Raw genomic sequence first — 226,938 nt, 5'->3', positions numbered from 1 at the left:
GAAAGGCCGACAGCGCCGCGATCCAGCCCGAAGCAAGGCTGGCCAGCACCACGATGACACCGGCGATGATGGCGCCGACCGTCGGGATGAAGGCGAGCAGTCCGGCCTGGATTCCCAGGATGAACGCGCTGGGGATACCGATGATGGCAAGGCCGATCCAGGTCACCGCGCCGACCGCGAGCATGACGGTAATCTGCGCGATCAGCCAGCGCTCCAGCGTCACAGCCGTGCGGTCGATGATGAGGGCGATGCGGGTGCGATGCTTGGCCGGTGCGAGGTACAACAGGCCGTCGTGATAGACGGAGGGCTGGGCGGCAAAGGCGAGCCCCAGGAACAGCACGATGAAGATGTTTCCGACGCCGTGGATGGTGCCAAGCAGCAGCTTGAAGGTCTGGCCTACGATCGCGCCGCCGCTGGAAGCGAGTGCGCCAGCGCTCGGCAACGGGCCGCGCGGGGGCGTGCCCGGGGTGGGCGTCGCGGTCGCCGGCGCATCGGCCGACGACTCGGCTGCGGCACTGCCGAGATCGAAGAAGCTGGTGTCGATGCCGTGGCTGTCGAGGAGGCTCCGGACGTTGGTGATCTGCGACCTGATGGTCTTGCTCAGAACCGAGGCCTGCTGGGCGATGGTGGCGCCGCCGAGATAGGCGACACCCCCCAGCATCAGGCCGAGCGCGGTGCAGACGATCGCGAGGCGGACCGAATGGGGCAGGGGCAAGCGGCGGCCGAGCGCGCCCGTCAGCGCGTTGAGGCCGAGGCCGAGCAGCATGCCGGTGAAGATCAGCAGCAGGGTGGCCGCAAAATACCAGGTGAAGACCAGGAGAGTGGTGAACAGCACGACGCCGATGCCGCCGACTGTAATTGCCCAGGCCAAATCGGTACGGGTGCGGGGGCGCTGCTCTGCTGGGATGGTCACATCAAGTCCTTTTGGGATGCTGCTGCGGACGTGCACTCTTTCGACAAACGCGCTTTCGATCAAGAGCCGCGTCAACGCGCTGGTTTGACGCTGCCGCACGACCGTGCAAAGCGATGAGCAAGAACAGGTGAGGGCGCTTGAGTTTTATCAGCAAGTGGGTCGGTGTGCTCGGGCTTCTGGCCGTGCTCGTCATCGGCGACCAGATCCGGATCAACCGGCCGGGCCACAAATATCGTCTCACCGTCGAGGTGATCACGCCCGACGGCATCAGGACCGGCTCGGGCATTCTCGCCGTCGTGCCCGATCGCAACTACAACCGCAGCGGCCGCACCATGACGCGCGGGGAGGCGGTATTCGTCGACCTCGGCCAGGGCAAGAATCTGGTGGCGCTGCTGGCGCATCGGCAGGGCGCCAAGCTCGACCTCGACGACATCAACTATGTCGCCCTCCGCGCCCACGGTGCCGCGCGCGGCAACCGCGTCTCGTTCAACGACATCAGCCGGCAGACCGGCACCGTCCCGGTGCAGGGCGAGTTGATCCCCGTGCTGGTGAGCTTCGGTGATCTTGCGGATCCCGCGAGCGCGCGCCTGGTCGCGAGCGACCATGCAGAAGCAGTCCTTGGCGACGGCTACGCCATCATCGGTCTCACCGCCGAGGTGGTGCCCAACGGCTTTTGGCCGATCGACTTCGGTGGCGCGCTTGGGGAGCCCGTAACGCGTGGAATCCAGGCGAAACTGCCCTGGCTCGCTGCGCCAGGCGACCCCGCGGCAACCGCGCTGAAGGCCGCCGGCCTGCCCACCCTGGGCGCAAACGAAGCCCAGGAGGCATTTGCGCGAAAATAGCATTGCCGTCCCGCGATCCCTTCTGTTGAATTTGTTCCCCCCCAGGGGCATGTTTGCAGAATCTTCTTGCGGGAGGTCGGAACAGGAGATGAGAAAGCCGGTCGTCGGCGTGATCGGGAATGCCCATCGCGTCGAAAATCGATTTCAGGTCCAGATGGTCGGCGAGCGAAATCTGCGCGCCGTGGCCGAGGTCTCCGGCGGCTTGCCGGTGATGTTCGCAGGCTCCCCTGATATCACCGATATTGCAGCCCTGCTCGATACCGTGGACGGCATCATCCTCACTGGCGCCCGGGCCAACGTCCACCCGACCCGTTTCAACGTCGACCCCTGTGAGAAGCACGAGCCCTACGACATTCACCGCGACGAGGTGGCGCTGGCGCTCTCGGTCGCTTGTGTCGCCCGCGGCATCCCGCTGTTTGGCATCTGCCGCGGCCTCCAGGAGATGAACGTCGCCTTCGGCGGCTCGCTGCATCCCGAAATCCGGGAGATCCCCGGCCGCATGAACCACCGCATGCCCCGGCTCGAGAACGGCGAGATCCATCCCGATCCGACCGTGGTGTTCGCCGACCGTCATGATGTCGATCTGACGCCGGGCGGGGCGTTCGCGAAGATTCTCGGCTGCGAGAAGATCCGGGTCAATTCGTTGCACGGGCAGGGCATCCTGGAGCCCGGCAAGCGCGTGCTGATCGAAGGTATTGCCGAGGACGGCACCATCGAGGCCATCCGCATCGCGGAAGCGCCGACCTTCGCGCTCGGCGTGCAATGGCACGCCGAATATGACCCGCAGCACAATCCGATCAACCGCAAGCTGTTCGAGGCTTTTGGCGAGGCGCTGGTGGCGCGGCAAAAGGCGCCGGCGTAGGCCGCCGGCGCGGTGGGATCTGCAGCGATCTCACATTGCGTCTTCTCCGGTCGATCTCGGTGGCGAAGCGCTTTCCAAATTTCGGACGGCATAAACCAATCAGTAGGAATTGGTTCGTGTCGTTTTTTCGTCTCTGATTTGTTCTTTGAGAACGAAGTGGAGTCGGATGCAGAACGAAAGCTGGCGGCTCTGAAGCGTAAGCCGCATCTTCAATCTGAAACGATAAAGGCGCTTCCTTTCGGAAGCGCCTTTTGCTTGTCGCAGAAAGTTCGGGCCGATCAGCCCGAATAGTACATCTCGAACTCGACCGGGTGCGGGGTCATTTCGAAGCGGGCGACCTCGGTCATCTTCAGCTCGATATAGGCGTCGATGAAGTCGTCGTCGAACACGCCGCCGGCCTTGAGGAAGGCGCGGTCCTTGTCGAGGTTTTCCAGCGCCTCGCGCAAGCTGCCGCACACCGTCGGGATCTGCTTCAGCTCCTCCTTCGGCAGGTCGTAGAGGTCCTTGTCCATCGCCGGACCCGGATCGATCTTGTTCTTGATGCCGTCAAGGCCGGCCATCAGCATCGCAGCGAAGCCGAGATAGGGATTGGCCATCGGATCGGGGAAGCGCACCTCGACACGCTTGGCCTTGGGCGAAGCGGTGTAGGGGATGCGGCAGGAGGCCGAGCGGTTGCGCGCGGAGTAGGCGAGCAGCACGGGCGCCTCATAGCCCGGGACCAGACGCTTGTAGGAGTTGGTCGACGGGTTGGTGAAGGCGTTGATCGCCTTGGCGTGCTTGATGATGCCGCCGATGTAGTGCAGACAGGTCTCCGACAGGTCGGCGTATTTGTTACCGGCGAACACCGGCTTGCCGTCCTTCCAGATCGACTGGTGCACGTGCATGCCCGAGCCGTTGTCGCCGAAGATCGGCTTCGGCATGAAGGTGGCGGTCTTGCCGTAGATGTGCGCGACCTGGTGGATGCAGTACTTGTAGATCTGCATGTGGTCGGCCATCAGCGTCAGCGTGTCGAACTTCATGCCGAGCTCGTGCTGGGCGGACGCCACCTCGTGGTGATGCTTCTCGACCTTGACGCCCATCTTGGCCATGGCGCCGAGCATCTCAGAGCGCATGTCCTGCACCGAGTCCTGCGGCGGGACGGGGAAGTAGCCGCCCTTGGTGCGGATGCGGTGGCCGAGATTTCCGCCTTCATATTCGGTATCGGAGTTGGTCGGCAGCTCCGAGGAATCGAGCCGGAAACCGGTCTTGTAGGGATCGGCCGAATAGCGCACGTCGTCGAACACGAAGAACTCGGCCTCGGGACCGACGAACACGCTGTCGCCAACGCCCATCGACTTCACCATGGCTTCCGCCTTCTTGGCGATGCCGCGGGGGTCGCGGTTGTAGGGCTCGCCGGTGGTCGGCTCGAGCACGTCGCAGGTGATGACCATCGTGGTCTCGGCGAAGAACGGATCGATCGTCGCGGTCACCGGATCGGGCATCAGGCACATGTCGGACTCGTTGATCGCCTTCCAGCCGGCAATCGAGGAGCCGTCGAACATCGTCCCTTCGGCGAAGATGTCTTCATCGATCATGCTGACGTCGAACGTCACGTGCTGCCACTTGCCGCGCGGATCGGTGAAGCGCAGGTCGACGTATTTGACGTCGTTGTCCTTGATCGATTTCAGGACGTCTTTGGCGGTCTTCATGCATACCCCTTTTGGCTCTGCGGGTCGGTTTCCAGATGAGCAAAATTATTCTCGCTTTGGGCGAGTTTTGCGCGACCGCACAAACGAAATCAGGCCGCCGAAGCAGCCTTATTTCTTGTCGGAGTGTCGCAAAATGCGGGATAGCACCCGGCTCAGATAGCGTCCAGCCCGGATTCGCCGGTTCGGATGCGGATCGCCTCTTCGATGTTGGAGACGAAAATCTTACCGTCGCCGATGCGTCCGGTCTGCGCGGCGCGGCGGATCGCGTCGATGGCGCGCTCGACCAGATCGTCGCCGATCACGATCTCGATTTTCACCTTGGGCAGGAAGTCGACGATGTATTCTGCGCCGCGGTAAAGTTCGGCGTGCCCCTTCTGCCGGCCGAAGCCCTTGGCTTCGGTGACGGTGATGCCCTGAAGGCCGACTTCCTGAAGCGCTTCCTTCACCTCGTCGAGCTTGAACGGCTTGATGATGGCCTCGATTTTCTTCACTGCGCGCCTCCCGGCCTTTCGATCTGATAGCAACGTCTTCGTCAGGATGCGCTTTTCTTAACGCACGATCTTGTCTTCGCTGTGCCGGGATCCCTGACAAGCCCGGCAACTACGGCCGGCAGCACCCTGATAGTTGCCAGTGAGCGCGACGAACCGAAGCGGCTTCCTCGAAAGCAGGGTCTATGCCAAGTTGCAAATGCCCTGGTTATTGGAGCGTTATCAGCCTTTTAAAGAGCATCTCTGAGGGTGGTGCCGACCTGCACAAGATACCGAAGACTACGAAATAGGCAAACGGTTCAATATATATGCAGATCGTGGGTTTGCGGAGTGGATCGGCAGGGAACGTGCCTGTTGAACGAGCGTTTGGACCAGGGAAGTGGCATGGAAGTTCTGACCACCGCTGAAATGCAGCGCGCCGATCAGCTCAGCATCGCGGCAGGCACGCCTGGCTTCGAGCTGATGCTCAGCGCCGGCCAGGCGGTCGCCGAGACGGCGAAAGCGCTGGTGGAGGAGGGGCCGATCCTGATCGTGGCTGGCCCCGGCAACAATGGCGGCGACGGTTTTGTCGCAGCCGCCGAGCTCGCCGCGCAGGGCCGCGAGGTGTCGGTGATACTGATGTGCGAGCGGGACCAGCTCCAGGGCGATGCGGCCTCCGCGGCGCGCGGCTGGAAGCACCCGGTGCTTCCGTTCAATCCGCAGGCGATCGGAAAACCTTCCTTGATCATCGACGCCCTGTTCGGTGCCGGTCTCAGCCGTCCCGTGGACGGCGAGGCGCGCGCAATGATCGAGGCGATCAACGCCAACGGTGCTCCGGTGCTTGCCGTCGACCTGCCGAGCGGCATCAACGGGACCAGCGCGGTGGTGATGGGCGTTGCCGTGAAAGCCACCGAGACCGTGACTTTCTTCCGCAAGAAGCCGGCGCATCTGCTTCTGCCCGGCCGCATGCATTGCGGCCGCGTGCGGGTCGCCGACATCGGCATCGATGCGCAGGTGCTGGACGAAATCGCGCCGCGGACCTTCGAGAATGATCCGGACTTCTGGGGCGCCGCCTTCCCGGTGCCGCGCATCGACGGCCACAAATACGCGCGGGGGCACGTGCTGGCGGTTTCCGGCGACGCGGCCGCGACCGGTGCGGCCCGCCTCGCGGCGCGCGGGGCGCTGCGCGCCGGTGCCGGCCTCGTGACGCTGGCGAGTCCGCGCGATGCGCTCGCGATCAATGCGGCCGCGCTGACCGCGGTGATGGTCCGCTCCGTCGACAGCGCGGTCGAGTTCGGCGAACTGCTCGCCGACAAGCGTTACAACACCTGCATCATCGGCCCCGGCGCGGGCATCGGCGAGCGCACCTGCGATCTCGTCCACACCGCGCTGACCGCGCAGCGGCATCTGGTGCTCGATGCGGATGCGTTGACGAGCTTTGCCGCTACGCCCGAGACCCTGTTCGAATCGATCAAATCCTCGCAGGACAGCGCCGTGGTGCTGACCCCGCACGAAGGCGAGTTTCCGCGCCTGTTCTCCGACCTCAGCAACAAGCATCCCGGCCGCTCCAAGCTCGAGCGCGTCCGCGCCGCCGCCGAGCGCTCCGGCGCCGTCGTGCTCCTGAAGGGGCCGGACACAACGATCGCGGCTCCCGACGGCCGCGCCACCATCGCCGCCAACGGGCCGGCCTGGCTCGCCACGGCGGGTGCCGGCGACGTGCTCTCCGGCATCATTGCCGGGCTGCTGGCACAGGGCGTGCCGGCCTTCGAAGCCGCCAGCATCGGCGTCTGGATGCATGGGGAGGCGGGCAGTGAGGCCGGGCCGGGATTGATCGCGGAAGATCTCACCGAGACGCTGCCGGCCGTGCACCGGCGGATCTATGACGCGCTGGGCGTGGAGTACTGAACGCTCACTCCACCGCGTACCACCGCACCAGGCGCGGCGCGAACCAGTCGGTCACGACCGATTCGATCAGCCAGCGGCCGGGCGAGGTTGCGACGAACGCAATGCGCTGGGTTTGGCCGGGCTCGATCGCGAGCGTGTCGAGCCAATAGGGCTTCCAGCCGTCGTCGAGCTTGTCGAGCAGGCGGAAGTGGTGGCCGTGCAAGTGGAACACCGTCGTGACGGCGCCCGGGTTCCTCAGGGCCAGCACGACGGTGCGGCCGGTCCTGGCGCGGAACGCCGGGGCAGAGGCGGTAGAGAAACTTGCCGGTCGAATCCAGCCGGGGTCGGGCGAGCCGAGCGCGACATCGAACCGCAGGGCGCCTCTCAGATCGAGCTTCTCGGGCAGGTCGTTCGAGGGAAGCGGTGGAGGAGGCGCCAGCGGTGCGCGCCGCTCCAGCTTGCCGGAAATCGTTAGACCTCCGGCTCGGCGCGCCTCCTTGCCGTCATGCAGCAGGAATGGGGCCGATGTGGCTGCATCGACGATGGTATCGGCCCTTCCGCCGGGCGCCAGCACCAGAGCGCCGTTGCGCGCCGAAAACGGCTCGGCCGGCTGTCCGTCCAGCGCCATCACACGGACCTCATGGCTTTCCAATTTGATCGCCAGAACAGTGCGTTGCGATCCGTTGATAAAGCGCAGCCGCAGCCGTTCATTGCTTGCGGCTGAGAGTTCGAATGAAGTTTTTCCATTGATCGTGTAGAGCGGTGTCATGTCCTGGGGATCGCGGCCCGCGGGAAGCGCAGTCCCGTCCGGCCGCAAGCGCCATTCCTCGATCAACAGGACCTCGTCGCGATCGACGGCGAGGCGGTTTGTCTCCTCGACGATGATCGGAAGCGGCCGCGCGGACTGCTTCAGGCCGTCCTCGAAAAGCCGGAAGTCGGCTAGCAGGGTTCCTGCATTTGGCATTGAAATAATTGATGTTTCAGTCGTGTCGGGCGGTGTCGGCGCGCGCCCCCGCAGTGGATCCGAAGCGGCCGGGCCGTTCAGTCCGTACCAGGCTGGGGCAATCGGCACAGGCAGCTCGTTCCGGAACACCACCTCGCAGCGGTCCCCCCGCCTGAGACGAACAATTCCCAAACGGCTTAGGGCGGCCAGCTCCCAGATTGGTGTAGCCGGCTGACCCGGCCTGAGAGCCAGCGTGGCCGGCCTGGCCTGGAGGGAGAGCTGAGCGGTTACGAGCGGGCCGGCGCCGCCAGCGATCAGGCCCGTCGCGCAGGCGCCAAAGCCTGCCAGAACCTCGCGTCGGCTCGGGTCGAATATCCGCGCTGTCATGGCTCGATCCGGACCACGGCGCGCTGGATAAGTCCAGCCATCGTACCCACTTGAAGCATGCCTCCAACCGGCCATTTTTTTGCTGCGAACAGTCAGGCGCATGCTATAAGCCCGGCCGCCCGCGGCATCGCGGCCGGTCTTGATGCAAATTCACGCGGGCGTGGCGGAACTGGTAGACGCGCTGGATTTAGGTTCCAGTGACGAAAGTTGTGGGGGTTCGAGTCCCTCCGCCCGCACCAAGCGCTTATCGCGTTTGCACGGATTACGAGACCTGCTTCCGCGCGGATGATCGTCCGTCGGAAGCCGGTCCGATGAAGCACCGGCGTCGAGGCGATTGCTTCGCGCCGAATCGATTAATGACAGCGTCCCGACGCGCGACGTGCCGGGACCGAACGAAAAGAAGATTGGACGCCATGCAGGTCACAGAAACCCTCTCGGAAGGCTTGAAGCACGAGTTCAAGATCAGCGTTCCCGCGTCTGATCTCGATGCCAAGGCCGGCGCCAAGCTCGTCGACCTCAAGGACAAGGTCCGCATCAACGGCTTCCGTCCCGGCAAGGTGCCGGTGGCGCACCTGAAGAAGGTCTATGGCCGTTCGGTGATGGCCGAGACCATCGATCAGACCATCCGCGACACCAACACGCAGCTATTCTCCGAGCGCGGCTTCCGCCTTGCGACCGAGCCGAAGATCACGATGCCGAGCGAGCAGGCCGAGGTCGAGGAACTGCTCTCGGGCAAGACCGATCTGACCTACACGGTCGCGATCGAAGTGGTGCCTTCGATTGCATTGGCCGACTTCAAGACCTTCCAGGTCGAGAAGCCGGTTGCCGACGTCGCCGATTCCGACGTCGACGAAGCGATCAAGCGGATCGCCGATACCAATCGCGGCTATGCCGCGAAGGCCGAGGGCGAGAAGGCCGCCTCCGGCGACCGCGTCACCATCAACTTCAAGGGCAGCATCAACGGCGAAGTGTTCGAGGGTGGCACCGGCGAGGGCATCCAGGTCGTCATCGGCTCCAACACGTTCATTCCCGGCTTCGAGGAGCAGCTCATCGGCATCGGCGCGGGCGAGACCCGCACGCTGAAGGTGTCATTCCCCAAGAACTACATGAACGACAAGCTGGCCGGCCAGCCGGCTGAGTTCGAGACCACCGCGACCCTGATCGAGGCGCCGCAGGACGTTGCGATCGACGACGAGTTCGCCAAGTCGCTGGGCCTGGAGTCGCTCGACAAGCTGAAGGAGGCCGCACGCGAGCGGCTCAGCGCCGAGTTCGCGACCGCGACGCGCCAGCGCGTCAAGCGCGCGCTGCTCGATCGCCTCGACGAGGCCCATCGCTTCGAGGCGCCGCCCTCGCTGGTCGACGAGGAGTTCAATCTGATGTGGAACTCGGTCAAGGCCGAGATGGATTCCGCCGGCAAGACCTTTGCCGACGAGAACACCACCGAAGACGCCGCCAAGGAAGAGTACCGCAAGATCGCCGATCGCCGCGTGCGGCTCGGTCTGGTGCTCTCCGAGATCGGCGAGAAGAACAAGATCACCGTTACCGATGACGAGGTCGGCCGCGCCGTGATCGAGCGCGCGCGCTCGATGCCCGGCCGCGAGAAGGAGGTCTGGGACTATTACCGCAACAACGCCCAAGCCTTGGCCCAGCTTCGCGCACCGATCTATGAGGACAAGGTGGTCGACTTCATCCTCGAGCTCGCCAATGTGAGCGAGAAGAAGGTCTCGCGCGAGGAGCTCTACAAGGACGACGAAGCGGAAAAGACCGCAGCCTGAGGGACTGAGACAGTCTTCCATTAAGGATGATCGGCGAACAGGCCCAGCTAGCCAGATGGCCGGCTGGGCCTGTTTGTGCGAATCAGCTTCAACTGCCCGACGGATTAAGCCTTAATGCGCTCCGCACTTGTCAGGAGCGAATTGGGCTATATCTGTCGTTAAGCCTTCTAGCTCTACCAACTTCCTGCATCACGGGACGTCCATCGCCTTCCGGTACATCTGGCCCAACTGGCAGCCAAGTCCGGCGATGTCCGCCTCTCAAAACCCTAGGTGACTCATGCGCGATCCGGTTGAAACTTACATGAACCTCGTGCCCATGGTGGTCGAGCAGACCAACCGTGGCGAGCGCGCCTACGACATTTTCTCGCGCCTCCTGAAGGAGCGAATCATCTTCTTGACCGGCCCGGTCGAGGACGGCATGTCGACACTGGTCGTCGCGCAGCTCCTGTTCCTCGAGGCGGAAAATCCGAAGAAAGAAATCTCGATGTACATCAATTCGCCGGGCGGCGTGGTGACGTCGGGTCTTGCGATCTACGACACCATGCAGTTCATCCGCCCGCCGGTATCGACGCTGTGCACCGGGCAGGCGGCTTCGATGGGCTCGCTGCTGCTCGCTGCCGGCGAGAAGGACATGCGCTTCTCGCTGCCGAATGCGCGCATCATGGTCCACCAGCCCTCCGGCGGCTTCCAGGGCCAAGCCACCGACATCATGCTGCACGCTCAGGAAATCCTGAACCTGAAGAAGCGGCTCAACGAGATCTACGTGAAGCACACCGGCCAGACCTACAAGTCGATCGAGGATGCGCTGGAACGCGACAAGTTCCTGACCGCGAACGACGCCAAGGAGTTCGGCCTGGTCGACAAGGTCATCGACAAGCGCGCCGAGGAGCCGGCGGCGGCCAAAGCCCCGTAGCATTACTGGGGCGTAACGGCGAACCCCGTGTTCGCCGTGGACCCGGCAGGGCAACGTTCACGTTAGGTGCGCACCGCGCGTCGCAAAAAGCGCGGCTTTGCGCCTTCCGCCAGGCAGAAAGTTCCGCTTTCGTGCTTGTTTTTCGTGGCAGTCCAGCAATGCCGGGGTGATTTCAGTCACTTCTCTCGTGCCAAGACCGGAAATCACGGTATTGTCACGGGTAGCCGGCGGCGCCCGATTAGCGAATTCTTGATAGTCGGGTGACAGCATGGTTGGCTACGATTGATCGGCTATGATCGCGGAGAATCGAGTGACCGTGATTCGCACGGGATGTAATGCGTAGGGTCTTTTTTGGTACGGAATTTGCTCTACTTAAGCTACATGCCGGCCATCGTGTCGGAATGGAGCGATCGAGCGGAACGGGATCGAACCGCGGACGGAGACATGAATGAGTAAAGTCGGCACGAGCGACTCCAAGAACACGCTATATTGCTCGTTCTGCGGCAAGAGCCAGCACGAAGTCCGCAAACTGATCGCGGGTCCCACGGTCTTCATCTGCGACGAGTGCGTCGAGCTCTGCATGGACATCATCCGCGAGGAGAACAAATCCTCGCTGGTCAAGTCGCGCGACGGCATTCCGACGCCGAAGGAAATCTGCAAGGTGCTGGACGATTACGTGATCGGACAGAGCCATGCGAAGAAGGTCCTGTCGGTCGCGGTGCACAATCACTACAAGCGCCTCAACCATCAGACCAAGCACAACGACGTCGAGCTCGCGAAGTCGAACATCCTGCTGATCGGTCCGACCGGTTCGGGCAAGACGCTGCTCGCGCAGACGCTCGCCCGCATCCTGGACGTGCCGTTCACGATGGCGGATGCGACGACGCTGACCGAAGCCGGCTATGTCGGCGAGGACGTCGAGAACATCATCCTGAAGCTGCTCCAGGCCGCCGACTACAATGTCGAGCGCGCCCAGCGCGGCATCGTCTACATCGACGAAATCGACAAGATCAGCCGCAAGTCCGACAACCCCTCGATCACGCGTGACGTGTCGGGCGAGGGCGTCCAGCAGGCGCTGCTCAAGATCATGGAGGGCACGGTGGCTTCGGTCCCGCCGCAAGGCGGCCGCAAGCATCCGCAGCAGGAGTTCCTGCAAGTGGATACCACCAACATCCTGTTCATCTGCGGCGGCGCGTTCGCTGGTCTCGACAAGATCATCTCGGCACGCGGACGGTCGACGTCGATCGGCTTCGGCGCCCAGGTGCTGGCGCCGGAGGACCGCCGTACCGGCGAGATATTCCGTCATGTCGAGCCCGAAGACCTGCTGAAGTACGGTCTCATCCCCGAATTCGTCGGGCGTCTGCCGGTCGTGGCGACGCTCGAGGACCTCGATGAGATCTCGCTGAAGAAGATACTCACGGAGCCGAAGAACGCGCTGGTGAAGCAGTACCAGCGGCTGTTCGAGATGGAGAACATCGAGCTGACCTTCGCCGACGAGGCGCTTGGCGCGGTCGCCCGCAAGGCGATCGAGCGCAAGACCGGCGCGCGCGGGTTGCGTTCGATCCTCGAAGCGATCCTGCTCGAGACCATGTTCGACCTGCCGGGCCTGGAAGGTGTGGAAGAGGTCGTGATTTCGCGAGAAGTCGTCGAAGGCACGGCGCGTCCGCTCTACATCTACGCCGATCGGTCCGATCGCGCGGTCGAGAACGCCAGCGCCTGATCTGACGGCGCTGGAACGCTCCAATCGTCCCCACTAGGTGGGCTGCGGAACTGTATCTCCGCAGCCGGTGTTGCGTCGCTTTGCTGCGTGCGTAAGCGCCTGATGGCGCGCATTTTTCAATGACTTGACACCCCCCGGGTCGATAGCCACCTAATGACGGCGGCGAGCAAAATTTCTCTTCAAGATTCGCCTCAGTTCCGATCCGGCGAGCCGGTCCAACCCGCAAAAGGACCGACCGTCTTGCGGATCACCTCGGCACCTCGTGGCGGTTGCGCATGATCGGCGGGCTGCGTGCGAGGGGGCAAAGCAAAAGGAAAAGGCCATGACAAATCCCAAACCCCGGCCGACCATCGTCCATGGCGAAACGCACGCTTATCCCGTGCTGCCGTTGCGCGACATCGTCGTCTTCCCGCATATGATCGTGCCGCTCTTCGTCGGCCGCGAGAAGTCGATCCGCGCGCTCGAAGAGGTGATGAAGAACGACGCCCTGATCATGCTGGCGACGCAGAAGAACGCGTCCGACGATGATCCGGCGCCCGATGCCATTTACGAGACCGGGACGCTTGCCAGCGTGCTCCAGCTCTTGAAGCTTCCGGACGGCACCGTGAAGGTGCTGGTCGAAGGGCTCGAGCGTGCGCGCGTGGCAAAATACACCGACCGCGCCGACTATTACGAAGCGACCGCGGTTGCGCTCGCCGATACCGATGCGAAGTCGGTCGAGGCGGAGGCGTTGGCGCGCTCGGTCGTGTCCGACTTCGAGAGCTATGTGAAGCTCAACAAGAAGATCTCGGCGGAGGTCGTCGGCGTCGTGCAGGCGATCACCGACTTCGCCAAGCTCGCCGACACGGTTGCTTCGCATCTCGCAGTCAAGATCGCGGATCGCCAGGGCATCCTGGAGACGCTGTCCGTCACCACGCGCCTGGAGAAGGTGCTGGGCCTGATGGAAAGCGAGATCTCGGTGCTGCAGGTCGAGAAGCGCATCCGCTCGCGCGTCAAGCGCCAGATGGAGAAGACCCAGCGCGAGTATTATCTCAACGAGCAGATGAAGGCGATCCAGAAGGAACTCGGCGACGACGACGGTCGCGACGAGCTCGCCGATCTCGAAGAGAAGATCTCCAAGACCAAGCTCTCCAAGGAAGCGCGCGAGAAGGCGCAGCATGAATTGAAGAAGCTGCGTCAGATGTCGCCGATGTCCGCGGAAGCGACCGTCGTGCGCAACTATCTGGACTGGCTGCTCTCGATCCCGTGGAACAAGAAGTCCAAGGTGAAGAAGGATCTGGAGGCCGCGCAGGCCATCCTGGACTCCGATCACTATGGCCTGGAGAAGGTCAAGGAGCGCATCGTCGAGTATCTCGCGGTGCAGTCGCGCGCCAACAAGCTGACTGGCCCGATCCTGTGCCTCGTCGGACCTCCCGGCGTCGGCAAGACATCGCTCGGCAAGTCGATCGCGAAGGCGACGGGGCGCGAATTCGTGCGCGTCTCGCTCGGCGGCGTGCGCGACGAGGCCGAGATCCGCGGTCACCGCCGCACCTATATCGGCTCGATGCCCGGCAAGATCATCCAGTCGATGCGGAAGGCTAAGTCGTCCAATCCGCTGTTCCTGCTGGACGAGATCGACAAGATGGGCGCCGATTTCCGCGGTGATCCGTCCTCGGCGCTGCTCGAGGTCCTCGATCCCGAGCAGAACGGGACCTTCAACGACCACTATCTCGAGGTCGACTACGATCTGTCCAACGTGATGTTCATCACGACCGCGAATACGCTCAATATTCCGGGCCCGCTGATGGACCGCATGGAGATCATCCGGATCGCAGGCTACACCGAGAACGAGAAGGTCGAGATCGCGCGCAAGCACCTGATCCCGAACGCAGTGTCCAAGCACGGTCTGGAATCAAAGGAGTTCTCGATCGACGACGACGCGCTGCTGCTCTTGATCCGCCGCTACACCCGCGAAGCGGGCGTGCGCAACCTGGAGCGTGAGCTCTCGACACTAGCCCGCAAGGCGGTGAAGGAGCTGATGATCTCCAAGAAGAAGTCGGTCAAGGTCACCGAGAAGACTCTGGAAGAGCTGCTCGGCGTGCCGAAGTACCGCTTCGGTGAGATCGAGAGCGAGCCGCAGGTCGGCATCGTCACCGGCCTTGCCTGGACCGATGTCGGCGGCGAGCTGCTGACCATCGAGGGCGTCATGATGCCCGGCAAGGGCAAGATGACGGTCACGGGCAATCTGCGCGACGTGATGAAGGAGTCGATCTCGGCGGCCGCGTCCTACGTCCGCTCGCGCGCGATCAACTATGGCGTCGAGCCGCCGCTGTTCGATCGGCGCGACATCCACGTGCACGTGCCGGAGGGGGCGACGCCAAAGGACGGCCCGTCCGCGGGCGTCGCGATGGCCACCGCGATCATCTCGGTCATGACCGGCATCCCGGTCCGCCACGATGTCGCGATGACCGGCGAGATCACTCTGCGCGGCCGCGTGCTGCCGATCGGCGGCCTCAAGGAGAAGCTGCTGGCTGCGGCCCGCGGCGGCATCAAGACGGTGCTGATCCCCGAAGACAACGCCAAGGATCTCACGGAGATTTCCGATGCGATCAAGGGCGGCATGGAGATCATCCCGGTCTCGCGCCTCGACGACGTCGTCGCCAAGGCGTTGGTGAGGAAGCCGGTGCCGATCGTCTGGGAAGAAGACACCAAGGTGACGGTGAAGCCGGACGGAGATGAAGCCGCCGGCGGCCTGACCGCTCACTAAGATTGCAGCTCGAAAGATGATAAAACGGCGCCTTCGGGCGCCGTTTTTGTTTTGGGGCAAGGTTTGGGGCAAGGGAGGAGGGGATGCGGATCGACGGGCAATGCCATTGCGGCAAGATCACCTATGAGGCCGAGATCGACCCCGAGGCGGTCTCGGTTTGCCACTGCACCGATTGCCAGACGCTGACCGGTTCGCCATTCCGCGTGACGGCAGTCTGTTCCGGAACCGATGTCCGCTTCACCGGCGGCACGCCAAAGATCTACGGCAAGCGGGGCGACAACGGCCGGATGCGCTTCCAGCATTTCTGCGCTGATTGCGGTTCCCCGCTGTTCACCAGCGGCGAGGGCGACCAGGCCGACGATTGGGGCATCCGCTGGGGCAGCATCCGTCAGCGCGACAAATTGCGGCCCGTCAGACAGATCTGGTGCCAGTCGGCGGCGGTCTGGATCGATGCCGTGCCGCTGCTGCCGGGAAGGCCGGGGGATTGACGTTCCGCACTTGCCCACCGAGGGCGGGTAGGGATAAAGAGGCGGCGAGGGGCGGTTAGCTCAGCTGGTTAGAGCATCTCGTTTACACCGAGAGGGTCCGCGGTTCGAATCCGTGACCGCCCACCAGCCCCCGTTGCGGGACTGCGGGTAGGCTTCGCAGAGCGCGGTCCTGGCTCGTTTGCCGTCAATCCCTTTACCGCGAGCGCGAGCAAGCCTGACGAAAGGACCTTTGACACGGCGAAACTTCCCCCGTTATCGTTCACGCTGGGTTGAGACGTGATCGTATTGCACCTGCCAAACGCGGGTGTTGGGGGCTGAGAGTGCAGACAATCGAAGGACTAAGGGGCGCCACGGCGCAAGCATTGGGGCGACTTAATGTTGCCGCTCGGGTCGCGGTCATCATTCTCGCGTGTCTGCTTGTCGGTGGCCTCATCCTTTGGCTGTGCAACGAACTAGTCTACTTCTACTTGGCGCGCAGCTATACCGAAGAACTCGCAGACGCCTATGACCTAAATCCGGGGATCACACGTGCGATCCTGTGGGCCAGTTTCGCTGCGATCGTCATCCTCGCCGGCTATTCATTCTCGCTTTCGAAATACAAGCGTTGGATCGGGTACGGCGGTCTGCTCAGTCTTATCATCGTTCACTCGCTGCTGCTGGGCCGTATCGAGGCGAACTTCCGAAAGAATGGGGTTGCCCAAAAATGCTACGTGATGACGCGCACCGCCATCAAGACCTTGAACCGGGTCGGGACGGATCCCGAGACCGGGCGTGAGTGCCGACCTCTGACGCCTCAGATCGTCGAGAAGATCGAGGAATACAAGCGCGGGCACCGGCCGAAGCAGATCACATCGACCGACCCGACTTTCTTCGATCCCACGACAGGCGAGCCGATAGTCTGGTACTCGAGGAATGATCGAGGTCAGCTCGAACTCTTCGACCTCATGGGTTTCCATCCGCAGAGCGGTGAGGAGCTTCTTCCAATTTCCCGGGACATTGTCGAGACTTGGAAACAGCAGGCGGCAAAGGTCGTTCGCCGGGTTCCGGTCCGGGTCGAAGAACCCGAGAAGTTCGGGTTCTTCGACCCGACCAACGGCTCCGCCAAGGTGTGGTATTCGCGCAATGACCGTGGTGAGTATGAATTCTACGATGGGCCCGGGTTCCACCCGCGCACAGGAGATCAGTTCAAGCTCGTCACCCGCGACATCATCACGGATTGGCGACAGCAGCAGGAGGCACTCGCGTCGAAGAAAAAGGCTGAGCAGGAGCAGAGAGAAAAAGAGGCGCGCGAGCGCGCTGAGCGAGACGCCCAGCAGGCGCGCGAAGTTGCCGAGCGCGAACGCCAGGCGAGAGAGGCTGCAGCCGAGGAGTTTAGGCAACGCCAGCAAAGCGCAAGCGATTGCGACCGGCTTGCCACCAACCCGACCGATGCCAAGAGGACAGCCGAAGGTGTACCGTTCGACACCCTGAAGCGCCAAGCCGACCAAGCCTATGAGGCTTGTACCAGGGCCGTCGGGTTGTTTCCGGCGGAATTGAGGTACCAATACCAGCTTGGACGTGCCGCTCAGTTCAAGGATAAGAAGCAAGCCTTCGAGATTTTCACACGGCTGGTTCAGGCAAATTACGCAGCGGCTTTCGATAATCTCGGCGGAATGTACCTTTACGAGCGGAAGGACGTGACGTCGGCGATTGCCCTGTTCAAGCGAGGCAGCGCGCTCGACGACGCCGACTCCATGGTCAGCCTGGTTGACCTCATCGACAGGGGGGGCTGCTTACCTCCAATCCAGACCAAACCAAACTGGCTTTGTTGCATCGGGCGGCAGAACTCGGACACCCCGGTGCGCAACGCGGCTACGAGCAAGAGGCCCAGAAGGCTCAACAGGCTCGGATCAATCAGATGAACCAGCAGCAGATGATGCAACTGTTCGGCGCATTCATTCAAGGCGTGGCTAGGCGTTAGCGAACGTCCTCAATCAAGCCGGTATTCCTCGACGGCAAGCGTGACCGCCTCCGCCACGCGAGCTAGTATAAGGCAGTGACCAGCTGAGACACCCCAATGCAACAACCAAGCGGACACGAACTCAACGCCGACCAGATCGCCTATTGGAACGGCCCGAGCGGGCAGCGCTGGGCCGATCGCCACGGGGTGCAGGAGAAGCTGCTCGGGCCCATTGCCGATCTCCTGATCAATCGGGCCCAGCCGAAGCCGGGTGAGCGTGTGATCGATATCGGTTGCGGGTCCGGTGCGACGACAGCCGCCTTCGCAAGGGCGGTAGCGCCTGATGGCTTCGCGCTCGGCCTCGACGTCTCCGAACCAATGCTGTCGCAGGCGCGCGCGCTGGCGCCAAAAGGCCTGCCGCTTGATTTCGTGCTGGCGGATGCGACGGTGCATCCGTTCGAACCGGCGAGTTTCGATCTCTTGGCTTCACGGTTCGGCGTGATGTTCTTCGCCGATCCCATTGCGTCCTTCACCAATCTCCGTCGGGCGCTGAAGCAGACCGGGCGACTCGCCTTTGCCTGTTGGCGCGAGCCGAAGGAAAATCCGTGGATGATGGCGCCGCTGATGGCGGTCTACAAACACGTCCCCAAAATGCCGCCGGTCGGTCCGGAGGAGCCGGGGCCGTTCGCCTTTGCCTCCGAAGAGCGCGTGATGCGCATCCTGAAAGGCGCGGGCTTCGTTGACGTGGCGATGGAGCCGCACAATCTCGCGATGGATATCGCGATCGGCGGCGGCCTCGATGCCGCCGTCGATGGTGCCTTGCAGATCGGCCCCGCTAGCCGCGCGCTGCAAGGGCATCCGCCCGAGACGTACGAGGCCGCAAAAGCCTCGATCCGCGACATGCTCGCGCCGTTCCTGAAGGGGCAGGCAGTGACGTTGCAAGGCGCGATCTGGATCGTGACGGCGAAGGCGGCGTAAGGCGCGGCGCTCTCTCCATGCCCGTCATTGCGAGGAGCGAAGCGACGAAGCAATCCAGAGTCTTTCTGCGGAAGGATTCTGGATCGCCTCGCTGCGCTCGCAATGACGACGTGGAGGGATTTTGTGTATCCTACACCACATCATCCGGCGCCAGCGCGCAGCCATTGTCCGGATGCGTCTCGACCTGAAGCGTGGTGTGGCCGATGCGGTAGGTGGCCTTCAGCAGTTGCGCCGTCTCCATCAGGAATGCGTCGCCGCTGCCTGCGGGCATGACGAGGTGGCAGGTCAGCGCCGTCTCGGTGGTCGAGATCGGCCATACATGGAGATCGTGTATCCCTGAGACGCCGGGACGCGCGAGCAAAAACGCCCTGATCGCGGCGAGATCGGTCCCCTTGGGCGCGGCCGCCATCGACATGTCGATCGAGCCCCGCAGCAGGCTGGTGGTGCTCCAGAGGATGGTGGCGCAGATGACGAGGCTGGTGATGGGATCGAGCCAGAGCCAGCCTGTCCATATGATCAGCGCCGCCGAGACCACGACGCCGAGCGAGACCGCGGCGTCGGCCGCCATGTGCAGGTAGGCGCCTTCGATGTTGATGTCGTCCTTGCGTCCGCTCGCAAACAGCATGGCGGTAAACCCGTTGATGAGGATGCCGATGCCGGCGACCAACATCACCGTAACGCCTGCGACCGGCTCCGGCTGCTGCAGTCGCAGGATCGCCTCCCAGCCGATCGCGCCGGTTGCGACCAGCAGGAACACCGCGTTCGCAAGTGCCGCAAGAATCGTCGAGGCGCGCAGGCCGTAGGTGAAGCGGCCGCTCGGGGCGCGGCGCGCTGCGATCGAGGCGCCCCAGGCGACCATCAGGCCGAGCACGTCGGAGAGATTGTGACCGGCGTCCGCGAGCAGGGCGGTCGAGTTGCCGATGTAGCCGTAGATCGCCTCGGCCACGACCAGCGCGGTGTTGAGCGAAATCCCGATCGCGAACGCCTTGCCGAAACTGGCGGGCGCATGGACATGGGCATGGGCATGAGCGTGGCCGTGGTCATGAGCATGGTCGCCATGCTCATGGTGGTGATGACCGTGATCGTGACTGCCCAAGTCTAGCGCTCCGCGGAACCTGCCAAGTCAGCCGCCATTGTAGGCGTTCCGGCGCCTGCGTCACGGCGGAACAGCACGTAGAGCGCCGGCAGCACCAAGAGCGTCAGCATGGTCGAGGAGATGATGCCTCCGATCACCACGGTCGCCAGCGGCCGCTGCACCTCGGCGCCGGCGCCGGTCGCGAGCGCCATCGGCACGAAGCCGAGGGACGCCACCAGCGCAGTCATCAGCACCGGGCGTAGCCGCGTCAGCGCGCCTTCGCGGACCGCGTCCACGACGGAGTGTCCTTCGCTGCGCAGACGCTCGATGAAGGCGATGATGACGAGCCCGTTGAGCACGGCCACGCCCGACAGCGCGATGAAGCCGACGCCGGCGCTGATGGACAAGGGAATGTCGCGCAGCAGCAGTGCCGCGACGCCGCCGGTCAGCGCCAGCGGCACCCCGGAGAACACCAGTGCCGCATCCGCCGCCGATCCCATCCCCATGAACAGGAGGAGGAACACGAGGAGCAGCGCGACCGGCACGACGACGGTGAGCCGCTTGGTCGCGGAGACCAGCTGCTCGAACTGTCCGCCCCAGCCGATGAAGTAGCCGGGCGGCAGCTTGACCTTCTCGGCGACGGCCGCTTCCGCCTCGCTCACGAAGGAGCCGAGGTCGCGCGCGCGGACATTGGCGGTGACGACGATGCGCCGCTTGCCGTTCTCGCGGCTGATCTGGTTGGGGCCCGGAGTCGCATCGACGGTGGCGACCGACGATAGCGGCACATAGCGGATCTGGGTGAGGGGATAGGCGGATAGTGCCGGCCGAATGGCAGAGCCGGAACCGGCCTCCTCGCCGGGTGGCAGCGGAATCGGGATGGCGCGGATCGCTTCGAGATTGCCGCGCAACTGCTCAGGCAGGCGCACGACGATGTCGAAGCGGCGGTCGCCCTCGAACAGCTTGCCGGCCGACTTGCCGCCGACCGCGATCTCGACGATGCCCTGCACCTCGGCGACGCTCAGCCCATAACGCGCGAGCGCCTGGCGGTCCAGGCGCACCGTGAGGATCGGCAGGCCCGCGACCTGCTCGATCTTGACATCGCTGGCACCGCGGATGCCGCGGATCGCGGCCTCGACCTGCTTCGCGGCGCCTTGCAGGATGTCGAGGTCGTCCCCGAAGATCTTGACGCCGATGTCGGTGCGCACCCCGGAGATCAACTCGTTGACGCGGAACTGGATCGGCTGGGAGATTTCGTAGGCGCTGCCGGGAATGTCGTCGGCGGCATGCTCGATCGCCTCGATCACCTCCGATTTCGTCTTGTCCGGATCGGGCCATTCGGCGCGCGGCTTGAGCATGATGTAGCCGTCGGTTTGCGCCGGTGACATCGGGTCGGTGGCGATCTCCGCGGTGCCGATGCGGGTGAAGAATTCCTTCACCTCGGGAATCTGCCCGACGCGCTTTTCCAGCGCCTTCTGCAGGTCCAGCGATTGGGTGAGGCTGGTGCCGGGAATCCGGATCGAAGCCAGCGCAACGTCGCCTTCGTCGAGGCTCGGAATGAACTCGCCGCCCATGCGCGCGGCAGCGAGGCTGCTTGCAACCACGATGACGACGGCCATGACGGCGACCGCAGCCCGATTGTCGATGGCAAAACGGAGCAGGGGCAGATAGGCGCGCTTCGCCGCCCGCATGAACAGGTTTTCGTGTTCGGACACCTTGCCGGTGACGAAAATGGCGACCGCCGCCGGCACGAAGGTGATGGAGAACAGCACGGCCGCGCCGAGCGCCATCAGCACCGTCAGTGCCATCGGCGTGAACATCTTGCCCTCGACCCCCGTCAGCGTCAGCACCGGCAGGTAGACCACCGCGATGATCAGCGTTCCGAACAGGCTCGGCTTGATCACCTCGCTCGACCCGCGCAGGATCGCGCGCAGCCGTTCGGAGGTGGCCAGCAGCCCGCCTTTCTCGCGCTGGGCGGCGGCCAGCACGCGCAGGCAGTTCTCGACGATGATCACGGCACCGTCGACGATGATGCCGAAATCGATGGCGCCCAGGCTCATCAGGTTGGCGCTGACCCTGGTTTCGACCATCCCGGTGATCGTCATGGCCATGGACAGCGGGATGACGCCGGCCACCACCAGTGCAGCGCGAATGTTTCCGAGGATCAGGAACAGCACGGCGACGACCAGCGCCGCGCCTTCCAGGAGGTTGTTCTGCACCGTGCGGATGGTGGCTTCGACCAGGTGGGTGCGGTCGTAGACGGTTCGCGTCACGACGCCTTCGGGCAGCGATTTGGCGATGTCCTCCAGGCGGGCCGCGACGCGGCGCGCCACGGTCCGGCTGTTCTCGCCGATCAGCAGCATGGCGGTGCCGAGCACCGTCTCCTCGCCATCGCGCGTCGCAGCGCCCGTGCGCAGATCGCGGCCTTCGATGACGGTCGCGACGTCCCTGATCCTGACCGGATTGCCGCCGCGCGTGCCGATGACGATGTCCCGGATTTCGCCGATGTTGCCGACCTGCCCCGGAGAGCGCACCAGATATTGCTCGCCATTGCGCTCGATATAGCCGGCACCGACATTGGCGTTGTTGGCGGCGAGTGCCGTCATGACGTCGCGAAAGCCGAGCCGGTAGGCCATCAGCTTGCCGGGGTCCGGCAGCACATGGAATTGCCGTTCGAACCCGCCGATGGTGTTGACCTCGATCACTCCCGGCACGTTGCGAAGCTGTGGGCGGATGATCCAGTCCTGCACGGTGCGCAAGTCGGTCAGCGAATAATCGTGGCCGGCTTGCGTCTTGGCGCCCGCTTTGGCCTCGACGGTGTACATGAAGATTTCGCCTAGCCCGGTCGAGACCGGACCCATCGCGACCTCGACGCCGGCCGGGAGCTGATCCTTCACCTGCTGGATGCGTTCGCCCACGAGCTGGCGGGCGAAATAGATGTCGGTGCCGTCCTTGAAGACGATGGTCACCTGGCTGAGGCCGTAGCGCGACAGGGAGCGGGTATAGTCGAGCTGCGGCAGCCCGCTCATGGCGGTCTCGACCGGGAAGGTGATGCGCTGCTCGGTCTCGAGCGGCGAATAGCCGGGCGCGCGGGTGTTGATCTGGACCTGGACGTTGGTGATGTCGGGCACGGCGTCGATCGGCAGGCGCTGGAAATTCCAGGCGCCAAAGGCGACGGCGCCGAGCGCAAGCAGGAGGACCAGCCAGCGCTGATGCAGCGAGGCGGCGATGAGGCGCTCAATCATGCTCGGCCTCGCCCTTGCCCATCTCCGCCTTCACGACGAAGCTGTTCTCTGCGACGTAGTGCTCGCCGGCCGCCAGCCCAGCCTTGATTTCGACGAACCTCGGATCGGAATCCCCGAGCTCGACCGGGCGCGCCTCGATCTTGTCGCCGTCCTCGCGGACGAACACGATGGTCCTGTTCTCCAGCGTCTGGATCGCGCTTCGGCGCACCGCAACGGCGACGTTGCGCGCCGCGAGGATCAGCCGCGCCGTGACGAAGAGACCGGGACGAAGGCGTCCATCCGAATTTGCCAGCACCACGCGTGCCAGCGCGGTCTGGGTCTCGCTCGAGCCGATCGGGGCCATGTAGGAGATGGTGCCCTTGATCTCGCCGCGGCCGTCGTCGGGATCGATCAGCACCTCGTCGTTGATGCGGACGCGCCTCAAGTCCTGCCGGTAGATCGACAGATCGACCCAGATGGTGGAGAGGTCGGCGACGACGAAGGCCGGCTTCTGCTCGGAGGCATATTCGCCGAGCGAGATCTGCCGCTCGATGATGGTGCCGGCGATCGGCGCCCTGAGCTCGTAGACGGTGAGGCTCTGGTTGCTCTCGATCGCGGCGAGCAGATCGTCCTTGGCGACCTTGTCGCCGATGCGCTTCAGGATGGATTTGACCACGCCCGGAAAGCGCGGGGTCACCTGCACCACGGCCTCCTGGTTGGCGCGCAGGATGCCATTGAAAGCGAGGGTGTCGGTCAGCGTGGCGGCCGCGGCTTCGGCCAGCGTGACGCCTGCGGCTGCAAGCTTGACGTCGGAGATGCGGATGCGGTCGGCGCCGTGCTCGTCCTGCTCGACACGGTCGTTCGGTTTCTTGTGTTCGGAATGCTCGGCATGCTCGGTGTGCGCGAGCTTACCCGGCGCGAGCAGGGAATAGCCGTAAGCGCCGAGTGCGGCGGCAACGATGGCAACGACGATGGTCGAGAACGTCCTCATCGTGCGCTCTCCCGCGCCAGCGTGAAGGGATTGCCGACGAGACCTTCGATGATCGCAACGCCGGCATGGAAATTCTGCAGCGCCTCCTGCTCCCGCAGCCGCGCCTGGGTGACGCTGGCCTGGGCGTCGAGCACCTCGAGCAGGGTGAAGCGGCCCTGGCCGTAGCCTTGCGAGATCGCTTCGGAGGCTTCAACGGCCTTCGGTATCGCGATCTCGCGCAGCACGTCGAGCTCACGCAGCGAGCCCTGGAGCGAGTCATAGGCCCGGCCTGCGATCACGATCAGCGTGTTGCGGTTGGCCTCGCGCTCGGCCTTGGTCTTGGCGAGGCTTTCCTGTGCGGAGAGGATGTTGCCCTGGTTCCGGTCGAACACGGGAATGGGTACCGAGAGGGTGAAGCGCACGGCATCGTCGTTGGTTTCGTTGAAGTGACGCCAGCCGGCCGCGATCCGCACGTCCGGATAAGGCTTGAGCCGCGCCAGCAGCAGCTCGGCATTGCGCTGCGCGTAAACGGCGGTCCAGCGCACCAGTTGCGGATTGGCGTCGATGGCTGCGACGACGGCCTGGAACGAGGGCGGCCGCCCGGTGGTGTCGAGCCGTCCGGAAACCTCGCCGAATTTCATGGCGGGGTCGCCCATGAGCACCGCCAGCTCGCGCCGGGCGCTGGCCAGCGTCGCCTTGAAGCGCTCACGGTCGGCCTTCACCAGGGCGGAGGCGACTTCGGCGCGCCCGGTCTCCGCCGGCGAGGAGGCGCCAGCCTCGACCCGGCGGCGCAGGAGCGGCGTCAGTCGGTCGATCGCGGCAATCTGCTCGTCGAGGATCTGAATGCGCCGTTGCGCGCCGAGCACGCCGAGGAACGCGATCGCGGTCTCCGACAGCACCTCCAGCCTGACGGCCTTGCGTTGGATCGCGGCGACCTCGACGCCGGCCTGTCCCGCGGCGATCCTGGCATCGCGCTTGCCGAACAGCTCGAAGGCCTGGCTGATCTGGAGCGTCGTCTCGGCCGATCGCGTTCCGCGATACTTGCCGGAGCCGAAGGAATCGTCCTGCTCGTAGGACAGTTCCGGATTGAAGAGCGCGCCTGCCTGGATGCGCTGGCCGGTGGCGATGCCGATGTCGCGCTCCGCCGCCGTCAGCCGCGGGCTTGCGGCCAGCGCGCGCGACAATGCGCTCCGCATCGTCAAGGTCTGGGCCTGCGACGGTGCCAGCACCGCGCCGGCAATCAGACACGCCGCCGCGCACGCAAGGCGCGCGGCCACTCTCCTGCAAAACATGAAACCGACCTGTGAAGGATGAACCCAAATGGGCGCGGGACGCCCGACCAATCCGTTCAGGCAATCTGCTTTGGAGGCGGGGAGTCGGTATCGAGCACAATACCGGCGAGCCGGAGTGCGTGTTGCGGGCTCGCCGCGGAGACAAGCGCCACCAATACGGTCAACGGCGCGGGCTGCGTCACCGTCAACGAGAAGCAACCATGGCAGTGATGGCTGCCGACGATCTTGTGGTCGCCGTGCCCCGCGGGGGCATCAAGGACCGAAGCGATCTCCGAGCCGCCGCCCGGCGTGGTGACGTCGATGTCGTGCGCGCCGTGCAGCGTGCTCGCGAGCAGATAGACAGCCGCGATCAGCACGGACAGCAGCCCGCGCCAGTCGCGCGAGCGGCAGATTCCGGAGGGCTGGCGGTTTGCAAGCACGACGTCCACTCTGGTTGCGGTCTGTGCCCCGGCCTAGCATGGGCGCGGGAACAGTGTCGACCCGCAACATTGTTACGTCACCGGAACAATTGCCGCAGCAGCGTCGCCGGCCTCTTACTGGCGGGTCACGACGCGCCGATCTGAGGTCACGGCTTTGACGCGGGCCGGCTCCGGAGCGTCGCGGCCTTCCATGGTAATGACGGCGTGACAGCTCGCTTCCATCGCCTGTTCCAGCCACTTGATGGCTTCGTCAATCCATTGGTCGTGGTGCTCGGGATCGGCGAGCGCCTTCTCCCGGAATGCATTCGCCTGATGCAGGCACGCCGTTCTACGATCCACGCGCCTCTCCTGATCTGGAGGTTCCGCCCCATCGCATCATTGGTGATCCCGGCTCCGCCGTCCTTAACATAGGACAAAGGAGGGCAAGCCGATCGCAACGCGAAAGGCCCCAGCCGGGACCGGCTGAGGCCTTGTGCTCACAATCTCTATCCTCGGGACTCGAGCAGGTAACCCGCATCTCCCCCGTTCGTTCCCGACGAACGCGCAAAATAGGAACGTTCCTCATCCCTCGCGATTAGCGACAAGACAGAACCGAGGAGGATGGACAATGGACGGACTGATTTATCTGATCGGCTTGATCGTCGTCATCATGGCGATCCTGTCGTTCTTCGGTCTGCGCTGAGATCTCACGATGACGATCGAGACTCTGATGCGCGAAGAGATCATGGAAGGCGGCCTGGAGGGTGAAGCTCCCCGAAGCATCCAGTGGAGTTCGGTGTTCGCAGGCGCGCTTGCGGCGGGCGCGATGTCGTTCATTCTGCTCGGCTTCGGTGTTGCCATCGGCCTTGGTGTCAGCTCGGCCTCGCCGACCTGGCGCGATGCCTCGGCTGCACTGGCACTGCTTTCCGGACTGTATCTGATCATCCAGGCGATCGTCAGCTTCGGCTTCGGTGGTTACATCGCGGGCCGCACGACCCGGCCGGCGCCTGCGCTCGCGACGATCGAGGACGACGGCGAGCGGCGTGATGGGCTTCACGGCCTGACCGCCTGGGCGCTGGCGGTGCTGACCGGCGCAGCTCTGCTCGCGCTTCTCGGCGCTGCTGCGATCGACCGCTCCCCGATGCGCAGCTCGGCAAGCAACACGTCCGCGGCCGAGCCCCTGTTGAGCTACGAACTCGACAAGCTCTTCCGCGCGCCGCGCCGCTCGCCGAATGCCGACCTGAGGGAAGCCCGCGCCGAAGCGGGACGTATCCTGATGACGTCGTCCAGCCACAGCGGCGTCAGCACCGATGACCGGAACTACCTGGTGCAACAGGTCGCCGCCGTGACGGGACTGGCGGGCCCGGATTCCGAACGGCGGGTCGATGCACTGGTCGCAGACTCGAGGACGGCCATCAACCGTGCGCGGCGTAACTCGATCATCGTGGCGTTCTCGGTTGCGGCCGCCACCCTGATCGGCGCCGCGGTGGCCTGGGCCGCGGCCGCCGCCGGCGGGCGGCACCGCGATGGAGAACCGCTGCCGAACTGGATGGCGAGTTCCAATCGCTTCCACCGCACTCCACGCGCGATGCCGGTGCCGTAATCTCAAAGCAAACGGCCGGGCGGGAGCCCGGCCGTTTCGATGTTGCGATGGTCTGGGCCGCTAGGCCCGTTCTTCCCAGATCATGGCGAGGTGGACGATGGTCTGTACCGCCTTCTCCATGTCCTGCCGGCTGACCCATTCGAGCCGCGAATGAAACGCGTGCTCGCCGGCAAAGATGTTGGGGCAGGGCAGGCCCATGAAGGACAGGCGCGAGCCATCGGTACCGCCGCGGATCGCGGTGCGCATCGGGCGCAGCCCCGCGCGGCGGATCGCCTCGATGGCGTATTCGAGGACGTGCGGGTGACGATCGATCACCTGCTTCATGTTGCGGTACTGCTCCTTGACGTCGAGCTTGTAGGTCGAGCGCGGATAGTCCTTCATCACGTCCTTGACGATGTCCTCGAGCAGGGTCTCCTTCTCCTTCAGCCCCTCCTCGGTGAAGTCGCGCACGATGAAGGAGAGCGTCGCCTGCTCCAGTGCGCCGTCGATGCCGATCGGATGCAGAAAGCCCTGCTTGCCTGAGGTCGTCTCGGGCGAGCAGCCTTCCTTCGGCAGGCGCTCGACGATGGCGGCGGCGATCTTGATCGCGTGCTCCATCTTGCCCTTGGCATAGCCGGGGTGCGCGCTGACGCCGTGGATGGTGATGGTGGCTCCGTCCGCCGAGAAGGTCTCGTCCTCGACGCAGCCCGCGCTCTCGCCGTCCATGGTGTAAGCGAAATCGGCGCCCAGCTTCTTCAGGTCGACATTGTCGACGCCGCGGCCGATCTCCTCGTCGGGCGTGAACAGGATCTTGAGGGTGCCGTGCTTCACGTCGGGATTGTTGAGGAAGAAATGCGCGGCATCCATGATCTCGGCCACACCGGCCTTGTTGTCGGCCCCCAGCAGCGTGGTGCCGTCGGTGGTGATGATGTCGTTGCCGATCTGGTTCTTCAGCGCGGGGTGTTCGGCAAAACGGATCACCTGGCTGGTATCGCCGGGCAGGACGATGTCGCCGCCTCGATAGTTCTTCACCACTTGCGGCTTGACGTTCTCGCCGGTGACATCGGGCGAGGTGTCCATGTGCGCGCAGAAGCAGATCACCGGCACCTTCTTGTCGGTGTTGGCCGGGATGGTGCCATAGACATAGCCGTAATCGTCGAGATGGGCGTCGGTGACGCCCATGGCCTTCAATTCAGCGGCGAGCACGCGGCCGAGATTCTTCTGCTTTTCGGTCGAGGGCGAGCTGGGGGATTCCGGATCGGACTGGGTGTCGATCGTGACGTAGCGCAGGAAGCGCTCGGTCACGGTATGCGAGAAGGTGAGGGAGGACATTTCTGGTCAAACCGCCGAGCCTGAGGGAAGCAGGCGGTATATCAGAAAAGCGGGCGATGATGCGGCCGGAACGAGCTCGATCAGGCCTAACGAATCGTAAGTGCTAGATCGCCTCCTTCAGTTCCTTCACCGCGCGGAACGCGACCTTCCTGCTGGCCTTGATGTGGATCGCTTCGCCAGTGCCGGGATTGCGGCCGGTGCGGGCGGCGCGCTTGCGGACCTGGAGGATGCCGAGGCCCACGATGCGGACACGGTCGCCCTTCTTGAGGTGCTTGGTGATCAGGTCGACCATGTCGGTCAAGACGGCTTCGGCGTGCTTTTTCGACAGGTCCTGGCGCTCCGCGATGTCCGCGGCGAGGTGCTTGAGCGTGATGGTGGCGGGAGCGGCTGCTTTCTTCGCCGAATCCTTCTTCGCCATGACAGGCCTCCTCGGTTGGTCCCATGACAGGGAGTCCCTGGAAAAGCCGAGAATGCGGGGGGATCCCTCTAAGTCCCTTTTAGGACTAGACGATTCGGGCGCGGGCTGACTACGGCAGCGGCCCCCCGGACGCAGGCAACGGCCCGCAAAGTCGCGAAAGGCGGCGAGAAGTTCGGGCTAAGACTATGAAGGGATTGCCAAAATGGCGCGAGAGACGGGGCTCGAACCCGCGACCTCCGGCGTGACAGGCCGGCGCTCTAACCAACTGAGCTACTCCCGCGTGCTTCGCTGAACGCGCGCGGAACGAGGGGGGACTTAAAGGGGGGACATGGTGAAGTCAAGGACGTTGCGCTTTCCCGGGGCGCCTAGGCTTAAGCATTGCTCTGGAAAACAAAAAGGCCGCCCGGAAGGCGGCCATGGGTCGATCCGGAGGGGACGTGTCAGCGGATCGCCGACGTGCCCGCACTGGTCACCGCCACCGGCTTGCCGGCCTTGATCACCGGGGTGGACTGAGCCGTCTGGCTGTAATCGGCATTGGTGCGTGCTGCGATCCCGAAGCCGGCCACCGCGATGCCGGCCACCAGCGCCACCACCACGATCTTGAGGTGGGTCGCTCGATCAGCAGAGTGAATTGAGTGGTTCATCTGAGCCTCCCGACGGGCTTGGCCGCCGTCTATGGGTGCTGTCTTAAGGGCGATCTGTTTCCGGATGGTTTCGCGGGTTCCGCAAAATGGTTTCATCTCCGCGCTTGGCGGGTTTCGTCCGGGGCCTGAAGCGGGCTGCCTCAGGTTCCCCGACGTCAGCCGGATCGGGCGGCCGAGCCGGCGAACGGCACGCCGCGGCTCCGTCGCGGTCACGACGGGACGGATCAGCCGCGCGCGCGCCGATCCGCTGTCCCGTGAGCAGATTCAAAAATCCAGAAGTCCGAACGCCGCTGCGGGACAGCTGATCTCACTGCGTCGCGCGGGAACATTGAAATATTTCTAAGAGTCCTTCTAAGAAGCTTTCAATTAGGGAAATCGCGCACCCTCACATAAGCGTCATCGAAAGCGCATGCCGTTTGGGGACAGGCGGCATGGTGCATCAAACATGCAGCTTCGGGGTGGCGCGTTGAACAGTCTTGGAATGCTGCGGTCGGCCGTGTTGGCGACTGCATCCGCTTGGGTCTTGATGCCGCAGGCATCGCTCGCACAATCATCCGCGCAGGGTGGCGCTCAGAACATTCCGTCGGTGACGGTCACGGCACCGGAAGTGCGCCGCCGCGCGGCGGCGGCTCCTCAGCGCCGCGCGCCCAGGTCCTCCGAGCAGGCCGCCAGCAGGAACAGGCCGCAGCCGCGGCGCAATGTCGGCTTCGTCGAGACGCCGCGCGGCCCGGTGAACGGCTACGTCGCCGGCCGCAGCTCGTCGGGCACCAAGACCAACACGCCCATCATGGAAACGCCGCAGTCGGTGTCGGTGATCGGCGCCGAGCAGATCCGCGACCAGAAGCCCAACAAGCTGGACGAGGTCCTGCGCTACACCGCCGGCGTGCGGGCCGGAACGTTTGGCACGGACACCCGCAACGACTGGTGGCTGATCCGCGGCTTCAAGTCCGACGACATCGGACTGTTCCTCGACGGCATGCAGCTGTTCTACACCTCCTATGCGAGCTGGAAGCTGCAGACGCCCAACATGGAGCGCGTCGAGGTGCTGCGCGGTCCGTCGGCCGTGCTGTATGGCGGATCGAGCCCGAGCGGCATCGTCAACGTCATCAGCAAGATGCCGCCTGCCGAGCCGATCCGCTACGTCGAGACCGGCGTCAACAATTTCGGCAACGCCTATGTCGGCTTCGATTTCGGCGGACCGGTCGCGACGAGCCCCGAGAACGGCAAGCTGTTCGCCCGCGTCGTCGGCCAGGTGCAGAACGGCGGCACGCAGGTCAACTTCACGCCCGACAACAACTACTTCATCGCGCCGTCGGTCACCTGGAAGCCGGATGCCGACACGACCTTGACAGTGCTGGCTTCGGCCTCGAAGCAGGACACCCGCGGCATCAACTTCCTGCCTTACCAGGGCACGGTGACCAACGCGCCGTTCGGCAAGATCCCGACCAGCTTCTTCGTCGGCGATCCCAGCGTCGACAAGTTCACGCGCGAGCAGGAGATGCTCGGCTACCAGTTCGAGCGTCATCTCACCGACGACCTGACGTTCCGTCAGAATGCCCGCTTTGCGCATGTCGACATCACCTACCGCGGCTATATCGGCAACGGATGGGCGGACATCAACACGGCCACGATGGGCCGCTACAATTGGTATGCGAAGAATACCGCGAACCAAGCCAATCTCGACAACCAGCTCGAGTATCGGTTCGACACAGGCCCGGTCAGGCACACGATGCTGTTCGGGGTTGATCTGAGGGGGTATCAGATCGACGACTATCAGGCGTTCAACTTCGGCACCGTTCCGTCGATCAACGTCTTCAATCCCGTGTACGGTGTCAACATCCCGCTCGCAGGCGCGCCGTTCCGCAACTTCCTGATCACGCAAAAGCAGGCCGGCACTTATCTTCAGGACCAGATGAAGCTCGGCAACTTCACGCTGGTGCTGAGCGGGCGCAATGACTGGGTGGAGACGACGCAGGCCGCCCGTGACACCGGTGCAACGCTCGCCAGCAATGATGACAGCCGCTTCAGCGGCCGCGCCGGCTTGATCTACAATTTCGACAACGGCATCGCGCCCTATATCTCCTATGCAACCAGCTACAATCCGGTCATCGGCCTCAACGCCCAAAACCAGTTGTTCGGGCCGGAGACCGGCCAACAGACCGAAATTGGCGTGAAGGTCGCTCCCGTTGGATTTGACGGCTACTTCACTGCTTCGGTGTTCGATCTGAAGCGCCAGAATGTGCCGACCACCGATCCGGTGATCACCACGCTGCAGAACCAGACCGGCGAGGTGACCTCGCGCGGCATCGAGCTCGAGGCGGTGGCCAATGCCACCAAGGAGCTGAAGTTCATCGGCGCCTTCACGGCGTATGATCTCTTCACCAGCAAGGATCTCGATCCGGCGCTGGTGGGCAAGACGCCGACCAACACGCCTGAACTCCTGGTATCGGGCTGGGCCGACTACACCTTCAGGGACGGGCCGCTCGCAGGGTTCGGCTTCGGCGGTGGCGTGCGCTATATCGGCTCGTCCTGGGCGGACACAGCCAATACGCTCGAGGTTCCCGCGGTCGTGCTCGGCGATCTCGCGCTCCATTATGAATGGCAGAATTGGCGGACGGCGCTGAACGTGATCAACGTGGCCGACAAGATGTACGTCGCAAGCTGCGCATCGGCCTCCTCCTGCTTCTACGGCGACCGCCGGCGTGTGACCGCCAGCGTCTCCTACAAATGGTGAGGACAGGCGAGGGCAGGACCTCGTGACGGCAGGCTCCGGGAATTGGACCGGCTGATCGCCATCGTCCTTCTGCTCCGCCCAACCGGCCGATCGCCGATCTTCCGTCAGGAGATCGATGAGCCCGCGGGCTATGCCCCCCAGCCCGAAGCTCATCCGAGCGCGGCGTGAGCGACCGACGAGGTCGCCGCCGCGCTCGCGGCCGGACCGGAATGGCGCGGTGGCCGACGCATTCGCAAGGCGAGACCCGGCCTCGTCGTGACGCATGGCACTTCCGATCGCTCGCAGCTGTGGATAGGTCCCCTTCGCTGCGCGAATTCTGATCGCGGCGGCACCATCATTGCCCCCTGCATGCGCTGCTCCGGGGGGCCCATCGGCAAATATGCCGCCGGGATGACGGGAGAGGGCCCTGGCGGTCATTGCCGGGACAGCGTGCCCTGCCGAACCAAGAAACCGAACATTTTGGTCGGTCAGCGCTCGACAAACTGCTGCCGCCGCGCCTGTGCCGCAATCCCAGAACTGTTGACCTGCAAAACCGTGACCACCCTTGCTGGGGCAGGCAATCTGCTCCATACCGGCCGCGGGATGATTCCGGGATTTTCACCGTTCTGGGAGCGGCAAAGGGCCTGAAAAGAGCGTGTCTTGCGCCCATTGGTGCACTGCGCTAAGGCTCAGAATAATTCCAAATCGGACGAATCCGTGGCTGTCCCGAGGCTGCGGGAAAAAGGGCTCGTCAATGAGCGGCATTCTTCAGAACTATCTTCCACTCGTCGTCTTCATAGGGGTAGCGGGCCTCATTGGCCTGGTGCTGCTGATCGCGCCCTTCATCGTGGCGTTCCAGCAGCCGGACCCGGAAAAGCTGTCGGCGTACGAGTGCGGTTTCAACGCCTTCGACGATGCCCGCATGAAATTCGACGTCCGCTTCTATCTGGTCGCCATCCTCTTCATCATCTTCGACCTCGAGGTGGCGTTCCTGTTTCCCTGGGCGGTGGCGTTCGGCAAGCTTGGCGCGACGGGCTTCTGGTCCATGCTGGTGTTCCTCGCCGTGCTGACGGTCGGGTTCGCCTATGAGTGGAAGAAGGGAGCACTGGAATGGGATTGACCCCTGCTGCATCGTCCGCGGGTCCGGTCGTAGCGCCGGCCCCGAAGGGCATTCTGGACCCCGCGACGGGCAAGCCCGTCGGGGCCAATGATCCGTTCTTCCTCGAGGTCAATTCCGAGCTGTCCGACAAGGGCTTCTTCGTGGCCGCGACCGACGACCTCATCACCTGGGCGCGCACCGGCTCCCTGATGTGGATGACCTTCGGTCTCGCCTGCTGCGCGGTCGAGATGATGCAGGTGTCGATGCCGCGCTACGACGTCGAGCGCTTCGGCTTCGCACCACGTGCCTCGCCGCGCCAGTCCGACGTGATGATCGTCGCCGGTACGCTGACCAACAAGATGGCGCCGGCGCTGCGCAAGGTCTACGACCAGATGCCGGAGCCGCGCTACGTCATCTCGATGGGCTCCTGCGCCAATGGCGGCGGCTATTATCACTATTCCTACTCGGTCGTGCGCGGCTGCGACCGCATCGTGCCGATCGACATCTACGTGCCGGGTTGCCCGCCCACCGCGGAAGCGCTGCTCTACGGCGTGTTGCTGCTGCAGAAGAAGATCCGCCGCACCGGCACCATCGAACGCTAAGGTTTTACGTCATGGACGACGCCAAGCTCGACGCCCTGGGGCAGACGATCGTTAGCGCGCTTCCGGGCGCCGCGACCGGTCACGCCGTCGCCTTCAACCAGCTCACCGTGGATGTCGAGGCAGCCAGGATCGTCGAGGTGGTCAAGTACCTCCGCGATGACCCAAACTGCCGTTTCGTCAATATCACTGACATCACGGCGGTGGATTATCCCGATCGCGACAAGCGCTTCGACGTGATCTATCATTTCCTGTCGCCGACCCTGAACGCGCGGATCCGCCTGAGGGCCCAGGCTGACGAGACCACGCAGGTGCCCTCGCTCATCGACGTGTTTCCCGGTGCCGACTGGTTCGAGCGCGAGGCCTACGACCTCTACGGCGTGTTCTTCGTCGGCCATCCCGACATGCGCCGCATCCTCACCGACTATGGGTTCGAGGGGCATCCGCTGCGCAAGGACTTTCCGCTCACCGGCTTCGTCGAGGTCCGCTACGACGACCAGGAGAAGCGGGTGGTGTACGAGCCCGTGCGGCTCAACCAGGAATTCCGCAAGTTTGATTTCTTGTCGCCGTGGGAGGGTGCGGATTACCCCCTTCCTGGAGATGAGAAAGCAGGACCGAAGGCCTGACCATGAACGAGCAAGCTGAAAACCTTCGTAACTTTACCATCAACTTCGGCCCGCAGCATCCGGCCGCGCACGGCGTGCTGCGTCTCGTACTGGAGCTTGATGGCGAGATCGTCGCCCGCGTCGATCCGCATATCGGCTTGCTTCACCGCGGCACCGAGAAGCTGATCGAGCAGAAGACCTATCTCCAGGCGATCCCTTATTTCGACCGGCTCGACTACGTCGCGCCGATGAACCAGGAGCATGCCTTCTGCCTCGCGGCCGAGAAGCTGCTCGGCATCGAGGTGCCGCGCCGCGGCCAGCTGATCCGCGTGCTCTATTGCGAGATCGGCCGTATCCTGTCGCATCTGCTCAACGTCACCACGCAGGCAATGGACGTCGGTGCGCTGACCCCGCCGCTGTGGGGCTTCGAGGAGCGCGAGAAGCTGATGGTGTTTTACGAGCGCGCCTCGGGCAGCCGCATGCACGCTGCTTTCTTCCGCATCGGCGGTGTGCACCAGGACCTGCCGCAGAAGCTCGTCGACGACATCGAGGCCTGGTGCGATCCGTTCCTCAAAGTGGTCGACGACCTCGACCGGCTGCTCACCGCGAACCGCATCTTCAAGCAGCGCAACGTCGACATCGGCGTGGTGTCGCTGAAGGAAGCCTGGGAGTGGGGCTTCTCCGGCGTGATGGTGCGCGGCTCGGGCGCGGCCTGGGACCTGCGGAAGTCACAGCCCTACGAGTGCTACGCCGAGATGGATTTCGACATTCCGATCGGCAAGAACGGCGACTGCTACGACCGCTACCTGATCCGCATGGAAGAGATGCGCCAGTCCGTGCGCATCATGAAGCAGTGCATCCAGAAGCTGAACGCAGCCGAGGGCAAGGGCCCCGTCGTCGTCGAGGACAACAAGGTCGCGCCGCCGCGGCGTGGCGAGATGAAGCGCTCGATGGAAGCGCTGATCCACCACTTCAAGCTCTACACCGAAGGTGTCCACGTGCCGGCCGGCGAGATCTATGTCGCGGTCGAGGCGCCCAAGGGCGAGTTCGGCGTCTATCTCGTCGCCGACGGCACCAACAAGCCCTACAAGTGCAAGATCCGCGCGCCGGGCTTCGCCCATCTGCAGGCGATGGACCACATCTGCCGCGGCCATCTGCTCGCCGACGTCTCGGCGATCCTCGGCTCGCTCGACATCGTGTTCGGAGAGGTCGATCGGTGATGGCGCAGGCGCCAATCCAGTTTGACCGTGCCTCGGGGGCCCTTGAAGGGGCCAACCTGTGGGAGCGGACGGCTGCCTTGGCGCTGGTGACGGGGTCGAAGATCTCGTCGCACTTCTCGCATATGGGGTACATCGCCTGCGCCAACCTGCTGCGCAAGACGCTGCCCGAGCGCAACATCGCGATCAGGCTCAATCCCGACGCCGTGTTCGAATTCCCTTACGGCGACGGCTATTGGAGCAAGCTGCTCAACCGCTCCTACAATTATGAGGACGAGCTCGAGCTGTTGTTCGCCGACTCCATCGATGTCGACTACACGCTGCTCGATTGCGGCGCCAACTACGGTTACTGGTCGGTGCTGGTGTCGAGCAAGCCGTTCGGCGCGCACAAGGCGATCGCGATCGAGCCATCTGGGCAGAACTATCCGAAGCTCGCCAACAATGCGCGCGTCAACGGCAATCGCTTCGAGACCATGAAATGCGCCATCGGCGCGGCCCGCGGCACCGCGCGGCTGTCGGGCACCAAGCACGAGGCCTTCAGCATCGCCGGCGATCCGTCGGCGGAAGGCGAAGAAGTGCCCGTGATCGCGCTCGACAACCTCATTGATGACGGCAAGATCGCCGGCACCGGCAAATATCTGATCAAGCTCGACGTCGAGGGCGTCGAGATCGAGGCGATCAAGGGCGGCGCGCGGCTGCTCCAGGCCGACAGCGTCATCATGTGCGAGGAGCACGGCAGCGACCGCTCCCATGCCGTCTCGCGCTACATCCTCGAACAGACCCCGCTGAAGCTGATCGTGTTCGATCCGCGCAGCAATCGGATGGAGACCGTGACCGAGCTGTCGATTCTCGACCGCATCAAGGTCTCGACTCACGTCGGATACAACGTTTTCGGCACCGCGAGCGCATTCTGGCAGGACAGGATCGAAGCCATGAATGCCAAGAACTTGAGTGCGAAGCCCGTGCGCCGCATGCAGTGAGAGATTGAAGAGATGTCCGTTCGCCGATTAGCACCGAAGGAAGTCCAGCCCGCGAGCTTTGCGTTCACGGAGGAGAACCTCGCATTCGCGCGCCAGCAGATCGCGAAATATCCAGCCGGCCGCCAGGCGTCCGCCGTCATCGCCATTCTCTGGCGGGCGCAGGAGCAGAACGAGGGCTGGGTCTCGGAAGCCGCGATCCGCGTCATCGCCGACATGCTCGACATGCCCTATATCCGCGTGCTGGAAGTCGCGACCTTCTACACGATGTTCCAGCTCGCCCCTGTCGGCAAGAAGGCCCACGTCCAGGTCTGCGGCACCACGCCGTGCCGGCTGCGTGGCGCCGAGGATCTGATCCACGTCTGCGAGCACCGCATCCATCACGAGCCCTTCCATCTCTCCAAGGACGGCAATTTCAGCTGGGAAGAGGTGGAGTGCCTGGGCGCCTGCGTGAACGCGCCGATGGTGCTGATCGGCAAGGACACTTATGAGGACCTGACCAAGGAGAGCTTCGGCAAGGTGCTCGACGGCTTTGCTTCGGGCAATCCGCCCAAGCCGGGTCCGCAGAACGGCCGCCAGTTCTCGGCGCCGATCACTGGACCGACCACGCTGAAAGAGGTCACCTGATGCGTGATCTCATCGCAAACGGAGGGACCGAGGCCGTGAAGAAATGGGGCTTCGTCGCCATGCACGCCGCGGTCGCGGCTACCTTCATGTTCCTGCTGCAGCGCTTCTTCATGAACGCGTCGCAGGAGACCAGTCTGCTCTGGGCGCTGATCTTCGCTGCCTGCGCCGCCGGACTTGCCTACAAGCAGTCCATTCGTTGATCGGAAAGCACTGACATGCTCGAGGACAAGGACCGCATCTTCAAGAACCTCTACGGCCTTCACGATTGGGGGCTCGAGGGCGCGCGGCGCCGCGGCGCTTGGGACGGCACCAAGGACATCATCGACAAGGGCCGCGACTGGATCATCAGTGAGATGAAGGCCTCGGGCCTGCGCGGCCGCGGCGGCGCAGGCTTCCCGACCGGCCTGAAATGGTCGTTCATGCCGAAGGAATCGACCGACGGCCGGCCGAGCTATCTCGTCGTCAACGCCGACGAGTCCGAGCCCGGCACGTGCAAGGACCGCGAGATCATGCGGCATGATCCGCATCTGTTGGTTGAGGGCTGCCTGATCGCGAGCTTCGCGATGAACGCGCATGCCTGCTACATCTACGTCCGCGGCGAGTTCATCCGCGAGCGCGAGCACCTCCAGGCCGCGATCGACCAGGCTTACGAAGCCAAGCTGGTCGGCAAGGACAACGTCAACGGCTGGCCGTTCGATATCTACGTCGCGCACGGCGCCGGCGCGTATATCTGCGGCGAGGAGACCGCGCTGCTCGAGAGCCTGGAAGGCAAGAAGGGCCAGCCGCGTCTGAAGCCGCCGTTCCCGGCGAACGTTGGCCTGTTCGGCTGTCCGACCACCGTCAACAATGTCGAGTCCATCGCGGTTGCGCCGGACATCCTGCGTCGCGGCGCAGCCTGGTTCGCCGGCATCGGCCGTCCGAACAATGTCGGCACCAAACTGTACTGCATCTCCGGCCATGTCGAGCGGCCCTGCAACGTCGAAGAGGCCATGGGCATCCCGTTCCGGGAGCTTATCGAGAAGCACTGCGGCGGCATCCGCGGCGGCTGGGATAATCTCAAGGCCGTGATCCCCGGCGGCTCCTCGGTGCGCATGGTGCCGGCCGAGCAGATCATCGACACGCCCATGGATTTCGACAGCCTGAGCAAGCTGCGCTCGGGCCTCGGCACCGCGGCGGTGATCGTGATGGACAAGTCGACCGATCTGATCCGCGCCATTGCCCGCATCTCCTATTTCTACAAGCACGAGAGCTGCGGCCAGTGCACGCCGTGCCGCGAGGGTACGGGCTGGATGTGGCGCGTGCTCACCCGCATGGCGGAAGGCCGCGCCCACAAGCGCGAGATCGACATGCTGCTCGAGGTGACCAAGCAGGTCGAAGGCCACACCATCTGCGCGCTCGGCGATGCCGCCGCATGGCCTATCCAGGGCCTGATCGCGCATTTCCGTCACGAGATCGAAGCGCGCATCGACGAGTATTCGCACAAGTCCGACATCGACGATATCGGCGTCCGCGATCCCGTGAACATGGTCGCGGCGGAGTAAGACAAATGACCAAGCTCATCATCGACGGCAAAGAGATCGATGTCCCCGCTGAATACACGCTGCTTCAGGCGTGCGAGGCCGCGGGCGCCGAGATTCCGCGCTTCTGCTATCATGAGCGGCTGTCGATCGCCGGCAATTGCCGGATGTGCCTCGTCGAGGTGAAGGGCGGCCCGAAGCCGGTCGCGAGCTGCGCCTGGGGCGTGCGCGATTGCCGTCCGGGCCCCAAGGGCGAGCCGCCGGAAATCTCCACCCGTTCGCCGATGGTGAAGAAGGCACGCGAAGGCGTGATGGAATTCCTTCTCATCAATCATCCGCTGGATTGCCCGATCTGCGACCAGGGCGGCGAGTGCGACCTGCAGGACCAGGCGATGGGCTATGGTGTCGACACCAGCCGCTTCGCCGAGAACAAGCGAGCGGTCGAGGACAAATATCTCGGCGCGCTGGTCAAGACCTCGATGAACCGCTGCATCCAGTGCACGCGCTGCGTCCGCTTCTCGGCGGAAGTTGCCGGTGCCCCCGAGATGGGCGCGACCGGCCGCGGCGAGGACATGGAGATCACGACCTATCTCGAGCACGCGCTGACGTCGGAATTGCAGGGCAACCTCGTCGACATCTGCCCGGTCGGCGCGCTGACCTCGAAGCCTTATGCCTTTGCTGCGCGCCCCTGGGAGCTCGGCAAGACCCAGTCGATCGACGTCATGGACGGCGTCGGCTCTGCGATCCGCGTCGACACCCGCGGCCGCGAGGTGATGCGCATCCTGCCGCGCATCAATGAGGCCGTGAACGAGGAGTGGATTTCCGACAAGACCCGCCACATCGTCGACGGCCTGCGCACCCAGCGCCTCGATCGTCCCTATATCCGCGAAGCCGGCAAGCTGCGCGCGGCGAGCTGGTCCGAAGCCTTTGCCGCGATCGCGGCGAAGGCGGCGCGCACCGACGGCAAGCGCATCGGCGCGATCGCGGGCGATCTCGCCGGCGTCGAGGAGATGTTCGCGCTGAAGGATCTGCTGGCCAAGTACGGCTCTGCCAATCTGGCGGTGCAGGGCGGCGATGCCTTCGATCCGGCGCTTGGCCGCGCCTCCTACATCTTCAATCCGACGCTCGCCGGCGTCGAGCAGGCCGATGCGCTGCTCATCATCGGTGCCAATCCACGCAAGGAAGCGGCCGTGTTCAACGCCCGCATCCGCAAGCGCTGGCGCGCCGGCGGCTTCAAGGTTGGCGTGATCGGCGCCAAGGCCGATCTCACCTACGATTACGACCATCTGGGTGCGGGCACCGACACGCTCGGCGAGCTCGCGGCCGGCAAGCACTCCTTCATCGACGTGCTGAAGAACGCCAAGCATCCGATCATTCTGGTCGGCGGGGGAGCCGCCTCGCGTCACGACGGCGCGGCCGTTCTGGCGGTCGCAGCCAAGCTCGCGCTCGACGTCGGCGCGGTGAAGGACGGCTGGAACGGCTTTGGCGTGCTGCACGAGACGGCCTCGCGCGTCGGTGCGCTCGACATCGGCTTCTCCGCCACGGCGGGCGGGCTCAACGCCGCGCAGATGACGACGTTCGGCACGCTGGACCTGCTGTTCCTGCTTGGTGCCGACGAGATCAAGGCGCCGGACGGCACCTTCGTGGTCTATGTCGGGACCCATGGCGACCGCGGCGCGCATCGCGCCGACGTCATCCTGCCGGCGGCCGCCTATACCGAGAAGTCCGTGATCTACGTCAACACCGAGGGTCGCGTGCAGATGACCGGCCGCGCCGCGTTCCCGCCGGGTGAAGCCCGCGAGGACTGGGCGATCATCAGGGCGCTGTCGGAAGCACTGGGCAAGAAGCTCGGCTACGACTCGCTTGCGGCTCTGCGCCAGGCGATCTTCAAGGCCGTGCCGCATCTGATGCGTCTCGACCAGATCGAGGCCGGCACCGCCGACCAGATCAGGAAGCTCGCAGGGAAGGGCGGCACGCCGGAGAAGGCTCCCTTCAAGCCTCTGGTCGAGGACTTCTACCTGACCAACCCAATCGCGCGTGCGTCTGCCGTGATGGCGGAATGCTCGCGCCTCGCCTCCGGGCACATGCTGACCGCAGCGGAGTGAGCGTGATCTGATGGAATTCTTCGAAAGCGCATTCTGGACCGGGTTCCTCTGGCCGCTGATCATCATGGTCGCGCAGAGCGTCCTGGTGCTCGTCGTCCTGCTGGTCGCGATCGCCTATATCCTGCTCGCCGACCGCAAGATCTGGGCGGCGGTGCAGATCCGTCGCGGTCCGAACGTGGTCGGACCGTGGGGCCTGCTGCAATCCTTCGCGGACCTCCTGAAGTTCGTGCTGAAGGAGCCGATCATTCCGGCAGGCGCCAACAAGGGCGTGTTCCTGCTGGCGCCGCTAGTGTCGTGCGTGCTCGCGCTCGCCGCCTGGGCGGTGATCCCGACCAATCTCGGCTGGGTGATCTCCGACATCAATGTCGGCATCCTCTTCATCTTCGCGATCTCGTCGCTGTCGATCTACGGCATCATCATGGCCGGCTGGTCGTCGAACTCGAAATATCCGTTCCTGGCCGCACTGCGCTCCGCGGCGCAGATGGTGTCCTACGAGGTCTCGATCGGCTTCGTCATCATCACGGTGCTGCTCTGCGCGGGCACGCTGAACCTCACCGCCGTAGTCGAGGCCCAGCACACGCGCGGCCTCGCCAGCCTGATCGGGCTGCCGCAGCTCACGATCCTGAACTGGTACGTCTGGCCGCTGTTCCCGATGTTTGTGGTGTTCTACGTCTCGGCGCTGGCGGAGACCAACCGTCCGCCCTTCGACCTGGTCGAAGCCGAATCCGAGCTCGTCGCCGGCTTCATGGTGGAATACGGCTCGACACCCTACCTCCTGTTCATGCTCGGCGAGTACGTCGCGATCGTCACGATGTGCGCGATGGCGACGATCCTGTTCCTCGGGGGCTGGCTGCCGCCGGTGGACCTGCCGCCCTTCAACTGGGTGCCGGGAATCATCTGGTTCTCGCTGAAGCTGTTCTTCATGTTCTTCCTGTTCGCGATGGCCAAGGCGATCGTGCCGCGCTACCGCTACGATCAACTGATGCGCCTGGGCTGGAAGGTATTCCTGCCGCTGTCGCTGGCGATGGTGATCGTTGTGGCCGGCGTGCTGCATTTCGCCGGCATCGCGCCGAAGTGAGGGCCGTCATGGGTATCAACATCAACGCCACCGCACGCTCGCTTCTGCTGTCGGAATTCGTCTCGGCGTTCTTCCTCGCCATGCGCTATTTCTTCCAGCCGAAGCCGACGCTGAACTATCCGTTCGAGAAGGGGCCGATCTCGCCGCGCTTCCGCGGTGAGCACGCGCTGCGCCGCTATCCGAACGGCGAGGAGCGCTGCATCGCCTGCAAGCTGTGCGAAGCCGTCTGCCCGGCGCAGGCCATCACCATCGAGGCCGGCCCGCGCCGCAACGACGGCACCCGCCGCACGGTGCGCTACGACATCGACATGGTGAAGTGCATCTATTGCGGCCTCTGCCAGGAGGCCTGCCCGGTCGATGCCATCGTCGAGGGCCCGAACTTCGAGTTCGCGACCGAGACCCGCGAGGAACTCTTCTATGACAAGGCCAAGCTGCTCGCCAACGGCGATCGCTGGGAACGCGAGATCGCGAAAGCGATCGAGCTCGACGCGCCGTACCGGTGAGGTGGGGGCATGATCCTTCCCACCATCCTCTCGTCATTCCGGGGCGCGCAAGGCGCGAACCCGGAATCTCGCGACACAACCTCCAGATTCCGGGTTCGCAGGCTTTGCCCGCGCCCCGGAATGACGGGGAATGCCCGATGATCCTTCCCGCGCTGTTCTTCTATCTGTTCGCCGGCGTCTGCGTCGCCTCGGCGGTGATGGTGATTGTCTCGCGCAATCCCGTGCACTCCGTGCTGTACCTGATCCTGGCCTTCGTCAACGCCTCCGGCCTGTTCGTGCTGATGGGCGCCGAATTCCTCGGCATGATGCTGATCGTCGTCTATGTCGGCGCGGTCGCGGTGCTGTTCCTGTTCGTGATCATGATGCTCGATGTCGACTTCCTCGAGCTGCGCGAGGGCTTCATCGAGTACCTGCCGGTCGGCCTCGTCATCGGCGGCATCTTCCTGTTCGAGCTGCTGCTCACCGTCGGCTTTTGGGTCATCAACCCCGGCGTCTCAAAGACGATCACGGCGGCGATCCCGGCCAATGTCAGCAACACCGAGGCGCTCGGGCTCGTGCTCTACACGAAGTACATCCACTACTTCCAGCTCTCGGGCATGGTGCTCCTGGTCGCCATGATCGGCGCCATCGTGCTGACGCTGCGCCACAAGGCGAGCGTGAAGCGGCAGGACATCAACGTTCAGAACGCGCGCACGCCCGAGATGGCGATGGCGATGCGCAAGGTGGCGCCCGGGCAGGGGCTCTCGGATGCGGACGCTGCGGAGTGGGTGAAATGACGATCGGGCTCGGACATTATCTGGCGGTCGGCGCGATCCTGTTCACGCTCGGGATTCTCGGCATCTTCCTGAACCGCAAGAACATCATCGTCATCCTGATGTCGATCGAGCTGATCCTGCTCTCGGTCAACATCAACCTCGTCGCGTTCTCGACCTTCCTCGGCGACATCGTCGGCCAGGTCTTTGCGCTGCTGGTGCTGACGGTTGCGGCCGCTGAAGCCGCGATCGGTCTCGCCATCCTGGTGGTCTATTTCCGCAACCGCGGCTCGATCGCGGTTGAGGACGTCAATCTGATGAAGGGCTGAGCTCTCAAATGGTTCAGGCAATCGTTTTCCTGCCTCTGCTCGGCGCCATTCTGGCCGGCCTGATTGCGCTGTTCGGCGCGCATGCCCGCAACCCCTCGGGCGACGAGATCGAGCATCACGGCGATCACGGCCACGGCGCCCATGCCTCGACGGTCCATGACGCCCATGGCCACGATGAACACGGTCACGACGACCACGGCCATGGTCCGACCGAGCCGCCCGCGGCGGGCTCGCGCGCGGCCGAGCTGATCACGACGGCGCTGCTGTTCGTCTCGGCGGCACTGTCCTGGATGACGCTGGTCGACGTCGGCTTCATGCACCATGACTACAGGATCCAGCTCCTGCCATGGATATTCTCCGGCGACCTCCAGGTCTGGTGGACGCTGCGCGTCGACACGCTCACCGCCGTGATGCTGGTGGTGGTGACGACCGTGTCCTCGCTCGTGCACCTCTATTCCATGGGCTACATGGACGAGGATCCGAACCGACCGCGCTTCTTCGGTTATCTCAGCCTGTTCACCTTCGCGATGCTGATGCTGGTGACGGCGGACAACCTCGTGCAGCTGTTCTTCGGCTGGGAAGGCGTGGGTCTGGCGAGCTACCTGCTGATCGGCTTCTGGTACCAGAAGCCGTCGGCGAACGCGGCGGCGATCAAGGCCTTCGTGGTCAACCGCGTCGGCGATTTCGGCTTCGCGCTCGGCATTTTCGCGATCTTCATGCTGGCCGGCTCGACCGATTTCGAAACCATCTTCCATGCCGCGCCCAGCCTCACCGGCAAGACCATCAATTTCCTCGGCTGGCACGCCGACGCGCTGACCCTGACCTGTCTCCTCCTGTTCATGGGCGCGATGGGCAAGTCGGCGCAGTTCCTGCTGCACACCTGGTTGCCTGACGCGATGGAAGGCCCGACCCCGGTCTCCGCGCTGATCCACGCGGCGACCATGGTCACCGCAGGCGTTTTCATGGTGGCGCGCCTGTCGCCGCTGTTCGAGCTCGCTCCGAATGCGCAGGCCGTCGTGATGTTCTTCGGCGCCACCACGGCGGTTTTCGCCGCGACCATCGGCCTCGTCCAGAACGACATCAAGCGCATCGTCGCCTATTCGACCTGTTCGCAGCTCGGCTACATGTTCGTGGCGATGGGGGCAGGGGCCTATTCGGTCGGCATGTTCCACCTGTTCACGCACGCCTTCTTCAAGGCGCTGCTGTTCTTGGGGAGCGGCTCGGTGATCTACGCGATGCACCACGAGCAGGACATCCGCAACATGGGCGGCCTCTGGAAGAAGATCCCCTACACCTATGCGGTGATGGTGGTCGGCACGCTGGCCCTGACCGGTTTCCCGCTCACCGCCGGCTACTTCTCCAAGGACGCGATCATCGAAGCGGCCTACGCCTCGCACAATCCGTTCGGGGTCTACGGCTTCCTGATGACGGTCGTCGCGGCGGGCCTGACCTCGTTCTACTCCTGGCGCCTGATCTTCAAGACCTTCCACGGCGAGCCGCATGACGAGCATCACTATGAGGCCGCGCACGAGGCCCCGATCTGGATGCTGATCCCGATCGGCGTGCTCGCCATCGGCTCGTTCGTGGCGGGTCTGCCGTTCAAGGAGCTGTTTGCCGGTCACGGGATCGAAGAGTTCTTCCGCGAGTCGCTGAAGATGAACCCGCACATCATCGAGGAGATGCACCACATTCCCCAGGCCATCGCCTTCCTGCCGACGGTGATGATGGTGCTCGGCTTCCTGGTGTCGTACCTGTTCTACATCCGCCGGCCTTACCTGCCCGTCGAGCTCGCGAACACGCAGCCGATGCTGTACAAGTTCCTGCTCAACAAATGGTACTTCGACGAGCTCTACGACATCATCTTCGTCCGTCCGGCGAAGTGGCTCGGCTACCAGCTCTGGAAGAAGGGCGACGGCTTCATCATCGACGGCTTGGGCCCCGATGGCGTCTCCGCCCGCGTGCTGGACGTCACCCGCAACGTCGTGAAGATCCAGACCGGCTATCTCTATCACTACGCATTCGCCATGCTGATCGGCGCCGCCGGCCTGATCACCTGGTTCATGTTCGGCTTTGGAGGCCAGTAAATGACAACCTGGCCCATTCTTTCGGTCACGACGTTCCTGCCGCTGGTCGGCGCGCTGATCGTCTATCTCAGCCGCGGCGATGACGAGGCGGCGAGGCGCAATTCGCGCTGGATCGCGCTGTGGACCACGCTGATCACCTTCGCGGTGTCGGTGATCCTGGTCATGCGCTTCGACGCATCGAACCCCGACTTCCAGTTCGTCGAGAAGGCGAACTGGCTCGCCACCGGCATCACCTACCACATGGGCGTGGACGGCATCTCGCTGCCGCTCGTGATCCTCACCACCGCCGTGATGCCGTTCTGCATCATCGCGAGCTGGAAGGCGATCACCAGACGCGTCCGCGAATACATGATGGCGTTCCTGATCCTGGAAACGCTGATGATCGGCACCTTCTCGGCGCTCGATCTCGTGCTGTTCTATTTATTCTTCGAGGGCGGCCTGATCCCGATGTTCCTGATCATCGGCGTCTGGGGTGGTCCGCGCCGGGTCTACGCGTCGTTCAAGTTCTTCCTCTACACGCTGCTCGGCTCGGTCCTGATGCTGCTCGCCATCATGGCGCTGTACTGGAACGGCGGCACCACTGATATCCCGACCCTGATGCACACCGCCGTGCCCCGGTCGTTGCAGACTTGGGCGTGGCTGGCCTTCTTCGCCTCCTTCGCGGTGAAGATGCCGATGTGGCCGGTGCACACCTGGCTCCCCGACGCCCACGTCGAGGCGCCGACGGCGGGCTCGGTGGTCCTTGCCGCGATCATGCTGAAGATGGGCGGCTACGGCTTCCTGCGCTTCTCGCTGCCGATGTTCCCGCTGGCCTCGCACGACTTCGCGCCGCTGATGTTCACGCTCTCGGCCATCGCCATCATCTACACCTCACTGGTGGCGCTGATGCAGGAGGACATGAAGAAGCTGATCGCGTACTCGTCGGTAGCGCATATGGGCTTCGTCACGATGGGCATCTTCGCCGGCACCATGCAGGGCGTCGCCGGCGGCGTGTTCCAGATGATCTCGCACGGCATCGTCTCCGGCGCGCTGTTCCTCTGCGTCGGCGTGGTCTACGACCGCCTGCATACCCGCGAGATCGCGGCCTATGGCGGCCTCGTCAATCGGATGCCGCTCTACGCGATGACCTTCATGGTCTTCACCATGGCCAATGTGGGCCTGCCCGGCACCAGCGGCTTCGTCGGCGAGTTCATGACGCTGCTCGGCACCTTCAAGGTCTCGATCCCGACCGCGTTCTTCGCCAGCTTCGGCGTGATCCTGTCGGCGGCCTACGCGCTGTGGCTCTACCGCAAGGTCGTGTTCGGAGCGCTGGTCAAGCCGTCGCTGACGAGCATGAAGGATCTCACCTTCCGGGAGTGCCTGACGCTGTTCCCGATGATCGCGCTGACGATCCTGTTCGGCATCTATCCGAAGCCGGTGCTCGACATGTCGGCCGCCTCGGTCCAGCAACTCGTCAACAATTACAATACCGCCGTGACGGCCGTGAAGGCCGCCGCACTGCTCCCGTGATCGGGCAGATCAGGACATCGCCATGAGCTTTGAGACTGCAGGATATCAACTGGCGCCGGTGCTGCCCGAGCTCGTGCTCGCGGTCGGCGCGATGGCGCTCCTGATGCTGGGGGCCTTTCGCGGGCAGGGGACGACCAAGACCGTCACCTCGCTGGCGGTGGTGCTGCTGATCGTGGTCGGCGCGCTCGTCTACATGCAGCCCGCGGGCAAGCAGGTGACTTTCGGCGGCAGCTTCATCGTCGACGACTTCGCCCGCTTCATGAAGATCCTGGCCCTGATCGGCTCCGCCGTGACGCTGGTGCTGTCGACCGAGTTCCTGTCCGATCCGTCGCGGCGGATCTTCGAATACGCCATCCTGGTGCTGCTCTCGACCCTCGGCATGATGGTGCTGATCTCGGCCGGCGACCTGATCTCGCTCTATCTCGGCCTCGAACTGATGTCGCTGGCGCTCTACGTCGTGGCGGCCTCGAACCGCGACGACGCCAAGTCGACCGAAGCCGGCCTGAAGTATTTTGTCCTGGGCGCGCTGTCCTCGGGCATGCTGCTCTACGGCGCCTCGCTGGTCTATGGTTTCACCGGCACGGTCAGCTTCACCGGCATCGCTGCGGCGGCGACGGTTTCGAATGTCGGTCTGCTGTTCGGCCTCGTCTTCCTGCTCGTCGGCCTCTGCTTCAAGGTTTCGGCCGTGCCGTTCCACATGTGGACGCCTGACGTCTACGAGGGCGCGCCGACCCCGGTCACCGCCTTCTTCGCCTCGGCGCCGAAGGTGGCCGCGCTCGCCGTCTTCACCCGCGTCACGCTCACCGCATTCCCCGGCATCGTCTCGCAGTGGCAGCAGATCCTGGTGTTCGTGTCGATCGCCTCGATGGCGCTCGGCTCCTTCGCCGCGATCGGCCAGACCAACATCAAGCGCCTGATGGCCTATTCCTCGATCGGCCACATGGGCTTCGCGCTGGTCGGCCTTGCCTCCGGCACCGTCGAAGGCGCGCAGGGCGTCCTGATGTACATCGTGATCTATGTCGCGATGACGCTCGGCTCGTTCTCGATCATCCTCGCCATGAAGCGCAACGGCCAGGCTGTGGAGCAGATCAGCGATTTCGCGGGTCTGTCGCGCACCAATCCGCTGCTCGCCTTCATGTTCGCGATGCTGCTGTTCTCGCTCGCCGGCATCCCGCCGCTCGCCGGCTTCTTCGCCAAATGGTACGTGTTCGTCGCTGCGATCAAGGCCAATTTGTTCACGCTCGCCGTCATCGGCGTGCTGACCAGCGTGGTAGGTGCCTACTATTATCTGGCCATCGTCAAGACGATGTATTTCGACGAGCCGGCCGGCCAGGTCGATCCGGTGCGCATCGAGGTGCGGACGGTGCTGGCGGTGGCGGGCCTGTTCAACATTCTGTTCGCGCTGTTCGCAGGTCCCGTGGTGAGCGTCGCCTCCGCCGCGGCAAAGTCGCTGTTCTAGGATGGCATTCGCGCTCGGTCCTCGCGCACGTCAGGCGGGCTGCAAGCTCGCGGCTTTCGAGCGGACGGGCTCGACCAATACCGACGCGATCGAGCATGCCCGCGCCGGCGAGCGCGGGCCGATGTGGTTCGTCACATCCGAGCAGACCGCCGGCCGCGGTCGCCGCCAGCGCGCCTGGATTGCGCCCAGGGGCAATCTCGCCGCCAGCATCCTCGAGGTCATGGACGTGACGCCAGCCGTCGCCGCGACGCTCGGCTTTGCCGCCGGGCTGGCGCAGGAGGCTGCCCTGGAGAAGGTCAGCCTGGAGGCGGCGCTCCGGCTCGGCGAGGGCCGCCCCCGCTACGCATTGAAATGGCCGAACGACGTGCTCGCCGGCGGCCAGAAGCTGGTCGGCATTGGCCTCGAGGCCGAGGCCGTCGGCAACGGCCTCGCCGTCGTGGCCGGCATGGGCACCAACGTCGTGGCCGCACCGGAGGGCACACCGACGCCCGCGGTGTCGCTGGCCGCCCTCGGCGTCCAGATCAGCGCGGAGGAGCTGTTCTCGGCCCTCTCGGATGCCTGGGTCGAGTTCCGCGGGATCTGGGACAACGGCCGCGGCTTTGCCGAGATCCGGAAGCTCTGGCTCGCACGGGCTGCCGGCCTCGGGGAGAAGGTCGCGATCCACACGGGAGCGATGACGCTGGAAGGCATTTTTGACACCATCGATGACAGCGGCTGCCTGATCGTCCGCACCGCCGAGGGCCGCCGCGTGCCGGTGGCTGCGGGCGAAGTGTTCTTCGGCTCCGCCGCCTCCGTGGGAGCTGCCTGATGGCGAGGCCCGACGAACTGGTGTTTGCGCCGCTCGGCGGCGTCGGCGAGATCGGCATGAACCTGTCGATCTACGGTCTCGGCAACCGCCACCAGCGCGCCTGGCTGGCGGTGGATCTCGGCGTCTCCTTCGGCGACGAGGAGCATCTGCCGGGCATCGACCTGATCATGCCCGACATCAGCTTCCTGGAGAAGGAACGCAAGAACCTGATGGGCCTCGTGCTCACCCACGCCCATGAGGACCATTTCGGCGCCATCATCGACCTCTGGCCGAAGCTGAAATGCCCGATCTACGCCACCAAGTTCAGCGCGGCGCTGTTCGAAGCCAAATGCGCCGCCGAGCGCAACGCGCCCGAAATCCCCGTGATCGTCGTCCCGTCCGGCGGTCGCATCGATGTCGGCCCGTTCAACGTCGAGTTCATCCCTGTCGCGCATTCGATTCCGGAAGCGCATGCACTGGCGATCCACACCGAGGTCGGCACGGTGCTGCACACCGGCGACTGGAAGATCGACCCGACCCCGACGCTCGGCAGCCCGACCGACGAGAAGCGGCTGCGCGAGCTCGGCGAGCAGGGTGTGCTCGCTTTGGTCGGCGATTCCACCAACGCCGTGCGCGACGGCCGCTCGCCCTCGGAAGCCGAGGTCGCCAGGACCATCATCGACCTCGTCAAGTCGGCCAAGGGCCGCGTCGCCGTCACCACCTTCGCCTCCAATGTTGCGCGACTGAAGGCCGTGGCGGACGCGGCGAAAGCCGCCGATCGCGAGGTCGTGGTGGTCGGCCGCGCCATGGAGCGGGTGGTGCAGGTCGCGCGCGAGACCGGCTATCTCGATGGCGTGCAGAACTTCCGCTCGCCAGACATCTACGGCCATCTTCCGCAGGACAAGGTGCTGGCGCTGTGCACCGGCAGCCAGGGCGAGCCGCGCGCCGCGCTGGCGCGCATCGCCAATGACGACCATCCCGAGATCACTCTGAACCGCGGCGACAGCGTCATCTTCTCCTCCCGCACCATTCCCGGCAACGAGAAGGCGGTCGGCTCGATCATCAACAATCTGGTACTCCAGGGCGTCGAAGTGATCACCGATCGCGACGCCCTGGTCCACGTCTCCGGCCATCCCCGCCGCGACGAGCTGCGCGACCTGATCTCCTGGGTGAAGCCGCAACTCCTGATCCCCGTTCACGGCGAGGCCCTGCATCTGCACGAGCACGCCAAGCTCGCGCGCGCCGCCGGCGTGCCGCGCGTGCTGGTTTGCCGCAACGGCGACCTCGTCAAGCTCGGCCCGGGCGATCCCGGCATCATCGGCGAAGTGCCGTCCGGCCGGCTCTACAAGGACGGCACGATCCTGGAGGATTCCAAGTCGCGCGCCGTCGTCGAGCGGCGGCGCATGGCCTTTTCCGGCTGCGCCTTCGTCGCCATCGCCATGACCGCGCAGGGCGAGCTCGCTGACGATCCCGAGGTCGATCTCGTCGGCATCCCCGACAAGAACAGGGCAGGCGAGGCCTTTGACGACCTGGTTTTCGATGCCGTGATGTCCACGATCGAGGGGCTGCCGAAGGCGCGCCGCCGCGATCCGGACGCGTTGGCCGAGTCGGTGCGGCGCGCGGTCCGGGCCGTCATCAACGAACATTGGGGCAAAAAGCCCCCCTGTCTGGTACATGTGCTGACAGTCTGAGGGAGAGAACAATGCTGGGCCGGCTCAACCATGTCGCCATCGCGACCAAGGACGCGGTCAAGGCCGCCAGGATCTACGGTGCGGCGTTCGGCGCGCAGATTTCTGAAGCCGTGCCGCTGCCCGAGCATGGCGTCACCACCGTCTTCGCGACGCTGCCCAACACCAAGATCGAGTTCATCGAGCCGCTCGGCGAGGCCTCGCCGATCGCAAAGTTCCTCGAGCGCAATGCCGACGGCGGCATCCATCACGTCTGCTACGAGGTGGTCGACATCATCGCTTCGCGCGACACGCTGGTGAAGGAGGGTGCGCGGGTGCTGGGCGATGGCGTGCCGAAGATCGGCGCCCACGGCAAGCCGGTGCTGTTCCTGCACCCGAAGGATTTTTCCGGCGCACTCGTCGAGATCGAGCAGGCGTAAGCCGCGTCATGGTCATTCAGATATCAACCTGGCTCGCGATCTACTTCGTGCTGTGGTGGGTCATGCTGTTCGTGACGCTGCCGTTCGGCGTGCGCAGCCAACACGAGGACGGCGTGGGCGCGCCCGGCACAGACCCCGGCGCGCCGATCCTGACCCGCATGGGGCGCAAGCTGATCTGGACCACGATCATCTCGGGGGTCGTCTTCGGCATCGGCCTTGCCGCCTATCATGCCGGCTACCTCTCGATCGAACGCCTGTCGAAATTGATGGGAATGCCGTTCTAGGGCATGGTTGGCGGCGCGTGGTTCACCCCTCCCAATCGGGGAGAGGTGAATCGGAGCCCGGAGCTCACATCAATTCAATCTAGATGCGTCCGATCAGGATCTCTTCGCGCGTTTCTCTTTGGGGGAATTAATGACTTTTCAGCGTATCGTCGTCGCGCTTTTGGTGCTGATCGTCGCCGGCCTCGGTGCCATCGGCTATATCGAATGGAAAATGGCCGTACAGGTGCGCACGCTGAAGGCGTTCGTCGAGGGCTATGTCTTCAATGAAGCCGTGCTGGCCTGCGAGCAGTCCAAGAGCTCAACGCCGTTCAAGTGGAACGGCGGCAAGAGCACCTCGGTGATCGGCCTGAACTCGGTGAAGCTCGACAAATACAACGTCAGCGCCAGCTACACGCTGGTGGCAGACAGTGTCTATTGCGATTACGACCCGATCAAGCGAAAGGCGGAGATCGGGTCGAGCTTCCTGGAGCGGGAGTAATTGCTTGGCCACGCCGGGCGCGAACTCGGCGCAGGCCTGCACATCTCTTGACGCGGGTTCGTAACCCCGACGAGCTTAGCGCACCACGATCAGATCGCTCGGCGTTGTCGGCCCGCGATCATCCCGTAGACGAGCAGCACGATGATCGCTCCGACGACCGCACCGATCAATCCGGCACCTTCCCCGGGACGATACCAGCCGAGGGCCTGGCCGAGATAGGTCGCAACGAAAGCGCCCACGATCCCGAGGATGGTCGTCAGGATGAAGCCGGACGGCTCGTTGTCGCCGGGCATGATGAACTTGGCTATGACGCCGGCGACGAAGCCGATGATGATCGTCCAGAGAATGCTCATTTCCAAACCCCTTTACGTTAAGCAGCGGAAGTTAAGCCTGCGGAAGGCGTCCGTCCGGCGTGTACTTGTCGACTGCCGAGGGCAATTCCCGGGTCAGCCTTGCGAGGATCTCGTCTTGAGAGAGCCCCGTCTGCTGCTCGAGCTTCTCAAGCACGTCGGCGCCAACGGCGGTTTTCAGCTCAGGCGGCGAAATCTCTTTGTTGGGACCGGGCTTTACCCAGGAATCGGCAATCTCGCCCTTGCCATTCTGGTTAAACCTTTCCAGGAGCTCGCCAATTCCTCCATTGAGCAGACCCCCGATTCCACCTGCGCCGAGCATGCCGCCGAGGTTGCCAAGCATTCCCCCGAGCGGCTCCTGAGCACTCCCGCCGGCTGGCGCTCCGCCAGCAGACCCTGCGCCTGACCCCTTGAGCAGTTCGGCCAGCTTATCGCGGTTTTGATAGCCAGCTATGGCCAGCATCGCCAGAAGGGCAGTCATGGAAGGCGTTCCGCGGGCCATTGGCGTCTCCTTGAGGATCCGAGAAGAGCGAAACTGTCTCAACCCGCTTGAGTTCCCGAAATTGCACATGATCACTCGCGGCGAAGCGTCCCGGTCGCCAGTCGGTCCCCAGGGGGAGCAGCGACGGGGTAAGACGGGCTGGCCGGGGACAGCGCCAGCAGGTAGTAAAATCGCATCTCAGCTCGACTTTCCCGAAGCGAGACGATCTCACCGAACGCCGCGCGAGACCGGAAATGACATCATCGGAAGCCGCCGACCGGATCGTCGATCTCTACCAGCGCAAGGCGTCGGACTGGATCGAGAGGCGCGCCCAAAGCGCGCTCTTTGAACGAGCCTGGCTCGACCGCTTTCGAGCGCTGCTGCCCCCCGCCGGCTCGGTCCTCGATCTGGGCTGTGGCTCGGCCACGCCGATCGCCGGATATCTGATCGGTCGTGGTCACCCCGTCGCCGGTGTGGATTCCGCCCCGGCGATGATCGCAGCGTGCCGACGTCATTTCCCGGAGCAGGAATGGATCGTCGGCGACATGCGCCAGCTTGCGTTGGGGCGACGGTTTTGCGGCATCCTTGCCTGGGACAGCTTCTTTCATCTGTCCTACGAGGACCAGCGCCGCATGTTCCCGATCTTTCGCCAGCACGCCGCGCCAGATGCGGTGCTGATGTTCACGAGCGGTCCCGCGCATGGCGAGGCGATCGGACAATTCGGCGGCGAGCCGCTGTATCATGCGAGCCTGGATCCCAGCGAATATCGGTCGCTCCTGGGCCGGAACGGCTTCCGCGTGGTGTCGCATGTCGCCGACGATCCCGATTGCGGTGGCCACACGATCTGGCTTGCGCAGCGCATCGAGACGCTGGGGTAAGTCGAACGATCGTCGCGATAGGCGCCAGCGCCCTTTGTGGCTATGATGACCCGAAAAGAAGGCCGGCTCAAATCCTGACATGGGAGTGAACAACTGCTCCCGCCGGCATAGGGGGAGACCGGCATGAGTTCAGCGCCTCGAACGTTGGCCGATCCGCGGGGGCAGGATTATCGAATTCTCCATGAAGCCGATTTGCGGGATTATCTCGCAGGCATTCCGTACCTCAAGGTACTGCTCGGCGGCGAGCCGATGTCATGGACGATCACCGAGGTCGGTGACGGCAATCTCAACCTCGTCTTCATCGTGAAGGGTACGCAGGGCGGCTTCGCCGTAAAGCAAGCGCTGCCTTACGTCCGCCTCGTCGGCGAGAGCTGGCCGTTGCCGCTATCGCGGGCCCACTACGAATACCTGGCGCTGACGTGGCAGGCCGAACTCGCACCCGGGCTCGTGCCGTCGCTGCTGCATCACAACGAGGCGTTGGCGCTGACGGTGATGGAACTGCTCGAGCCCCACATCATCATGCGAAAGGGACTGGTTGCAGGCACGCGGTATCCGCGCTTCGTCGACGACATCACCACCTTCATGGCGCGGACACTCTTCTTCACGTCCGAGCTCGCGTTGTCCGCTGCCAATAAGAAGGACGGGATCGCCGCCTTTGCCGGCAATCATGCATTGTGCAAGATCACCGAGGATCTGATCTTCACCGATCCTTACCGTGTCGCCGAGCAGAACCGCTGGACCGAGCCCTATCTCGACGGCCTGGCCGCGGGGCTGCGCGACGACATGGACCTGCACGTCGCGGTCTCCCGGCTGAAGCTGAAATTCATGGCGAGCCCGGAGGCGCTGCTGCATGGCGACCTCCACACCGGTTCGATCATGGTGACGGAGAGCCAGACGCGGGTGATCGATCCCGAATTCGCCTTCTATGGACCGATGGGATTTGACGTCGGTGCGGTGCTGGCCAATCTGCTGATGGCTTATTTCGCCTCCGCCGGCCACGAGCGCGCGCCGGGCGAGCGGGCTGCGTTCGAGGTCTGGGTGCTGGAGACGGTCGAGCAGGTCTGGAACGAGTTCGCCCGCAAATTCCTCGACCTCTGGCGAAGTGGAGCCGCTGGCGACGCCTATCCCGTCTCTCTTTTCGCCGGCGAGCAGGGTGCCGCACGTCTCGAGGCCGAGCGCCACGCCTACATGCAGCGCCTCTTCGCCGACACGGTCGGCTTCGCCGCCGCCAAGATCATCCGCCGTATCTTCGGACTCGCCCACAACATCGACTTCGAGCTGATCGAGGATCCGCGAAGACGCGCAACCAGCGAGGCGCGTGCGGTAAGGCTGGCGAGGGCAATGATGGTGGAGACGGGAGCGTTTCGGACGATCGCTGACGTCACCGGCGCCGCGCGCAAGCTGCGGGAGTGGACGCCGGAGCTGGCCGGGGGCGTCGCTTGAACCGCGGCGAGATCGATATTTGGCGCGGTTAGGCTGGAGCTGCTGTCGAGGCGACGATCGCGGCCATGATGATATCGTGCTCCTGTTTTGCCCGACGAGTCAAACCATCGATGCGGTCGCAGTCACGCTGCTGCGAATTGATAACCGACTGAACTTCCTCACAATTTCTACTGTGCATGGGGTTGTTTTCGCGCTTTTGTTTTAAGCGGGGTCTATTCCGCCGCCTTTTCCCTCAACCGCTGCGCGTAGACGTTGATGACCAGCGCTGCCAGGAGGATCAGGCCGCGGATCAGGATCTTCAGGAAGCTGTCGATGTTGACGTGGTCGAGCCCGTTGTTGAGCACGCCGAGCACGAACAGGCCGACGATGGTGTTGCCGATGCCGCCGCGGCCGCCGAACAGGCTGGTACCGCCGACGACGACGGCGGCGATGGAGTCGAGCAGATAGGTGTCGAACTCGTTCTGCTGCGCGCTGCCGAAATGAGCCACGCCGAGCATGCCGCCGATGCCGGAGCAGACCGCGGAGATCACCATCACCGCGCCCAGGATGAGCTTGACGTTGAGGCCGGAATATTCGGCCGCCTCGCGATTGCCCCCGACCATGTAGACGTAGCGGCCGAAGCGCGTGTAGGTCAGTACCAGGTGGCCACCGAGCAGCATGATCGCGGCGACGATGACGATCCAGGGGATGCCCCCGATTGAGCCGGAACCGAGCGTCGTGATCAGGCTCGGCACCTTGTAGGCGATCTGGCCGCGCACCAGGAGCGCCGAGATGCCGGCCGCGATCTGCATCATCGCGAGCGTCATGATGAAGGAGGGGATGCCGATCACGGTCAGGCCCAGCGCATTGACGAGGCCGAGCAGGGCGCAGAGCAGGATCGACAGGATGATCGCGACCGCGCCGGGCAGGGGGATGTTGGCGATGTTGACGTAGGATTCCTGCAGCGTGAAATAGGCCACCGCAATGCCCGTGACGTTGGCGATGCTGGCGATCGACAGGTCGATCTCGGCGCAGAGGATCACGAAGGTGAGGCCGACGGCGATGATCCCCGTGACGGACACCTGAGTCAGGATGTTGCCGAGATTGTCGAGCGTCGCGAAGGAGGGGCTGGCAAAGGCGAAGAAGGCGGTCAGGAAGATCAGCGTCAGGAAGGGTGCGATGTTGCGCATCTGCGAGCGCAGGAAGGGCGCAAGGCCCCGCGCCCGCTGTCTTGTCGCCAAAGCCGTCTCGCTGCTCATGTGCTTCTCCGTCACGCCGCTTCCAGCAGGCGGTCCTTGCTGACCGGCTCGTTCTTGAACTCCCGCACCAAGGTGCCACGCTTGAGCACGAGGATGCGGTCGGCCAGCGACAGCACCGTTTCCGGCTCAGTCGACAGCACGATGATGGCGAGCCCCCTGGTGCGGAGGTCGCGGACGATGTTGATGACGTCGTTCTTGGCCCCGACGTCCATGCCGCGGGTCGGCTCGCACAGGACCAGCAGCTTGGGCGGATAGGTCAGCCATTTCGCCAGCGCGACCTTCTGCTGGTTGCCGCCCGAGAGCATGCCGAGATCGAGGCCGACCACCGGCGGCCGGATCTGCAATTGCTCGACCTGGCGCCTGGCGATGTCGCGCTCCCGCGACGGCTTGAGCAGCAGCGCGGAGATGCGGTCGAGAATGCTGATCGAGATGTTCTTGTAGACGGGCTCCTGGTGAAACAGCATGTCGCGCCGGCTCTCGGGCACCAGCGCCACGCCGGCGCGCCGCGCCGCCGCCGTGCTGGCGAAGCGTTTCGGCGTGCCCTCGACGGCGAGCGTGCCGGCGTCCGGCTTCAGCTTGCCGAACAGGATGCGAGACAGCTCCTGCTGGCCGCAGCCCATGAAGCCGTAGATGCCGAGCACTTCGCCGGCGCGCGCCTCGAAGGAGACGTCCTTCAGGCTGCGCGAGAGCGAGAGCTGGTCAACTTTCAGGATCACTGCGCTGTCGCTCGGCTGCGGCAGCATCAGATCGTCGGTGTAGCTATGCTCGAGCGCCTCGCCGCCGCGGCCGATCATGGCCTCGATCAGCGCGCCTTTGCTGGTCGCGCCGCTTGCCGTCTCCGTAACCTTCCGACCGTTGCGGAACACGGTCACGGTATCGGAGACGCGCAGGATGTCCTCGATGAAATGCGAGATGAAGACGATCGCAGTGCCTTGCTCGCGCAGCCGCCGGAGCGTCGCGAACAGCCGCTCGACCTCGGGCGGGGAGAGGGCGGAGGTCGGCTCGTCCAGGATGACGATGCGCGCGCCGGAAAACAGTACGCGCGCGATCTCGATCAGCTGCTGCAGTCCGATCGGGAGGTCGCCAAGCCGTGCCATCGGATCGACGTCGATGCCGAAGCGCGCGAGCTGCTCGCCCGCCTCGCGCGCCATCCGCCGCCATTGCACGAGGCCGAGGCGATTGGTCGGCTGATTGCCGAGAAAGACGTTCTCCGCGACGGTCAGGTCGGGCGCAACGCTGAGCTCCTGGTGCACCATGGCGATGCCGGCGGCGTGCGCATCGCGCGCCGAGCGGAAATGCACCTCCTGGCCGCCCAGCAGGAAGTGGCCGGAGAACTCGGTGTGCACGCCGGCGATGATCTTCATCAACGTGCTTTTTCCGGCGCCGTTCTCGCCGACGAGACCGTGGATCTCGCCGGGATGAAGCGCGAAGTCGACACCACGAAGCGCTTCGACGCCGCCGAAGCTCTTCGTGATGCCCTGGAGTTCCAGGATAGGCCGTTGTCCCGCAGACATGGAAGTTCAGAACTTGGCGGCTCAGATCAGGAAGTGATCCTGCATCCACTGCATCCCAGCGGCGTTGGCCTTGGTCACGACCGGCCCGTCAGTGATGACGTTCTTGGGAATGCCTTGGCCACTCTTCTCGCCGCCGACCACGGCCGATACGCCTGCGATGATGGCGCCGCCATGGATGCGGCAGGAAGGATTGCGAACGGTCGCGAACATGCGGCCTTCGCTCACGGCCTGGATCGCCGGCGGCATGGCATCGACGCCGCCGATCAGGATGTTGGTACGGCCACGGGCCTTCATGATGTTGGCGGCGGCAAGCGCCATGTCGTCATTGTGGAAGAACGCCGCGTCGATCTGGGGATACTTCGTGAGGTATGTTTCCCAGAGCCGGGCGGTCTTCGACACGTCCCAGTCGGCCGGCTGAGTGTCGAGGACCTCGATGCCGGGGAATTGCTTGACGACCGAGTTGAACCCCTTGGCCCGTCCTTGCGCGCCGGTATGACCGAGCGCGCCTTGCGTCATGATGATCTTGCCTTTGCCGCCCATCGCATTGCACAGCGCCTGCGTCACCGAGGCGCCCATGAACTCGTTGTCGGGGGCGAGGAAGGAGTGGACGTTGATCTGGTCGAGCGGAGCGATCAGCGTGTCCATGTCGATTACGGGCGTGCCGGCGTCGATCATCTTCTGCACGGGCTGGGTGAGGGTGCCGATGCCGAAGGCCTGGATTGCGACGAAGTCCCACTTCTGCGAGGCCATGTTGTCGATTGCCGCGCGTTGCTTCACAGCGTCGAGCTGGCCATCGAACCATGTGACTTCGACATTGAACAGCTTGCCCCAGAATTCCGCGGCCTGCTTTCCTTGTGCGCACCAGGTTGCCTGAAGGCCCGCATTGGAGAATGCCGCCTTCAGCGGCTTCTCGCTTCGCCCGACTGCGGCCGCCAGTGCGGGGCTTATGCCCATCCCGCCGAGGATGGCAGTTGCGGCGCCGGCGGTCGCTGCCGCCTGAAGAAGATCGCGCCTCGTCGTCGAGAAATCTTTCGTCCCGGACATCGCTCGCTCCCATGTATTTTGTCGTCGGCGCGTCATTGCCTGCGCAACCGATGTCCGAAAGTCTCTCACAAGAGTTGTTGCCACTCAATCTGCAATCGATTGCGCGATCGCCGCACCTGTGTTGGTGCAGCGCAAAGCGTTCAGGCCGGAGCGGCGGCGAATGCATCGATATCCGCGAGCAATGTATCCCAGGCCTGTGCGATCTCGACCGACCATTCGTCGCCGAGCAGATCGCGTAGCGTGTCCCTGATGACGGTGAAGAAGGCGGTGAACAGCTCGCGCGGCGTGCCGTAAGCATCGTGCGAGGCGAGCTCGCAGGCGATCAGCCGGAAATGCCCACGGCGCTCGCCGGCGAAATCGAGAATGGCCTCGATCGTCAGCGCGAGCATCGATCCTTTGACGAGGTCGCTGCCGTCCGAGCGGAACATCGCCTGCGTTTCCGGATGCAGTTCGAACAGACGTTGATAGACCAGCGGCGCGAGATCGGCGCAACGCGCGGCCGCGCGCTCAAAGCTGTCTTCGATTGGATGAGAGGGCGCGTTCATCGGCAGTTCAGCCGCGCGGACAAAAAAAGAGCGGGGCCATGGCCCCGCTCGAAAATTGTGTCGACCCTATTATCCCCGATCTTAAGATTTGATCTTGATTGACGGGGCGACGCTGCGTTTTGCGCGCCAGGGGCTCCTCCCGAGACTTGGACCACCAGACTGCGACCTTGCGGTCGGCGCCTGAGCAAGAGGATGCTAGATCAACTTTTCTCACTTGTCATCATTTTCAGCAACGAATGTTCAAAATTCGAGCAGTAGACGAAATCTTCAGGTTGTCTGCGGTATAACCATATGACAAATATAAGAAATCTGTGGATGTGGCAAATTTGCCGGTCTGCCTCAAATGCCGGACGCCGCTTCCCGGTGGGGCGGTAGGACCACAGTTTCCGGGAAATTTGAGCTGAACCACGAAGGCGGCGGAACTGACCTCGACTCAAGTCCCGGCGCGGTGTTTAGTTGGTGCGCGAACGAATGGTTCGGCGAATGCGCGCGCGGCTGCAAAAATTCTTACCCCTGGTCTTGCTCGCCTTGGCGATGCAGGTGCTGGCGCCGATTGCCGCCTGTCTGGCGGCCAGCCAGGCCGCGGCCGACCCATTGTCCGTCGCCGTCATCTGCCACAGCGGGAGCGGGCAGGGCGATCTGGACGACCGAACCGGCACGCCAACCGCGCATGCCGGTGCGTGCGCCCTGTGTTGCCTGGCCCAAGCCAACGCATCGCTTGATTCGCCGACCTATGCGGCGCTCGCAATTCCCGTCCGCCACGCCGAGCGCGTGGTGTGGCGTCCGGCGCTTGCGTCCGCTATCGCCGCTTACAAGGGCTCGAGCGCCCAGGCTCGCGCACCCCCTCGATTTTCCTGACGTAGCGACAAACCGAACCATTGGCGCGCGCCGTTGCCGTGCCGGTGGCGTGTGCAATGGACCGGCCGAGGTGCCGGATGCCAGGAATTCAAGAAATGTTACGCATGCGTGCGATCAGCCGCGCGAGCTTGCCCGTGCTTTGCGGAGTGATGTCCTCGATCGGCTCAAATGCGCTAGCCCAAGGTGCATCGGAAGCGCTTCCCGCGGTGACCGTCGAGGCGCCGCAGCCTTCGCGTCCCAAACCAATCACCCGGCCATCGCGGCCGCGCTCTGCCTCGGCGGGCCGCGTGGCGAGACCCGTTGCGCCGAGCGGCATCGTCAGCGCATCGACCCAAGACAGGGCCGTGACCGCCGGCACGGCGCGAGATGGACTCAATCAGTCGCCGGCCGGCCAGACCGCGACGACCATCGATCGCAGCCGGTTCGAGAACCGCCCCGCCTTTTCGGTCAGCGACGTCCTGCGCGACAGCCCGGGTATTTCGATCAAGCAGGGCAATGGTCCCCGTGATTTCGGCATCTCGATTCGCGGATCCAACGCCCGCAACGGCTTCGCCATCCGCAACCTCGTGATCTTCGATGACGGCTTCCCGGTGACGCAGCCGGACGGCCTGTCGCGGAGCGACCTGATCGATCCCCACGCCTATGGCGCGATCGACGTGATCCGCGGTCCGTCGTCGGCGCTCTACGGCAACTACGCGACCGGCGGCGCGCTCAATTTCCGGACACGGCCGGGCGGCACGATCGACGGCGTCGAGTATGGCGTGGACGGCGGCAGTTATGGTTATCTCAACAATCACCTGGCCGCCGGCAAGAAAGTCGGAAATTTCGAGGGCTCGCTGTTCGCAAGCGACGTGCGCGGCGACGGCTATATCGGTAACAGCTGGTTCAATACGCAGACCATCAACTTTCTCGGCACGCTGAAGGCGACGCCGGACGACCGTTTCACGGTCAAGATCATCAACAACGAGCTCAGCGCGCGGCTGCCGATCCGGCAGTCGCTGAACCAGTACTACCTCAATCCGTTCCAGCAGGGTTGTGCGACCGGTGCAACCGCTGCGCCCGGATGCAGTACGGTCAGGTTGTTCAACAACGGCTTCAACGCAACTGCCGGGACCAACACGGAGACGGCCGTGCAGGCCGGGCTCGGCCGCAACGACCGGCGGACCATCATCGGCGGCCGGTGGGAGCACGACTTCGACAACACCACGACCTGGCGCAACCAGTTCGTCTTCGACGACAGGAACATCAGCCAGCCGACCGGACAGTCCAGCTCGATCGGAGATTTTCCGTCGTACAACTACATGAGCGATCTCACCAAGCGCGGCGAGATCTTCGGCATCGAGACGACAACGTTTTTCGGCGCCTTCTACAACACCCTGACGGCGTCGAGTGACACGCGAAATGTGATGCCGGGGGGCAATGCCACGCTCGGCAGGCTGTCGAGCAATCTCTTCAGCGAAACGACCAATTATGGGGTGCGTGCCAGGGAAGAACTCAGACTGACGACCTCGCTGACGGCGGTCGCCGGCGTTGGTTGGGAGACCACCCTGCTGAAGGGGACGAACACCGCATATGCGTACGCGGGTCCCACCGGCATCACCACAACAACCCTGACGACCGCGGACCGGCAATTTCAAAATGCTGCGCCGGAGTTGGCGCTCCTCTACAATATCAACAACGAATGGCTCTTCCGCGGACGAGTTGCCACGGGATACGGCACTCCGCAGGTTTCGAACCTCTTCGTCCTTCCGACAGGTTTGTCGGGCAACAATACGCAGCTCCAAACTCAGAGGAATCTAGGATGCGACATTGGTTTCGATTGGACGCCGAACAACACGCTCAAGCTGAGTGCCGCGGGGTTCTACGAGTTCTTCCGCAACGAGATCGTCAGTCAGGCGACTCCGATTGCGGGCATATCCTACACGTTCAACGCGCCACGGTCGGAGCATCGCGGTATCGAGCTGGCCGCTGACTGGAAGTTTTATCCGGGCTGGCGGTTCATGGCGGCGTACACCTATCTCGATGAGATCTACACCGAGTATGTCGAGAACATCACCAATGTCGCGGTGTTCAGCTTCAACCGGGCAGGCAACAAGATTCCCGGCATCTCCCCCAACGAGCTGACGGCGCGAATTGGATATGACGAGTTTGCCGGGCCGCTGGCAGGTCTTGGCGGCTTCGTCGAGGTTCAGTGGAAGGACTCCTTCTACATGGACAATGCGAATCTGCTGAAGGCGCCCGGCTATGAGCTGGTCAATCTGAATGTTCACTACAAGACCGATCTGGTGTCGGACGCCTTCAGATCGCTGAATCTGTTTCTCGAGGTCAGAAATGCATTCGACCGTACCTATGTCGCTTCGGCAAACAACATCACCAACACAGTGACCACGGCGGGCCTTCAAAATCCGGCGAGCGTGCTCGCAAACACGACGGGTTCGATCTACGCGGGCTCGCCGCGCACTTTCGTTGCAGGTATGAAGGTGGCGTTCAGATGATCCGGGATATCGAAGGGAGCAGGGCCATGATCCGAACTGGCCTGCTCGGTATCGTCGCTCTCTCATTGCTGCAAGGTGCGGCGCTCGGACAGATGCGCGCTCCGCATGCGTCCGAAGCGGCGTGTGAGGAGCCCACGCTGCGCTGTGCGACCAAGGTGACGCCCGCATTCGCTCCGAACGGAGCGCTGTGGCTGGTCTGGATGGCGGGCGGGCAGGTCTCGGTCGCGAGTTCGCAGGATGCGGGCCGCAATTTCTCGGTCCCCGTCCAGGTCACGACAAAGCGGCTGAACCTCGATTGGGGGCCGGATGCGCGCCCGAAGATCGTGGTCGATCGCAAGGGCGGCATTGCCGTCGCGTTCTCGATCTTCAGGGACGAAGCCTTCAACGGCCAGGTGCTTTACACGCGTTCGGCCGACGGCGGGAAAAGCTTCGCGGAGCTGAAGCCCATCACCGCAAACAATGAGAGCCAGCGTTTTGAAGCCTTGGCCCTCGATCAGGACGGGACTGTCTTCGCGGCCTGGCTCGACAAGCGCAATCGTGTGCCCGCAAGGGAGGCGGGACGGAAGTACGAGGGAGCAGCGCTGTTCTTTGCCGCGTCCGGCGATGGCGGCGCCACCTACACCGAGGCCCGTCTCGCGCAGGAGGGCACCTGCGAGTGCTGCCGATTAGGGCTGGCGTTCGCGGCCCCGGGGCGGCCGGCCGTGATCTTCAGGAACATTTTCGAAGGCGGCGTGCGCGATCATGCCGTCATGACCTTCACTGCAGTCTCGACACCAGGCGAAATCCGTCGGGTCAGCAACGACGATTGGCAGATCAATGCCTGCCCACACCACGGGCCCAGCCTCACCATCGGGCCGAACGGAACCTATCACGTCGCCTGGTACACGAACGGGAAGGCGCGGAAGGGATTGTTCTACGCCCACTCGCGCAACGAGGGCCGCACATTCTCTGCGCCGATGGCGCTGGGACGGCCGGATCGCAATCCGACGCGCCCCTTCGTGCTTTCGGCCCCGGCGGCAACGGTGATGGTGTGGAAGGAGTTCGATGGCGAGAAGACGGCGGTCCAGATGATGATCTCTCATGACGATGGTGAGACCTGGTCGCTGCCGAAGGCGATATCGAGCACGACCGATACTTCCGATCATCCCTCACTCGTCTCCGATGGCAAACAGGTTTACCTGTCATGGATGACGAAGGCGGATGGCTATCGCCTCACAGCGATCGAGGACCAACCATGAGACGTCGATTTGCAGCTATTCTGGGTCTTGCTATCCTGATCGCCTCAGCGTCTGCGCTCGGGGCGCCTCCGGCGCTCAAGCCGTTCGAACGAGGCACCTGGCATAGCTTGCTCAGGGGGCATGCGGACCGCCCGACGCTGGTACACTTCTGGGGCGTGACCTGCGGACCGTGCAAGGTCGAACTACCGCTGCTTGGGAAGTTTGCGAAGGACCATCCGGAGATCGATGTCGTCACGATCAGTGCCGATCTCGTGCCGAACCTGCCGGCCGCGACACAAGCGATGCTCGACAAGGCGGGACTGTCGTCGGCCGAGAATTTCATTTTCAACGACGGCTTTGTCGAGCGATTGCGATTCGAGATCGATCCGGCCTGGCAGGGCGACATCCCCAGGACGATGCTCATTTCTCGGGACGGGGTCGTTACGACAATCGAAGGCTCCGCCGAAATCGCCGATCTGGAAAAATGGTCGGCGCAGCAACTCTCCAAAAACTGAAGTCCAGTCTGCAAAAGGAATATCGATATGAAGACCAAGTTGAACGATGTGCTGCTCGCTGCGTTCGCTCTTGCACTCTGCGCGACGCCGGCGGCCGCCGAGGACGTCAAGGCCGGCGATCTCGTCATCTCGCAGGCGTGGAGCCGTGCGACACCGGGCGGTGCGAAGGTCGCCGGCGGCTATCTGATCATCGAGAACAAGGGAGCGGCGGCAGACAAGCTCGTCAGCGTGTCCGCCGAGATCGCAGGCAAGGCAGAAATCCACGAGATGGCCATTGACAACGGCGTGATGAAGATGCGCCCGCTGGACAAGGGTCTCGTGGTGGATGCCGGCAAGACGGTGAAGCTCGCGCCCGGCGGCTATCATCTGATGCTCCAGGAGCTCAAGGGCCCGTTCAAGCAGGGCGACAAGGTGCCCGTCACGCTGCAATTCGAGAAGGCCGGCAAGGTCGCCGTCTTCCTCGACGTCCAGGGTGTCGGTGCGCAGGCGCCGGGCGATGCTGGGCATTCCGGTCATATGGACATGAAGAAAATGCCGGATCATTCGGGAATGAAAATGAAGTGAGACTGATCTTTCACGTCACATCGCCGTAAGGCACGCCTCGAGCCGAACGTTGAGTCGACGGAAAAATGATGAGGAATTTCGCCGTGTTAGCGGGTTTTCCTCATTCCCGGTCTTGTGTTTTCGCTCTCAATCCGGTTTCACTGCAAGCGATCACTGATTCCCAGAGTATTGCCATGCGGTTGTCGCGGTTCTTTCTGCCCATCCTGAAGGAAAACCCGAAAGAGGCGGAGATCGTCTCGCACCGGCTGATGCTGCGCGCGGGCATGATCCGGCAGGAGGCGGCCGGCATCTATGCCTGGCTGCCGCTCGGCTTCCGCGTGCTCAAGAAGATCGAGCAGATCGTGCGGGAGGAGCAGGACCGGTCCGGCGCGATCGAGGTCTTGATGCCGACCTTGCAGCTCGCCGACCTCTGGCGCGAGAGCGGCCGCTACGACGCCTACGGCCCGGAGATGCTGCGCATCGCCGACCGCCACAAGCGCGAGCTCTTGTACGGGCCGACCAACGAGGAAATGATCACCGAGATCTTCCGCGCCTACGTGAAGTCGTACAAGAACCTGCCGCTCAATCTCTATCACATCCAATGGAAATTCCGCGACGAGCAGCGTCCGCGGTTCGGCGTGATGCGTGGCCGCGAGTTCCTGATGAAGGACGCCTATTCGTTCGACCTCAACGAGGCCGCGGCGCGGGTCGCATACAACAAGATGTTCGTCGCCTATTTGCGCACGTTCGCGCGGATGGGCCTGAAGGCGATCCCGATGCGCGCCGAGACCGGCCCGATCGGCGGCGATCTCAGTCACGAGTTCATCGTGCTGGCCGAGACCGGCGAGTCCGGCGTGTTCATCAATCGCGACGTGCTGGACCTGCCGGTGCCGGGGGAGGACGTCGATTACGAGGGCGACCTGACCCCGATCATCAAGCAGTGGACCTCGCTCTATGCCGCGACCGAGGACGTCCATGACGCCGCCCGGTTCGAGCAGGAGGTGCCCGTGGACAAGCGGGTGAACACCCGTGGCATCGAGGTCGGGCAGATCTTCTATTTCGGCACGAAATATTCCGAACCGATGAAGGCACTGGTGGCCGGGCCTGACGGCATCGACGTGCCGATCCATGGCGGCTCCTACGGCGTCGGCGTCTCGCGCCTGCTCGGCGCCATCATCGAGGCTTGTCACGACGATGCCGGCATCAAATGGCCGGAAGCCGTTGCGCCGTTCCGGGTGTCGATCCTCAACCTCAAGCAGGGCGATGCCGCGGTCGATGCGGCCTGCGAGAAGCTCTATGCGGAGCTCACCGCCAAGGGCGTCGACGTGCTCTACGACGACACCGACCAGCGCGCCGGAGCGAAATTCGCGGCCGCCGACCTGATCGGCATCCCCTGGCAGATCATGATCGGGCCCAAGGGGCTCGCCGACGGCAAGGTCGAGATCAAACGGCGCAGCGACGGCGCCCGCGAGACCATGTCGCCTGCTGACGCGGTCGCCCGGCTGGTCGGCTGAATATTGTTCATCGCGCGATATCGCGGCCGCCAATCCGGCCACAATTGACCCCGAATCATGGGATTATCGAGCGATGGATGAGGCCATGACCGAAACCGTGCAAACCGCGCCTTTTGCGCCCTTCGAGTGGATGCTGTCGGCGCGCTATTTGCGGGCGCGCCGCAAGGAGGGATTCATCTCGGTCATCGCCGGGTTCTCCTTCCTCGGCATCATGCTGGGCGTCGCAACGCTGATCATCGTCATGGCCGTGATGAACGGCTTCCGCAAGGAACTGCTCGACAAGATCCTCGGCCTCAACGGCCATATCCTGGTCCAGCCGCTGGAGTCGCCGCTGACCGACTGGAAGGATGTCGCCGACCGCCTCAGCCAGGTTGAGGGTATCCGCCTCGCAGCCCCGGTGGTGGATGGCCAGGCGCTGGCATCGTCGCCGTGGAACGCCTCGGGCGTCCTGGTGCGCGGCATCCGCTCCGACGACCTCAACAACCTCACCTCGATCGCGAAGAACATCAAGCAGGGTTCACTCGAGGGCTTTGACGAGGGGCAGGGCGTGGCGATCGGACGGCGCCTCGCCGACCAGCTGTCGCTGCATGCCGGCGACAGCGTGACGCTGGTGGCGCCGAAGGGTGCGGTGACGCCGATGGGCACGACGCCGCGGATCAAGCCGTACAAGATCGTCGCGGTGTTCGAGATCGGCATGTCCGAATACGATCTCGGCTTCGTGTTCATGCCGCTGGCCGAGGCGCAGGCCTATTTCAACCGCAGCAACGACGTGACCTCGATCGAGGTGTTCACCACCAATCCCGACAGGATCGACGCCTTCCGCAAGGCGGTGACGGAAGCGGCGGGCCGGCCGGTCTTCCTGGTCGACTGGAGGCAGCGCAACTCGACATTCTTCAACGCGCTCCAGGTCGAGCGCAACGTGATGTTCCTGATCCTGACGATGATCGTGCTGGTCGCGGCGCTCAACATCGTCTCCGGCCTGATCATGCTGGTGAAGGACAAGGGCAGCGACATCGCGATCCTGCGCACGATGGGCGCCTCGCAAGGCTCGATCATGCGGATATTCCTGATCACCGGCGCCTCGATCGGCGTCGTCGGTACGCTGGTCGGCTTCTGCGTCGGCCTCGTGATCTGCCTCAACATCGAATCGATCAGGCAATTCCTGTCCTGGATGACTAGCACCGAGCTGTTTTCGCCGGAGCTCTACTTCCTGTCGAAGCTGCCCGCCGAGATCGACGTCGGCGAGACCACAGCGGTCGTCATCATGGCGCTGACGCTGTCGTTCCTGGCGACGCTCTATCCGTCGTGGCGCGCCGCGCGTCTCGATCCCGTCGAAGCGCTGCGGTACGAGTGAGGGGCTGATGGAGCAGCAGCAGGGGGCGGAAGATGTACCGGTCATTTATCTCCACGAGATAAAGCGGCAGTACCTGCAGGGCGAGGTGCCGCTGACGATCCTCGACGGCGCCAAGCTGGCGCTGTGGGCCGGCCAGTCGGTCGCGCTGGTGGCGCCGTCCGGCTCGGGCAAGTCGACGCTGCTGCACATCGCAGGGCTGCTCGAGGCGCCCGATTCCGGCGAGGTCTATGTCTCGGGCGCGCCGACCTCGCAACTGCCCGATATCGAGCGCACCCAGCTGCGCCGCACCGATATCGGCTTCGTCTACCAGTCGCACCGGCTGCTGCCGGAGTTCTCGGCGCTGGAGAATGTCATGCTGCCGCAGATGATCCGCGGCCTGAAGAAGTCCGAGACCGTCAAGCGCGCCAAGGAGATCCTGGGCTATCTCGGCCTCGGTGACCGCATCACCCATCGTCCCGCCGAATTGTCTGGCGGTGAGCAGCAGCGCGTCGCGATCGCACGCGCGGTTGCGAACGCCCCTCGCGTGCTGTTTGCGGACGAGCCGACCGGCAATCTCGACCCGCATACCGCGGACCATGTGTTCCAGGCCTTGATGCAGCTCGTCAAGGCAACGCGGGTCTCGATGCTGATCGCGACCCACAACATGGAGCTCGCCGGCCGCATGGACCGGCGCGTCTCGCTGTCGAACGGCCAGGTGGTCGAGCTCGACTGAGAGATCCGCAGCACCGCGTCGGGCTTCAAGACCATGAACCATCCGACCAAGCCGGCGTTGCTCATTGCTCCGTTTGCGCTTGCGACGGCGCAGCCGAAGGCGTTGCGCTGAGGGGCGTCGTTGCTGTCCAGGGATTCGTGGGCCATCCAGTGGCCTGCCAAGGAGCCGATTGCTGAACCATCGTCGGCCAGGGGCTGATCGGGCTGAGCGTCGACGAGGCGCAGGATGATTTGAGCTGGGCCCACATTGAGGCCAGGCCCGTCAGATCGATGTCGAAATTCGTGATGTCGGTCTTGTCGTCCGGCAGCGGCGTGGTTTCGCGGACACGCAGGGTCCGGGACGCCAGTATCGCCTTGATCATGCCGGCATCGATGCTGCCGCGCCAGACCTCGTACTTGCCGGACCGCAACGCAGACCCTCCAGCCGCCCGGTCCGTGTCGGCGTCGGCCGTCATCAGGATCGTACTCTTGCCGGCGGTCGTCTCCTCGGTCTCCGCGAAGAAGGTCAACGGCACGCCCTTGGTGCTTTCGCAGGACAGGCGCCACTCCATCGTGCGGAATGAGGAGCCGTTCTCCTTCTTCAGCATCGCGACCTTGCGGATGAACGGCCGGACCTCTTTCCCCAGCTTCCACGTCGTCTCGGCGAGCGGTCGCGCGTCGATGCCGAAACGATAGAGCTCGGATCGCGTGAGCACGTGCAGGTTCTCGAACTTCACGGTCCGGATCAGAGCATCGAGTTCGCGGCTGATGCCCATCGCTGCGATGAACGCGGTGCGATCGCGATCAGCCGACAACATCCGGCGCTGCCTGTATTCCGCGACCGCCTCAGGTGGCGGATTTCCACGAAAGGCGAGGACCAGCCTCGAGTTATGGACTGCCAACACCGCGTCGGGGGCGACTTCGCGCGACGTCGCTCCGAGAAAAAGGTAACCGCAGGCGGAGTTGCACATCGCACGGTAAGTGGTGAGCTCGGCCTCGACCTCGCCGCCTGCGTTCTTGAGCTTCAGGCAGGCGGCGTCCGCCTGCGTCCCCCCGGCGCACGCGCTCGCGATCGTCCGGCCAACCCTTGCGATCGCCTTGCGGCCGCGCAGCAACCGCCCGATCAGGTAGGACTGCTCCACGTTGCCGCCGGGCGAATGGAGATAGATCGGGCGCTGCGTGTCCTTGATGCCGGCTAGGAAGCGTCGAACGCGCGGGGCCGCGTCCCGATCGATCTGGCCCTCGACGGCAATCCAGCGGTCGCAGCCCGGCCCGCAAGCGTCGGGAGCGCCTTTGGCGAGATAGATCGTCAGCGTGGAGGCAAATCCGGCTTTTTCGGCCGGCGTTCCCTGAGCATGCAATGTGCCTGACATCGACAGCGAGGCAACAAGAAACAGAATACGAGCAAGCATGAAGCGAAGAGGCCGCGCACGGTGAGACCAGGTGCCAACGCTACACGACAACGAGCGACGTCACAATCTTCGGTGGCACGTCGGGCGTGGCGTGCGATGCCGTCAGCAAGAGGTCGGCCGAAGCACGGTTAGCCAGCCTCGCGGCCGGGAACCTAAATGCCGCCCTGGGGTTACCGGTTCATCGGTGTGTTTGGTGGAGAGAGGGAATTGTCCGGGGGGAGGCCGATGACGACGGCGAGCGGGGCGCCCTCGGTCGACCGTAACGCCGTCTTAGCCACCCTCGGCGACTACATTCGGGAGATCGGCAATCCGGACGATCTCGCCTACGCGGCGGCAGAGCTGCTTGGCCGCAGCCTGAACGTCAGCCGGGCAGGGTACGGTACGGTCGATCCATCGGCTGAAACCATCACCATCGCCCGCGACTGGAACGCGCCAGGCATATCGAGCCTGGCGGGGGTGCTGCGATTCCGCGACTACGGCAGCTACATCGAAGATCTGAAGCGGGGCGAGACGGTCGTCTGCGCCGATGCGGAAAAGGACCCCCGCGTCGGCGACCGCGCTCGGGCGCTCGAAGCCATTTCTGCGCGTGCGCTGGTCAACATGCCGATCTCCGAGCCGGACGGCGTTGTGGCGTTGCTCTACCTCAACAACGCCAGGCCTCGCGAATGGAGCGCCGAAGAGCTCGAGCTCATTCGGGACGTGGCCGAGCGCACGCGCACGGCCGTGGAACGCCGCCGCGCCGAGAAGGCGGTGCGGGAGAACGAAGCCCGTCTGCTGTTCCTCGACACGCTCAACAGGGAGACCGCCAGGACTCGCGATGCGGACGGCATCATGGCGGTCACAACCAGGATGCTCGGTGAGCATCTGGGCGTTTCCAACTGCGCTTACGCCGACATGGATGCCGACCAGGACGGCTTCACCATACGCGGCGATTGGGCGGCGCCCGGTGCGATGCATATTCTCGGCCACTACAGCCTGGCCGACTTCGGCAAAAAGGCGGTGAGAGAACTGAGCGCCGGCAGACCCCTCATCATCAACGACAATCTGAAAGAGATCGCGCCCGAGGAAGCCGCCGCGTTCCAGAAGATCGGGATAGGCTCGACCATCTGCATGCCCTTGGTCAAAGAGGGGCAACTCACGGCGTTGATGGCGATCCATCACCGGGGCCCGCATAGGTGGACGCCGCGCGAACTCGCTCTGCTCGCAGAGGTCACCGAACGATCATGGGCCCATATTGAGCGCGTTCGATCGGACCAGGCCGCATGGGAGGCTGCCGAACGACTGGTCCTCGCGAACAAGGCGGCCGGCATCGGCACTTGGGACTACGATCCCGTCAACGACGTTCTCCGATGGGACAACCGCTGCAAGGAGGTGTTCGGCTTATCGCCGGACGCCGAGGTCAGCTATGAAGGGGCCTTCCTGAAGGGAATTCATCCCGACGACAGGCAGCGCGCCCACGAGGCGGTATCGGCATCCCTGTCGCCTCATTCTCCGACGACCTACAACATCGAATATCGAACCGTCGGGATAGAGGATGGCGTCGAGCGCTGGATTGCCGCGACCGGTCAGGCCATCTTCTCCAATGGCCAGGCCGTCCGATTCATCGGGACGGTTCTGGATATCTCCGCGCAAAAGAAGACCGAGCGCCATCTCAGAATACTGAACGATACCGGGGCGTCGGTCGCGCGCGAGCGCGACCTCGAGAGGATCGTTCAGATCGTGACGGACGCCGGCGTCGAACTCACGGAGGCCCAGTTCGGCGCTTTCTTCTACAACGTCCTCTCACCGGACGGCGGCAGCTACATGCTCTACTCGCTGTCCGGCGCGCCTCGGTCGGCCTTTGAAAACTTCCCGATGCCGCGCAACACCGCCGTGTTCGAGCCGACGTTCAAGGGCACGGGCGTGGTGAGGTCCGACGATATCCTCGGGGACTCGCGCTATGGCAAGAACGCGCCGCGGAAAGGCATGCCCGAGGGCCACCTACCGGTCCGATCCTATCTGGCGGTTCCCGTGATCTCGCGAACGGGCGAGGTTCTCGGCGGGCTCTTCTTCGGTCATGCCGAGACGGCCAAATTTCAGGCGGAGCACGAGGCCGCGCTGCTCGGCATTGCCGGCCATGCGGCGACGGCGATCGACAACGCGCGGCTTCTCACGCGGCTCGAGGCGCTCAATGCCGAACTGGAGCAACGTGTCGCCGACGAAATTGCCGAGCGCATGAAGACCGAGGAGCAACTCCGGCAATCCCAGAAGATGGAGGCCGTCGGGCAATTGACCGGAGGGATCGCGCACGATTTCAACAATATGCTGGCCGTGATTCTCGGCAGCTTGAATCTCGCCAAACGGCGGATCGGCAAGGGAGAGGTCAACATCGACCGCTTCATCGAGGGCGCCATCGACGGCGCGAACCGCGCAGCCACTTTGACGCAAAGGCTGCTCGCGTTCTCGCGGCAACAGCCCCTCGCGCCCGAAATCGTCGACATCAACAAGATGGTCGGCGGGATGAGCGAGCTGCTCGAGCGATCGCTCGGCGAACTCATCCGCCTCGAGACGGTTCTGGCGGCCGGCCTCTGGCGCGTCAAGGCGGACCCCGCCCAGCTGGAGAGCGCTGTCATCAACCTCGCGGTGAATGCGCGCGATGCCATGCCAAAGGGCGGCAGGCTGACGATAGAAACCAGCAACGCCTCGATAGATCCAAAGTATGCTCGCGAGTATGCACTATCGCCCGGGCAATACGTTCTCATTGCCGTGACGGACAACGGCACGGGAATCCCGGCCGATGTGCTCGGAAAGGTCTTCGACCCGTTTTTCACGACCAAGATGGTGGGCAAGGGCACCGGCCTCGGTCTCAGTCAGGTCTACGGCTTCGTGCGCCAGTCGGGCGGCCATGTCAAAATCTACTCGGAGGTCGACGTCGGCACGACCGTGAAGATCTATCTGCCGCGCTTCGCGGGCGAGGAGACCGTCTCGGCCGTGCCGCAAGGAGCCACGCATCCCGGTGCAATCCATCAGCACGAGACCATTCTCGTCGTGGAAGACGATGAGCGCGTCCGCAGCATCTCATCCGAGAGCCTGCGCGAGCTCGGCTATACGGTCATCGAAGCCGCGAGCGCCAAGGACGCCATCCGGACGATCGACAGCGGGCTCGTTCCCGATCTGCTGTTCACCGACGTCGTCATGCCCGACATGACGGGCGCTGAACTTGCAGCCGAGCTGTCGAAACGACACCCGGAGCTGAAGGTGCTGTTCACCACCGGCTACACGCGAAATGCAATCGTTCACAACGGCATGCTCGATGCCGGCAAGCACCTGCTTTCGAAGCCGTTTGCGATCGAGGACCTGGCCGCCAAGGTCCGCAATCTGCTCGACGAGAGTTGACACTTCGCCAGGCAGTCTGGTTCGCGTTGGATGTCAGCTCGCTGAGCCTATCGGCTGCGCCTCGACCCGCGAGCTGATTTATCCCGAACGAAATACGGGTTCACGACACAACTCGCAGAGCGCCCAACGGCGAGATATCGGCACTGTGGAAGCGAACTGTAGCGGCAGTCGAAATAGCCGACGGGGCCGTAGATCTGCATGCAGACCGGATAGTCCGGATCATAGGTCTGCGCGTCAGCGCATCCGCTGTTCAAAAGTGCGGCGATCGCGATCAGTGCGAGGCGGGCGCGGCGCATTTCAGCGTGGGAGGAAGTAGCCCGGCGCCTGCGCGCGCGGACGATTCTGATACGCGTAGGGGTCGTCGCTCTGCCCGACGAAATACGGATTGGCGATGCAGGTCAGCGCACGTCCGGATGCGCTCGCCTGACACTGCGCGTAGGTGTCGAACCTGCAATTGCTCAGTCCCGGCCATTCATCACCGGTGAGGCAGAACGGATGATGCTTGCCGAATGCGCGCGCCGGCGTGCTTGCAGCCGATGCGAGTGCGAATGTGACGAATGCGAGCGAAAGTGTGGCGACAATGGGCAGGGGAACTCGACGGCGCATTTCGATTCTCCGTTCACGCGAATGTGCACGCGACGTTCGCACGCGCGCACCCGGTTTGTGTGCTGTAGTCGACATTGGAACTCATGAAAACCCTTGTTTCAAAGGGTTTCCAGCGCCCGCTGCTAAACGTTCGTTAATGAAACGAGGCCCTTTGACTATGACTGTTGCGTCGTGGCTACAGCAATTCCATCGATCGCTGTTATGACGACGCAACGGCCCGGGGGCCTTACTGAAGAAACTGGAACGGGAACCAAATGAAGAAGAATGTTTTGCTCGCCGCTGTCAGCCTCGTCGCGCTCAGCGCGGCTGCGCCAGCGCTGGCTGCTGACCTCGCAGCGCGGCCGTACACCAAAGCTCCGCCGGCTGCGATCGCTGCCGTCTACGACTGGAGCGGCTTCTACATCGGCGTCAACGGCGGCGGCGGTTCGGCAGATACGTCGTGGGATCTCGTCGGCTTCGGCCCCGAAGGCTCGCACAACTCGACCGGCGGCACGGTCGGTGGTCAGATCGGTTATCGCTGGCAGACCGGCCAGTTCGTTTTCGGTATTGAAGGCCAGGGCAACTGGGCCGACTTCTCGGGCGACAATATCAGCCTGGTCGCTCCCGGCAATCGTAACCGGACCCGGGTGGACGCCTTTGGGCTCATCACCGGTCAGGTCGGCTATGCTTGGAACAACGTCCTGCTCTACGCGAAGGGCGGTGCGGCTGTTGTCAGCAACAAGTACGACGTCTACAGCATTGCCACGGGCGCGAACCTCGATCGGGCCGACGAGACCCGCTGGGGCGCTACCGTTGGCGCAGGCCTGGAGTTCGGTTTCGCTCCGAACTGGACCGTCGGCGTCGAGTACAACCACATCTTCATGGGCGACCACAACGTCACCTTCGCCAGTGGCGCCGTGGACCGCATCAAGCAGGACGTCGACATCGGTCTCGTCCGCCTGAACTACAAGTTCGGCGGCCCGATGCTGGCCCGCTACTAAGACGAACCGCTTCTCAGGAAGCAATCGTCGAAAAGCCCCGGCGCACAGCCGGGGCTTTTTTATTGCGCTAAATCAACTAGTTAACCATGTCCTTTCGGGCGATTTGAGATGGCTTGACTCCTGAGAACAAAATAAGAACAATGTTCTTCATACGTTCCAACAAGGGGAGCAGGCCATGTTCAGGGTTTTCGTGGAAGAGGCTGCCGCGCTGGCGTCCATCACACTGTTCGTCGGAATGATCGCGATCTGGGCTCAGGTGATTCCGCAGCTCTAGACGGTCAGCTTGCTGCGGCCTTTGGGGAAAAGCGGGATGACGTGTCCGATCGGCCGCTCCGGCGTGGACTCCGGAGCAGTGACGCCCCACCATTGCGAGGCGAGTCGGCCGGGCGATGCAGGATGCTCTCGTGGTCTCCCTGACATCCCCTGGCGCCGGCGACCGCTCCATCTCATCTGCAAGAGGCCGTCACGCGACCATGCCGAGCGCCGGATTTGTCCACCTTCACGTTCACTCGGCCTATTCGCTGCTCAAGGGCTCGATCAAGATCGCCAAGCTCGCCGAGCTTGCGAAGAAGGACCACCAGCCCGCGCTGGCGCTGACCGACACCGACAATCTGTTCGGTGCGCTGGAATTCTCCGACAAGATGGCGGGCTCCGGCATCCAGCCGATCGTCGGCTGTGAGCTGGCGATCGATTTCGGCGATCAGGATCCGAACGCGCGCAACGCGATGGGGCCATCGCGGGTGGTGCTGCTGGCGGCGCAGGAGCGCGGCTATCGCAGCCTTATGCGGCTCAACTCGCGCGCGTTCCTCGAATCGCCAGACAGCCATGCTCCGTTCATCAGGTTCGACTGGCTCGAGGGCGAGACCGAGGGCCTCATCGCGCTGACGGGCGGACCGGACGGGCCGATCTCGCTCGCGCTCGCCGGCGGTCATGCCGAGCTCGCCGCGATGCGCTGCGAGCGTCTGGCCGGCCTGTTCGGTGACCGCCTCTACATCGAATTGCAGCGTCACAACGCCGAAAAGGAGCGGCGCGTCGAAAGCGGCTTGATCGACATCGCCTACGCCAAGGGATTGCCGCTGGTTGCAACCAACGAGCCGTATTTCGCAACGACCGACGATTACGAAGCCCATGATGCGCTGCTGTGCATCGCCGGCGGGCGGCTGATCGCCGAGACCGAGCGCGATCAGCTCACGCCGGATCATCGCTTCAAGACGCGCGCCGAGATGGCGGTGCTGTTCGCCGACATTCCGGAGGCGCTGGCCTCCACCGTGGAGATCGCCGAGCGCTGCTCGTTCCGGCCGATGACGCGCAAGCCTATTCTGCCGTTCTTCACCGTCGGCGCCGCATCGAGCTCGGATGCGGCAGCAGTAGAGGCCGCCGAACTGAAGCGGCAGGCGGAGGAGGGGCTCGCCAACCGCCTGCGCGTCCACGGCCTGTCGCTGGGCACGACGGAGGAGACCTACGCCAAGCGGCTCGCCTTCGAGCTCGACGTCATCACCCGCATGAAATATGCGGGCTACTTCCTGATCGTCTCCGACTTCATCAAATGGGCGAAGTCGCAAGGCATTCCGGTCGGACCTGGCCGCGGCTCCGGCGCCGGCTCACTGGTCGCATGGGCGCTGACGATCACCGATCTCGATCCGATCAAGTTCGGCCTGCTGTTCGAGCGCTTCCTCAATCCCGAACGCGTGTCGATGCCGGACTTCGACATCGACTTCTGCCAGGATCGCCGCGGCGAGGTGATCCAATACGTACAGCAGCGCTATGGCCGCGATCAGGTCGCGCAGATCATCACCTTCGGTACCCTGCAGGCGCGCGGCGTGCTGCGCGACGTCGGTCGCGTCCTCCAGATGCCCTATGGCCAGGTCGACAAGCTCACAAAGCTGGTGCCGCAGAATCCTGCTGCACCGGTGACACTGGCAGCCGCGATCGAGAGCGAGCCGAAGCTCCAGGCGTTTCGCGACGAAGACCCGGTGGTGGCGCGCGCCTTCGACATCGCGCAGCGCCTCGAAGGCCTGACGCGCCACGCCTCGACGCATGCGGCCGGCATCGTGATCGGCGATCGCCCGTTGAGCGAGCTCGTGCCGCTCTACCGCGATCCCAAATCCGACATGCCGGTGACCCAGTTCAACATGAAATGGGTCGAACCGGCCGGCCTCGTGAAGTTCGACTTCCTCGGCTTGAAGACGCTCACTGTCCTCGACGTCGCCGTAAAGCTGCTCAGGCCGCGCGGCATCCATGTCGATCTCGCGACGCTGCCGATCGATGACGCCGAGAGCTATCAGATGCTGGCGCGCGGCGATGTGGTCGGCGTGTTCCAGGTTGAAAGCCAGGGCATGCGGCGGGCGCTGATCGACATGCGCCCCGACCGTTTCGAGGACATCATCGCGCTGGTCGCGCTCTATCGTCCGGGTCCGATGGCGAACATCCCGACCTATTGCGCGCGCAAGCACGGCGACGAGGAGCCGGAATATCTGCATCCGGTGCTGGAGCCCATCCTCAAGGAGACCTTCGGCGTCATCATCTACCAGGAACAGGTGATGCAGATCGCGCAGGTGATGTCGGGCTATTCGCTCGGCGACGCCGACCTGTTGCGCCGCGCCATGGGCAAGAAGATCCGCGCCGAAATGGACAAGCAGCGCGACATCTTCGTCGCGGGCGCTGTGAAGCACGGCGTGCCGAAGGGGCAGGCCGAGACCATTTTCGAACTCTTGGCGAAGTTCGCCGACTACGGCTTCAACAAGAGCCACGCGGCGGCCTATGCGCTGGTATCCTACCACACCGCCTACATGAAGGCGCATTATCCGGTCGAGTTCATCGCCGCGTCGATGACGCTCGATCTCAACAACACCGACAAGCTCTCCGAATTCCGCTCCGAGGCGCAGCGCCTCGGCATCAAGGTCGAGCCGCCCAACATCAACCGCTCGGGCGCGACCTTCGAGGTCGGCGAGAACACGATCTACTACGCGCTCGCCGCGCTCAAGGGCGTCGGCATCCAGGCGATCGAGCAGATCGTCGCGGAGCGGACGAAGAACGGCCTGTTCACCTCGCTCGCCGATTTCGCCGCCCGGGTCTCGCCGCGCGCGATCAACAAGCGCATCATCGAAAGTCTCGCCGCCGCCGGCGCCTTCGATACGCTGGACCCGAACCGGGCGCGCGTCTTTGCCGGTGCCGACTCGATCCTCGCCGCGTGCCAGCGCGCGCACGAGGCCGCGACCATCGGCCAGAACGACATGTTCGGCAGCGCGGCCGATGCGCCGACCATCATGCTGCCGCAAGTCGAGCCGTGGCTGCCGGCCGAAAAACTCCGCCGCGAATACGACGCGGTCGGCTTCTTCCTGTCCGGCCATCCGCTCGATGATTACGCCACCGTACTCAAGCGGCTGCGGGTGCAGAGCTGGGCCGAGTTCTCGCGTGCGGTGAAGACTGGTGCGACGGCCGGAAAGGTCGCCGCGACCGTGGTCTCGCGCATGGAGCGGCGCACCAAGACCGGCAACAAGATGGGGATCATGGGCCTGTCCGATCCGACCGGCCATTTCGAGGCGGTGCTGTTCTCCGAAGGCCTTGCGCAATACCGCGACGTGCTGGAGCCGGGCGCGGCCGTGCTGCTCCAGCTCGGTGCGGAGCTGCAGGGCGAGGACGTCCGCGCCCGCGTGCTGCACGCCGAGCCGCTCGATGACGCCGCTGCCAAGACGCAGAAGGGCCTGCGCATCTTCCTGCGCGACACCAAGCCGCTGGACTCGATCGCCAAGCGTCTCGCAGGCCCCGACATGGCCGTCCCCAACGGCGGCGCGCCGAAGGTCGGCAGTCCCGGCATCGCCCCGCGCTCCAACGGAGACGGCGAGGTCTCGCTGGTGATGATGCTCGACCTCGAGACCGAGGTGGAGATGAAGCTGCCCGGCCGCTTCAAGGTCTCGCCGCAGATCGCCGGCGCGATCAAGGCGGTCGCGGGCGTCGTGGATGTGCAGCAGCTCTGACGTTGCCTGCGGCGCCGCAAACCAAAGCTTAACTATCCGGCCCGCACGTGGTTTCGGACTCGCTCGAGCGCAGCTATCAGTTGTTGCCTCGACAATCTCGTTCCGCGGGAAAACAGGAAGAACAACAACCATGTGCGACAAATGCTCTGAAAAACTGCATCAACGTGTTGCTCCCTCCCGGCGCTCCATGATGCTCTTCGCCGGCTCGGCACTCGCGGCGGCGGCGTTTGGCGGGTCCGCGTGGGCCAAGGAGCCCCCGAAGCCGCAGAACGTGCTGTCGCCCGATGCGTCGCTGAAGCGGCTGATGGAAGGCAATACACGCTACGTGTCGGGAGTGTCGCGCCGCCACGACTTCAAGCACGAGCGCGAGGCATTGGTCGGCGGTCAGAATCCCTACGCGGCCGTCTTGAGCTGCGCCGATTCGCGTATCGCGCCCGAATATGCCTTCGACAGTGGACGCGGCGACCTGTTCGTGTGCCGCGTCGCCGGCAACTTTGCCGGCGACGAGACCGTTGCTAGCATGGAGTACACCGTCGCCGTGCTCGGCACGCCCCTGATCCTGGTGCTCGGCCATGACAATTGCGGCGCCGTCGACGCGACGATCAAGTCGCTGAAGGACGACAAGCCGTTGCCAGGTCACATTCCCTCGCTCGTCGCCGCGATCACGCCGGCGGTGAAAACGGCGGCCCAGCAGAGCGGGAACGCACTCGACAATGCCATTCGCCAGAACGTCATCGACAACGTTGCCAAGCTGAAATCGGCGGCCCCGATCCTCAACGCGGCGGTCGAGCAGGGCAAGCTCAAGGTGGTCGGCGGCATCTATCGGCTAAGCACGGGGACCGTCGAATTGCTTGCCCAGGGCTGAGCCACCTTCTGGAGCATCGCGGCCGGTGGTCGCGCCTCTTTCCAGCAGAGGCCGGCCGCCGGGCATAGGTCCGCGCCATCCGCACAGTCGTCGTCGGATGTAGTTGCAACCTGTCGCTGATTCCAGCTAGCATGCATCCCGGGGAATGGACTGGGGTGTGCGATGCTGCGACGAGCCGCGTTGTTGCTGGCCGTTGGTGCGATGCTGGTGGGCTGTGTCAGCAATCAGGTCGGGACCGACTTTGCGTCTGTATCAAGGAAGGTCGGGCCTCCGCGCGCCGGGCATTCGCGCGTCGTTCTGCTCCAGGACAAGAGGAATGGCCTCAGCATGCAGATCTGCGCGTGCGAGGTGAAGCTCGACGGCGCACCGCTCGGCAAGGTCGTGGCCGGGAAATATGTCTATGCCGATCGACCGGCGGGTCGGCACGAATTGCTGGTGACCGAGCTGATGTTTCCGGGCGACACCAAGCGTGAGATCGTGATGGAAGCCGGTCGCACGCACTTTTATCTCATCAAGAGCAGCCCCAGGCACGATGCCGCGACAGGCGGCGCGATCCTCGGCGGCCTGGCCGGGCTTGCCGTCGTTTCCATCGCAACGGCGGGAGAAGCCAATCCCGGGCCGGCCGAACTGGTTGCGCTGGACGAGGCGACCGCGCGAACAAAGCTCGCCGAGTTGCAGGCCGTGGAGTAAGGGGCGCTGCCCGGCGCTGTTCGATCTGATCGCACAGGGCAGGGACCTGAAGAGGACTTGCGCCGTCTCGACGTTGGCTTGAGGCCTGATGGGAGCCGACGCCGGCAGCGGCGTGGCCACGCCATCGCCTCAATCCGAGCTTTTCGTTGTTCAAGCCTTTCGTTCAACCGCCGTTCAGCCGGCTGCGCGCCTCATGCGTGGTGGCACCTCAACTGCAATAGCGGGCAAGCAAGCCATGCGTGGAACGCTCAAAGCCTTCATCCGCCTTCTGCTGCCGATCGTGGTCCTTGCCGTCGTCGCGCCGGACCAGGCCCGCGCGCAGCAGCCGGAGAAGCGTATCGCACTCGTGGTCGGCAACGGTGCCTATTCCAAATCGCCGCTGGCAACGACGGCCAATGATGCCGGCCTGATCGCGCAGACGCTCCAGGCGGCAGGCTTCGACGTGGTCGGCGCGCGCGATCTCGACGGCGACACGCTGCGCAAGAGCTTGCGCGATTTCATCCAGAAGGCCCAGGCCTCGGGACCGGGCACCGTCGCGATGATCTATCTCGCCGGCTACGGCGTGCAGCTCGCCGGCGAGAATTATTTCGTCCCGGTCGATTCCAGCATCACCCGCGACACCGACATACCGACCGAAGCCCTGCGCATCAGTGATTATGTGCGCCAGCTCGCGTCCATTCCGCTCAAGGCCAACATCGTCGTGCTCGACGCGGCCCGCGCGCAGCCCTTCATCGAGGGCGGTCAGCCGATCGCGAGCGGTCTGGCGCTGGTGGAGCCCGAGGCGAACATGCTGATCGCCTTCAACGCGGCGCCCGGCACGGTGGCGCCGGTGGAGCCGGGTCCTTACGGCATCTATGCACAATCGCTCGCCGAGATGATCCGCACCGGCGGACTGCCGCTTCCCGAGGTGTTCGACCGGGTTCGCCTGCGTGTCAACGAAGCCAGCAAGGGCGCACAGGTGCCCTGGAACGAGCAGAAGATATCGGCGCAATTCTCGTTCTTCGAGCGCGGGCCGGACGCGCCGCCGCCGGAGACTGCGCCCGATCAGGTCGCCGCGATCCGCAACAAGCCCATCCGCGATCTCGGCGTGCAGGATGCCTATGCCGCCGCGCTCGAGCGCGACACGCTGGCAGCCTATGAGGAGTTTCTCGCGGCCTATCCGAGCGATCCGCTGTCGAAGCGCGTCATGGCAATCGTCGCCGCGCGCCGCGAAGCCATCACCTGGCGGCGGACCTACCGGACCGATACGCCGGAGGCTTATTGGTCGTATCTGCGCCGCTATCCGCGCGGTCCGCATGCGGCGGATGCGCGCCGGCGCCTTGCGATCCTCACCGCTCCGGCCGAGCCGCCGCCGACCTTTGCGATGATCGACTACGACGTTCCGCCACCGCCGCCGGAGGAGGTTGTCTATGTCGATCGCCCGGTGCTGTATTTCAGCGATCCCGATTTCGGCTTCGCGCCGCCACCGCCGCCGCCAGTGTATTATCTGCCGCCGCCGCCACCGGATTTCGTCGTGCTGCCGCCGCCGCTGCCGGTCGTAGGCCTGTTCGTGCTGCCGCAGCCGGTGTTCGTGCCGATCCCGGTGTTCGTCAGGCCGCCGATCTACGTCGCGCCGCCGCCGAACAACATCATCTACCGGAACATCCACAATACGACGGTCATCAACACCGTGATCAATCGCCCGCCGGTGCCGCCGCCGTCTGCCGGACCGGCGCCCGGACCCGGCAATCTGGCGCCGGCAGTTGCGGGCCGTGCCACGCCGGCAGGTCCCGCCGTGCCGCAGGCGGTCGCACAGCGCGCCGCCCTGATCCAGCAGGGCAAGGCGCCAATGCCGCCGAGCGCAACGATCCAGCCGGCGGTGAGGCCAGGTATCCCGACTCCGACTCCGGCCAATGTTGCTCCTGCCACGACACCGCAGCCGCCGGCCGCGGCGAAGCTGCCGGAGGGCAATACCTTGCCCGCACCGGGAGCTCCCGGCAGCCCGCCGGCCCCGGCGGCGCCCGGAGCTGTCCCGCTGAACGGCACGCCCAGTCCGACGGTGACGGCTCCCGCCGGCAACGCTCCAGCTGCGACACAACAACCACCGGCGCCGGCCAAGCTGCCGCAGGCCAACACGTTGCCGATGCCCGGAAGCCCGGGCGGACCGCCTTCCGCCGGGGCAGGGGCAGCGCCCGGGGCTGCCCCGTCTCATGGCAAACCGGCTGCAACTGTCACGGCGCCCAAGGGCAACGTCCCGCCGGCGCAGCCGAATGCAGCGACCGCCACGCCTCCACCCGCTTCCGGCGGTTCAAGGCCGCCGTCCGCGGGGCTGCCCAGGCCCGGTGCATCGACACCGTCCGCGACCGACCTGCGCGGCAGGCCGACGGGCGCACAGCCGGGCGTTTTGCCGCCCCCGAGCGCGGCCCCCGGCAAACCGGCGGTCCCGGCCACAGCCAAACCCGCGACGCCTCCGCCGCCGCCAGTGGCGGCCCGGGGGCCCTCCGGAGTTCGGGATCACCGGCCCTCGCCACCGCCGCCGCAGGCCGTCAGGCCCGCCGCGCCGCCACCGCCTCCTCAGGCCCTGGCGAGACCGACTCCGCCGCCTCCGCCCCGGATCGCACCACCTCCGCCGCCGCGAGCTGCGCCTCCGCCCGTGGCCGTGGTTCGCCCCGCACCACCGCCGCCGGTTGCACGGCCGGCGCCACCTCCGCCTCCGATGGCGCGGCCTGCGCCACCGCCACCTCCTGTCGCGCGGCCTGCGCCGCCTCCCATGGCGGCCGCGCCGCCGCGCGCGGCACCGCCTCCGCCAGCGCGGCCGGCGGGCCCGCCGCCAAAGACCTGCCCGCCCGGCCAGCCGAGGTGCTAGAGACTCGAGGGCAGGCCGGTTTGGACGCGATGGGAGCTTGCGAGTCTCCCAAACGCCCCCTTATTTCCTTGCTTCTGGCCAAAATGGCGCTATATAGCGCGCCATCTCACACGGAAACATGGCTCACAAGGCCGTCCGGTGGCAGCCGGGGCGAGAACGCTCCGTTTTGCTCACACGTTTCCGGAGGAACCAACCGGAGAATTAGAACGATGGCGCTACCCGACTTCACCATGCGTCAGCTGCTCGAAGCTGGCGTGCACTTTGGTCACCAGTCTCACCGCTGGAATCCGAAAATGGCTCCGTTCATTTTCGGCACCCGCAACAACATCCACATTGTCGACCTCGCCCAGACCGTGCCGATGCTGCACCAGGCCCTCCAGGCCGTCAGCGACACGGTGGCCAAGGGCGGCCGCATCCTGTTCGTCGGCACCAAGCGCCAGGCGCAGGACGGCGTCGCGGACGCGGCCAAGCGCTGCGCGCAGTATTTCGTCAATTCACGCTGGCTCGGCGGCACGCTGACCAACTGGAAGACGATCTCGGCCTCGATCAAGCGCCTGCGTCACCTCGACGACGTGCTCTCGAGCGGCGATGCCAGTTCCTACACGAAGAAGGAGCGCCTGACGCTGCAGCGTGAGCGCGACAAGCTCGACCGTTCGCTCGGCGGCATCAAGGACATGGGCGGTCTGCCCGACCTGATCTTCGTGATCGACACCAACAAGGAAGACATCGCGATCCAGGAAGCTCAGCGGCTCAACATCCCGGTCGCTGCGATCGTCGACACCAATTCGGACCCGAAGGGCATCACCTATGTGGTGCCGGGCAATGACGATGCCGGCCGCGCCATTTCGCTGTACTGCGATCTCATCGCGCGTGCGGCGATCGACGGCATCTCGCGCGCCCAAGGCGATTCGGGCATCGACGTCGGTGCCTCGGCCCAGCCGGTCGTCGAAGATTTGCCGGCGCCCTCGTCGAGCGGCTTCCAGGGTCTTGCAGGTCCGCGCGGCACCGCCGACGACCTCAAGAAGCTCCCGGGCGTGTCTGGCGCGATCGAGAAGAAGTTCAATGACCTCGGCATCTTCCACTATTGGCAGCTCGCCGAGCTCGACCACGACACCGCGCATACGATCGGCGAAGAAGTCGGTCTGCCGAGCCGCGCGGACGCCTGGGTGGCCAAGGCCAAGGCGCTGACCGCGGAAGCGGAATAGTCAAAAAGAGCGATGGGTTGGCCGGATAGGATCCGGCCACCATTTCAGTTGACGCGAATTCCTGAGATGGACCGCGGCGGGGCGCTTCGATGCCGCGCCGCGGCAAACCGGCAGGCACAAAGGATTTTCAACGATGGCAACGATCACTGCTGCGATGGTCAAGGATCTGCGCGAATCGACCGGCGCAGGCATGATGGACTGCAAGGCCGCGCTGACCGAGAACGACGGCAACATGGAAGCGGCGCAGGATTGGCTGCGCAAGAAGGGCTTGTCCAAGGCCGCCAAGAAGTCGGGCCGCGTCGCGGCCGAGGGGCTGATCGGCGCGCTCACCAAGGGCACCAAGGGCGTCGTGGTCGAGGTCAACTCCGAGACCGACTTCGTCGCGCGCAACGGCCAGTTCCAGGGGCTGGTCAAGATGATCGCCCAGGTCGCGTTCGATGCCGGCGCCGATGTCGAGAAGATCAAGGCTGCCAAGGTCGGCGACGTCACGATCGAAACCGCCGTCAATGATGCGATCGCCACCATCGGCGAGAACATGACGCTGCGCCGCGCCGCCCAGCTCGAAGTGAGCCAGGGCGTGGTCTCGCATTACGTCCACGGGGCCGTCATCGACGGCGCCGGCAAGATGGGCGTGATCGTGGCGCTGGAATCGCCGGGCAAGGCTGACGAGCTCGCCGCACTCGGCCGTCAGATCGCAATGCATGTCGCGGCCGCCAACCCGCTGGCGCTCGATCCGTCCGGCCTCGATCCGGCCGTGGTCAAGCGCGAGAAGGACGTGCTCGCCGACAAATACCGTCAGCAGGGCAAGCCCGAGAACGTGATCGAGAAGATCGTCGAGTCCGGGCTCAAGACCTACTACAAGGAAGTCTGCCTGCTCGAGCAGGCCTTCATCCACGACACCGGCAAGTCGGTGGCGCAGGCGGTGAAGGAGGCCGAGGGCAAGGTCGGCGGCGCCGTGAAGATCGCGGGCTTTGTGCGCTATGCTCTCGGCGAGGGAATCGAGAAGCAGGAAAGCGACTTTGCGGCCGAGGTCGCCGCGGCCAGCGGCAAGAAGTAAGCGCCGGAACGTTCCTTCCGGCGTGCCGCCGGAAGCGGCGCCCGGACAAGGAAGGTGCTCATGACTGATCCGGTCTATCGTCGCGTCGTGATCAAGCTGTCCGGCGAATATCTCGCGGGACAGCAGGGCTTTGGCATCGATCAGCCGACCGTGGACCGGGTTGCGGACGATTTGATCGCCGCCCGCCATCTCGGTACCGAGGTCGCGGTCGTGATCGGCGGCGGCAACATGGTCCGCGGCGTCGAGGTCTCCTCCCGCGGGGTGTCTCGGACGACTGGCGACACCATGGGCATGCTCGCCACCGTGATGAACTGCCTCGCGCTGGAAGCGGCGATCGAGCGCAAGGGCACACCGGCGCGGACGCTGTCGGCCTTCGTCATGCCCGAGATTTCCGAGCTGTTCACCCGCACTGCGGCACACAAATACCTGGCCGAAGGCCGGATCGTGCTGCTCGGCGGCGGAACCGGCAATCCGTTCTTCACCACCGATACGACCGCGGTGCTGCGTGCCGCCGAGATCGGCGCCCAGGCGGTCCTGAAGGCGACCAATGTCGACGGAGTCTACTCGGCAGATCCGAAGAAGGATCCGACCGCCACGCGGTTCGACCGCCTGTCGCATTCGCAGGCGATCGAGGGCGGCTACAAGGTGATGGATGCGACCGCCTTCGCGCTTGCCCGCGAGACATCGCTGCCTATCATCGTATTCTCGATCGCGGAGCCGGGGTCGATCGGCGCGATTCTGCGTGGCGTCGGCCACGGAACCATCGTCGCCGGCTGACGGCCCGTCCGGCTTGCCCGAGGGAAGGGCGCGGAGCGGTCGCCGGGATTTTGAAGGAGGAACGTGATGGCCACGGGTAATTTCGACCTGAACGAACTGAAGCGCCGCATGCAGGGCGCCGTCCAGTCCCTCAAGCACGAGCTCGGCGGCCTGCGCACCGGCCGCGCCTCCGCCTCGATGCTCGATCCGGTGCAGGTCGAGGCCTATGGCAGCCACATGCCCCTCAATCAGCTCGCCACCGTCAGCGTGCCGGAGCCGCGCCTGATCTCGGTGCAGGTCTGGGACAAGTCGATGGTCAAGGCCGTGGAGAAGGCGATCGTCGATTCCAATCTCGGCCTGTCGCCGGCGACCGAGGGCCAGGTGCTGCGCCTGCGCATCCCCGAGCTCAACGAGGAGCGGCGCAAGGAGCTGGTGAAGGTCGCGCACAAATACGCCGAAGCCGCCAAGGTCGCCGCGCGCCACGTCCGCCGCGACGGTCTCGACGTGCTCAAGAAGCTCGAGAAGAATCACGAGATGTCGGAGGACGATCAGAAGCGTCACGCCGACGAGGTGCAGAAGGCGACCGACGGTACCATCGCCGAGATCGACCAGCTGCTGGCCGCCAAGGAAAAAGAAATCCTCACCGTCTAAGGCTGCCTCCATGTCCAACGCCGCCGCGCCAGCAACGGAAGGACCCGACCGGTCCGAGGCGCCTGCGCATGTCGCCATCATCATGGATGGCAACGGGCGTTGGGCAGCCGCGCGCGGCCTGCCGCGTGCGGAAGGACATCGCCGCGGTGTGGACGCGCTGCGCCGCGTGGTGCGCGCCTCGCACGAGCTCGGCATTCGCTATCTCACCATCTTCTCGTTCTCTTCGGAGAACTGGTCGCGCCCGGCGAGCGAGATCGGCGACCTGTTCGGCCTGCTGCGGCGCTTCATCCGCAACGATCTGGCGAGCTTGCATCGTGACGGCGTCAAGGTCCGCATCATCGGCGAGCGCGAGGGGCTCGAGAGCGACATCTGCGCGCTCCTCAACGAGGCCGAGGAGCTGACACGCGACAACACGCGCCTGACGCTCGTCGTCGCCTTCAACTACGGCTCACGGCAGGAGATCGCGAAAGCGGCGCAGAAGCTCGCCCGCGAGGTCGCGGAGGGCAGGCGGGATCCTGCCACGATCGACGCCGAGACGCTCGGCACGTATCTCGACGCGCCCGACATTCCCGACCCCGATCTCATCATCCGCACCAGCGGCGAGCAGCGTCTGTCCAACTTCCTGATGTGGCAGGCCGCCTATAGCGAACTCGTGTTCGTGCCGATCCACTGGCCCGACTTCGACAAGGCTGCGCTGGAAGGCGCAATCGCCGAATTTGCCAGGCGCGAGCGTCGTTTCGGCGGCCTGGTCGCGAAAACCGCCTCGTGAACGAACCCGATGCCGCACCGGCAGGCTCGCAGCCTGCCCCGAGCAATCTCGTGCTGCGAGTCCTCGCAGCGCTGGTGCTGGCGCCGCTTACCATTGCGATCGCCTATGTCGGCGGCTGGCTGTGGGCGCTTCTCGTCACTCTGGTCTCGATCGGCCTGTTTGCGGAATGGCTGATGGTGGTGGGCGCGGCATCGGCCGCGCTGACCGGGGCAGGGACGGTCGTCATCGCCATGATGGGGGCCGCCGTCGCTTTTGGCGCGCTCAAGACGGCCGTCATCACGGGCCTCATCGGCGGCGCGATCGTGACGCTGATCGCGCGGGGCAAGTTCTTGTGGGCAGCGACCGGCTTCGCCTATGCGGCGGCGGCGCTGCTGGCGGCGATCCTGGTGCGGAAGGATCTCGTCAATGGTTTCTCCGCGCTGATGTTCGTGCTGCTGGTGGTGTGGGCGACCGATATCGGCGGCTATTTCGCCGGCCGCAGCATCGGCGGACCGAAACTATGGCCGCGCGTGAGCCCGAAGAAGACCTGGGCGGGTGCACTCGGCGGCTTTATCGCAAGCCTCCTGGTTGCGGTGGGCTTTGCGGCCTGCGGCTTTGGAAAGCTGGCACCATTGCTGCTCGTCAGCGCCATACTATCGGTGGTATCGGCATTGGGCGATCTGTTCGAATCCGCAGTGAAGCGGCGCTTCGGTGTCAAGGATTCCAGTCACTTAATTCCAGGCCATGGCGGGCTTATGGACCGTCTGGACGGTTTTGTCGTCGCCATCCTGGCGGCCTGGATTATCGGCTTTCTCCGCCATGGTGTGCATAGCGCCGGAAGCGGTCTTATGGTTTGGTGAGGATATGAGCGCGGTCCCATTGCGTAACAACAGGCTTGCGGCGTCCGACGTCCGCAGCGTCACGGTTCTCGGCGCCACCGGCTCGATCGGCGACAGCACGATGGACCTGCTGCGTGCCTCGCCCGAGCGCTATCGCGTCGAGGCGCTGACGGCGAACGGCAACGTCGCAGCGCTGGCCAAGCTCGCCAAGGAATTCTCCGCACGCTTTGTGGCGATCGCCGATACCTCCAAGCTCGCCGAGCTCAAGGCCGCACTGGCGGGCACCAGCACCGAATGCGGCGCAGGCGAAAGCGCGGTGATCGAGGCCGGCGCGCGTCCGGCCGACTGGGTGATGGCGGCCGTGAGCGGCGCTGCCGGATTGAAGCCGGCCCTGGCGGCTGTCGATCGCGGGGCCCATGTCGCGCTTGCCAACAAGGAGTGCCTGGTCTGTGCTGGCGATTTCTTCATGCAGCGTGCGGCAAAAGCGGGCGCCTGCATCCTGCCGGCCGATTCCGAGCACAATGCGCTGTTCCAGGCGCTGAGCTCAGGCAATCGCGACGAACTCGTCCGCGTGATCATCACCGCCTCCGGCGGCCCGTTCCGGACCTGGAAGCCTGCCGACATCGAGCAGGCGACGCTCGAACAGGCCCTGAAGCATCCGAACTGGAGCATGGGCCAGAAGATCACGATCGATTCCGCCTCGATGATGAACAAGGGACTCGAGGTGATCGAGGCGTCCTATCTGTTCGCGCTCGCCCCGGACGAGATCGACGTGCTCGTTCATCCGCAGTCGATCATCCACGGCATGGTCGAGTTTTCCGACTGCTCGGTGGTGGCCCAGCTCGGCGCGCCCGACATGCGCACGCCGATCGCGCACTGCCTCGGCTGGCCCGATCGCATCAAGGGGCCAGCGGCGAAGCTGGACCTTGCCAAGATCGGCCAGCTGACTTTCGAAGCGCCGGACTTCCAGCGTTTCCCTGGACTTCGGCTGGCCTACGAATCGCTGCGGACCGGGAAGGGGGCGACAACGGTCTACAACGCCGCCAACGAGGTCGCGGTCGCCGCCTTCATCGCCGGCAAGATACGGTTCGGCGCCATCGCCCGGCTGGTCGAGGCGACCCTCGAAGATTGGATCAAAGGCGGTAACCAGGCGCCCCTGACGTCCGCCGACGATGCAATCTCTGTTGACCATGTTGCTCGAAATAGAGCTGCCGCCCTATTGCCTCAAATTGCCTTAAAGGCATCCTAGTTGGTTCGGGGCCAGGGCCTTGCGGCGCTGGGTGAGGGAAATCGATGATCGACTTTTTTGTCCATAGTTTCAATACGTTGAGCCATGGGCTCCTCGGCTACGCGGTTCCCTTCCTTTTCGTCCTGACCATCGTCGTGTTCTTCCACGAGCTCGGCCATTTCCTGGTCGCGCGCTGGGCGGGCGTTCGGGTGCTGACCTTTTCGCTCGGTTTCGGACCTGAGCTGGTTGGTTTCAACGACCGCCATGGCACCCGCTGGAAGATCTCGGCAATCCCGCTCGGTGGCTATGTCAAGTTCTTCGGCGACGAGAGCGAGGCCTCGACCCCCTCGAGCCAGACGCTCGCGGCCATGACGGCCGAAGAGCGCGCCGGCAGCTTCCACCACAAGAAGGTCGGCCCGCGTGCGGCCATCGTCGCGGCCGGACCGATCGCCAATTTCATCCTGGGGGCGCTGATCTTCGCCGGTATGGCCCTCTACTACGGCAAGCCGAGCACGATCGCGCGTGTCGACGGTGTCGTCGCCGATGGCGCGGCGGCTGCGGCCGGCTTCAAGATCGGGGACATCGTCGTCCAGATCGACGGCAAGCCGATCGAGAGCTTTGCCGACATGCAGCGAATCGTTGCGATGAACGCGGGTTCGACGCTTACCTTCCAGGTGAAGCGCGACGGCGCCATCGTCTCGCTGACCGCAACTCCGGCGCTGCTCGAGCGCAAGGATCCGTTCGGCAACAGCCACCGTCTCGGCGTGCTCGGCATCGAGCACAAGTCGCAGGCCGGGGAGGCCTCGACCGCGCCGGTCGGCGTCGGTGAAGCGCTCAAGATCGGGGTCGAGCAGGTCTGGTTCATCATCACCAGCACGTTCAAGTTCCTTGGCTCGCTGTTCGTCGGACAGGGCAATCCGAACGAGGTCAGCGGCGTCCTGGGAATCGCGAAGATGTCAGGGCAGGCGGCCAGCGCCGGGTTCCAGTTCGTGATCAATCTGTGTGCGGTGCTATCGGTCTCGATCGGCCTGTTGAACCTGTTCCCGATCCCGCTGCTCGATGGCGGCCACCTTATGTTCTATGCGGCCGAGGTGGTCCGTGGCCGGCCCCTGTCCGAGCGAACCCAGGAGATGGGGTTCCGAATCGGGCTCGGCCTGGTGCTGATGTTGATGGTGTTCGCGACCTACAACGACATCCTGCGAATGGCCGCTTCCTGATAGGGGCTTTTTTGTGGCGTTGCTGTTCAGCAACGTCTTGGAATGAAATTGAAATCACGGCGCTTTCGGCCGTTTGCGGCGTCGACGAAATTGGCTACAAGCGGCCTGAACTTGGGGAATCTCCGGACCGGCGTTGGGGTTGGTCTGGCACGGAATGATAAGGGCGCGTTGCGCGATGAAGTTTGGACTGCGACTCCGGGGGGGCTTGCTCGCAACCCTGATCATGTTCGGCGCGCCGATTGTTGCCCCGGTCGGGGCTGTTTTCGTGTCTTCGTCTGCGCTCGCCCAGACCGTTCAGTCGATTGCCGTCGAAGGAAATCGCCGCGTCGAGGTGGAGACGATCCGCTCCTATTTCAAGCCGGGTCCGGGCGGCCGCCTGGATCAGGGCGCCATCGACGACGGCCTCAAGGCGTTGATCGAGACTGGCCTGTTCCAGGACGTCAGGATCAACCGCGGCGCCGGCGGCCAGCTCATCGTCTCCGTGGTGGAAAACCCGGTGATCGGGCGCGTCGCCTTCGAGGGCAACAAGAAGATCAAGGACGAGCAGCTCACCGTTGAAGTTCAGTCCAAGGCGCGCGGTACCTTCTCCCGCGCCATGGTGCAGTCCGACACACTGCGAATCGCCGAAATCTATCGCCGCTCGGGCCGCTATGACGTGCGCGTCACGCCCGAGATCATCGAGCAGCCGAACAATCGCGTCGACCTGATCTTCACCGTCGAGGAGGGCGCCAAGACCGGCGTCAAGTCGATCGAGTTCGTCGGTAACAACGCGTTTTCGTCCTACCGCCTGCGCGACGTCATCAAGACGCGCGAATCGAACCTGTTGAGCTTCCTTGCCAGCGGCGACATCTACGATCCCGACCGCGTCGAAGCCGACCGCGACCTGATTCGCCGTTTCTATCTCAAGAACGGTTTCGCCGACGTCCAGGTGGTGGCTGCACTCACCGAATACGATCCGGAGAAGAAGGGCTTCAACGTCACCTTCAAGATCGAGGAAGGCGCGCAGTATCGCGTCGGCGCGGTCGACTTCCGCTCCAGCATTCCGAACTTCGATCCGTCTTCGATGCGCACCTATTCGCGCGTCCATGCCGGCTCGCTCTACAACGTCGAATCGGTCGAGAAGTCGGTCGAGGAGATGCAGATCGAGGCCTCGCGTCGCGGCTATGCCTTCGCCGTGGTACGGCCCGGCGGCGACCGCAATTTCGAAGCACACACAGTGTCCGTCGTTTTCAACATCGACGAAGGCCCTCGCACCTATATCGAGCGCATCAACCTGCGCGGCAACACCCGTACGCGCGACTACGTGATCCGCCGCGAGTTCGACATCTCGGAAGGAGATGCCTACAACCGCGCGCTGGTCGATCGTGCCGAACGGCGCCTGAAGAACCTCGACTACTTCAAGAGCGTGAAGATCACGACCGAGCCTGGCTCATCGAGCGACCGGGTCATCCTGGTCGTCGACATGGAAGAGAAATCGACCGGCGACTTCTCGATCTCGGGCGGCTACTCCACGACCGACGGCGCGCTGGCCGAAGTCTCGGTCTCCGAGCGCAATCTGCTCGGCCGCGGCCTGTTCGCCAAGGCCTCGGTGACCTACGGCCAGTACGCACGCGGCTACTCGCTGTCGTTCGTCGAGCCGTATCTGCTCGATTACCGCGTCGCGCTCGGCCTCGACCTCTACCAGCGCCAGCAGCTATCCAACAGCTACATTTCCTACGGCACCAAGACGCTCGGCTTCGCGCCGCGCCTCGGCTTCTCGCTCCGCGAAGATCTGGCGCTCCAGCTGCGTTACTCGATCTACCAGCAGGAAATCACGCTGCCGAGCTACCTGGCGAACTGTAATAATGTCGTCGGTTCATCGGCGTTTAATCCCAGCCCGGCCTTCTCGGCTGCCACTGGTATTCCTCTGGATCCGTCCACCAACGGCCTCGGCTGCTACAACGACGGTGAGGCCTCGCTGCCGGTGCGCAAGGAGCTTGCCAATGGCAAGACCCTGACCTCGGCGCTCGGCTATACGCTGACCTACAACACGCTCGACAACAACAAGAACCCCACCGATGGTCTGCTCGTCGACTTCCGGCAGGATTTCGCCGGCGTCGGCGGCGACGTCTCCTACCTGAAGTCCGTCATCGACGCGAAGTACTATGCTCCGCTGGTGTCCGACATCGTCGGCCTCATACGCCTGCAGAGCGGCATGCTGAACAAGGTCGGCAGCGATCTGCGCATGCTCGATCACTTCCAGATGGGCCCGAATCTCGTCCGCGGCTTTGCCCCGAACGGCATCGGCCCGCGCGACCTGAACCCCTTCGGTACGCAGGACGCGCTCGGCGGCACCAAGTACTGGGGTGCTTCGTTCGAATTGCAGATGCCGTTCTGGTTCCTGCCGAAGGAAGTGGGTCTGAAGGGTGCTGTCTATGCCGACGCCGGCGGCCTCTACGACTATCAAGGACCGACCAGCTGGGCGTTTAACGGCGTCTCAGGCACCAACGAGGTCAACGCGCCTGGCTGTATTCCGTCGACGGTCAATCCAGCGAGCACGGGCACCTGCACCGGCCTCGTGTACGACGACAGCAAGGTCGTTCGCTCGTCGGTCGGTGTCGGCCTGATCTGGCAGTCGCCGTTCGGACCGCTGCGCTTCGACTACGCCGTGCCGCTCAGCAAGGGCAAGTACGACCGCACGCAGGAGTTCCGGTTCGGCGGCGGCACCACGTTCTAAGTTGATCAGCACGGTACGATCCGGATCGCTGGAGCCGGTTTCCGAAAGGGATCGTGCCAATCCAAGACATGAGGCATGATGCGGTCTGACCGCTTCATGCCGAAGCCGGACCGCGACGGGGTGGAATGGCGCAGCCGATCTTCTTCACAAAGCCGCCTGCCACAGCGCTGGCCGAAATTGCCACGCTGACCAAGGCGCAACTGGTTGACCCCGCGAGGGGCCGCCACGTCATCACGGGTCTGGCGTCGCTGGACGAAGCGGGCCCGGCGCATCTGGCGTTCTTCGACAACCTCAAATATGTCGATCAGCTCAAGGCGACCAAGGCGGGTGCCTGTCTGGTCAGTCCGCGTTTCGAGGCCCAGGTGCCCGCGCATGTGGCCGTGCTGAGGGTGGCGCAGCCATTTCGCGCCTTCGTCAGGATCGCGCGGGAGTGGCACGGCGACGCGCTCAGGCCGCAATCCTGGGTCGGCAACGACAGAATCGCGCCGTCGGCCATCATCGACCCCACGGCGCGGCTCGAGGACGGCGTGATCGTAGACCCCCTGGCCGTGATCGGCGCGGACGTCGAGATCGGCGCCGGTACCGTGATCGGCGTAGGAGCGGTGATCGGCCCCGGCGTCAAGATCGGCCGGGACTGCAATGTCGGCGCCCGCACGGCGATCCAGTGCGCCCTGATCGGCAACAATGTGCTGATCCACCCCGGTTGCTCGATCGGCCAGGACGGCTACGGCTTCATCTTCTTCGGTCCCGAGGGCCATGTGAAGGTGCCGCAGACCGGTCGGGTGCTGATCCAGAACGACGTCGAGGTCGGCGCCAACACCACCATCGATCGGGGTTCCTTGCGGGACACCGTGATCGGCGAGGGGACCAAAATCGACAATCAGGTCCAGATCGGCCACAATGTGACGATCGGCCGGCACTGCCTGCTGGCGGCCCAGATCGGCCTCGCGGGCAGCCTGACCATCGGCGACAACGTGGCGCTGGGAGCAAAGGTTGGAATCAACAATCACCTCAAGATCGGCGACGGGGCCCAGGTCACCGCGATGAGCGGCGTCAAGGACGACATCCCGCCGAACGGTCGCTGGGGCGGATTTTTTGCCAAACCGACCAAGCAGTGGTTCAAGGAAATCATCGCGGTGGAGCGCCTGGTACGCGACAGCAAGGCCGATGCGAAGGACGAGGGACGGGAATGACGGCGGAATCACCTGTTAAGTTCGAGCTGGTGGATATCAACGCGATCCTCCAGACCCTGCCGCATCGCTTTCCAATGCTGCTGATCGATCGCGTGATCAACATCCGCGCCGATTACAGCGGCATCGGCATCAAGAACGTCACCTTCAACGAACCGGCATTCCAGGGGCATTTCCCCGAGCGTCCGGTCTACCCGGGCGTCATGATGATCGAGGCGATGGCGCAGACCGCGGGCGTGATCGGCATCAAGTCGGTCGAAGGCACCGAGAAGCCGCGGGCGGTCTATTTCCTCACCATCGACAAGTGCAAGTTTCGCAAGCCGGTGCTGCCCGGCGATACCATCGAATATCACATGCGCTCGCTCGGCCGCCGCAAGGCCATGTGGTGGTTTCACGGCGATGCCAAGGTCAACGGGCAGGTCGTCGCGGAAGCCGATGTCGGCGCCATGTTGACGGACTGAGCGGCTTACGCGCCGCAATCGTAACGGCGGCCCGCGGCGGCACCCTCGATGGTCCGGTTGAAGAAGTGGCCCATGGACGGCGCGCCCAGAAGGCGATCGACCGTGTCAGGCGTCACGCCGCAATAGCGGTCATAGGCGCCGTTCGTTGCGATGACGAGGTCCTGCCGCGCACGATCGTAGCAGACCCGCTGAACCACCGTGCTCCGCGTGATGTCCCGGCACTCGAACGTTCCGAGATCGATGAGGTGCCGCGCCCGGGTCTCGACCGTCTCGGAGACGACAGGAGCTGCCGCCAGCTGTGCAAGCAGAAGTGCCAGGGTCCTGACCACGATAACCTCGAGCTTCGCATGAACACGTTGAAGGCCCGGACGGGCGGCCTCATCCGGCACCTGAAACACGCCGAGATGATACGTCACTGGACAGATCGGGCATAGTCGCGCTAACCACCCGAAAACCAAGCGACTTCAATACATAACCAGACATTCTTGACGAGTAAGATTGGCTTGATGAGCAAGATTGATCCCACCGCACGGGTCGCGGACGGCGCCGTGATCGGCGAGGGCACCGAGATCGGACCCTATTGCATCATCGGCCCCAATGTCGTGATCGGCGCGAACTGCAAGCTGATCGGGCAGGCCACAATCATCGGTCATACCTCGATCGGGGACGGCTGCGTGATTTCGCCATTCGCGGTGCTCGGCGGTGCCCCCCAGGATCTCAGCTACAAGGGCGAGCCGACCCGGCTCGAGGTCGGCTCGGGCTGCACCATCCGGGAAGGTGCGACGATGAACGTCGGCACCATCAAGGGCGGCGGACTGACGCGCGTCGGCAGCGGCGGCTACTTCATGAACAACAGCCATGTCGGGCATGACTGCATGGTCGGCGACGACGTGATCTTCGCGACTTCAGCAACACTCGGCGGGCATTGCGAGATCGGTGATGCCGTTTACATCGGCGGCCTGTCTGCGGTGCACCAGTTCACCCGCATCGGCTCCTATGTCATGGTCGGAGGCGTATGCGGTGTGCGCGACGACGTCATCCCGTATGGGCTCGTCAATGGCCAGTACGCGGTGCTGGAAAGCCTCAACCTGATCGGGATGAAGCGGCGCAAGTTCACCAAGCAGCGGCTTGCGACCGTGCGCGCATTCTACCAAAAGCTCTTCCACGGCCCCGGCACCTTCGCAGAGCGCCTGGAGGCGTCCAAGCCGCTCGCCGGCGAAGATCCGGCCATCGCCGAGATCCTCGACTTCATCGGCAAGGGCAAGCGCCCGCTCTGCCTTCCCGCCATCGAGAAATGAGTCGGGGATGGCCGCGGGCATGACATCGGCGGCTTCGGAGATTTCATCGCCGGTTGGCGTGGTCGCCGGCGGCGGCGCGATGCCGTTCGCGGTTGCCGACTCGCTCGCCGCGCGCGGCATCACGCCGGTGCTGTTTCCGCTGCGCGGAGCCTGCGATCCGGCACGGGTGGAGAAATTCCGCCATCGCTGGATCTCGGTCGGCCAGCTCGGCCGCGCGATGCGGCTGTTTCGCGAGGAAGGCTGCCGCGACCTGATCTTCATCGGCACGTTGGTCCGGCCTTCGCTGTCCGAGATCCGTATCGACATCAAGACGCTGCGTCTGCTCGGCAACGTCATCCGCGCCTTCCGCGGCGGCGACGACCATCTGCTGTCAGGTGTCGGCCGCCTCCTCGAGCAGGACGGCTTCCGCATGGTCGGCATCAAGGATGTCGCGCCCGATCTTCTCATGCCCGAGGGCTGCATCAGCCGCGCCTGGCCGAATGACAATGCCAAGACGGACATCGAGCGCGGGCGCGCGGTGCTGACCGCGCTGGGCCCGTTCGACATGGGCCAGGCGGCGGTGGTGATCGATGGCCATGTGGTCGCGGTCGAGGACATCGACGGCACCGACGCGCTGCTCGCGCGCGTCGCGCGGCTGCGCGAGGAGGGCCGCATTCGCACGGCGACGGGACGCGGCGTGCTGGTGAAGGTGCCGAAGAGCGGCCAGGATCTGCGCTTCGACCTGCCGACGATCGGCCCGCGCACCATCGAGGGCGTCGCGGCCGCCGGCCTTGCCGGGATCGCCGTCATCGCCGGCAACACCATCGCCGCCGAGCCGCAGGCGATGATCGCGCTCGCCGACGCGAAATATCTCTTCGTCATCGGCCTGCCGGCGTGATGCCCGATCGCGATCCCGAGAGGAAGATCTTCCTGATCGCCACGGAGGAATCCGGCGACAGGCTCGGCAGCGCCTTGATGAAGGTGCTGCGCCAGCGCCTCGGCGACGGCGTGCAGTTCGTCGGCGTCGGCGGCCGCACCATGGCGCGCGAGGGGCTCGAGAGCCTGTTTCCGATCGAGGAGCTCTCCATCGTCGGCTTCGCCGCGGTGGTGCAGCAACTGCCGAAGATTCTGCGGCTGATCCGCGAGACGGTCGACGCGGTGACCGAGGCCGCGCCCGACGCCCTCGTCATCATCGACAGCCCCGATTTCACCCATCGTGTCGCTCGCCGGGTGCGCTCCCGCAGTCCGGCGATCCCGATCGTCGATTACGTCTCGCCGCAGCTCTGGGCCTGGCGGCCGGGACGTGCGCGGACCATGCTCGGCTATGTCGATCACGTGCTCGGCCTGTTGCCGTTCGAGCCCGAGGAATACCGCAAGCTCGGCGGGCCGCCCTGCAGCTATGTCGGCCATCCCCTGATCGAGCAATTGCCGTCGCTGCGGCCGAACGCGGAGGAGCAGAAACGCCGCGGCGGCGAGCCGCCCGTGCTGCTGGTGCTGCCCGGCAGCCGACGCAGCGAGATCCGGCATCACCTCGACGTGTTCGGTGCGGCTCTCGGCCGGTTGCAGGCGCAGGGGCGCGCGTTCGATCTGATGCTGCCGACCATGCCGCATCTCGAAGCCACCATCCGAGAGGGTATCGCGAACTGGCCGGTCAAGCCGCAAATCGTGATCGGCGAGAACGAGAGGCGCGCTGCCTTCCGCATTGCCCACGCGGCGCTGGCCAAGTCCGGCACGGTGACGCTCGAACTCGCGCTGTCGGGCATTCCGATGGTGACGGCTTATCGCGTCGGCGCGATCGAAGCCTTCATCCTGCGCCGCGCGATCCGCGTCTCCTCGGTAATCCTCGCCAATCTGGTGATCGGTGAGGACGTCATTCCCGAGTATTTGCAGGAGGACTGCAAGCCCGAGAAGCTGGCCCCGGCGCTCGCCGAGCTGCTGACGGATTCGCCGCTGCGCCGGGTGCAGGTGGAGGCGTTCGCCCGGCTCGACCGGATCATGTCTACCGGCAACAAATCGCCGAGCGTGCTTGCCGCCGATATCGTGCTGGCGACGATGCGCAAGGGCCGGCGGTAAGCCGCGGACTGGGTAGGCAAAGCGAGGCGTCCCCCTCTCGCTGGCGAGATGGTCGGCTCGTTTTCGCCTTGTCCAGCTGCAACGTCCTGAAAACGAAAACGGCGCCATCGAGAGATGGCGCCGTGTCGAAAGTCGTTGGCGCGGGACTTACTTGCGATCCTTGATCGGCACGTAATCGCGCTTGGTGACGCCGGTGTAGAGCTGGCGCGGACGGCCGATCTTCTGCTGGGGATCCTCGATCATCTCGCTCCACTGGCTGATCCAGCCGACGGTACGGGCGACCGCGAACAGCACGGTGAACATCGAGACCGGGAAGCCCATCGCCTTCAGCGTGATGCCCGAATAGAAGTCGACGTTCGGATAGAGCTTGCGGTCGATGAAGTACTGATCGCTGAGCGCGATCCTCTCGAGCTCCAGCGCCACCTTCAGCATCGGATCGTCGCCATGGCCGGTCTCCTTGAGCACGGCGTGACACATCTTCTGCATGATCTTGGCGCGCGGATCGTAGTTCTTGTAGACGCGGTGACCGAAGCCCATCAGGCGGACTTCGGAGTTCTTGTCCTTCACCTTGGCGATGAACTCGGGGATCTTGTCGACCGTGCCGATCTCATAGAGCATGTTGAGCGCGGCTTCGTTGGCGCCGCCATGCGCCGGGCCCCAGAGGCAGGCGATGCCCGCCGCGATGCACGCGAACGGGTTGGCGCCGGAGGAGCCGGCGATACGCACCGTCGAGGTCGAGGCGTTCTGCTCGTGGTCGGCGTGAAGGATGAAGATCTTCTCCAGCGCGTCGGCGAGCACCGGGCTGACCTTGTAGTCCTCGCAGGGCACTGCGAAGCACATGTTGAGGAAGTTCTCGGCGAAGCCCAGCGAGTTCTTGGGATAGATGAAGGGCTGGCCGACGGTGTACTTGTAGGCCATCGCCGCCAGGGTCGGGATCTTCGCGATCATGCGCATGGAAGCGATCATGCGCTGCTTCGGATCGTTGATGTCGGTGCTGTCGTGATAGAACGCGGCGAGCGCGCCGACGGCCGCCACCATGATCGCCATCGGATGGGCATCGCGGCGGAAGCCCTGGAAGAAGCGGGCCATCTGCTCGTGCACCATCGTATGATGGGTCACGCGATGATCGAAATCCTTCTTCTGCGCGGCGGTCGGCAGGTTCCCGTAGAGCAGGAGATAGCAGGTCTCCAGGAAGTCGCCATGCTCGGCGAGCTGCTCGATCGGGTAGCCGCGGTATTCCAGAACGCCCGCATCGCCATCGATATAGGTGATCTTGGACTGGCAGCTCGCGGTCGAGGTGAAGCCCGGATCGTAGGTGAACAGGCCGGACTGGCCGTACAGCTTGCCGATATCGATGACATCAGGCCCGACGCTGCCGCTGAGGATCGGAAGATCGTAATTCTTGTTTCCCACCGTCAGCGTGGCGGTCTTGTTGCTTGGTTTTGCGTCCATCGTAGGTCCCCGATGTGTGGTGAAACGGGCGGAGCCGGAGGCCCCTCAGGAGATCATGGGGCGGGCCGGAAGTTCCAGAATGTACGGGGAGATGGGTATATTATTGCTGTGTGCGCTGCAAGATCGCCGCGCGCATGGTCGACTTACGTCGTAGATTGATCCTTGAGCCGGCCCAGGCTTTCCTGGCGTCCCAGGACGTCCAGAACCTCAAATATACCAGGCGACGTCGTCCGCCCGGTGAGTGCCGCCCTGAGCGGCTGGGCGACCGCGCCGAGCTTGAGACCATTTTCCTCGGCAAAGCTGCGCAGCGCGGCTTCGGTGCTGGCGCCGCTCCACGTTTCGACTTTCTCCAGCGCGGAATGAAGCTGGCCGATCAGCTTGCGATTGTCGGCGGTCAGCAGCGCCTGGGCCTTCGCATCGAGCTCCAGCGGCCGGTCGGCGAAGATGAAATAGGCGCCGTCGATCAGCTCGATCAGCGTCTTGGCGCGCTCCTTCAGGGCCGGCATGGCCTTCAGGAGCTGCGCGCGCGTGGCGTCGTTCAGCTTGGCCTTGAGCTGGTCGCGGCTGGGCACGACGTGGTCCAGCACGTCCTCGAACATCATCACGAGTGATTGATCGTCCGCGTGGCGGATGTAGTGACCGTTGAGGTTTTCCAGCTTGGCGAAATCGAAACGGGCAGCGGCGCGGCCGACGCTGGCGAGGTCGAATGCCGCGATCATCTCCTCGGTCGAGAAAATCTCCTGGTCGCCATGGCTCCAGCCGAGGCGCACGAGGTAGTTGCGCAGCGCGGCCGGGAGGTAGCCCATGGCGCGGTAGGCATCGACGCCGAGCGCGCCGTGGCGCTTGGACAGCTTCGAGCCGTCCGGGCCGTGGATCAGCGGGATGTGGGACATGCTCGGCAGCGCCCAGCCCATCGCATCGTAGATCTGCTTCTGGCGCGCGGCGTTGATCAGATGGTCGTCGCCGCGGATCACGTGGGTGACGCCCATGTCGTGGTCGTCGACCACTACGGCGAGCATGTAGGTCGGGTTGCCATCGCCACGCAGCAGGACGAGATCGTCGAGGTTCTCGTTCTGCCAGACCACGCGGCCCTGGACCTGATCCTCGATCACGGTCTCTCCGGTCTGCGGAGCGCGCAGGCGGATGGTGGGCTTCACGTCGCCCGGAGCCGTGGCCGGATCGCGGTCGCGCCACATGCCGTCATAGAGGCGGGTGCGTCCCTCCGCGCGCGCCTTCTCGCGCATGGCGGCGAGCTCTTCGGCGGTGGCGTAGCAGCGGTAGGCCTTGCCGTCGGCGAGCAGCTGCTCGGCAACCTCGCGGTGGCGGGCGGCGCGGGCGAACTGGTAGATGACCTCGCCGTCCCAGCCGAGCTCCAGCCATTTCAGGCCGTCGAGGATGGCAGCGATGGCGGCCTCGGTGGAGCGCTCCCGGTCGGTGTCCTCGATCCGCAGCAGCATCTTGCCGCCGTGCTTCTTGGCATAGAGCCAGTTGAACAGCGCCGTGCGGGCACCCCCGATATGGAGGAAGCCGGTCGGCGAGGGAGCGAAGCGCGTGACGACGGAATCGGACATTCTTGGCAGGGCCTATGCATTGGAGGCGGTGGTATATATCAGGACCGGAGCATAACTAAAGCCCGACGGCGGACATGCTAAGGCTTGGCGCGGCCCAGCGAATTTGGCAGAAGGACCGCTGATTTCCCTACAGGATTTTCGTGATGACAGAACCGGTGGCGACTGAGGTTGGGCGCGATTTCATTCGTGACATCATCCAGGCCGACCTCGATCAGGGCAAGTACAAGGAGATCGTGACCCGGTTCCCGCCGGAGCCGAACGGCTATTTGCATATCGGCCACGCCAAATCGATCGCACTCAATTTCGGCATCGCCCAGGAGTTTCCGGGCCGCTGCCATCTCCGCTTCGACGACACCAATCCGGTCAAGGAAGAGCAGGAATATATCGATTCCATCCAGGCCGACGTGCGCTGGCTCGGCTTCGACTGGGGCAAGAACCTGTTCTTCGCCTCGGACTATTTCGACCGCCTGTATGAATGGGCGGAGCAGCTGATCCGCGACGGGCTTGCCTATGTCGACGACCAGACCCAGGAACAGATCCGCCTCACGCGCGGCACGCTGACCGAGCCCGGCAAGAACTCGTCGTTCCGCGACCGCAGCGTGGAGGAGAATCTCGACCTGTTCCGCCGCATGAAGGCCGGTGAATTCCCGAACGGCGCGCGCGTGCTGCGGGCCAAGATCGACATGGCCGCGGGCAACATCAATCTGCGCGACCCCGTGCTGTACCGCATCCTGCATGCGCATCATCCGCGCACCGGCACCAAGTGGAGCATCTATCCGAGCTACGACTATGCGCATGGGCAGTCGGACGCGATCGAGGGCATCACGCATTCGATCTGCACGCTGGAGTTCGAGGACCACCGGCCGCTCTACGATTGGTTCATCGAGAAGTTGCCGGTGCCGTCCAAGCCGCACCAGTATGAGTTCGCGCGGCTCAACCTGACCTACACGCTGCTGTCCAAGCGCGTGCTGACCCAGCTCGTCCGTGACGGGCATGTCGCGGGCTGGGACGACCCGCGCATGCCGACGATGGCGGGCATGCGCCGCCGCGGTGTGCCGCCGGCCGCGCTGCGCGAGTTCGTCAAGCGCATCGGTGTTGCCAAGGCCAACAGCGTGGTCGATGTCGGCATGCTCGAGTTCTGCATCCGCGAGGAGCTGAACCGCACGGCGCAGCGCCGCATGGCGGTGCTGAAGCCGCTCAAGGTCGTGATCGAGAATTATCCGGAAGGACAGACCGAGGAGCTCGAGGCGATCAACCATCCCGACGATCCCTCTGCCGGCACCCGGAAGATCACGTTCGGTCGCGAGCTCTACATCGAGCAGGACGACTTCATGGAGAACCCGCCGAAGAAGTTCTTCCGCCTGTCGCCGGGCAATGAGGTGCGGCTGCGCTACGCCTATTTCGTCAAGTGCACCGGCGTCATCAAGAATGACAAGGGCGAGGTGGTGGAGCTGCGCTGCACCTACGATCCCGCGACCAAGGGTGGCAACGCGCCCGACGGGCGCAAGGTGAAGGCGACCATGCACTGGCTGCCGGCGGCGGCATCCAGGCCGGCGGAAATCCGCATCTACAACCAGCTGTTCTCGAATCCGAGCCCGGATGCCTCGAACTTCGCGGCCGACCTCAATCCGGACTCGCTGGAGATCCTGTCCGATGCGCGGGTCGAGTCGTCGGTCGCGGAGAACAAATCCATCGAGCCGATGCAGTTCGAGCGCCAGGGCTATTTCGTGCGTGACAAGGACTCGACGCCGGGCAAGCCGGTGTACTCTCGCACCATCGGCCTGCGCGACACGTTCGCCAAGGAAGTCGCGAAAGGTTGATGCGCAATGAGCAGCGAAGCCGACGCCATCGTTTCCGCCGTCATCGCGAAATGGTGCGCCGGCTTTGCGAAGCTCGACGCCGTGGCGCTGTCGTCGCTGTACTCCAAGAATGCGTTCTTCTTCGGCTCCAACCCGAAACTCTATCGAGGCAGGGACGGCGTCGCCGACTATTTCAACGGGCTGCAGCGGTGGCGTAAGCCGAGCGCGGCCTTTTCCGACGTGCAGGCGGCGCAGGCCGGCCCTGACCTGATCAACATGGCCGCGACCATCTCGTTCGATCTCGCCGGCGAGCGCCCCGATCTCGTCGTCAAGATGAGCTGGGTTCTCATCCGCGAGGACGGCGAGTGGAAGATCGTCAATCATCACGCCTCGTCGCAGGCGCCGCTGATCTGACGCACTTAGCTGCGCACGGCATCGTCATCTGGGCGGTGGAAACGAACGTGGGATTGGTGAGTTGGCTCGGATCCAAACAAAGGATCCCGCCATGCAGAACATCGCAGAGCATATGGAAGTCATCGGCGCCGATGGCGTCCATGTCGGCACCGTCGATCGCGTCGAGGGCAACCGCATCAAGCTGACCAAGAAGGACAGCGGCGAGGGCAGCCACAAGGGCCACCATCATTTCATCGACAAGAGCCTCGTTGCCGACGTCGAGGGCAACAAGGTCCGATTGTCGGCCAAGGCCTCGGTCGCGGTGACCATGGAAGAGGAAAAGTAGGGCGCCGCGCCGCCTGTTCCTGATCTGTACCGCTATTCGCGCAGTCGCACGTTCCGGTAGCCTCCGCACCCGTCGCGTATCGTAAGGTGCAGGTGAATGGCGGAGTCGGGGCGGCCAGCACGCTCCCAGGGAGTTGCCGGGACGTGGCCGGTCGGCCGCGCCGCACCCGCTGGCGGCTTCGCCTCGGCGGGCTCCGGCGTTTGGCCGGCAATCGCCGAAACGCTCCGACAATGGACCCGTGCCGAAGCCGGTCCTGGCCGGCTGTTGCCCTGGGTGCCGGTCGCATCCGGCGGTGGCATTGCGCTCTATTTCGCCGCCGATCATGAGCCGGTGCTCTGGGTCGTCGCCGCGACGGCGGCCGTGCTCGCGCTTGGCGCGGCGCTGTTGCGGCGGAGCCGGCTGTTTGCTCCAGCGATCATGATCGCAGCGGTCGCAGCCGGGTTTGCCGTGGCGACCTGGAAGACGGCGCGCATCGCCCATCCGGTGCTGGCCAAGCCGCTCTATGCGGTGTCGCTGTCGGGCTACGTGGAAGCGCGTGACATCCGCGAGCGCACGGATCGTTTTGTGCTGCGCGTCAGTGCCATGGAGGCGCAGCGTAGCGACGTCAGGCTCGAACGCGTACGGCTTTCGGTGCGCAAGGGGACTGCGCCGGAGGTCGGCAGCTTCGTGCAATTGAAGGCACGGCTGCTACCGCCGATCTCGCCTGTGCGCCCCGGCAGCTATGATTTCTCGCGGGACATGTTCTTCCAGGGCATCGGCGCTTCCGGCTTCGTGATGGGGGCCATCACGGCGTCGACGCCGCCGGATGCCGCGGGCCTGCGGCTGCGCTACGCCGCATTCATGCAGGGGCTGCGCGACGCGATCGACGCGCGCGTCCGTTCGACGCTCGAGGGCGACAATCGCGCGATTGCGACGGCGCTGCTCACCGGGCGGCGCGATGCCATCTCCGCGCCCGTCAACGACGCCATGTTCGTCTCAGGGCTCGGCCATGTGCTGTCGATCTCCGGCTATCACATGGCGGTCGTCGCCGGTGTCGTGTTCTTCGCGGTGCGCGCGCTGCTGGCGTTGATCCCCGGACTGGCGGCCGGCTTTGCCATCAAGAAATGGTCGGCGGCTGCTGCGCTGGTGGCGGCCGCATTCTATCTGCTGCTGTCAGGCGCGGAGGTCGCGACGCAGAGATCGTTCTTCATGACCGCGGTGGTGCTGATCGCCGTGATGGTGGACCGCCGTGCCATCACCTTCCGCACGCTGGCGGTGGCCGCGCTGATCGTGCTTGCGGTCGCGCCCGAAGCGCTGGTTCATCCGAGCTTTCAGATGTCGTTTGCGGCAACGCTCGGGCTGGTGGCGCTGGTGCAGATCGGCATGCCGAACCTTCTCGCATCGCCCGATCATTCCGCAACTGCGCGGATCGCGCTGTGGGGCGGCCGGGAGATCGCGATACTGTTCCTGGCCTCGCTGATCGCCGGGCTTGCGACCACGCCATACGCCGCCTTCCACTTCCATCGCGTCACGCCATACGGCGTGCTCGCCAATCTCGGTGCGATGCCGGTAGTCTCGGCGCTGGTGATGCCGGCGGGACTGCTGGGATTGATCGCCGCGCCCTTCGGGCTCGACGGCGTGTTCTGGTGGCTGATGGGTATGGGGATCGAGTGGATGGTTGCGGTCTCGCGCTGGGTGGCGGCTCTGCCGGGTGCAGTCGGCCGCATTCCGGCGTTCGGGATCGCGCCGCTGATCGCGGCCAGCCTCGGCATCATCGCGATGGGTCTGTTGCGCACGCCCTTGCGCTGGTGCGGGGTCCTGGTGCTGCTGGCAGCGATCCTCTGGGGGCTGTCGGTGCGGCAGCCCGACATCCTGATTGCCGGGGATGGCCAGAGCGTTGCGGTGCGGAGTGGGGATGGGCGCCTGCATGTGATGCGTGCGAGCAAGGACGGCTTCCTGCTGAAGGAGTGGTTAGCTGCCGACGCCGATCCGCGCGATGCCGCCAACGCCTCGTTGGCGAGCGGTGTGTCGTGTGACGAGTCCGGTTGCGTCACTCCGCTCGCAGACGGGCGGCTGGTCGCGCTGTCCTTGCGTATCGATGCGCTGGCGGACGATTGCAGCCGCGCCGCGCTGGTGGTGACGGCGTGGCCCGCGCCGCCGGATTGCGCGGCGATGGTGGTCGATCGGCCGCGTCTCGCCAGTCAGGGCGCGCTGGCCCTGACGCAGAGCGGTGGCGGATTCTCGGTTAAGGCGGTGAGGACGCGGGGCGCGAGCCGCCCCTGGCTGCCGGCCGGTGCCGGCGATGGGGATTTCGGCGGCAGCCTTGCGCCGAGGACGGCAGTGTCCCGCAACCGGGACGCAACACCGTCAGAGACGGACTTGCAGGCTGACGATTGAGAACGGATATGGTGGCGGTCCGATGGCACTCCGTCGGACGCAAATCGGACCATCTCGCCGGCCTCGGCCGGCGATGGCATTTCGATCCTGGCCCTCGACCGTTGGCCGGGGCGATGACGTCAGCCGATCGGCTGGCGCGTGATCGTCGGCCGCGTGCCGGCGACGATTTGCGGCTTGTGCTCGCGCTCGCCAACCGTCTGGGTCACCGGCAATTGCAGCACGGTCGCGCGCTGGCCTTCGACGAGCTGTGTCACAAGCACGTACTTGCCGTCGGGGAATTCGATCGCGTCATGGTGGCGATCGGGAATGTGCGGGTCGATCTTGCCGAACTTGCCGACACGGGAGTTGACGGTGCGTGTCCAGATCCAGCGGTTGTCATAACGAACGTTGTCGGCGAAAGCGAGCTCCGTTCCCGGCAGCAGGCAGACCGCGACGGAGAGATCGGCTTCGGAGGCGAAGCCGCGCGTCGAGGTGCCGCGGAAGGTTGTCGTGACGATGGTCTCGCCGACCTCGGCGGGGCGCGTCGCGACGGCATGCAGGCTGTAGTCACACATCGGGTGCTCCTCATGCGAAGATGAGGACCCGCACCTCTTTCTGAGGCGCAGGCCTCTATCAGGTGGAAGCACGCAACGCTCTGCTTGGTTATGGGCAAATCTGCGGCTGCGTCCGCAAGCCGCGATCACATTATCTTTCCCTAATCCAATAGGAACAAAGCTCGCCTCCGTGCATTCAGGAGCCGCGTTCTTGGCGTTCGCGCTCGCAGCGCGAATATTGCCAGCTCGATTGCGAGGGCCGCGGCTGCACTCGGGGCACTGAGAATTTGGCCGCCGGCCGCAGTGGCCTTGCAGACATCTTACAGACATGGCGACGCATTCGTGCAGCAGCGGTGTGCGACGCTGATGCCGCGACCAGCGGCAGCACGACTGCTCATGGCCGGTCCGGCACGCGGTCATTCCTTGAACCGAAAGGCCGCAAAGCAATGCTGCTTCGTGCGGTGAGCCGAGCATGTCGCGCCGGAAGAGGGGCCGGACAATCTGTGCAGAACCAGAAAGACCATCCGGCCGGGGCGGAGACTCATCCGCTCCAAAGCAGTTGAGCGGCTGGATCCGCTCAGTACTTCCGGTAAAGCCCGATCAGCTTGCCCTGAATCTTCACCCGGTTCGGCGGAAGAATCCGGACTTCATAGGCTGAATTGGCGGGCTCGAGCGCAATGGAGGCGCCGCGCCGGCGGAAGCGCTTGAGCGTGGCCTCCTCGTCGTCGATCAGCGCCACCACGATGTCTCCGGTATCGGCACTCTCGTTGCGCTGGATCAGCGCCATGTCACCGTCGAGGATGCCGGCCTCCACCATCGAGTCGCCGCGCACTTCGAGTGCGTAGTGCTCGCCCGAGCCGAGCATGTCGGGCGGTACGCTGATGGTGTGGCTGCGGGTCTGCAACGCCTCGATCGGCGTGCCGGCCGCGATGCGGCCCATCACGGGCACAGCGACCGGACGCTCGCCCTCGTCCGCGGGCGGGCTGGAGCTCGCGCGTATCTTGCCGAGATTGCCCTCGATGACGCTCGGCGTGAAGCCGCGGCGACTGCCGGCGGCGGCCTGGAGCTCGGGCAGCTTGATAACCTCGATGGCGCGAGCGCGGTTGGGCAGGCGGCGGATGAAGCCGCGCTCCTCGAGCGCAGTGATCAGGCGATGGATGCCTGACTTGGAGCGCAGGTCGAGCGCATCCTTCATCTCATCGAAGGACGGCGGCACGCCGCTCTCCTTCAGACGTTCGCTGATGAACCGCAGAAGCTCGTATTGTTTGCGCGTCAACATCTCGACCAAAGTCCCCCGGTTGATGTCGTTCGATTCCGAGACGAGGAGTTCAGCGATAAGCTGCTACACGTTCGAAACAAATCATGAACGGACACTATATGTTCGATATGTGTTCCGCAACTGCTTAATTTATAGTGAACAGAGCGAAGCTCGCGCGACGCGTGTGGCCGTGTCGCTCAGCCGGGCAGGCGCAGCACCTCACAGGCCGTGCCGGCGTCGGCCCTTGGCGCGAACGGTGCGCGTACGAGAAGTACCTGTGCCGCAGCCAGATTCGCAAGCAGGGAGGAGTCCTGATGGCTGACGGGAATCACGACGAGCGTGCCGTCGCCGCGCGGCTCGAGGCGCGCACGCAGATAATCCTCGCGCTGGTCGTTGGCGCCGAGATCGCTGCCGAGCACCGCGCGCTCGCGGTGATGATGAATCACTGAACGGCCCGACAGCGCGCGAATCAGCGGCACCAAGAACAGGAAGGCGCACACGTAGGATGACACGGGATTGCCCGGCAGACCGATCACGCGCATCGCGCCGAGCCGGCCATGCATCATCGGCTTGCCCGGTCGCATCGCGATCTTCCAGAACGCCATCGCGATGCCTTCGTCTCGTAGCGCCTGCTGGACCAGATCATGATCGCCGACCGAGGCGCCGCCAGTCGTGACCAGGATGTCGGCGCCGCTCTCGCGGGCTCGACGGATGCCGGCCTTGGTGGCCTCCAGCGTATCGGCGGCAATGCCGAGGTCGATGGTCTCGGCGCCCTCGCTGCGGGCGAGCGCGTGCAGGGCGTAGCCGTTGGAGTAGACGATCTGGCCGTGGCTTGGCGCGGTGCCCGGCATCACCAGTTCGTCGCCGGTGGCAAGGATCGCGACCTTTGGGCGGCGGCAGACGGCAAGCTCGGGGTGATTCATGGCGGCCGCAAGCGCAAGATCGCGCTCGGTGAGGCGGGTTCCCTTGCGCAGGAGGACGTCGCCCTCGCGGAAGTCAACGCCGGCGGTGCGGATGTGCCGGCCCATGATCGCGGCTTCCTTGATCGTGACGCGGTTGCCCTCGGCGACCGTGTCCTCCTGGATCACGACGGTATCCGCGCCGTCGGGAATGATGCCGCCGGTGAAAATCCGCACAGCCTCGCCGGCACCGACCGATCCCGCAAATGGCCGGCCTGCCGCAATCTCGCCGATGACCGTCAGCCGGGAATCGATCCTCGCCGCATCGGCCGCGCGCACGGCATAGCCGTCCATCGCCGACATCGCCTGCGGCGGCTGGGTGCGCCGCGCTGCGACGTCGCGGGCGAGCACGCGGTGGAAGGCTGCGTCGAGAGCGACCATCTCTTCCGGCAGCGGCTCTGCACCCGCCAGCACCGCGGCAAGCGCGTCGGAAACGGGCATCAGGGCCAAAGATGAAATCTCCTGCTGGGCTGGCTCGGGCAAACTGGCAGCGAGAGTTCTAGCCGAGTGCCCGCCCAGAGGCAAAATGCGCCGACGCAGGACGATTCATCCTGCGTCCTGACACTTGCATCGGCGGATGCAGTTCAAATGCGCCGCGGCATGATCCGGAACGCGATACAGACTGGTACGAGGATGGCCACGGCGAGCACGAGGAGAACGAGCGCCACGACCAGCATCGGTCAACTCCGCGTCTGCTCGCCCGGAGTGATGTCGGGAGCTTTTGGGCTCTGATCCTTGTCCGGCAGAGGATCGGCCTGGGATTTCAGGTCGGCGGCCTTGCTGATCAATTTGGCGGAGAGGCGCGAATCCGACGTCGTTCTGGCGAATTCGAGAAGCAGAGAGGCCTGTTTTGTGAGGTAGGATTTGCCGAGCACGAGAATGAATCCGATGTAGAAGTCCCAACCGACTCTTAGAGTCCGGAAGAGGTATTCCGTTCCCGGAACTTCGTACAAAAATGCACAAACTGAGTTGGTTCCTCATCGGAGCCCGTTAAGTTCCCCGAACCGGACCTCAGGATCCTTGCGGTCAAATTCCCAAGGACAGCAACGCGCTGCCGACGTCACGCGGCGAGGTCACATGCACGGCGGTCAATCCGCGCGCCCGTGCGCCTTCGACGTTCTCGGCCAGATCGTCGAAGAACACAATGCGCTCCGCGGGGACGCCGATCGCCGCCACGACGTGGTCGAAGGCCTCCGCATCAGGTTTGCGCAGACCGATGCTGGACGACAGGTAAACCTCGCGGAAGTGGCTCAGCAGGTCGGCGTACTCCCTGGAGAAATAATCCACGTGCGGCCGATTGGTGTTGGAGAAGGCATAAAGCGGCATCTGCTTTGCCGCGCGCGGCAACAGCTCGGCGATGTCGGGCATCTCGCCTGCGAAGATCGCATTCCAGCCCTCCAGGAACTGCGCATCCGAAATTCCGATGCCGAGTGAGGCGCGCAGCGAGGCGAAGTATTCCTCATCGCTGATCCTGCCGACCTCGTGCAGCCGGTAGGCCTCATCACGCACATAGCGCGCGACGATGGCTTCCGGCTCGCAGCCGGCATGCCCTGCCCAGCAGGCGATCGCCTTGGAGAAATCGATGTCGAGCACCACGCGCCCGAGGTCGAACAGAAGCGCGTCCGCGCTGCCGGGAGAGAGGGAGGTCATCGTGTCCTTTTCACTTCAGTATCGATAAGGATCGTGGTCGAACAGCGGGAAGGCGCTGAACACGCTCGGCGGGTTGGTTGCCGTTGCCGGATGCAAGCAGGATGAATTGACCTCGGCGAACGAGGTGGCCCCCAGGAGGCCGAGGCAGCGCAGCACTTCGTCCTCCAGCAGTTCCAGCATTCGCACCACGCCGGCTTCGCCCGCCGCCGCCAACGCCCAGCACTGCAGCCGGCCGATGCCGACGATGTCGGCGCCCGCGGCGATCGCCTTGACGATGTCGGTGCCGCGGCAGAACCCGCCATCGACCATGATCTTGGCCCGGCCCTTCACCGCTTCGACGATCTCGGGAAGCACATGCATGGCGCCGAGCCCGTGATCGAGCTGACGGCCGCCATGGTTGGAGACGTAGATCCATTCGACGCCGTGATCGACCGCGATCTCGGCGTCTTCTGCGGTGGCGATGCCCTTGAGGATCAGCGGAATCTTGAACTTGTCCTTGATCATCTTCACGGTCCGCCATTCCAGGCCCTTCTGGTAGTCGCCACCGGTGGCGCGCAGCCGGCTTTCGCGAACATAGCGCTTGGCGATGTCACGCTCGCGACGGCTGTAATGGGCGGTGTCGACGGTCAGGCAGAAGGCCGCATAGGCGTTCCTCTCGGCGCGGCTGACGACATCGGCCACGAAGGCATCGTCGCCGCGGACATAGAGCTGATAGAGCCGCAGCGCGTCCCGGGCAGCCTCGGCGGTCTTCTCGAGGCCCGGTTCGGACACCGAGCTCAGCATGTGCGCCGCACCGAAAGTGCCGGCGGCGCGTGCTACGCTTGCCGCGCCATCCGGATCGAAAATCTCGAGGGCACCGACCGGGGCGAGCACCAGCGGCAGGCGCATCCTGCGGCCGAATTGATCGACCCCGCCGTCGACCTGACGGACGTCGCGGAGCACGCGCGGGCGGAAGGCGATCTCGTCCAGCGCCATGCGGTTGCGGCGCATCGTGGTCTCGGTCTCGGCGGCGCCGACGATGTAGTCCCAGGCATTCTGGTTGAGGTTGGCGCGCGCCTTCCGGACGAACTCGTGCAGATTCTGGAACAACTCGGTGCTGGCGCCGAGTTCGACGTTCCGTTCCGGCCGGATGCGGGGCGCTTCGTTCATTGTCGTCCTCCCGAGAATTTGAAGTCTTATCGCCATCGCCTATCGCGTCCGGCCCTCCAAAACCATCCTAAAATCGCATAGCTGCGAGGGGTGGGCGGTCCGACCGCTTTCCGCTTTGCACGAAACAGTCTCGGAACGTTGCCAAATGTTTAGGCCAAGGCGAAGGGATTTCTTCAGCGCACCCGCTGACGTGGCATCCCGGCCTTGAAGAAACCGGAATGGTATTGTGAGAAGCGGGCTGGATCGCCATTTGCGTGGCGTCTGCTGACCCCAAGAGAACTGCCAAGCAAAAAGGCGACCTCATCCATGCGGAAATCCCTGCTGTTTCCCCTGGGCGCGCTCACCGGAGCGTGTCTGACCCTTCTGGTAGCCAGCCCGCACAGCGGAGTATGGGCGGCGCGGGCGGCAGCGAGTGCGGATGATGCCTATTCCCAGCTCAATTTGTTCGGCGCGGTGTTCGAACGGGTCAAGGCCAGCTACGTCGAGAAGCCCGACAATGCCAAGCTGATCGAGGGTGCGATCACCGGCATGGTGACCTCGCTCGATCCGCACTCCCGCTACATGAACGCCAAGGCCTGGACCGAGATGCAGGAGACCACCTCCGGCGAGTTCGGCGGGCTCGGCATCGAGGTCACGATGGAGGACGGCCTCGTCAAGGTCGTTTCGCCGATTGACGACACGCCGGCTTCGAAGGCCGGCATCATGTCGGGCGACCTGATCAGCAAGATCGATGGCGAGGCCGTGCAGGGCATGACGCTCGAGCAGGCGGTCAACAAGATGAAGGGCCCGGTCAACACCAAGACCAAGCTCACCATCGTGCGCAAGGGCGCCGACGCGCCCCTCGACGTCGCGATAACCCGCGAGATCATCCATGTGCGCCCGGTGCGATTCCATGTCGAGAACGACGACATCGGCTATATCCGCATCACTTCCTTCAACGAGCAGACCGCCGACGGCCTGAAGAAGGCGATCGCGTCGATCACCAAGCAAATCCCCGCGGAGAAGCTCGCGGGCTATGTGGTGGACCTGCGCAACAATCCGGGCGGCCTGCTCGACCAGGCCGTGTCGGTGTCGAGCGCCTTCCTCCAGCGTGGCGAGGTGGTGTCGACCCGCGGGCGCACTCCGGAAGAGACCCAGCGCTTCACCGCGCATGGCGGCGATCTCACCAAGGGCAAGCCGCTGGTGGTGCTGATCAACGGCGGCTCGGCTTCGGCGTCTGAAATCGTCGCCGGCGCGCTGCATGACCACAAGCGCGCGACATTGATCGGCACGCGCTCCTTCGGCAAGGGTTCGGTTCAGACGATCATTCCGCTCGGCTCCGGCAACGGCGCGCTGGCGCTGACCACGGCGCGCTACTACACGCCGTCGGGCCGCTCGATCCAGGCTCAGGGCATCGCGCCCGACATCGAGATCCTCCAGGACGTGCCACCCGAGCTGAAGGGCCGGATGGATACCATGGCGGAGTCCCAGATGCGCGGGCATCTGCAGGCCGCCGACGGCTCCGAGCAGACCGGGTCGCAATCCTATGTCCCGCCGGAGACGAAGGACGATAAGGCCCTACATGCGGCTTACGACTTCCTGCATGGCGTCACCGTGAATGCCGCAGCGGCAAAGCCCGCACCGAAGGCTTCTGTGCCGAACTGAACCTTGCGATCTACAGCCGCCGATCGCCCGGGAACGGATGACCGCTCTCGGGCAAATTCGTTTGGGATGGCGTCCCCGGCTCAGAGTCATTCCCTGCCATTTGCAGCGGAGACCTAGCCCGCCTCGCGCCGGCGGCTCTCGCTGCCTTCGCGTTGGGCGAGCCGGCTGCGATGCAGCGCGAACAGCTCCAGAATCTTGTCGGCCGGCTTGGCGGCGCTGAACAGATAGCCCTGCATCTCGGAGCAGCCGAGCGCGCGGAGCAGGCGCTGCTGCTCCTCCGTCTCGACGCCTTCGGCCGTGGTGGTCATGCGGCGCGCGGTCGCCAGATTGACGACGGCCTGAACGATGCTGGCGGAGCCGTCGGGGCGGGCGATGTCGTCGACGAAGCAGCGGTCGATCTTGATCTTGTCGAAGGGGAAGCGGTGCAAATAGCTCAGGGATGAGTAGCCGGTGCCGAAATCGTCGAGCGCAATGCGGACGCCGATGGCACGGAGCTGGTGCAGAATCGCGAGCGCCGCGTCGTCGTCGCGGATCAGGACCGCCTCGGTGATCTCGAGTTCCAGCCGGCTCGCCGGCAGGTTCGAGGCGGCGAGCGCCCTCATGATCTTCAGCGCCAGCGTGCCGCTCTTGAATTGCACTGGTGAGACGTTGACGGCGAGGCGGATGTCGTCGGGCCAGCTTGCCGCGTCCCGGCACGCGGTCGCCAACACCCATTCGCCGATCTCGTTGATCAGGCCGGTGTCTTCGGCGATCGGAATGAACTCGGCCGGCGAGACCATACCGCGCTCGGGATGGCGCCAGCGCACCAGCGCTTCGCATCCGGTGATGCGGTCGTCCTTCAGCTCGAGGCAGGGCTGGTAATGGACCTCGAGCCCGCCAGTGGCGATGGCGTGGCGCAGGTCGCTCTCGAGCCGGCGGCGCTCACGGGCCTTGGCGTCCATCTCCGGTTCGAAGAAGCGGTAGGTGTGGCGTCCGGCGGATTTGGCCGCGTACATCGCCATGTCCGCGTTCTTCAGGATCTGGTCCAGCGCCGTGCCGTGGTCCGGCGCGAGCGCAATGCCGATGCTGGCATCGGTGGTGATATGATGTCCCATGCAGTCGAATGGCGTGCGGACGGCTTCGAAGACCCGTGCGACGAGCGCGTCGACCCGGTCCAGCGACGTCACCGCGCTCTGTACGACGGCGAATTCGTCCCCGCCGAGCCGCGCCACGAAGTCCGCCGGGCCCGCACAGCGGCGAAGGCTCTGCGCAACCGATTTCAACAGCTCGTCGCCGACGAGATGGCCGAGGGCGTCGTTGATCCCCTTGAACTCGTCGATGTCGATGTAATGCACCGCGATCTGTTCGCCGTCGCCGACTGCGGCCAGCTCCCGGCGCAGATGCTCGTGGAACATGGCGCGGTTGGGCAGGTCCGTCAGCGCGTCGTAATGGGCGAGGTGGGTGATGCGTTCCTCGATGCGACGGCGCTCCGTGATGTCCTCGTGGGTCGCGACCCAGCCGCCATCCGCGAGCGGCTCGTTGAGGATGTGGATCGAGCGGCCATCGGAGGTGTCGACCACCATGGAATTGCGTACATTGATGTTCTTCAGCACGAGCGCGACGTAAGCGTCGACGTCGCCTGTGAACGAGCCGGTAGCCTGGCGATGGGCGATGATGTCGTGGAAGCTCGAGCCGGGCCTCACGAACTCGGCCGACAATCCATACATTTCGATGTAGCGCTGGTTGCAGACCACGAGCCGCCGCTCGGCGTCGAACAGCAAAAGGCCTTGCGTCATGTTGTTGACGGCGCGGTCGAGCCGCTGCTTTTCCAGCGTCAACCGTTCGCGCGAAAGGCGGTGCTGCTCCAAAAGCTTGCGTACGACCGCGATCAGCACGCCTGCGATGGCGAGCGCGGAAGAGGCGGCGACCGAGATCAGGATGCCGATCTGCTCGCGCCAATCCGTCAGGGCCGCCGCGCGCGTCAAGGTGGCCATCATCAGGATCGGGAAGTGGGGCAGGGCACGCGCGGAGATCAGCCGGTCCTCGCCGTCGACGGGGCTCGTGAAGCGGCCGGCGAAGTGATCGAGGCCGAAAACCCTCTGCTGCGCGAAAGAACCGGTCTTGAAATTTCGTCCCATCAGCTCGCTGGAATGGGGGTAACGAGCGAGCAGCGTGCCGTCCCGATGCAGCATCGAGATCGTCGCACCTTCGCCGAGCACGACTGAGGCGAAGAATTTCTCGAAATTGGCGGGTTCGATCCCGCGACCGACGACACCGAGGAACTCGCCGCTTGGCCCGACGATCTTCCGGGCGACCAGAATGGTCCAGGTGCCGGAGATGCGGCTATGCAGCGGCTCGATCAGGACATCAGGCGAAAAGGGATCGTATTTGAAGGTGCGGAAGTAGGCGCGATCGGCCACGTTCACTTTGGGAGCCGGCCATGCCGTAGACGAATTGATCAGATTGCCGTCGGCGTCCATGAGGTTGACGCCGCCGATGTAGGGCAGCGCCTCGATCTTCGAGCGCAGCATCCGGTGGATGTCCTCGCCCGAGAGGCGCTTGCGATAGTCTTCTCCGGTCGCGATTCCGGCCCCGCGGACGTGATCGACGAAATCGTTCTGGATGACCGCGAAGTCCTGCAATTGCTGATCGAAATGATGAGCGAGCAGCAGAACGGTGTTTTCCAGCTCGCGGCCGGAGTTGCGCAGCGTCCGCTCCCGGAAATTCTGCGCCATCAGGACCGAACCTATGGCGATGGCTGCGATCAGCAGGGTGCCGCCTACGACCAGCCAGCGGATCGGTCCGCTGCGCACGAAGGCGTGGTCAAAGAGGCGACTGCCGAATCTCGTCATCATGCTGGGTCATTGCCGTGCACACGCCAGGATCAATTCTTGGCGCGAAAACACCCGTTGGTTTACGGGAACGGTGTGGAGGCAAAGTTAGCAAGACGGGTTAACGCAACGTCAATGGCCGCGCACAAAAGCAATCGATGCGCGCGGCGCGAGTGGTTTGTCGCTGAAGAGAGCCCGCTTCAGACGCGATAATGACCGGATTTGCCGCCGAGCTTCTCGACCAGATGAATGCCCTCGATGCGCACGCCGCGCTCCACCGCCTTGATCATGTCGTAGATGGTGAGGCAGGCGACCGAGACGGCCGTGAGGGCCTCCATCTCGACGCCGGTCGGGCCCGTCACCTTCACGCTGGCCCGAACGAGGCAGCCCGGCAATTTCACGTCGGGCTCGATGTCGACCGTCACCTTCGACAGTGCAAGCGGATGGCAGAGCGGGATCAGCTCGGAGGTGCGCTTGGCGGCCATGATGCCGGCGATGCGCGCGGTGCCGAGCACGTCGCCCTTCTTGGCGTTGCCGGACACGATCAGGTCGAGCGTTGCCTTGCTCATAATGACGCGGCCTTCCGCGACCGCGAGCCGCTCCGTCGCGGGCTTGTCCGAGACGTCCACCATCCGCGCCTCGCCGGAGGCGCCGATATGGGTGAGGGCGGGGCCGGCCTTGGATCTGGCCGTCTTCGCGCTGGCTGGTTTGCGCGCCATGTCAGCGCGTGCCCGTCGCGCGCGCTGTCGTGTTGCGCGCGAGCAGAGCGCGCGTTGCCGCGGCCACGTCGGCCTGCCGCATCAGGCTCTCGCCGACCAGGAACGTCGATATGCCGACGCGCTCGAGCCGGGCGATATCTTCGGCCGTAAAGATACCGCTCTCGCCGACCATCAGCCGATCTCCAGGGATCAGCGGCGCCAGCGCCTCGCTGGTCGCGAGCGTGGTCTCGAAGGTGCGCAGATTGCGGTTGTTGACGCCGATCATCGGCGAGCGCAGCTTCAGCGCCCGCTCGAGCTCGGCGCGGTCGTGGACCTCGATCAGCACGTCCATGCCACAGGCAAGGGCGGCATTTTCGAGGTCCCTGGCGGTGGCATCGTCGAGTGCCGCCATGATGATCAGGATGCAGTCGGCGCCGTGCGCGCGCGCCTCGACCACTTGATAGGTGTCGAACATGAAATCCTTGCGCAGCACCGGCAATGACGTTGCCGCGCGCGCCGCCACCATGAAGTCGAGATGGCCCTGGAACGACGGCGTGTCGGTCAATACCGAGAGACAGGCTGCGCCGCCCGACTCATAGGCTTTTGCGAGTGCCGGCGGGTCGAAATCGGCCCGAATGAGACCCTTGGAGGGCGAGGCCTTCTTGATCTCGGCGATCAGCGCGTAGTCGCCATTGGCAAGCTTGCTCCTGATCGCGCGCAGGAATCCACGCGGCGCGGAGGCGGTCTTGGCTTGCGCCTCCATGACGGAGAGCGGATGCGATCGCTTCGCTGCCGCGATCTCCTCACGTTTGTACGTCTCGATCTTGGTCAGGATGTCGGACATGCACAATTCAGCTGTTGGAGACCGTGATCAGGTGCTTCAGCTTTGCGCTGGCCGCGCCGCTGTCGAGCGAGCGGACGCCGATCGCAACGCCCTCCTTGAGGTCCTTCGCGCGGCCGGCCACGACCAGCGCGGCGGCGGCGTTGATGAGCGCCACGTCTCGGTACGGGCTCGGCTTGCCGTCGAGCACGCTTTGCAGCGCGATCGCATTGGCGTCGGCGTCGCCGCCCCTGAGCGCACCGGCCTCGCAACGAGCCAGTCCGGCCTCCTCCGGCGTCACCTCGAAATTCCGGATCTCGCCATTGTGGAGCGCGGAGACGAAGGTCGGGCCGGTGAGGGTGATCTCGTCGAGACCGTCGGAGCCATGCACGACCCAGGCGGACTCCGAGCCGAGGTTCTTCAGCACCTGCGCCAGCGGCTGCACCCATTGCCTGGAGAACACACCGACCATCTGCCGCTTCACGCCGGCCGGATTGGACAAGGGACCGAGCAGGTTGAAGATCGTGCGCGTCGCAAGCTCGACCCGGGTCGGGCCGACGTTCTTCATGGCGGGATGGTGGGCGGGCGCGAACATGAAGCCGATGCCGCATTCGCGCACGCAGCGCCCAACCTGTTCCGGCTTCAGATCGATCTTCACCCCGAGCGATGCCAGCACGTCGGCGGCGCCCGAGCGCGACGACAGCGCGCGGTTGCCGTGCTTGGCCACGGGCACGCCGGCGCCCGAGACGATGAACGAGGCGCAGGTCGAGACGTTGACCGAGCCGGAGCCGTCGCCGCCGGTGCCGACGATGTCGATGGCATCGGGCGGTGCCGTCACGGTCAGCATCTTCGAGCGCATCGCCGCCACCGCGCCGGTGATCTCGTCCACGGTCTCACCGCGTACCCGCAGCGCCATCAGCAGGCCGCCCATCTGCGAGGGGGTGGCTTCGCCCGACATCATGGCGTCGAAAGCGGAAGCGGCTTCGTCACGCGACAGGCTGGCACCGGTCGCCACTTTTCCAATGATCGATTTCAGGTCGTCCATCGCGTGCTTTCAACTCACTGGTTCGCGCCGGTCACCTGCGCGAAGGCGGCCTGATTGATGGTGGTCCCGATGTCGGTCTCGAGCTTGTTGACGTAGGAGGCGACCTGCTCCTCGGTCTGGGCGCGGTCGAGGCTGTCCTTCAGCTTCTTCACCGCATCGGAGGCGACGTCGACCGCGGGATCGACGATGTCTGTGACGCGGAAGACGACCACCTCGCTGCCGCCGCTGATGGCCGTCTGTCCGACGCCGTCCTTGGCGGTGCGGAAGGCGGCCGACACGACGGTGCCGGGCACGCCGGCAGGCGAGTCGTCGCGCTTGAAGCCGGTCGCGGTCTCGACCTTGACGCCGACGGCGGCGGCCTCGTCAGCGAGCTTGGCGCCCGCTTCGAGCTTCTGCACCATCTCGGACGCCTTGGCCTTCAGCCTCGCTGCGATCTGGTCCTGGCGCCAGCGCGCCTCGACCTGGTCGCGGACCTCGTCGAGATTGCGGTCGCGCGAGGGCGTGATGGCGAGCACGTCGTACCAGACGTAGCCGCCCTTGAACGAGATCGCGTCGTTGTCGACGCCGACATCGGTGTTGAAGGCCTGCGACACCACGTCGAGGCCCTGCGGGATGTTGGCGATCGGCTGGCCGTTCGGCGCGCGGCCGGAGCGGTCCACAGCGTCGATGGTCACGGCGGTGAGGCCGAGCTTCTGCGCCGCGTCGATCACGCTGGAGCCGCCGCCGCGCTCGTCTTCCATCTTGTCGCGGAGGTCGTTGACCTTGACGCGCGCGCGCTCGGTCGCGATCTCGCGCTTGATGTCGCCCGCGAGGCTGGCGTAGTCCGCCTCCTTGCCCGGCTCGATCTTTTCGACCCTGACGATGGAGGTACCGAGAGCGCCCTGGATCGGCTGGCTGATCTCACCGACGGGAAGCTTGAAGGCTGCATCGCCCACCGCCGGATCGAGCGAAGACTTGGTCACGAGGCCAAGGTCGACGTCGGAGGCAGTCAGCCCGCGCTCCTTGCCGAGATCCTCGAACGACATTCCGCCGGCGAGCCGATCGCGCGCGGCCTGTGCCTCAGCGGCATTGGGGAATACGATCTGATGGATCTGGCGCTTCTCGGGGGTGTCGAGCCGGTCCTTGCGCTGATCGAAGAGCTTCTTGGCGTCCTCGTCGGAGACCTCGGTCCATTTGCCGATCTCTTCCGGCGAGACCACGACGAAGGAGATCTTGCGGTATTCGGGCGCGCGGAACTGAACCTTGTGATCCTCGAAATAGGTGGCGAGGGCCTCGGGCGAGGGCGCGTCGATGGTGCCTGCCTGCGCGGCGTCGAGCTTGACGAATTCAATCGCGCGCTGCTCGTTCTGGAAGCGCGTCAGCACGTCGATCATAGCCTTCGGCGGCTCCACGCCGGCGCCGATCGTGCCGGTGATCTGGCGGCGCAGCGACACCTTGCGCTGCTCGGCGACATAGCGCTGCTCGGTGTAGCCGAAATTGCGGATCACGGCCTGGAAGCGGTTCGCATCGAAATTGCCGCCGACGCCCTTGAAGTTGGGATCGTTCATGATGACCTGGCGGATCTGCTCGTCGGACTGGCCGAGCCCGAGCCGGCGCGCCTCCTCGTCGAGGGCGGCTTCCGCGATCGTCTGCTGCAGCACCTGGCGATCGAGGCCGAAGGCACGTGCCTGATCGGGCGTCAGCGGACGGCCGAACTGGCGGCTGATCTGTTGCAGGCGGTCGGTGTAGATCTGGCGGAACTCGTTGAGCGAAATCTCCGTGCTGCCGATCTTGGCCACCGTGGACTGCCCGAAGCCCTTGAAGATGTCTGCGATTCCCCAAATGCCGAAACTGACGATCAACACGCCCATCACCACGGCCATAATGATCTTGCCGAGCCAGTTTGATGAGGCCTTGCGCATTCCTCGAAGCATTGGGTCCAACTTGTTTGGTCAGGAGGGGAACGGAGCGCGTCTTAATGCAGATTCCGCAAAAGCGCGTCACCAAATTGATCAATCATCATAAAGTGGTGGCTTTCCCCCCGCAACCTCGCCTCATGCTGTCCCTCAAGACTGCGGTTAAAGGCCCCAGAGCGTTTTCCAGCGAAGTGGACCCTGTTCGCTTCAAGAAAACGCGCCAAAACAAGAATCTGGAACCGCCGCGGCAGCTCTGCTAGCGCATGCACAAACCTCATTTTGCTGGATATTGACATGACCGACGCCATCCGACCGCTGATCGCCGGCAATTGGAAAATGAACGGCCTGAAAGCCCAGGCTGCCGAATTCGACGCCATGCTCAACGGCGCGGCAGATGTGGCTGGCAAGGCCGACCTTCTGGTCTGTCCGCCGGCGACACTGATTGCGGCCTTCGCCGAGAAGGCGCGCGGCAAGAAGGTCGCGGTAGGGGCCCAAGACTGCCACCCCAAGGCCTCCGGCGCTCATACCGGCGATGTCGCCGCCGAAATGCTGGCCGATGCCGGCGCGAGCGCCATCATCGTCGGCCATTCCGAGCGCCGCGCCGACCATGGCGAGGGGGATGCGCTGATCCGGCAGAAGGCCGAGGCTGCCTGGCGTGCCGGCGTTACCGCGATTGTGTGTATCGGCGAAACGCAAGGCCAGCGCGATGCGGGCCAGACTCTGGACGTCCTGCGTGGTCAACTCGACGGCTCGCTGCCGGACGGCTCCACCGCCGCGAATCTGGTGGTGGCCTATGAGCCGGTCTGGGCGATTGGCACCGGCCTGACCCCGACGGCCAAGGATGTTGAGCAGATTCATGGCTTTATCCGGGAGCTCCTGACGTCCCGGTTCAAGGCCGACGGCGCCAGGATGCGCATCCTCTATGGCGGCTCGGTCAAGCCGTCCAACGCGGCCGAACTGATGGCCGTGACGAACGTCAACGGCGCGCTGGTTGGCGGCGCCAGCCTGAAAGCGGCCGATTTCCTTGCGATCGCCAAGGGCTGTCCTAACTAAGGGGTTGCCCCTGGCACATTCAAACCGGAGGCCCGGACCCGATCGGGGGTGGCAATGACCCATCCGATCGTGTAACACCGCGCAACTTCAGGAAAACCCGCGAAGCGCGATCGGCCGCCGTCTCGGCGCTGTCCGCTTGTGACGGAAGGACACTATGCAGACCGTTGTCATCGTCATCCACCTCATGATCGTCGCCGTCATGATCGGCGCCGTCCTGCTCCAGAAATCGGAAGGCGGCGGCCTCGGCATGGGCGGCGGCGCGGGTTTCATGTCGAGCCGCGGCACTGCGAACCTGTTGACGCGAACCACCGCGATCCTGGCCGTGGGCTTCTTTCTCACCAGCCTGTTCCTGTCCTGGTACGCCGGCTACGATCGCAAGCCCTCCTCGATCATCGGCACGCCCGCGTCGCAGACCCAGCCCGCTGGCGGTTCGCCGATCGCGCCGCCGACCTCGGGCGGTATTCTGGATTCGCTGAAGAAGGCCGACGAGCAGCAGCAGAACCAGGCGCCGTCTGGTCCGCAGGTGCCGCGTTCGCAATAAAGCTGGGGGGCCATGCGGGGCGGCGTCTACCGCCCTGCATCAACAATCCCCATCAACCCACTGTCACCACTCTTAGTTTTGGCTCACCCACAGGCCCGCAGAATATTTGGGGCGGAACACGAATCGCTTTGGCGAATCGAGTTTAGGGGATTAGAGGTTAAGTCCCATGGCGCGGTACATATTCATCACCGGCGGCGTGGTTTCTTCGCTCGGCAAGGGTCTGGCTTCGGCGGCACTGGGTGCCCTGTTGCAGGCCCGGGGCTACAAGGTCCGCCTCCGCAAGCTCGACCCCTATCTCAACCTCGATCCCGGAACGATGTCGCCGTATCAGCACGGCGAAGTGTTCGTGACCGATGACGGCGCGGAGACCGATCTCGATCTCGGTCACTATGAGCGCTTCACCGGCAGGCCTGCGACCAAGGCCGACAACATCACCACGGGACGTATCTACCAGGACATCATCTCCAAGGAGCGACGCGGCGATTATCTCGGCGCGACCATCCAGGTGGTTCCGCACGTCACCAACGCGATCAAGGAATTCGTCCTCGACGGCAATGACGATTTCGATTTCGTGCTGGTCGAGATCGGCGGCACCGTCGGCGACATCGAGGGCCTGCCGTTCTTCGAGGCGATCCGCCAGCTCAAGAACGAACTGCCGCGCGATCACGCCGTCTATATCCACCTCACGCTGTTGCCCTACATCCCGAGCGCCGGCGAATTGAAGACGAAGCCGACGCAGCACTCGGTGAAGGAGCTGCGCTCGATCGGCATCCAACCGGACATCCTGCTCTGCCGCACCGACCGCGAGATTCCGAAGGAGGAGCGGCGCAAGCTCGGGCTGTTCTGCAACGTGCGCGAAAGCGCCGTGATCGAGGCGCGCGACGTCGACAACATCTACGCCGTCCCGGAGGCCTATCACAATGCGGGCCTCGACGACGAGGTGCTCGCCGCCTTCGGCATAGGCTCGCGGATTCCGCCGGTACTCCAGAGCTGGCAGCAAATCAACGAGCGCATCCGAAATCCCGAAGGCAACGTCACCATCGCCATCGTCGGCAAGTATACCGGCATGAAGGATGCGTATAAGTCGCTGATCGAGGCGCTCTCGCATGGCGGCATCGCCAACAAGGTGAAGGTCAATCTCGACTGGATCGAGAGCGAGATTTTCGAGAAGGAGGATCCCGCGCCGTTCCTCGAGCACGTCAACGGCATCCTAGTGCCCGGCGGCTTCGGCCAGCGCGGCGCGGAGGGAAAGATCAGGGCGGCGCAGTTCGCGCGGGAGCGCGACGTGCCGTATTTCGGCATCTGCTTCGGCATGCAGATGGCGGTGATCGAGGCTGCGCGAAACCTCGTCGGCATCGAGGACGCCAACTCCACCGAGTTCGGTCCGACCAGGGAGCCGCTGGTCGGTCTGATGACGGAATGGCTACGCGGCAACGAGCTCGAGAAGCGCTCGCAGGCCGGCGACCTCGGCGGCACGATGCGGTTGGGCGCCTATCCCGCAACGCTCAATCGCGGCAGCCGCGTCTCCAAGGTCTATGGCGGCGCGACCGAGATTTCCGAACGTCACCGGCATCGCTACGAGGTCAATACCGCCTACAAGGATCGCCTCGAGCAGCACGGGCTGAAGTTCTCAGGGCTCTCGCCCGACGGTGTGTTGCCTGAAATCGTCGAGTACGAGGATCACCCCTGGTTCATCGGCGTCCAGTTTCACCCCGAGCTGAAGTCGCGGCCGTTTGAGCCGCATCCGCTGTTCGCCTCGTTCATCGAGGCAGCGGCGAAGCAGAGCCGGCTGGTGTAGTGCGCCCTGGGCCTTTGACGATCGCGCCGTTTGTTGCGACAACTCCCTGCCGCAAGAACAACAATGCAGGGAGTGAACTTCGATGATCTACGAAATGCGCGTCTATCGCTGCGTGCCCGGCCGGCTGCCGGCGCTCTTGAAGCGGTTCGAGACCGCCACGCTGAAGATCTGGGAAAAGCACGGCATCAAGCAGGCCGGATTCTTCACGACTGTGATCGGTGAATCCAACCAGGAGCTGACCTATTTCCTGGCCTGGGACTCCCTTGCCGAGCGCGAGAAGAAGTGGGGCGCGTTCATGACCGATCCGGACTGGCTCGAGGCGCGGGCGAAGTCGGAGGCTGACGGCCAGATCGTCGCGAACATCGTCAGCCAGATTCTGGCGCCGACCGCATTCTCCGCCGTCAAGTAGCGATCCGAGGCAGCGGCTGGGAGCCCCTGGCGCAACCCTGATATTCGAGCGGCCTGGGCCGAAGAGGGGTTGATCCGACCCTCATCGAGGCTATGGTCGCGCCGAAACGAGGGATTTGCCTTGAGCTCCACGACGTCAGCGGCGCCGGTCGTCACCATCGGCACGGCCAAATTCGGCAATGATCTGCCGATCTCGATCATTGCCGGGCCCTGCCAGCTCGAGAGCCGCCAGCATGCGCTGGAGGTGGCCTCGGCGCTGAAGGAGATCGCGGCGCGGCTGAAGATCGGGCTGGTTTACAAGACCTCCTTCGACAAGGCTAACCGCACCAGCGCATCCGCTGCGCGCGGCCTTGGGCTTGCGCAGTCGCTGCCGATCTTCGCGGAGATCCGATCCTCACTCGGCCTGCCGGTGCTGACCGACGTGCATGAGGCCACGCAATGTGCCGAGGTGGCGCAGGCCGTGGATGTCTTGCAGATCCCTGCGTTCCTGTGCCGCCAGACCGATCTCCTTCTGGCCGCGGCCGCGACCGGCAAGGTGGTCAACGTCAAGAAGGGCCAGTTCCTGGCGCCCTGGGACATGGCCAATGTCGTGAGCAAGATCACCGGCGCCAACAATCCCAACGTGCTCGTCACCGAACGCGGTGTGTCCTTCGGCTACAACACGCTGGTCTCCGACATGCGCGCGCTGCCGATCCTGGCGCGCACCACCGGCGCGCCCGTGATCTTCGACGCCACCCATTCGGTGCAGCAGCCCGGCGGGAAGGGGACTTCGTCGGGCGGCGAGCGCGAGTTCGTGCCGGTGCTCGCACGCGCGGCCGTTGCGGTCGGTGTTGCCGGCGTCTTCATCGAGACCCATCCGGATCCCGACCACGCGCCCTCGGACGGACCCAACATGGTGCCGCTGCGCGAGTTCGAGGCGCTGATCGCCAAACTGATGGCGTTCGACGCGCTCGCAAAGAATCCGCGCTGATGCAACAAGGCGAGGCGCGGCCGCACGATCACGGCTTGCCGGCAGCGCTCTACGTCATATCAGGCGCAAGCTTCGCCGCTGCACTCTCGGCACGCGCGCTCGATCCGGTGCTGCCGCACGTCGCCGAGGATTTTGGCGTCAGCATCGCCACTGCCGCGGGCTTTGCCGCAGTGTTCGCTTTTACCTTCGCGATCATCCAGCCGATTATCGGCGCCGCCGCCGATCTGTTCGGCAAGACGCGGCTGATGATCGGCTGCCTCGTGTTGCTCGGCCTTGCCAACATCCTGGGCGCGCTGTCATCCTCGTTCTCGGTTTTGTTCGCGACACGCATTCTCGCCGGCATCGGCTCCGGCGGCGTGTTTCCGGTGGCGCTGAGCCTGACCAGCGATCTCGTCGGGCCCGACAAGCGCCAGGTCGCGATCAGCCGCACGCTCGCCGGCGCCATGACCGGCAATCTGCTCGGCGCCTCGGCTTCCGGCCTGATCGGCGATTTCCTCGGTTGGCGTGGTGTGCTGGCCGTGCTCGGCGCGCTCGTGATCGTCGCCTCGATCGCCGTTGCGGCTGGCTTTCACGGCGCCAAGGTCAAGCATCCGCCGAAGACGAGCCTGTCGGCGCTGAAGGCCGGCTATCGCACCATCTTCACCAATCCGAACGCCTATGTCTGCTATTCGGCGGTGTTCATCGAAGGCTGCTGCGTCCTCGGCCTGTTTCCCTACATCGCTTCATTCCTGTTCGAACTCGGCCAGACCTCGCTGTCGATCGCCGGTATCGTCATCGCCGGCTTTGCCGTGGGTGGTCTGTTCTACACCGCGACGGTATCGCGCTTGCTGCCGCGACTTGGCGTCAACGGGATGATGATCGCTGGCATGGCACTGGTGGCCTCGCAACTCGTCGCCGTGGCCTTTGGTCCGCGCTGGGAAGTCCAGGCGCTGAACCTCGTCGTCATGGGCTGGGGGTTCTATATCGCCCATGGCTGTCTCCAGGTGTTCGCCAGCGAACTGTCGATTGGGGCGCGCGCGACGGCGATGTCGCTGCATTCGTTCTTCTTCTTCATGGGCCAGACCGTGGGTCCAATCGCCTACGGCCTCGGTCTCCAGCATGGCGGCAAGGTTCCGACGTTACTCGTGAGTGCTGCGATCATGGCCGTGCTGGGCCTGGTCTGCGCCCGGCTGCTCAGGCAGCGGGCACCGTCCGACGCGCTGGTTTGACGGACGGCGCCGGACTCGGTGGAGGAGGCTAGCTCAAGCAGTTCTTGCGATACTCGGCCGGCGTGACGTTCATGTTTCTGCGGAAAATCCGATTGAGATGGCTTTGATCGGAAAATCCGCTCAGGAGCGCAATTTCTTTCAGGGCGAGCCGATCCTTGCGCAGAAGTTGGCATGCGCGCTCCACCTTGCGGCTCAGGACATAGGCATGCGGGCGCATGCCATAGTGCACCTGGAACTTGCGCGCGAACTGCACCGGCGAGCAGTTGCAGATATTAGCCAGCTCCTCGAGCGTGATGTTCCTGGAGATGTTCTGCTCGACATAGTCCTCGATCAGCCTTGCATGCGCTGGCCTGAAGCGCCCCTGCGAACAGGGCAGCTTGAATTCCACCGAGGCATATTTTCGCAAGATGTGCACGCTGGCCTGAAGTGCCAGCGCATCGTAGCAGAGCCGGCCACCCGGACCGCCTTCCGACACCTCCTGCACCATCCGGTCGCCGATCCACGTCAGCACCGGATCTTCGATCCTGAGCAGATCGTGGAGTTCGACGCCTTCTGAGTCGCGGTCGAATGCCTCGCTCGCGGTCTTCGTCATCAGGCTCGGCGAGATGTAGAAATGGCTGACTTCGAGGTCATTGCTCCAGCGCCAGTTCGACGGCTCTGCGCGTGTCAGCAGGGTTGTGACGCCACGTCCGACGTAATCCTGCTTCCAGGCGCCGGTTACACGGCGGTTCATCGACGTTGTGCCTTCGCGATACACGACGATCAGGAAATTCTCCGACGGCGGCACCCAGATGTCGGATGGCGCATAGCGGAACACGCGCAGCCGAAAGTCAGTCTTGCCGACCGCGGAACTGTCCAGCATCAATTGGCCGGGAGCGTAACGTGGCAGCTCCTCGACCGTGATGAATTGGCCCATCGCGCGAGACTCCTTCCCTGGAATTCTAAGGCGCGGTTGACCGCTTCTGCTTCTCATTGGCCGAACGGCGGAGACGAGCATAGGCCGGTTTTGCCATTTGCCAAGCGAGCTGCGTTGCCGAACTGCAGTGCCGGCAAGGGAAGGTGCGGCTTCGTTCAAAGGATTGTCCGATTTGTTCAAGCTCCAGCCGCCGGAATACTCATAGCTTTCCCCGTCCCGTACCGACGGGATCAACAATGACGCGCTGCACCAACATCCGATCGCATGACGGGTGGGGAAGGTCGTGCGCACTCAAAAAACACCGAGGAGGAAAAAATGGCAGAAGCCGCGACCAAATCCAATGGAAGCAACGGTTCGCATGGAACCGCGAAGTTCGATGCCGTGGTTGTCGGAGCCGGCGTCGCCGGGCTCTATCAACTCTATCGTTTGCGTGAGCAGGGATTGAGCGTCAGGGCGATCGACGCCGCGTCAGGCGTCGGCGGCACCTGGTATTGGAATCGATATCCCGGCGCGCGCTTCGATTCCGAGGCCTACATCTATCAGTATCTTTTCTCCGAAGAACTCTACAAGGGTTGGAGCTGGAGCGAGAAGTTTCCGGGCCAGCCCGAAATCGAACGCTGGATGAACTACGTCGCCGACCGCCTCGACCTGCGCAAGGACATTCAGTTCAGCACGACGGTCAAGAGCGCGCATTTCAACGAAGCCACGCAGCGCTGGCTGGTCACGACCGACCGGGGCGACGTGATCGACACCCAGTTTCTAGTGACCTGCTGCGGCATGCTGTCGGCTCCCTACGTGTCGTTTCCGGGGCAGGAGACTTTCAAGGGGCAGTTGTTCCATACGGCGCGCTGGCCGAAGCAGCCTGTCGACCTCGCAGGCAAGCGCGTCGGGGTCATCGGCAACGGTGCGACCGGCATCCAGGTCATCCAGACGATCGCTGGCGATGTCGGCCATCTCAAGGTGTTCATCCGCACGCCGCAATACATCATCCCGATGAAGAATCCGAAATTTGGAGCCGCGCACGTCGAGGACTACAAGTCGAGATTCAAGTCGCTCGCCGAACGCCTGCCGCGCACCTTCACCGGCTTTGAATACGACTTCGAGCACGCCTGGGCAGACCTCACGCCGGAGCGCCGCCGCGCGGTGATCGAGGCTTGCTGGAATGACGGTTCCCTGAAGCTATGGATATCCTCGTTCGCCGAGTTGTTCTTCGACCCGGAGGTCAATGCCGAGATCTCCGAATTCGTGCGCGGGAAGATGCGCGAGCGGCTCGGGGATCCGAAACTGTGCGATGCGTTGATTCCTGCCGAATACGGGTTCGGAACGCACCGTGTACCGCTCGAGCAGAACTTCCTCGAGGTCTTCCATCGTGCCAACGTCGAGATCGTCAGCGTCAAGAGCAATCCGATCGAAGGTGTAACGCCCACGGGTATTCAGACCGCTGACGGTACAGTCCATGAGCTGGATGTCATTATCCTTGCAACCGGCTTCGACGCCGGCACCGGTGCCTTGACGCGCATCGATATCAGGGGCCGCGACGGCCGATCGCTGAGGGAGGACTGGGGCAGGGACATCCGCACCACGATGGGCCTGCAGGTTCACGGCTATCCCAACCTGTTCACGACCGCCGTTCCGCTCGCTCCGTCGGCCGCGCTGTGCAACATGACCACGTGCCTGCAGCAGCAGGTCGAATGGATTGATGACTGCATCAAGTACATGCGTAGCAAGGACCTGAAGGTGGTCGAACCGACAAAGGACACTCAGGACGGCTGGGTGGCCCATCACGACGAGACCGCGAATGCGACGCTGATCGCGAAAACCAATTCCTGGTACCTGGGCTCGAACGTCGAAGGCAAGCCGCGCCGTGTCCTGTCGTATTGCGGCGGCGTCGGCGCGTATCGGCAGAAGTGCGACGAGGTCGCGGCGAACGGTTATGAGGGCTTCGCGATGCAATGAGCGCTCGCGACGCGAGCGTCGACACATCAATCCAATTCAACACGGAAGGACGATCATGATCATGAATTTTGGCGCGACGGCAGATGCCGTTCTCGACGGTGTCGTCACATCCACACCGCGCGTACCCGGCGTTGTTGCAATGGTGACGGATCGCCAGCGCAACATCTATGAAGGCGCGGCCGGCAAACGCCGTCTCGATCAGCCGGCGGACATGACCACCGACAGCGTCTTCGCCATCTTCTCCACGACCAAGGCGATTACCGGCACGGCCGTTCTGCAACTCGTCGAGGAGGGCAAGATCGATCTCGATGCTCCCGCGAAGCGCTACGCGAACGAGATCGGAAAGCTGCAGGTGATCGAGGGCTTCGATGCTGCGGGCGAGCCGATCCTGCGTGCACCGAAGCGCGATATTACCACGCGCATGCTGATGACCCACACGGCGGGCCTGAGCTACGATTTCATCAACCACACATACAACCGACTGGCCCAGGAGAAGGGGCAGCCCAGCGTGATCACCGCCACCAAGGCCTGCCTGATGACCCCTCTGCTGTTCGATCCCGGCGAGCGCTGGGACTATGGGACAAATCTCGACTGGTGCGGCCAGATCGTCGAGGCGATCACAGGCAAGCGACTCGGTGAAGTCTTCAAGACGCGCATCTTCGAACCGCTCGGGATCAAGGACATGACCTTCGAGCTGACCGACCCGATGCGCCAGAAACTGGCCGGCATCCACGCCCGAAACGCCGACGGGTCGCTGACACCGATGGATTTCGAGCTGCCGGCAAAGCCCGAAGTCCATATGGGGGGCCACGGCCTGTACGGCACGATCGGCGACTACATGCGTTTCATCCGCATGTGGCTGAATGACGGGGCTGGCGAGCACGGTCGCGTGCTGAAGGCCGAAACGGTGCGGATGGCGGAAAAGAACCATCTGGGCGACAGGAAGGTAACGCCGATCACGGGCGTCATCCCGTCGCTGTGCAACGACGCGGAATTCTTTCCGGGCCAATCCAAGTCCTGGGCGCTGAGCTTCATGGTCAACGACGAGGAAGCCCCGACGGGACGTCCCGCCGGCGCGCTGGGCTGGGCCGGGCTTGCCAACCTGTTCTACTGGATCGATCGCCAGAACAATGTCGGCGGGTTCTGGGCCACCCAGATTCTACCCTTCGGCGATCCGACGTCGTTCATCGGCTATATGAACTTCGAGACGGCGTTCTACCAGAGCCTGAGGCAGCGCTTGGCAAGCTAGGACCATGACGCGAGAGCGGCCTCGTCGCTGTCGACCGAGGCCGTTTTCTCCGGATGGTCAAACGTGACCGAACTATGCCCTAGCCTCGCCCTCGATACGGCAAGACGCCTTGCTCTGGCACCCACAGGCCCTTGGGCACCTTGCCGGTCTGCCAGAACACGTCGATCGGAATGCCGCCGCGCGGATACCAATAGCCGCCGATGCGCAGCCATTTCGGCTTGATCTCGCTGGCGATGCGCTTGCCGATCATCACGGTGCAGTCCTCGTGAAAGGCGCCGTGATTGCGAAAGCTCGCGATGTAGAGCTTCAGCGATTTCGACTCCAGCAGCCACGGGCCCGGCGCGTAGTCGATCATCAGATGCGCGAAATCGGGCTGCCCCGTGACCGGGCAGAGGGAGGTGAATTCCGGCACGGTGAAGCGCACCAGATAGTCGGTGGCCTTCTGCGGATTGGGAACGCGGTCGAGTTGCGCCTTCTCCGGCGTATCCGGCCATTCCACGGCACGGCCAAGCTGCAAAGAGGGTGAGTTCGCAGGTGAGTTGTTCGATTTGCTGGGTTTTTTTGACATCAGGCCGCCTCCGGGGCGGACCTCTTAGCCAATCATCGGGCGGCCGTCACCCGGCCTTTTCCACTTCGATGCATTGCGGTAGAAGCACCGCCAACTGCCCCCTTTGTTTCCCGAAAAGAGGCTCTCATGACCGCCATCATCGACATCATCGGCCGCGAAATTCTTGATAGCCGGGGCAATCCCACCGTCGAGGTCGATGTCGTGCTGGAGGACGGCGCGCTCGGCCGCGCCGCGGTGCCGTCCGGCGCCTCCACCGGTGCCCATGAGGCGGTGGAACTGCGCGACGGCGACAAGGTCCGCTATCTCGGCAAGGGTGTCACGAAGGCGGTCGGCGCCGTCAATGGCGAGATCTTCGAAGCCCTGAGCGGCCTCGACGTCGAGCAGCAGGCCCAGATCGACCAGATCATGATCGACCTCGACGGCACGCCGAACAAGAGCCGGCTGGGCGCCAACGCCATCCTCGGCGTCTCGCTCGCCTGCGCCAAGGCTGCCGCGAACTCGCTCGACATGCCGCTCTACCGTTACGTCGGCGGCACCTCGGCCCGCCTCTTGCCGGTGCCGATGATGAACATCATCAATGGCGGCGTCCATGCCGACAACCCGATCGACTTCCAGGAGTTCATGATCCTGCCCGTCGGCGCCTCAAGCTTTGCTGAGGGCCTGCGCTATGGTGCGGAAGTCTTCCACACGCTGAAGTCTGAATTGAAGAAGGCCGGCCACAACACCAATGTCGGCGACGAGGGCGGATTCGCCCCGAACCTGCCGTCGGCGGACGCTGCGCTCGACTTCGTCATGAACGCGATCGGCAAGGCCGGCTTCAAGGCGGGTACCGACATCGTGCTCGGCCTCGACTGCGCCTCGACCGAGTTCTTCAAGGACGGCAAATACGTCTATGAAGGCGAGGGCAAGACCCGCTCGATCTCCGAGCAGGCCAAGTATCTTGCAGACCTGGTCGCGCGCTATCCGATCGTGACCATCGAGGACGGCATGTCGGAAGATGACATGGACGGCTGGAAGGAGCTCACCGATCTCATCGGCAGGAAGTGCCAGCTCGTCGGTGACGATCTCTTCGTCACCAACGTCAAGCGCCTCGCCGAAGGCATCAAGGCGGGCCGGGCCAACTCGATCCTGATCAAGGTCAACCAGATCGGCACGTTGACCGAGACGCTCGCCGCCGTCGAAATGGCGCACAAGGCGGGCTACACCTCGGTGATGTCGCACCGTTCCGGCGAAACCGAGGATTCCACCATCGCCGACCTCGCAGTCGCCACGAACTGCGGCCAGATCAAGACCGGCTCCCTTGCGCGGTCCGATCGAACCGCCAAGTACAACCAGCTCCTGCGCATCGAGCAGCAGCTCGGCAAGCAGGCGCTCTACGGCGGCAAGGCGGCACTGAAGGCGCTGGCATAAGTCGGCGCTGCGCAAAAACGTACAGGGGAGGACCGACATGAGCGACGGCAAGACCGGACTGCAATTGCGCTCGCTGCTGAAGAAGAGCGGCGAGCTGGAATTGTCCCTCGTGAATGTCCCGACGCCCGAGCCCGCCGACGATGAGGTCGTGGTTCGAGTCGAAGCGACCCCGATCAACCCCTCCGATCTCGGGCTTCTGGTGGGGGCCGCCGACATGTCGGCGGCGCTGGCCTCCGGCACCAAGGAGATGCCGGTCATCACCGCAAAAATGCCCGAGGCTGCGATGCGGATGATGGCGGCGAGGTTCGATCAGTCACTGCCGGTCGGCAACGAAGGCGCCGGCACGGTGATCGGGACCGGATCGTCGGACGCGGCGAAGGCGCTGATGGGCAAGACGGTGTCGATGATCGGCGGCGCGATGTACACGCAGTACCGCGTGCTCAAGGTCCGCGACGTCATGGAGCTGCCGGCGGGCACCACGGCCGCCGACGGCGCCTCCTGGTTCGTCAATCCGCTGACTGCGCTCGGCATGACCGAGACGATGCGACGGGAGAATCACAAGGCGCTCGTGCACACGGCCGCCGCCTCCAATCTCGGCCAGATGCTCAACAAGATCTGCATCAAGGACGGCATCGGCCTCGTGAACATCGTCCGCAGCAAGGAGCAGGCCGACATCCTGCACAAGATCGGAGCCAAGCACGTCGTGGATTCGAGCGCGCCTGATTTCATGGACGACCTCACCAATGCGCTCGTCGAGACCGGCGCCACGATCGCCTTCGATGCCATCGGCGGCGGCAGGCTGGCGGGCCAGATCCTCACGGCCATGGAGATCGCGGCCAACAAGAATGCGAAGGAATACAGCCGCTACGGGTCCAACGTGTACAAGCAGGTCTACATCTATGGCAGCCTCGACACGCGCCCGACCGAGCTGAGCCGTTCGTTCGGCCTGAGCTGGGGCGTCGGCGGCTGGCTGCTCACGCCGTTCCTCCAGAAGATCGGCCCGGCCGAAATCGGCCGCCTGCGCCAGCGCGTCGCGTCCGAGCTGAAGACCACCTTCGCCAGTCATTACACCAAGGTGGTGTCGCTTGCCGAGGCACTCGATCCCACCAACATCGCGGTGTACGCCAAACGCGCCACCGGCGAAAAATTCCTCATCAATCCAAATAAATAATCGGGGCGTGCGACGGCACGTCACCGAAAGAAGGACTTGCCTTCTGAGCGACGCGGGAGATTATTCCGCCGCCATTTGAAGCGGAGAAACCGCAAGGCGCTCAGAAGGGACATTTCCATGACCGATCTCAATCGCCGTCACCTGCTCGCAGGCGCCGCCGCCATGGGCGCGGCTGCCGTTGCCGGGCTCGGGCCCATCGCGGCCAGGGCCGCAGCGCCGCAAGCCGGGACGCAGGCGCCGGGCTTCTATCGCTACAAGGTCGGCAGCTTCGAATGCACCTCGATCAACGACGGCGCGCGCACCTTCCCGATGCCGGACAAGTTCGTCGTCAACATTCCGAAGGACGAGGCGCTCGCGGCCGGCGATGCGGCCTACATGCCGAAGGGCATGGTCACGGTGCCGTTCAATCCGCAGCTCATCAACACCGGGTCCAAGCTTGTGCTGATCGACACCGGCAACGGCATTGCGAATTTCGAGGCGAGCAAGGGCGCGGTCGGCCGCACGCTGCAAAACCTTCAGGCCGCCGGCGTCGACCCCAAGAACGTCGACGTCGTGTTGCTGTCGCATCTGCACCCTGACCACACCAACGGCATCCGTCTGGCCGACGGCGCGCTGGCCTTCCCGAATGCGGAGATCATGGTGCCGGGCAAGGACTGGGAGTTCTGGACCAGCGAGGACAACGCCGCCAAGGCCGAGTCCAATCCGATGATGAAGACCTATTTCGCCAACGTGAAGAAGACCTTCGCCGGCCTCGAGTCGAAGGTGACGAAGTACGAATGGGGCAAGGAGGTCGCGCCCGGCATCACCTCCATCGCGACGCCCGGTCACACGCCGGGGCACACCTCCTTCGCGGTCGCCTCAGGCGATGCCAAGGTGCTTATCCAGTCCGACGTCACCAACATTCCGGAATTCTTCCTGCGCAATCCGGACTGGCACGTGATGTTCGACAACGACGCCGCGATGGCGCAGGCGACGCGCCACAAGTTCTACGACATGGCGGCAGCGGAAAAAGCGACCGTGATCGGCTTTCACTTCGCCTTCCCATCGGTCGGCCATGTCGAGAAAGACGGCGCCAAATATCGGCTGATCCCGTCGGCGTGGAACCCGACGATCTGATCCGGCTGCAGATTGCTGAAACATCAGGCGGCCGCCTGGCCGCCTGATTGTTTTGGGACGATCAACAAAGGCCTGCGAACGACAGTCCGCATTCGCGAAACACAGGGTTTCCAAATCGAGCCGGTTCATGCACTTGCATCCATCGATCCGGATCGCTTAAGTGCCGCCAGGCACTCCCGCTCAAGCCCTGAAGGACACGCCAATGGCCTACAACATCGTCACGATCGCCGGCAGCCTGCGCAAGGACAGTTTTTCGCTCAAGATTGCCAATGCTCTGGCGAAGCTCGCGCCGGCCTCGCTCAAGCTCGACGTGATCACGCCGGCGGGCATCTCGTTCTTCAACCAGGATCTCGAGGGTGCGCCGCCCGCGGACTGGCTCGCCTTCCGCGAAAAGCTCCAGAAGTCGAACGGCGTCCTGTTCGTCACGCCGGAATACAACCGTTCGATCCCGGGCGTTCTCAAGAACGCCATCGACGTCGCCTCGCGCCCTTTTGGCAAGAGCTCGTTCCTCGGCAAGCCGGTCGGCATCATCTCCAACTCGCCGGGGCTGCTCGGGGGCGTCAGCGCGGCCAAGCATCTGCAGAACGTCCTGCCGGGCATTTCCGGTCCGGTTCTCCAGCAGCCGGAAATCTACCTCAGTGGCGTCGGTGACGCCTTCGACGCGGACGGCAACCTGACCAAGGACTCCCTCAAGACGGTGTTGCAGCAGTACATCGACGCCTTCGCTGCACATGTGGCGAAACATCAGGGCTGAGGTCTAAAACCGGGGCTGCTCAACTCCCCGTCATGCCCGGGCTTGTCCCGGGCATCCACGTTCTCCGTTATCACAGGCAAAGCACGCGCATGGCCGGACAAGCCCGGCCATGACGGATATGTGCCTCGTTTCGGCAATTAGCACGCCCTTAACCAACCTGTCCCATCTTCGCGGGATGGTCTCCCGCGCCCGCCTGAAATCGATCCTGACCGGTCTTGCCCTCTACGCGATGGCGGCGGCCATCGTCGGCTATTTCGGCGTCAACGCCTACACCGGCAAGTACGGCCTCAACGCCCGCCAGGAACTCGACCAGGAGATCATCGCGCTGACCAGCGAGCTGGCCCAGCTCAAGCGTGAGCGTGCCAGGAGCGAACAGCGGGTATCGCTCCTGCGATCCGAGAAGATCGACCCCGACATGCTGGACGAGCGAGCGCGCTTCCAGCTCGACTACGTCAATCCGCGCGATCTCGTTCGGATGATCCCGGCCCGCTAGCGCATCCGCAGCTTTCGAACAGCGGCACCAAAGCCGCTGCCGGGACCAACATGCGTGTCTCAATTCCTGCGAAAGTCGTAGGCATGGAACCGCACGGTCGGCTTGACGGCCACGCCGTAACGGGCTCATGGCTTCCGTCGCCTTGGTTGACGCAGATCAACCGGGCCAACGCCGGCACTTCCTAAGCTGTCATCCGGAGGAAACAGTGATGAATGGGTCAACGCCCCGGCATCACGCGGCCCGTGTCGAGGCCGCCATCGCCTCAGGCCAGGCGGCTCGGTCCGCGCTCGTGGCCTCGTGGCGTCGTTCCTCCAGATTGCATCATCTCGATCCCGGCGGCCGCACTGCTCCGATGCGGCTGACAGAAGCCGAACTGCACCAGGCGCGCGAACGTGTTGCGGCGCTCCTGGCCGCGGCTGAAGGTGCGATGGACCGGCTGTATCAGGCGGTCGGCGCTGCGGGCTGCTGCGTGCTGCTCGCCGACGGGGATGGCGTGCCGGTCGATCGCCGCGGCACGGTGGCGGACGATGCGACGTTTCAATCCTGGGGATTGTGGACCGGCGCCCTCTGGAGCGAGGCGCACGAGGGCACCAACGGCATCGGCACCTGCCTCGTCGAGCAGCGTCCGCTGACGATCGATCGTGACCAGCATTTCTTTGCCCGCAACACCTTTCTGAGCTGCACCGCCGTTCCGATCTACGACCACGAGGCGGCGCTCGCTGGCGTGCTCGACGTCTCCTCCTGCCGCGCCGACCGCACCGACGCCTTCGCCAGCTTGATCGCGCTCGCGGCGGGCGAGGCGGCCAGGCGTATCGAGGCCGATCTGTTTCGAAAGGCTTTCGCCAATGCGCGCATCGTGCTGACGCAAGCTGCGGACGGAAGTTGCAGCGGCCTCGTTGCGGTCGATGCGGACGATCTCGTGATCGGCGCGACCCGCTCCGCCCGGGTGGCGCTCGGCATCGCGCCCGGCCGGGCCTTGCAGCCGGTGCCTGCCGCCGACCTTCTCGGCGGCGATGCCGCACGCGATCACTTGGCCGGCGGCCAGCGCGCGGTGTTGCAACGCGCGCTGCTCCGCGCCGGCGGCAACGTCTCCGCAGCCGCGAAAGCCCTCGGCGTCAGCCGCGCGACGCTGCACAGGAAGCTGAAGCGGTTCGAGCTGAACCACTGAGCTGGGCCTGCCCCTCGGCCGTCATTGCGAGGAGCGAAGCGACGAAGCAATCCAGAATCGTTTCGAGGAGAGTTTCTGGATTGCTTCGCTGCGCTCGCAATGACTTGAGGAAGCCGCGACCGCCAAATCTCGTACTGTCTCCTGCGCAACTGTCGCAGAACTGCGACAGGTCACCTTAGCCATTGCGTCCGAATGGGCTGACAGAAATCGCCTCCCGCATCATCGTCGGCGCAAGTCGTGAACACACGACGACAAGCGCAAACGCAAACATCGGGAGTGAGCAATGAACAAGGTGGAATTCCTCAGCGTCACCAAGGTTCCCTTCGCCGAACGCTACGACAATTTCATCGGCGGTAAATTCGTCGCGCCGATCTCCGGCAAGTATTTCGACAATGCCTCGCCGGTGACTGGCCAGGTCGTCTGCAAGATCGCGCGGTCCGACGCGCAGGACGTCGAGGCGGCGCTCGACGCGGCGCATGCCGCCAAGGCCGCCTGGGGCCGCACCAGCGTTGCCGAGCGTGCCGCGATCCTGAACCGGATCGCCGACCGGATGGAAGACAATCTCGAGCGCCTCGCCATCGCCGAGACCTGGGACAACGGCAAGCCGATCCGCGAGACGCGTGCTGCCGACCTGCCGCTCGCGATCGATCATTTCCGCTACTTCGCCGGCGTCGTGCGCGCGCAGGAAGGCTCGATCGGCGAGATCGACCAAGACACCATCGCCTATCATTTCCACGAGCCGCTCGGCGTGGTCGGTCAAATCATCCCGTGGAACTTCCCGCTGCTGATGGCCTGCTGGAAGCTTGCGCCCGCGCTCGCCGCCGGCAATTGCGTGGTGCTCAAGCCGGCCGAGCAGACCCCGGCCTCGATCATGGTGTGGGCCGAGATCATTGCCGACATCCTGCCGCCCGGCGTTCTCAACATCGTGAACGGCTTTGGTCTCGAAGCCGGCAAGCCGCTCGCGTCGAGCCCGCGCATCGCCAAGATCGCCTTCACCGGCGAGACGTCGACCGGCCGGCTGATCATGCAGTACGCCAGCCAGAACCTCATTCCGGTCACGCTGGAGCTCGGCGGCAAGTCGCCGAACATCTTCTTCAGCGACGTCATCGCAGAAGACGACGACTTCTTCGACAAGGCAATCGAAGGCTTCGTCATGTTCGCGCTGAACCAGGGCGAGGTCTGCACTTGCCCGAGCCGGGCGCTGGTGCACGCCGACATCTATGACCGCTTCATGGAGCGGGCGCTGAAGCGCGTCGCCGCGATCAAGCAGGGCGATCCGCGCGATCCCGCGACGATGATCGGCGCACAGGCATCCGGCGAGCAGCTGGACAAGATCCTCTCCTATATCGACATCGGCAAGCAGGAGGGGGCCAAGGTGCTCGCCGGCGGCGGACGCGCCGAGCTTGCGGGCGATCTCGCCGGCGGCTTCTACGTGCAGCCGACCGTGTTCGAGGGCCACAACAAGATGCGGATCTTCCAGGAGGAGATCTTCGGCCCCGTCGTCTCGGTCACGACATTCAAGTCCGACGATGAGGCGCTCGCGATCGCCAACGACACGCTCTACGGTCTCGGGGCCGGCGTATGGAGCCGCGATGCCAATCGCTGCTACCGCTTCGGCCGGGCGATCCAGGCGGGCCGGGTCTGGACCAATTGCTACCACGCCTATCCCGCGCATGCGGCCTTCGGCGGCTACAAGCAGTCGGGCGTCGGTCGCGAGACCCACAAGATGATGCTCGATCACTACCAGCAGACCAAGAACCTCCTGGTCAGCTACAGCCCGAAGAAGCTCGGCTTCTTCTGATGAGGGATGTCCCGCTCACGAGGTCGTCATGCCCGGGCTTGTCCCGGGCATGACGTGGTGGAGGCTGCAGCGCTCCATTCGCGGGACGCGCTTCTGACCGACAGGATTATGTTGGCTCGCAGGTTCTTGATCCCGTCACGAATCTGCGCGCGTCCTGGCGATCAAAGATTTGTTGCCCAATCGGCGCCAAAGATTCTCCAATATTGCGATCAGGTTGCAGTGCGGCATAATGAAAGTCGTGCCATGCCGCCGCGGTGCTTTCCAACGGTGTTTGACTTGGGTTAGAGAGGGCGGAAGTTTTCTCTGACCCGGAATTCCCATGGCCGCACCCAAGAAAGCCGCCGCAAGCACTCCACAGGACAAGATCGACGGCGGTTCGCCCCCGGAATTCACCAGGGAGCAGGAGCTCAAGGCACTCCGCGACATGCTCCTGATCCGGCGGTTCGAGGAAAAGGCGGGCCAGCTCTACGGCATGGGTGCGATCGGCGGCTTCTGCCACCTCTATATCGGCCAGGAGGCCGTGGTGGTCGGCATGCAGATGGCGCTGAAAGAGGGCGATCAGGTCATCACCGGCTATCGCGACCACGGCCACATGCTTGCCACCGGCATGGACGCCAACGGCGTCATGGCCGAGCTCACGGGACGCCGCGGCGGCTATTCCAAGGGCAAGGGCGGCTCCATGCACATGTTCAGCAAGGAGAAGCACTTTTACGGCGGCCACGGCATTGTCGGCGCCCAGGTCTCGCTCGGCACGGGCCTCGCCTTCGCCAATCACTATCGCGGCAACGGCAATGTCAGTGTCACCTATTTTGGTGATGGCGCGGCCAACCAGGGCCAGGTCTACGAGAGCTTCAACATGGCCGAGCTCTGGAAGCTGCCGGTGATCTACGTCATCGAGAACAACCGCTACGCCATGGGCACTTCGGTCTCGCGCGCCTCGGCGCAGCAGGATTTCTCCAAGCGCGGCATCTCCTTCAACATCCCGGGCAAGCAGGTCGACGGTATGGACGTGCGCGCCGTGAAGGCTGCGGGCGAAGAGGCGGCGGCCTGGTGCCGGGCCGGCAAGGGTCCCTACATCCTGGAGATGCAGACCTACCGTTACCGCGGCCATTCGATGTCCGACCCTGCAAAATATCGCACGCGCGAGGAGGTCGAGAAGGTCCGCCACGACCAGGACCCGATCGAGCAGGTGCGCAATCGCCTCCTGGCGGCCAAGGTCAGCGAGCAGGAGCTGAAGGCGATCGACGCCGAGGTGCGCGACATCGTCAACGCATCCGCCGATTTCGCCCAGCATGATCCCGAGCCGGATTCCGCCGAGCTCTGGACCGACGTTTACCGCTGAACGCGCGCAAGCTTTCCTTTGGAGTCGATATGCCAATTCAAGTGCTGATGCCCGCGTTGTCGCCCACGATGGAGAAGGGCAACCTCGCCAAATGGCTGAAGAAAGAGGGCGAGACGATCAAGTCTGGCGACGTCATCGCCGAGATCGAGACCGACAAGGCGACGATGGAGGTCGAGGCGACCGATGAGGGGACGCTCGGCAAGATCCTGATCCCCGAGGGCACCGCCGACGTCGCCGTCAACACGCCGATCGCGACCATTCTCGCCGACGGCGAGAGTGCAGCTGATCTCGCCAAGGCGCCTGCGCCCGCGAAGCAGGAAAAGGCAGCCGAGTCTGCCCCGCCAGCCGCCGCAAAGGCCGAAGTGCCGCAACCCAAGGCGGCGCCCTCCGCTCCGCAGGCCGTCGCCGAGCCCGATCCGGAAGTGCCTGAAGGCACCGAGATGGTGACGCAGACCATCCGCGAAGCGCTGCGCGACGCCATGGCCGAGGAGATGCGCCGCGATGCCGACGTCTTCGTGATGGGCGAAGAGGTCGCCGAATATCAGGGCGCCTACAAGGTGACGCAGGGCCTGCTTCAGGAATTCGGCGCCAGGCGCGTCATCGACACCCCGATCACCGAGCACGGCTTTGCCGGCGTCGGCGTCGGCGCCGCGATGACGGGCCTGAAGCCGATCGTCGAGTTCATGACCTTCAACTTCGCCATGCAGGCGATCGACCAGATCATCAACTCTGCGGCCAAGACGCTCTACATGTCGGGCGGCCAGATGGGCTGCTCGATCGTGTTCCGCGGGCCGAATGGTGCGGCCGCGCGCGTCGCCGCCCAGCACAGCCAGGATTACTCGTCCTGGTACTCGCACATTCCGGGCCTCAAGGTGGTCGCGCCGTATTCGGCCGCCGACGCCAAGGGCCTGCTCAAGGCCGCGATCCGCGATCCCAATCCGGTGATCTTCCTCGAGAACGAAGTGCTCTACGGTCATACCGGCGAAGTGCCCAAGCTCGACGATTTCATCATCCCGATCGGAAAAGCACGCATCGTGCGCGCCGGCAGCCACGTCACCATCGTCTCCTGGTCGAACGGCATGACCTATGCGCTCAAGGCCGCCGACAAGCTCGCCGAGGACGGCATCGAGGCCGAGGTGATCGACCTGCGCACGCTGCGCCCGATGGACACCGAGACCATCATCAACTCCGTCAAGAAGACCGGTCGCGTGGTCACGGTGGAAGAGGGCTGGGCACAGAGCGGCGTCGGCGCCGAGATCGCCGCGCGCATCATGGAGGACGCTTTCGACTATCTGGATGCGCCGGTCGCGCGCGTCTCCGGCAAGGACGTGCCGATGCCCTATGCCGCAAACCTGGAGAAGCTCGCGCTGCCCTCGGCGGCGGAAGTCGTCGAGGCCGCCAAAGCCGTCTGCTACAGGTAGACCATGGCCGGCCCGAAGGAGCAGCCACTGCCGCCCGACGTCATGACCCGCGACGACGCGGTCGAGATCCTGCGCGTGTTCGTGCTGGACGGCGGGCTGTCGATGGCGTTCCAGCGCGCCTTCGAGGAGCCCGACATGTGGGGCCTCTTGCTCGTCGATCTCGCTCGCCATGCCGCGCGCGCCTATGCGCGCGAGAGCGACTATACCGAGGAGGACGCGCTGAACCGGATCCTGGAGATGTTCCAGGCCGAGATCGAGCGTCCCACCGACACCGGTACCACGACGCCGCGCGGGAAGGGGCACTGACTGTGGCGATTGAATCCTATCACTTCGATTTCATGCTCGAGGCGATCCGCGAGGCGGAAGCCTCGATCGCGCAAGGCGGCCTGCCGATCGGTGCCGTGCTGACGCGCGACAACAAGATCATCGCCCGCGGTCACAACAATCGCGTGCAAGAGAACAACGTGATCCTGCACGGCGAGATGAGCTGCCTGCGCGAAGCCGGTGCGATCAAATTCCACGACACCGTGATGTACACGACGCTGTCGCCATGCTCGATGTGCGCCGGCGCGCTCGCGCTGTTCAAGGTCAAGCTGGTGGTGATCGGGGAATCCGTCACGTTCCCGGGGTCCAAGGACATCCTCGACAAGTTCGGGATTCCCTGGATCGACCTGGCCGACGACCGCTCCATCACCATGATGAAGAATTGGCGTTCCATCCCGGCCAATGAGCGCCTCTGGCAGGGCGACATCGGCAACTAAAACTGGTCTGTTCGTCTTCGCTGTCGGAGACGACGTTTGCAAAGCTCTTCTTGAGGTCAGCATGCCCATCAACATCCTGATGCCCGCTCTTTCGCCGACGATGGAGAAGGGCAACCTCGCCAAGTGGCTGAAGAAGGAAGGCGACAAGGTCAAGTCCGGCGACGTCATCGCCGAGATCGAGACCGACAAGGCGACCATGGAGGTCGAGGCGATCGACGAGGGCACGATCGCAAAGATCCTCGTGCCCGAGGGCACGCAGGACGTTCCGGTCAACGACGTGATCGCCGTGCTCGCCGGCGAGGGCGAGGACGTGAAGGCGGCGGGTGCTGCGAAGCCCTCAGCCTCGGCTGCGCCGCCGAAAGCCGAGAAGCCCGCCGAGGCTCCCGCGGCCGCGTCCGCACCGGCCCCGCCCAAGGCGGCACCGCCGCCGGCCGCGGCAGGCGCACCGCAAGCTGCAGCGCCGGCCGCGCAGGGTAACGGCCATGGTGGCCGCGTGTTCTCATCGCCACTGGCGCGGCGTCTGGCCAAGGAAGCCGGCATCGATGTCGCGATGGTCAATGGCACCGGCCCGCACGGCCGTGTGGTCGCACGCGACGTCGAGCAGGCCAAGTCCGGGAAGGGCCTCAAGGCGCCGGCCGCTGCGCCGTCAGGCGCGCCCGCGATCGCGCCGACCATGTCGGACAAGCAGATCCTGTCGCTGTTCGAGCCAGGCTCTTACGACATCGTCCCGCATGACGGCATGCGCCGCACCATCGCGCAGCGCCTGACCGCGTCGATCCAGAACGTTCCGCACTTCTACCTCACCATTGACTGCGACATCGGCAAGCTGCTCACTGCCCGCGAGGAGATCAACGCTGCTGCGCCGAAGGACAAGGAGAAGAAGCCGCTCTACAAGATCTCGGTCAACGACTTCGTCATCAAGGCGATGGCGGTCGCGCTGCAGAAGATCCCGAACTGCAATGTGAGCTGGACCGAAAGCGGCATGGTCAAGCACCATCATTCCGACGTCGGCGTTGCCGTCGCGATGCCCGGCGGCCTGATCACCCCGATCATCCGGAAAGCCGAGACCAAGACGCTCTCGACCATCTCCAACGAGATGAAGGACTTTGCCGCGCGCGCTCGCTCGCGCAAGCTCAAGCCGGAGGAATACCAGGGCGGCACCACGGCCGTCTCCAACCTCGGCATGTACGGCATCAGCCACTTCACCGCCGTGATCAACCCGCCGCATGCGACAATCCTCGCGGTCGGCACCAGCGAGGAACGCCCGGTGGTGCGCGGCGGCAAGATCGAGGTTGCGAACATGATGAGCGTGACCTTGTCTTGCGATCACCGCGCCATCGACGGGGCGCTCGGCGCCGAGTTGATCGGCGCCTTCAAGCAGCTGATCGAAAACCCCGTCATGATGATGGTCTAAGGCGGCAGCAGAGGGCGCAACCTTGCATGTCCGGACCCGCTGGCCATGGATATCGCTGCTGCTCGGAGCCGTTGTTGCGCTCAACCCGATCGGGCTCGATTTTCTTCACTCTGCCTTTCTGTCCGGAGAGCAGCTGTCGCGGAACATCGCTCAACCGATCGTATTGAGCGGGCTGGCCATCCTGGTTCTGATCGGGATCATCGAGTGGCTGGTCAGGTTTGTTGTCTTCAGGCGCCGCGCCCGCGGCGCCTCTTGAGTTGAATGGGAGCCTCTATGGCCGACACATCCTTCGACGTCATCATCATAGGCTCCGGTCCCGGCGGGTACGTCACCGCGATCCGCGCCGCCCAGCTCGGTCTCAAGACCGCGATCGTCGAGAAGTCCTATCTCGGCGGCATCTGTCTGAACTGGGGCTGCATCCCGACCAAAGCGTTGCTGCGCTCGGCCGAGATCTATCACTACATGCAGCACGCCAAGGATTACGGGCTGTCGGCGGAGAAGGTCTCGTTCGATCCGAAGGCCGTGGTGCAGCGCTCGCGCGGCGTCTCCAAGCGGCTGAACGACGGCGTCGGCTTCCTGATGAAGAAGAACAAGGTGAGCGTGATCTGGGGTGCCGCCTCGATCGACGCACCCGGCAAGGTCACCGTGAAGAAGTCCGACGCCGAGGCGCCCAAGGGGGCGCTGGGCGAGGGCACCTATCAGGCCAAGCACATCATCGTCGCGACCGGTGCCCGGCCGCGCGTGCTGCCGGGGCTCGAGCCCGACAAGAAGCTGGTGTGGACCTATTTCGAGGCGATGGTGCCGGAGCGGATGCCGAAGTCGTTGCTGGTGGTCGGCTCCGGCGCGATCGGCATCGAGTTTGCGTCGTTCTTCCACACCATGGGATCCGACGTCACCGTGGTCGAGGTGCTGCCGCAGATCCTCCCCGTCGAGGATGCCGAGATTGCCGGCTTGGCACGCAAGCGCCTGGAAAAGCAGGGCATCAAGATCATGACCTCGACCAAGGTGACCAAGCTGGAGAAGAAGGCCGACAGCGTCGTCGCCACCATCGACGATGGCAAGGGCAAACCCGTCACGAGCGAGTTCGAGCGCGTGATCTCGGCGGTCGGCGTCGTCGGCAACATCGAGAATCTTGGCCTCGAAAAGGTCGGCGTGAAGACCGAGCGCGGCATCATCGTCGTCGACGGCTACGGCAAGACCAATGTTCCCGGCATCTACGCCATCGGCGACGTTGCCGGTCCGCCCATGCTGGCTCACAAGGCCGAGCATGAGGGCGTGATCTGCGTCGAGGCGATCAAGGGACTGCATCCGCATCCCATGGACAAGAACCTGATCCCGGGCTGCACCTATTGCCAACCGCAGGTCGCCTCCGTCGGCCTCACCGAAGCCAAGGCGAAAGAGAACGGCCGCGAGATCCGCGTCGGCCGCTTCCCCTTCGTCGGCAACGGCAAGGCCATCGCGCTCGGCGAGGACCAGGGCCTGGTCAAGGTGATCTTCGACAAGAAGACCGGCCAACTCCTCGGCGCCCACATGGTCGGCGCGGAGGTCACCGAGCTGATCCAGGGTTATGTCGTCGCGATGAACCTGGAGACCACTGAAGAAGAGCTGATGCATACGGTCTTCCCGCATCCGACGCTGTCGGAGATGATGAAGGAAGCCGTGCTGGACGCTTATGGAAGGGTGCTGAATATTTGACCACTGCCGTCATTGCGAGCGCAGCGAAGCAATCCAGGCTGTCTCTGCGGGAACACTCTGGATTGCTTCGCTGCGCTCGCAATGACGGGGAGAGAGCGCCGTTTGCAAAATGAGAAGGAAATCACCCCATGCACGACAACGACAACCTCACGATCGAACGCCCGACCTTCGTCACCCATCTCGAATGCGCGATGGAGGGCGATCATTATCCGGCCGACCAGGTCCACAATCTCTCCAAGGCCGGCAAGCCGCTGCTGGTGCGCTACGACCTCGCGGGCGTCAAGAAGGCGCTGACGAAGGATGCGCTCGCCCAGCGCCCCGGCGACATGTGGCGCTACCGCGAGCTGCTGCCGGTGCGCAAATGCAGGGACATCGTCTCGCTCGGCGAAGTCACGACGCCGCTGATCCGGCTGCCCAAGCTGGGTGCAAAGCTGGGCGGCGGCGAGATCATCGTGAAGGACGAGGGGCGGCTGCCGACGGGCTCGTTCAAGGCGCGGGGCCTCGTGATGGCGGTGTCGATGGGCAAGGCGCTCGGCATCAAGCACATGGCGATGCCGACCAACGGCAATGCCGGCGCGGCGCTGGCGGCCTACGCCACGTCGTGCGGAATCAAGACCACGATCTTCTGCCCGGCTGACACGCCCGAGGTGAACGTCAGCGAGATCGAGCTGCAAGGCGCGACCGTCTACCGCGTCAACGGTTATATCGACGATTGCGGCAAGATCGTCGGCGAGGGCAAGGCGAAGGTCGGCTGGTTCGACACTTCGACCCTGAAGGAGCCTTATCGCATCGAAGGCAAGAAGACGATGGGCCTCGAGCTCGCCGAGCAGTTCGGTTGGGACGTACCCGACGTGATCTTCTATCCGACCGGCGGCGGCACCGGCCTGATCGGCATGTGGAAGGCGTTCGATGAGCTGGAAAAGATTGGCTTCATCGGAAGCAAGCGTCCGCGCATGGTCGCGGTGCAGGCATCGGGCTGCGCGCCGATGGTGCGCGCTTACGAGGCCGGGACGGAGCATGCGACGCGCTGGGAGGACGCCCACACCATCGCCTCGGGCATCCGCGTGCCGCAGGCGATCGGCGATTTCCTAATCCTGCGCGCGGTGCGCGAAAGCAAGGGCTTCGCGATCGCCGTCGACGACGACAAGATCTCGTCGGCGCTGAACGAGGTTGCGCGCGAGGAGGGGCTGTTGCTCTGCCCCGAGGGGGCCGCCACTTACGCCGCCTATAAGGAGAGCCTTGCCGACGGCCGAGTCAACAAGACCGACCGCGTGATGCTGTTCAATTGCGCGACCGGCCTGAAATACCCGCTGCCGCCGGTCACCCGCACGCTCGACCGCCACAAGCCGATCGATTACGCGCAGTTCTAGCGCGGCAGTACGCCACGAACGATCCCTCTTCCCGTACGCGGGCAGAGCAAAAACAACATCGACATCGCTGGGGAGAGAACAATGACGAAGGCCGTCTTGGCTGCGCTGATTGGTATTCTCGCGTTCACGGGCGCAGTGCGCGCCCAGGATTTTCCCACGCGGCCCATCACGATCATCGTGCCGTTCGCGGCGGGCGGGCCGTCCGATGCAATGGCGCGGGTCCTTGCCGAGCGGATGCGGGTGCCGCTGGGCCAGCCTGTCGTGATCGAGAACGTCACCGGCGCGGGCGGTTCGATCGGCGTCGCTCGCGCCGTGCAATCGCCGCCGGACGGCTACACCATCTCGTTCGGTCATCTGGGCACCCACGTCGCCAATGGTGCCGTCTACAAGCTCAAATACGATCTCGTCGCCGACCTCGAACCCGTGGTGCTGCTGCCGAGCAACCCGATGATCGTGGTGAGCAAGAACGCGGTGCCCGCGACTTCACTGAAGGAGCTCATCGACTGGCTCAAGTCGCGGCCTTCGGCGCCGACCGCAGGTACTGCCGGCGCGGGTTCCGGCAGCCATATCGCCGGCGTCTATCTCGAGAGCGTCTCCGGCATCAAGCTGCAATACGTGCCGTATCGCGGCACCGCGCCCGCGCTGAACGATCTCATCGCCGGCCAGATCGATCTCATTGTCGACCAGACCTCCAACTCCATCGGCCAGGTCCGGGCCGGCACCATCCGCGCCTACGCCGTCACAGACGACAAGCGCCTGCCATCGGCGCCGGAGATTCCGACGGCGGACGAGGCGGGCCTGAAAGGCTTCAACATGACGCTGTGGTCGGGCATGTGGGTGCCGAAGAACACGCCGAAGGAGATCATCGCCAGGCTCAACGCCGCGGCCGTCGAGGCGCTGAACGATCCCGCAGTGAGGAAGCAGCTCGAAAGCCAGGGCCTGGAGATGACGCCCAAGGATCAGCTCACGCCCGAAGCGCTTGGGAACCGTCAGAAGGCCGAGATCGCCAAATGGTGGCCAATGATCAAGGCGGCAAACATCAAGGTGGATTGAGGGGCAGCGCATGCCTCGCGGTATGTCGTGAGGTTCTGCGGGCGTGCGGGCCATCTCGCGGGAAGCGCTCGCGAGATGCGGGATTGATCCTGGTCGCCTTCACCCTCGCGTCTGCTGGCCGCCGGGCGCTCACTGCGAGGTTTCGCGACCTGCTGCCAGCGCACGGTCCAGGCACTGCATCAGATTCGAGGCGGCGAACGGCTTGCCGAGAAAACAGATTGCCCCGGCTTTGAGCGCACGCACCCGTACGCTCTCATCCGGGAAGGCTGTGATGAAGATGAAAGGCGTCGCCGAACCGTGCGCGCGCATCTGCGTCAATAGATCGATTCCGGTCATCAGCGGCATCTGCACGTCGGCGATCACACACGAGGTGTGATTCGAATCGGACGACCTCAAAAATTCCTCGGCTGAGGCGAATGTGTGGACGACGTACCCGCGCGATTCCAGGAGATTGTTGATAGCGGCCCGCACGTAAGGGTCGTCGTCAAGCACCGAAATGACCGAAGCCGCTGACAAGACGTCCGCTCCTCACCCGGCATCACGCTTGCCGTCGCCACGGCCACACATAGACCGATAAGGTGGACCTGCCAGTCACGATTGGAAACTCATACTTAGGTTTGTGCGTCGGGCTTGTTGGCCCCTATCCCGAGCGCCTCGCTCATTCTCACCAGATCGGCCAGCGACTTCGCGCCCATTTTCCGCATGATCTGGCCGCGATAGATCTTCACGGTGATTTCCGCCAACCCGAGCTGGGCGGCCACTTGCTTGTTCATCAGGCCGGCCGTCACCAGGGACAATACGTCTCGCTCCCGCGAGGACAGTGACTCGAAGCGTGATCTTACGGTCGAGACCGTCCTGTTGAGGTCGCGGCGCTTGCGGTCCCTCTCGATCGCGGCCTGGACTGCATCCAGGATGTCCTGGTCGCGGACCGGCTTGGTCAGGAAGTCGATCGCGCCGCTCTTCATCGCCCTAACCGTCATGGGAATATCACCGTAACCGGTAATGAAGATGATAGGCGTGTGGATATTCGCCTTGGCAAGATCGGATTGAAGGTCAAGGCCGCTGGCTCCGGGAAGGCGGATGTCGAGCACGAGGCAACTGGGGACTTCCGGCGGCTTGGCGTGGAGGAGTTGTGGTGCCGAGCCGAATGCTTCGACCTTGAGGCCGACCGACTCGAATAAATTGGTGAGCGCACGGCGCATGGACGCGTCGTCGTCGACGATGAAGACAATTGGCTGATCGCCGTGCTCCTCCTGCGGCGGCGGAGGTTCCCCGCGCTCGGTCACGAAGTGTCCTCTTGATGGAGGGGCAAGGTGATCTGAAAAGTCGCGCCGTGCTCCTGGTTGGGTGCGGCGAAAAGCCGTCCACCATGCGCCTCGATGATGGATCGACAGATCGACAGCCCCATGCCCATGCCGGTGGACTTCGTGGTAAAGAACGGCGCGAACAGGCGGTCCATCGCCTGTTCACTGATGCCGACGCCGCAGTCGGAAACGCTCACCAGTACCGCGCCATCGCCGCTCGCCGCTGAACGGATCGCCAACTCGCGCGGGCGATCATGGACGTCTTCCATGGCCTCGATCCCGTTCATGATCAGGTTGATCAGGACCTGTTGCAATTGGATTCGATCGCCGAATATTCTCGGCAGTGCCGACGACAGCTCCATGCGCACCGACACGGCGTGGCTGGCCATCTCACGCTGAACGAGCGCCACCGACTCACGCACGACTACATTGGCGTCGAGCGGAGTCATGTCGATGTCGGAGCGCTTGGCGAGCGCTCGAACGCGACGGATCACGTCGCTGGCACGCGTGCCATCCTCGATGATCCACTCGACGGAGCGGCCGGCCGCTTTCAAGTCGGGCGGACTGCGCTGCAGCCAGGCGAGGCAGGCGTCGGCGTTTGCGATCACAGCGGCGAGCGGCTGATTGATTTCGTGGGCAATGGAAGCGGTCAGCTCACCCAGAGTCGTGACACGCGTCACATGGGCGAGCTCGGCCTGGGCCTTGCGCAGTGCGTCTTCGGCCTGATTGGCCCGGATGGCCGCGGTTACGTCAGTGCAGACGCCACGATAGCCCAGAAAGGCGCCGTCGGCGTCGAAGAACGGCTTGCCGCTGGTCCGGACGTAGATTGGCTGCCCGCTGCGATCCTTGCTGCGATACACCAGGTCGCGGAAGGGGACGTGGGCGTCGAGCGCCGCCCGGTGCTGTTGCCATTTCTCGGGTTCGAGATCGGCGTCAGGAGCGATATCCCAACGCGTGAGTCCGATCAGGCCGGCGGGGGCGGTGATGGTATCAGAGTGTTCCGATACTTGGGTCACGCGATGGTCTGGCCCTGTTTCCCAGAACCAGTCAGAGGCGGTTTCAGCATAGTCGCGGAAACGCTGCTCGCTCGCACGCAGTCTGCGCTCTGCCTCTTTGGTCGCCGTGATGTCGGTCACTGATCCCACGAATTCCACGCACCCGTTTGAATCTCGTATCGCGCGGGCCACCGCTCGGACGTACTTGACGGAGCCGTCGGGCATCACGAGCCGGTATTCGTGATCGTAATCCTTTCCCTCTCGCGCGGCCCGAGCCGTTGTCTGTTGCACCGCGATCCGGTCGTCCGGATGGATACGCTGGAGCATGAGCGGGATCTTTGGCTTGGTTCCCTCGTCGCACTGGAAGATCCGATAGGTCTCCTTGGACCAGGTGATCTCGCGGGTTGCGGCCTTCCATCCGAAACTGCCGGTGTGGCTCAGTTCCTGCGCCTGGGCGAGATAAGCCTCGCTCTGTCGCAGCGCATTCTCGGCTTCCTTGCGCTCGGTTATGTTCTCGCAGGCGACCAGGACGATTGGTCCGCCATCGCCCCGCAGCATGGTCTTGGCATTTTCGCGCACCCATAGCACCGAGCCGTCCTTGCGTATCTTCCGGATCTCCCAGGTGTGGGACTGATCGACGGTCTCAAGGCACAGCGTGACACACGCGCGGACGAAGTCGCGATCCTCCTCGAAGAAGACATCCAGCACCGATCGGCCGATCAGTTCCGCGGCGGCATAGCCCAGTTGCGCGGCGCCGAACGTGTTCACGTTGATCACGGTTCCGGCTGGATCGACCATGAAGTACATGACCGGGTTGTGCTCGAAGACTTGCTGCCACTGCTTGACCGCCTCGAGCAAGTCGTCACCATCGGGCTGGTTGCGCGGCTTGGCGGTGACGGTTTGCCTTACGCAGCCGGCGAGGAATTGCGCGGCTGACTTCCCGAATGTCGCTGCTCGGCCAGGCTTCATCGCAGACGCTCCCGGCGCTCTCTGCGTAAATGCGAGTAGAGCACGTTGCAGCGAGACGAGCAATTCCCGCCAAAGTCGGATGGGCAGTTATGACGTTCGCCTGTGACTTGACCGCTGCCGCACTGTCCAGTGCGGCGCATCTCGTACGCCATGCCGGCAAGATTTTCACGGTGACCGTGCGGCCGGAGCATCGTGCGCCGTCTCGTTGCACATGAGCCGGCGGGGGAGCCCCGGGCGAGTACGGACAAACCTAGGTATAGCTCCTCCATTCCTAGTCATATCGGTCATTTACCTCCGTACAATTGAGCGTCTCGTGCCCTGGGGAATAGCCTCATGACCGATCGGGAGTGTCGCAGCCAATCGCACCGAGCGAACGAGAACCGGTCTGAAGCTTGCGGCGGAGGCGTCTTACCGGCAGGCAAAGACCAAGGACGATGCCGCTGCAAATTGCGACAATCCACGACCCGCATGAGGTCGAAGGAAACGAACTGGCAAAGCGCAAACAAGAGGGGACGACAATGTGCGTGACATCGGTGCTTCCTGAGCCTGGCCGATCCGAGTCCGAATGTTGCTCTTCAGTCAATGGCTGTGCGGTGTGTGGCGGCAAGTTTGGTCTGATCCGCTACTATTCCTGGCGCACCGCGCTCTGCTCCAAGAAGTGTGTCGATCGCTTCCGCACACGCCGCGAGCGCGATCACCGGTGGTTGTTCCGGGTTCAGGCCGCGTGAGGCCGAACTAGAGAGCCGACATCGTCCGAGGGTCTGATCCGGGAGCTTACGTTGAACCGTTCATGCAAGCTGTTGTGCTCGATGGTTCTCCTCGGCTCCACTGCGACGGTCCAGTCACAGGAGACGGGACACGATGCCGTACATCGCCGGCACCCACCCCAGGACCAGGCGCTGCACGAGAAATTCTATTCGACCTGGCACATGCCGGATAATCCGGGCGTCAGCTGTTGCAACAGTGCTGACTGCTATCCGACTGACATCAAGTACATCGATGACCAGATCTATGCGCGGCGCAGGGAGGACGGGAGATACATTCTGATTCCACCGCAAAAGGTGGAGCGAAACAGGGATAATCCGGACGGACGAAACCATCTTTGCGCTCCGCCGCCCGCACTGTCACCGTTGGATGGCGTCTACTGCTTCGCTTTGGGAGGTGCCACATGAGATTTGCGTTCGTGCTGGTGAACGGCCGAACCCCGTTCCGGCAGGCCTGGTGCATGCAGTGCTGCGAGTCGATCAGCGGCAGCTATCTCCGCGAGATCGCTACCCGTCTGCCTTACTGCGATCATCAGTGCTACGCGCTGTTCTGCGAGACGCTTGCGAAAGACCGCATGAGGGCGGCCTCATGAAATTCATCGTGGTCAATCACGAGCCCCCGTTGTGCGCGGCCACGTGCAGCACCTGCTCGCGGTCGATCCGGTCCGGCTATGTCCGGCATGTGCGGACACAGCGCCGCTACTGCGACTACGATTGCTACCGGCGCGGTGAACTCGTGACGCTGCTGATGCAATGGTCGGTGCCTGGGCGCAGCGAGCCGGCCTTCGGGAACGTCGAGGTCGCCGCTCGCAACGCGATCGACATGTTTGCGGTCCTGAGTGCCGTCTTCTGCTGGAGCTGCACGATCCACGCCTGGACCTTCGCAAGAGCCTTGACCGGCGCATATTTGGACGGTCGCGATCCGATCACGATGGAAGGAGGCGACACCTAGCTACGCGACGGCGCTCGCGTGGAAGCCGCAGCGACGCAACCTGGCAGGCGCCGTGTCCAGCCCCGGCGACGTCGCCTAGGGAGCGGGCGCTGCGGCCGCCACGGGGGCCGTTGCGCCGGCCTCCTGCGTGACGACGCGCTGGTCGCTCTTGCCGGCGACCATGCCGCCATCCTCGAACCTTGTGCGGTAGACCAGCACGTTCTCGATCACGCGCTGGACGTAGTTGCGCGTTTCCGACAGCGGGATGCGCTCGACCCAGTCGACCGGATCGACATTGGGATCCCTGGGATCGCCGCGCTTCTGCACCCATTCGCGCACCCGGCCGCGCCCGGCATTGTAACCGGCGAAGCTCATGATCTGGTTGCCGCGATATTCCGACAAGAGCGCGCTGAGCTCCGCCGCGCCCATCTGCGTGTTGTAGACGGGGTCGGAGACCATCCTGTCCCAGTCGTAGGTCAGGCCGAAGCGCTTTGCGGTATCGCGGCCCGCTTCCGGCGTCACCTGCATCAGCCCCACCGCGTTGGCGTGAGACTTGTCGCGCTGGTCGAACGAGCTTTCGGTGCGTGCCACCGAATAGATCACGCTGGTCTCGATCGGGGGCGCGACCTGCTTGTGCTCGGGAATCCCGATGGTCGGGAAGGCGTAATGGTCGAGCGAGAGCCCGCGTGCCAGCGCCGACTTGCCGATCGCCAGCATCACGCGCGCATCGTTGCGTCGTCCGGCGAGCTCGGCGAGGCCTTCGAGGGCCGGAACGTCGGTGCTCTCCTTGGCGAAATCCTCGGCATAATAGAACACCATGTCGCGCTCGCCGATGCCGTAGAGCATGTCGGCCGCGCGCACGCGCTCGTCCGTGGGGGGCGTGTCGGCCGAGGCCAGCATCGGCGAGGGCGGACGCAGCTCGATTCCGTCGAGGCCGAGCTTGGCGCGGGCGAGCTGGCCGTAATAGGCGGTCGGATAGCGCGCCGCGGCCTTGTAGCTGATGCGCGCATCGCCCATTGCGCCCATGGCTTCGGCGGCGCGGCCGCGCCAGTAATGGGCGCGCGACAGCGCGATCGGATTGGCCGAGCCTTCGTCGATCGCGGCGAAGTGCATCATCGCCGTCTTGGGATCGTCGAGAAAGCGCAGCGCGATCCAGCCGCACATGAAGTGGTGGTCGACGCGATAGACTTCCTTCTCCGGCACCGCCGCCGTGCGCACCACGTCATAGGCGGTCCTGGACTTGCCCTGATCGAGCAGCTTGCGCGCGAGCATGCGGCGCTCGCGCCACCAGGCATCGGTGTCCTGGGCGGCCATCATGTCGGGCGCGGCGGCCAGGATCACCTCGGCGGCGTCGTCGATGCGGTCGTTCTGAAGATGCCACTGGGCGCGGCACAGCACATAGCCGAGATCGCGGCGCGCCTCGGCCGGCACGTCCTCGAGATAGTCCCTGGCCTTGCTCGCCTTGCCGGTGACCGCGGCACAGGCCTTGACGATCGCGAGCTCATCCTCGCCGAGCCGTTTTGCGGCGCGTCTCGCGCCGGCGTAGTCCTTGGCGCCGAGCCGCTTGTCCATGCGCGCGCGGTGATCGTCGGCGGACAGAAGATCGTGGAACGCCGCGTGGGAGTCTTCCTCGCTTCGCTCGGACAGTTCCTCCGCGCGCCAGGTCTGGCGCACGAGGCGCGCGGCCGTGTCGGCTTCCCCTTCGGTGAGCAGCACGCGGGCCAGCGCGAACTTGCCCTTGGCGCTGATAGGCCGGTCCATGGTGAATTTGTGCACGGTGGCCGCGTCGCTCTTCTCCTGCCAGAGCCGCGCCTCGGCGCGGCGGCGGAGCGGCACGCTGCTCGGCCAATCCGGATTGGCGGCGAGGAAGGCGGCGTAGCGCTTGAAATTCGCCGTGCTCTCGGAATGGCGCAGCATGAACCAGTCGGCGAGCTTCTGTCCGGCGGGGTCAACGATGCGGTCGCGCGCGGCGCTCGCGTCGTCCGTCTTGCCTTTGCGCGCGAGGTCGATCGCATCCTTCAGCGCGGCGAGATCGCCAGTCAGCGGCGGCGGTGCCGGCTTGTCCGAGGGCTCACTGACCGTCTTCTTGGATTTGCGCCTGGCTTCGGCGTGCTTGCCGTGGCGCGCTTTGCCGGTGGCAGCATGGCGGTGCTTGCTGGCTTTCGCCTCATGCGTCTTCTTGGGCGCAGACGATTTGTGGCTGCCCTTCGCCGCAAGCTCGGTGGGAAGGAAGGCGATCGCCGCCATGGCAACGACACATGCGAGCGAGCGTAGGCACTGGTTCATTCGATGGCCCCCCTGCGAAACCACTACAAACCAAGGTCCGCGTACGACATGCGGCTTGCGAATCAAAGACACCGAGTGATGCCGGGCATCGTGTCGTATTCCTCACGCTGTCGCAACAATGCGGCGAAATACGGATGCGGCGAGGGAACTTCCGCAAAGGAGAAAGGGGCAGGTCTTTTGACCTTTGTTCAGGTCCTTTAAGTCTCTGTTAACGATGCGGTCCCCCGCGACGGTTGCGCAGGGTACAGGGCGCCGCGACGGCCAGATTGCGCGTGTTCCGGCACCCAGTCCGGTGTATGGAGTTCCCTCGCTTCGTCCCTTTGTCCTTTGCCTCTGCACCCATGCCAATTTTCAACCAGTCGATCCGGCACAAGATTGTCGGCATCGCCCTCGGATTGATCGTCCTGATGCTGGTCACCTCGGTCCTGTCGATGGTGATGTCCAGCCAGGTCGGAATCCTGCTCGACGAGCTGACTAATCGTTACATCCCGGCCTACAGTCATCTGGCGCGCGCCAACATACGCTCGCTGGAGCGGGAGCTGGCGCTGCGGCGGATGGTCATGAGCAGGATGGAGGCACCGTTTGACGAGCAGGCCTATGCGGCGCGCCTTCGCGACTTCGAGGAATCGGATCGCAAGATCGAGGACGAGGCGGAGGCCGCGCGCAAGCTGATCAACGCGATCATCGACGATCCCAGGACGTTCTCCGACAACGCCGCGCTGGGGCGGATCGATATCCGCATCGAGACCGCCGTCACCGAGCTTCGCCGCGATCTGGCCGAGCACCATGCGAAGCTCCTCAAGCAGGTCGACGCCAGGCAGATCACCGAGGCCCGCGGCACGCTGGAACACATCGACGTGCTGCGCGACCAGTTCAACCAGAAGGTCGATGCGATCCGCGCCGACATGCTGACGCAGGTCTTCTTCTCGACCGCCCAGGTGGTCAGCCGCCAGCATCAGGCGATCATCGTTTCGGGTGTCGTGACATTGCTCGCGGCGGTCGTTGGTTTTGTCTTTGCGCTGTTGGTGTCCAGCGGCATCACGCGGCCGGTACGGCTGCTGTTGGCCGGCACCCGCGAGGTCGAGGCGGGCCGGTTCGACAAGCCCATCGCCGTCTCGACGCAGGACGAGATCGGCGAACTCGCCGCGGCCTTCAACCGCATGATCGAACAGTTGCGGCACAATGAGCGCATCCGGGAGACCTTTGGCCGCTACATCGATCCCAAGGTGGTGCAGGGACTGATCGAGCGGCCGGAGGTCGCAATCGACGGCGAGCGCCGGGTCATGACCATCATGTTCTGCGACATGAGCGGCTTCACCTCGATGAGCGAGGGCATGACGCCGCGAGGCTTGGTCAAGGTGATGAATCACTACTTCACCGTGATGTCCGGTCCCATCAGGAACAATCGCGGCATCATCGACAAATACATCGGCGACGCGATCATGTCCTATTGGGGACCACCCTTCATTGAAGAGGACGAGCAGGCTCTGCTCGCCGGACTTGCCGCCATCGAGATGGCCGACCAGGTGCCCGCGCTGCAGAAGCAGTTGCCGGATCTGCTCGGCATCCGAGCCATGCCGGCGCCGTGCGATCTGCGCATCGGCATCGCCACCGGCGAGGTCCTGACCGGCAGCATCGGCTCCGAACTGATGATGAGCTTCACCGTGATGGGCGACGCCGTGAACCTCGCCTCGCGGCTGGAGGCCGCCAACAAGGTCTACGGAACCCGCATCCTGATCTCGCAGGCGACGGCGGACGCGATTGGCGCACGCCTCGAAGTGCGGGAGATCGATCGCCTCGCGGTCGCGGGCCAGAGCGCGCCCCAGACCGTCTTCGAGGTGATGGGCAGGGCCGGCGCACTCACCGATGCGCAAGTGAGCCTGCGCACCCACTATGCCGAAGCTCTCGCCGCCTATCGTGCCCGGCGCTTCGACGATGCACGCGCCGCCTTCAACATGGCGCTCGAGGCGGTCCCAGGCGATGGTCCCTCGCGCACGCTCCTCGGCCGCATCGCTCAATTCGAGGCCAATCCGCCGGACGCCGGATGGGATGGCGCCTGGCGGCTGGAGCAGAAATAGCCCTATCCGCTCCTCCGGCATGCTCCGCAGGAAAAAACGATACTACTTCATAACAATGTTCGCCGTGACCTATTTCCCGGGCTTAGGTTTGACGTTCTTGAGGCGTCTGATGGGGATACGCCGATGACACATCTCGAGGACAGGCTGGAACGGTTCGAGACGCTCACTGCCGAATGCGAGCTGATTGCCAAGCTCGCCACCGACAGCACCAAGCGCGAGTTCTATCTGAAGCTCGGCGAACAATACCGTCAGCTGGCAGCGGATATCCGGCAGTTGATCGCGACCAGGGCTGCGGCCTGAACCCGGCTGCAATCCGTTCTTAACATTTGGCGCGCATTCTCGAAGCATGCGAGCGTCGCCGATCGACGATGGCTCGTGGTGGGAAGGCTGGGGTTCGCTGCAATGCAGCGTGCCTCGCGGGTGTCATTTGCCATGCTTGACAGGGCAATCCCATGCGCTTCGTTGCAGTGATCATATTCGCGCTCATGACCGCTGCCTGCGATCAGGAGCGGGACATCACCGGCTCGACGACGCCGACCTGTCCGATGCGCAACTACAGCTACAATCCACGCGACATGAGCCAGTGTGTCAACGCCTGCAGGGCGTGCGACCGCGGCACCACGGTCACCTGCACGACATCCTGCACCCTCAAGGGGGCTCGCTGACCGAATTACCTTCTGCCTTGCGAGGCGTCGCAACCGCGCGATCCCCCGGGCTCCCCATCGTCCTCGCCGTCTCGACCTGATAGGGTCGATCGGAGCAGGGGGACATCGGATGAACTTCGCAAGCTTTGAAATCGACAACGCCGGAGGTCTCGTGGGAACGGCGAGCAGCGCGCAGGCTTCCAGCGAACGTGGCGTCGACGGTGCGGAGGCACCGGAACGTTTCACATAGGATAGTCATTGGAAGCAGTGGGCAGGACGCGGAGTCCAATGGAATGGGTATGCTCGATCCCGGCCGGTTCCTGGTATCGTGCTCGCATTGCGATGCCTGGCCGATGGCCGCCAACGTGAAACGTTCAAGCTGGTCGGCATCCCCGCATGAGGTCCGTTTCGTCTGCACGCGCTGCCGGCGCGAAGAGACCGCGATCATCTCGGCTTCCGGCGAACTGACGCCGATCAAGCGCCTCGACGCTCCGCCTCGCGATGTCGCTGTCGCCTGGGCTCAGGCCCAACGCCTGCGGGGGCGAACGTAGGAGGCGCAGGGCATTGCTCGATTCGTTCTGGAGCCGGCCGATCGCGTCTGCGGCCAAGATGCCAGCGGTCGATTGACTCCCGGCTTGGACACCCCCTAGATTGGTCGCTGACGGTTCTCCTCACGGAGATCAAAAGGGAACGTGGTGCGAGATGTCCTGAGGTTGGGATCCTCTCAATGCCATGGCTGCCCCCGCAACTGTAAGCGGCGAATCTCTCGTCCTGTGCCACTGGGAATCTCGGTCCTGGGAAGGCGACGTAGAGGTGACGACCCGCGAGCCAGGAGACCTGCCGTCAGCCGTGGTCACACGCGAAGATGTCGGTCGGGGAGTACAGACATGAGCTTCACCGGGGCGTCGATCGCTCCGCCGTAGAGCCTCGTTCGCTGTGACGTGCCACTGACGTCATGCCGAGGTTATGATTGTGCCCCGTATTCTCACTCCCGCCAGGCGCTGCTGCGCCGGCATCGTTGCGGCCGTTTCCTTCTGTTCGCTGGATCATTCCATCGCCCACGCGCAGCAGGCCGTCGCCGAGCAGCTGCCGCCGGTCGAAGTGACCGGGTCCGACGATCAGAACCGTACCCGAGCGAGGGCGACCGGCGATGGCGAGACAGGGAGGCGCCTGGCGACGCCGAACCGGGTGCCGACAGGGACCGGCTCGTCCGGCTCTGGCAATCAGGTCGCCGCCAGCGATGGCGGCATCGTCGGCGCGGCCACGACCGTCATCACGGCCGCGGACATCGCGCATGCGCCCTCGCAGACGCTGGCCGAGATCATCGCGACGCGGGTACCGGGCGCCCAGATCACGACGTTCTATGGCGGCCAGATCGGTGCCAAGACCAGCGTCGACCTGCGCGGCTTCGGCGCATTCGCGACCGCCAACACGCTGGTGCTGGTCAACGGACGGCGGCTGAACGACATCGATATGGCTCAGGTGGACCTCTCCACCATCCCGCTCAATGCCATCGAGCGCATCGAGATCACGCGCGGCAATTCCGGTGCGGTGCTGTATGGTGACAATGCGGTCGGCGGCGTCATCAACATCGTCACCAAAAGCGGCGTCGGCGGCCCGCCCGTGACAGCGCGCATCGAGGCCGGTTTCGGCTCGTTCAATACCAGGTTCGGCAACGTCTCGGCCGCGCTCAATTCCGGTCAGTGGTCGACCTCGTTCTACGGCAATGCCGTCAGGACCGACGGCTACCGCGACAACAATCGCTATTTCCAGGAGAATGGCGTCGGCAATCTGAACTACACGACGCCGGGCCTGACCGCCTTCGTGACGGTCACCGGTGACAATCAGGAGCTGCGACTGCCGGGCGGCCGCACCGTCGATCCCTCGATCGGTCTCGACGAGCTAGCGACCAACCGGCGAGGGGCCAGCACGCCCTTCAACTACGCCAACCAGCAGGGCTTCAGCGCGACTGCGGGCTTCACGAAAACCCTTGTCAACGGCGTCGACCTCATCGTCGACGGGGGCCTGCGCGACAAGAAGCAGCAGAGCGCGTTCTTCTCCAGCCCGGCGCCGGTCCCGGCCTTCTTCACGTCGACCTATGTCGACGCTGACCTTACGACATGGTCGATCACGCCGCGGCTCAGCGTGAAGAGCCTGCTCTTCGGAATGCCCTCGCAATTGCTGACCGGCGTCGACTATTACGACGCGAGCTTTCAGCAGAACCGCGGCGCCGGCCAGGGTCTCGCTCCCTGGCACAATTACGATCTCAGGCAGCGGACGGTTGCTGGCTATGTCCAGCACACACTCGGCGTCGCGCCAACGACCGATGTCTCCTACGGCGCCCGGGTGCAGAACACCAATCTCTCGGCACGTGACAATTTCGACCCGGCGGCTCCGTTCAACGCCGACATCGGCGCGCTCCCGCTCAAGAGCAACGAGACGCAATATGCGCTGCACCTGGGTGCCGAGCATCGTCTCAATGACACCGTTGCGCTGTTCGGCAGGGCTGCACGCGCCTTCCGCACGCCTGATGTCGACGAACGGGTGTCGTCAGGCCCTTCATTCGACCCGTTCTTCAATCCGGTCCCGCAAACGTTCCAGCTCAAGACCCAGACTTCGCAGGACATCGAGGGCGGGCTGCGCATCAAGGGAGGCGGTCTTCAGCTGCAGAGCAGTCTCTATCTGATGGACCTCGCCGACGAGATCCATTTCAATCCGGTCTTTTTCTACAACACCAATCTCGATCCGACCCGCCGCTATGGCTCGGAGACCAGTGTCTCGTACCGCGTCAACGATGCTCTGCTCTTGCGGTCCGGCATGGCTTATACACGGGCCGTCTTCCGCGAAGGCGTGTGGGCCGGCAATGACGTGCCGCTGGTGTCGCGCTACACCGCGAGTGCGGGCGTCACCTGGAACATTTGGCAGCACTATGTGGTGCTCGACGCAACCGCGCGTTTCTGGAGCGAGCGTCGCATGGACAACGACCAGGCCGGGACCCAGAAACCGATTCCCGCCAACGGCACGATCGACCTCAAGCTCAGCGGCCAGTACGAGCGCTACTTCTGGTCGCTCAGTGTCAACAACGTGCTGAATGCGCTCTACTACGACTACGCGATCGCAAGCACCTTTACGGACGGTCGCTTCAGCGCCTATCCGCTGCCCGGTCGCAGCTATCTGCTCAAGGCCGGCGCCACATTCTGAAGCAACGCTCCGACCTCGACGGGGCTGTCACAGGCCCGCAAATGGACTACAATCAGACAAGAAGGAGATCACCCATGGCTCTCAACATCCTGCCGTCCAACGGCGACGGTTTCCGCCTCCAGCCGGTGGATCCGCGTCTCGCGCCGATGTTCGGCTTCGCGCTGTTGACGGTTTCATGTGCCCTCGCAAGTCTTGCGTTCGCCTGTGCGACGCCGTTCGCGGCCTTCGCCGTCGTCGCGGCTGCCATGCTGCCGCTGCGTCCGGCGCTGCTCGTCGTCACCGGCGCCTGGCTCGTGAACCAGACCATCGGTTTCGGCGCTCTGCACTATCCCACCGATGGCGGCAGCATCGCCTGGGGTTTCGTTATCGGCGCGGCTGCGCTGCTGGCGACCGCAGCGTCGTCGGCTGTGCTCCGCATGCTGCCGCAGGGCCGCACGCCGCTGATGCTGGCGCTCACGCTGGTCGCCGCCTATGCGGCCTATGAGCTCGCACTGTTCGCCGCGACGCCGTTCCTGGGCGGAGAGGCCGCCTTCACCGCAACGATCGTCACGCGCATCGGGCTGACCTGCGCGGTCTGGCTCGCCGGCCTCGTCGCCGTCTGCGAGGTCGTGCGCCTGTTCGATCCGTTCGGGCGCAAGCGAGTGATGTCGGCCTGAGCAGTCCTCTCGTAGCCCGGATGGAGCGCAGCGAAATCCGGGACACCCGTTCCGTAGCGCGACACCTCCCCGGATGACGCTTCCGCGCCGTCCGGTTTGCGTCGCCGCGCCTGTGTCGCTCTCTGTCAATCGGTCGACGCGAAAATATTCCGCTTTACCGAAATGCGGATTTGCCGTATTTGTCGCCCATCCCGGCTCATCCTTGAGGGGCGATCATGTGGTCGACATGATCGCGAGCCGGGCTTGCGGTGGACGCGGCAGCGTCGTGCACGAGAGGTGAAGGGCCGGGCGGATTGCTCTCCGTGAGCCCGAAACTGCGTGCGGACGAGCGGCGCTGTCAGGTTCGTCGTGCCAGCATTTCGGCGGCAAAGTGCACAACGCCGTCGAACCCTGTGGCGCCAACGAACCGCGCGTACGGCAAAACCGTGTGGTCCTGGCCGTCGTTGCTACGGTCAAGCCTTGGCGAATGCGGCAGTCGCGCCAACCGGCGCGGTGCCGGTGACTTTCGCCGGGGTGAGGGAGGCCAGAAGGAATTCGGCTCCCGGGAGAGCACGGCATAAGCCGTCCGACCATCGCGCAGGGAAGGCCGTGTGTTGGGCTTCACCTGTATGCTGCTGTGCGGTTCTTCCTGCGTGTGCATTTCGCGCAGCGGACCGCGGGTGCCGGCCGGCACCCGGCCTTCCCAGCGCCCTCTTGGCTCAAGAGGGTGAGCGACGAAGCAAAGCTCGGGCGAATTCAGCCGCGAGGACGTGAAGCCGTGTCTACGATTTGCGTGCGAGCTTCAAAACGAAGTTGGCTCGTCTTGCTCCGTCATTGCGAGCGTAGCGAAGCAGTCCAGAATCTTTCCACACCGACAGTCTTGATTGCTTCGTCGCAGGAGCTTCTCACAACGACGAGGAAAAGAGAGCGCGGGCCGAACTCCACTCGCGTGCCCCGTACGCAGCGCCACCTTGGCGGTGCGCCGCAGAGCCGGGCCGCGTCGCAGCGTCGCGTCCGCGTGGGCTTGGTCTCGGCTCTGCGCCGAAACACTCGCGCCTTGCAACCCGTCCGGGACGCGGGCGGCAGATTGGCAGCCAATGCCGAAGCCGACTCAGCCGCATGGCGAGTTGTTCTCGCTGCCCAGATGGGCGCACTTCGTCGCTCATAACATCCGGAGTTGTCCCGATGGCCTCCCAATGGAGGTATTGAAGTAGCCTCGTCCGTGTCTTCTGCGCCACGATTGTTGTGTCTCCGCAACAGTCGTGCCGGATTTAACCTTCCTCGCGGGCGGTTCGCATCGCCGCCGCTTTTTGGCCACACCCAAACATGAATAAAATCACTCTAATGTTCTAGAGGGCAGCGGCGGTCTTCGAAGGCGACGAGAAAATCCCAAGGTCGATTCAAATCTTGGCTCTGATTTTTCGGGTCTGAAAGGGTTAGCCGGGGGAAACTGGTTGCGATGGTCGCAAAGATTGACAAGCAGAAGCTGCCGAGCCGTCACGTGACGGAAGGCGCTGCGCGTGCGCCTCATCGTTCCTATTTCTATGCCATGGGTCTGACCACTGCTCAGATCCACCAGCCCTTCGTCGGCGTCGCCTCGTGCTGGAATGAAGCCGCTCCCTGCAACATCGCGCTGATGCGCCAGGCCCAGGCAGTGAAGAAGGGCGTCGCTTCGGCGGGCGGCACCCCTCGTGAATTCTGCACCATCACCGTCACCGACGGCATCGCCATGGGTCATGACGGCATGCGCTCATCGCTGCCGTCGCGGGAATGCATCGCCGACTCGGTCGAGCTGACCGTGCGCGGCCATGCCTATGACGCGCTGGTCGGCCTGGCCGGCTGCGACAAGTCGCTGCCGGGAATGATGATGGCGATGGTCCGCCTCAACGTCCCCTCGATCTTCATCTATGGCGGCTCGATCCTGCCGGGGAATTTCCGCGGGCAGCAGGTCACCGTACAGGACATGTTCGAGGCGGTCGGCAAGCACTCGGTCGGCGCGATGTCGGACGAAGACCTCGACGAGATCGAGCGCGTGGCGTGCCCCTCGGCAGGTGCCTGCGGCGCGCAGTTCACCGCCAACACCATGGCGACCGTCTCCGAGGCCATCGGCCTCGCGCTCCCGTACTCGGCCGGTGCCCCGGCACCCTACGAGATCCGTGATGCCTTCTGCATGACTGCGGGCGAAAAGGTAATGGACCTGATCGCGCAAAACATCCGGCCACGTGACATCGTTACCCGCAAGGCGCTGGAGAACGCGGCTGCCGTGGTCGCGGCGTCCGGCGGCTCGACCAATGCTGCGCTGCACCTACCAGCGATCGCGCATGAGGTCGGCATCAAATTCGACCTGTTCGACGTCGCCGAAATCTTCAAAAAGACACCATATGTCGCGGATTTGAAGCCGGGCGGCCGTTATGTCGCCAAAGACATGTTTGAAGTAGGTGGCATACCGCTTCTGATGAAGACGCTGCTCGACAACGGCTTCCTGCACGGTGATTGCCTTACCGTCACGGGCCGCACGATCGCCGAAAACCTCAAGAGCGTGAAGTGGAATCCGCACCAGGACGTGGTGCACCCGGCAGACAAACCCATCACCGTCACGGGCGGTGTGGTCGGTCTGAAGGGCAATTTGGCGCCAGAAGGTGCGATCGTGAAAGTCGCGGGAATGTCCAACCTCAGGTTCACCGGTCCGGCCAGGTGCTTCGACCGTGAGGAGGATGCTTTCGAGGCGGTCCAGAAGCGCACCTACCGCGAAGGCGAAGTCATCGTGATCCGCTACGAGGGCCCCAAGGGCGGCCCCGGCATGCGGGAAATGCTCCAGACCACAGCGGCGCTGACCGGCCAGGGCATGGGCGGCAAGATCGCGCTCATCACCGACGGACGCTTCTCCGGCGCCACCCGCGGCTTCTGCATCGGCCATGTCGGGCCGGAGGCCGCTATCGGCGGCCCGATCGGGCTGCTCGAGGACGGCGACATCATCGAGATCGACGCGGTCGCCGGTACCCTTAACGTAAAGTTGAGCGACGCCGAGCTCGCCCAGCGCAAAACCAAATGGAGCGCTCGCGCGACTAATCATACGTCGGGTGCGCTCTGGAAATATGCTCAACAGGTTGGACCAGCGGTCGGTGGGGCAGTAACCCATCCGGGCGGCGCGCACGAGAAACAGTGCTATGCGGACATCTAGGCGTGCCATGGTTGCGTTTGTGTTGGGGGCAGCTGCGCTGGCCGCGCCGGCGTTCGCCTTCGACGGCGCGCCGGTCAATCCGAAGGACGCGACCATCCCGGTCGTGACCACCTTGCCGGGCGCAGCTGGTGCGGTGCGCACCAAGGTTCCGCCGGCGGTCGCGACCCAGGAAGCTTCCCTCAGCGCCCTGCAATATGCTGCCGAGGGCGGTCATCCCATCGCACAATGGAAGCTCGGCCGCATGTACGCCAATGGCGACGGCGTGGCCCAGGACGATTTGCGTGCCTTCGAATATTTCAGCCGGATAGCCAACGCGCATGCCGAGGACAGCCCGTCGGCGCCGCAGGCGCAGATCGTGGCCAATGCCTTCGTCGCGCTCGGCCGTTATTATCTGAGCGGCATCCCGAATTCGAAGATCAAGTCGGACCCCGACCGGGCGCGGGAGATGTTCTCCTATGCCGCGTCCTATTTCGGCAACGCCGATGCGCAGTACGATCTCGCCCGGCTGTACCTGAAGACGCCGGACGCATCGCGCGAGGATTTCCGCTATGGCGCGCGCTGGCTCGGCCTCGCCGCGCAAAAGGGCCAGCACCAGGCCCAGGCATTGCTCGGCCAGATGCTGTTCAACGGCGACCGCCTGCCGCGGCAGGCCGCGCGTGGCCTGATGTGGTTGACCCTGGCGCGCGACAGCGCCGGCGCCGACGAGGTCTGGATCAAGGAAAGCTACAACCGTGCCTTCGCCAAGGCCTCGGACGACGACCGCGCCATGTGCCTGCAAATGCTGGAGCAGTGGGTGCAGGGCCGCCGGGAGTAGCCCCCGGAGGCGGCGGCTTCAAGCCGCCTCGAGATCGAGATCCGCCCATACTGGCACGTGGTCCGACGGCTTCTCCCAGCCACGCACGTAGCTGTCGATGCCGACATTGGCGAGCTGGTCGCTGGCCTGTGGCGAAAGCAGCAGATGGTCGATGCGCAGGCCCTGGTTCTTCTGCCAGGCTCCGGCCTGGTAGTCCCAGAACGTGTAGAGCCCGGGCTCGTCGGTGACGGCCCGCAGGGCGTCGGTCAGGCCGAGGCCGAGCAGGGATTGAAAGCTCTCGCGCGTCTCGGTCTTGAACAGTGCGTCCTCCGTCCAGGCGGCAGGATTGTGGACGTCGCGCGCGTGCGGGATGACGTTGAAGTCGCCTGCGAGGATCAGCGGGACCTCCTCCTTGAGACGCTCCTTCGAATAGTCAAGAAGCCGCGACATCCATTTGAGCTTGTAGGGATATTTGTCCGTGCCGACCGGATTGCCGTTGGGCAGGTAGAGACAGGCAATGCGCAGCACCCCGCGCTTGAGCGTCACCACGCCTTCGAGGAAGCGGGCATGCGCATCCTCGTCGTCACCGGCGAGCCCGGACTTGGTCTCGTCGAACCGGAATTTGGAGAGCAGGGCAACGCCGTTGAACGTCTTCTGCCCATGCGTCATCACGTTGTACCCGAGCGCCTCGATCTCCAGCCGCGGAAAGGCCTCATCGACGCATTTGATCTCCTGGAGGCAGACGATGTCGGGCTGGCACTCTCTCAGCCAGGTCAGGAGGAGATCGATCCGCTGCCGGACCGAGTTCACGTTCCAGGTGGCTACTCTGATGGGCATCGGGGAGGGCTCCAGGCGAGGCCACCCTTAGAACAAAATGCAAACGTGCCCGTCAAGGCGACCGCAAAATCTCCCACAAAATTAACCCGGTCTAAGCAGGCGGCGGGCAATTGATCGTCAAAAGGTTCCTCGGATGGGATGGCCGGACAAATCCATGAAGCGAACTGAGTCGCGCGACGGGCTGATCGGCGCGTTCCTGTACTGGCTCGGCGGCTTCGAGATCGAGGACGGCCTGATCGCCGATCTCAGCGATCGCGAGATCCGCCGCATCCGCGCCAAGCAAATCGACGCGGTGACGCGGCTGATCCCGGTGACGATGGCCGTCACCATGCTCAACGTCGCCATCGTCCTGATCCTGTTCTGGGGCAGGGGCTGGAACGACTTCCTCGCGATCTGGGGCCTGACGCTCGCCGGGACCGCTTCCCTCGCGGTGCGTTCGTGGCGGCGGTCGCATCGACATCCGCCGGAGGAAGCCTCGAGCCGCGCCGCGCTGCAGATGCTGCGGCAGGCGTTCTTCCTCGCTGCGACCTGGGGCATGCTGCCGCTCGCGCTGTTCAGCCGGGTCGAGCCGACCAGCCAGCTCATCCTGGCCTGCCTCATGGTCGGCATGATGTCGGGCGGTGCCTTCACGCTATCGACCTTCCCGCGCGCCGGGCTCGTCTATCTCGCCACCATGACGACCGCCTGCGCCAGCGCGCTGCTCTTGTGCGGCGCCGGGCCGTATCTGGTGACCTCGGTGTTCCTGCTGCTGTTCGCATTCTTCATGGCGCGCAACATCGTCTCGCAAGGCAATCTGTTCCTCGGCAATCTCAAGGCCCAGCTCGAGCTGGAGCGCCAGACCGAGATCATCTCGCTGCTGCTGAAGGACTTTCAGGAGAACGCCAGCGATTGGCTGTGGCAGACCGATGCCGAAGGCCATCTGGTCGACGTGCCCGAGCGCTTTGCTGCGGTCGCGCAGCTGCCGCTTCCGCTGCTCAAGGGATCGCATTTTGCCGACGTGCTCGACATGCTCTGTCCCGAGGACAAGAGCGCGGCCTACAACGTCGTCGGCCTGATGGAGCAGGCCGAGCCGCTGCACGAGATGAATCTCAAGGTCGTCGCCGGCGGCGAGGCGCGGCTGTGGTCGCTGACGGCGAAGCCTGCCTACGATCGCGAAGGCCATTTCCTCGGCTATCGCGGCTTCGGGCGCGATGTCACCGAGCGCTGGCGCGCGGAAAAGGCCGAGGCGGAGAGCCGTGCCAAGTCGGACTTCCTGGCGGTGATGAGCCACGAGATCCGGACCCCCATGAACGGCGTGCTCGGGCTCGCCAGCATGCTGCTCGAAACCAAGCTTGATCCGGAGCAACGCGAAGCCGTCACCACGATCCGCGAGTCCGGCGACAATCTCCAGCGAATCCTCAACGACATTCTCGACCTGTCAAAGCTCGAGGCCGGGCGCTTTACCTTCGAGGCGATCGACTTCGCCCCGCAGGCACTGGTCGAGGCTGTCGCGACGGTTGTCCGCGCAGGCGCCAAGAGCAAGGGGCTCACGGTCAAGGTCGATCTCGATCCGACCCTGCCACCGACCTTGCGCGGCGACGTCGCGCGCATCCGCCAGGTGCTGCTCAACCTTGCGTCCAATGCGGTGAAGTTCACCGACGAAGGCGAGGTGACGATATCAGCCACTTGCCAGGCACGCCGCGACCTGCTCGCGACCGTCGAGTGGAAGGTGACCGACAGCGGCATCGGCATCGCCCCGGAAAAGCTCGGCCAGCTCTTCAGCGACTTCGCCCAGGCCGATGCCTCGATCAGCCGCCGCTTCGGCGGCACTGGCCTCGGCCTTGCGATCTCCCGGCGCATCATCGAGCAGATGGGCGGCACGATCGGCGTCGTCTCGACGCCGGGCGAGGGCTCGACCTTCCGCTTCACGCTGGTGCTGCCCTGGAGCCAGGCGCAGGCGTCCGATCAGGCGGCCGGGCGCGATGAGGCAGAGGAGCTGAAAGCCCGCATCGCCGGGCGCGATCGGCCGCTGAAGGTGCTGGTCGCAGAGGACGATGCCGTCAACCGTATGGTCGTAAGCAAGATGCTGGGGGCTTTCGAAGTCGAGCTGCGCGTCGTCACCGACGGCGTCGAGGCCGTCGCGGCCGCCTTGGAAGGGGATTACGATGTCGTGCTGATGGACGTGCGCATGCCCGACATGGACGGCCTTGCCGCGACCCGCGCGATGCGGGCGCAAGGCGGGCGCTTCGAAGCCTTGCCGATCGTTGCGCTGACCGCCAACGCCTTCCCCGAGGACGTCAGGATCTGCCGCGAAGCGGGCATGTCGGATTTCCTGGCCAAGCCGCTGCGCAAGCCGGCGCTCGTCGCGGCCTTGCTGCGCGCGCTGGACGGCCGCCTGGCGTCGGAGGGCGCGCCGCTTCAGCCGGAGTTGATGCCGGCAGACGTGGAGTGGACGGACGAGGAGAGGCAGATCACCGGGGCCTAGCCGGCGGATCAGATCGAGAAGCTGGTCCCGCAGCCACAGGACGCCGTCGCGTTGGGATTGTTGACGCGGAACGAGGCGCCGATCAGATCGTCGACGAAATCGACCTGGGATCCTTCCAGGAACGGCTGCGAGGCGGAATCGACCAGCACCACCGCATTGTCCTGCTCTATCACGAGATCGTCGTCGGTACGGGCGCGGTCGATGTCGAACTTGTACTGAAAGCCGGAGCAGCCGCCGCCCTCGACGGAGATGCGCAGCATCGCGCCAGAGCCTTCGCCCTTGAGGATCTCCCCAATCCGGCGTGCGGCCCGGTCACTGATGGTCACTGCAGTCGTCATCGCTGGTCTCCGATAGTCCCCGCGGTCATATCAAGTTCATTTGCCCAATTCATTTGGTATCCCGCGCCCGACATAGTTAAGTGCGAGGATCCGTAGAATCAAATGGATAGGGACTAAATTCGCCGTGTCCGTCGGAATGGCAGCTTCCCGCGCGCCCTATGCCTGCGACCCCGGTCGCAGCCGTGGCCGGCTGGTCGCCGAACCCCCGAGCCGGACCCGCAGCCCGTTCCGGCGGGATTGCGACCGGGTGATCCATTCCACCGCGTTCCGCCGCCTGAAGTACAAGACCCAGGTGTTCGTATTCCATGAGGGCGATCATTACCGCACCCGGCTGACCCACTCGCTGGAGGTGGCGCAGATCGCCCGCGCGCTGGCCCGGCAGCTCGGGCTGGACGAGGACCTCACGGAAACCTTGGCGCTTGCGCACGATCTCGGTCATCCGCCGTTCGGGCATGCCGGCGAGCGGGCGCTGGATGCCTGCCTGAAGGAATTCGGTGGTTTCGATCACAACGCCCAGACACTTCGCGTCGTCGCCTCGCTCGAGCATCGCTATCCCGAGTTCGACGGGCTCAACCTGACTTGGGAATCGCTGGAGGGCATAGTCAAGCACAACGGTCCGCTGACCGACCGCAGCGGCGCGCCGGTCGGTCGCTATCGTGAGCAAGGCGTGCCCATCGGCATCGCCGACTACATCAAGACCTACGACCTCGAATTGTGGAGTTTCGCCTCACTGGAGGCGCAGATCGCGGCGATTGCCGACGACATCGCCTATGATGCCCATGACATCGACGACGGCCTGCGCGCCGGCCTGTTCCACCTCGACGATCTCAAGGTGATGCCGCTGACAGCGGAGATCATCGCCGAGACCTCGGCGCATTATCCCGATCTAGAAGATGTCCGGCGCGGCGCCGAGCTGGTGCGCGAGCTGATCTCGCACCTGATCGGCGCGGTGTTCGCCGAGGCGCAGAAGAACCTGGCGGCGCTCAAACCGCAATCGGCCCAGGACGTGCGCCAGCAGAGCCGGGCACTGATCGCGTTCCCGGCCGAAGTCGCGGAAGAAGAGGCGGCCATCAAGACCTTCCTGTACCGGCACATGTACCGTCACGAGCGGGTGATGCGGGTGATGGGAAGGGCGGAGCAGATCCTGTTCGACCTGTTCGCAAAATACCTGAAATCCCCCGGTGAACTGCCGCCGGAATGGCTGCTGGGGGCGGAGGCGGACGATGCGGGCGACCGGGCTCGCCGGATCGGCAATTTCATTGCCGGAATGACGGATCGGTTCGCCCTGACCGAGCACCAGCGGCTCTTTGACTCGACCCCGGATTTGCGTTAGGCGGCGGCCATGCCCGACGCATCTTCATCCCTGCATCTGTTCGCCGACGTGCTCGCGCGCGTGCACGCTGCCTGCCGCGCGCTCGCGGCGGAAGCCAAGTGGCCGGAGGGCATCGATTTCTCCCGCGTGGTGGTCGAACCGCCGCGCGATGCCTCCCACGGCGATATGGCGACCAACGCTGCCATGGTGCTGGCGAAAGAGGCAAAGGCAAAGCCCCGCGATCTCGCCGAGCAGATTGCCGAACGGCTGCGCATGGATGCGCTGATCGCCAAGGTCGACGTCGCCGGTCCCGGCTTCATCAACCTGACGCTGAAGCCGTCCGCCTGGGCCGAGGCGTTGCGGACCGTGCTGCGCGAGGGCGCCGATTACGGCCGCATCCGAGGCGGCTCCAAGGTCAATGTCGAATACGTCTCGGCCAATCCGACCGGACCGATGCATGTCGGCCATTGCCGCGGTGCCGTGTTCGGCGATGCGCTGGCGAGCCTGCTCCAGTTCGCCGGTCAGGACGTCACGCGCGAATATTACATCAACGATGCCGGCGCCCAGGTCGACGTGCTCGCGCGCTCAGCCTTCCTGAGATATCGCGAGGCGCTCGGCGAGGACATCGGTGCGATCCCGGAAGGGCTCTATCCCGGCGACTACCTCAAGCCGGTCGGGCAGGCACTGGCGAAGGAGCACGGCGACAAGCTCCTCGCGATGAGCGAGGCGGAATGGCTGCCGCCGGTGCGCGCCAAGGCCATCGCGATGATGATGGACGAGATCAAGGACGATCTCGCCGCCCTCAACATCCGCCATGACGTTTTCTTCTCCGAGCGCTCGCTGATCGAGACCGGCAACAACAGGGTTGCCGAAACGATCGATTTCCTGAAGGCCAAGGGCGACATCTACGAAGGCCGCCTGCCGCCGCCGAAGGGCGCGCCGGTCGAGGACTGGGAAGACCGCGAGCAGCTGCTGTTCAAGGCGACTGCCTACGGCGACGACGTCGATCGTCCCCTGATCAAGTCGGACAATTCCTACACCTACTTCGCCTCCGACATCGCCTATCACAAGAACAAGTTCGACCGTGGCTTCGCCGAGATGATCGACGTCTGGGGTGCCGACCACGGCGGCTACATCAAGCGGATGCAGGCGGCGGTGAAGGCGACCACGTCCGGCAAGGGATCGCTGGACGTCAAGATCGTCCAGCTCGTGAAGTTGCTGCGCAACGGCGAGCCGGTAAAAATGTCGAAGCGGAGCGGGGACTTCGTCACGCTGCGTGAGGTGGTGGATGAAGTCGGCCAGGATGCCGTCCGCTTCATGATGCTGTACCGCAAGAACGATGCGGTCCTCGACTTCGATCTCGCCAAGGTCATGGAACAGTCGCGCGACAACCCGGTGTTCTACGTCCAGTACGGCCACGCCCGCGGCCACTCGATCTTCCGCAACGCGCGGGCCGAGGTGTTCCCGGAGCTGCCAGCAAATATCGCCGAGCGCATTGCCTGGCTGAGTGAGTCGCCCGTGGAACGGCTGTCGGACCCGGTCGAGCTTGAACTTCTCAAGCGCCTCGCAATATATCCGCGCATGCTCGAGGCTGCCGCCGTGGCACACGAGCCGCACCGAATCGCCTTTTATCTCTATGAGTTAGCGAGCGAATTTCACGCACTTTGGACGAAGGGGCGCGATTTGCCCTATTTACGCTTCATTATCAATAATGATGCAGATCTTACAAAGGCGCGACTGGCCATGGTCCAGGGCGTCGTCTCGGTTCTGGCATCGGGCCTCGCCATCCTCGGCGTCCATGCCCCGGACGAGATGCGGTAGTTTGGGGCGAACTACCTAAGGAGAATTCGGGGGTAACCGGCAGAAGCCGGATCGCTTAGACTTGGTTCAAAGCCTTGTGGGTCGAAGGCCGTGCCTTGGTCGAGGGGCGCGCGGCTTTCCCGAAGGGACGCATCATCACGATGGCCGAACGATATCAGAACAGACCGTTTCCCCCCGATGACTATGGTCGCGGTGGCGATCACCAGCATGGGAAGGCGGACAACGATCCCTTGGCCGAACTCGCCCGCCTGATCGGACAGACCGATCCGTTTGCAGCGCAGTCGCGGTCGGCTGCGCGCTCGCCGGCAGCACCCGCCCAGAGCTATCATGACGACGATTATCGCCAGGCCGATGATCGACAGGTCGATGATCAACAGGATTATGCCGAGCAGGCTCCGACGCCGCCCGGGCCGCCCTCATGGATGCGGCGCGCCAACGTGCAGCCGGTACCCGCGCCGGAGCCGGACTATCCCGTCTCCGTGAGCCCGGTTCATCCGTTGCATCGCTATTCGGCCAAGCCTGCCGTGCCCGAGCCTGATGTCCATCAGCCGCAGGCTTACCAGGATCACTCTTATCAAGATCAGGCCTATCAAGATCAGGCTCATCAAGGTCAGGGCTACAAGGAGCAGGCCTATCAGGAGCCGTACGCGCAGCCCGATCCGTCGCGCTACGACGATGCGCTCTACGGCCGGCTGGAGACAGGCGAGCAGGACTATCAGCGCGATCCGGCCTACCCGGACGACCCTTACGCGTTCCAAAGCGACTACCCCGAGGCCGAACTCGACGAGCCGAAGAAGCAGCGCGGCGGCATGATGACGGTCGCGGCGATCCTGGCGCTGGCCGTGGTCGGCACCGGCGCGGCCTTCGCCTACAAGACCTATATCAGCTCGCCCCGCAGCGGCGAGCCGCCGATCATCAAGGCCGACAACACGCCGACCAAGATCGTGCCGGCGCCGACGGACTCCTCGGCCAAGGTGCCGGATCGCATGGTCAGCGGTGACGGCACTGAAAAGATCGTGCCGCGCGAGGAGGCGCCAGTCGACGTCAACGCCAAGGCGGGCGGCCCGCGCGTCGTGTTCCCGCCGCTGAACCAGAATGCCAATCCGCCGTCGGTGGCCAGCGTGTCGCCGTCGACGGTGCTGCCGCCGAGCGCGGCTCCGGGCGGGAGCAACGGTACGCTGCCGAACAATTCGCCGCGTCCAATCAGGACGGTGGCTGTGAAGGGCGATCAGGCCGACGGCACCGTGCCGCAATCGGCCGCTGCCAAGCCGATGGCTGAGATGGCGCCGAAGCCTGTTGTCGCACCCGCGGCACCGGCCGTGCCCCGCAATCCGCCGACCTCCGCAAATGCCAGCGTCAACCAGCCGCTTTCGCTCGCGCCGCAATCGGGACCAACCGCCGAGCCTCCGCAGCGGATGGCCGCCACCCACCCGGCGCAGATCGCGCCAAGCAGCGGGGGCGGCTATATCGTGCAGGTCTCCTCGCAGCAGAGTGAGGATAGCGCCGCCGCGTCCTATCGGGTGCTTCAGAGCAAGTACGGTAGCGTGCTCGGCTCCCGTTCGCCGGTGATCAAGCGGGTTGATCTGACCGACAAGGGCAAGGGGATCGTCTATCGCGCCTTCGCGGGTCCTTACGCTTCGGCCGAGGAGGCGACGCAGGCTTGCAACAGCCTGAAGTCGGCAGGCCTGTCCGCCTGCTTCGTCCAGAGGAATTAACGGCCCTTTCCTTGACCCCCTCGCGGGGCAGGGTTAATCGGCCGTCATGAGCACGCGGGCCTTCATTACCGGCGTATCCGGAACGGAACTGACCGCCGCCGAGCGGGAGTTCATCCGTGCCGAGCGCCCATGGGGCTTCATCCTCTTCAAGCGCAATGTCGCGACACCCGCCCAAGTCACTGCATTGGTTTCGGAATTGCGGGCGGCATCGGGTGCTGCCGACGCGCCTGTCCTGATCGATCAGGAGGGCGGACGGGTGCAACGGCTGGGACCGCCGCACTGGCCGGTCTATCCGCCGGGGGCCGTATTCGGGAATTTGTACGACACTGATTCGGCACTTGGGCTCACCGCGGCGCGCCTGAGCGCCCGTCTGATCGCCGCCGATCTTGCCGAACTCGGCATTACCGTGGATTGCCTGCCCCTGGCCGACGTGCCGGTGCCGGGCGCCGATGCCGTGATCGGAAATCGGGCCTACGGCACTGAGCCGCGCAAGGTCGCGGCGATTGCCCGGGCGGTCACCGAAGGGCTGGAGCAGGGCGGCGTGCTGCCGGTTCTCAAGCACATTCCCGGTCATGGCCGCGCCACCGCCGACACCCATTTCAGGCTGCCGACGGTCGATACGTCCAGGGACGAACTCGAACGCACTGATTTCGCTGCGTTCAAGCCGCTCTCGGACCTCCCGATGGCCATGACTGCACATGTTGTGTTTAGCGCGGTCGACCCCGCCCATCCGGCGACGACATCTGCGACAATGATTGCTGACGTGATTCGCGGCGTAATCGGGTTCCAGGGTTTGTTGATGAGTGATGACGTGTCGATGAACGCGCTGTCAGGGAATATCGCGGAGCGGACCCGCGCCATCTTCGCGGCCGGCTGCGACGTGGCTCTGCATTGCAACGGCGACATCGAGGAGATGCGCGAGGTCGCCGGCCAGACACCTGAACTGACCGGCAAGGCGCTGGAGCGGGCGAGAGCTGCGCTCGCCGCACGCAAGCTGCCGCAGCCGTTCGACCGCGTGGTCGCACGCGCCGAACTTGACGCATTGATCGCACGGGCAAACACGGCATCGGCATGACCGCAGAAATCCTATCGTTTGAGACCGGGCGGCCCGCAGAGCTCGCCGAGGGTGAGCCGGCATTGGTCGTCGACGTCGAGGGTTATGAGGGCCCGCTCGACCTGTTGCTCGCGCTGGCGCGGCAACAGAAGGTGGATCTGTCCAAGATTTCGATCCTGGCGCTTGCGGACCAGTACCTCCACTTCATCGAAGCCGCGCGAAAGATTCGGCTGGAGCTTGCCGCCGACTATCTCGTCATGGCGGCCTGGCTCGCCTTCCTGAAGTCGCGCCTGCTGCTGCCGGAGCCGCCGAGTGCGGAAGGCCCGAGCGCGGAGCAGATGGCAACGGCGCTGGCCAACCGCCTGCGCCGGCTGGAAGCCATCCGCGAAGCCGCCAACCGGCTGATGAACAGGCCGCAATTGCAGCGCGACATCTTCCCGCGCGGCGAGCCCGAGCAGATCGCCGAGATCAAGCATCCGAAATACACGGCGACGCTGTACGACCTGCTCACCGCCTATGCCGCCCAGCGCCAGTCGCGCGTGCTGGCGAGCGTGCACCTGGCCAAGCGCACGGTGTGGTCGCTTGCAGAAGCGCGCGCCACGCTGGAGCGGCTGGTCGGCAGCCTGAATGAACAGGACGACTGGGGCGTGCTGGACGACTTCCTGATCCGCCACGTTGCCGATCCGACCCAGCGGGCAACGGTGTTCGCATCGAGCTTTGCCGCAGCGCTCGAATTGGTGCGCGAAGGTCAGCTCGAACTGAATCAGAAAGAGGCGTTTGCGCCGATCTATTTCCGGAAGGGGCGCCCAAAGCCGGTCCCGGACGCAGCTCCTGCGCCTGATGCGCCGGTCGCTTAAGTGCAAGAAGGAGAATCTGCCATGGCAAGCCTGGCTGAAGTGCGGGTAGAAGAGGCCGAGCCGATGGAGAACGAATCCCAGGCGCGTCCCGAGGAATTGCGGCTGCTGGAAGCGCTGCTGTTTGCTTCGAGTGAACCGCTGGACACCGCGACGCTGGCCAAGCGCATGCCCGAGGGCGTCGACGTCAAGGCAGCGCTCGAGCAATTGCAGGCCGACTATTCCGCACGCGGCGTCAACCTCGTCCGCGTCGCCAACAAATGGACGTTCCGCACGGCCGGCGATCTCGCCTGGCTGATGACGCGTGAGAGCACCGAGACCCGCCGCCTGTCGCGCGCCGCGATCGAGGTGCTGGCGATCATCGCCTATCACCAGCCTGTGACGCGTGCCGAGATCGAGGAAATCCGCGGTGTCGTCACCTCAAAGGGTACGCTCGACGTGCTGCTGGAGACCGGCTGGATCAAGCCGCGCGGACGGCGCAAGACGCCCGGCCGTCCCTTGACCTTCGGAACCACGGAGGAATTCCTGTCGCAATTCACGCTGGAGCAGCTCGGCGACCTGCCGGGTCTGGAAGAGCTGAAGGGCACGGGCCTGCTGGATTCGCGTCTGCCGACCGGATTTAGCGTGCCGACGCCGTCCGATGATCCGACACTGCGCGAGGACGAGGATCCGCTGGAACCGGGCGAGGACCTCGATCTTGCGCTGGCGCCTGCGGTCGAGCCCGAGACGCCTGAAGGCGACAATGAGGGCGGCGGCGAAACCGGCAGTGAAGGCGGCTCCGAGGTGTGACGCCCCGCCGGTTCCGCGCCCTGCGACCGGTTAACACTAGCAAGATTGCGTAGCGCCGACAGCGAATTGGCGCCGCCTTGGTCCTTGTTTTTGAGACCTGCCAAGCCTAGGTTTCGGTGAAGATCGGCCGGGTCCCCGGCCATGCGCGTTTGGAGGGTTGCAGGATGGGTTCACTCAGCATTTGGCACTGGATCTTGGTGATCGCAGTGGTCCTGCTGCTGTTCGGCCGCGGCAAGATATCGGATCTGATGGGCGACGTGGCGCAGGGCATCAAGGCATTCAAGAAGGGCATGCAGGACGACGACAAGCCCGCAGAGAAGCCCGAGCCGGCCAAGTCGATCGAGCACAATGCTGCGCCGACCGCAGCACGGTCCGACGTCGGCAGCAAGGCCGTCTGAGCCAGAGAGCACGCGAGACACGGGTAGCGGCCCCGATCCTGCGCGCAAGGATTGGGCCGGCTCCGGCTGGCGTGAACGGAAGACCTCATGTTCGACATCGGGTGGAGTGAACTGGTCCTCGTCGGGGTTGTGGCCCTGATCGCCATCGGCCCGAAAGAGCTGCCGGGCGTGTTGCGTATGGTCGGGCAGTGGATGGCCAAGGCCCGCAAGATGGCCGCCGAATTCCAGGGCCAGTTCCAGGAAGCGATGCGCGAGGCCGAGATGGCCGACCTGAAGAAGAGCTTCGACGAGGTCAAGGAAGCCGCCACGGGGTTCAATCCGCTGACTTCGCTTCAGAAGGACGTCAGCGACGCGCTTCGCGTCGACGCGCTCGACAAGCCGGCCGAGACGTCGGCTGCCACTGCTGTCGAACCGCCTGTTTCCCCGACTACTCCGGAAGCGCCAACGCCGGCGACCTTTGTGGAAGCCGAGGCGCATGCGGCCGCGAGCGAGCCGCTCGCGATCACCCGTGAAGTCGAGCAGGCCGCCGTCGCGCAGGACACCGCGCCATCCGAAGCGATCAAGGACGCCAAAGCGTCATGACCGACGTCGATATCGAGGCCAGCAAAGCCCCGCTGATGGATCATCTGATCGAGCTGCGCTCGCGGCTGATCAAGGCGTTGCTCGGCTTCGGCGTGGCTTTCATCTTCTGCTTCTTCTTTGCGAAGCAAATCTACAACGTGCTGGTCTGGCCGTTCGTGTGGATCGCGGGTCCCGAGAATTCGAAGTTCATCTACACGGCGCTGCTGGAATATTTCATCACCCAGCTCAAGCTCGCGCTGTTCGGCGCCGGCTTCATCTCGTTCCCGATCGTTGCGACGCAGATCTACAAGTTCGTCGCGCCCGGGCTCTACAAGCACGAGAAGCAGGCCTTCCTGCCGTATCTGGTCGCGACCCCGTTCTTCTTCGTGCTCGGCGCCGCGCTGGTCTATTTCGTGGTGCTGCCGATGCTGGTGCGCTTCTCGCTCGGCATGCAGCAGGCCGGCGGCGACGAGACCGCTCAGATTCAGCTCCTGCCCAAGGTCGGCGAATATCTGTCGCTGATGATGTCGCTGATCTTCGCCTTCGGCATCGCCTTCCAGCTTCCGGTGATCCTGACGCTGCTCGGTCGCATCGGCATCGTCAGTTCGAAAATGCTGCGCGAGAAGCGGCGCTACTTCATCGTGATGGCCTTCGTCATCGCGGCTGTGCTGACACCTCCCGACGTGCTCAGCCAGTGCTCCCTCGCGTTTCCCCTGATGGCGCTTTACGAGGGCTCGATCATCGCGGTCGCGGTGGTGGAGAGAAAGGCGGCAGCCTCGCAGGCCGCCACCGGCACCGACGTGTCCACGCCAGCCAATCCAGCAGAGTAGGGCGCTTTCGCTCTATCATGGCGCCGTTCAGCCCATGATTCGTCATGCCCGGGCTTGACCCGGGCATCGACGACTTGATCTAAGGCGGCAGACACGTGGATGACCGGGATAAACCCGGCCATGACCGGAAGACAGCCATGCACGACATCAAATCGATCCGCGACAATCCGCAAGCCTTCGACGCCGGCCTCGCACGGCGCGGTTTGAAGCCGATGTCGGCCTCGCTGCTGGCGATCGACGAGAAACGACGCGCAGCGATCCTCGCCTCCGAGCAGGCGCAGGCGCGGCGCAATGCGGCCTCGAAGGAGATCGGCGATGCCAAGAGGGCCAAGGACGAGGCGCGCGCCGCCAAGCTGATGGCCGAGGTCGCCGAGCTCAAGACCACGATGCCGGACCTCGAAGCCGCCGCGAAAGCTGCCGACGAGGAGCTGACGAGAGAGCTGTCGGCGATCCCGAACATTCCGTTCGACGAAGTGCCCGACGGCGTCGACGAGCACGGCAACGTCCAGCACCACGTGTTCGGCAACAAGCGCAATTACAGCTTTGCGCCGAAGCTGCATGACGATCTCGGCACTGCGCTCGGCTACATGGATTTCGAGGCGGCGGCAAAGCTCTCCGGCGCACGCTTCGTCGTGCTGAAGAAGGGGCTGGCGAGGCTCGAGCGCGCGATCGGCCAGTTCATGCTCGACCTGCACACCACCGGGCACGGCTACACCGAGATCAATCCGCCGCTGCTGGTGCGCAACGAGGTGATGTTCGGCACCGGGCAGTTACCGAAATTCGAGGACGACCAGTTCTGGGCGATCAAGGGCGAGCTGCTGGCGGCGCCCGACCATGAGCGGCTCAAGACCGAGCGCCTCGGCCTGATCCCCACCGCCGAGGTGTCGCTCACCAATCTTGCGCGCGAGTCCATCCTGGACGAGAAGCAATTGCCGATGCGCCTCACCGCGCTGACGCCGTGCTTCCGTGCCGAGGCGGGCGCCGCTGGGCGCGACACCCGCGGCATGATCCGCCAGCATCAATTCACCAAGGTCGAGCTGGTCTCGATCACGACGCCTGAGACGAGCAAGGATGAGCTGGAGCGGATGCTGTCCTGCGCCGAGCAGGTGCTGCAGAAGCTCGACCTCCACTACCGCGTGATGACGCTGTGCGCAGGGGACATGGGCTTCTCGTCGCAGAAGACATATGACATCGAGGTTTGGATGCCAGGGCAGGGCGATGGCGGCATGTTCCGCGAGATTTCGAGCTGCTCGGTTTGCGGCGACTTCCAGGCGCGGCGCATGGATGCGCGCTCGCGCGGCCCGGACGGCAAGCCCCGTTTCGTGCACACGCTGAACGGCTCCGGCACCGCGGTCGGCCGCGCACTGATCGCGGTGATGGAAACCTATCAGCAGGAGGACGGCTCCATCGCAGTCCCCGACGTGCTCCAGCCCTATATGGGCGGGTTGAAGGTGATTGCGCGCGAGTAGGGTTGCGAAGACCGGGCGGCCGGCTATCCTGCCGGCCCGTCAACGCGAACCCCACCTTTCATGGCCTTGCACCGCGACATCTTCTGGGTCGGCCGACAATGGGCGGTGACGGGGGCGGGCATCCAGGCCGTCGACCAGCGCCTGCGCGGCGTCTTGGACATCGAGATCGCGCGGCTCTGGGACGACGATCTCGTCCAGAGCCGGAGGGCCAAGCCGGGAGTCAATGCCGCCGACTTCGACAAGGCGCTGGCGGTGGCGCGCGAACGCTTTCCGCAGACGCCGAAGTCTGACCCGTTGGTCGCGCAGATGGAGGCGCTCGGCGTGATCGAGGCGCCCGTTGTGAGTCCGGTCGTACCGGTGATGAAACTGAGCGCGGAAGGTCGGCTCGCGCGCTTCCTGCCGCAATGGCGTATTCGCCGCTAACGGGACGAGCCCGGGAACCGGCCGCCGGCGCCCCGATCAGCCGGTTTGCCTGATCGGCTACAGCCGGATATGACAGATCAAACGGCTTTCGGAATCGACCTCGCGCATGCGCATTCTCTGCACCAATGACGACGGCATCCACGCTCCAGGCCTCAAGGTCGTGGAGGAGATCGCGCGCGCCTTGTCGGACGACGTCTGGGTCGTGGCGCCCGAGCTCGATCAGTCCGGGGTCTCGCATTCGCTGTCGCTGAACGATCCCTTGCGCCTGCGCGAGGTCGGCCCGCGGCACTTCGCCGTGCGCGGCACGCCGACGGACTGCGTCATCATGGGCGCGCGCCATATCCTCGGCGCCAAGCTGCCGGACGTCGTGCTCTCGGGTGTCAACAAGGGCCGCAACGTCGCCGAGGACGTGGTCTATTCCGGCACCATCGCCGGCGCGCTGGAGGGCACCATCCTCGGCCTGCCGTCGTTCGCGCTCTCGCAGGAGTTCAGCGTCGAGACCCGCGAGCGGCCGCCCTGGGACACCGCGCGCAAATTCGGGCCCGACATCCTGCGCAAGGTGATCGCCGCCGGCGTTCCCAAGGACACCGTCATCAACGTCAACTTCCCGTCCTGCGCGCCGGAGGATGTTCTGGGCGTCCGCGTCACGCGCCAGGGCAAGCGCAATCTGGGCTTCCTCAAGATCGACGAGCGCAGCGATGGCCGCGGCAATCCCTATTTCTGGATCGGCTTCGAACGCACCGCGATGCTCGACACGCCCGCCGACGGCACCGATCTGGCAGCGCTGCGCGAGCGCTACGTCTCGGTGACGCCGCTCAGGCTCGACCGCACCAATGAAGCATTTTCGGAAGAACTGAGCGCGACGCTGAAGTAATGCCTAAAGCGCGATGCGATTAGGATGGATCGTCATCGCGCTTTCGGTTGTTGTTTAAGCATGATCTTTTCGGAAAACCGCTGCGCACTTTTCCGGATCATGCTTTAGCCGCCGCGAAGCGCGGCTTCGATGGTCTTGCCGAGCGCGTCAAGCTGGAATGGCTTCTGCAGCGCCGGCCGGTCGCGGTACTGTTCAGGCAGGCCGGACGAACCGTAGCCGGTGGCGAAGATGAACGGACAGCCCTTCGCCATGATGACATCGGCCACCGGCGAGATGACTTTGCCGTTGACGTTGACGTCCAGAATGGCGAGGTCGAAGTCGGTGGATTGCGCAAGCCGCATGGCCTCGGTGATATCGCCCGCTTCCGCAGCAACCTTGTAGCCGAGCTCCTCCAGCATGTCCGCGACCATCATTCTGATCATGACCTCGTCCTCGACGAGGAAAACAGAGCGGCCCGAAAGCCCTGTCGCAGTCATAGGTGAGTCCTTGCCCATTCTCACGAACGTTCGCAGATAACGATCAGCGACGCAATGCGCGTTTCGGCGACGGCAAACCGCAAATGGCTTAGCGCGTTCGTTGCCCGATTGTGGTCAAATGCTGTGCCGGAAGGCTATCATGAGTTCCTGGGCCGGAACAAGATTCTCGTCTCGGGTTCTTGCGGTGCAGGATCCGCCAGACCAGATGAGCAACAGCAGCAATGACGCCCGATCAGCATCCGCCGGAAAAGATGATGTTTCAGCTGACGCTGAGGCGTCGGGGCATCAGCGATCAGGCCGTGCTGCGGACCATGGAAGAGGTCCCGCGCGAGCTTTTCGTCGACGAGGCCGATCGCGACGGCGCCTATCGTGACAGCGCGCTGCCGATCGCCTGCGGACAGACCATCAGCCAGCCCTTCGTCGTCGCCTACATGACCGAGCAGCTCCAGCTTCGGAAGCAGCACCGGGTGCTCGAAATCGGTACCGGCTCCGGCTATCAGGCGGCCGTGCTGTCGCGGCTCGCGGGTCACGTGCTGACCGTCGAGCGCTATCGCAAGCTCGCCGACACGGCACGCGCCCGGCTGGAAAAGCTCGATTGTCACAATGTCGAGGTGATGCTTGGCGACGGCCTCAATCTGCCCCCCAATATCGGTCCCTTCGACCGCATCATCGTCACCGCCGCGATGGAGCAGATTCCGGAGAACCTGATCGAGCGGCTGGAGCTCGGGGGTATCCTGATCGCCCCTGTCGGCCCGCATCAGGGCGTACAGACGCTGACCCGCTTGACCCGCACCGAAACGGGGATCGAGCGCAAGGAGCTCGTCGAGGTCCGCTTCGTGCCGGCGCTGCCCGGTGTGGCACGGGAACTGTAGAACCCCGGATCGGCTGTGCCGCCAACACCTTATTGGGAGGGTTAAGCCGTTATTTACTCGGCAGGTGTTTACTTAAAACACCAGTTCTGTTGCGTACGAGTGAGTAACCATGTCCGCTGTAGCCGAGTTGCTTTACTCGCGCCGCGTGCCGCAGGTCGCGGTGCTGGCGCTGATCTCCTTCAGCTTTGCAGGGTGCAGCGCCGACATGTCGTCGCGGCTCTCCCAGTCGAACTTCTCCAATCCCTTTGCCTCGGAATCTACGGGATCGGTGCAGCAGGCACATCCGCCGCAGCGTGAGCTGCCGCAATATTCGCGGCCGCAGACGCAGCCGGGCTATTATCAGTCACAGCCCTTGCCGCCGCCGGCCGTGTCCGCGCCTCAAACCTACCCCGTTGCGTCCGGTGGGGGTGTCTCCGGCGGAGGACGCGGCGTGAGCTCCTATGCGCCTCCGGCGCAGCCGCATCTCGAAACCACGGCCACAGTGCCGCCGCGCTCGGTCGCGGCCGCCCAGCCAGCCGGCGGGACCAAGATCATCGTCGGCACCAGCGATACACTCGATGTGCTCGCCAAGCGCTATCGCGTCACGCCGCAGGCGATCCTTGCCGCCAATGGCTACAAGGGCCCGCGCGCGCTCTCGCCCGGCCAGCAGCTGATCATCCCGCATCCAGCCACGGCCGTCGCGCAGGCGCCTGCCATGGCTCCCGTTGCGGCAGCGCCCGCTGCCAAGCCGGTTGCGGCCATGGCTGCGCCCTCGAGCACCCATTTCGTCAATCGCGGCGACACGCTCGCCAGCATTGCCCGCAAGAACCAGATATCGTCGGCTGAACTCGCCCGGGCCAACGGCCTCGATCCGTCTGCAAAACTCAAGCTCGGCACCAAGCTGACCGTGCCCGGTGCCAAGACCGCTGCCGTTGCGGCGCCGGCGGCTCCGGTTGGCGCAGCGCCGGTGGTGGGGACGCTCCAGCCAGTCGCGGCCGCGCCTGCGCCCGCCACCAAGATGGCCTCCGTCGCGCCGGTGCAGAGCGCTCGCCTGGCTCAGGCGACGGCCAATGTCGAAGAGAAGCCTGCCGACACGCCGGCAAAGGCTGCGGAGGCCACCGGCGCGCTGCCGACCTTCCGCTGGCCCGTCCGCGGCAAGGTGGTCACGAGCTACGGCGCCAAGACCAACGGCAAGTCCAACGACGGCATCAATCTGGCGGTGCCAGAGGGAACGCCGGTCAAGGCGGCCGAAGACGGCGTCGTCGCCTATTCCGGCAACGAGCTGAAAGGTTATGGCAATCTAGTCCTGGTTCGGCACTCCAACGGCTACGTCACCGCATATGCCCATGCGAGTGAGCTGTTGGTGAAGCGCGGCGAGACCATCAAGCGCGGTCAGGTCATTGCCAAGTCGGGTCAATCCGGTGAGGTGGCGTCGCCGCAGCTCCACTTCGAGATCCGCAAGGGATCGAGCCCGGTTGACCCGCTTCAATTCCTAAACGGGGCGTGAGGCGCTGCTAGGTTGTCACCCCCATAAGACAGAAGATCGCCCGCGAAAGCGGGCGATCTCGTTTTGAGCTGGCACTCCCGCTACGTCGCCGTCAGCTTCACGCCCAGCCGTCCCGCCAGCTCCTGCACGAACTGCCAGGCGACGCGGCCCGAGCGCGAGCCGCGCGTGGTCGACCATTCCAGCGCCTCGCGCTCCAGCGCCTCATCGTCGAGCTTGATGCCGAAATGGCTGCAATAGCCGCGCACCATGGCGAGATATTCGTCCTGGCTGCAGCGGTGAAAGCCGAGCCAGAGGCCGAAGCGATCCGACAGCGACACCTTCTCCTCGACCGCTTCGCCCGGATTGATCGCGGTCGAGCGCTCGTTCTCGATCATCTCGCGCGCCAGCAGGTGGCGGCGGTTGGAGGTGGCGTAGAGGATGACGTTGTCGGGCCGGCCCTCGATGCCGCCTTCGAGCACCGCCTTGAGCGACTTGTAGGAGGCATCGTTGCCGTCGAACGAGAGGTCGTCGCAGAACACGATGAAGCGGAAGGCGGAGGCGCGAAGTTGCTCCATCAGGGCGGGCAGGCTCTCGATGTCCTCGCGGTGGATCTCGATCAGCTTCAGCTTGTCGGCCGGTTTGCGGTCAGCGTTGATGCTGGCATGCGCTGCCTTCACCAGCGACGACTTGCCCATGCCGCGCGCGCCCCAGAGCAGGGCATTGTTGGCGGGCAGGCCATTGGCGAAGCGCTCGGTGTTCTCCATCAGGATGTCGCGCATCCGGTCGACGCCCTTGAGCAGAAACAGCTCGACGCGGCTGACCCGGGGCACGGCCGCAAGGCGCCCATCGGGATGCCAGACATAGGCGTCCGCGCGCTCGAACGACTCGGGTTCGGGGGCCAGCTTACCCTGGGCGGAGAGGTGGGCCGCGATCGTCTCCAGCGCGCGGACGATGCGCTCCTGCGAGAGGTCTGGCGCTGCCGCGGCGATCGCCGTGGGGCGTTTTGCCGCGAGGCGGGTGGGCTTGCGGGCAGGGGTGCGGGGGCCTTTGCCGGCCGGGCTTTTGCTTGGTTTTTTGGGCATGTCCGAAGTTCCTGAGAACGCAGCCTTATCGGGCCTCACGGCCCGCCGCAAGGTGGGCCAAAAGGGCGGCCTGGCAGCGTTGCAATTGGGACAATGGCCGCTATAGTCCGCGCGAATTTGACCGAACCGGTCGCCCTTGAGGGCCTGACCGGCTTTCCCCCGTTCTCACGAGGATCGTCCGAATGCTGATTTCCCCTGCGTATGCCCAGGCCGCGGGCGCCGGCGACACCAACAGCATGTTGATGTCGCTGCTGCCGTTCGCCCTGATCTTCGTGATCATGTACTTCCTGATTCTGCGTCCGCAGCAGAAGAAGGTCCGCGACCACGCCGAACTCGTGAAGAACATCCGCCGCGGCGACACCGTCGTGACCTCGGGCGGCCTCGTCGGCAAGGTGACCAAGGTCGTCGACGACGACCAGATCGAGTTCGAGATATCCGACGGCGTGCGCGTGCGGCAAATGCGCCAGATGATTTCCGGCGTGCGCGCCAAGGGCGAACCGGCCAAGGAAAGCGCAAAAGAGAGCGCCAAGGACGACACCGCAGCGAAGTGAGTGCTTCTGCGCGAGTCTCTTCAAGTCTCCTGATCTGACAGGTCCGTTCGATGTTGTATTTCACGCGGTGGAGGGCGCTGGGGATTATCCTGACGGCGCTGATTATTTGCCTCTGCGCGGTCCCCAATTTCTTCCCCGAGGCGCAGGTGAAGACCTGGCCCGCGTGGGCGCAGCGCAGGCTCGTGCTCGGCCTCGACCTCCAGGGCGGCTCCTATCTGCTGCTCGAGGTCGATTCCGCCTACGTGAAGAAGGAGAGGCTCGAGCAGGTCCGCGACGACGTTCGCCGGACGCTACGCGACGCCAAGATCGGCTTTACCGGCGGCGTGACCGTACGCAACGACGCGGTCGAGGTTCGCATCACCAAGGAATCGGACGCGCAGGCCGCACTTGCCAAGCTGCGGGAGCTGTCCCAGCCGCTGGGCGGCCTCATGGGATCCAGCGGTCAGCGCGACCTCGAGGTGTCCGATGCCGGTGGCGGCGTGATCCGGCTGAGCGTCCCGCAGGCCGCGACACTGGATCGTCTGCGAAAGACCATCGAGCAGTCGATCCAGATCGTCGAGCGCCGCGTCAACGAGCTCGGCACCGTCGAGCCGGTGATCCAGCGCCAGGGCAACGACCGCATCCTGGTGCAGGTGCCCGGTCTTCAAGACCCGACCCGTCTGAAGGAGTTGCTGGGCAGAACCGCGAAGATGGAATTCCGAATGGTCGACACCTCCGTGCCGCCGGATCAGGCGCAGCAGGGCAGGGTGCCGGCGGACTCCGAGCTCTTGATGAGCGCCTCGCCGCCGCCGACACCCTACGTGGTCAAGAAGCAGGTGCTGGTCGCCGGTGGCGATCTGACCGACGCCCAGGCGAGCTTCGACCAGCGCACGGGTGAGCCGGTGGTCAGCTTCAAGTTCAATACGTCGGGCGCGCGAAAGTTCGCGCAGGCCACACAGGAGAACGTCGGGCTGCCCTTCGCGATCGTGCTCGACAACAAGGTGATCTCGGCGCCTGTCATTCGCGAGCCGATCACCGGTGGCCAGGGCCAGATCTCCGGCAATTTCACCGTGCAATCGGCCAACGACCTCGCCATCCTCCTGCGTGCCGGCGCGCTGCCGGCGCCGCTGACGGTGGTCGAGGAGCGCACCGTCGGTCCGGGCCTGGGCCAGGATTCGATCGAGAAGGGCGAGCTTGCGGCTTATGTCGGCTCGATCCTCGTCATCGTGTTTATGCTCGTGACTTACCGGCTCTTCGGCGTGTTCGCCAACATCGCGGTGGCCATCAACGTCGCCATGATCTTCGGCCTTCTGTCGCTCCTCAATGCCACGCTGACGCTGCCCGGCATCGCTGGCATCGTGCTCACCGTCGGTATCGCGGTCGATTCCAACGTGCTGATCTACGAGCGCATCCGCGAGGAATTGCGTGGCGGCCGCAACGCGATCTCGGCGATCGACGCCGGCTTCAAGCGGGCGCTCGCGACCATCCTCGATTCCAACATCACCACCTTCATTGCTGCCGCGGTGCTGTTCTACATCGGCACCGGCCCGGTGCGCGGCTTTGCCGTGACGCTCGGCATCGGCATCATCACCACGGTGTTCACCGCCTTCACCCTGACCCGGCTGATCGTCGCCTGGTGGGTGCGGTGGAAGCGGCCGCAGAGCGTGCCGATCTAGGAGCCTGATCGTGACTCACACCGTTCTCATCGGGCTCGGCGTCCTCATTGCCATTCTCACCGTGGTCTCCGTGTTCGGCTGGCTGCCGTCGCTGCGCATCGTCCCTGACGATACACATTTCGACTTCACGCGCTTCCGTCGGATCAGCTTCCCAATCTCGGCCGCGCTCTCGATCCTCGCAATCGTGCTGTTCTTCACCCATGGCCTGAACTTCGGCATCGACTTCCGCGGCGGCACGCTGCTTGAGGTGAAGGCAAAGTCGGGCGCCGCTGACATCGCTGCGATGCGCACGACGCTCGATTCCCTGCGTCTCGGCGAAGTGCAGCTGCAGCAGTTCGGCGGACCCGAGAACGTCCTGATCCGGGTCGCGGAGCAGCCGGGCGGCGACGCCGCGCAGCAGGAGGCCGTGCAGAAGGTCCGCACCGCGCTTGGCGATTCCGTGGAATATCGCCGCGTCGAGGTGGTCGGCCCGCGCGTCTCCGGCGAACTGCTGGCCTTCGGCATGCTCGGCCTGATGCTCGCGATCCTCGGCATCCTGATCTATCTCTGGTTCCGGTTCGAATGGCAGTTCGCGCTCGGTGCCATGATCGCCAACGTTCACGACATCGTGCTGACGATCGGCTTCATGTCGATCAGCCAGGTCGATTTCGACCTCACCAGCATCGCCGCACTGCTGACGATTTTGGGCTATTCGCTCAACGACACCGTCGTCATCTACGACCGCATCCGCGAGATGCTGCGCCGCTACAAGAAGATGCCGATGCCGCAGTTGCTCAACGAATCCATCAACTCGACGCTGTCGCGCTCGATCATCACCCACGTCACCGTGACGCTGGCGCTGCTGGCACTGCTCCTGTTCGGCGGCCATGCCATCCACAGCTTCACCGCGGTCATGATGTTCGGCGTGGTGCTGGTCGGCACCTACACCTCGATCTTCATCGCGGCCCCGATCCTGATCTACCTCGGCGTCGGCGAGCATCGTGAAGATGCACCCGATACGGATGCGCCGGCGAAGAAAAACAAGGCATGATCCGAACCGCGTACCCTCGCGCGCGTTTGCGGGGGTAGTCAGCCCAGTCGGACGAAGCTCATGGTCGGCGATCCCAACGCTCCGCATTTCCCGCGCTCGGCGCCGATCGATGCCTATGGCAAGGGCGGCTTCGCCTTCGCCGGTATGTCGCATCGGGGCTCGCTGCTCTGCCTGCCAGACGCGATCTGGGCCTGGGACGTGATGGACCCCCAGAAGATCGACCGCTATTCGCTGGATCGGATCTTCACGGCCGCCAACAGCATCGACACGCTCCTGGTCGGCACCGGAACCGGGCTGTGGCTGCCGCCGCCGGAACTGCGTCAGGCGCTCAAGGCGGTGAGGGTGGTGCTGGACACGATGCAGACCGGGCCCGCCGTGCGGACCTACAACATCATGATCGGCGAGCGGCGGCGGGTCGCCGCCGCGCTGATCGCCGTGCCATGAGCAACGCTGCGTCGATATCCGACTCGGTTGCCTTCTGCGCCGATCTCGTGCGCAGCCATGACTTTCCGCGCTACGCCGCGACACTGTTCGTGCCAGACAACGAGCGTCGTGCGTTGCTGGCGCTGTATGCGTTCAACGTCGAGATCGTCCGCATCCGCGACCAGGTGAGCCAGCCCTTGCCCGGCGAGATCCGCCTGCAATGGTGGACCGACATGCTGTCGGGCCATGTCCATGGCAGCGCCGAGGGCAATCCCGTGGCAGCCGAACTGCTTCGCGCGATCCGCGATTTCAACCTGCCGGTCGAGCCGCTGTCTCTGCTTGCGGACGAGCACCAGTTCGATCTCTACAACGATCCGATGCCGACCATGGCGGCGCTGGAAGGCTACCTGGCCGCGACCTCATCGGCTTTGTTCGAGCTGGCGGCGCAGGTTTTGGGACCGCCGTCCGAGGCGGTCGTGCATCTCGCCCGCCATGCCGGGCTGGCGCAGGGCATCGTTCAGGTGATCGCCAATCTGCCGCGCGATGCCGCGCATCGGCAGTTGTTCCTGCCGCAGCAGGTGATGGAGAGGCACAATTGCAGCATGGAAGATGTGTTCGCCGGCAAGGAGACACCCAATCTCCGTGCTGTGCTGGAGCAGCTTGCGGGTGAAGCCCGGCAGCATCTGGCGACGGCTTCCTCGCTGCTGGCGCAGGTGCCGCCCTCCGTGCGGCTGGCGTTTCTTCCGCTGCGTCAGGCGCAGGCCGATCTCAAGCGCCTGTCGCGTCCGGGACGCAACCCGTTCACGCTGCAGCCGTCGTCGCGCCTGCGCACGCTGTGGACGCTGTGGCGCGCCTCACGCTCACGCGAATTTACCAAATAGCGGTTGGCGTATCGCCTGAGCCGGCCAATTGCTCTATGCTGTCCTATGGCTGACTTGTCCCAGAGCACGTCCGATCTCAGCGGCTTTCCGGTCGCACCAAGCGACATTCTTGCCGCCGCCGAGACCATCCGCGGTGCGGTCGTCGAGACGCCGTGCAGCCACAGCCGCACGCTGAGCAGCATTTGCGGCTGCGAGCTCTGGCTCAAATTCGAGAACCTCCAGTTCACCTCCTCCTTCAAGGAGCGCGGCGCGCTCAATCGGCTCACGGCGCTGACGCCGGAGGAGCGAGCGCGCGGCGTGATCGCGATGTCTGCAGGCAACCACGCGCAAGGCGTCGCCTATCACGCCAAGCGACTCGGCATTCCCGCCACCATCGTGATGCCGATCGGCACGCCGATGGTGAAGATCGAGAACACCAGGCATCACGGAGCCGAGGTGGTGGTCACGGGCGCGACTCTGGAAGAGGCGGCCGCCTTTGCGCGCAGCCATGGTGAAGCGCATGGCATGATCTTCGTCCACCCTTACGACGATCCGCTGGTGATCGCGGGGCAGGGCACGGTCGGGCTGGAAATGCTCAAGGCCGTACCGGAGCTCGACACGCTGGTCGTTCCGATCGGCGGCGGCGGGCTGATCAGCGGCATCGCCATTGCCGCGAAGTCGATCAAGCCATCGCTGCGGATATTGGGTGTCGAAGCCTGGCTCTATCCCTCGATGTACAACGCCATCCACGACGGCAATCTGCCGGCGCGCGGCGATACGCTCGCCGAAGGCATCGCGGTGAAATCGCCGGGGAAGATCACCACCGAAATCGTCCGTCGTCTCGTCGACGACATCGCGCTGGTCAACGAAGCCGAGCTCGAGCGTGCGGTTGCAACCCTGATCTCGATCGAGAAGACGGTGGTCGAGGGCGCCGGCGCCGCCGGCCTTGCCGCGCTGATGTCCGATCCGTCCCGCTTCGCCGGTCAGAAAGTCGGCCTCGTGCTCAGCGGCGGCAACATCGACACGCGGCTGATCGCCTCGGTCCTGACGCGCGAGCTGGCACGAGAGGGGCGGCTGACGCAGTTGTCGCTCGATATTCCTGATCGCCCCGGGCAGCTGGCCGCCGTGGCCGCGCTGCTGGCCGAAGCCGGCGCCAACATCATCGAGGTCTCGCATCAACGGACCTTCTCCGACCTGCCGGCCAAGGCGACACTGCTGCAGCTCGTCATCGAGACCCGCGACAGCGCGCATCTCGACGAGGTCATGGCAAGGCTCAGCGCGTCCGGATTGAGCGCGCGTTGCACGTAAAGACATGTGACGCTATCGCGGCGCCAAACCCGCGAGGTGATTGATCAGCCGATCGATCTCGGCTTCCGTGTTGTAATAATGCGGAGAGGCGCGAACGACCGGCGGAAGCGAGCGAAGTTCCGCATCAATGCGGGTGCTTGCAGGATCTGAAGCACCGATCGTGATGCCCGCCGTAGCGGCACTGCTGACGATGGCGTCGGCCTCATACCCCTCAATCGTGAAGCTGACGATGGCGCCCGGCGCGCGGCCGAGGTCGCGGATTTTGATGCTGCCAATGGCGGAGAGGCCGGCGCGAAGACGGTCTGCAAGCAGACGGCAGCGCTGTTCGATAGGACCAATCCCGATATCGAGGGCATAGTCGATTGCTGCTCCCAGCCCCAGCCGGGCGGCGTAATTGTTCTCCCAGGTCTCGAAACGGCGTGCATCGTCGCGAAGCCGATATTCATCCCGCGAGACCCAGGGCGCGGCAAAATGGTCGATCATTGGCGGCTCCATTTGTTGCAGCATCGACCGGCGGACGTAGAGAAAGCCGGTGCCCCGCGGGCCGCGCAGGAATTTGCGTCCCGTGGCCGACAGCATGTCACAGCCAATCGCTTCGACGTCGACCTCCATTTGGCCGACCGCCTGGCAGGCGTCGAGCAGATAGGGAATGCCCCGCACTCGCGCGATCTTGCCGATTGCCGCCGCGGGATTGACCAATCCGCCATTGGTCGGAACCCAGGTGACCGCGATGAGCCTCACGCGGTCATTGATCATGCGTTCGAGCGCCTGCACGTCGAGCTCGCCGCTGGCATCGCTCGGTACGACATCGATCGTCGCGCCGGTTCGCTTCACGACCTGAAGAAAGGCAACATAGTTGGCAGCGTATTCCGCCTCAGCTGTCAGGATGCGGTCGCCCTTGCCGAACGAAAGCGCGTAGAACGCCATTTGCCAGGCGACCGTCGCATTCTCGACCAGGGCGATCTCGTCACGCGCGGCATTGAGCAAGCGCGCCACCGAGCCATACACCGCGTCGAGCCGATCGGACTCGCGGTCCGCGGCGGCATAGCCGCCGATTTCGCCTTCCAGGTCGATGTGCTGCTTCATCGCCGCGACAACGGGCGCCGGCATCAGAGCCGCGCCAGCGTTATGCAGGTACGCGAGCCGCGCGGTGGCCGGCGTCTCGGCACGTATCCGGTCGATGTCGATCACTGACGCCTCCGCTTCTCGCGATCCTCGTGTATGAATTAGACGCGCCGAAGACTGCGAGCAAGACCGCCGGTCTCGTCTCAGATGCAGAGGCTGAGCAGCTTGATGGTGCAGGTGCTGGATTTGGGCTTGGTTGCGGGCGCCGCCTCGCGCTTCACGGCAACCAGCGGTTCCTTGTCCTTTTTGCCCTTACCCTTGCCCTTCGGCTCGTAGTCCCCGGCGATCACCATGGCCCAATAGGTGCGCTTGCCGCTGCCATTCTTGGCGCTCGCGATGCCGACGCGGGAGGCGTTGTGCAGCAACAAGTTCTTGCGGTGCCCGGACGAGTCGATCCACTGTCCGAGCGTCTTTTCGAAATTGTCGTAGCCATAAGCGATGTTCTCTGCGGCGCGGCCCGCACCGGCCGGCGCGACACGGCGGTTGAAGGGGCCGAGCGCGTCGTGACTGAGGTCGTCCTTCGCCGCCATCGCACGGGCCTGATCCATGGCGATGCGATCGAGCGTGGCATCGCGTACGACGCGGGCCTCACCATGCTTGAGACGGAAACTCGAGATCAGCTCGGACGGGGAGTCAGCCATTGCGGGCGCGCTTGCGAGCAGCAGAAGGCCGGTGATCATTCCGCCCACCACACGATGCATCATCGTTCCCCCAATTCCCATGAGCTCGCCAAGCCTGCCTTTGTTCGACCGCTTCTCCATCGCCAATGTGGACGCTTCAAGGCGCAGACCCCGCGCTAGCTCGTCGGAAGGTTTGCCTCGAAATTGAAGCGGTCGCGCAAGTTCTTGCGTTGCTCCAGGATGTCCTTGAGGAAGGCGCGGTCCTGGTCGTTCTTCATCATCGGCTCGATCAGGTCGAGCTGGTTCATGGCGACCAACTGCAGGATCTCGGTGCGCGGCTTGCCGCTGGTGTCTCTTGGCAGGGCGTGCACGACCTGAATGTGCTCGGGCGGTTTCGGTCCCTTGGCGGCGGCAAGCTCGCTACGGAGCTGGCCTTCGAGCGCGCCTTGATCGGCTTCGACGAAGGCGTAGAGCCCGACGCCGGAGCGGCGGTCGGCAAAGGCGACGATGGCGGCGTCGCGCACGGCGGGATTCCGGCGGATCAGCTCGGCCAGCACCGGCGCGTCATTGACGAGCCGGCGGCCGCCACCCTCGCGATCGGTGAAGTTGAACAGCCCGCGGGTGATGGCGCGATAGACCTTTTTGCCGGTGGCGAGCCAGAGGCTCGCGGCGAACGATTTCTTTGCCAGGATCTTTCGCTCCCGCGGCGTCAGCGCCTCAGGCGCGTAGGAGCGCTTGTGCTTGAGCAGATGCCGCAGGTCCTCGTAGGCGAGAATGCGATAGAGGCGGCCGCGCCGAGTAAAGCAAGCCGCAAGCTGGAAGTCGGTCACATAGGCTCGGCCGTCGCGGCCGACCAGCCAATTCTGCTCCTTGGCGAGATCGTTGTGGCAGATACCGGCGCGGCGCAGCCGGCGCAGCACGGCTTTCGCCGAGCGGAAATAGGCGAGATCGCCATGTGGCTTGGCAAGATGCAGCGCGACGCCGTCGACGAATCCGCGCACCAGAGCGCGGCGTCCGGCCCACAGCAGCTCGGGACCGGCGTCGAGGCCTTTGGCGCGTACGAGCGCGTGCTTCTCGCGGGCGAACAGATGGCGTGCCAGCAGGAACGACCACCATGGCACCTCGTCGAGCCGGCGCAGCACCGCGTCGATCTCACCGCTCCCGCTGCGGAAGCGGCCTCGCTCGACGGTCGAGAACACGTCGCGCTTGAGCAGCACGCCTTCGTGCCAGCGCGCCGACAGCTCTGCGGCGTCGTCTTTAGGAAGGTTCATGGACAACTCACGCTGCCGCAGCGATGCGCAGGTGATCGGCGATCCAGCGATCGAGATCGGCGAGCGCCCGTGCGCTCAGCGCCTGCTTCTTGGCCACCGTCTTCTCGTTGCCGCGCAACCGCGTGCCGTCGGGCTTCTTCGTCGGCACCGTCGCGAGCGGCGGGAACAGGCCGAAATTGACGTTCATCGGCTGGAACGAGCGCGCACCCGGCTCGATGGTCTCGATATGGCCGCCGGTGATGTGGCCGAGCAGCGATCCGAGCGCGGTCGTGCCGGGCGGGCCGACAAGCGTCTCGCCGCGCGCGTCCGCTGCGGCATAGAGGCCGGCGATCAGGCCGACGCTGGCGGATTCGACATAGCCCTCGCAGCCCGTCATCTGGCCGGCGAAGCGCAGCCGCGGCTGTGCGCGCAGCCGCAGTTGGCCGTCGAGCAGCTTTGGCGAGTTGAGGAAGGTGTTGCGATGCAGGCCCCCGAGGCGGGCGAACTCGGCCTTCTCCAGACCGGGAATGGTGCGGAAGATGCGCTGCTGCTCGCCGTACTTCAATTTCGTCTGGAAACCGACGATGTTGTAGAGCGTGCCGAGCTTGTTGTCCTGGCGCAGCTGCACGATCGCATAAGCCTTCGTGGCGGGATCGTGCGGATTGGTGAGGCCGACCGGCTTCATGGGACCATGGCGCAGCGTCTCGGGCCCGCGCTCCGCCATCACCTCGATCGGCAGGCAGCCGTCGAAATAGGGCGTGTTGGTCTCCCACTCCTTGAACTCTGTCTTCTCTCCGGCGATCAGCGCGGCGACGAAGCTGTCATACTGCTCCTTGGTCATGGGGCAGTTGATGTAGTCCGCGCCGTTGCCGCCGGGGCCGACCTTGTCGTAGCGCGACTGGAACCAGGCCACCGACATGTCGATGGATTCGCGGTGCACGATCGGAGCGATCGCGTCGAAGAAGGCGAGTGCGCTCTCGTCCGTCAGTTCGCGGATGGCATCGGCAAGCGAGGCCGAGGTGAGGGGGCCGGTGGCGACGATGACGTTGCTCCAGTCGGCCGGCGGCAGGCCGGCGACCTCGCCACGCGCGATCTCGATCAAGGGATGATCGTTCAGCGCCTTGGTGACGGCCGCCGAGAAGCCGTCACGATCGACCGCCAGCGCGCCACCGGCGGGCACCTGGTTGGCATCGGCCGCGCGCATGATCAGTGAATCGAGCCGACGCATCTCTGCATGCAAGAGTCCGACGGCGTTGTTGGCAGCGTCGTCCGAGCGGAATGAATTGGAGCAGACGAGCTCGGCGAGCCCGTCGGTGCGGTGCGCCTCGGTCATGCGGGTCGGCCGCATCTCGTGCAGCACCACGGGCATGCCGGCCTTGGCCACCTGCCAAGCGGCTTCGGAACCGGCGAGGCCGGCACCGATCACGTGCACGATGTTGGATTGGGGTCCTGTCATGGGGCGGACAGGTAGCGCTTTTCGGCGGAGAGTGGAATCGCCGAGATCGAGTTTTCTGCCTCCAGATACGACAACGCCCGCACGAGGCGGGCGCTATCGGGTCGTCCGGTTAGGGGGCTGAACGTATCAGCCCTGATACTGACCGGCGGCAACGCGCGGGATGTCCGAGCGATCGAGGCCGATATCGGCCAACTCGCGATCGCTGAGTTGGGACAGCTCGGCAACATTGCGCTGATAGTCCCGGAAAGCCTGGATCATGCGGATGAGCGAGAGCAGCATTGGTAGTCTCCTGTAGTTCGATTCAGCCCTTGCCCGGGCCTCATCGTTGAAGTGAATATAGATGGGCGTAGTGCAGTGCGAAAGTTCCTATGTTGCGATGCAGCTAAGCGCAGGGTGCATAGCCAAGGTAAGACACGCTTAACCCTTTGGCAGTTTGCCTCGAACTGCCGGCAGAAGCGGCAATTTCTGGAGCGAAAGTCCCGTGAAATCACGGAGTTAATTGCGCCATGGGCGATGCGATGCTTGCCGAAATATGGTGCTTACGGGCACTCTCGTCGCCGACCAATCAGCATCTAGACTCAAAAATTGCCTGCGTGATTCGCATGGAAGTGGGGCCATAGAAATGAATTAAGATTCAGTATGTGCCGTGGGAGAGGACTGATTCCAAACCAGTAATGGGCTTTGAGCCAAGCTGGCGATGCGCCCAAAGTCAGTGCCGGAAGACACTGGTCGCCGGCTGTGGACCTGCATTAGCCCCCGGGTTTAGGGGGCGCGAGCGAGCTGGGTAGCGAAGTGGGCGATGGTCTTGGAATAGACCTCGCTCTTGTTCCACTGCTGGAGCACAGCGAAGTTCGGACTGCCGGGCTGCCAATCCTTGCCGCGCTGCCAGCCATAGCCGGCGAGATAATTCGCGGTGGAGGCGAGCACGTCGGGCGCGCTGTGCAGAAGATCCCGCTTGCCATTGCCATCGAAATCGACGGCATACTTTATCCAGGACGATGGCATGAACTGGGTCTGGCCGAGCTCGCCGGCCCAGGCGCCCTTCATGTCGCCGGGCGCGAGATCGCCGCGCTGGACGATGCGCAGCGCATCCATCAGCTCGGCGCGAAACTGCTCGGAGCGACGGCAATCGTAAGCAAGCGTTGCCAGCGAGCGGATCGTTGCGAACTTTCCGGTGTTGACGCCGTAATCGGTCTCCAGACCCCAGATCGCAACCAGCACCTCGCCAGGCACGCCATAGGCCTGCTCGATGCGCGAGAGCACGGAGCCGTACTGCTTCATCATGTTGGAGCCGCGCGTCATGCGCGGCGGCACCATGCGACCGGAAAACTCCTCGAAGCTCTGGCTGAAGACCTTTTGCGAGCGGTCGCGGTTGAGCACGTTCTGATCGAGCGTCACGCCGGCAAGTCCGGCGGTGATGGCCTGTTGCGAGATGCCTTTCGCCGCAGCGTCGGTTTTCAAATCCGCAAGCCAGGCGTCGAAATTGCCCGAGCCGCAGGCAACCGCGGCGAGCGCCGGCTGGGCTAAAAGAATGGAAGCGGAGAGAGCGAAGGCTGCGAGAGCGAGACGAGAAATCGTCGGGGTCATCAGATGAAATGGAATCCGTGAAGCGACCTTATCGGCGGGCATAATCTCGGTGATAACCGCGGCCAAAGCAAGGCGCGTGGCAGCGTGCGATCCTGCCCGAGCGGGGCAGGATCGCACGTCACGATATCGTCAGGCGCCCGTCCTGTTCCGCCAGGGGAAGAGGTTGGCGGGAAAGTCCGCGGCCGGTTTGCGCGGGCGATGCGGCGGAGGCGGCACGGGCCGTGCGCCTGGATCGGACGCGATCACCTTGCGATAGAGATGCCAGGTCGCGTGGCCGAGCACTGGGATCACCACGGCGAGGCCGAGGAAGGCCGGGATGGTACCGAGTGCCAGCAGCACCGCCACGATCAGGCCCCAGGCCGCCATCGGCACCGGGTTCTTCGCGACGACGCGCAGCGAGGTGACCATCGCCTCGAACGCACCGGCATGACGGTCGAGCATGAAGGGGAACGACACGGCGCTGATGCAGAGCGCGGCGAGAGCGAACAGGAAGCCCGTGCCGCAGCCGACCACGATCAGCCACCAGCCCTGCTGCGTCGTCAGCACGCGCGTCAGGAAGTCCGAGATGCCGGTCACGCCCTCATAGCCGAACGCCGCAATATAGATCGCCTGCGCGGTCGCGACCCAGGTCACGAACAGGGCGAGCAGCAGCGCGCCCAGTCCGAGCATCGCGCCGAAGGATGGCGAGCGCAGCACCTCCATGGCGCCCCAGGCGGTGGCCTCCTCATAGCGTTCGCGCCGGCTGGAAAGCTCGTAGAGACCGAGCGCCGCGAACGGCCCGATCAGCGCGAAGCCGGCGGCCAGCGGAAACAGCAGCGGCAGCACCGAATAGCCCATCACCACGCGGGCGAGCACGAGGCCGAGCACCGGATAGATCACGCAGAGGATGATGGCGTGGCTCGGAACGGCCTTGAAATCCTCCCATCCGCGCTTCAACGCGTCGTGCAGGTCGGACAGGTGGATGGTTCGGATCACCGGTCCGGCCGCGTCCGCGGTCCGGGCCATGGTGGGGACATTGCCCTGGTAGAATGTGGCCATGGTCGCTAGCTCCCTTGCCGCACGGCTGATCTTGCGCCGGCAACGGCGCAGCGGCCGCTTTCTTGAACTATCGCGGTCCCGACCAGACGCGAATGTCCGGATGGCATCGCGAGCTGAACCACAAGCGTACTCCCAATTCCGAGTCCTGTCCCTCACGCTTGGGTGAAATTCGATGCCGCAACGCAACTTCGACGGTGTCATTCGGTCGTCATTTTGCCGCAGATAAGCTGATGCTGCTTGCTGGTTCGCAGAACTTCGCGGGCGCAATGCAGGAACTTCGTCTATAAGTGCCACTCAAGGCCCTTCCAACGGATCCTTTTCGGGGAGCAGACATGAGCATTTTCGGGAAAATCATGAGCGCGATCTTCGGCAGCCAGCCGGCCTCTGCCGCGCCAGCCGGCAGCGCACCTTCGGGCAGCGCGCCCGCAGCGGCGCCAAGCGGTTCGGCGCCGGCCTCCGCGCCCATGGCCGCGGTCGACGTGGCGGCAATCGTCGACAAGGCGGTGGCGGCACATAAGGGCGAAAAGCTGGAATGGCGCACCTCGATCGTCGACCTCATGAAGGCGCTCGACATCGATTCCAGCCTCGCGGCGCGCAAGGATCTCGCCAAGGAGCTGGGCTACAGCGGCGACATGAACGACTCGGCGAGCATGAATGTCTGGCTGCACAAGCAGGTGATGTCCAAGCTCGCCGCCAACGGCGGCAAGCTGCCGCCGGAGATCAAGCACTGATCCGCCCTGCCGCAGGGGGCCCGCGATCTCGCGGGTCCTTTTGCATTCAGGCGACCAGATCCGCATCCTCCGGATGCCTGTCGAGATAGTCGACGACGAAGCCGCAGCCGGCGATCACCTTCTTGCCGTCGCGCCGTATCAATTCCAGCGCGCCCTTGACCAGCTCCGACCCAATGCCGCGGCCGCGCAGCGCGCGCGGCGTCTCGGTGTGGGTGATGACGACCGCGGACGGCGTCAGCCGGTAATTGGCGAAAGCGACGTCGCTGCCGACATCGAGCTCGAAGCGGCTTTTGTCCTTGTTGTCGCGTACCGATGCCGCCATGTCCGATCCTTCCGAAGCATTCATGGCCCTGATCTAGGAGTCCGGGCCCGCCTTTGGCAAGGCGCGACCAATGCACCCGCTGCACGGAGCCATCTGCAAATGTACCGGTCTGTGGCCGCAGCCTCAAAAATTCCGGACACTGCCCTTGCATGTTCCACGACGGCTCCCACGTCCAAAGGAGGACATACGCCCGAATGCGGCCGGCAGGGTCGCTAGACATTCGGAGTGTCATGAACGCCGAGCCGCAGACGTATGCCTCTATTGCAGGAGGGTACGATGTCGGACTTTGGCTTCTTGAAGACTCATCGAACATGGGAAGACTGGTGCGGAATGCTGGTGGGCGCGCTGATCGTCGCTTCGCCGTGGTTCCCCGTCCAGGATCAGTCCGGGATCGCCGGAAACCAAACGGCGGTCCTGAATACGGTCGCGATTGGTCTGGTCGTGTTTGGCATCAGCCAGCTCGAATATGTCGCCTTGCAGCGCTGGCAGGAGGTGGCGACGATCCTGGTTGGACTGTGGCTCATCGCCTCGCCCTACGTGATCGGCTATTCCAGCGACGGCTTCCTCCGCATTTATCATACGAGCCTCGGTGCGGTGGTGGTGCTGCTGGGCATACTCCTGCTGTGGCAGGACTGGGATCTGAACGACCAGGATTTGCTCAAGCACGGGCAATAGTCCCCTCGGCATCGGCGGGCCTGCCAGCCAGGCGGCGAGCCTGTGGTTGCCGACCTCGAGGCCGTTCGGTTCATTCGGCTGCTTTGGCGAGCCTCGAATCTTCGGCCTGAGGTTGCGGGCGGAGGCAGCCCTGGCAGATGACGAGGGAGCGGTTGACCCTGGCATCCTGCTCGGCCTCGATGCCGTCCTGCGCGTGCCACCATTCTTTCGAATAGGGCGCGAGCCCGGCTTGCGACCGGCCGTGCTCGGATGCCGCCGCAGCACGCGTCGCGCGCGAGGCAGAACGCGGCTGATTGGGATCCTCGCCGGCGCCGTCCCAGGCATAGCGTGCAGGCTTGAAGGCGGAAGTTGAGGCCAGGTGCGCTTGCGGAGACACGACACATCCGGCGAGCGCCAGCGCGAGCAGGAGGATGGCGGGCGCTTTGATCATGACATGCACTCTGTACGCGGAGACGGATGAAGGGTGCGCTGATCATGTTTAAAATTCCCTGAACGATTGCAATCGTGGCTGCGACCAACGCCAATGCGATATCTGATCCTCCTGCTCACCTTGCTCGTGACCAGCGCGCGCGCCGACGACGCGAAGCCGTTCAATCCGTCCGACTATCCACCGGGCGTGCAGACGGCGCTGCGGTACGCCAATGAGGAATGCGACAGCCAGCAGGGCGGCGAGGTGACCTTCGCGCCAGACACCGTGCGCAGGATCGATCTTACCGGCGATGGCCGCGAGGACTACATCGTCGATTTCCAGGACACCAAATGCGGCGATCGCGAGACGACCTATTGCGGAACCGGCGGCTGCATCATGAAGGTCCTGGTGACGTTGCCGGACGGCAGCGTGCGCGAGGTGTTTGGCGGCCATGTCCTCCGCTACAAGATCATGGCCCCGGCGGTGAAGCGCGGCGCCGCCCGCACCGTCCGCTTCGATCTGCATGGCAGTTTTTGTGGCGGCTTTGGTCCGCAGACGTGCGTCAAGCAGAAGGTCATCACGGCGACGCCGTTTGCGTTCAAGCAGCCGTAGGGCAGCTCCGCGGCCGCTGGCCTTGCAGGGGCGCTGGCGATGGCGATAAATGGGCGCAATGAGCGGGCAGCTCGAGCGCTGTCCGTCGTCGAAGAGGAAGCCCGATGCAGCCCCTGCGCATGTCCCGCCGCGTCATGAATCTCGCTTATATGCTGACCCAGAATGCGCGGAGGCATGGATCTCGCCCCGGCTTCGTCTGGGGTGACAGGTCCTGGACCTGGCGCGAGATCGATGCGCAGGTCTCGGCGCTGGCGGCGGCGCTCGCCGCGCGCGGCATCGCCAAGGGCGACCGCATCCTGGTCCATTCCAAGAATGGCGACGAGATGTTCTTTTCGATGTTCGCCGCGTTCCGGCTCGGTGCGGTCTGGGTGCCGACCAATTTCCGCCTGATGCCGGACGAGGTCAGCTATCTCGCGCAGGCCTCCGGCGCGAAGGCGTTTCTGTGCCATGTTGATTTTCCCGAGCACGCGGCGGCGGTGAAGGGCGGCGCGCTGGAATTCATCTGGAGCATCGACGGCAAGGCGCCATTCGCGGATATGTCGGTTGTCGAGGCCATGGCCTCCCGGGCAGGAACGGCAGTCGAGAACGTCGCCGTCGAACACGACGATCCCTGCTGGTTCTTCTTCACCTCCGGCACCACCGGCCGATCCAAGGCGGCCGTGCTGACCCACGGCCAGATGGGCTTCGTGGTGACCAATCATCTCGCCGATCTGACGCCAGGCGTGACGGAGCAGGATGCCTCGCTGGTGGTGGCGCCGCTGTCGCACGGCGCCGGCGTGCACCAACTGATGCAGACCGCGCGCGGCGCGCGTACCGTGTTGCTGCCGACCGAGAAATTCGACATCACCGAAGCGTTCCGCCTGATCGAGACGCATCGCGTCAGCAATCTCTTCACGGTGCCGACGATCCTCAAGATGATGATCGAGCATCCCGCGGCCGACAAATACGATCATTCCTCGTTGCGTCAGGTGATCTATGCCGGGGCGCCGATGTATCGCGAGGACCAGAAGGCTGCGCTGAAGAAGCTCGGCAAGGTGATCGTGCAGTATTTCGGCCTTGGCGAGGTCACCGGCAACATCACCGTGCTGCCGGCCGCGCTGCACGATTCCGAGGACGGGCCGCACGCGAAGATCGGCACCTGCGGCTTCGAGCGCACCGGCATGCAGGTTTCGATCCAGGACGACGAGGGACGGGAGCTTGCCGCCAACCAGAGCGGCGAGATCTGCGTGATCGGACCTGCGGTGTTCGCCGGCTATTACGACAACCCCGAAGCCAATGCGAAGGCGTTTCGCAACGGCTGGTTCCGCACCGGCGATCTCGGCCACATGGACGAGGAGGGATTCGTCTACATCACGGGACGGGCCTCGGACATGTATATCTCCGGCGGATCCAACATCTATCCGCGCGAGATCGAGGAGAAGATCCTGACGCATCCTGCGATCGGCGAGGTGGCCGTGCTCGGCGTGCCCGATGCGACCTGGGGTGAGGTCGGAATAGCTGTCTGCGTTGCGCGCGAAGGCGCGAAGCCAGTGAGCGAAGCGGAGATGACGGCGTTCCTCTCGCCGAAAGTGCCGCGCTACAAGATGCCGAAGCGGTTTTTCTTCTGGGAGGCGCTGCCCAAGTCCGGCTACGGCAAGGTGCCGAAGCGTATGGTGCGAGACGAGCTCGAGGCGCGAGGGCTGCTCGATCTCGACAAGATCAAGGCCAGCTGAGCCGACGTCATGCGCAGCATCAAGCAGCCGGGCCCGCGCGTCGCCGAACGGATTCAACGGGTGGAGGCGAGGGGACGGGCCTTTTCCTTCGCGCTTCAGGCAGGTTTGCCGCTGCTGGAAGCTGCACGCCGCGGATTTGCGGCAGAGGGCTTCTCCGGCGGCGTGCTCAATTTCGGCCGGGGGGCGCTCGGGCCGTTCGCCTATGTCATGCCGGCGCTGTCGAAGACCGGCGAGAACGCGGCGTTCTACAGCGACACATATCGCCCCCAAGGCGTGACGCGTACGAAGCTTGGCAGCATGACGCTGGGCGTGCGGGACGGCGCGCCGTTCTTTCATTGCCATGGGCTGTGGACCGAGGCCGATGGCAAGGCAAGCGGTGGCCACATGCTGCCGGACGAGACCGTCGTGGCCGAGTCCTTCGAGGTTGAGGCGTTCGGCGTCGATGGCGCGATGTTTACCGCCGAACCCGATCCGGAGACCAATTTCAAGCTGTTCGGACCCGTCGCCTCCGCGAGCCGCGGCGCGCGCACGACGAGCCGCTGCTTCGCATTGCGACTGCGGCCCAATCAGGATTTTGCCGGCGGCCTCGAGGACTTCTGCCGTGCACATCGGATTGCGCGTGCGAAAATTCATGGCGGCGTCGGCTCGACCATCGGCGCGCGCTTCACCCACGGCGGCGTCACCGAGCCGTTTGCCACCGAGCTGGCAATCACCGCCGGTGCGGTCGCGCCCGGCGCTTCCGGTGAGTTGGAAGCCGTGCTCGATGTTGCCCTGGTCGATTACACCGGCGGCCTCGCCGAGGGCCGCCTGATCCGCGGCGACAATCCCGTGCTGATGACCATGGAGCTGGTGCTGGAGGCGCTGGAGTAGCTTGTCAGGCCCGGACGGCGGGTGCAGATACCGCTTTCGCAACTTTCATGTTCCTGTTATGTTCCAGGGCGGAGATTTCAGGGGCGGGCAATGGCACGACGCGGCAATCGGACGATCAACCTGCCTGCACCGTATCTGAAGCGAGTCTGGCTCGATCCTTCGCAAGTTCACGATCGTGAGGCCTATCCGTTTTGCCTGCCCATCTTCCCCGATGATTTCGAACTCAACTTCGATGCGCCCATCACCATCGTGGTTGGAGAGAACGGCACCGGGAAATCGACGATCCTCGAGGGTATCGCAGCGCTCGCCGGCTATGACGATGCCGGCGGCGGCAAGGGCTACATGCCGGTCGATCATTCCGAAGCGCGCGAGAAGATGGGCGGCCAACTCTCGAAGGCGCTGCGCGCAAGCTGGTTGCCGAAGATCACCAATGGCTGGTTCTTTCGTGCCGAGAGCTTTTTCTCGGTCGCGCGATATCTGGACAAGGCCGCACGGGATGCCGGCCAGGCTGGCCCCGATTTCCTCTCACACTCCCACGGTGAAGGCTTCCTGCGCTTCTTCGAAGAACGCTGCCAACGCCAGGGCATCTTCATCTTCGATGAGCCGGAATCGGCGCTGTCGCCGGCGCGTCAGCTCGAGTTCTTGAAGCTGCTGCGCCGCATGGAAGAGTCCCGTATCTGCCAGGTGATCATGGCGACGCATTCGCCGATGCTGATGGCCTATCCCAACGCGAGGCTGCTGCGGCTCGGGAAATACGGCCTGGAGCCGACGACAGTCGAGCAGACCGATCATTACCGGCTGATGCGGGAGTTTTGTGCCGATCCGCGCGGATTCGTGGAGGCAACGTTGGCGGAGTAGGCGAGGGTAATCCGCTGATACTCGCTCTTTCTTCGCAATGATAGAGTGCGGAGCTGCGGCATTCTCCGCTCTCGTGTCCCGGACGTGCTGCAGCGTGAAACGCTGCGGCGCAGAGCCGGGACCCAGGAAGCCGCGCAGCACGTTGATGCATAGGCCCCGGCTCTGCAGCGCATCACTTCTTGCTGCGCAGCGTCCGGGGCACGAGACGGTTGTTGGATGGTTGGCACGCCTTCTCCTCCTCGCGGCTTGATCCGCCCGAGCTTTGCGTCGTCATCGCCCTCAAAAGTGCCGAGGGCGCAGGGAAGGCCGGGTGCCGGCTGGCACCCGCGGTCCGCTGTGCGCGAATTGCGCTGGAAGTGATGCACAGCGGCATACAGGTGAAGCCAAACATCCGGCCTTCCCTGCGCAGTGGGTTTACGGCTTATGTCGTGCTCTCCTCGGGGAGCGATGCACTATTGCCCCCGTCGCCTTGCGGATGACCGACGGTACGAACCCGGTCGGGCCGCAACGTCACCGCAAGCCTTGGCGCACAGGCCCCGGGCGCCAGGACCACACGATTTTGCCGTACGCGGGCTGCGCCCGTCGTGCGCGCGCCTCGTCTGCTCACGGAGTGATCCGCCCTGCAAACCGCCTGCGCGCGACGCTGCCCGCGTCCACCACATTCCCATCCCGCGTTCGTGACGATCGCGATCCGCCCCTCGGCCCGGGCTGGGGTGGCAAAAACATGCGATAATTCCGAATTCTAGTAAAGCGAATTATTTCCGCCGCGGGAGTTGACCGTGGTCTGGCGTGTTTTGCCCGTCGGCAACGCAAGGAATGGTGTGTATTGCGGCTGCGGCCCTCGCCACAGCTGTGCCACGAACAGGTCTCCCCATGGTCCAAAAATGCGCTACGATGATCCCAGCGCGCAGCAAGTCGCGCAGGATCAACGAGATGGATGAGGAAACGAGATGAGGGTGACGATTGGACGGCGCACGGCCGTGGCCGCGGTGCTGGCTGTTGCGGGCGCGGCAACTTTGGCGGCGGCTTTCACGCCAGTCTGGGCCCATGGACCGACGCGGCAAAAGGTGCGGGAATCCATCGAGATCAACGCTTCCCCGGCCAAGGTCTGGGCGGTGATCGGTAATTTCCAGGACATGAGCTGGCTCCAGCCCGTCACCAAGACCGAGGGCGAGAAGGGCAACGAGATCGGTGCGACGCGCAAGCTGACGCTGACGGGCGGGGCGACGGTCGAGGAGGAGCTCTACAAATACGAGCCCGATATGCAGAGCTATTCGTACCGGATCACCAAGGTCGACGTGAAGGTGCTGCCGGTGACCAACTATTCCTCGACACTGACGGTATCTCCGGCGCCGGACGGCAAGGCGAAGCTGGAATGGGCTGGTGCGTTTTATCGCGGCTATCCCAACAACGACCCGCCGCCGGAGCTGAGCGACGAAGCCGCGGTGAAGGCGGTGAGCGGGCTGTACAAGGCCGGGCTCGAGGCGCTGAAGAAGAAGATCGAGAGCGGCAGCTGATCGTGCGGGCGCTGATCCTGGCGGCGCTCGCCGCCAGCCTTTGCCTCGCCGGTCCCGGCGGCGCGTCCGCCGAGGAGGCGTTCGTCACCAACCAACTCAGCGAAGACCTGATGGTCGTGGACCTCGCGACGTCTCGCAGCGTTGCGACCATTCCGATCGGCGGCAAGCCGGCCGGTGTTGCCGTCAGCGCCGACGGGCGTTTTGCCTATGTGACGAGCCCGGAGGCCAAGGCGGTCACGGTGGTCGACGCGGCCGCGCGGCAAGTCGCGGGGCGGATCGAGGTCGGCGGCGGGCCGCTCGGCATTACCGTCGCGCCCGATGGCCGCACCGTCTATGTCGCCGACTGGTATGCCGCCGCGGTGCGGGTGATCGATACGGCTTCGCGCAGCGTCACGGCCAGCATCGCGGTCGGCGCCTCGCCATCGGGCCTCGCCGTGACGCCGGATGGGAGGCTGTTGCTCTCGGCGGATCGCGACGATGACAGCGTCTCTGTGGTCGACACCGCGACGCGCCAGCGCGAGGCGATCGTCAAAGTCGGCACGCGTCCGTTCGGCATCACCATCGACGCGGAGGGAAGACGCGCCTACACAGCCAATGTCGGTTCCAACGATGTCTCCGTGATCGACATCGCCGCCAGCCGCGAGATCGGTCGCGTGCCGGTCGGGATGCGGCCCTATGCGGTGGCGCTGACGCTGGGCCGCGGCTTCGTCACCGACCAGTATGGCGGCACCGTCAGCGTGTTCGACCTCGCGAGCTTGAAGCCGTTCAAGCGCATCACTGTCGGAGACTATCCCGAAGGCATTGCAGCAACCGCCGACGGCAAGCGCATCATCGTCGCCTGCTGGGAGAGCAACTCGCTCAGCATCATCGATGCAGCCGAGTTGAAGGTGATCGGCGAGGTCAAGACCGGCGACGGTCCGCGCGCGTTCGGGGCGTTTTTGCGGAAGACGGAGTAGTTCGTCAAAACCCGCGGCAGCTTTCCAAATGCCGACGCGGCATGAAGCTGCTGCCGATCGCTCATTCAGGAACGCCCGTCAGCGCTGATCGATTTGCGAGGGGCCGGCCTGGTCGGTAGCCGCCGCTTCCGAGACTGCGTTGGCCGGCGCACCCTTGTCGGTCCAATCCGGCGGCAGCCCAATCCTCTCTCCGGCCAATCCAATCAGTCCCGGCGCTCGCCCGAACGTTTCACAGATCGCCTCCTTGGGCGCGCCACCGAGGGAGGCCTGCAGTCTGCCGATGGATGGAGGCGCCGAGACCTTCCCGAACGGACTCTCGGCGGTAACAAGCATTTTCCCGAAATCGTCTCCGAAAGCGCCGGCGAGATCATAGGCATCCCCGTCGCTCGATGCGCGCGGCGCGCTGGTGAAGGAATTCGCTCCGCGCGCCCAGATCATGGCAGCTTTCTGGTTGCCGCTGCGATCACGGGCCTCGGCCTCTACGGACAGGCTCCCAAGTCCGATCGGAAGCCGCGGTACAGGGATGGGTACACCGGGAGCAACGATGGACGGTACAACGCTCGCGACTTTGGACACACCGGCTGCCGTCGCATCGGTCGGCGCAATGTGAGTGATGACCGCCCGAACATTCAAGTCCGCGGCTTCCGTCGGCGCCACGATCCGGAAGCGTTCGCTCAGCGCAAGACACATCGCTCTGTTCATTGCATTCTTGATCAGGCTGCGCTGCCGCTCGGAGAACGGCTGGCTGGCGGCGGTGACCGCGAACGCAGTTGGCTCGATACGCGCAGTCTTCGCAGCGAGAATATCAGCCTTGTCGATCCGAACCTGCGACTTGGTCAGAACACCGTCGGACGGCATCAGATTGTCGTAAGAGGCCAGGGACCCTGACCGCTCCAGCGGTGCGGTCGCGCAACCGGCAGCCATCAAGCTCAAGGTCGCAACGACAGACCATCTCATGGCGAGGGAGCAAGATCGATCGCTGCCCTCTGGGCCAAACGCCGGGAACGCGCGATCGGAACGACAGGCGGCGCGGCGCCGGGCGCCGACGCCAGGAGTGGCTGCCAGGTCGCATTCCAACGCGCCAGCGTCGTCTCGTTGCCGTCGAAGGCCAGGTCGAGGAAAGCCAGAGTGAGTTCTGCCGTCGCAGTCTTCACTTTCGGATTGAGGGCCGGGCCACCCGTGAACGAGCGATCGGTAAAGATGCTGTGCGAGCCGCCCTCGAACACGGCAAGCAGCTTGCGCGGTGTCGCGATGGCGTTGAAGACAGCCAAGCGATCGGCAGCGGGCGAGTGGTATCCGGGGATTTCGATGACGTCGTTTGTCGCGGTCACGTGCAGGTTCGGAACGGCGATCTTGCCCAGGACCGAGGCAAGATCGGACTCGCCGTAGAACGGCGGCGCAGAGATGACGATCGCCGCCGAAAAGCGCGGGTCGCGGGCCTCGACCCACCGTCCTTCACGCATCACGCGGGCGCCAACCGCAAGCAGGGCCGTGTTCGCGCCATATGAATGTCCGGCCGCTACGATACGCCGGCGGTCGATCTGGGCGCCGTAGGAGTTCGACAGCACGAGGTTCAGAGCGAAATGCAGATCCCTGGCTCGCTCCAGCGCCTCGCTCTCGTGAGCCGCTCGCTGCAAACGGTCCACGACGGTGAGAGGATTGCCTCGCCAGAGCGACGAGTCGCTGCCCGCATGCTGAACATGCAAACTCGCAATGCCACGGGCCGCCCAATATCGCCCCAGATAGCTGTACCCCCGGCGGGAGCCGCCCAGGCCGTGGGAGAACACGATGAGCGGTACGCGGAATTCTGGCGTGACATTCGTCGGCCAGTGCAGGCGAGCGGGAACGGCCCGCGAACGCGCGGGATCGACCCAGTCGAAGTCGATGAAGGCGGGCGGGGCGGACTGCGCTTGCGCTGGAGCTGCCGTCACGGCGGCTGTGACTGCGACGGCGAGCAGCATGGCACCGAGGCGCCGTCGCGTCATGTTGCCCGGCGCGATTGCGTCATCCCCGCCACGTTCGTGCGCGGATGAAACATGCCACGAGGAAGTATCGTCGCCCACCCTGTTCACCATGAACACACCTTGAACACAATTCGCACTGGGTGTAATTTTGTATTGCACTTAGTGCAATTTTGCAAGCGGATTCATTTCGTGCCAGAACAGGCCATGAAAATCTCGTCTCGAAAGGAGGAAGGCCTGCGCGAACGGAAGCGGCGCGAAACGCTGCACCGCATTACCGAGCAAGGCCTGAAACTGTTCCTGACCCACGGCTACGAGGCGACGACGCTCGACGCGATCGCGGAGGCAGCCGGGATCTCGCGGCGGACGTTCTTCTATTATTTCAGGTCCAAGGAAGAGATCTTGCTGGCGTGGCAGGACGGCGGTTTCAGCGAGACCCTGCGAGCCGCCGTGCTGGAGCAGTCCACCAAACAGTCACCTCTCACTGCCGTGAAGAACGCCTTGTTGGAGCTGACGGCCCGCTTTCCGGCCGATTACAAGCAAACCAAGGCGATCGAGCGCCTGATGTGCGCGAACGAGTCGCTCCGCATACGACAGCAGGCGAAATATGTAGAGAAAGAACAAGCGGTGTTCGACGCGCTCTGCCAGATGTGGCCGCAGCCCAAGCGGCAACCTGCGCTCCGCACAGTCGCCATGATGTCGGTCGGCGTGTTACGTCTTGCGATCGATAACTGGAATCGCGACCAGGGGAAGCGACCGCTCGCCGTTTACCTGAGAGAGGCTTTTGCATGCCTGGACCAGGAAATTGGAAGGGGCGTCCTCACGCAAGATTGACTGGCGCAAGACTGGCGGCCGATCCTGCGAAGTGCGCATGAGCGAAGCGACATGCGGGAGCGGCTGAAGATCCGGATCGCCGTGCGCATCCGGGCTACCGCGCCGGGCACAACGCCCGCGGGATCTCGTCCAATTGCTCGAACGTGTGGTCTGGCGCATGCGCCCGCAGCGCCGCGGGCGCTGCATAGCCCCAGCATACTGCGCCGCAGGCAATGCCGACGGCTCGCGCCGCCTCGATGTCGCGAACCTCGTCGCCGATCGCAATCACACACTCAGGGCTTACGCCCGCCCGCCGGATGACGCGGCGGAATTTCGCGGGCTTGCCGAATATCGACGCAGAGCAGTCGAAATGCGCGAATAGCGCGGCGGCTTCGCCGAGCTTCTCGCGCGCATTGGCTTCACTGTCGGATGTCACAAGCGCGAGCTGCACGCCGTTTTCAGTCAGCGTCCGCAGCATCGTCTCGACGCCCGCAAACAGCGAAATCTCCGCCGTCGCCTCCGCCTTCAGCCGCCGCGCATGCCGCGCGATCGCCGGCAGCTTCCACAGAGGCACCTCGAGCCGGGCGAGGATCTCGCGGCTCGACGCATGCCGCAGCTCCTCGATGTCCTCATCCTTCACGCGGCGGAAATTAAAGCGATCGGCGACGTCGTTGATGGTGCGGAGGAACCACGGAAAGCTGTCGGCCAGGGTGCCGTCGAGGTCGAATATGGCGAGAGAGTAGGTCACGTGAAGGGGATATCAGTTCGTTCATCCAATTGTTGAACTAGAATCTCCACACAGTATCTTCGGTCCAACCCAGTTCGGCGAATTCGCTGGCGCGGAGCGATGCTTCTCCCTCTGCAAAGAACTCGTCAAGCTGAGGCGGTGCGACACTCGTTTCCGACAGCATGGCATGTGCCTGTCCGCGATGATGAATCTGATGCTGGAAGAGATGCATGAGCAGCCGGTCGCGGCGTTCGGTCTGCACGGCCCTGTCGCGGTTGATCCTCACAACGGTGTTGAGAATCTCGGGTGTCAATGCATTGCAGACAGCAATCAAGCGCTCGTCGACCGCGGCTTGCGCGGGCTTGAGCGCGTCGAGGGAAGGGTAGGGCACCTCATTCTTCCAGGCGGCCGGGCCCAGCCATCCGCCCTCCAGCGCATCAACATAGAAGAGGTCAATGACATGGATGTGGTTTAGCGTGCGCTGCAGACTTGGAAAGAACCCGGTCCGCTCGGTTTCGAAATCAATCTGGGGCAGAGCAGCGCAAGCCGTGAGCAGCCGATGGTTTGCCCAGGCATTATTGTAGGCGAACGCGCGAAAGGTTTGCACAAGTCCGGCAGGCAAAGCTCATTCTCCGTCAGACATGTGCGTCGGCACATTCCGGGCGCGGAACCTACTCCGCCGCCTCGCTCGCCGCGCGCCGCCGCTTCGGCTTCCGCGCCTTCTCCAGCACCGGAGCCAGGAACTTCCCCGTATAGCTCCTTGGCGCCTTCGCGATGTCCTCGGGCGGGCCCCAGGCGACGATCTCGCCGCCGCCGTCGCCGCCTTCGGGGCCGAGGTCGATGACCCAGTCGGCGGTCTTGATGACTTCGAGATTGTGCTCGATGACGACGACCGTGTTGCCCTGCGCGACCAGCTCGTGGAGCACTTCCAGCAGCTTCTTGACGTCGTGGAAGTGCAGGCCCGTGGTGGGCTCGTCCAGGATGTAGAGCGTGCGGCCGGTGGCGCGCTTGGACAGCTCCTTTGCGAGCTTGACGCGCTGGGCTTCGCCGCCCGACAGCGTCGTCGCCTGCTGGCCGACATGGATGTAGTCGAGGCCGACGCGATGCAGGGTCTGAAACGTCTCGCGCACGCGCGGCACCGCCTTGAAGAATTCGGCGGCTTCCTCGACGGTCATGTCGAGCACGTCGGCGATGCTCTTGCCCTTGAACAGGACTTCGAGCGTCTCGCGGTTGTAGCGCTTGCCCTTGCAGACGTCGCAGGTGACGTAGACGTCGGGCAGGAAGTGCATCTCGATCTTGATGACGCCGTCGCCCTGGCACGCCTCGCAGCGGCCGCCCTTCACGTTGAAGGAGAAGCGGCCCGGCTCGTAGCCGCGCGCCTTGGACTCGGGCAGGCCCGCAAACCATTCGCGGATCGGCGTGAAGGCGCCGGTATAGGTGGCGGGGTTGGAGCGCGGGGTGCGGCCGATCGGCGACTGGTCGATGTCGATGATCTTGTCGATATGCTCCAGGCCCTCGATGCGGTCGTGGGGCGCGGCGCCTTCGCTGGCGTTGTTGAGCTTGCGGGCGATGGCGCGATAGAGCGTGTCGATCAGCAGCGTCGACTTGCCGCCGCCGGAGACGCCGGTGACGCAGGTGAACAGGCCGAGCGGAATTTCAGCGGTGACGTTCTTGAGGTTATTGCCGCGCGCGTTCACCACCTTGATGGTGCGGCGATGGTTCGGCGGACGCCGCTCCGGCACCTCGACCTCGAGCTCGCCGGTGAGGTATTTGCCGGTGAGCGATTTCGGGTTGCGCATGATCTCGGCGGGCGCGCCTTCGGCGACGATGTTGCCGCCATGCATGCCAGCGCCGGGGCCGATGTCGAGAACGTAGTCGGCGAGGAGGATGGCGTCCTCGTCATGCTCGACCACGATCACGGTGTTGCCGAGGTCGCGCAGCCGCTTCAGCGTGTCGAGCAGGCGGGCGTTGTCGCGCTGATGCAGGCCGATCGAGGGCTCGTCCAGCACGTAGAGCACGCCCGTCAGGCCCGAGCCGATCTGCGAGGCCAGGCGAATGCGCTGGCTCTCGCCGCCGGACAGCGTGCCTGAGGAGCGGGACAGCGTGAGATAGTTGAGGCCGACGTCGAGCAGGAAGGTCAGGCGTTCGCGAATCTCTTTCAGGATGCGGCCGGCGATCTCGTTCTGCTGCTTGTTCAGCGCATCAGGCACTCCTTCGAACCACTCGCCGGCCTTCTTGACCGACAGCTCCGAGATCTCGCCGATATGCTTGCCGCCGACCTTGACGCAGAGCGCCTCGGGCTTGAGGCGAAAGCCCTTGCAGCCCTCGCAGGGCACGTCGTGGAAATATTTCGAAAGCTCCTCGCGCGCCCACTCGCTCTCGGTCTCGCGGTAGCGGCGGTTGATGTTGGTGATGACGCCTTCGAACGGCTTCTTGGTGTCGTAGGAGCGCACCCCGTCCTCGTAGGAGAACTTGATCTCGTCCTCGCCGGAGCCATAGAGGATCGCGTTTTGCGTCTTCTTCGGCAGATCCTTCCACTTGGTGTCGAGCGTGAACTTGTAGTGCTTGCCGAGCGCGGTCAGCGTCTGCACGTAATAGGGCGACGACGATTTGGCCCAGGGCGCGATCGCGCCCTTGCGCAGCGTCAGGTCCTTCTCGGGGATGACGAGGTCCTCGTCGACATGCTGCTCGACGCCGAGGCCGCCGCAGGCCGGGCAGGCGCCATAGGGGTTGTTGAACGAGAACAGGCGCGGCTCGATCTCCGGGATCGTGAAGCCCGAGACCGGACAGGCGAACTTTTCCGAGAATAGGATGCGTTCGGGGCCGCTCTTGTCGTGGATCTTCGCAGTCTTCTTTTTCTCTTTCTCTTCCGCAGGTGCGGCGGCCGGCGCATCGGCGAACTCGACCACGGCGAGTCCCTCGGCCAGTTTCAGCGCGGTCTCGAAACTTTCGGCGAGGCGCTGGCCGATGTCGGCGCGCACGACGATGCGATCGACCACGACGTCGATGTCGTGCGGGAATTTCTTGTCGAGTGTCGGCGCCTCCGCGAGCTCATGGAAGGTGCCGTCGATCTTGACGCGCTGGAAGCCCTTCTTGAGCCATTCGGCGAGTTCCTTGCGGTACTCGCCCTTGCGGCCGCGCACGACCGGCGCGAGCAGATAGAGGCGGGTGCCCTCAGGCAGCGCCAGCACGCGGTCGACCATCTGCGAAACGGTCTGGCTTTCGATCGGCAGGCCCGTGGCCGGCGAATAGGGCACGCCGACACGCGCCCAGAGCAGGCGCATATAGTCGTAGATCTCAGTGACGGTGCCGACGGTCGAGCGCGGGTTCTTCGAGGTCGTCTTCTGCTCGATCGAGATCGCCGGCGACAGGCCATCGATCTGGTCCACGTCGGGCTTCTGCATCATCTCCAGGAACTGGCGGGCATAGGCCGATAGCGATTCGACGTAGCGGCGCTGGCCCTCGGCGTAGATGGTGTCGAAGGCGAGCGAGGATTTGCCGGAGCCGGAGAGGCCGGTGAACACCACCAGCTTGTCGCGGGGAATCTCGACGTCGATGTTCTTGAGGTTGTGCTCGCGTGCGCCGCGGATCGTGATTGCGCGCAGGCTGGAGCCCGCGTTTAGGTGTTGGCGCTTGGCCTTGATCACTTCGTCCATCCCGCTGGTCCCTTGGGAATCCATGAGCGCGCGACCGCGCCAATGCAAAAAGGCGCGCTTCGCCCCGAACCGGGATCGGCGCCGATGGGTATGTCAGCGAACGTAGGAAGAACGGGAGCGGATTTCCAGTGGCACTTGCGAATCGTCAACCGATTGTTGGCGCGCTGGCGGCACCTGGCAGCAGCAACTGCCACGGAACTACGGAACGTCCCCTGAAAAACAAAAAGGCCGGCGCGAGGCCGGCCTTTCGTGACGATACGACGTCAGCAGCAATCAGTACTTCGCGACGACCGGGCCGCCGAAGTGATAGTTCACGCCGACCTGCACGGTGTGGAGGTTGAGCGTGCCGGTGTTCACCGGAGCGCCGAGGCCCGAGAAGTAGGTCTCGCCGCCGAGGCTGCGATAGAGGTATTCGCCCTTGACCGACCACTGCGGAGCGAAGAAAGCCTCGACACCCGCGCCGACGGTCCAGCCCGAATGCCACTTGCTCTCGGAGACCGTTGCGCCGAGCGCGGTGACGGCGACCTTGTTGTCGATCCAGGCGTAGCCGCCGGTGCCGTAGAACAGAACCTGATTGACGGCCCAGCCGATGCGGCCGCGGACGGTGCCGAGCGCTTCGGTCTTGGACGACACGGTGACGCCGAGAGCGGTCGCCGAGGCGCTGACGTCAGCCCACGCACCATCAGCCTCGATGCCGAACACGACGTTGCCGGCCTGCCAGTTGTAGCCGGCCGTGCCGCCGACGAAGCCACCCTGCATCTTCGGGTCACCCGAAGAGGCTTCCCAGGCGCCGCCGCCGACGATACCGAGATAGAACCCGGTCCAGTTGTAGATGGCAGCGGCCGGAGCAACCGGCGCCTTGGTGTAGGGGCGCGCTGCGAGGTCAGCGGCCGAAGCCGGAGCAGCGAGAGCGAACAAACAGGCCGAAGCCAGCAAAACCTTTTTCATCTTCAACTTACCCAGTCCCAGTTTCTGTTGTTGCCTTCCGTGACGAAAGGAAGCGGACTCAACGGCCCAACTGACACGCTGTCTACACCACCAAAGCTGCAAGTTGTGTCACCGAAAAGCCACAACGGTGGCAAAAGGTGATGGTTACTGACTCATTGCCCCCCACAATCTCCGCCAGACAGGAAAGGCCGGCGCGAGGCCGGCCCTTGATCTCCGAACGATATCAGCGCGGTATCAGTACCTCGCGATGAGCGGGCCGCCCCAGCGATAGTTCACCCGGATGAGGCCGATATCGACGTCCTGACTGATGCGCTCGGAGCGTGTAACAACCCCGAGCGGGGCAATGCCGAAATTGCCGGATCCGGTGAAGTTGATCGTCCGATTGCCGAGGAAGATGTGATTGTATTCGAAGCCGACTGACCAGTTCGGCGCGAATCCGAACTCGACGCCGGCGCCTACGGTGGCGCCCCAACGGGCTTCGTTGGCCCGGTCGAATTCGAGACCGGTGCCGAGATCGTGGCTCCGGTAGCGATCCCCGACGACAGCGCCGCCGCCCTTCACGTAGAGCAGGACGTTATTCCAGGCGTAGCCGACCTGGCCCGTGAGCAGTCCGAAAGCGTTGATGTTCGAGCTCTGTCGCAGCCCCGTGCCGAAGAGCGCCGTGCTGATGTTGTCGCCGGAGAAGTCGGCCCAGTTGCCCTGGCCTTCGAGGCCGAACACCCAATTGGTCGACTGCCAGCGATAGCCCACCTGGCCGCCGACCGTGCCGCCGGTCGCATTGTGGCAGCCTTCACCCACCAGAACCCCGGACACCGGCGTCACGAAGTCCCAGCACTTGTGGCTCGTGCCGCCGCCGCCGTTGATACCGATGTAGAAGCCGCTCCAGTCGTAGATGGCGGCCACCATCGGAGCGGGAGCCTTGGTGTAGGGACGCGCAGCGAGATCCGCTGCGCTTGCAGGGGCCGAGAGGCCCAACGCCATTGCACTGATTGCGCCAAACAGAATCTTATTCATTGCAGTCTCCCCAGTTTCGTCCGCTTCTCGTCCCCGAAGCGGCTGATCAGGCGCGACGCCCATATGAACCAATTCCATGGTAACTTTAGCCCCAGGAATGGGCTGAATCCGTCTCCGAAATGCCACACTCGCGAAACGATTGAACGGCTGCAACTTGCTGAAGGTGAAGCAGTTTTCGCCGTTCAGGGGAACCCGGGAAAGTTCCGTCGACGGTTGCCGTTCACCGATGAGGCTCTATCTCCAATTCAAATCAGGCCACTGCAAACTTAGGCCACTAGCGTCGGAGACAGGCCAGCGCCCGCCGCTGATGAGGAACAAATCTGGAACAAAGTCGCGCCCGGTGCTATATATGGGGATAACCTGGGCGGTGGCGGGCTGATCGGTGCCCGCAAGCGTATAGGGTCGCCTCAACAGGGCGCAGAGGGACGCGGGCAGCGGCACTCGCCCTCTTGAAATCAGTGGCATTCGGAGCGGAGAGCGGCGATGGCGGGAAGCGTCAACAAGGTCATTCTGGTTGGAAATCTCGGCAAGGATCCTGAAATCCGCCGCACCCAGGACGGGCGGCCGATCGCGAATTTGAGCATCGCCACCTCGGAGACCTGGCGCGACAAGAACAGCGGCGAGCGCAAGGAGAAGACCGAGTGGCATCGCGTCGTGATCTTCAATGAAGGGCTCTGCAAGGTCGCCGAACAGTACCTGAAGAAGGGTGCCAAGGTTTACATCGAGGGCGCGCTGCAGACCCGCAAATGGACCGACCAGAGCGGCGTCGAGAAGTACTCTACCGAAGTCGTGCTCCAGGGCTTCAACTCGACGCTGACGATGCTCGACGGCCGCGGCGGCGGCGGAGGAGGCGGCAGCTTCGGCGACGAGCCGGGCGGCGATTTCGGCTCCTCCGGTCCCGTCAGCAGCGCGCCGCGCCGTCCCGTTGCCGCCGGCGGCGGCCGCAACAGCGACATGGACGACGATATCCCGTTCTGAGAACGCGGACCGCGGCCCGGGGCTTATTGCCCAATCGGGCTGCACCTGGCGTGCCGTGTCAGCAATTCTGTTAATCGGTGGGGCGGGCTCGGGTTGTTCCGGCCCGCTTCATGTTTGAGGTGAGCCAGGTTGCGCCGTAGCAAGACAGGCTGACGGGGGCCGCTCGCGGGCCGGTTTCCGAGCCTTGCGAGGCCGTTTTGGCAAGCCGGTTCCGGCCCTCTCGGAAGCAATGCTTGCAACGACCTAAGTTATTGGAAGAATAGGCAGAAAAATCGCTTGCCCTGATCTGCGCGAGGGTGGTTATGAGGACCCCGATGCGCTATATGATTCCCAGATAAAACCTCACCGGATTTCCCCTTGGCTGACGACGACAAGCCCGGCGACCAGCCGGCGCAACCCTCGGACATTCGCCCCGTCTCCATCTTCGAGGAGATGAAGAAGTCCTATCTCGACTACGCCATGAGCGTGATCGTGGCGCGGGCGCTGCCTGATGCCCGCGACGGTCTGAAGCCGGTGCACCGCCGCATCCTGTTCTCGATGAACGAGCAGGGGCACACACCCGACAAGAAGTACGTCAAGTCCGCCCGCGTGGTCGGCGACGTCATCGGTAAGTATCACCCGCACGGCGACCAGTCGATCTACGACGCCATGGTCCGCATGGCGCAGGACTTCTCGATGCGCGTGCCGCTGATCGACGGCCAGGGCAATTTCGGTTCGGTCGACGGCGATCCCCCGGCCGCATATCGTTACACCGAAGCGCGCCTGACGAAGGCGGCGCTGGCTCTGCTGGCCGACATCGACAAGGACACCGTCGACTTTCAGCCGAACTACGACAACAACGAGACCGAGCCATCGGTCTTGCCGGCCAAGTTCCCGAACCTTCTCGTCAACGGCGCGGGCGGCATCGCGGTCGGCATGGCGACCAACATCCCGCCGCACAATCTCGGCGAGGTCATCGACGCCTGCGTCGCTCTGATCGACAACCCCGCGCTCACCATCGACGAACTCATCAACATCGTGCCGGGACCGGATTTCCCGACCGGCGGCGTCATTCTCGGGCGCGCGGGCATCCGCGCCGCCTATCATCTCGGCCGCGGCTCGATCGTCATGCGCGGCAAGGTCGCGATCGAGACCATCCGCAAGGAGCGCGAGGCGATCATCATCACCGAGATTCCCTACCAGGTGAACAAGGCGACGATGGTCGAGCGCATCGCCGAACTGGTGAAGGAAAAGAAGATCGAGGGCATCGGCGACCTGCGCGATGAATCCGACCGCGACGGCTACCGCGTCGTCATCGAATTGAAGCGGGACGCTGTGCCGGACGTGGTGCTGAACCAGCTGTACCGGTTCACGCCGCTGCAGACGAGCTTCGGCGTCAACATGGTGGCGCTCGACAGCGGTCGTCCGCGGATCATGCATCTGAAGGACCTGCTGGCGATCTTCGTCGACTTCCGTGAGCGGGTCGTCACGCGGCGCACCAAGTACCTGCTCGCCAAGGCGCGCGATCGGGCGCATATCCTCGTCGGTCTCGCGATCGCTGTCGCCAATATCGACGAGATGATCCGCGTCATCCGGAGCTCGCCCGACCCGACCACCGCCCGCGACACCCTGATGTCGCGCGACTGGCCGGCCCGGGACGTCGAGGACATGCTGACGCTGATCGACGACCCACGTCACCGCATCAGTGCGGATGGCACGATCCGGCTGTCGATGGAACAGGCGAGGGCCATTCTCGATCTGCGCCTTCAGCGCCTCACCGCACTCGGCCGTGACGAAATCCGCGACGAGCTCGACAAGCTCGCCGGCGAGATCGCCGATTATCTCGACATCCTGCGCTCGCGCGAGCGCGTGCTGGGCATCATCAAGACCGAGCTCGCCGAAGTGAAGGCCGAGTTCGCCACGCCGCGCCGCACCGTGATCATGGAGCAGGAGGGCGAGGTCGAGGATGAGGACCTGATCCAGCGCGAGGACATGGTCGTCACCGTCTCCCACGCCGGCTACGTCAAGCGCGTGCCGCTGTCGGCCTACCGCGCCCAGCGCCGTGGCGGCAAGGGCCGTTCCGGCATGCAGACCCGCGACGAGGATTTCGTCAGCCGGCTGTTCGTCGCCTCCACGCATACGCCGGTGCTGTTCTTCTCCTCGCGCGGCCAGGTCTACAAGGAAAAGGTCTGGCGGCTGCCGATGGCCGCGCCGAATGCGCGCGGCAAGGCGATGATCAACATCCTGCCGCTGGAGCAGGGCGAGCGCATCACCACCATCATGCCGCTCCCGGAGGACGAATCCACCTGGGGCAACCTCGACGTCATGTTCGCGACCACTGGCGGCAACGTCCGGCGCAACAAGCTGTCCGACTTCGTCGACGTCCGCCGCTCCGGCATCATCGCGATGAAGCTCGACGACAACGAGGCGATCGTCGACGTGCAGATCTGCACCGAGCGCGACGACGTGCTGCTGACGGCTGCCGGCGGCCAGTGCATCCGCTTCCCCGTCACCGACGTGCGCGTGTTCACCGGGCGCACCTCGATGGGCGTGCGCGGCATCGCGCTCGGCGAGGGCGACAAGGTGATTTCGCTGGCGATCCTTCGCCATGTCGAGAGCACCTCGGACGAGCGCTCGGCCTATTTAAAGATGCGCCGCGCGGTCGCCGGCGAAGCTGTGGCTGAAGATGCTGCCGTGGATGCCGAGACCGAGGAGACGTCCGGCAGCTTCCAGCTCGCGCAGGAGCGCTATGTCGAGATGTCGGCGCAGGAGCAGGTCGTGCTGACGGTCTCCGTCAACGGCTATGGCAAGCGGACCTCGTCCTACGAGTACCGCACTACGGGCCGCGGCGGCAAAGGCATCGTCGCCATGAGCGTCAACAACCGCAACGGCAACCTCGTCGCCTCCTTCCCGGTGGAAGACGCCGATCAGATCATGCTGGTCACCGACAAGGGCCAGCTGATCCGCTGCCCGGTCGAAGGTATCCGAATCGCCGGCCGCTCGACCCAGGGTGTGATCGTGTTCGACACCGCCGAGGACGAGCATGTGGTCTCGGTCGAGCACATCACGGAAGAGGCGGAGAACGGCAATGGGTCAAATGGGGAGTGATGGGTAGTCCCGGAAAGCGTATTCCGGGTCACTGAATGCCTAGCGATATTCCAGGATAATTCCCTAGCACCCTTCGGGCCCAGGAATTCGGACCTGCCTGATGCGCCATCGTCGCGCCGACTATGGGGTCCGGTCGGCGGTGACGAGGCGAGCCTCGCGGACATTGGCCTTGGTGCCGGCGCGGCGCAGGCAGGAGGACTCGAAGTTCGGCCAGGCCTGCTGCGAGCAGTCCTTTCCGATGCTGCGAATATCGAGCCGGTCGCTCTTGGCGAGCGGCTGCGGCACGCTGGCTTCGACGGTGGGGGCAAAGCCGGGCAGGAGGGTGAGGGCCGCGGCAACACACGCAGAAAGTGCGATCGCTGAAAGGGTCTTGATCATTGACGGTCCCCTGTGATGCGGCCGCTCACGCCCGGTGTGCGGCCCGTCATTCGTTGACTGGATTAGTAACCATGGCCCGTTTCCGGACGTCTTCGCCGACGCGGGAAATGGTTTCGTTCTCATTCCGTTTTGTTTCATGGCTGCCCGAGGACGAAACAGAACGGGCCCCGCCGACACGTCCGGCGAGACATTTCCGGGGCACGCGCCAGGAAACGGGCAAGGAACCTGCCCGGCTTGCCGGGCCGGGCCGGGCGCGGTAGGACGGGGCCATGTCGCGCATCGCCTTCTACCCGGGTTCCTTCGACCCCATCACCAATGGCCATCTGGACGTGGTCCGGCACAGCGTCTCGCTGTGCGACAGGCTCATCGTCGCGATCGGGGTGCACCCCGGCAAGAAACCGCTGTTCTCGACAGAGGAGCGGCTGAAGATGCTGCACGACGTCTGCGGGCCGGTGGCAGCCCAGGCCGGCTGCGTTCTCGAGGCAGTGACCTTCGACGATCTGTCGGTCACCTCGGCGCGCAAGCACGGCGCGACGATCATGATCCGGGGTCTGCGCGACGGCACGGACCTCGATTACGAGATGCAGCTCGCCGGCATGAACGAGGCCATGGCGCCCGAGGTGCATACGGTCTTCCTGCCGGCCTCTCCCATGGTCCGCCCGATCACCGCCACTTTGGTGCGCCAGATCGCCGGCATGGGCGGGGATGTCTCGGCCTTCGTCCCGCCGCAGGTCGCGGTACAGCTCAAGGCAAAATTCGCCGGATAACGGCCCGCTTCCTTTCTCGTTCTGACCGGAGTTGTCATGATCCGAATTCTCGCAGTTCTTGCCGCGCTTCTGTTCGCGGTCCCGGCAGTGGCGCAGCAATTGCCGGCAAACCTCGACAAGGCCAACGCCATCGTCATCGACAGCACCAAGGGCCGCATCGTGATCAAGCTGCGGACCGACATCGCGCCGCAGCATGCCGAGCGCATCAAGCAGCTCGCGCGGGAGGGTTTCTACAACAACGTGCCGTTCCATCGCGTGATGGACGGCTTCATGGCGCAGACTGGTGATGGTCAGAACGGCAACGGCACCGGCGGCTCGAAATATCCGAACCTGAAGCAGGAATTCTCCAAGGTGCATTTTGCCCGCGGCATCGTCGGCATGGCCCGCCGCGGCGACAGCGTGGACAGCGCCAACTCGCAGTTCTTCATCATGTTCGCCGATGGCGGCAGCCTCGATGGCCAGTACACCGTGATCGGCGAGGTGGTGCAGGGCATGGACGTCGTCGACAAGCTGAAGAAGGCGCCGGCCGGCTCGCCCGGCGGCAGCGTCACCGATCCCGACAAGATGGTGAAGGTGCAGGTCGCCTCCGACATCAAATAGGTACGGCCATGGCGCGCCGCGGTGGCAAGCTCGTGCTGGTCGCCGCATTCCTGCTGCTCGGCCTCTCCAGCACGGTCGCGGAGGACGCGCAGGTCAACACCATCCAGGACATCTTCCGGCACCTGCGCACCTGCTGGAGACCGCCGTCGCCGGCCAGGGCGCGCCCACTCGACATCACCGTCGTCGTGAGCTTTAACCGGGCCGGAAACATTCTGGGCCATCCGAGGATTACCTACGAATCCGCGGAGGCCTCCGACGATGACCGGCTGCAATACCGGATTGCGGTGATGGAGGCGTTGCAACGCTGCACGCCGGTGCCATTTACCGATGCAATGGCCGGCGCCGCCGCGGGGCGTCCATTCGCGATTCAGTTCCGCAGCCGCAAAACGTCACCTGACAAGACTTCACCCCCAACGCAAGAGAGACGAGCATGAGCGCCACCGAAAACACCCTGATCCTCGAGACCACGCAGGGCCCCGTCACCATCGAGATGCGGCCCGACCTCGCGCCCGGCCATGTCGCGCGTATCAAGGAACTGGTCCGTGAGGGCTTCTACGACGGCATCGTGTTCCACCGCGTGATCGATGGCTTCATGGCGCAGACCGGCTGCCCGCATGGCACAGGCACCGGCGGCTCCGGCAAGAAGCTGAAGGCCGAATTCAACAAGGAGCCGCATGTGCGCGGCACCGCCTCGATGGCCCGCGCCGCCAGCCCCGATTCCGGCGACAGTCAGTTCTTCATCTGCTTCGACGACGCCCGCTTCCTCGACAACCAGTACACGGTGTGGGGCAAGGTCACCGAGGGCATGGAGAACGTCGACAAGATCAAGCGCGGCGAGCCGGTGCAGAATCCGGACAAGATCGTCAAGGCGCGGATGGCGGCTGACACGGAGTAGTCACCCGTCATTCCGGGGCGTGCGTGAACGCGACCCCGGAATCTCGCGCCATAACCTCGGGATTCCGGATCGCCGCGCTTGTTGCGTGGCGTCCGGAATGACGGTGCTAGTGAGACATGCGCACCGATCTGTTCGATTTCGACCTGCCCGCCGAGCGCATCGCGTTGCGCCCGGCGAGCCCGCGCGATTCCGCCAAGATGCTGGTCGTCGAGGACGGCGCGCTGCGCGATGAGGCCATTTCCGATCTGCCGCTATGGCTGAAGCCGGGCGACCAGCTCGTCGTCAACGACACCAAGGTGATCGCCGCCCAATTGAAGGGTCGCCGCATCGGCCGCGAGACCGAGCCGAAGATCGAGGCGACGTTGATCAAGCGGCTCGACGGCTCGCGCTGGCAGGCGCTGGTGAAGCCCGCCAAGAAGCTCACGGCGGGGGACCGCATCCGCTTCGGCAATGAGGGCAAGGTCTGCCTGCTCGGGCATCTCGATGCCGAGGTCGAGGCCAAGGGCGGCGAGGGCGAGGTGACGCTGTCGTTCTCGTTCCATGGCCCGGCTCTTGACCAGGCGATCGCCGATCTCGGCAGCCCGCCGCTGCCGCCCTACATCGCCTCCAAGCGTACGCCCGACGAGCAGGATCTCGCCGATTACCAGACCATGTTCGCCGCCAACGAAGGCGCGGTCGCCGCGCCGACCGCGGGCCTGCATTTCACCCCGGCGCTGGAGCAGGCCTTGCGCGAGCGCGGCGTCGGCATCAACCGCGTCACGCTGCATGTCGGGGCAGGGACGTTCCTGCCGGTGAAGGCGGACGATACCGAGGGCCACAGAATGCACGCCGAGTGGGGCACCATCTCCACCGAGACGGCGGAGCGGCTCAACATGGCACGAAAGAACGGCGGCCGTATCGTCGCGGTCGGCACCACGTCACTGCGGCTGCTGGAAAGTGCAGCGAGCGAGGACGGCACGATCCAGCCGTTCGCGGCAGAGACCTCGATCTTCATCACACCCGGCTATCGCTTCCGCGCGGTCGATATGCTGCTGACGAACTTTCACCTGCCGAAGTCGACGCTGTTCATGCTGGTGTCGGCGTTCTCGGGGCTCGAGACGATGAAGCAGGCCTATGCGCACGCCATCGCTAACGAATACCGGTTCTATTCGTACGGTGATGCGTGTCTGTTGTTCCGGGCAGTGCCGTAGGGTGGGCAAAGGCGCATAGCGCCGTGCCCACCATCTGTTTCCATAGTTGAGATCGATTGGTGGGCACGCTTCGCTTGGCCCACCTTACGAGACCTTCTACGCCATCACCCGCTGCGGCAGCAGCTCGGCGATCTGCACCGCGTTGAGCGCCGCGCCCTTGAGCAACTGATCGGCCGCCACGAACATCGAGATCGAATGCCCGGAGGGATCGCTGAGATCCTTGCGGATGCGGCCGACCAGGACGTCGTCCTGGCCCGAGGCATCGATCGGCATCGGGAAGTAGTTCCTGGCGCGGTCGTCGACCACCTTCACGCCGGGCGCCTGGGCCATGATGGCACGGACCTGGTCCTCGCTGATCGGCTTCTCGCATTCGAAGGTGATCGCCTCGCAATGCGCACGCAGCACTGGCACGCGGACGCAGGTGACGCCGACCGCGATGGTGTCGTCCTCGAAGATCTTGCGGGTCTCCTTGATGACCTTGATCTCTTCGTCGTTGTAGCCGGTCTCGGGATCGACGGCGGTGTTGTGGTTGAAGAGATTGAAGGCGTAGGGGTGCGGCATCACCTTGGCCTCATAAGCCTGCCCGTTGAGATTGGCGCGTGTGGACTCGACGAGCTCCTCCATGGCGGCGGCGCCGGCGCCGGACGCAGCCTGGTAGGTCGAGATGATCACGCGCTTGATCCGGTTCTTCTGGTGGATCGGCCAGAGCGGCACCAGCGCGGTGATCGCAGCGCAATTCGGGTTGGCGATGATGCCCTTGTGGTCGCGGATGCGGCTGGCGTTGATCTCCGGGATCACCAGCGGCACGTTCGGGTCCATGCGGAAGGCGGAGGAGTTGTCGACGACGACGGCGCCGGCCTTGACCGCGATCGGCGCGTACTTCCTCGAGATGCTGCCGCCGGCCGAGAACAGGGCGATGTCGACGCCCTCGAAAGACTGCTCGGTCAATTCCTCGATGACGACGTCCTTGCCACGGAACGACACCGTCTTGCCGGCCGAGCGGGCACTGGCCAGTGCCTTGAGCTTGCCGACGCGAAAACCACGCTTGTCCATGGTGGCGATGAATTCGGCGCCCACCGCACCGGTGACGCCGACAATCGCGACGACGGGATCGTTACTCACTTTGTCCTCCATTGCTTTGAAATCCAGACAACAAAAAAGCCCCGGACCATCGAGGGCGGGGCTTCGGTAGAGCTGATGCGTTTAAGTCGACGACTACGCGCGCACGCCTCCCCGGGCCCCTGAGGCCGTGGTGGTTTTGGTCGTGCATTTGGTGGTCGTGAACATGGCGGCGACTTATGCGGGAGAGTCATTCAGCCGTCAATGGCTTTTCGCCCGCGGTCGATGCCGGGGCGAGCCGGGCGCTATTTGGCCCGTGCGCCCGGCGGCTCCAGGATGACCTCCTTGAGGTCGTCGCCGCTGATCACGACGATCGCGAAATTGAGCCGGCCGCGCTCGCGCACCAGCCCGCCGCTGATTGCCTTGCCCGAGGCCGCGCGTTCGGCGACGCGCACGGCATCGGCGAGGCGATGCCTGATGGCGCCGAGGGCCGCGAGGTTGCTGCGGTCCTCGTGATCGAGCTCAGTGAGGGGCAGGGCGGCTTCCCCGCCGACAAGCTCTCCGGTCGAAGCATTGATGGTGTGGCGCCAGATGCGGTCGTTCTGCAGGGTCTTCACACGGTACACGGGCACGCCAGCGGCCCCGTCGAAACTCACATCCGCTGTGGTGGCGCCAGCGTGCCGGCCTTCGGCAATCGC

The 226,938-nt window shown here is 64.4% G+C and carries 208 protein-coding genes, 3 tRNA genes and 1 riboswitch (2 of these 212 running past the window's edge); of the genes, 143 read left to right on the top strand and 68 right to left on the bottom strand.

The window, feature by feature from the left end:
• Window positions 1-913, bottom strand: partial view of an AI-2E family transporter gene (locus ACYCVF_RS29445; protein WP_459595394.1) — the 5' portion only. It extends 227 nt beyond the left edge of the window; the window shows 913 of its 1,140 coding nt (coding positions 1-913); the start codon lies at window positions 911-913; its stop codon lies beyond the left edge, outside the window.
• Window positions 914-1,050: 137 nt separating this feature from the next.
• Between ACYCVF_RS29445 and ACYCVF_RS29440 the strand changes: the two genes are divergently transcribed.
• Together ACYCVF_RS29440 and ACYCVF_RS29435 are read left to right on the top strand one after the other, a co-directional pair.
• Window positions 1,051-1,755 carry a hypothetical protein gene (locus ACYCVF_RS29440; RefSeq protein ID WP_459595395.1) on the top strand — a complete coding sequence of 235 codons (705 nt, stop codon included), beginning with the start codon at window positions 1,051-1,053 and terminating at the stop codon, window positions 1,753-1,755.
• Between the two features lie 88 nt (window positions 1,756-1,843).
• Window positions 1,844-2,617, top strand: a complete 774-nt coding sequence (locus ACYCVF_RS29435; RefSeq protein WP_459595396.1) for a gamma-glutamyl-gamma-aminobutyrate hydrolase family protein — start codon at window positions 1,844-1,846, stop codon at window positions 2,615-2,617.
• Window positions 2,618-2,895: 278 nt separating this feature from the next.
• On the opposite strand, the gene glnA is transcribed toward ACYCVF_RS29435, so the two are convergent.
• Together glnA and ACYCVF_RS29425 are read right to left on the bottom strand one after the other, a co-directional pair.
• Window positions 2,896-4,305: a type I glutamate--ammonia ligase gene (gene glnA / locus ACYCVF_RS29430; RefSeq protein ID WP_459595397.1), complete on the bottom strand. Its 1,410-nt coding sequence runs from the start codon at window positions 4,303-4,305 to the stop codon at window positions 2,896-2,898.
• A 152-nt stretch (window positions 4,306-4,457) separates the two neighbouring features.
• The gene (locus tag ACYCVF_RS29425; protein WP_007603495.1) at window positions 4,458-4,796 is read right to left on the bottom strand and encodes a P-II family nitrogen regulator; all 339 of its coding nucleotides are present in this window, start codon (window positions 4,794-4,796) and stop codon (window positions 4,458-4,460) included.
• Between the two features lie 381 nt (window positions 4,797-5,177).
• Here ACYCVF_RS29425 and ACYCVF_RS29420 point away from each other — a divergent pair, with 381 nt between their 5' ends.
• Entirely contained in the window at window positions 5,178-6,677 is a 1,500-nt protein-coding gene (locus ACYCVF_RS29420) for an NAD(P)H-hydrate dehydratase (RefSeq protein WP_459595398.1), read from the top strand.
• Window positions 6,678-6,681: 4 nt separating this feature from the next.
• Here the strand turns inward: ACYCVF_RS29420 and ACYCVF_RS29415 are convergent, their stop codons facing one another.
• Window positions 6,682-7,986, bottom strand: coding sequence for a multicopper oxidase family protein (locus ACYCVF_RS29415; RefSeq protein WP_459595399.1), 1,305 nt, complete (start codon window positions 7,984-7,986; stop codon window positions 6,682-6,684).
• A 154-nt stretch (window positions 7,987-8,140) separates the two neighbouring features.
• On the opposite strand from ACYCVF_RS29415, the gene ACYCVF_RS29410 reads away from it, so the two are divergent.
• The 9 genes from ACYCVF_RS29410 to ACYCVF_RS29370 all read left to right on the top strand — a co-directional run bounded on the left by ACYCVF_RS29410 (window position 8,141) and on the right by ACYCVF_RS29370 (window position 18,545).
• A tRNA-Leu gene (locus ACYCVF_RS29410) sits at window positions 8,141-8,225 on the top strand.
• Window positions 8,226-8,399: 174 nt separating this feature from the next.
• Complete coding sequence (gene tig / locus ACYCVF_RS29405) at window positions 8,400-9,761, top strand: trigger factor (protein WP_459595400.1); 1,362 nt, start codon at window positions 8,400-8,402, stop codon at window positions 9,759-9,761.
• Window positions 9,762-10,038: 277 nt separating this feature from the next.
• Entirely contained in the window at window positions 10,039-10,674 is a 636-nt protein-coding gene (locus tag ACYCVF_RS29400) for an ATP-dependent Clp protease proteolytic subunit (protein WP_459595401.1), read from the top strand.
• 448 nt (window positions 10,675-11,122) lie between these two features.
• Entirely contained in the window at window positions 11,123-12,394 is a 1,272-nt protein-coding gene (gene clpX / locus ACYCVF_RS29395) for an ATP-dependent Clp protease ATP-binding subunit ClpX (protein WP_459595402.1), read from the top strand.
• Between the two features lie 322 nt (window positions 12,395-12,716).
• Complete coding sequence (gene lon / locus ACYCVF_RS29390) at window positions 12,717-15,140, top strand: endopeptidase La (protein ID WP_459595403.1); 2,424 nt, start codon at window positions 12,717-12,719, stop codon at window positions 15,138-15,140.
• Between the two features lie 83 nt (window positions 15,141-15,223).
• A complete protein-coding gene (locus tag ACYCVF_RS29385; RefSeq protein ID WP_459595404.1) occupies window positions 15,224-15,628 on the top strand; it encodes a GFA family protein in 405 nt (134 codons plus the stop codon).
• Window positions 15,629-15,677: 49 nt separating this feature from the next.
• Window positions 15,678-15,754 (top strand) — tRNA-Val (locus ACYCVF_RS29380).
• 194 nt (window positions 15,755-15,948) lie between these two features.
• Window positions 15,949-17,529, top strand: a complete 1,581-nt coding sequence (locus ACYCVF_RS29375; RefSeq protein WP_459595405.1) for a hypothetical protein — start codon at window positions 15,949-15,951, stop codon at window positions 17,527-17,529.
• Window positions 17,530-17,684: 155 nt separating this feature from the next.
• Window positions 17,685-18,545: a class I SAM-dependent methyltransferase gene (locus tag ACYCVF_RS29370; RefSeq protein ID WP_459595406.1), complete on the top strand. Its 861-nt coding sequence runs from the start codon at window positions 17,685-17,687 to the stop codon at window positions 18,543-18,545.
• A gap of 130 nt (window positions 18,546-18,675) precedes the next feature.
• Here the strand turns inward: ACYCVF_RS29370 and ACYCVF_RS29365 are convergent, their stop codons facing one another.
• The 6 genes from ACYCVF_RS29365 to ACYCVF_RS29340 form a co-directional block, all read right to left on the bottom strand.
• Window positions 18,676-19,641, bottom strand: a complete 966-nt coding sequence (locus tag ACYCVF_RS29365; RefSeq protein WP_459595407.1) for a cation diffusion facilitator family transporter — start codon at window positions 19,639-19,641, stop codon at window positions 18,676-18,678.
• Between the two features lie 2 nt (window positions 19,642-19,643).
• The gene (locus tag ACYCVF_RS29360) at window positions 19,644-22,862 is read right to left on the bottom strand and encodes an efflux RND transporter permease subunit (RefSeq protein ID WP_459595408.1); all 3,219 of its coding nucleotides are present in this window, start codon (window positions 22,860-22,862) and stop codon (window positions 19,644-19,646) included.
• Complete coding sequence (ihpB, locus tag ACYCVF_RS29355) at window positions 22,855-23,832, bottom strand: divalent metal ion exporter adaptor subunit IhpB (RefSeq protein ID WP_459595409.1); 978 nt, start codon at window positions 23,830-23,832, stop codon at window positions 22,855-22,857. The genes ACYCVF_RS29360 and ihpB overlap by 8 nt, the downstream gene beginning before the upstream one ends.
• The gene (ihpA, locus tag ACYCVF_RS29350; RefSeq protein ID WP_459595410.1) at window positions 23,829-25,103 is read right to left on the bottom strand and encodes a divalent metal ion exporter subunit IhpA; all 1,275 of its coding nucleotides are present in this window, start codon (window positions 25,101-25,103) and stop codon (window positions 23,829-23,831) included. Before ihpA ends, ihpB begins: the two co-directional genes overlap by 4 nt.
• 56 nt (window positions 25,104-25,159) lie before the next feature.
• Window positions 25,160-25,531 (bottom strand): hypothetical protein, encoded by a 372-nt coding sequence (locus ACYCVF_RS29345; protein ID WP_459595411.1) that lies wholly within the window; start codon window positions 25,529-25,531, stop codon window positions 25,160-25,162.
• 105 nt (window positions 25,532-25,636) lie between these two features.
• The gene (locus ACYCVF_RS29340; RefSeq protein WP_459606433.1) at window positions 25,637-25,861 is read right to left on the bottom strand and encodes a hypothetical protein; all 225 of its coding nucleotides are present in this window, start codon (window positions 25,859-25,861) and stop codon (window positions 25,637-25,639) included.
• Between the two features lie 352 nt (window positions 25,862-26,213).
• Between ACYCVF_RS29340 and ACYCVF_RS29335 the strand changes: the two genes are divergently transcribed.
• Window positions 26,214-27,104, top strand: a complete 891-nt coding sequence (locus ACYCVF_RS29335; protein ID WP_459595413.1) for a hypothetical protein — start codon at window positions 26,214-26,216, stop codon at window positions 27,102-27,104.
• A gap of 60 nt (window positions 27,105-27,164) precedes the next feature.
• Here ACYCVF_RS29335 and pepT read toward each other — a convergent pair whose 3' ends face one another.
• The 4 genes from pepT to ACYCVF_RS29315 form a co-directional block, all read right to left on the bottom strand.
• Window positions 27,165-28,415, bottom strand: a complete 1,251-nt coding sequence (gene pepT / locus ACYCVF_RS29330; protein WP_459595414.1) for a peptidase T — start codon at window positions 28,413-28,415, stop codon at window positions 27,165-27,167.
• 103 nt (window positions 28,416-28,518) lie between these two features.
• Window positions 28,519-28,833 carry an HU family DNA-binding protein gene (locus ACYCVF_RS29325; protein ID WP_459595415.1) on the bottom strand — a complete coding sequence of 105 codons (315 nt, stop codon included), beginning with the start codon at window positions 28,831-28,833 and terminating at the stop codon, window positions 28,519-28,521.
• Window positions 28,834-29,036: 203 nt separating this feature from the next.
• A tRNA-Asp gene (locus tag ACYCVF_RS29320) sits at window positions 29,037-29,113 on the bottom strand.
• Window positions 29,114-29,273: 160 nt separating this feature from the next.
• Complete coding sequence (locus tag ACYCVF_RS29315) at window positions 29,274-29,477, bottom strand: hypothetical protein (RefSeq protein WP_061027070.1); 204 nt, start codon at window positions 29,475-29,477, stop codon at window positions 29,274-29,276.
• A 481-nt stretch (window positions 29,478-29,958) separates the two neighbouring features.
• On the opposite strand from ACYCVF_RS29315, the gene ACYCVF_RS29310 reads away from it, so the two are divergent.
• The 22 genes from ACYCVF_RS29310 to ACYCVF_RS29205 all read left to right on the top strand — a co-directional run bounded on the left by ACYCVF_RS29310 (window position 29,959) and on the right by ACYCVF_RS29205 (window position 52,306).
• Window positions 29,959-32,211 carry a TonB-dependent siderophore receptor gene (locus ACYCVF_RS29310; protein WP_459595416.1) on the top strand — a complete coding sequence of 751 codons (2,253 nt, stop codon included), beginning with the start codon at window positions 29,959-29,961 and terminating at the stop codon, window positions 32,209-32,211.
• A gap of 733 nt (window positions 32,212-32,944) precedes the next feature.
• A complete protein-coding gene (locus ACYCVF_RS29305) occupies window positions 32,945-33,310 on the top strand; it encodes an NADH-quinone oxidoreductase subunit A (protein WP_027550614.1) in 366 nt (121 codons plus the stop codon).
• On the top strand, window positions 33,307-33,891 hold the full coding sequence (locus tag ACYCVF_RS29300) for a NuoB/complex I 20 kDa subunit family protein (protein ID WP_459596436.1): 585 nt from the start codon (window positions 33,307-33,309) through the stop codon (window positions 33,889-33,891). Before ACYCVF_RS29305 ends, ACYCVF_RS29300 begins: the two co-directional genes overlap by 4 nt.
• Before the next feature lie 11 nt (window positions 33,892-33,902).
• Entirely contained in the window at window positions 33,903-34,514 is a 612-nt protein-coding gene (locus tag ACYCVF_RS29295; protein ID WP_459595417.1) for an NADH-quinone oxidoreductase subunit C, read from the top strand.
• A 2-nt stretch (window positions 34,515-34,516) separates the two neighbouring features.
• A complete protein-coding gene (locus tag ACYCVF_RS29290) occupies window positions 34,517-35,713 on the top strand; it encodes an NADH-quinone oxidoreductase subunit D (RefSeq protein WP_459595418.1) in 1,197 nt (398 codons plus the stop codon).
• The gene (locus ACYCVF_RS29285; RefSeq protein ID WP_459595419.1) at window positions 35,713-36,690 is read left to right on the top strand and encodes an FkbM family methyltransferase; all 978 of its coding nucleotides are present in this window, start codon (window positions 35,713-35,715) and stop codon (window positions 36,688-36,690) included. Before ACYCVF_RS29290 ends, ACYCVF_RS29285 begins: the two co-directional genes overlap by 1 nt.
• A 12-nt stretch (window positions 36,691-36,702) precedes the next feature.
• Entirely contained in the window at window positions 36,703-37,314 is a 612-nt protein-coding gene (gene nuoE, locus ACYCVF_RS29280) for an NADH-quinone oxidoreductase subunit NuoE (RefSeq protein ID WP_028136068.1), read from the top strand.
• Window positions 37,314-37,514 carry a hypothetical protein gene (locus ACYCVF_RS29275; protein ID WP_459595420.1) on the top strand — a complete coding sequence of 67 codons (201 nt, stop codon included), beginning with the start codon at window positions 37,314-37,316 and terminating at the stop codon, window positions 37,512-37,514. The genes nuoE and ACYCVF_RS29275 overlap by 1 nt, the downstream gene beginning before the upstream one ends.
• A 15-nt stretch (window positions 37,515-37,529) precedes the next feature.
• Window positions 37,530-38,855 (top strand): NADH-quinone oxidoreductase subunit NuoF, encoded by a 1,326-nt coding sequence (gene nuoF, locus ACYCVF_RS29270; RefSeq protein ID WP_459595421.1) that lies wholly within the window; start codon window positions 37,530-37,532, stop codon window positions 38,853-38,855.
• Between the two features lie 5 nt (window positions 38,856-38,860).
• Window positions 38,861-40,936, top strand: a complete 2,076-nt coding sequence (nuoG, locus tag ACYCVF_RS29265) for an NADH-quinone oxidoreductase subunit NuoG (RefSeq protein ID WP_459595422.1) — start codon at window positions 38,861-38,863, stop codon at window positions 40,934-40,936.
• Window positions 40,937-40,946: 10 nt separating this feature from the next.
• Window positions 40,947-42,014: an NADH-quinone oxidoreductase subunit NuoH gene (gene nuoH, locus ACYCVF_RS29260; protein ID WP_459595423.1), complete on the top strand. Its 1,068-nt coding sequence runs from the start codon at window positions 40,947-40,949 to the stop codon at window positions 42,012-42,014.
• Between the two features lie 14 nt (window positions 42,015-42,028).
• Window positions 42,029-42,517, top strand: a complete 489-nt coding sequence (gene nuoI / locus ACYCVF_RS29255; RefSeq protein WP_026232873.1) for an NADH-quinone oxidoreductase subunit NuoI — start codon at window positions 42,029-42,031, stop codon at window positions 42,515-42,517.
• A gap of 137 nt (window positions 42,518-42,654) precedes the next feature.
• Entirely contained in the window at window positions 42,655-43,293 is a 639-nt protein-coding gene (locus ACYCVF_RS29250; protein ID WP_061027048.1) for an NADH-quinone oxidoreductase subunit J, read from the top strand.
• Window positions 43,290-43,598 (top strand): NADH-quinone oxidoreductase subunit NuoK, encoded by a 309-nt coding sequence (gene nuoK / locus ACYCVF_RS29245; RefSeq protein ID WP_008547737.1) that lies wholly within the window; start codon window positions 43,290-43,292, stop codon window positions 43,596-43,598. The genes ACYCVF_RS29250 and nuoK overlap by 4 nt, the downstream gene beginning before the upstream one ends.
• 8 nt (window positions 43,599-43,606) lie before the next feature.
• Complete coding sequence (gene nuoL, locus ACYCVF_RS29240; protein WP_459595424.1) at window positions 43,607-45,682, top strand: NADH-quinone oxidoreductase subunit L; 2,076 nt, start codon at window positions 43,607-43,609, stop codon at window positions 45,680-45,682.
• On the top strand, window positions 45,683-47,191 hold the full coding sequence (locus ACYCVF_RS29235; protein WP_459595425.1) for an NADH-quinone oxidoreductase subunit M: 1,509 nt from the start codon (window positions 45,683-45,685) through the stop codon (window positions 47,189-47,191).
• Window positions 47,192-47,213: 22 nt separating this feature from the next.
• On the top strand, window positions 47,214-48,650 hold the full coding sequence (gene nuoN / locus ACYCVF_RS29230; protein WP_459595426.1) for an NADH-quinone oxidoreductase subunit NuoN: 1,437 nt from the start codon (window positions 47,214-47,216) through the stop codon (window positions 48,648-48,650).
• Window position 48,651: 1 nt separating this feature from the next.
• Window positions 48,652-49,458, top strand: a complete 807-nt coding sequence (locus ACYCVF_RS29225) for a biotin--[acetyl-CoA-carboxylase] ligase (protein WP_459595427.1) — start codon at window positions 48,652-48,654, stop codon at window positions 49,456-49,458.
• A complete protein-coding gene (locus tag ACYCVF_RS29220; protein ID WP_459595428.1) occupies window positions 49,458-51,128 on the top strand; it encodes a ribonuclease J in 1,671 nt (556 codons plus the stop codon). The genes ACYCVF_RS29225 and ACYCVF_RS29220 overlap by 1 nt, the downstream gene beginning before the upstream one ends.
• 11 nt (window positions 51,129-51,139) lie before the next feature.
• Window positions 51,140-51,544, top strand: coding sequence for a methylmalonyl-CoA epimerase (gene mce / locus ACYCVF_RS29215; RefSeq protein ID WP_459595429.1), 405 nt, complete (start codon window positions 51,140-51,142; stop codon window positions 51,542-51,544).
• Between the two features lie 8 nt (window positions 51,545-51,552).
• Complete coding sequence (locus tag ACYCVF_RS29210; protein WP_459595430.1) at window positions 51,553-51,828, top strand: DUF1467 family protein; 276 nt, start codon at window positions 51,553-51,555, stop codon at window positions 51,826-51,828.
• A 130-nt stretch (window positions 51,829-51,958) separates the two neighbouring features.
• Window positions 51,959-52,306, top strand: coding sequence for a hypothetical protein (locus ACYCVF_RS29205; RefSeq protein WP_459595431.1), 348 nt, complete (start codon window positions 51,959-51,961; stop codon window positions 52,304-52,306).
• A gap of 89 nt (window positions 52,307-52,395) precedes the next feature.
• Here the strand turns inward: ACYCVF_RS29205 and ACYCVF_RS29200 are convergent, their stop codons facing one another.
• On the bottom strand, window positions 52,396-52,659 hold the full coding sequence (locus tag ACYCVF_RS29200; RefSeq protein WP_459595432.1) for a GlsB/YeaQ/YmgE family stress response membrane protein: 264 nt from the start codon (window positions 52,657-52,659) through the stop codon (window positions 52,396-52,398).
• Between the two features lie 31 nt (window positions 52,660-52,690).
• Window positions 52,691-53,158, bottom strand: coding sequence for a YidB family protein (locus tag ACYCVF_RS29195; protein ID WP_459595433.1), 468 nt, complete (start codon window positions 53,156-53,158; stop codon window positions 52,691-52,693).
• Window positions 53,159-53,391: 233 nt separating this feature from the next.
• Here ACYCVF_RS29195 and ACYCVF_RS29190 point away from each other — a divergent pair, with 233 nt between their 5' ends.
• Both ACYCVF_RS29190 and mtnK read left to right on the top strand, forming a co-directional pair.
• Entirely contained in the window at window positions 53,392-54,015 is a 624-nt protein-coding gene (locus ACYCVF_RS29190; protein ID WP_459595434.1) for a class I SAM-dependent methyltransferase, read from the top strand.
• A 123-nt stretch (window positions 54,016-54,138) separates the two neighbouring features.
• Complete coding sequence (gene mtnK, locus ACYCVF_RS29185) at window positions 54,139-55,458, top strand: S-methyl-5-thioribose kinase (RefSeq protein WP_459595435.1); 1,320 nt, start codon at window positions 54,139-54,141, stop codon at window positions 55,456-55,458.
• 212 nt (window positions 55,459-55,670) lie between these two features.
• Here mtnK and ACYCVF_RS29180 read toward each other — a convergent pair whose 3' ends face one another.
• The 4 genes from ACYCVF_RS29180 to ACYCVF_RS29165 form a co-directional block, all read right to left on the bottom strand.
• Window positions 55,671-56,696 carry an ABC transporter permease gene (locus ACYCVF_RS29180; RefSeq protein ID WP_459595436.1) on the bottom strand — a complete coding sequence of 342 codons (1,026 nt, stop codon included), beginning with the start codon at window positions 56,694-56,696 and terminating at the stop codon, window positions 55,671-55,673.
• Between the two features lie 11 nt (window positions 56,697-56,707).
• Window positions 56,708-58,210, bottom strand: coding sequence for a sugar ABC transporter ATP-binding protein (locus ACYCVF_RS29175; protein ID WP_459595437.1), 1,503 nt, complete (start codon window positions 58,208-58,210; stop codon window positions 56,708-56,710).
• 21 nt (window positions 58,211-58,231) lie between these two features.
• Window positions 58,232-59,254, bottom strand: a complete 1,023-nt coding sequence (locus ACYCVF_RS29170; protein WP_459595438.1) for a sugar ABC transporter substrate-binding protein — start codon at window positions 59,252-59,254, stop codon at window positions 58,232-58,234.
• Window positions 59,255-59,394: 140 nt separating this feature from the next.
• Window positions 59,395-59,799 carry a globin gene (locus tag ACYCVF_RS29165; protein WP_459595439.1) on the bottom strand — a complete coding sequence of 135 codons (405 nt, stop codon included), beginning with the start codon at window positions 59,797-59,799 and terminating at the stop codon, window positions 59,395-59,397.
• 483 nt (window positions 59,800-60,282) lie between these two features.
• Here ACYCVF_RS29165 and ACYCVF_RS29160 point away from each other — a divergent pair, with 483 nt between their 5' ends.
• Window positions 60,283-60,657: a DUF2946 family protein gene (locus ACYCVF_RS29160; RefSeq protein WP_459595440.1), complete on the top strand. Its 375-nt coding sequence runs from the start codon at window positions 60,283-60,285 to the stop codon at window positions 60,655-60,657.
• A gap of 88 nt (window positions 60,658-60,745) precedes the next feature.
• Here ACYCVF_RS29160 and ACYCVF_RS29155 read toward each other — a convergent pair whose 3' ends face one another.
• Window positions 60,746-60,973 (bottom strand): hypothetical protein, encoded by a 228-nt coding sequence (locus tag ACYCVF_RS29155; RefSeq protein WP_459595441.1) that lies wholly within the window; start codon window positions 60,971-60,973, stop codon window positions 60,746-60,748.
• Window positions 60,974-61,001: 28 nt separating this feature from the next.
• Between ACYCVF_RS29155 and ACYCVF_RS29150 the strand changes: the two genes are divergently transcribed.
• The 7 genes from ACYCVF_RS29150 to ACYCVF_RS29120 all read left to right on the top strand — a co-directional run bounded on the left by ACYCVF_RS29150 (window position 61,002) and on the right by ACYCVF_RS29120 (window position 69,007).
• On the top strand, window positions 61,002-63,152 hold the full coding sequence (locus tag ACYCVF_RS29150; RefSeq protein ID WP_459606432.1) for a TonB-dependent receptor family protein: 2,151 nt from the start codon (window positions 61,002-61,004) through the stop codon (window positions 63,150-63,152).
• Between the two features lie 26 nt (window positions 63,153-63,178).
• Window positions 63,179-64,390, top strand: coding sequence for a sialidase family protein (locus ACYCVF_RS29145; protein ID WP_459595443.1), 1,212 nt, complete (start codon window positions 63,179-63,181; stop codon window positions 64,388-64,390).
• A complete protein-coding gene (locus ACYCVF_RS29140) occupies window positions 64,387-64,884 on the top strand; it encodes a TlpA family protein disulfide reductase (protein WP_459596438.1) in 498 nt (165 codons plus the stop codon). The genes ACYCVF_RS29145 and ACYCVF_RS29140 overlap by 4 nt, the downstream gene beginning before the upstream one ends.
• A 27-nt stretch (window positions 64,885-64,911) precedes the next feature.
• Window positions 64,912-65,448, top strand: coding sequence for a copper chaperone PCu(A)C (locus tag ACYCVF_RS29135; RefSeq protein WP_459595444.1), 537 nt, complete (start codon window positions 64,912-64,914; stop codon window positions 65,446-65,448).
• A gap of 173 nt (window positions 65,449-65,621) precedes the next feature.
• Window positions 65,622-66,941 carry a proline--tRNA ligase gene (gene proS / locus ACYCVF_RS29130; RefSeq protein ID WP_459595445.1) on the top strand — a complete coding sequence of 440 codons (1,320 nt, stop codon included), beginning with the start codon at window positions 65,622-65,624 and terminating at the stop codon, window positions 66,939-66,941.
• Window positions 66,942-67,014: 73 nt separating this feature from the next.
• Complete coding sequence (locus ACYCVF_RS29125; protein WP_459595446.1) at window positions 67,015-68,295, top strand: lipoprotein-releasing ABC transporter permease subunit; 1,281 nt, start codon at window positions 67,015-67,017, stop codon at window positions 68,293-68,295.
• Between the two features lie 7 nt (window positions 68,296-68,302).
• Window positions 68,303-69,007 (top strand): ABC transporter ATP-binding protein, encoded by a 705-nt coding sequence (locus ACYCVF_RS29120; protein ID WP_459595447.1) that lies wholly within the window; start codon window positions 68,303-68,305, stop codon window positions 69,005-69,007.
• Window positions 69,008-69,068: 61 nt separating this feature from the next.
• Here ACYCVF_RS29120 and ACYCVF_RS29115 read toward each other — a convergent pair whose 3' ends face one another.
• Window positions 69,069-70,397 (bottom strand): hypothetical protein, encoded by a 1,329-nt coding sequence (locus ACYCVF_RS29115; RefSeq protein ID WP_459595448.1) that lies wholly within the window; start codon window positions 70,395-70,397, stop codon window positions 69,069-69,071.
• A gap of 225 nt (window positions 70,398-70,622) precedes the next feature.
• Here ACYCVF_RS29115 and ACYCVF_RS29110 point away from each other — a divergent pair, with 225 nt between their 5' ends.
• Window positions 70,623-73,772, top strand: a complete 3,150-nt coding sequence (locus ACYCVF_RS29110; RefSeq protein ID WP_459595449.1) for a GAF domain-containing protein — start codon at window positions 70,623-70,625, stop codon at window positions 73,770-73,772.
• Window positions 73,773-73,819: 47 nt separating this feature from the next.
• On the opposite strand, the gene ACYCVF_RS29105 is transcribed toward ACYCVF_RS29110, so the two are convergent.
• Both ACYCVF_RS29105 and ACYCVF_RS29100 read right to left on the bottom strand, forming a co-directional pair.
• On the bottom strand, window positions 73,820-74,068 hold the full coding sequence (locus ACYCVF_RS29105; protein WP_459595450.1) for a DUF3551 domain-containing protein: 249 nt from the start codon (window positions 74,066-74,068) through the stop codon (window positions 73,820-73,822).
• Window position 74,069: 1 nt separating this feature from the next.
• Window positions 74,070-74,378 (bottom strand): DUF3551 domain-containing protein, encoded by a 309-nt coding sequence (locus ACYCVF_RS29100; RefSeq protein ID WP_459595451.1) that lies wholly within the window; start codon window positions 74,376-74,378, stop codon window positions 74,070-74,072.
• A 254-nt stretch (window positions 74,379-74,632) separates the two neighbouring features.
• On the opposite strand from ACYCVF_RS29100, the gene ACYCVF_RS29095 reads away from it, so the two are divergent.
• From ACYCVF_RS29095 to fabZ, 16 genes are all read left to right on the top strand, one after another.
• Window positions 74,633-75,358, top strand: coding sequence for an outer membrane protein (locus ACYCVF_RS29095; RefSeq protein ID WP_459595452.1), 726 nt, complete (start codon window positions 74,633-74,635; stop codon window positions 75,356-75,358).
• A gap of 473 nt (window positions 75,359-75,831) precedes the next feature.
• The gene (gene dnaE, locus ACYCVF_RS29090; protein ID WP_459596440.1) at window positions 75,832-79,335 is read left to right on the top strand and encodes a DNA polymerase III subunit alpha; all 3,504 of its coding nucleotides are present in this window, start codon (window positions 75,832-75,834) and stop codon (window positions 79,333-79,335) included.
• A gap of 130 nt (window positions 79,336-79,465) precedes the next feature.
• Window positions 79,466-80,200: a carbonic anhydrase gene (locus ACYCVF_RS29085; protein ID WP_459595453.1), complete on the top strand. Its 735-nt coding sequence runs from the start codon at window positions 79,466-79,468 to the stop codon at window positions 80,198-80,200.
• 162 nt (window positions 80,201-80,362) lie between these two features.
• Window positions 80,363-80,890, top strand: coding sequence for a DUF2846 domain-containing protein (locus ACYCVF_RS29080; protein WP_459595454.1), 528 nt, complete (start codon window positions 80,363-80,365; stop codon window positions 80,888-80,890).
• Window positions 80,891-81,125: 235 nt separating this feature from the next.
• Window positions 81,126-83,735 (top strand): caspase family protein, encoded by a 2,610-nt coding sequence (locus ACYCVF_RS29075; RefSeq protein WP_459606431.1) that lies wholly within the window; start codon window positions 81,126-81,128, stop codon window positions 83,733-83,735.
• Between the two features lie 209 nt (window positions 83,736-83,944).
• The gene (locus tag ACYCVF_RS29070) at window positions 83,945-84,940 is read left to right on the top strand and encodes a 30S ribosomal protein S2 (RefSeq protein WP_459595455.1); all 996 of its coding nucleotides are present in this window, start codon (window positions 83,945-83,947) and stop codon (window positions 84,938-84,940) included.
• A 133-nt stretch (window positions 84,941-85,073) separates the two neighbouring features.
• Window positions 85,074-85,997 (top strand): translation elongation factor Ts, encoded by a 924-nt coding sequence (gene tsf / locus ACYCVF_RS29065; protein ID WP_459595456.1) that lies wholly within the window; start codon window positions 85,074-85,076, stop codon window positions 85,995-85,997.
• A 60-nt stretch (window positions 85,998-86,057) separates the two neighbouring features.
• Window positions 86,058-86,774: a UMP kinase gene (gene pyrH, locus ACYCVF_RS29060; protein ID WP_459595457.1), complete on the top strand. Its 717-nt coding sequence runs from the start codon at window positions 86,058-86,060 to the stop codon at window positions 86,772-86,774.
• 66 nt (window positions 86,775-86,840) lie between these two features.
• Window positions 86,841-87,404: a ribosome recycling factor gene (gene frr / locus ACYCVF_RS29055; protein WP_061028047.1), complete on the top strand. Its 564-nt coding sequence runs from the start codon at window positions 86,841-86,843 to the stop codon at window positions 87,402-87,404.
• A 10-nt stretch (window positions 87,405-87,414) separates the two neighbouring features.
• On the top strand, window positions 87,415-88,173 hold the full coding sequence (locus tag ACYCVF_RS29050) for an isoprenyl transferase (protein ID WP_459595458.1): 759 nt from the start codon (window positions 87,415-87,417) through the stop codon (window positions 88,171-88,173).
• The gene (locus ACYCVF_RS29045; protein ID WP_459595459.1) at window positions 88,170-89,012 is read left to right on the top strand and encodes a phosphatidate cytidylyltransferase; all 843 of its coding nucleotides are present in this window, start codon (window positions 88,170-88,172) and stop codon (window positions 89,010-89,012) included. Before ACYCVF_RS29050 ends, ACYCVF_RS29045 begins: the two co-directional genes overlap by 4 nt.
• Window positions 89,013-89,016: 4 nt before the next feature.
• On the top strand, window positions 89,017-90,240 hold the full coding sequence (gene dxr / locus ACYCVF_RS29040; RefSeq protein ID WP_459595460.1) for a 1-deoxy-D-xylulose-5-phosphate reductoisomerase: 1,224 nt from the start codon (window positions 89,017-89,019) through the stop codon (window positions 90,238-90,240).
• A gap of 44 nt (window positions 90,241-90,284) precedes the next feature.
• Window positions 90,285-91,436, top strand: a complete 1,152-nt coding sequence (rseP, locus tag ACYCVF_RS29035) for an RIP metalloprotease RseP (protein WP_459595461.1) — start codon at window positions 90,285-90,287, stop codon at window positions 91,434-91,436.
• Window positions 91,437-91,611: 175 nt separating this feature from the next.
• Window positions 91,612-94,152, top strand: coding sequence for an outer membrane protein assembly factor BamA (bamA, locus tag ACYCVF_RS29030; protein WP_459595462.1), 2,541 nt, complete (start codon window positions 91,612-91,614; stop codon window positions 94,150-94,152).
• 125 nt (window positions 94,153-94,277) lie between these two features.
• A complete protein-coding gene (lpxD, locus tag ACYCVF_RS29025) occupies window positions 94,278-95,345 on the top strand; it encodes a UDP-3-O-(3-hydroxymyristoyl)glucosamine N-acyltransferase (RefSeq protein ID WP_459595463.1) in 1,068 nt (355 codons plus the stop codon).
• Window positions 95,342-95,803, top strand: coding sequence for a 3-hydroxyacyl-ACP dehydratase FabZ (gene fabZ / locus ACYCVF_RS29020; RefSeq protein ID WP_024341283.1), 462 nt, complete (start codon window positions 95,342-95,344; stop codon window positions 95,801-95,803). The genes lpxD and fabZ overlap by 4 nt, the downstream gene beginning before the upstream one ends.
• Before the next feature lie 5 nt (window positions 95,804-95,808).
• Here the strand turns inward: fabZ and ACYCVF_RS29015 are convergent, their stop codons facing one another.
• Complete coding sequence (locus tag ACYCVF_RS29015; protein WP_459596441.1) at window positions 95,809-96,132, bottom strand: KTSC domain-containing protein; 324 nt, start codon at window positions 96,130-96,132, stop codon at window positions 95,809-95,811.
• A gap of 177 nt (window positions 96,133-96,309) precedes the next feature.
• On the opposite strand from ACYCVF_RS29015, the gene lpxA reads away from it, so the two are divergent.
• From lpxA to lpxB, 3 genes are read left to right on the top strand one after another with little or no spacing between them, the layout of a single operon-like run.
• A complete protein-coding gene (gene lpxA / locus ACYCVF_RS29010; RefSeq protein WP_459595464.1) occupies window positions 96,310-97,101 on the top strand; it encodes an acyl-ACP--UDP-N-acetylglucosamine O-acyltransferase in 792 nt (263 codons plus the stop codon).
• Window positions 97,102-97,120: 19 nt separating this feature from the next.
• Window positions 97,121-97,978: an LpxI family protein gene (locus ACYCVF_RS29005; RefSeq protein ID WP_459596442.1), complete on the top strand. Its 858-nt coding sequence runs from the start codon at window positions 97,121-97,123 to the stop codon at window positions 97,976-97,978.
• On the top strand, window positions 97,975-99,153 hold the full coding sequence (gene lpxB / locus ACYCVF_RS29000; protein WP_459595465.1) for a lipid-A-disaccharide synthase: 1,179 nt from the start codon (window positions 97,975-97,977) through the stop codon (window positions 99,151-99,153). The genes ACYCVF_RS29005 and lpxB overlap by 4 nt, the downstream gene beginning before the upstream one ends.
• A gap of 147 nt (window positions 99,154-99,300) precedes the next feature.
• Here the strand turns inward: lpxB and gltA are convergent, their stop codons facing one another.
• Window positions 99,301-100,605, bottom strand: coding sequence for a citrate synthase (gltA, locus tag ACYCVF_RS28995; RefSeq protein WP_459595466.1), 1,305 nt, complete (start codon window positions 100,603-100,605; stop codon window positions 99,301-99,303).
• 143 nt (window positions 100,606-100,748) lie between these two features.
• Window positions 100,749-102,176, bottom strand: coding sequence for a glutamate--tRNA ligase (gene gltX, locus ACYCVF_RS28990; RefSeq protein WP_459595467.1), 1,428 nt, complete (start codon window positions 102,174-102,176; stop codon window positions 100,749-100,751).
• A gap of 143 nt (window positions 102,177-102,319) precedes the next feature.
• Between gltX and ACYCVF_RS28985 the strand changes: the two genes are divergently transcribed.
• The 4 genes from ACYCVF_RS28985 to ACYCVF_RS28970 all read left to right on the top strand — a co-directional run bounded on the left by ACYCVF_RS28985 (window position 102,320) and on the right by ACYCVF_RS28970 (window position 107,090).
• A complete protein-coding gene (locus ACYCVF_RS28985; protein WP_459595468.1) occupies window positions 102,320-103,996 on the top strand; it encodes a glutamine--tRNA ligase/YqeY domain fusion protein in 1,677 nt (558 codons plus the stop codon).
• A gap of 6 nt (window positions 103,997-104,002) precedes the next feature.
• Complete coding sequence (locus tag ACYCVF_RS28980) at window positions 104,003-104,389, top strand: YybH family protein (protein WP_459595469.1); 387 nt, start codon at window positions 104,003-104,005, stop codon at window positions 104,387-104,389.
• Window positions 104,390-104,480: 91 nt separating this feature from the next.
• The gene (locus ACYCVF_RS28975; protein ID WP_061028066.1) at window positions 104,481-104,714 is read left to right on the top strand and encodes a DUF2171 domain-containing protein; all 234 of its coding nucleotides are present in this window, start codon (window positions 104,481-104,483) and stop codon (window positions 104,712-104,714) included.
• Window positions 104,715-104,810: 96 nt separating this feature from the next.
• Window positions 104,811-107,090: a ComEC/Rec2 family competence protein gene (locus ACYCVF_RS28970; RefSeq protein ID WP_459595470.1), complete on the top strand. Its 2,280-nt coding sequence runs from the start codon at window positions 104,811-104,813 to the stop codon at window positions 107,088-107,090.
• 119 nt (window positions 107,091-107,209) lie between these two features.
• Here the strand turns inward: ACYCVF_RS28970 and ACYCVF_RS28965 are convergent, their stop codons facing one another.
• From ACYCVF_RS28965 to ACYCVF_RS28935, 7 genes are all read right to left on the bottom strand, one after another.
• Window positions 107,210-107,644 carry a hypothetical protein gene (locus tag ACYCVF_RS28965; protein WP_459595471.1) on the bottom strand — a complete coding sequence of 145 codons (435 nt, stop codon included), beginning with the start codon at window positions 107,642-107,644 and terminating at the stop codon, window positions 107,210-107,212.
• A gap of 556 nt (window positions 107,645-108,200) precedes the next feature.
• Complete coding sequence (gene lexA, locus ACYCVF_RS28960) at window positions 108,201-108,902, bottom strand: transcriptional repressor LexA (RefSeq protein WP_459595472.1); 702 nt, start codon at window positions 108,900-108,902, stop codon at window positions 108,201-108,203.
• Window positions 108,903-109,078: 176 nt separating this feature from the next.
• Window positions 109,079-110,290 carry a molybdopterin molybdotransferase MoeA gene (locus ACYCVF_RS28955; RefSeq protein ID WP_459595473.1) on the bottom strand — a complete coding sequence of 404 codons (1,212 nt, stop codon included), beginning with the start codon at window positions 110,288-110,290 and terminating at the stop codon, window positions 109,079-109,081.
• A gap of 230 nt (window positions 110,291-110,520) precedes the next feature.
• Window positions 110,521-110,715 carry a hypothetical protein gene (locus ACYCVF_RS28950; RefSeq protein WP_459595474.1) on the bottom strand — a complete coding sequence of 65 codons (195 nt, stop codon included), beginning with the start codon at window positions 110,713-110,715 and terminating at the stop codon, window positions 110,521-110,523.
• A gap of 151 nt (window positions 110,716-110,866) precedes the next feature.
• Entirely contained in the window at window positions 110,867-111,490 is a 624-nt protein-coding gene (locus ACYCVF_RS28945) for an HAD family hydrolase (protein WP_459595475.1), read from the bottom strand.
• A gap of 15 nt (window positions 111,491-111,505) precedes the next feature.
• Complete coding sequence (locus ACYCVF_RS28940; RefSeq protein ID WP_459595476.1) at window positions 111,506-112,639, bottom strand: alpha-hydroxy acid oxidase; 1,134 nt, start codon at window positions 112,637-112,639, stop codon at window positions 111,506-111,508.
• 173 nt (window positions 112,640-112,812) lie between these two features.
• Window positions 112,813-112,947: a hypothetical protein gene (locus ACYCVF_RS28935; RefSeq protein ID WP_459595477.1), complete on the bottom strand. Its 135-nt coding sequence runs from the start codon at window positions 112,945-112,947 to the stop codon at window positions 112,813-112,815.
• Between ACYCVF_RS28935 and ACYCVF_RS28930 the strand changes: the two genes are divergently transcribed.
• Window positions 112,946-114,283 (top strand): S41 family peptidase, encoded by a 1,338-nt coding sequence (locus tag ACYCVF_RS28930; protein WP_459595478.1) that lies wholly within the window; start codon window positions 112,946-112,948, stop codon window positions 114,281-114,283. The genes ACYCVF_RS28935 and ACYCVF_RS28930 overlap by 2 nt on opposite strands.
• A gap of 113 nt (window positions 114,284-114,396) precedes the next feature.
• On the opposite strand, the gene ACYCVF_RS28925 is transcribed toward ACYCVF_RS28930, so the two are convergent.
• The 5 genes from ACYCVF_RS28925 to ACYCVF_RS28905 all read right to left on the bottom strand — a co-directional run bounded on the left by ACYCVF_RS28925 (window position 114,397) and on the right by ACYCVF_RS28905 (window position 121,569).
• Window positions 114,397-117,117, bottom strand: coding sequence for a bifunctional diguanylate cyclase/phosphodiesterase (locus tag ACYCVF_RS28925; RefSeq protein ID WP_459595479.1), 2,721 nt, complete (start codon window positions 117,115-117,117; stop codon window positions 114,397-114,399).
• 176 nt (window positions 117,118-117,293) lie between these two features.
• Window positions 117,294-117,812 (bottom strand): cyclic pyranopterin monophosphate synthase MoaC, encoded by a 519-nt coding sequence (gene moaC / locus ACYCVF_RS28920; protein ID WP_459595480.1) that lies wholly within the window; start codon window positions 117,810-117,812, stop codon window positions 117,294-117,296.
• A gap of 1 nt (window position 117,813) precedes the next feature.
• Window positions 117,814-118,635, bottom strand: coding sequence for an indole-3-glycerol phosphate synthase TrpC (gene trpC / locus ACYCVF_RS28915; protein WP_459595481.1), 822 nt, complete (start codon window positions 118,633-118,635; stop codon window positions 117,814-117,816).
• Window positions 118,636-118,642: 7 nt separating this feature from the next.
• Window positions 118,643-119,656, bottom strand: coding sequence for an anthranilate phosphoribosyltransferase (gene trpD / locus ACYCVF_RS28910; protein ID WP_459595482.1), 1,014 nt, complete (start codon window positions 119,654-119,656; stop codon window positions 118,643-118,645).
• A gap of 14 nt (window positions 119,657-119,670) precedes the next feature.
• On the bottom strand, window positions 119,671-121,569 hold the full coding sequence (locus tag ACYCVF_RS28905; protein WP_459595483.1) for a SurA N-terminal domain-containing protein: 1,899 nt from the start codon (window positions 121,567-121,569) through the stop codon (window positions 119,671-119,673).
• 44 nt (window positions 121,570-121,613) lie between these two features.
• On the opposite strand from ACYCVF_RS28905, the gene ACYCVF_RS28900 reads away from it, so the two are divergent.
• The 7 genes from ACYCVF_RS28900 (at window position 121,614) to ACYCVF_RS28870 (ending at window position 127,529) form a co-directional block, all read left to right on the top strand.
• Window positions 121,614-121,811, top strand: coding sequence for a hypothetical protein (locus tag ACYCVF_RS28900; protein WP_459595484.1), 198 nt, complete (start codon window positions 121,614-121,616; stop codon window positions 121,809-121,811).
• A 34-nt stretch (window positions 121,812-121,845) separates the two neighbouring features.
• Window positions 121,846-122,604, top strand: coding sequence for a triose-phosphate isomerase (gene tpiA, locus ACYCVF_RS28895; protein WP_459595485.1), 759 nt, complete (start codon window positions 121,846-121,848; stop codon window positions 122,602-122,604).
• 154 nt (window positions 122,605-122,758) lie between these two features.
• Entirely contained in the window at window positions 122,759-123,145 is a 387-nt protein-coding gene (secG, locus tag ACYCVF_RS28890) for a preprotein translocase subunit SecG (RefSeq protein ID WP_061028080.1), read from the top strand.
• Between the two features lie 166 nt (window positions 123,146-123,311).
• Entirely contained in the window at window positions 123,312-124,943 is a 1,632-nt protein-coding gene (locus tag ACYCVF_RS28885) for a CTP synthase (RefSeq protein WP_459595486.1), read from the top strand.
• Between the two features lie 82 nt (window positions 124,944-125,025).
• The gene (locus ACYCVF_RS28880) at window positions 125,026-125,352 is read left to right on the top strand and encodes an NIPSNAP family protein (protein ID WP_459595487.1); all 327 of its coding nucleotides are present in this window, start codon (window positions 125,026-125,028) and stop codon (window positions 125,350-125,352) included.
• 120 nt (window positions 125,353-125,472) lie between these two features.
• The gene (gene kdsA, locus ACYCVF_RS28875) at window positions 125,473-126,321 is read left to right on the top strand and encodes a 3-deoxy-8-phosphooctulonate synthase (protein WP_459595488.1); all 849 of its coding nucleotides are present in this window, start codon (window positions 125,473-125,475) and stop codon (window positions 126,319-126,321) included.
• Window positions 126,321-127,529, top strand: a complete 1,209-nt coding sequence (locus tag ACYCVF_RS28870; protein WP_459595489.1) for an MFS transporter — start codon at window positions 126,321-126,323, stop codon at window positions 127,527-127,529. The genes kdsA and ACYCVF_RS28870 overlap by 1 nt, the downstream gene beginning before the upstream one ends.
• Window positions 127,530-127,557: 28 nt before the next feature.
• Here ACYCVF_RS28870 and ACYCVF_RS28865 read toward each other — a convergent pair whose 3' ends face one another.
• Window positions 127,558-128,445 (bottom strand): helix-turn-helix domain-containing protein, encoded by an 888-nt coding sequence (locus tag ACYCVF_RS28865; protein WP_459595490.1) that lies wholly within the window; start codon window positions 128,443-128,445, stop codon window positions 127,558-127,560.
• A 315-nt stretch (window positions 128,446-128,760) separates the two neighbouring features.
• Here ACYCVF_RS28865 and ACYCVF_RS28860 point away from each other — a divergent pair, with 315 nt between their 5' ends.
• Together ACYCVF_RS28860 and acmB are read left to right on the top strand one after the other, a co-directional pair.
• The gene (locus ACYCVF_RS28860; protein ID WP_459595491.1) at window positions 128,761-130,401 is read left to right on the top strand and encodes a flavin-containing monooxygenase; all 1,641 of its coding nucleotides are present in this window, start codon (window positions 128,761-128,763) and stop codon (window positions 130,399-130,401) included.
• Window positions 130,402-130,456: 55 nt separating this feature from the next.
• Complete coding sequence (gene acmB / locus ACYCVF_RS28855; RefSeq protein WP_459595492.1) at window positions 130,457-131,650, top strand: methyl acetate hydrolase AcmB; 1,194 nt, start codon at window positions 130,457-130,459, stop codon at window positions 131,648-131,650.
• Between the two features lie 79 nt (window positions 131,651-131,729).
• Here acmB and queF read toward each other — a convergent pair whose 3' ends face one another.
• Window positions 131,730-132,218 (bottom strand): preQ(1) synthase, encoded by a 489-nt coding sequence (gene queF / locus ACYCVF_RS28850; protein WP_459595493.1) that lies wholly within the window; start codon window positions 132,216-132,218, stop codon window positions 131,730-131,732.
• A 126-nt stretch (window positions 132,219-132,344) separates the two neighbouring features.
• Here queF and eno point away from each other — a divergent pair, with 126 nt between their 5' ends.
• From eno to ACYCVF_RS28770, 16 genes are all read left to right on the top strand, one after another.
• Window positions 132,345-133,628, top strand: a complete 1,284-nt coding sequence (gene eno / locus ACYCVF_RS28845; protein WP_459595494.1) for a phosphopyruvate hydratase — start codon at window positions 132,345-132,347, stop codon at window positions 133,626-133,628.
• A 37-nt stretch (window positions 133,629-133,665) separates the two neighbouring features.
• A complete protein-coding gene (locus tag ACYCVF_RS28840; RefSeq protein ID WP_459595495.1) occupies window positions 133,666-134,799 on the top strand; it encodes a zinc-binding dehydrogenase in 1,134 nt (377 codons plus the stop codon).
• 117 nt (window positions 134,800-134,916) lie between these two features.
• Window positions 134,917-135,915, top strand: a complete 999-nt coding sequence (locus tag ACYCVF_RS28835) for an MBL fold metallo-hydrolase (RefSeq protein WP_459595496.1) — start codon at window positions 134,917-134,919, stop codon at window positions 135,913-135,915.
• A 202-nt stretch (window positions 135,916-136,117) separates the two neighbouring features.
• A complete protein-coding gene (locus tag ACYCVF_RS28830) occupies window positions 136,118-136,669 on the top strand; it encodes an NADPH-dependent FMN reductase (protein ID WP_459595497.1) in 552 nt (183 codons plus the stop codon).
• Window positions 136,670-136,844: 175 nt separating this feature from the next.
• Complete coding sequence (locus ACYCVF_RS28825; protein ID WP_319338692.1) at window positions 136,845-137,162, top strand: FtsB family cell division protein; 318 nt, start codon at window positions 136,845-136,847, stop codon at window positions 137,160-137,162.
• Between the two features lie 208 nt (window positions 137,163-137,370).
• Window positions 137,371-138,330, top strand: a complete 960-nt coding sequence (locus ACYCVF_RS28820; RefSeq protein WP_459595498.1) for a helix-turn-helix domain-containing protein — start codon at window positions 137,371-137,373, stop codon at window positions 138,328-138,330.
• A gap of 283 nt (window positions 138,331-138,613) precedes the next feature.
• Entirely contained in the window at window positions 138,614-140,131 is a 1,518-nt protein-coding gene (adh, locus tag ACYCVF_RS28815; RefSeq protein ID WP_459595499.1) for an aldehyde dehydrogenase, read from the top strand.
• A gap of 319 nt (window positions 140,132-140,450) precedes the next feature.
• Complete coding sequence (gene pdhA / locus ACYCVF_RS28810) at window positions 140,451-141,473, top strand: pyruvate dehydrogenase (acetyl-transferring) E1 component subunit alpha (RefSeq protein ID WP_459595500.1); 1,023 nt, start codon at window positions 140,451-140,453, stop codon at window positions 141,471-141,473.
• Between the two features lie 29 nt (window positions 141,474-141,502).
• On the top strand, window positions 141,503-142,894 hold the full coding sequence (locus ACYCVF_RS28805; protein ID WP_459595501.1) for a pyruvate dehydrogenase complex E1 component subunit beta: 1,392 nt from the start codon (window positions 141,503-141,505) through the stop codon (window positions 142,892-142,894).
• A gap of 3 nt (window positions 142,895-142,897) precedes the next feature.
• Entirely contained in the window at window positions 142,898-143,200 is a 303-nt protein-coding gene (locus ACYCVF_RS28800; RefSeq protein ID WP_061028099.1) for a DUF5076 domain-containing protein, read from the top strand.
• A gap of 2 nt (window positions 143,201-143,202) precedes the next feature.
• Window positions 143,203-143,655 carry a nucleoside deaminase gene (locus ACYCVF_RS28795; RefSeq protein WP_239623776.1) on the top strand — a complete coding sequence of 151 codons (453 nt, stop codon included), beginning with the start codon at window positions 143,203-143,205 and terminating at the stop codon, window positions 143,653-143,655.
• Between the two features lie 61 nt (window positions 143,656-143,716).
• Window positions 143,717-145,069 carry a pyruvate dehydrogenase complex dihydrolipoamide acetyltransferase gene (locus tag ACYCVF_RS28790; RefSeq protein WP_459595502.1) on the top strand — a complete coding sequence of 451 codons (1,353 nt, stop codon included), beginning with the start codon at window positions 143,717-143,719 and terminating at the stop codon, window positions 145,067-145,069.
• 22 nt (window positions 145,070-145,091) lie between these two features.
• The gene (locus ACYCVF_RS28785) at window positions 145,092-145,325 is read left to right on the top strand and encodes a hypothetical protein (protein WP_459595503.1); all 234 of its coding nucleotides are present in this window, start codon (window positions 145,092-145,094) and stop codon (window positions 145,323-145,325) included.
• A 17-nt stretch (window positions 145,326-145,342) separates the two neighbouring features.
• On the top strand, window positions 145,343-146,764 hold the full coding sequence (lpdA, locus tag ACYCVF_RS28780) for a dihydrolipoyl dehydrogenase (protein ID WP_459595504.1): 1,422 nt from the start codon (window positions 145,343-145,345) through the stop codon (window positions 146,762-146,764).
• Window positions 146,765-146,892: 128 nt separating this feature from the next.
• Window positions 146,893-148,134 (top strand): threonine synthase, encoded by a 1,242-nt coding sequence (locus ACYCVF_RS28775; RefSeq protein ID WP_459595505.1) that lies wholly within the window; start codon window positions 146,893-146,895, stop codon window positions 148,132-148,134.
• 81 nt (window positions 148,135-148,215) lie between these two features.
• Window positions 148,216-149,187 carry a tripartite tricarboxylate transporter substrate binding protein BugD gene (locus ACYCVF_RS28770; protein WP_459595506.1) on the top strand — a complete coding sequence of 324 codons (972 nt, stop codon included), beginning with the start codon at window positions 148,216-148,218 and terminating at the stop codon, window positions 149,185-149,187.
• A 129-nt stretch (window positions 149,188-149,316) separates the two neighbouring features.
• Here ACYCVF_RS28770 and ACYCVF_RS28765 read toward each other — a convergent pair whose 3' ends face one another.
• From ACYCVF_RS28765 to ACYCVF_RS28755, 3 genes are all read right to left on the bottom strand, one after another.
• Window positions 149,317-149,703 (bottom strand): response regulator transcription factor, encoded by a 387-nt coding sequence (locus ACYCVF_RS28765; RefSeq protein ID WP_459595507.1) that lies wholly within the window; start codon window positions 149,701-149,703, stop codon window positions 149,317-149,319.
• Window positions 149,704-149,798: 95 nt separating this feature from the next.
• Window positions 149,799-150,473 (bottom strand): response regulator transcription factor, encoded by a 675-nt coding sequence (locus ACYCVF_RS28760; protein ID WP_459595508.1) that lies wholly within the window; start codon window positions 150,471-150,473, stop codon window positions 149,799-149,801.
• Entirely contained in the window at window positions 150,470-152,455 is a 1,986-nt protein-coding gene (locus ACYCVF_RS28755; RefSeq protein ID WP_459595509.1) for a PAS domain S-box protein, read from the bottom strand. Before ACYCVF_RS28755 ends, ACYCVF_RS28760 begins: the two co-directional genes overlap by 4 nt.
• A 434-nt stretch (window positions 152,456-152,889) precedes the next feature.
• Here ACYCVF_RS28755 and ACYCVF_RS28750 point away from each other — a divergent pair, with 434 nt between their 5' ends.
• The 3 genes from ACYCVF_RS28750 (at window position 152,890) to ACYCVF_RS28740 (ending at window position 154,171) form a co-directional block, all read left to right on the top strand.
• Window positions 152,890-153,183: a hypothetical protein gene (locus ACYCVF_RS28750; RefSeq protein ID WP_459595510.1), complete on the top strand. Its 294-nt coding sequence runs from the start codon at window positions 152,890-152,892 to the stop codon at window positions 153,181-153,183.
• A 440-nt stretch (window positions 153,184-153,623) separates the two neighbouring features.
• Window positions 153,624-153,812, top strand: a complete 189-nt coding sequence (locus ACYCVF_RS28745) for a hypothetical protein (protein WP_459595511.1) — start codon at window positions 153,624-153,626, stop codon at window positions 153,810-153,812.
• Entirely contained in the window at window positions 153,809-154,171 is a 363-nt protein-coding gene (locus tag ACYCVF_RS28740) for a hypothetical protein (RefSeq protein ID WP_459595512.1), read from the top strand. Before ACYCVF_RS28745 ends, ACYCVF_RS28740 begins: the two co-directional genes overlap by 4 nt.
• Window positions 154,172-154,246: 75 nt before the next feature.
• On the opposite strand, the gene ACYCVF_RS28735 is transcribed toward ACYCVF_RS28740, so the two are convergent.
• Entirely contained in the window at window positions 154,247-156,436 is a 2,190-nt protein-coding gene (locus tag ACYCVF_RS28735; RefSeq protein WP_459595513.1) for a lytic transglycosylase domain-containing protein, read from the bottom strand.
• A 341-nt stretch (window positions 156,437-156,777) separates the two neighbouring features.
• Here ACYCVF_RS28735 and ACYCVF_RS28730 point away from each other — a divergent pair, with 341 nt between their 5' ends.
• From ACYCVF_RS28730 to ACYCVF_RS28695, 8 genes are all read left to right on the top strand, one after another.
• Window positions 156,778-158,514 (top strand): adenylate/guanylate cyclase domain-containing protein, encoded by a 1,737-nt coding sequence (locus ACYCVF_RS28730; RefSeq protein WP_459606430.1) that lies wholly within the window; start codon window positions 156,778-156,780, stop codon window positions 158,512-158,514.
• Window positions 158,515-158,637: 123 nt separating this feature from the next.
• Window positions 158,638-158,814, top strand: coding sequence for a hypothetical protein (locus ACYCVF_RS28725; RefSeq protein ID WP_459595514.1), 177 nt, complete (start codon window positions 158,638-158,640; stop codon window positions 158,812-158,814).
• Window positions 158,815-158,966: 152 nt separating this feature from the next.
• Window positions 158,967-159,179 carry a hypothetical protein gene (locus ACYCVF_RS28720; protein WP_459595515.1) on the top strand — a complete coding sequence of 71 codons (213 nt, stop codon included), beginning with the start codon at window positions 158,967-158,969 and terminating at the stop codon, window positions 159,177-159,179.
• Window positions 159,180-159,451: 272 nt separating this feature from the next.
• Window positions 159,452-159,709, top strand: a complete 258-nt coding sequence (locus tag ACYCVF_RS28715) for a hypothetical protein (RefSeq protein ID WP_459595516.1) — start codon at window positions 159,452-159,454, stop codon at window positions 159,707-159,709.
• A gap of 94 nt (window positions 159,710-159,803) precedes the next feature.
• Window positions 159,804-160,017, top strand: a riboswitch (cobalamin riboswitch).
• Window positions 160,018-160,124: 107 nt separating this feature from the next.
• Window positions 160,125-162,359, top strand: a complete 2,235-nt coding sequence (locus ACYCVF_RS28710) for a TonB-dependent receptor (RefSeq protein WP_459595517.1) — start codon at window positions 160,125-160,127, stop codon at window positions 162,357-162,359.
• A gap of 74 nt (window positions 162,360-162,433) precedes the next feature.
• Window positions 162,434-163,015, top strand: coding sequence for a hypothetical protein (locus ACYCVF_RS28705; RefSeq protein ID WP_459595518.1), 582 nt, complete (start codon window positions 162,434-162,436; stop codon window positions 163,013-163,015).
• A gap of 1,438 nt (window positions 163,016-164,453) precedes the next feature.
• Window positions 164,454-166,175 carry a dihydroxy-acid dehydratase gene (ilvD, locus tag ACYCVF_RS28700; RefSeq protein ID WP_459595519.1) on the top strand — a complete coding sequence of 574 codons (1,722 nt, stop codon included), beginning with the start codon at window positions 164,454-164,456 and terminating at the stop codon, window positions 166,173-166,175.
• A complete protein-coding gene (locus tag ACYCVF_RS28695) occupies window positions 166,162-166,989 on the top strand; it encodes a tetratricopeptide repeat protein (RefSeq protein WP_459595520.1) in 828 nt (275 codons plus the stop codon). The genes ilvD and ACYCVF_RS28695 overlap by 14 nt, the downstream gene beginning before the upstream one ends.
• A gap of 18 nt (window positions 166,990-167,007) precedes the next feature.
• Here ACYCVF_RS28695 and xth read toward each other — a convergent pair whose 3' ends face one another.
• A complete protein-coding gene (gene xth, locus ACYCVF_RS28690) occupies window positions 167,008-167,805 on the bottom strand; it encodes an exodeoxyribonuclease III (protein ID WP_459595521.1) in 798 nt (265 codons plus the stop codon).
• A 133-nt stretch (window positions 167,806-167,938) separates the two neighbouring features.
• On the opposite strand from xth, the gene ACYCVF_RS28685 reads away from it, so the two are divergent.
• The gene (locus ACYCVF_RS28685) at window positions 167,939-170,269 is read left to right on the top strand and encodes a hybrid sensor histidine kinase/response regulator (protein WP_459595522.1); all 2,331 of its coding nucleotides are present in this window, start codon (window positions 167,939-167,941) and stop codon (window positions 170,267-170,269) included.
• A gap of 8 nt (window positions 170,270-170,277) precedes the next feature.
• Here the strand turns inward: ACYCVF_RS28685 and erpA are convergent, their stop codons facing one another.
• Window positions 170,278-170,607: an iron-sulfur cluster insertion protein ErpA gene (gene erpA / locus ACYCVF_RS28680; RefSeq protein WP_212084647.1), complete on the bottom strand. Its 330-nt coding sequence runs from the start codon at window positions 170,605-170,607 to the stop codon at window positions 170,278-170,280.
• Window positions 170,608-170,731: 124 nt separating this feature from the next.
• On the opposite strand from erpA, the gene ACYCVF_RS28675 reads away from it, so the two are divergent.
• The 12 genes from ACYCVF_RS28675 to surE all read left to right on the top strand — a co-directional run bounded on the left by ACYCVF_RS28675 (window position 170,732) and on the right by surE (window position 182,707).
• The gene (locus tag ACYCVF_RS28675) at window positions 170,732-171,940 is read left to right on the top strand and encodes a deoxyguanosinetriphosphate triphosphohydrolase (protein ID WP_459595523.1); all 1,209 of its coding nucleotides are present in this window, start codon (window positions 170,732-170,734) and stop codon (window positions 171,938-171,940) included.
• Window positions 171,941-171,949: 9 nt separating this feature from the next.
• Entirely contained in the window at window positions 171,950-173,740 is a 1,791-nt protein-coding gene (gene argS / locus ACYCVF_RS28670) for an arginine--tRNA ligase (protein ID WP_459595524.1), read from the top strand.
• A 140-nt stretch (window positions 173,741-173,880) separates the two neighbouring features.
• Window positions 173,881-175,455 (top strand): SPOR domain-containing protein, encoded by a 1,575-nt coding sequence (locus ACYCVF_RS28665; protein WP_459596443.1) that lies wholly within the window; start codon window positions 173,881-173,883, stop codon window positions 175,453-175,455.
• A 46-nt stretch (window positions 175,456-175,501) separates the two neighbouring features.
• Window positions 175,502-176,530: a beta-N-acetylhexosaminidase gene (nagZ, locus tag ACYCVF_RS28660; protein ID WP_459595525.1), complete on the top strand. Its 1,029-nt coding sequence runs from the start codon at window positions 175,502-175,504 to the stop codon at window positions 176,528-176,530.
• Window positions 176,527-177,366 (top strand): segregation and condensation protein A, encoded by an 840-nt coding sequence (locus ACYCVF_RS28655; protein WP_061028190.1) that lies wholly within the window; start codon window positions 176,527-176,529, stop codon window positions 177,364-177,366. Before nagZ ends, ACYCVF_RS28655 begins: the two co-directional genes overlap by 4 nt.
• A 21-nt stretch (window positions 177,367-177,387) precedes the next feature.
• Window positions 177,388-178,152: an SMC-Scp complex subunit ScpB gene (gene scpB, locus ACYCVF_RS28650; RefSeq protein ID WP_459595526.1), complete on the top strand. Its 765-nt coding sequence runs from the start codon at window positions 177,388-177,390 to the stop codon at window positions 178,150-178,152.
• A gap of 164 nt (window positions 178,153-178,316) precedes the next feature.
• Window positions 178,317-178,550 carry a twin-arginine translocase TatA/TatE family subunit gene (locus tag ACYCVF_RS28645; RefSeq protein ID WP_018642198.1) on the top strand — a complete coding sequence of 78 codons (234 nt, stop codon included), beginning with the start codon at window positions 178,317-178,319 and terminating at the stop codon, window positions 178,548-178,550.
• Between the two features lie 87 nt (window positions 178,551-178,637).
• A complete protein-coding gene (gene tatB / locus ACYCVF_RS28640; RefSeq protein WP_459595527.1) occupies window positions 178,638-179,132 on the top strand; it encodes a Sec-independent protein translocase protein TatB in 495 nt (164 codons plus the stop codon).
• Complete coding sequence (gene tatC, locus ACYCVF_RS28635) at window positions 179,129-179,941, top strand: twin-arginine translocase subunit TatC (RefSeq protein WP_459595528.1); 813 nt, start codon at window positions 179,129-179,131, stop codon at window positions 179,939-179,941. The genes tatB and tatC overlap by 4 nt, the downstream gene beginning before the upstream one ends.
• Window positions 179,942-180,078: 137 nt before the next feature.
• Complete coding sequence (gene serS / locus ACYCVF_RS28630) at window positions 180,079-181,410, top strand: serine--tRNA ligase (protein ID WP_459595529.1); 1,332 nt, start codon at window positions 180,079-180,081, stop codon at window positions 181,408-181,410.
• A gap of 60 nt (window positions 181,411-181,470) precedes the next feature.
• The gene (locus tag ACYCVF_RS28625; RefSeq protein ID WP_459595530.1) at window positions 181,471-181,833 is read left to right on the top strand and encodes a hypothetical protein; all 363 of its coding nucleotides are present in this window, start codon (window positions 181,471-181,473) and stop codon (window positions 181,831-181,833) included.
• A 106-nt stretch (window positions 181,834-181,939) separates the two neighbouring features.
• Complete coding sequence (gene surE / locus ACYCVF_RS28620) at window positions 181,940-182,707, top strand: 5'/3'-nucleotidase SurE (RefSeq protein WP_459595531.1); 768 nt, start codon at window positions 181,940-181,942, stop codon at window positions 182,705-182,707.
• A 104-nt stretch (window positions 182,708-182,811) separates the two neighbouring features.
• Here surE and ACYCVF_RS28615 read toward each other — a convergent pair whose 3' ends face one another.
• Window positions 182,812-183,183: a response regulator gene (locus ACYCVF_RS28615; protein ID WP_197959430.1), complete on the bottom strand. Its 372-nt coding sequence runs from the start codon at window positions 183,181-183,183 to the stop codon at window positions 182,812-182,814.
• Between the two features lie 221 nt (window positions 183,184-183,404).
• On the opposite strand from ACYCVF_RS28615, the gene ACYCVF_RS28610 reads away from it, so the two are divergent.
• On the top strand, window positions 183,405-184,055 hold the full coding sequence (locus tag ACYCVF_RS28610; protein ID WP_459595532.1) for a protein-L-isoaspartate(D-aspartate) O-methyltransferase: 651 nt from the start codon (window positions 183,405-183,407) through the stop codon (window positions 184,053-184,055).
• Between the two features lie 109 nt (window positions 184,056-184,164).
• Entirely contained in the window at window positions 184,165-185,541 is a 1,377-nt protein-coding gene (locus ACYCVF_RS28605; protein ID WP_459595533.1) for a peptidoglycan DD-metalloendopeptidase family protein, read from the top strand.
• 80 nt (window positions 185,542-185,621) lie between these two features.
• Here the strand turns inward: ACYCVF_RS28605 and ACYCVF_RS28600 are convergent, their stop codons facing one another.
• The gene (locus tag ACYCVF_RS28600; RefSeq protein WP_459595534.1) at window positions 185,622-186,602 is read right to left on the bottom strand and encodes an ATP-binding protein; all 981 of its coding nucleotides are present in this window, start codon (window positions 186,600-186,602) and stop codon (window positions 185,622-185,624) included.
• Between the two features lie 182 nt (window positions 186,603-186,784).
• Here ACYCVF_RS28600 and yajC point away from each other — a divergent pair, with 182 nt between their 5' ends.
• From yajC to ACYCVF_RS28570, 6 genes are read left to right on the top strand one after another with little or no spacing between them, the layout of a single operon-like run.
• Window positions 186,785-187,153, top strand: coding sequence for a preprotein translocase subunit YajC (gene yajC, locus ACYCVF_RS28595; protein WP_061028201.1), 369 nt, complete (start codon window positions 186,785-186,787; stop codon window positions 187,151-187,153).
• 50 nt (window positions 187,154-187,203) lie between these two features.
• A complete protein-coding gene (secD, locus tag ACYCVF_RS28590; protein WP_459595535.1) occupies window positions 187,204-188,808 on the top strand; it encodes a protein translocase subunit SecD in 1,605 nt (534 codons plus the stop codon).
• Window positions 188,809-188,818: 10 nt separating this feature from the next.
• Entirely contained in the window at window positions 188,819-189,838 is a 1,020-nt protein-coding gene (secF, locus tag ACYCVF_RS28585; protein ID WP_459595536.1) for a protein translocase subunit SecF, read from the top strand.
• Between the two features lie 60 nt (window positions 189,839-189,898).
• Window positions 189,899-190,282, top strand: coding sequence for an Mth938-like domain-containing protein (locus ACYCVF_RS28580; protein WP_459595537.1), 384 nt, complete (start codon window positions 189,899-189,901; stop codon window positions 190,280-190,282).
• On the top strand, window positions 190,279-191,142 hold the full coding sequence (locus tag ACYCVF_RS28575; protein ID WP_459595538.1) for a phytoene/squalene synthase family protein: 864 nt from the start codon (window positions 190,279-190,281) through the stop codon (window positions 191,140-191,142). Before ACYCVF_RS28580 ends, ACYCVF_RS28575 begins: the two co-directional genes overlap by 4 nt.
• Window positions 191,143-191,187: 45 nt before the next feature.
• Window positions 191,188-192,429 (top strand): threonine ammonia-lyase, encoded by a 1,242-nt coding sequence (locus ACYCVF_RS28570; protein WP_459595539.1) that lies wholly within the window; start codon window positions 191,188-191,190, stop codon window positions 192,427-192,429.
• 12 nt (window positions 192,430-192,441) lie between these two features.
• Here ACYCVF_RS28570 and ACYCVF_RS28565 read toward each other — a convergent pair whose 3' ends face one another.
• The 7 genes from ACYCVF_RS28565 to ACYCVF_RS28535 form a co-directional block, all read right to left on the bottom strand.
• Window positions 192,442-193,620: an aminotransferase class V-fold PLP-dependent enzyme gene (locus ACYCVF_RS28565; protein WP_459595540.1), complete on the bottom strand. Its 1,179-nt coding sequence runs from the start codon at window positions 193,618-193,620 to the stop codon at window positions 192,442-192,444.
• A gap of 77 nt (window positions 193,621-193,697) precedes the next feature.
• Window positions 193,698-194,255, bottom strand: coding sequence for a CAP domain-containing protein (locus tag ACYCVF_RS28560; protein WP_459596444.1), 558 nt, complete (start codon window positions 194,253-194,255; stop codon window positions 193,698-193,700).
• A 95-nt stretch (window positions 194,256-194,350) separates the two neighbouring features.
• Window positions 194,351-195,445, bottom strand: coding sequence for an AMP-binding enzyme (locus tag ACYCVF_RS28555; protein ID WP_459595541.1), 1,095 nt, complete (start codon window positions 195,443-195,445; stop codon window positions 194,351-194,353).
• A 7-nt stretch (window positions 195,446-195,452) separates the two neighbouring features.
• A complete protein-coding gene (trmFO, locus tag ACYCVF_RS28550; RefSeq protein ID WP_459595542.1) occupies window positions 195,453-196,880 on the bottom strand; it encodes a methylenetetrahydrofolate--tRNA-(uracil(54)-C(5))-methyltransferase (FADH(2)-oxidizing) TrmFO in 1,428 nt (475 codons plus the stop codon).
• Between the two features lie 126 nt (window positions 196,881-197,006).
• A complete protein-coding gene (locus tag ACYCVF_RS28545) occupies window positions 197,007-197,159 on the bottom strand; it encodes a DUF1127 domain-containing protein (RefSeq protein ID WP_007590701.1) in 153 nt (50 codons plus the stop codon).
• Between the two features lie 483 nt (window positions 197,160-197,642).
• Window positions 197,643-198,467, bottom strand: a complete 825-nt coding sequence (locus ACYCVF_RS28540) for a lytic murein transglycosylase (RefSeq protein ID WP_459595543.1) — start codon at window positions 198,465-198,467, stop codon at window positions 197,643-197,645.
• Window positions 198,468-198,596: 129 nt separating this feature from the next.
• Complete coding sequence (locus tag ACYCVF_RS28535) at window positions 198,597-199,505, bottom strand: DUF2189 domain-containing protein (protein ID WP_459595544.1); 909 nt, start codon at window positions 199,503-199,505, stop codon at window positions 198,597-198,599.
• Window positions 199,506-199,837: 332 nt separating this feature from the next.
• Between ACYCVF_RS28535 and ACYCVF_RS28530 the strand changes: the two genes are divergently transcribed.
• Window positions 199,838-200,236, top strand: a complete 399-nt coding sequence (locus ACYCVF_RS28530; protein ID WP_459595545.1) for a DUF3597 domain-containing protein — start codon at window positions 199,838-199,840, stop codon at window positions 200,234-200,236.
• Between the two features lie 46 nt (window positions 200,237-200,282).
• Here the strand turns inward: ACYCVF_RS28530 and ACYCVF_RS28525 are convergent, their stop codons facing one another.
• Complete coding sequence (locus ACYCVF_RS28525) at window positions 200,283-200,558, bottom strand: GNAT family N-acetyltransferase (protein WP_459595546.1); 276 nt, start codon at window positions 200,556-200,558, stop codon at window positions 200,283-200,285.
• A 276-nt stretch (window positions 200,559-200,834) separates the two neighbouring features.
• Between ACYCVF_RS28525 and ACYCVF_RS28520 the strand changes: the two genes are divergently transcribed.
• Window positions 200,835-201,233: an SPW repeat domain-containing protein gene (locus ACYCVF_RS28520; protein ID WP_459595547.1), complete on the top strand. Its 399-nt coding sequence runs from the start codon at window positions 200,835-200,837 to the stop codon at window positions 201,231-201,233.
• Window positions 201,234-201,303: 70 nt separating this feature from the next.
• On the opposite strand, the gene ACYCVF_RS28515 is transcribed toward ACYCVF_RS28520, so the two are convergent.
• Window positions 201,304-201,663: a hypothetical protein gene (locus ACYCVF_RS28515; RefSeq protein ID WP_459595548.1), complete on the bottom strand. Its 360-nt coding sequence runs from the start codon at window positions 201,661-201,663 to the stop codon at window positions 201,304-201,306.
• A 93-nt stretch (window positions 201,664-201,756) separates the two neighbouring features.
• On the opposite strand from ACYCVF_RS28515, the gene ACYCVF_RS28510 reads away from it, so the two are divergent.
• The 6 genes from ACYCVF_RS28510 (at window position 201,757) to ACYCVF_RS28485 (ending at window position 208,167) form a co-directional block, all read left to right on the top strand.
• Entirely contained in the window at window positions 201,757-202,254 is a 498-nt protein-coding gene (locus ACYCVF_RS28510) for a hypothetical protein (protein ID WP_459595549.1), read from the top strand.
• A 104-nt stretch (window positions 202,255-202,358) separates the two neighbouring features.
• Entirely contained in the window at window positions 202,359-203,966 is a 1,608-nt protein-coding gene (locus ACYCVF_RS28505) for an acyl-CoA synthetase (protein WP_459595550.1), read from the top strand.
• A gap of 9 nt (window positions 203,967-203,975) precedes the next feature.
• Window positions 203,976-204,836, top strand: coding sequence for a PCC domain-containing protein (locus ACYCVF_RS28500; RefSeq protein WP_459595551.1), 861 nt, complete (start codon window positions 203,976-203,978; stop codon window positions 204,834-204,836).
• A gap of 90 nt (window positions 204,837-204,926) precedes the next feature.
• Window positions 204,927-205,694: an AAA family ATPase gene (locus tag ACYCVF_RS28495; protein ID WP_459595552.1), complete on the top strand. Its 768-nt coding sequence runs from the start codon at window positions 204,927-204,929 to the stop codon at window positions 205,692-205,694.
• Between the two features lie 950 nt (window positions 205,695-206,644).
• On the top strand, window positions 206,645-207,211 hold the full coding sequence (locus ACYCVF_RS28490) for an SRPBCC family protein (RefSeq protein ID WP_459595553.1): 567 nt from the start codon (window positions 206,645-206,647) through the stop codon (window positions 207,209-207,211).
• Between the two features lie 2 nt (window positions 207,212-207,213).
• Entirely contained in the window at window positions 207,214-208,167 is a 954-nt protein-coding gene (locus ACYCVF_RS28485) for a YVTN family beta-propeller repeat protein (RefSeq protein ID WP_459595554.1), read from the top strand.
• Between the two features lie 78 nt (window positions 208,168-208,245).
• Here the strand turns inward: ACYCVF_RS28485 and ACYCVF_RS28480 are convergent, their stop codons facing one another.
• On the bottom strand, window positions 208,246-209,091 hold the full coding sequence (locus ACYCVF_RS28480) for a DUF3313 domain-containing protein (protein ID WP_459606460.1): 846 nt from the start codon (window positions 209,089-209,091) through the stop codon (window positions 208,246-208,248).
• Between the two features lie 29 nt (window positions 209,092-209,120).
• Complete coding sequence (locus tag ACYCVF_RS28475; protein ID WP_459595556.1) at window positions 209,121-210,152, bottom strand: alpha/beta hydrolase family protein; 1,032 nt, start codon at window positions 210,150-210,152, stop codon at window positions 209,121-209,123.
• A 168-nt stretch (window positions 210,153-210,320) separates the two neighbouring features.
• Between ACYCVF_RS28475 and ACYCVF_RS28470 the strand changes: the two genes are divergently transcribed.
• Complete coding sequence (locus ACYCVF_RS28470) at window positions 210,321-210,962, top strand: TetR/AcrR family transcriptional regulator (protein WP_459595557.1); 642 nt, start codon at window positions 210,321-210,323, stop codon at window positions 210,960-210,962.
• A gap of 94 nt (window positions 210,963-211,056) precedes the next feature.
• Here the strand turns inward: ACYCVF_RS28470 and ACYCVF_RS28465 are convergent, their stop codons facing one another.
• From ACYCVF_RS28465 to ACYCVF_RS28445, 5 genes are all read right to left on the bottom strand, one after another.
• Window positions 211,057-211,689 (bottom strand): HAD-IA family hydrolase, encoded by a 633-nt coding sequence (locus ACYCVF_RS28465; protein ID WP_459595558.1) that lies wholly within the window; start codon window positions 211,687-211,689, stop codon window positions 211,057-211,059.
• A 37-nt stretch (window positions 211,690-211,726) separates the two neighbouring features.
• Window positions 211,727-212,290 carry a DinB family protein gene (locus ACYCVF_RS28460; RefSeq protein ID WP_459595559.1) on the bottom strand — a complete coding sequence of 188 codons (564 nt, stop codon included), beginning with the start codon at window positions 212,288-212,290 and terminating at the stop codon, window positions 211,727-211,729.
• Window positions 212,291-212,339: 49 nt separating this feature from the next.
• On the bottom strand, window positions 212,340-215,324 hold the full coding sequence (uvrA, locus tag ACYCVF_RS28455) for an excinuclease ABC subunit UvrA (protein WP_459595560.1): 2,985 nt from the start codon (window positions 215,322-215,324) through the stop codon (window positions 212,340-212,342).
• A 273-nt stretch (window positions 215,325-215,597) separates the two neighbouring features.
• Window positions 215,598-216,272 (bottom strand): outer membrane protein, encoded by a 675-nt coding sequence (locus tag ACYCVF_RS28450; RefSeq protein ID WP_459595561.1) that lies wholly within the window; start codon window positions 216,270-216,272, stop codon window positions 215,598-215,600.
• 234 nt (window positions 216,273-216,506) lie between these two features.
• A complete protein-coding gene (locus ACYCVF_RS28445; RefSeq protein WP_459595562.1) occupies window positions 216,507-217,286 on the bottom strand; it encodes an outer membrane protein in 780 nt (259 codons plus the stop codon).
• A 483-nt stretch (window positions 217,287-217,769) separates the two neighbouring features.
• On the opposite strand from ACYCVF_RS28445, the gene ACYCVF_RS28440 reads away from it, so the two are divergent.
• Both ACYCVF_RS28440 and gyrA read left to right on the top strand, forming a co-directional pair.
• Window positions 217,770-218,264 carry a single-stranded DNA-binding protein gene (locus tag ACYCVF_RS28440; RefSeq protein WP_018642151.1) on the top strand — a complete coding sequence of 165 codons (495 nt, stop codon included), beginning with the start codon at window positions 217,770-217,772 and terminating at the stop codon, window positions 218,262-218,264.
• 357 nt (window positions 218,265-218,621) lie between these two features.
• Window positions 218,622-221,351, top strand: a complete 2,730-nt coding sequence (gyrA, locus tag ACYCVF_RS28435) for a DNA gyrase subunit A (RefSeq protein WP_459595563.1) — start codon at window positions 218,622-218,624, stop codon at window positions 221,349-221,351.
• Window positions 221,352-221,471: 120 nt separating this feature from the next.
• Here the strand turns inward: gyrA and ACYCVF_RS28430 are convergent, their stop codons facing one another.
• Window positions 221,472-221,729 (bottom strand): hypothetical protein, encoded by a 258-nt coding sequence (locus ACYCVF_RS28430; RefSeq protein ID WP_459595564.1) that lies wholly within the window; start codon window positions 221,727-221,729, stop codon window positions 221,472-221,474.
• 269 nt (window positions 221,730-221,998) lie between these two features.
• Here ACYCVF_RS28430 and coaD point away from each other — a divergent pair, with 269 nt between their 5' ends.
• The 5 genes from coaD to queA all read left to right on the top strand — a co-directional run bounded on the left by coaD (window position 221,999) and on the right by queA (window position 225,181).
• Window positions 221,999-222,496: a pantetheine-phosphate adenylyltransferase gene (coaD, locus tag ACYCVF_RS28425; RefSeq protein WP_459595565.1), complete on the top strand. Its 498-nt coding sequence runs from the start codon at window positions 221,999-222,001 to the stop codon at window positions 222,494-222,496.
• A gap of 36 nt (window positions 222,497-222,532) precedes the next feature.
• Window positions 222,533-223,096, top strand: coding sequence for a peptidylprolyl isomerase (locus ACYCVF_RS28420; RefSeq protein ID WP_456746457.1), 564 nt, complete (start codon window positions 222,533-222,535; stop codon window positions 223,094-223,096).
• A gap of 8 nt (window positions 223,097-223,104) precedes the next feature.
• The gene (locus ACYCVF_RS28415; protein WP_459595566.1) at window positions 223,105-223,530 is read left to right on the top strand and encodes a hypothetical protein; all 426 of its coding nucleotides are present in this window, start codon (window positions 223,105-223,107) and stop codon (window positions 223,528-223,530) included.
• Window positions 223,527-223,991, top strand: coding sequence for a peptidylprolyl isomerase (locus ACYCVF_RS28410; RefSeq protein ID WP_459595567.1), 465 nt, complete (start codon window positions 223,527-223,529; stop codon window positions 223,989-223,991). Before ACYCVF_RS28415 ends, ACYCVF_RS28410 begins: the two co-directional genes overlap by 4 nt.
• Window positions 223,992-224,107: 116 nt before the next feature.
• Window positions 224,108-225,181, top strand: a complete 1,074-nt coding sequence (gene queA, locus ACYCVF_RS28405; RefSeq protein ID WP_459595568.1) for a tRNA preQ1(34) S-adenosylmethionine ribosyltransferase-isomerase QueA — start codon at window positions 224,108-224,110, stop codon at window positions 225,179-225,181.
• A gap of 96 nt (window positions 225,182-225,277) precedes the next feature.
• Here the strand turns inward: queA and ACYCVF_RS28400 are convergent, their stop codons facing one another.
• Together ACYCVF_RS28400 and ACYCVF_RS28395 are read right to left on the bottom strand one after the other, a co-directional pair.
• Window positions 225,278-226,315, bottom strand: coding sequence for an aspartate-semialdehyde dehydrogenase (locus tag ACYCVF_RS28400; protein ID WP_459595569.1), 1,038 nt, complete (start codon window positions 226,313-226,315; stop codon window positions 225,278-225,280).
• 230 nt (window positions 226,316-226,545) lie between these two features.
• Window positions 226,546-226,938, bottom strand: the 3' portion of a protein-coding gene (locus tag ACYCVF_RS28395) for a PepSY domain-containing protein (RefSeq protein WP_459596445.1). 213 nt of this gene lie beyond the right edge of the window; only the last 393 of its 606 coding nucleotides appear in the window; the start codon falls outside the window, past its right edge; its stop codon occupies window positions 226,546-226,548.

It is taken from the genome of Bradyrhizobium cedriense, assembly GCF_054602315.1.
The sequence above is the reverse complement of the archived record's forward strand: the minus strand, read 5'-3'. Positions and strand labels throughout refer to the sequence as shown.

Bases quoted from the DNA above. Each gene is read 5' to 3' on its own strand.
- ACYCVF_RS29435 (WP_459595396.1), top strand. From the start codon at position 1,844: ATGAGAAAGCCGGTCGTCGGCGTGATCGGGAATGCCCATCGCGTCGAA.
- glnA (WP_459595397.1), bottom strand. From the start codon at position 4,305: ATGAAGACCGCCAAAGACGTCCTGAAATCGATCAAGGACAACGACGTC.
- ACYCVF_RS29420 (WP_459595398.1), top strand. From the start codon at position 5,178: ATGGAAGTTCTGACCACCGCTGAAATGCAGCGCGCCGATCAGCTCAGC.
- ACYCVF_RS29415 (WP_459595399.1), bottom strand. From the start codon at position 7,986: ATGACAGCGCGGATATTCGACCCGAGCCGACGCGAGGTTCTGGCAGGC.
- tig (WP_459595400.1), top strand. From the start codon at position 8,400: ATGCAGGTCACAGAAACCCTCTCGGAAGGCTTGAAGCACGAGTTCAAG.
- ACYCVF_RS29400 (WP_459595401.1), top strand. From the start codon at position 10,039: ATGCGCGATCCGGTTGAAACTTACATGAACCTCGTGCCCATGGTGGTC.
- clpX (WP_459595402.1), top strand. From the start codon at position 11,123: ATGAGTAAAGTCGGCACGAGCGACTCCAAGAACACGCTATATTGCTCG.
- lon (WP_459595403.1), top strand. From the start codon at position 12,717: ATGACAAATCCCAAACCCCGGCCGACCATCGTCCATGGCGAAACGCAC.
- ACYCVF_RS29385 (WP_459595404.1), top strand. From the start codon at position 15,224: ATGCGGATCGACGGGCAATGCCATTGCGGCAAGATCACCTATGAGGCC.
- ACYCVF_RS29370 (WP_459595406.1), top strand. From the start codon at position 17,685: ATGCAACAACCAAGCGGACACGAACTCAACGCCGACCAGATCGCCTAT.
- ACYCVF_RS29360 (WP_459595408.1), bottom strand. From the start codon at position 22,862: ATGATTGAGCGCCTCATCGCCGCCTCGCTGCATCAGCGCTGGCTGGTC.
- ihpB (WP_459595409.1), bottom strand. From the start codon at position 23,832: ATGAGGACGTTCTCGACCATCGTCGTTGCCATCGTTGCCGCCGCACTC.
- ihpA (WP_459595410.1), bottom strand. From the start codon at position 25,103: ATGTTTTGCAGGAGAGTGGCCGCGCGCCTTGCGTGCGCGGCGGCGTGT.
- ACYCVF_RS29335 (WP_459595413.1), top strand. From the start codon at position 26,214: ATGACGATCGAGACTCTGATGCGCGAAGAGATCATGGAAGGCGGCCTG.
- pepT (WP_459595414.1), bottom strand. From the start codon at position 28,415: ATGTCCTCCCTCACCTTCTCGCATACCGTGACCGAGCGCTTCCTGCGC.
- ACYCVF_RS29325 (WP_459595415.1), bottom strand. From the start codon at position 28,833: ATGGCGAAGAAGGATTCGGCGAAGAAAGCAGCCGCTCCCGCCACCATC.
- ACYCVF_RS29315 (WP_061027070.1), bottom strand. From the start codon at position 29,477: ATGAACCACTCAATTCACTCTGCTGATCGAGCGACCCACCTCAAGATC.
- ACYCVF_RS29310 (WP_459595416.1), top strand. From the start codon at position 29,959: ATGCTGCGGTCGGCCGTGTTGGCGACTGCATCCGCTTGGGTCTTGATG.
- ACYCVF_RS29305 (WP_027550614.1), top strand. From the start codon at position 32,945: ATGAGCGGCATTCTTCAGAACTATCTTCCACTCGTCGTCTTCATAGGG.
- ACYCVF_RS29295 (WP_459595417.1), top strand. From the start codon at position 33,903: ATGGACGACGCCAAGCTCGACGCCCTGGGGCAGACGATCGTTAGCGCG.
- ACYCVF_RS29290 (WP_459595418.1), top strand. From the start codon at position 34,517: ATGAACGAGCAAGCTGAAAACCTTCGTAACTTTACCATCAACTTCGGC.
- ACYCVF_RS29285 (WP_459595419.1), top strand. From the start codon at position 35,713: ATGGCGCAGGCGCCAATCCAGTTTGACCGTGCCTCGGGGGCCCTTGAA.
- nuoE (WP_028136068.1), top strand. From the start codon at position 36,703: ATGTCCGTTCGCCGATTAGCACCGAAGGAAGTCCAGCCCGCGAGCTTT.
- ACYCVF_RS29275 (WP_459595420.1), top strand. From the start codon at position 37,314: ATGCGTGATCTCATCGCAAACGGAGGGACCGAGGCCGTGAAGAAATGG.
- nuoF (WP_459595421.1), top strand. From the start codon at position 37,530: ATGCTCGAGGACAAGGACCGCATCTTCAAGAACCTCTACGGCCTTCAC.
- nuoG (WP_459595422.1), top strand. From the start codon at position 38,861: ATGACCAAGCTCATCATCGACGGCAAAGAGATCGATGTCCCCGCTGAA.
- nuoH (WP_459595423.1), top strand. From the start codon at position 40,947: ATGGAATTCTTCGAAAGCGCATTCTGGACCGGGTTCCTCTGGCCGCTG.
- ACYCVF_RS29250 (WP_061027048.1), top strand. From the start codon at position 42,655: ATGATCCTTCCCGCGCTGTTCTTCTATCTGTTCGCCGGCGTCTGCGTC.
- nuoK (WP_008547737.1), top strand. From the start codon at position 43,290: ATGACGATCGGGCTCGGACATTATCTGGCGGTCGGCGCGATCCTGTTC.
- nuoL (WP_459595424.1), top strand. From the start codon at position 43,607: ATGGTTCAGGCAATCGTTTTCCTGCCTCTGCTCGGCGCCATTCTGGCC.
- ACYCVF_RS29235 (WP_459595425.1), top strand. From the start codon at position 45,683: ATGACAACCTGGCCCATTCTTTCGGTCACGACGTTCCTGCCGCTGGTC.
- nuoN (WP_459595426.1), top strand. From the start codon at position 47,214: ATGAGCTTTGAGACTGCAGGATATCAACTGGCGCCGGTGCTGCCCGAG.
- ACYCVF_RS29225 (WP_459595427.1), top strand. From the start codon at position 48,652: ATGGCATTCGCGCTCGGTCCTCGCGCACGTCAGGCGGGCTGCAAGCTC.
- ACYCVF_RS29220 (WP_459595428.1), top strand. From the start codon at position 49,458: ATGGCGAGGCCCGACGAACTGGTGTTTGCGCCGCTCGGCGGCGTCGGC.
- mce (WP_459595429.1), top strand. From the start codon at position 51,140: ATGCTGGGCCGGCTCAACCATGTCGCCATCGCGACCAAGGACGCGGTC.
- ACYCVF_RS29210 (WP_459595430.1), top strand. From the start codon at position 51,553: ATGGTCATTCAGATATCAACCTGGCTCGCGATCTACTTCGTGCTGTGG.
- ACYCVF_RS29205 (WP_459595431.1), top strand. From the start codon at position 51,959: ATGACTTTTCAGCGTATCGTCGTCGCGCTTTTGGTGCTGATCGTCGCC.
- ACYCVF_RS29200 (WP_459595432.1), bottom strand. From the start codon at position 52,659: ATGAGCATTCTCTGGACGATCATCATCGGCTTCGTCGCCGGCGTCATA.
- ACYCVF_RS29195 (WP_459595433.1), bottom strand. From the start codon at position 53,158: ATGGCCCGCGGAACGCCTTCCATGACTGCCCTTCTGGCGATGCTGGCC.
- ACYCVF_RS29190 (WP_459595434.1), top strand. From the start codon at position 53,392: ATGACATCATCGGAAGCCGCCGACCGGATCGTCGATCTCTACCAGCGC.
- mtnK (WP_459595435.1), top strand. From the start codon at position 54,139: ATGAGTTCAGCGCCTCGAACGTTGGCCGATCCGCGGGGGCAGGATTAT.
- ACYCVF_RS29180 (WP_459595436.1), bottom strand. From the start codon at position 56,696: ATGAGCAGCGAGACGGCTTTGGCGACAAGACAGCGGGCGCGGGGCCTT.
- ACYCVF_RS29175 (WP_459595437.1), bottom strand. From the start codon at position 58,210: ATGTCTGCGGGACAACGGCCTATCCTGGAACTCCAGGGCATCACGAAG.
- ACYCVF_RS29170 (WP_459595438.1), bottom strand. From the start codon at position 59,254: ATGTCCGGGACGAAAGATTTCTCGACGACGAGGCGCGATCTTCTTCAG.
- ACYCVF_RS29165 (WP_459595439.1), bottom strand. From the start codon at position 59,799: ATGAACGCGCCCTCTCATCCAATCGAAGACAGCTTTGAGCGCGCGGCC.
- ACYCVF_RS29160 (WP_459595440.1), top strand. From the start codon at position 60,283: ATGCGCGCGCGGCTGCAAAAATTCTTACCCCTGGTCTTGCTCGCCTTG.
- ACYCVF_RS29155 (WP_459595441.1), bottom strand. From the start codon at position 60,973: ATGCCGCTCGGCGCAACGGGTCTCGCCACGCGGCCCGCCGAGGCAGAG.
- ACYCVF_RS29145 (WP_459595443.1), top strand. From the start codon at position 63,179: ATGATCCGAACTGGCCTGCTCGGTATCGTCGCTCTCTCATTGCTGCAA.
- ACYCVF_RS29140 (WP_459596438.1), top strand. From the start codon at position 64,387: ATGAGACGTCGATTTGCAGCTATTCTGGGTCTTGCTATCCTGATCGCC.
- ACYCVF_RS29135 (WP_459595444.1), top strand. From the start codon at position 64,912: ATGAAGACCAAGTTGAACGATGTGCTGCTCGCTGCGTTCGCTCTTGCA.
- proS (WP_459595445.1), top strand. From the start codon at position 65,622: ATGCGGTTGTCGCGGTTCTTTCTGCCCATCCTGAAGGAAAACCCGAAA.
- ACYCVF_RS29125 (WP_459595446.1), top strand. From the start codon at position 67,015: ATGGATGAGGCCATGACCGAAACCGTGCAAACCGCGCCTTTTGCGCCC.
- ACYCVF_RS29120 (WP_459595447.1), top strand. From the start codon at position 68,303: ATGGAGCAGCAGCAGGGGGCGGAAGATGTACCGGTCATTTATCTCCAC.
- ACYCVF_RS29115 (WP_459595448.1), bottom strand. From the start codon at position 70,397: ATGCTTGCTCGTATTCTGTTTCTTGTTGCCTCGCTGTCGATGTCAGGC.
- ACYCVF_RS29110 (WP_459595449.1), top strand. From the start codon at position 70,623: ATGACGACGGCGAGCGGGGCGCCCTCGGTCGACCGTAACGCCGTCTTA.
- ACYCVF_RS29105 (WP_459595450.1), bottom strand. From the start codon at position 74,068: ATGCGCCGCGCCCGCCTCGCACTGATCGCGATCGCCGCACTTTTGAAC.
- ACYCVF_RS29100 (WP_459595451.1), bottom strand. From the start codon at position 74,378: ATGCGCCGTCGAGTTCCCCTGCCCATTGTCGCCACACTTTCGCTCGCA.
- ACYCVF_RS29095 (WP_459595452.1), top strand. From the start codon at position 74,633: ATGAAGAAGAATGTTTTGCTCGCCGCTGTCAGCCTCGTCGCGCTCAGC.
- dnaE (WP_459596440.1), top strand. From the start codon at position 75,832: ATGCCGAGCGCCGGATTTGTCCACCTTCACGTTCACTCGGCCTATTCG.
- ACYCVF_RS29085 (WP_459595453.1), top strand. From the start codon at position 79,466: ATGTGCGACAAATGCTCTGAAAAACTGCATCAACGTGTTGCTCCCTCC.
- ACYCVF_RS29080 (WP_459595454.1), top strand. From the start codon at position 80,363: ATGCTGCGACGAGCCGCGTTGTTGCTGGCCGTTGGTGCGATGCTGGTG.
- ACYCVF_RS29075 (WP_459606431.1), top strand. From the start codon at position 81,126: ATGCGTGGAACGCTCAAAGCCTTCATCCGCCTTCTGCTGCCGATCGTG.
- ACYCVF_RS29070 (WP_459595455.1), top strand. From the start codon at position 83,945: ATGGCGCTACCCGACTTCACCATGCGTCAGCTGCTCGAAGCTGGCGTG.
- tsf (WP_459595456.1), top strand. From the start codon at position 85,074: ATGGCAACGATCACTGCTGCGATGGTCAAGGATCTGCGCGAATCGACC.
- pyrH (WP_459595457.1), top strand. From the start codon at position 86,058: ATGACTGATCCGGTCTATCGTCGCGTCGTGATCAAGCTGTCCGGCGAA.
- frr (WP_061028047.1), top strand. From the start codon at position 86,841: ATGGCCACGGGTAATTTCGACCTGAACGAACTGAAGCGCCGCATGCAG.
- ACYCVF_RS29050 (WP_459595458.1), top strand. From the start codon at position 87,415: ATGTCCAACGCCGCCGCGCCAGCAACGGAAGGACCCGACCGGTCCGAG.
- dxr (WP_459595460.1), top strand. From the start codon at position 89,017: ATGAGCGCGGTCCCATTGCGTAACAACAGGCTTGCGGCGTCCGACGTC.
- rseP (WP_459595461.1), top strand. From the start codon at position 90,285: ATGATCGACTTTTTTGTCCATAGTTTCAATACGTTGAGCCATGGGCTC.
- bamA (WP_459595462.1), top strand. From the start codon at position 91,612: ATGAAGTTTGGACTGCGACTCCGGGGGGGCTTGCTCGCAACCCTGATC.
- lpxD (WP_459595463.1), top strand. From the start codon at position 94,278: ATGGCGCAGCCGATCTTCTTCACAAAGCCGCCTGCCACAGCGCTGGCC.
- fabZ (WP_024341283.1), top strand. From the start codon at position 95,342: ATGACGGCGGAATCACCTGTTAAGTTCGAGCTGGTGGATATCAACGCG.
- lpxA (WP_459595464.1), top strand. From the start codon at position 96,310: ATGAGCAAGATTGATCCCACCGCACGGGTCGCGGACGGCGCCGTGATC.
- ACYCVF_RS29005 (WP_459596442.1), top strand. From the start codon at position 97,121: ATGACATCGGCGGCTTCGGAGATTTCATCGCCGGTTGGCGTGGTCGCC.
- gltA (WP_459595466.1), bottom strand. From the start codon at position 100,605: ATGGACGCAAAACCAAGCAACAAGACCGCCACGCTGACGGTGGGAAAC.
- gltX (WP_459595467.1), bottom strand. From the start codon at position 102,176: ATGTCCGATTCCGTCGTCACGCGCTTCGCTCCCTCGCCGACCGGCTTC.
- ACYCVF_RS28985 (WP_459595468.1), top strand. From the start codon at position 102,320: ATGACAGAACCGGTGGCGACTGAGGTTGGGCGCGATTTCATTCGTGAC.
- ACYCVF_RS28980 (WP_459595469.1), top strand. From the start codon at position 104,003: ATGAGCAGCGAAGCCGACGCCATCGTTTCCGCCGTCATCGCGAAATGG.
- ACYCVF_RS28975 (WP_061028066.1), top strand. From the start codon at position 104,481: ATGCAGAACATCGCAGAGCATATGGAAGTCATCGGCGCCGATGGCGTC.
- ACYCVF_RS28970 (WP_459595470.1), top strand. From the start codon at position 104,811: ATGGCGGAGTCGGGGCGGCCAGCACGCTCCCAGGGAGTTGCCGGGACG.
- ACYCVF_RS28965 (WP_459595471.1), bottom strand. From the start codon at position 107,644: ATGTGTGACTACAGCCTGCATGCCGTCGCGACGCGCCCCGCCGAGGTC.
- lexA (WP_459595472.1), bottom strand. From the start codon at position 108,902: ATGTTGACGCGCAAACAATACGAGCTTCTGCGGTTCATCAGCGAACGT.
- ACYCVF_RS28945 (WP_459595475.1), bottom strand. From the start codon at position 111,490: ATGACCTCCCTCTCTCCCGGCAGCGCGGACGCGCTTCTGTTCGACCTC.
- ACYCVF_RS28940 (WP_459595476.1), bottom strand. From the start codon at position 112,639: ATGAACGAAGCGCCCCGCATCCGGCCGGAACGGAACGTCGAACTCGGC.
- ACYCVF_RS28930 (WP_459595478.1), top strand. From the start codon at position 112,946: ATGCGGAAATCCCTGCTGTTTCCCCTGGGCGCGCTCACCGGAGCGTGT.
- ACYCVF_RS28935 (WP_459595477.1), bottom strand. From the start codon at position 112,947: ATGGATGAGGTCGCCTTTTTGCTTGGCAGTTCTCTTGGGGTCAGCAGA.
- ACYCVF_RS28925 (WP_459595479.1), bottom strand. From the start codon at position 117,117: ATGATGACGAGATTCGGCAGTCGCCTCTTTGACCACGCCTTCGTGCGC.
- moaC (WP_459595480.1), bottom strand. From the start codon at position 117,812: ATGGCGCGCAAACCAGCCAGCGCGAAGACGGCCAGATCCAAGGCCGGC.
- trpC (WP_459595481.1), bottom strand. From the start codon at position 118,635: ATGTCCGACATCCTGACCAAGATCGAGACGTACAAACGTGAGGAGATC.
- trpD (WP_459595482.1), bottom strand. From the start codon at position 119,656: ATGGACGACCTGAAATCGATCATTGGAAAAGTGGCGACCGGTGCCAGC.
- ACYCVF_RS28905 (WP_459595483.1), bottom strand. From the start codon at position 121,569: ATGCTTCGAGGAATGCGCAAGGCCTCATCAAACTGGCTCGGCAAGATC.
- ACYCVF_RS28900 (WP_459595484.1), top strand. From the start codon at position 121,614: ATGCAGATTCCGCAAAAGCGCGTCACCAAATTGATCAATCATCATAAA.
- tpiA (WP_459595485.1), top strand. From the start codon at position 121,846: ATGACCGACGCCATCCGACCGCTGATCGCCGGCAATTGGAAAATGAAC.
- secG (WP_061028080.1), top strand. From the start codon at position 122,759: ATGCAGACCGTTGTCATCGTCATCCACCTCATGATCGTCGCCGTCATG.
- ACYCVF_RS28885 (WP_459595486.1), top strand. From the start codon at position 123,312: ATGGCGCGGTACATATTCATCACCGGCGGCGTGGTTTCTTCGCTCGGC.
- ACYCVF_RS28880 (WP_459595487.1), top strand. From the start codon at position 125,026: ATGATCTACGAAATGCGCGTCTATCGCTGCGTGCCCGGCCGGCTGCCG.
- ACYCVF_RS28870 (WP_459595489.1), top strand. From the start codon at position 126,321: ATGCAACAAGGCGAGGCGCGGCCGCACGATCACGGCTTGCCGGCAGCG.
- ACYCVF_RS28865 (WP_459595490.1), bottom strand. From the start codon at position 128,445: ATGGGCCAATTCATCACGGTCGAGGAGCTGCCACGTTACGCTCCCGGC.
- ACYCVF_RS28860 (WP_459595491.1), top strand. From the start codon at position 128,761: ATGGCAGAAGCCGCGACCAAATCCAATGGAAGCAACGGTTCGCATGGA.
- acmB (WP_459595492.1), top strand. From the start codon at position 130,457: ATGATCATGAATTTTGGCGCGACGGCAGATGCCGTTCTCGACGGTGTC.
- queF (WP_459595493.1), bottom strand. From the start codon at position 132,218: ATGTCAAAAAAACCCAGCAAATCGAACAACTCACCTGCGAACTCACCC.
- eno (WP_459595494.1), top strand. From the start codon at position 132,345: ATGACCGCCATCATCGACATCATCGGCCGCGAAATTCTTGATAGCCGG.
- ACYCVF_RS28840 (WP_459595495.1), top strand. From the start codon at position 133,666: ATGAGCGACGGCAAGACCGGACTGCAATTGCGCTCGCTGCTGAAGAAG.
- ACYCVF_RS28835 (WP_459595496.1), top strand. From the start codon at position 134,917: ATGACCGATCTCAATCGCCGTCACCTGCTCGCAGGCGCCGCCGCCATG.
- ACYCVF_RS28830 (WP_459595497.1), top strand. From the start codon at position 136,118: ATGGCCTACAACATCGTCACGATCGCCGGCAGCCTGCGCAAGGACAGT.
- ACYCVF_RS28825 (WP_319338692.1), top strand. From the start codon at position 136,845: ATGGTCTCCCGCGCCCGCCTGAAATCGATCCTGACCGGTCTTGCCCTC.
- ACYCVF_RS28820 (WP_459595498.1), top strand. From the start codon at position 137,371: ATGAATGGGTCAACGCCCCGGCATCACGCGGCCCGTGTCGAGGCCGCC.
- adh (WP_459595499.1), top strand. From the start codon at position 138,614: ATGAACAAGGTGGAATTCCTCAGCGTCACCAAGGTTCCCTTCGCCGAA.
- pdhA (WP_459595500.1), top strand. From the start codon at position 140,451: ATGGCCGCACCCAAGAAAGCCGCCGCAAGCACTCCACAGGACAAGATC.
- ACYCVF_RS28805 (WP_459595501.1), top strand. From the start codon at position 141,503: ATGCCAATTCAAGTGCTGATGCCCGCGTTGTCGCCCACGATGGAGAAG.
- ACYCVF_RS28800 (WP_061028099.1), top strand. From the start codon at position 142,898: ATGGCCGGCCCGAAGGAGCAGCCACTGCCGCCCGACGTCATGACCCGC.
- ACYCVF_RS28790 (WP_459595502.1), top strand. From the start codon at position 143,717: ATGCCCATCAACATCCTGATGCCCGCTCTTTCGCCGACGATGGAGAAG.
- lpdA (WP_459595504.1), top strand. From the start codon at position 145,343: ATGGCCGACACATCCTTCGACGTCATCATCATAGGCTCCGGTCCCGGC.
- ACYCVF_RS28775 (WP_459595505.1), top strand. From the start codon at position 146,893: ATGCACGACAACGACAACCTCACGATCGAACGCCCGACCTTCGTCACC.
- ACYCVF_RS28770 (WP_459595506.1), top strand. From the start codon at position 148,216: ATGACGAAGGCCGTCTTGGCTGCGCTGATTGGTATTCTCGCGTTCACG.
- ACYCVF_RS28755 (WP_459595509.1), bottom strand. From the start codon at position 152,455: ATGAAGCCTGGCCGAGCAGCGACATTCGGGAAGTCAGCCGCGCAATTC.
- ACYCVF_RS28750 (WP_459595510.1), top strand. From the start codon at position 152,890: ATGCCGCTGCAAATTGCGACAATCCACGACCCGCATGAGGTCGAAGGA.
- ACYCVF_RS28745 (WP_459595511.1), top strand. From the start codon at position 153,624: ATGAGATTTGCGTTCGTGCTGGTGAACGGCCGAACCCCGTTCCGGCAG.
- ACYCVF_RS28740 (WP_459595512.1), top strand. From the start codon at position 153,809: ATGAAATTCATCGTGGTCAATCACGAGCCCCCGTTGTGCGCGGCCACG.
- ACYCVF_RS28735 (WP_459595513.1), bottom strand. From the start codon at position 156,436: ATGAACCAGTGCCTACGCTCGCTCGCATGTGTCGTTGCCATGGCGGCG.
- ACYCVF_RS28730 (WP_459606430.1), top strand. From the start codon at position 156,778: ATGCCAATTTTCAACCAGTCGATCCGGCACAAGATTGTCGGCATCGCC.
- ACYCVF_RS28725 (WP_459595514.1), top strand. From the start codon at position 158,638: ATGACACATCTCGAGGACAGGCTGGAACGGTTCGAGACGCTCACTGCC.
- ACYCVF_RS28720 (WP_459595515.1), top strand. From the start codon at position 158,967: ATGCGCTTCGTTGCAGTGATCATATTCGCGCTCATGACCGCTGCCTGC.
- ACYCVF_RS28715 (WP_459595516.1), top strand. From the start codon at position 159,452: ATGGGTATGCTCGATCCCGGCCGGTTCCTGGTATCGTGCTCGCATTGC.
- ACYCVF_RS28710 (WP_459595517.1), top strand. From the start codon at position 160,125: ATGATTGTGCCCCGTATTCTCACTCCCGCCAGGCGCTGCTGCGCCGGC.
- ACYCVF_RS28705 (WP_459595518.1), top strand. From the start codon at position 162,434: ATGGCTCTCAACATCCTGCCGTCCAACGGCGACGGTTTCCGCCTCCAG.
- ilvD (WP_459595519.1), top strand. From the start codon at position 164,454: ATGGTCGCAAAGATTGACAAGCAGAAGCTGCCGAGCCGTCACGTGACG.
- ACYCVF_RS28695 (WP_459595520.1), top strand. From the start codon at position 166,162: ATGCGGACATCTAGGCGTGCCATGGTTGCGTTTGTGTTGGGGGCAGCT.
- xth (WP_459595521.1), bottom strand. From the start codon at position 167,805: ATGCCCATCAGAGTAGCCACCTGGAACGTGAACTCGGTCCGGCAGCGG.
- ACYCVF_RS28685 (WP_459595522.1), top strand. From the start codon at position 167,939: ATGGGATGGCCGGACAAATCCATGAAGCGAACTGAGTCGCGCGACGGG.
- erpA (WP_212084647.1), bottom strand. From the start codon at position 170,607: ATGACGACTGCAGTGACCATCAGTGACCGGGCCGCACGCCGGATTGGG.
- argS (WP_459595524.1), top strand. From the start codon at position 171,950: ATGCCCGACGCATCTTCATCCCTGCATCTGTTCGCCGACGTGCTCGCG.
- ACYCVF_RS28665 (WP_459596443.1), top strand. From the start codon at position 173,881: ATGGCCGAACGATATCAGAACAGACCGTTTCCCCCCGATGACTATGGT.
- nagZ (WP_459595525.1), top strand. From the start codon at position 175,502: ATGAGCACGCGGGCCTTCATTACCGGCGTATCCGGAACGGAACTGACC.
- ACYCVF_RS28655 (WP_061028190.1), top strand. From the start codon at position 176,527: ATGACCGCAGAAATCCTATCGTTTGAGACCGGGCGGCCCGCAGAGCTC.
- scpB (WP_459595526.1), top strand. From the start codon at position 177,388: ATGGCAAGCCTGGCTGAAGTGCGGGTAGAAGAGGCCGAGCCGATGGAG.
- ACYCVF_RS28645 (WP_018642198.1), top strand. From the start codon at position 178,317: ATGGGTTCACTCAGCATTTGGCACTGGATCTTGGTGATCGCAGTGGTC.
- tatB (WP_459595527.1), top strand. From the start codon at position 178,638: ATGTTCGACATCGGGTGGAGTGAACTGGTCCTCGTCGGGGTTGTGGCC.
- tatC (WP_459595528.1), top strand. From the start codon at position 179,129: ATGACCGACGTCGATATCGAGGCCAGCAAAGCCCCGCTGATGGATCAT.
- serS (WP_459595529.1), top strand. From the start codon at position 180,079: ATGCACGACATCAAATCGATCCGCGACAATCCGCAAGCCTTCGACGCC.
- ACYCVF_RS28625 (WP_459595530.1), top strand. From the start codon at position 181,471: ATGGCCTTGCACCGCGACATCTTCTGGGTCGGCCGACAATGGGCGGTG.
- surE (WP_459595531.1), top strand. From the start codon at position 181,940: ATGCGCATTCTCTGCACCAATGACGACGGCATCCACGCTCCAGGCCTC.
- ACYCVF_RS28615 (WP_197959430.1), bottom strand. From the start codon at position 183,183: ATGACTGCGACAGGGCTTTCGGGCCGCTCTGTTTTCCTCGTCGAGGAC.
- ACYCVF_RS28610 (WP_459595532.1), top strand. From the start codon at position 183,405: ATGACGCCCGATCAGCATCCGCCGGAAAAGATGATGTTTCAGCTGACG.
- ACYCVF_RS28605 (WP_459595533.1), top strand. From the start codon at position 184,165: ATGTCCGCTGTAGCCGAGTTGCTTTACTCGCGCCGCGTGCCGCAGGTC.
- ACYCVF_RS28600 (WP_459595534.1), bottom strand. From the start codon at position 186,602: ATGCCCAAAAAACCAAGCAAAAGCCCGGCCGGCAAAGGCCCCCGCACC.
- yajC (WP_061028201.1), top strand. From the start codon at position 186,785: ATGCTGATTTCCCCTGCGTATGCCCAGGCCGCGGGCGCCGGCGACACC.
- secD (WP_459595535.1), top strand. From the start codon at position 187,204: ATGTTGTATTTCACGCGGTGGAGGGCGCTGGGGATTATCCTGACGGCG.
- ACYCVF_RS28580 (WP_459595537.1), top strand. From the start codon at position 189,899: ATGGTCGGCGATCCCAACGCTCCGCATTTCCCGCGCTCGGCGCCGATC.
- ACYCVF_RS28575 (WP_459595538.1), top strand. From the start codon at position 190,279: ATGAGCAACGCTGCGTCGATATCCGACTCGGTTGCCTTCTGCGCCGAT.
- ACYCVF_RS28570 (WP_459595539.1), top strand. From the start codon at position 191,188: ATGGCTGACTTGTCCCAGAGCACGTCCGATCTCAGCGGCTTTCCGGTC.
- ACYCVF_RS28560 (WP_459596444.1), bottom strand. From the start codon at position 194,255: ATGCATCGTGTGGTGGGCGGAATGATCACCGGCCTTCTGCTGCTCGCA.
- ACYCVF_RS28555 (WP_459595541.1), bottom strand. From the start codon at position 195,445: ATGAACCTTCCTAAAGACGACGCCGCAGAGCTGTCGGCGCGCTGGCAC.
- trmFO (WP_459595542.1), bottom strand. From the start codon at position 196,880: ATGACAGGACCCCAATCCAACATCGTGCACGTGATCGGTGCCGGCCTC.
- ACYCVF_RS28545 (WP_007590701.1), bottom strand. From the start codon at position 197,159: ATGCTGCTCTCGCTCATCCGCATGATCCAGGCTTTCCGGGACTATCAG.
- ACYCVF_RS28540 (WP_459595543.1), bottom strand. From the start codon at position 198,467: ATGACCCCGACGATTTCTCGTCTCGCTCTCGCAGCCTTCGCTCTCTCC.
- ACYCVF_RS28535 (WP_459595544.1), bottom strand. From the start codon at position 199,505: ATGGCCACATTCTACCAGGGCAATGTCCCCACCATGGCCCGGACCGCG.
- ACYCVF_RS28530 (WP_459595545.1), top strand. From the start codon at position 199,838: ATGAGCATTTTCGGGAAAATCATGAGCGCGATCTTCGGCAGCCAGCCG.
- ACYCVF_RS28525 (WP_459595546.1), bottom strand. From the start codon at position 200,558: ATGGCGGCATCGGTACGCGACAACAAGGACAAAAGCCGCTTCGAGCTC.
- ACYCVF_RS28520 (WP_459595547.1), top strand. From the start codon at position 200,835: ATGTCGGACTTTGGCTTCTTGAAGACTCATCGAACATGGGAAGACTGG.
- ACYCVF_RS28515 (WP_459595548.1), bottom strand. From the start codon at position 201,663: ATGATCAAAGCGCCCGCCATCCTCCTGCTCGCGCTGGCGCTCGCCGGA.
- ACYCVF_RS28510 (WP_459595549.1), top strand. From the start codon at position 201,757: ATGCGATATCTGATCCTCCTGCTCACCTTGCTCGTGACCAGCGCGCGC.
- ACYCVF_RS28505 (WP_459595550.1), top strand. From the start codon at position 202,359: ATGCAGCCCCTGCGCATGTCCCGCCGCGTCATGAATCTCGCTTATATG.
- ACYCVF_RS28500 (WP_459595551.1), top strand. From the start codon at position 203,976: ATGCGCAGCATCAAGCAGCCGGGCCCGCGCGTCGCCGAACGGATTCAA.
- ACYCVF_RS28495 (WP_459595552.1), top strand. From the start codon at position 204,927: ATGGCACGACGCGGCAATCGGACGATCAACCTGCCTGCACCGTATCTG.
- ACYCVF_RS28490 (WP_459595553.1), top strand. From the start codon at position 206,645: ATGAGGGTGACGATTGGACGGCGCACGGCCGTGGCCGCGGTGCTGGCT.
- ACYCVF_RS28480 (WP_459606460.1), bottom strand. From the start codon at position 209,091: ATGGCTGCCGGTTGCGCGACCGCACCGCTGGAGCGGTCAGGGTCCCTG.
- ACYCVF_RS28475 (WP_459595556.1), bottom strand. From the start codon at position 210,152: ATGACGCGACGGCGCCTCGGTGCCATGCTGCTCGCCGTCGCAGTCACA.
- uvrA (WP_459595560.1), bottom strand. From the start codon at position 215,324: ATGGACGAAGTGATCAAGGCCAAGCGCCAACACCTAAACGCGGGCTCC.
- ACYCVF_RS28450 (WP_459595561.1), bottom strand. From the start codon at position 216,272: ATGAAAAAGGTTTTGCTGGCTTCGGCCTGTTTGTTCGCTCTCGCTGCT.
- ACYCVF_RS28445 (WP_459595562.1), bottom strand. From the start codon at position 217,286: ATGAATAAGATTCTGTTTGGCGCAATCAGTGCAATGGCGTTGGGCCTC.
- ACYCVF_RS28440 (WP_018642151.1), top strand. From the start codon at position 217,770: ATGGCGGGAAGCGTCAACAAGGTCATTCTGGTTGGAAATCTCGGCAAG.
- ACYCVF_RS28430 (WP_459595564.1), bottom strand. From the start codon at position 221,729: ATGATCAAGACCCTTTCAGCGATCGCACTTTCTGCGTGTGTTGCCGCG.
- coaD (WP_459595565.1), top strand. From the start codon at position 221,999: ATGTCGCGCATCGCCTTCTACCCGGGTTCCTTCGACCCCATCACCAAT.
- ACYCVF_RS28420 (WP_456746457.1), top strand. From the start codon at position 222,533: ATGATCCGAATTCTCGCAGTTCTTGCCGCGCTTCTGTTCGCGGTCCCG.
- ACYCVF_RS28415 (WP_459595566.1), top strand. From the start codon at position 223,105: ATGGCGCGCCGCGGTGGCAAGCTCGTGCTGGTCGCCGCATTCCTGCTG.
- ACYCVF_RS28410 (WP_459595567.1), top strand. From the start codon at position 223,527: ATGAGCGCCACCGAAAACACCCTGATCCTCGAGACCACGCAGGGCCCC.
- queA (WP_459595568.1), top strand. From the start codon at position 224,108: ATGCGCACCGATCTGTTCGATTTCGACCTGCCCGCCGAGCGCATCGCG.
- ACYCVF_RS28400 (WP_459595569.1), bottom strand. From the start codon at position 226,315: ATGGAGGACAAAGTGAGTAACGATCCCGTCGTCGCGATTGTCGGCGTC.